Source organism: Aeromonas sp. 130281, assembly GCF_056642115.1.
Genome location: NZ_JBWVQS010000001.1, coordinates 401,371 through 632,056, shown reverse-complemented (window position 1 = coordinate 632,056; position 230,686 = coordinate 401,371). Strand labels below are relative to the sequence as shown.

Sequence of the window (230,686 nt, the reverse complement as noted above, 5' to 3'; positions counted from 1 at the left end):
GAGGCGTTGATATCCCCCAGACCTCGCCAGCGAAAGTGCTCGCGGGTCTCGAAAAAGCGCTCGACTAGCCGCTGGGCGGCTTTATTGCCGCTGGCGGTGACGGCGCGGCTGTACTGCACCTCCAGCGCGAAGCGACCCTCCACCTTCTGGCGCACCATCATCAAGAGCGCCTCCATCACATCCACCGGCTCGAAGCCGCTCACCACCACAGGCACCTGATAGCGTTGGACTATGGGCAGGTAGATATCGGCGCCGGTGATGACGCTGACGTGAGAGGGGCCGATAAAGGCGTTCACCTTGGCCACCCCGTCGGCCATCACCGCATGAATGGCGGGGGGCACCAGCACATGGTTGATATGAAACAGCAGATTCTCGACCCCTTGCTCTTCAGCGGCAGCCAGCAAGGCGGCGGTCATGGGGGTGGAGGTCTCGAAACCGATGGCGAAGAAGACCACGGTTTTTTCCGGGTTCTCACGGGCGATGCGCAGGGCATCGAGGGGGTCATAGACCGGGCGGATATCGCTCCCCTTGGCCCGTTGCTGGGCCAGCGTGCCCTTGGAGCCCGGCACCCGGATCATGTCCCCCAGGGTGACCAGAATGACGCTGGGCTGGCTAGCCAGCTCGATGGCCTGATCGATGCGCTCTTTGGGCATGATGCAGACCGGGCAGCCGGGGCCGTGAACGAACTCGATGCTGGCGGGCAGCAGCTGGTGCAGGCCGTATTTCATGATGGTGTGGGTATGGCCGCCACACACCTCCATCACCCGCAGCGGCTCGGGCAGATCTTTGGCCAGTTCGGTGATCTGGGCGGCGAGGGCGCGGATCACCTCGGGCTGGCGAAAGCCCTGAAAGAGATCATTGAGGGTCAGCATGGCAAAATATCCTGCTTTGGCATCAGGGCCACCATCTGGCGGAAGCTCCCGAGGCTGGCCTGCGCCTCCTCTTCGTCAATCTTGCTCATCACAAAGCCGATGTGGAGCAGCACATAGTCGCCAATGTTGAGAGGCTCTTCGAGCAGCATGCAGCTGACGCGCCGCTGCACCCCCAGGGTGTCGACGGTGACGCAGTTATCTTCGGGGTGCAGTTGCACCACCTGAGAGGGGATGGATAGACACATGGATTTCAGGACTCCGACAAGGTGGCACAACCGGTGGTGACAGGCTGATGCGTGGCAAGATGGTGGATGGCAAACCAGAGCTGACCGGCGGCGATGCCACCGTCATTGAGCGGCAGGGTTTCGCTGGTCAATACCTGCCGGCCGGCGGCTTCGAGAGCGGGCACCAGCTGGTCCATCAGCACCCGGTTTTGAAACACGCCGCCCCCCAGTACCACCGGATAGCCGGGGAAACGCTCGGCCAGGGCGATGACCAGCTTGCTGACGGCGTGGATAAAACCGGCAGCCAGGCTGGCGTTGGAGGTGCCTTGGCGCCGCTCGTTGACAAGGGTATGGATCAGCTCGGCCCACTCGATACGCAGTGGCCCCTTTGCTGATTGGCTGAGGCCAAAGGCGAGGGGGAAGGGCTGTTCATCGGGGGCCAGCTGCAAGGCGGCTGCCTCCAGCAAGAGTCCGGCCTCGCCTTCGTAATCTGGGGTGTCGATCACCCCCAAGAGCGCTGCCACCGCATCGAACAGCCGACCGATGGAGCTGGTGTAAGGGGCGTTGCGACCCAAGCGCCAGAGCTGATGCAGGTTGCGGATCTTCTCGGCTGGCAGTTTATTGATCAGCGGAATGTCGAGGGCGCAGATCTGCTCCACGCCATACGACTCAAACAGCAGCCCCAGCAGCTGGCGCACCGGCTCGCGGATGGCCGCCTCGCCACCGATCAGTTTGAAGGGCTGAAGGTGGGCAACCCGCTCGAAGCTCTTCACATCGGCCAGCAGCAGCTCGCCGCCCCAGAGGGTGCCATCATCGCCAAGGCCGGTGCCATCGAAGGCCACCCCCAGCACCGGGCCCGTGATGTCGTGCTCGGCCATCACCCCCAGCAGGTGGGCGTGATGGTGCTGCACCTCGAGGTGGGTTGAATCCTGATCCTGGCAATAGCTTTTGGCCCACTGGTGGCTGAGGTAGCCGGGGTGGCGATCCGAGACCAGCAGCTGGGGTTTGAGAGCGTAGAGATCGCGGAAGGTCGCCAGGGTCTGCTCAAAGTGGTTCTGCATCGGCAGGCTGTGCAGATCGCCGATATAGGGGCTGTAGATGCGCTGGCGGCCGAAAGCCAGCGCCAGCTGGTTCTTCTGCTGCGCCCCGACCGCCAGCAGCGGCACCTTGACCGCCTGTTTCAGGCTGGGGGTGCAGGGGGCATAGCCCCGGGCGAGGCGCAACGTCTGGCGCCGCCCGCCTGCCCACTGCACCAGACTGTCGTCGCACGGGTGCAGGATGGGGCGGTTGTGATCCAGGATGCCGTCAATCTCGCCCCCGAGTTCCCTGATCACCGCCTCGCACTCGATCAGGATCGGGCTGCCGCGACCATTGGCGCTGGTGGCCACCAGCGGCATGGCGCAGGCATCCAGCAGCAGCTGGTGCAGCGGGGTATAGGGGAGCATGACGCCGAGGTAGGGGATGCCGGGGGCGATCCCCTCGGCCAGCGGAGCCGCAGGCTGCTGCGATTCTGACGGCCGATCATCGTTTTTGTGCTTGCGCAGCAAGGTGATGGGTCTGGTCTGAGAGGCGAGCAGCTTCCACTCTGCCTCGCCGCCGGTGACATGCAATTTGGCCTCGGCAAGGGAGCCCATCATCACCGCCAGCGGCTTGCGCTGGCGCCGCTTGAGCGTTCGCAATCTGACCACACTCTGTTCATTACGAGCATCACATATCAGGTGATAACCCCCCATCCCCTTGACCGCAATCAGCGCCCCCGCTTGCAGGGCGCTGGCGGCAGCCTGCAGGGCATCCTCGCGCTCGGCCAGCGCATCGCCGTGGCCGCTGCGCCAGCTGAGATGGGGCCCGCACTCGGGGCAGCTCACCGGCTGGGCGTGGTAGCGTCTGTCCAGCGGGTTTTCATAGGCTGCCGCACAGCGCGGACACATGGCAAAGCCCGCCATGGCGGTGTGGGGGCGGTCGTAGGGGAGGCGGCGGATGATGGTGTAGCGCGGGCCGCAGTGGGTGCAGTTGGTAAAAGGGTAGTGGTGATGGCGATCTTTGGGGTTGGCCACATCGTTGGCGCACGCCTCGCACATTCCCTGATCCGGCGAGATGGCGACCGTGGCGGCGCTCTGCTGCTGGCTGGCCTTGATATGAAAGGTGCCGTCGTAGTCGGGATTATGTTCGGAGTCAGCGTCTTGAGGTAGTTCACGTTCGCTGAAGTGATCGATGCGGCTTAAGGGAGGTGCCAATTCCCGCAGTGCGCGGGCAAAGGCGGCGAGCTGCTCGGGGGAACCCTCGGCACCGATAGTGACGCCATTGGCATCGTTCAACACATAACCGACAAGGCCGTGGCGCAGTGCCAGCCCATAGACGAAGGGGCGAAAGCCGACCCCCTGTACGATACCGTCGATATGAAATTCGCGGCGCAGCCGGGTGCTCGTTGGGGTCCTTGTCGTCATGGCGCCATCCTGAGGGGGGCTGGCGCCCCAACCTGAGAACAAGGGGGCAGATGGCCCGCCTCGATGACAAGAGGGCAGGGTAGGGCCGGCCATCCGGCGATCATCCTGGGGAATGTCATGCGATATCGAACTCCCGTCTGCTGGCCTGCTGCCATGGCACGGGCTCAGGGTGCAACGAACCGGGTTGCAATGGGCGCCGCGAGGGGAAGGGGCCTTGGTTTGGCAGGGAAAGGAGGAGAGTGGCCCCTGCCGCGGGGGCCAAGTTTATCGGGTCAGTGCCCCCCATTACCTTGATCTCGCACCGGTTTGAGTGCCAGACGCGGCGCTTCTTTGCGATCCTGCGAGACGGGCCCGCTCGTCATTGAGCAGCAGCATCAGGTGGGGGAATCGACGGGGCAGTGACGGCACAGCGCATCGGGCGCCCCGATAGCGCCCCTGCAGGGTGGCGCGGCCAGGGGGCGCTGGCCTCGGGAGGTTTTTTTTGTTTGGTTTTATTTGACGATACTCATCAACCGAATAGAAAAACTAAACATTTTGGGCGCTTTTTATCGTCTTCTGAGCCCTGGGTGGGCCTTGTCGGGTCTGCATGGGCCAGAAAACGGGGGGCAGCCCGGTTTCCCCGGTGTGCCGGGGATCTGTGTGGCAAGGGGGAGGGGCCATTTGGCGGGATCTGCCATTGGCGCCCGGGGTCGGCTCGGGTATAGTCCTGCGCCAACAAGATAGGTTCGGATGGAGGAGTCGGCGCCGCGTCAGGCAAGCGGGCCGACGCCTCCCTTCGGCGCGGCTTTAAAGGATATCCCCATGAAATTCAGTCCCCTGCTCGATGAGATGATGAAGGCGCTGCAGGTCTTGCCGGGCGTGGGCCCCAAGTCGGCCCAGCGCATGGCGTTCACCCTGCTGGAGCGCGAGCGCAGCGGCGGCCTGCGTCTGGCCTCCCTGCTCAATCGGGCGCTGACCGAAATCGGTCATTGCAGCCACTGCCGCACCTTCACCGAGAACGATCGCTGCGAGATCTGCGCCAATCCCAAGCGCGAGGAGAATGGTCTGCTCTGCGTGGTGGAGAGCCCGGCAGACGTGGCGGCCATCGAGCAGACCGGCCAGTTCTCCGGCCGCTACTTCGTGCTGATGGGCCATCTGTCGCCGCTGGACGGCATAGGCCCGGAGGAGCTGGGGCTGGAGATCCTGGAGCGGCGCCTCAAGGATGAGCACATCAAGGAGCTGATCCTCGCTACCAATCCCACCATAGAGGGGGATGCCACCGCCTGGTACATCGCCGACATGGCCCGCGCCGCCGGGGTGGAGGTGAGCCGCATCGCCCACGGGGTGCCGGTGGGGGGCGAGCTGGAGCTGGTGGATGGCACTACGCTCTCCCACTCCCTGATGGGGCGTCAGCGCATCTAAACCTGCTTATGTGCCTGCTGCGAAACCGTGATCAAGGCTCATGTGCTGCTCGGAATCCTCATTTATGCCTATAAACTTCGGTTTCTGCGCTGCTCTTCACCTTGCTGACGGCTTCTCGCGACGGCCCATCAACAGGTTTGGCTGGATGGTACAAGAAATGGGCAACTGAGCCTGTGACGAGGGGCCAGTGTGCAAGTTTGCATACTGGCCCCTTGATATTTGAAAGGCCAGCCCCATCTAGGTTGGGAATCTGTTCAACCCGACGTTTTGAGGACTGGTCGATGACCCAAAGTGTTCACGCCGAAACCCACGGCTTTCAGACTGAAGTCAAACAACTGCTGAGCCTGATGGCTCACAGCCTCTACTCCAACAAAGAAGTATTCCTGCGCGAGCTGATCTCCAACGCATCCGATGCGGCGGACAAGCTGCGCTTCAAGGCGCTTTCCGATGCCTCTTTGTTCGAAAACGACGGCCAGCTGCGCGTGCGCCTGGTGGTGGACAAAGAGAACAAGACCCTGACCATCTCGGACAACGGCATCGGCATGACCCGGGATCAGGTGATCGAGCACCTGGGCACCATCGCCAAGTCCGGCACCGCCGAGTTCTTCAAGCACCTCTCCGGTGATCAGGGCAAGGACTCCCAGCTGATCGGTCAGTTCGGGGTGGGCTTCTACTCCGCCTTCATCGTCGCCGACAAGGTGACCGTCATCTCCCGCGCCGCCGGCACAGAGCCGGGCCAGGGCGTGCAGTGGGAATCCGAAGGGGAAGGCTCCTTCACCGTGGCTGACGTGACCAAAGAGGGTCGCGGCACCGACGTCATCCTGCACCTGCGCAGCGATGAAGAGGAGTTCCTGGACGACTGGCGCCTGCGCGCCGTGGTTGCCAAATACTCCGATCACATCAGCGTGCCGGTGGAGATGTTCAAAGAGGGCACTCCGGATCGCGAAGAAGACGGTGAAACCATAGTCGGCACCCCGGGCGAGTGGGAGCAGGTCAACCGCGCCACCGCGCTCTGGACCCGCAACCCCAAAGACATCAAGGACGAGGAGTATCAGGAGTTCTACAAGCACGTCGCCCACGACTTCGAAGATCCCCTGCTGTGGGGCCACAACCGGGTGGAAGGGGCTCAGGAGTACACCAGCCTGCTCTACATCCCGGCCCGCGCACCGTTCGACCTCTATAACCGCGAGCAGAAGCACGGCCTCAAGCTCTACGTGCAGCGCGTCTTCATCATGGATGACGCCGAGCAGTTTATGCCGACCTATCTGCGCTTCGTCAAAGGGGTGCTGGACTCCAACGATCTGCCGCTCAACGTCAGCCGTGAAATTTTGCAGGACAACAAGGTGACCGCCTCCCTGCGCAAGGCCTGCTCCAAGCGGGTGCTGACCATGCTGAACAAGCTGGCGAAAGAGGATGGCGAGAAGTACGCCAAGTTCTGGAGCGAGTTCGGCAATGTTCTCAAAGAGGGCCCGGCCGAGGATTACGCCAACCGCGAAGAGATCGCCAAGCTGTTGCGCTTTGCCAGCACCACCGGCGAGGGCGAGGCCCAGACCGTGTCGCTGGAAGACTACGTTGGCCGCATGAAGGAGGGCCAGCAGAAGATCTACTACATCACCGCCGACTCCTATGCCGCTGCCAAGAACAGCCCGCATCTGGAGATCTTCCGCAAGAAGGGGGTCGAAGTGCTGCTGATGTGGGAGCGTGTCGACGAGTGGCTGATGAGCCACCTCACCGAGTTCGACGGCAAGCAGCTGGTCTCCGTCACCCGTGGCGAGCTGGATCTCGGCGAGCTGGAGGACGAGGCGTCCAAGCAGGCCCAGGAGGAGGCTGAAAAGGCCAACGCCGGTCTGGTGGCGCGGGTCAAGCAGAGCCTGGCCGATGCGGTGAAAGAGGTGCGTGTCACCCACCGCCTGACCGATTCCCCCTCCTGCATCGTCACCGACGACCACGGCATGAGCACCCAGATGATCAAGCTGATGCGCGCCGCCGGTCAGCCGGTGCCGGAGCAGAAGTACATCCTGGAGCTCAACCCCGACCACGCCCTGGTGAAGAAGTTGGGCGCCATCGAAGACGAGGCGCTGTTCGGCGAGTGGGTCGCCCTCTTGCACGAGCAGGCCCAGCTGGCGGAGCAGGGCGGGCTCAATGATCCGGCGAGCTTCGTCTCCCGTATCAACCGTCTGCTACTCCAGGCGTGATGTGATTGGCCCACTGCAAGGCAGTGGGCTTTTTTTTGGTCGACGCCGCCCCCGGGGCGGCGTCGGTCGCCCTGGTGACTGCTGCATTTTCAATCATTTTTGGTGGCAGGGGCCTGCGTCTTTGGTCGCAGAGACGGCGCCAGGGAGTGGTGATAATCTGGCCACTCACACGGGGCGAGCTTGTTAATATGGGCGAAAACGTGTAGTTTTTTGCCTTCTCAAGAATTGAATAACCAATCAATTAGGAGCGTGTATGCGCATTGTTCTGTTGGGAGCACCGGGTGCCGGCAAGGGTACCCAGGCTCAGTTCATCATGGAAAAACACGGTATTCCGCAGATCTCCACCGGCGACATGCTGCGTGCGGCGATCAAGGCGGGCACCGAGCTGGGCCTCAAGGCCAAGGCCGTGATGGACGCAGGTCAGCTCGTCTCCGACGACATCATCATCGGCCTGGTCAAAGAACGTATTGCGCAACCGGATTGCGCCAACGGCTTCCTGCTGGACGGCTTCCCCCGCACCATTCCCCAGGCGCAGGCCATGAAGGATGCCGGTGTGGTGGTGGACTTCGTGCTGGAGTTCGACGTGCCGGACGAAGAGATCGTCAAGCGCATGAGCGGCCGCCGCGTGCACTCCGGCTCCGGCCGTACCTACCACGTGGTGTTCAACCCGCCGAAAGTGGAAGGCAAGGATGACGTGACCGGCGAGGATCTGGTGATCCGTGCCGACGACGAAGAGACCACGGTGCGCAAGCGTCTGGATGTCTACCATCAGCAGACCGCGCCGCTCATCGGTTTCTACGGCAAGGAAGCGGAAGCGGGCAACACCCGTTACGTCAAGATCGACGGCACCCAGCCGGTGGATCAGGTCAGCCAGCAGCTGGCGGCGATCCTCGGCTAAATCTGGTCTTGCCACCGGCATTGCCCGGCGTGCTGGCAATCCTCTTGCCACGCCAGGGGGCAATCGAGGGGCAACGACATTGAGACAAGGGTCCATACAGGGCCCTTTCTTGCATTATCACAAGCACGACAAACACCCCACGACAGGACGCTAACGTGACCACGAAAACCGGGATCTTGCTCGTCAATCTTGGGACCCCAGCGGCGCCAACCTCGGCGGCCGTCAAGGCCTTTCTCAGTCAGTTCCTGCAGGACCCCAGGGTGGTCGAGATACCTCGCCTGCTGTGGGCCCCGCTGCTGACCTTCGCCATACTGCCGTTTCGGGCCCCCAGGGTCGCCAAGCTCTATCAGCAGGTCTGGACCGAGCAGGGCTCGCCCCTGATGGCCATCAGCCAGCGGCAGCGGGCGGCGCTGGAGCAGGAGCTCAAGCGGGAAGGGGTCGATGTGCCCGTGGTGCTGGCCATGACCTATGGCTCGCCCTCCCTCGACGAGGGCTGGCAGGCGCTCAAGGCCCAGGGGGTCAACCGGGTGATACTGCTGCCGCTCTATCCGCAGTATGCCGCCAGCACCACGGCCGCCGTGTTCGACGGCTGGGCCCGGGTGATGAAGAAGGAGCGCCACCTGCCGGTGATGCGCCTGATCCGCGACTACCACAACCACCCCGAGTACATTCAGGCGCTGGCCATGAGCGTGCGTCGCCAGTGGGAGCAGCAGGGCCAGGGTGAGCACCTGCTGATGTCCTTCCACGGCATTCCCCAGCGCAGCGAGGACGAAGGGGATCCTTACGGTCACCAGTGTCGCCGCACCGCCGCCCTGCTGGCGGAGGCGCTGGGTCTGTCCCCCGAGCAGTGGAGCGCCAGCTTCCAGTCCCGCTTTGGCAAGCAGGAGTGGCTCAAGCCCTATACCGACGTCACCATAGCCCAGCTGGCAGAACAAGGGGTCAAGCGGCTCGATGTGATCTGCCCGGCCTTCTCGGCGGATTGCCTCGAGACCCTGGAGGAGATCCAGGTCGAGAACCGCGCCGTCTTCATGGACGCGGGGGGAGAGCAGTTCCACTACATACCGGCCCTCAACAGCGATCAGGCCCACATCCGCATGATGGTGTCGCTGATCTGCCGCGAGCTGGCGTGAGGGGTCTTCACGGTCGCGACTATGCGCGCCTGGTGTTCGGGTTCAACGATAAAGGAGTGTCTTGATGATGCATATCACGCTGATCTACGCAGGCCTCTTGGGGCTCCTGTTCCTGCTGCTCTCGTTCTGGGTGGTCAAGCGCCGTGCCCAGTTCAAGGTGATGATAGGGGAAGGGGAGGCGCCCGAGATGCTCTCCGCCATCCGTGCCCACGGCAACTTCGCCGAGTACGTGCCGCTCACCCTCCTGCTGATGGCCCTGTGCGAACTGGCCGGGGTGGGGGCGCTCTGGCTGCACCTGGGTGGGTTGCTGCTGCTGGTGGGGCGCATCCTGCACGCCATCGGCATCCAGATCCCAAAGGCGCCGAACAAGCCACGGCTCTTCGGCACCCTGTTCTTCTGGCTGGCCCTGGGGCTCTTCTCGGTGCTGGCGCTGGTGCAGGGGCTGTCATTCGGCTGAGGCCCGGGCCACTTGAGTGCGAAAAACCACCTCAGCGCGAGGTGGTTTTTTGATGGGGAAAGATCAAACGTTTTCCTCGCAAACCCTTGCCTATACTGACCTCAAAATTTAATCGTGCGACTTTTCGGCGGGGTGGATTGTGTTAAAATCCCGCCCCTCTTTCCCCCAGAGCACAGAAGATTGCCATGAAATTTCCCGGTCAGCGCAAGTCCAAACACTACTTCCCGGTCGACAGGCGTGATCCCCTGATCCCGCAAAATCCCCAGCTCACCGAACTGGGCAAGGCCTATGTGGTGGGCATAGATCAGACTCTGGTGGATATCGAAGCCCATGTGGACGAGGACTTTCTGAACCGGTACGGCCTGAGCAAGGGCCACTCCATGCTCATCTCCGACGACGTGGCCGAGCGGGTCTATGAAGAGCTCAAGGCCAACAACATGGTGGTGAGCGAATTTGCCGGCGGCACCATAGGCAACACCATGCACAACTACTCTGTGCTGGCGGATTCCCACTCCATCCTGCTCGGGGTGATGAGCCAGGACATCCGCATCGGCAGCTACGCCTACCGCTATCTGTGCAACACCTCGTCCCGGGTCAACCTCGACTACCTGCAGCCGGTGGACGGCCCGGTCGGTCGCTGCTTCACCTTCATCACCGAAGGGGGAGAGCGCAGCTTCGGCATCAACGCCGGCAAGATGGACCACCTGGACGTGGCACACATCCCGGAGGCCATCATCAAGGACTCCTCCGCCCTGGTGATCACCGCCTACCTGGTGCGCGGTGCCGACGGCACCCCCATGAAGGAGGCCGCCATGGCTGCGGTCCGTTATGCCCGCGAGGCCGGTGTGCCCGTGGTGCTGACCCTGGGCACCCGTTTCGTCATCGACGAGAACCCCCAGTGGTGGCGTGACTTCATCAGCGAGAACGTGACCGTGCTCGCCATGAACGAGGACGAAGCCGAGGCCCTGACCGGGATCAAAGACCCGCTCGGCGCCGCCGACAAGGCGCTGGACTGGGCCGACATGGTGCTCTGCACCGCCGGTCCCATCGGCCTCTACATGGCGAGCTACACCGACGAGGATTACAAGCGCGAGACCACCCATACCCTGCTGCCCGGGGTCATCCCCGAGTTCAACATGTATGAGTTCAGCCGCCCCATGGCCCGCGAGAAGTGCCGCAAGCCGGCGCGGATCTACTCCCACATCTCCCCCTACATGGGCGGCCCGGAGAAGATCAAGAACACCAATGGCGCCGGGGACGGTGCCCTGTCCGCCGTGCTGCACGACATGGTGGCCAACGCCTATCACCGCATGAATGTGCCGAACTCCGCCAAGCACCTCTCCGAGTTCCTCACCTACTCCTCCCTGGCCCAGGTGTGCAAGTACGCCAACCGGGTGAGCTACGAGGTGCTGGCCCAGAGCAGCCCGCGTCTCTCCCGCGGCCTGCCGGAGAAGGAAGACAGCCTGGAAGAGGTGTACTGGGAGCGGTGATCCCGTCATCCGGTCGACAACAAGAAAGGGTGCCCAGTGGCACCCTTTCTTGTTTTTGGGGCTGGATCATGTTTTTGGCACTGCTTTTGCTGACATCGTGGACAGGGCGCGTCGTGGCGGCATACCTTGTGTTAAGGATATGTAGCTGCTGCGGGGCTGGGGTATGTTGAGACAATGGAGTATCGGTCGGCGCCTGTCGCTGGTGACCCTGATGGTGCTGGCGCTGCTGGGACTGCTGCTGTTCTTCTGCCTGCAGATCTATCATCAGGGGCTGATGGGGGAGAAGAGCCGCCAGACCCGGGCCCAGGTGGACACCGCCTACAGCCTGGTGGCGGGGCTGGAGGCCAGGGTGCGCAAGGGAGAGCTGGGCGAGGCGAGCGCCAAGGCCGAGGCCCTCGCGCTGATCAAGGGGCTGCGCTATGGCGCCGATGACTACTTCTGGATCAACGACAGCCACCCCACCATGGTGATGCACCCCATGAAACCCGAGCTGGACGGCAAGGATCTCTCCGGGGTGGAGGACAAGCAGGGGCTCAGGCTGTTCGTCGCCTTCGCCGATCTGGCGCGGGCGCAGGGGGCCGGGGAGGTGGCCTACTACTGGCCCAAGCCCGGGGTGGAGGAGCCGGTGCGCAAGATCTCCTACATCAAGCGCTTCGCCCCCTGGGACTGGATCATCGGCACCGGCGTCTATGTGGACGACGTCGAAGCCCAGTATCAGGAGGTGCTGCGGACCCTGCTCGGGGTAGGCCTGGTGCTGGCCCTCCTGCTGTTTGCCGTGGTCGGACTCATAGTGCGCAGCATAGTGGCGCCGCTCTCCCAGTCGGTATCGGCCCTCGGCAACATCGCCAGGGGGGAGGGGGATCTGCGTTTTCGGCTGCCGGAGTCGGGCCGGGACGAGCTGAGCCAGCTCTCGGTCAACTTCAACCTCTTCGCCGGCCAGATGGCGCAGCTGGTGGGGCGCAGCCAGCAGATCACGGCCCAGAACCGGGAGCAGGCGCACCAGCTGGCCCAGGTCGTCGATCGGACAGGCGCCATCGTCACCGGCCAGGAGCAGGACACCCTGCGGGTGGCCAGCGCCATGGAGCAGATGACGGTGAGCAGCCGGGAGGTGGGTCAGCACGCGGCCCAGGCTGCAGAGGCGGCGGACTCCGCGCTCAACCTCGCCCGGCACGGGCGCCAGGTGGTGGCCCAGACCCGGGAGACCATCAGCCAGCTGGCGGACGAGATGGTGGAGACGGTGCAGGCGGTTAGCCGGCTCGAGCAGGAGACCCAGCAGATTGGCTCGGTGCTCGACGTGATCCGGGGGGTGGCGGAGCAGACCAACCTGCTGGCCCTCAACGCCGCCATCGAGGCGGCCCGGGCCGGGGAGCAGGGGCGCGGCTTTGCGGTGGTGGCCGACGAGGTGCGCACCCTGGCGACCCGCACCCACAGCTCCACCGACGAGATCCGGCAGATGATCCAGCGGCTGCAGGAGGGGGCGGGCCGGGTGGTCAGCGGCATCACCCAGTTGCAGCAACTCTCCCGCTCGACCGCGGACCGGGCAGGTGACGCCGACGGCGCCATTCATGCCATCGATGGATCCGTGCACACCATCAATGCCATGAACAGCCAGATCGCCACCGCCGCCGCCGAGCAGAGCCGGGCGGCCGAGGAGATCAACCAGCGGCTGGTGGCCATCACCGAGCTGGCGGCGGATGCCCTGGCCCAGAACCGGTTGACCGAGCAGGCGGCAAGCCAGCTGGCGCTCTCCTGCGATGAGTTGGGGGCCCTGGTCGCCCAATATCGTACCTGATGGCGCTTATCCCCGCCTTTTTGGGGATAAGGCTTGAGTCTGGGGGGCTTTTGGGACACCATCAGCCCCATTATTGGCCAGCGTTGGCCGACCGCCTGCAAGAGAGAGACCCCCATGAGCAAACTAACTGACAATCTTGACGCCAATTTCCAGCTGTTCATCGAAGAAGTCCGCGAGTCGGGTCAGGTGTGGGGTCTGCGTTACGGTGAAGACTGGGTGGTGTGTCGCTCCGCCGAGTTCGAAGATGCCGACGTCATGCCGCTCTGGTCTGCCGAGGGCGATGCCCGTCTGCACTGCGTGGACGAGTGGGCGGACTACGAGCCGGAAGTGATCGAGCTGGAAGAGTTCCTCGACATCTGGGTCAACGATCTGGACGAAGACGATGTGCTGGTCGGCCCGAACTGGAACGCCGATCTGGAAGGCCAGGAGCTCGAGCCCATCGAGCTGGCCAAGGCGCTGGTTGAGCTGGACGCCTGAACCGTGCTGCACTGATGGCCCCGACGCGGGCCATCGCCGAGACCAGAACCGACGGCTGCGAGGCCGTCGGTTTTTTTTATGGCCGGCAGGGTGCCACGCTGGGCAGGCGATTTGGCTTTGCACCCGTCGCCGAGATGGGTCATCATCAACCCTTTGCCGATCGGGAGGTGCCATGTTTGTCTTTGACGTGACCACAGCGGCGGGCGCGCGGGCCCGGATCCGGGTGCAGGCGCTGGACTGGGGCCAGAGCGGTCCCGTGACCTTCCAGTGCGACAGCGACGCCCTGGCCCTGGTGCTGCTGACCGGCTGCCGCTGCGATGCGGTGGGTTATTTCGATCTGCTGGCCGGTTGCAAGCCGCTCTATGTGGAGCAGTGGCTCGCCTACCTGCAGGAGAGTGGCCACCTCGACAAGCAGAGCTGCCAGCTGGAGAGCCCGTCCCAGGAGGACTATCTGGCCCGGGCCGGGCTGGATGACGAAGAGCTCAATGCTCTGCTGGGACAGGTCTACAAGGTGGCCGGCTTCAATCGCCTGCAGATAAACCGTTACCTCAAGAACCGCCACAACCCGACCATGCTGGCGACCCGTTACGATCAGAAGGAGCTGGAGCGCTATCGCCAGCTCAATGACATCATTCTGACCTTGCTGAAGTTGAAACGTCCCCAGTGAAGATCCCCGGATGGGGAATGTCGGGCCTCAGCTCCTGGGGCCGTGCTATCAGATACCCCTGCAATCCGTCCACATACATGCCTTGCAACAACTGCTTCTGACCGAGCTCCTCCACCCCTTCCGCTATCACCAGACAGCCCATGCGATGGGAGACGTCGACTATCATCCGCACGAACTGCTGGTTGGCGATGTCCCGTTCCAGGGTGCCAAGCAGCAGCGGATCCAGCTTCACATAATCCGGCCTCAGCTCATGAAGCAGGGTGAAGGAGTCCATTCCCTTGCCAAAGTTGCGAATGGTGGAGCGACTGCCATGGCGCCTGAGCAGTTCAAACAGCCGCTTTCCACCGACCATGTTGTGTTTCAGGTGCTCTTCATCCAGGGCGAAGACCAGATTGGCGCTGATGTTCGCATCCTTTTGCAGCTGGTGATCAAACCAGATCAAAAAGGCGCTGTTCTGCAACAGGCAGATGGAGAGGTTGATCCCCCAGCGGTGGGGCTGCTGGTCGAAGGCGCGATACTGGCGCATGACATGGGTGATCAGCATCTGCTCCAGCCGCATCAGCATTTCCAGTCGCTGTGCCATGGCAAAGAGCGTGTCTGTGGGGAGCTGTATGCCCTCTCGATTGCTGAAGCGGGCAGAGATGTCCTGGTAGGGCACCATGTCCCGATTGAACGACTGCACCGGCTGGCTGTAGAGCGTGATGCAGTCCGGCTGGGACAGCAGATCCTCCAGCACTCTCTTCCAGTGCTGCTGGCCATGGAGGTTGCTGGAGTGATCATGCTGCTGGATGGCCCAGCCGTTGATGGTTTCAGTCTGGGCCCGTGCCAGAGCGAGATCGGCGCGGGCCAGGATAGCCTCGATATTCTGCGCGCGGGAGAGCTGAGTCAGCCCTGTGTAGGCCACGTTTTCCAGTTCCCGCTCCCGATGATAGTGATCGAAGGCCCGCTTGAACTCCTGCCCCAGCAAATGGGGTGGAATGTTGATGTCAGAGGGGAGCAGCACCGCAAAATCAGAGCCCGAGATGCGATAGACCTGGTGCCCGGGAAAGCGGTTGACCACCAGATTGATGAGGTTGGAAATATCCCTGATGTAGGCATCCCCGGACTGGAAACCACGCTGGGCGTTGAGGCGGGCAAGCTCGGTGGCGCGGATCAGCACCAGGATGGCGGTCTGGGTCGTCTCCTGCAGCAGCAGCTCGGTGAGATCGCGCCTGAACGCATGGCGGTTGCGCAGGCCCGTCATCTCGTCCTGGGTCGCCTGCTGCTGCAGCTCGCTTATCTGGCGATGTGCATCGAGTTCGGCTTCACTGAAGGAGGCAAGCAGCTGGCGTAGCGCCGTTTGTGCCTGCGGACTCTCCAGCATGGCGGGATCCCGTTGTTGCAGCGCCAGCAGCCAGCGCTGCTCCTGCCTCTCCCGCTCCCCCTTGCGCACGCTGTGGGTCAGAAAGAGCAGCAGGGCAAAACCGATGAGGGTGGTCATCAGGACCAGCAGCAGGGTGAGGGGGGAGGCCGGAGGCGCAAGCCAGAGCCCCTGCAGCAACAGCATGGGAATGCAGACCAGGGCACTGACCAGCAGCAGATTTCCCTCATGTTTATTCAACATCGTTTCATCCTTGATGATGCTCATGATGTAGAAATTCTAACCAAGCCGCCGGCACAACGCTTGAGTACTCACGCAACTCCATGAAAAGGGCCGTCGGAAAGCGACTAAATGTGAGTGAAAACACTTTCACAGTTCGCAAAAAAAGCGAAGATGGGTTGAAAACAGCCCCAACAGAGCAGAGGTAGATATGTTGCTAGAACCCGTAGACACAGCCAAAGCACGGCAACTATTGAATCAGAGTATGGCCTTGGTGCTCGCAGGGGGACGCGGTAGTCGCCTGAAGCAGTTGACCGACAATCGCGCCAAGCCTGCCGTCCATTTCGGCGGCAAGTTCCGCATCATCGATTTCGTGCTTTCCAACTGCATCAACTCCGGCATTCGCCGGGTGGGTGTGGTCACCCAGTACAAGTCCCACAGCCTGCTGCGCCACCTGCAATCCGGCTGGTCCTTCCTGCGCTATCAGATGAACGAGTTCATCGATCTGCTGCCTGCCCAGCAGCGGGTGGACGAGGTGCACTGGTATCGCGGAACCGCCGATGCCATCTACCAGAACGTCGACATCATTCGTGACTACGGCCCCAAATACATAGTGGTGCTGGCGGGGGATCACATCTACAAGATGGACTACGCCGCCATGCTGCTGGATCACGTGCGCCTCGGCGCCAAGGTGACGGTGGCCTGCATCGAGGTGCCGCGCGCGGAGGCGTCCGCCTTCGGGGTCATGGACATCGACGAGCAGCGCAAGATCCGCGCCTTCGTGGAGAAGCCGGCCAACCCGCCCGCCATGCCGGGCAATGACCAGGTCTCCCTGGCCTCCATGGGGATCTACATCTTCGATGCGGAATACCTCTATCAGCTGCTGGAGGAGGACATCCACAACCAGGAGTCCAAGCACGACTTCGGCATGGACGTGATCCCGCGCATCGTGGGAGAGGGCAAGGCCTTTGCGCACCCCTTCACCATCTCCTGCGTCGGGGCCAAGGAGGGACAAAAGCCCTACTGGCGCGACGTGGGGACCCTGGACTCCTTCTGGGAGGCGAACATGGATCTCGCCTCCGTGGTGCCCGAGCTCGACATCTATGACGAGAACTGGCCCATCTGGACCAGCCAGAACATGTCGCCCCCCGCCAAGTTCGTGCAGGACAGAAACGGCCAGCACGGCATGACCATCAACTCCATGTTCGCGGGCGGCTCCATCGTCAGCGGCTCCTTCGTGCTGAACTCGGTGCTCTTCACCAATGTGCGGGTGCACTCCTTCTGCACCCTGGATCAGGCGGTGATCTTCCCCGGGGTCGAAGTGGGGGCGGGCTGCCGCCTGCGCCGGGTGGTAGTGGACAAGGGCTGCAAGCTGCCCGATGGCCTGGTGGTGGGGGAGAACGCGGACGAGGATGCCCGTCGCTTCTACCGCTCCGAGCAGGGCATAGTGCTGGTGACCAAGGAGATGCTGGCCAAGCTCGCCTGATGAGATCGAGACCAACAAAAAGGGAGCCGTAGCGGCTCCCTTTTTCATGCGGTCATCGCCGACTTATTCGCTGACGATGGCCTTGCCAGCCATCACCATGGCGGTGCCGTGCTTGCCACCGGCGGCGGTCACCTGGGGGACGCCGTCTTCGTCGGTGTCACCACCGGCGCCGTCGATGACGTTCTCGCCGGAGTCACCCACCCACTCGGCCATCTGCATGCCGCCGTTGACGGTGCCACGGAACCAGCTGACGTACTGGCCGGTCAGCTTGGCCAGCTCCAGCTCGGGCGCCTTCTCGGCCCCTTCGTTGCGCAGGTTCAGCATGGCAGAGCGCAGGGCGCCGGAGATGGCGGCCTGGGTCCAGGGGGTGTATTCACCCTGCTTGCCCGCCAGCCAGGTGCCCGCCTTGGCATTGAAGTAGGCCTTGTCGGTGGCGATGAAGAGATCCCGTGCGGCAGTGCGGTACTTGGCATCCGAGGTGGCCAGGAAGGCGGCGGTCAGGCCACGGATGGCGGCAAATTGCGCCTCCATGGATTGACCGGCGTCCAGCGCTCCGCCCAGGGTCAGGCCGTCGTGGACCAGGCCGTTCTTGCCCACCAGCTTGCCGAGGATGAAGTCAGCCTGCTTGCGTACCAGCTCGAGCGCCTGTTGACCCTGCTTGGTCTTGAGGTTCAGCTCGCCATTGTCACCGGCAGCGTAACCGACCGGCAGGGCATCCTGGGCGCGCTGGAAGATCTGCAGGGCGACCAGGGCGTAGGCTGCGTCGAAGGTGGTGACGTGAGTGCCTTGCTTGCCCCCTTGCCAGCTGTCCACCAGGGTACCGGCCTTGGGCTCGAAGTGCAGGGCGGTCAGGTTCTTGAAGGTCAGGTTGGAGAGATTCAGCGCCAGGGAGAAGGCATCGCTGCCCGCCACCGCCTTGCCCAGATCATTGGCCTTGTTGGCGGCCGGGGCCGCGGCAAACGGGGCGCCGTCAAACACGGCGTGGAAGGCCGGGTTCTGGTTGGTGTTGGCCGTGCGCTGATCGCTGAAGGCGTAGAACTCGGAGAGCGGCCACAACAGCATCCAGGCGTCGCGCAGCTGGGCGGAGCCATCCACCACCTCCAGCTTGCCGATGGCGCCGACCTCATTCTTGCTGGTCTCGGTCACTTTCACCTGATGGGGGAAGTAGACGACCCCCTTGGCCGGATCGTACTGGGGGCTGATCTTGGCGCCGAGCTGCTTGCCGTCGAAGCCGAGCTGGTTCTGCATGATGGCCAGCTTGTCGATGGACTGTTCGGTCAGCATCATGCCGTTGAAACCGTCGGCGGCGGAGACGCCGAGCTTGTGCTTGCCATCCTGATCCATGGTGGCGGACGCGGCTTCCACCTCTTCATCGCTCTCGGCCACGTGCATGCCGCCGAGGAAGTCCTGGGACCACATCACTTCCTTGAGCAGGATGCCGCCCACGGCCGCCGGCACCAGCAGGTTGTCACTGCCGCTCCAGCGCAGGGTGGCGTAGTCGCGGAAGTAGGCCGGCACTTGGGTCTTGACCGATTTTTCCGTGCCCTTGGCGGTCTTGATGGTGAGCTGATCACCGTTGACCGGGGCGGCGTTCACCGCCTGGGCGAACTCCGGATTGGCGGAGGCGTAGGGCAGGGAGAGGGGATACATGCCCTGGGGCACTTCATCGGCCGGGAAGCCGACGGCGTCGGCCATGGCCAGCACCCGCTTGCCAAGGTCGGCCAGGGTGCCGCCACGGGCCAGGTTCTGCGGCCCGTTCACCAGGTGCGGGCCCATGCCGGACTGGTAGTTGAGGGCGTACATCGCCTCTTCGGAATACTCGTAGGATTCGATGCCGGCGGCGAAGTCGAAGGGGGTCGGCTCATCGGCGCGGTTGGCGTCCAGCACGTCCAGATCCAGCCCCAGGGCCTCGGCCAGCGGCTCGCCGGAGAGTTCGAATTCGGTATAGGCCAGCATGCTGGCGGCGGTGTTGAAGGTCTTGTCTTCCACCTTGACGGCAGCGTGCGCGGCGCTGCTGAGCAGTGCACAGGCGATCGCCTGCACCAGTACGGTCTTTCTCATGTCCTTTTCACCCATATGTTTGATTTTATTATGACGCTTCTCATGAATCTAAATGAGAATGGTGTGCATTATGAGGCAAGGGAAGGAACTTTAGAAGCGAAAAACCGCGCCCCGGGTCCCGGGAATAGGGGGGCGCGGCGGCAGGGGTTACATCAGCTTGAAGGGGATCACCAGGCGACCCGGTTCCACCTTGAGGGCCTCGACCTTCTCCTTGATACGCGCCTCGTTCTTGCGGTTGCCATCGAGCCGATAGACGGGGGTCTGGGAGAGGAAGAGGGAGAGGGACTGGTTGAAGGTGGGCAGCAGCGGGGTGAGGGCGGCGCCCACGTCGGCCGGCTCTGTCTTGACCGAGATGAGTTCGAGGTCACGCAGGTAGATGGCGCCCTGCTCCGCCACATAGTCCGGGCGGGCGCTGAGGGAGAGGCGGATCTTCATCTGCTGGCTGCCAAGGGGGCTCGCGACCTGCAGATCGCCGGCGGCATCCAGCTCGACCCTGTCGGTCTGGTTGCGACCGATGCGACTCTCCATGTCGTCCAGGCGGATCTTGCTCGACATGATGCCGGGGATCCCCAGCTGTTTCTCGAAGGCGACTCGCTCCTTGAGGTACTGGTTGATCTCGCCCTCGCTGACGCTGTACTGGGTGAGGGAGCAGGCCGCCAGCAGCAGGGCGAAGGGGAGCAGAAGCAGGTGCTTTAACATGGGAAGGTTCCATCAAATGGGTGGCAACAACGGATGGCGCCATCTTAGGGGCAAAGCGGGTCGGCCGCCAGTGGGGGCTCCCTCGTCCCGTTTCTGTCGCATCCCCCATATGGGGATGGCAATTCGTGTTCATTCGAGTAGCGTTGTCATCCCCTGCGCCAGCAGGCCCGCCACGGCGCCATGGCACCAATATCCACAGAAAAGCCCCTGTTTTATCGACTCAAAATCCCATTGACCCCGTGATTTCAAAGCGAGTATTTTACCGCCGCACAAAGTCAAACTGATAATCATTATCATTTTGAATCTTCTTTGAGGGTGTAACGTGAATACTCGAGTAATGGAAAATGGCGCACCTGCCGAGGCGAAGATGTCGCCTGATTTCTTGTTTACCTCGGGTCAGGGCGCGATCAGTGCCACTGATCTGGGGCAACCCATCACCACCCCCGCCTGTGAATGGCCTTTGCTAGAACAGCAGATTGCCGACGCGCTGGCTGCTGCCAGGGCCGCCGGCCAGGCCAATCCCTTGCTGATCGGCGCCTTCGCCTTCGACCCGGCGGAAGCCTCCTGTCTCTATGTGCCCGGCCGCTATGAGCGGGGCGATCGTCCTGTCCCGTTGGCACAGGCGGCAGAGCAGGCCGCCGAGACCAACAGTGTCATCTCGGTGCAGAGCACCCCGGCGTCTGGCGAATTCCAGGCCTCGGTGAGTGCTGCGCTGGATGCGTTCGCCCAAGGCAAGCTCGCCAAGGTGGTGCTGTCACGCAAGCTCACCCTTACCCTGCATCAGCCCGCCGACCCTAAGCGGGTGCTGGCCCGTCTGATGGCCCAGAATCCCCACGCCTTCCACTTCTCCCTGCCGCTCGGTCAGGGCCGCCGCCTGCTCGGCGCCAGCCCGGAGCTGCTGCTGCGGGTCAGCGGGGGAGAGGTGTTCACCCACCCGCTGGCGGGCTCCGCCAGACGGGCGAGCGAACCGGCGCAGGACGAGGCGGTGGCCCGGGAGCTGCTGGCTTCTCGCAAGGATCAGCATGAACACAAGTTGGTGATCGACGAGATCCGCCGGGTGCTGACGCCTCACTGCCGCGAGCTGGCGATCCCCTCCCACCCCTCCCTGATGAGCACGGACACCCTCTGGCATCTGGGCACCCCCATAGCGGGCCGGCTGCACGGCAGCGATGCTTCAGTGTTGTCGCTTGCCTGCCAGCTCCATCCCACCCCGGCCCTGTGCGGTTATCCCACGGATCTGGCTCGCAAGTTTATCCGCGAGCAGGAACCTTTCCGGCGTGCCCTGTTCAGCGGCATCGTCGGCTGGTGCGACAGCCAGGGCAACGGCGAGTGGGCCGTGGTGATCCGCTGCGGGGTGCTCGATGGCCACCAGGTGGAGCTGTTCGCCGGCGCCGGCATAGTCGCAGGCTCGGATCCCGCCATGGAGTGGGCCGAGACCGGCACCAAGCTGGGGACCATGTTAAAAGCCCTGGGCCTGGATTTGGAGGTGGCGCAATGAGCCAGCTTCAATACCTGGGCTGGCCGAGCGGGCAGCCGAATCTGAAAGCCCTTGGCCTGAGTCCGGAGGTGGCGCCATGACTGAGCCCAACCGCTTCCTGCCCTATACCCGCTGGCCCGAAGAGCTGGCCCAGCAGTACCGCGCCAAGGGTTACTGGCGCGGCGAGCCCCTGACCGCCATGCTGGCGCGCCAGTGCGAGCTGGCCCCCGATGCCGACGCCATCCTCTGCGGCGAGCGCCGCTTCAGCTATGGCGAGCTGGACGCCGCTTCGAGCCGGCTGGCCGCAAATCTGGCCCGCCACGGCCTGGGGGTGGGGGATACCGCTCTGGTGCAGCTCCCCAACGTGGCCGAGTTCTATCTGGTGTTCTTCGCCCTGCTCAAGGCCGGTATCGCGCCGGTCAATGCGCTCTTTAGCCACAACCGGCTGGAGCTGGTGTCTTACGCAGAGCAGATAAAACCCCGCCTCTTTATCGGCTCGCTGGCTCATCCGCTGTTTGCGACCAAGGGTCGCGAGAGCGAGCTGCTGACGACCATAGGCGCCGAACTGGTGCTGCTGGATGGCGACGCAGGGGAGCTGGGGCTGACCCGCTGGCTGGCGAAGCAGGGTGAGAGTGAGCCGGTGACATGTGCCCCGACCCCGGCAGACGAGGTGGCCTTCTTCCAGCTCTCCGGCGGCAGCACAGGCACTCCCAAACTCATCCCCCGCACCCACGATGACTATCTCTACAGCGTGCGCCGCAGCAATGAAATCTGTGAATTGGGGCCCCATACCCGCTATCTGTGCGCCCTGCCGGCGCCCCACAACTTCCCCCTGAGCTCCCCCGGGGCGCTCGGGGTGTTCGAGGCGGGTGGCGCCGTGGTGCTGGCGCCGGATCCCAGCCCCATCAGCTGTTTCCCGCTGATCGCCCGCCACCAGGTCAACCTCACCTCGCTGGTGCCGCCGGCGGTCTCACTCTGGCTGCAGGCCGCGGAAGCTGACTCCGCTGCGCGCACTCGGCTCGAGAGCCTCGACTTGCTGCAAGTGGGCGGTGCCAAGCTGGGGGAGGCGGTGGCCAGCAAGATAGGGCCGCTGCTCGGCTGCCGGCTGCAGCAGGTGTTCGGCATGGCGGAGGGGCTGGTCAACTACACCCGGCTGGACGACCCCGACGAGAAGGTCATTCACACCCAGGGCCGCCCCATGAGCCCGGACGACGAGGTGCGCATCCTCGATGAGGCGGGCAACCCGGTCGCCCCCGGCGAGCCTGGCGCCCTGCACACCCGCGGCCCCTATACCTTCCGCGGTTACTACCAGAGCCCGGCCCACAACGCCCGGGTGTTCGATAGCGAGGGTTTCTACTGCTCCGGCGATCTGGTGGTACAGGATGCCGATGGCTACCTCACCGTGGTCGGGCGACAGAAGGATCAGATCAACAGAGGCGGCGAGAAGATCGCGGCGGAGGAGGTGGAAAACCAGCTGCTGCACCACCCGGCCATCACCCATGCGGCCCTGGTCTCCATGCCCGACAGCGCCATGGGGGAGAAGAGCTGCGCCTTTATCGTCACCACAGAGCCGGGTCTCAAGGCGCTGGCCTTGCGCAAGTTTCTGCGCGAGCGCGGGGTGGCGGACTTCAAGCTGCCCGACCGTTTCGAAACCCTGGACGCCCTGCCCATGACGGCGGTGGGCAAAATTGACAAGCAGGGACTGCGGGCGCGCATTGCGCACGCCATCGCCGCCAACCAGTCCCTGACAACAGCATAAAACTAAAAAGGAATCATGACGTTATGGCTATCCCAACCCTGAACAACTACGCCATGCCCAGCCAGTGGAAGGCCAACAAGGTCGACTGGTCTCTGGATCCCAAACGCGCCGCCCTGCTGATCCACGACATGCAGGAGTACTTCACCGCCTTCTATGGCAAAAACAGCCCGCTGATTGCGGAGCTCACCGAGCGCCTGGCCGCCGTGCGCAAGCAGTGCAAGGCCCTCGGCATCCCGGTCTTCTACACCGCCCAGCCCAAGGATCAATCCCCCGAAGATCGCGCCCTGCTCAACGACATGTGGGGCCCGGGGCTCAACAAGAGCCCCGAGCTGCAGCAGGTGGTCGCGGCGCTGCGCCCGGAGCGGGACGACACCGTGCTGGTCAAGTGGCGCTACAGCGCCTTCCAGCGCTCCGAGCTGGAGCAGATGCTTGAAAGTCAGGGGCGGGATCAGCTGATCATCGGCGGCATCTACGGCCATATCGGCTGCATGATGACCGCCTGCGACGCCTTCATGCGCGACATCCAGCCCTTCTTCCTGGCGGACGGGGTGGCAGACTTCTCCCTGGCCGATCACCAGATGGCGCTCGACTACGTGGCGACCCGCTGCGGCAAGGTGATCCCCTGCGAGGAGGTGCTGGCCCTTGCCCTGGCCTCCGCTTCTGCCGCCCAGAGCAATCCGTTGTCCACCAATCCGCTGCTGACCAATCCGTTGCTGACGTATGAGGGGCTCAAGGCGCGGCTGCTGAGTCATATCGACGAGGACGAAGGGGAGTTTGACCCCGACGAGAACCTCATCGACTACGGCCTGGATTCGGTGCGGATCATGGCCCTGCTCACCGAGTGGCGCGCCGCCGGGGTGGAGCTCGGCTTCGTGGATCTCGCCAAGCTGCCGACCCTCAACGGTTGGTGGCGCCTCATCGAGGCCAAACTGGCAGCCCAGGCCCTGGAGGTGACCCCATGAACCGCTTCCCCTTGACCATCCCCCAGCAGGGGCTCTGGTCCGGACATCTGCTTAATGACGACAAGGCGATGTTCAACACCGCCGAGTGCATCGCCTTCGACGGCAAGGTCGAGGCGGCCGTGCTGGTGGCCGCCCTCGCCAAGGCGGTGGGGGAGTGCGAGGCGCTCAAGGGCCACTTCGAAGACGATAAGGAGGCGGTCTGCTTCGTCTCGCACGAGCTGCCCCTGGCCTATGAAGAGGTCTCCCTCGAGCGCGACGACGAGACCCTGGCCCGCGCCTGGGCCTGGGCCGATCTGCGCCGCCCGTTCGAGCTGACCCAAGAGGCGCCCTGCCGCTTCGCCCTGCTGCGCGGCCCCGGCCGCGATTACCTCTACAGTTGCGTGCACCACATCGCCCTCGACGGCTTTGGCACCACCCTGCTGTTCCAGCGCATCGCCGAGCTGTATGCAGAGGGACTGGCCGGTGAGATGGGCTCCCCATCCCCCTTCGGCTCTCTGGCTGAGGTGCTGGCAGAAGAGGCGAGCCGCGAGCAGAGCGGCAAGAACGCCGCCGCCCGCGCCTTCTGGCAGGAGCAGCTGCAAGGCTGGCCCGAGGTGAAGTCCTTTGGCGAGACCCGCGCACCGATTGCCGCCGAATTTATCCGCGAGAGCCGTCCGCTGCCGGCGGCGCTCTGGCAATCCCTGACCGGCTTTGCCGACGAGCACAAGCTGGGCTGGCCCGATCTGCTGCTGGCCGGTCTCTCTGCCCAGCTGTCGCTGTCGAGCGGCCAGGATAAGACCCTGCTCGGCCTGATGATGATGAACCGCATCGGCTCGGCGTCGCTGACCGTGCCCTGCATGCAGATGAACATCACCCCCCTTGCTCTGGAGCTCGAAGAGGGGCTGGATCTGGCGGGGGCCGCCGGCGCCGTAGCCAAGGCCAAGCGCGGGGTGCGCAAGCATCAGCACTACCGCTACGAGCTGCTGCGCCGCGACCTTGGTCTGGTGGGGGGAGACAAACGCCTGTTCGGCCCCCTGGTCAACATCATGCCGTTTGATCACGCTCGCCGCTTCGGGCCGCTATCTGCCCATATTCTCAACATCAGCGCCGGCCCGGTGGAGGATCTCACCATCGAGGTGCAGGTCGGCGTCGATGGCCAGCCACGCCTGGATCTGGACGCCAACCCCGACTGCTACCAGCAGGCCGATCTGGCGGCCATCGCCGATACCCTGTTTGCCCTGCTGGAACGCTGGCTGGCCGAGCCCGCCCAGACCCTGGGAGCGCTCAAGGCCGACTGGCTGGCCGAGCAGCGAGCCAGCGCCCTGATCGCCGGCCCCGCCCATGAAGCTCTCCAGGTGCGGCCTGTGCTGGAGGCGCTCTGCCACTTCGCCGCCCAGACCCCGGACAAGATTGCCTTGATTCAGAGCACGGCGCAGGGAGAGGTCCGCTTCAGCTACGAGGCGCTGCTGGCCAGAGCCGAACAGATGGCGGCCGCCCTGCAGGCCGCAGGCGTCGTCCCCGGCGACAAGGTGGGGGTCATGCTGGCCCGCACCCCCCAGGCCATCTTCGCCCAGCTGGCGGTGCTGCTGGCCGGCGCCGTCTATGTGCCCCTCGACCCCGAGCAGCCGCTGGAGCGCCAGGGCCATATTCTGCGGCTGGGGGAGGTCAAGACCCTGATCACCCAGGCCGAGTACCGTCACAAGCTGGCCAGCCTGTTTGAGGGGCGCACGCTGCTGGCGGGGGATCTGGTGAGCGATGATCGGCTCAACCAGCCGGCCGCCGGCCGTGCCGTCGCCTACCTGATGTTCACCTCGGGCTCGACCGGCCTGCCCAAGGGGGTGGCGGTGAGCCACGGCGCGCTGGATCACTTCGCCGCCGCCGCCCGCTGCCGTTATCACCTGGATGAAGAGGCGCGGATGCTGCAATTCGCCCCCTTCAACTTCGACGCCAGCATCGAGGAGGTGTTCGCTACCTTGAGCGCCGGCGCCACCCTGGTACTGCGTACCGACGCCCTGCTCGAATCCATGCCCGCCTTTGCGGCCGGGGTGGAGCAGATGGGGATCACCCACCTCGACCTGCCCACCGCCTTCTGGAACGAGTGGGTGGTGGCGCTGACGGCGGGTCAGGCCCATATTCCTGCCAATCTGGCTACCGTCATCATCGGCGGCGAGGCGGTCTACCCCGAGCAGCTGGCCCAGTGGCAGCGTCAGGGCCGCTCCGATGTGTGCCTCTTCAACACCTACGGTCCCACCGAAACGACCGTGGTGGTGACCACCCAGGAGCTGCAACAGGAAGACCCGAGCCAGGCCCAGTTGCCCATCGGCCTGCCGCTGCCCGGCATGCAGGCGCTCATTCTGGGGGCGGGGGAGCAACCTGCCGAGGAAGGAGAGTTGGTGCTGCTCGGCCCACAACTGGCCAATGGTTACGTGGGCGGTGTGCAAGGGAGCTTTGGCACCCTGCGGGTTGGCGCGGAGCTGATGCCCGTCTATCGCACCGGCGATCGGGTGTGCTTAGTGGCCGGCCGGCTGGTCTACCTCGGCCGGCGCGACAACGAGTTCAAGATAAGTGGCTATCGCATCCAGCCCGGTGAGGTGGAGGCCCAGCTGCTGGCCCTGCCGGGGGTGGACGAGGCGTGCGTGCAGGGGGTGAGCATCGGCAGCGTGCGCCGGCTGGTGGCCTTCGTGGCGGGGCCGGAGCGCGACAGCCGGGTCATCAAGGCGCAGCTCGCCAGGGTGCTGCCCGCCGCCATGATCCCCACCGACTATCGCCACTATGACCAGTTGCCCCGCACCGGCTCCAACAAGCTGGATCGCAAGGCCCTGCTGGCCGCCTACCAGGCGGGCGGCGAAGCCCTGACCCTGGGCAGCGAGACCGAGAACCGGGTCGGCGCCATATGGCAGCAGATCTTGGGGCTCGCCACCATGGCGCCTGCCGACAACTTCTTCGAACTGGGAGGCCAGTCCCTGCAGACCATCCAGATCGTCAACCGGCTTGGCGCCGAGTTCGGGGTGCAGGTGAAGGTTTCCGATGTGTTCGATCACCCGCGCCTGGATGACTTTTGCCGTTTCCTCGACGGCCTGCTTGCCGAGGACGAAGAGAGCGTGGAGATGGTGTGGTGATGGATAAGGAGCAACAAGCAATGGCCTTTGATTTCACTGGCAAGCGGGTCTGGGTGACCGGGGCCGGGCGCGGTATCGGCCGCGAGGTGGCGACGCAGTTCGTGGCGGCCGGCGCAATCGTGGTGGGGCTGGATCTGGCATTTCCCGAAGCAGACTACCCCTATGCCACCCGGCTGCTCGATATTGGCGATTCGAAGGCGGTCAACGCCTGCTGCGCAGCGCTGCTGGCGGACGGCGGGCTCGATGTGCTGGTCAACGGGGCCGGGGTGCTGCGCCTCGGCCCCACCGACGCCCTGAGCGATGACGACTGGCACGACTGCATGACGGTCAACGCCAGCGGCGTCTTCTATCTGCTGCGGGCCCTGGTGCCCCACTTCAAGGAGCAGCAGCGCGGCGCCATCGTCACCATCGGCTCCAACGCCGCCCATGTGCCGCGCATGCAGATGGCGGCCTATTGCGCCTCCAAGGCGGCGGTCACCAGCCTGACCCAGACGGTGGGGCTGGAGCTGGCCCCCTTCGGCGTGCGCGCCAACCTGGTGTCGCCGGGCTCGACGGATACCCCCATGCTGCGTGGCATGCTGCCAAGCGAGGAGGCCATGGCCCGCACCATTGCCGGGTTGCCGGAGCAGTTCAAGCTCGGCATCCCCCTGCGCAAGGTAGCCACCCCGGCGGAGATCGCCCATACCGTCCTCTTCCTGGCCTCGGATCTGGCCAGCCACATCACGCTGCAGGATCTGGTCGTCGACGGCGGCGCCACCCTGAGTGCCTGAGGCTTGAGAAACAGATGAACAATATGATTTTGCTGTTGAAACAGCTGGAACGGCAGGGGGTCAAGCTCGCTCTGAACGAGAAAGGCCAGCTTATCTCCCAGTCGAGCAAGGAGGCGGTGACGCCGTCCATCGGCGCCACCATCAAGGCCCACAAGGATGAGCTGGTGCGCTGCCTGGCGGCCCGCGCCGCCTTCGAAGAACCTATCGCCGCCGAGGGCGCCCGGCAGGGGCCGCTCTCCTCGTCCCAGAGCGGGCTCTGGTTTATCGAGCAGTACGAGGAGGCCTCCCACCTCTACAACATGCCGGTCTATTTTCGCGTCAAGGGAGAGCTGGACACGGCGGCGCTGGAGTTTGCCTTCGACCATCTGTTTGCCCGCCACCCCAGCATGCGTACCCGCTTTATCAAGGACGAGGCGGGCAGGGGGGCGCAGGAGATCCTGCCCCACACGCCCTTCAAGTTGCAGATTGAGGACGTGAGCGCAGAGCCCATTGCCGAGCGTGAGGCCTATGTGGCCCGCCGGGTGCGGGAAGAGATCGGCCGCCCCTTCTCCCTGACCCAGGGGGATCTGAGCCGGGTGCACCTTATTCGGCTGGGCAGCCGCGAGCACGTGCTGCTGATCACCCAGCACCACATCATCTCCGACGGCTGGTCGGTCAAGAACATGTTCGCGGATCTCAAGCGCGCCTTTCTTGCCCATCAGAACCGCGAACCCCTGCAGGTGAGCGAGCTACCGCTCACCTACATCGACTATGCCCGCTGGTTCAACTCGGACCGCTTTCTCGATTATCACGCCGAGTTCAAGCCGTTCTGGGTCGACCGGCTCGGGGGCAGCCCCGAGGTGCACGGCCTGCCGCTCGACAAGCCGCGCCCGGCCCATCAGGACAGTGGCGGCGAGCTGGTCTTCTCCACCATAGACAACGAGTTGTGGGAGAGCTTCAAGCGCCTCTGCCAGCGCCACAGCACCTCCAACTTCATCGGCCTGCACGCCCTGTTTGCCCTGCTGATGGTGCGCCAGAGCGGCGAGAAGGAGGTGGTGATCGGCACCCCGCTCGCCTATCGCGAGCGTCACGAGATCGAGTCGCTGGTGGGCTTTTTCGTCAACACCCTGGTGCTGAGAACCCAGCTGGAAGGGCGGCCCAGCTTTGTCGACTATCTGCAGCAGTGCCGGGAGGAGGATCTGGCGGCCTTCGATCACCAGCTCTACCGCTTCGAGGCGCTGGCCGAGGCCATCGGTGCCGATCGCACCACCGCCATCAACCCCATCTTCCAGATCATGCTGGTCTATCAGGCCAAGGTGGACTTCAACGATCTCATCCCCGGCTGCCAGCTGGTGGAGGAGACCTCGCCTGTGCTGCCGGCCAAGACCGACATCTCGGTCAAGGTGACCGAGCTGATGGACTCCGTCAGGGTGGACTGGCTGTTTGCCACCGCATTGTTCGAGCGAGAGACCATCCAGGCTCTTGCCGATCGCCTGCTGCACCTGATGCGCGCCGTGGTGGCGGCCCCCGAGACCGACATCTGGCAGTTGCCGCTGGAGGCGGGCACCGACCAGGCAGCGCTGGCCGCAGAGCTGGCCGACCTGCCGCCGGATTACCCGAGCCGCGACACCCTGCTCTGTCATATCGAGCGGCGCACTATTCAGTTGCCGGACGCGCTGGCGGTGAGCGACGGCGCGCAATCGTTGACCTATGGCGAGCTGGAGGTGCGTGCCAACCGGCTGGCCCACTGGCTGGTGGCCCAGGGCGTCACCCCGGGCGCCGCCATCGGCATCCAGGCCAGACGCGATGTCGCCTTCGTGGTTGCCCTGCTCGCCTGCTGGAAGGCGGGGGCGGCCTATGTGCCGCTGGACCCTGCCTATCCCGCCGAGCGGCTGGCCCATATCCTGAGCGACGCCAGTATTGCGCTGGTGCTCGGGGGAGAGCCGGATGCCCGGCTTGCCGAGGCCATCAAGGGCACAGATGCCGGTTACCACAACCTGCACCAGCTTGCGCTGGACAAGATGCCAACCAGCGCCCCCGCACTGCCTCGGGATGCCGCCATGCTGGCCCAGATCATCTACACCTCCGGCAGTACCGGCCTGCCCAAGGGGGTCATGGTGGAGCAGGGCAGCCTGGTCAACCTGATGGCGGATCACGGCGATCGCATCGCCCTTGATCAGAATGGTGCCATGTTCAACTGCATGTCCCTCTCGTTTGATGCGGGCAACATGACCAGCTTGCTGCCCCTGTACTGCGGCGCGGCCCTGCACTTCGGCGAGCCGGGGGAGGGGGTGATCAGTGCCGCGATCGCGCGGGGTGCCAGCCATATGATTTTGCCGACCGCCCTGCTCGCGAACCTGCTGCCAGCGGCGGATCTCGGCTCCCTCAAGGCCATCGGCTTTGGTGGTGAAGCCTGCCCGAGCAGCCTGGTGGAGCGCTGGGGGGAGCGGGTGGCACTGTTCAACATGTACGGCCCGACCGAGTGCACCGTCACCGCGCTCTGCGCGCGGCTCACCCCGGGGGCGCCCATCACCATAGGCCGCCCCGTCAACAACCTGAAGGCGCTGATCCTGGACGAGGCGGGCAACCTCTGCCCGGTGGGGGTGCCCGGCGAGCTCTGCCTGGCGGGGCTGGGGCTGGCTCGCGGCTACCTCAATCTGCCGGAGCGCACCCAGGAGGCCTTTATCGAGCTGGCGCTGGCTGATCGTTCCCATCGTCTCTATCGCACCGGCGATCGGGCCCTTAGGCGCCGCGATGGCAACATCCAGTATCTGGGCCGGATAGACGAGCAGATCAAGCTGCGCGGCTATCGCATCGAGCCGGGGGAGATAGAGACCCAGATTGCCTCGCTGTGCCCGGCGATGCGCCAGATCAAGGTGGTGGTGCAGGAGGGTCGCCTGCTGGCTTACGCCTGTCTGCAGGCCGGGGCAAGCGAGCCCGACGGCGATGCCCTGCTGCAGCGGGCCGGCGAGTGCCTGCCCGAATACATGGTGCCGGCGCGCCTCTGTTGGCTGCCCGAGATGCCACTCACCCCCAACGGCAAGCTGGACCTGCGCCGTCTGCCCGCCATCGTCTGGCAGCAGAGCAAGGGCGAGCCGCAAAACGAACTGGAGCAGACCGTGCTTGCCATCTGGCAAGGGGTGCTCAAGCAGCCCCTCGGGGTGGAGGATGACTTCTTCCGCTTAGGCGGTGACTCCATCCTCAGCATCCAGCTCACCACCAGGCTGCGGGATGCGGGGCTGCACTGCAGCGTGAAGGACGTGTTCGAAGCCAAGACGGTGCGCCGCCTCTGCCGCCAGCTCGGCCAGCAGCAGGCGGTCAGCCACAGGAGCGAGCAGGGCAGCCTGACCGGCGAGTTCCCGCTCCACCCCATCCAGCACTGGTTCTTCGAGCAGGGCTTTGCCAAGTCCGGTCACTGGAACCAGGGGGTGATACTGCGCCTGCCAGCCGGGGTGGACGATGAGGCCCTGCGCGGCTGGCTCAATGCCTTGCGCCAGCACCACGATGCCCTGCGCCTGGCGGTGACCCCGACCGGCCAGCGCTACCTGGCCGAGCTGCCATTGCCGCCGCTGCCGACCCTGGACGCTGCCAATCTCGATGAGGCCGAGCTGCAGGCCCGCCTGAGCGAACAGCAAGGGGAGCTCGATCCCGCCAGTGGTCACACCCTGGCCTGGGCCCGCCTGCGCAATTTGACGGTGGACGGGGAGACGGTGGAGGGGCTCTTCCTCGCCTTCCATCATCTGGTGATCGATGCGGTCTCCTGGCGCATTCTGGCCGAGGATCTGGCTCGGGTGAGCAGGGGCGAGCCCCTGCCCGCCAAGGGCAGCAGCTATCGCCAGTGGGGCGAGGGGCTGGCGGCCTACGCCAAACGGGAAGAGGAGCAGATGGGCTTCTGGCTGGCTCAGGGGGAGGGCTGCGAGTCAGGCTTGCTCTCGGCGCAACGTGCCGCCGATGGTCGCGCCGCCGCCAGCCTGCTGCAACTGAGTCAGGAGACCACGGCCCGCCTCATCGACACCGCCAACCAGGCCTACTTCACCCGGGTGCCCGACCTGCTGCTGGCGGCACTGACCCGTACCCTGAGCGAGCAGGGTTACGGCAGCCGTCACTGCGTGATGCTGGAAGGGCACGGCCGTGAGGCCATCGATGCCGAACTCGACGTGAGCCGTACCCTGGGCTGGTTCACCAGCACCTATCCGCTGGCGCTGGAGGATGCCGGGGCCTGGGATGGGCTGGTCTGCGCCACCAAGGAGCGGCTGCGCGCCGTGCCGGACAAGGGGGTGGGCTTCAACGCCCTGCGCCTGCACCATCCCCGTGGGCAGGAGTTACCGCAAGCCCTTGTCGTCTTCAACTACCTGGGAGTCAGCCATCAGGGGGAGGCCGCTCAGCCCTGGCAGCCCCTGCCCGTGGCGCCGGGGGCTCCCTCTTCGCCGGACAACCTGCCGCGCGAGCTCATCAGCCTGCACGGGGGCGTGTTTGATGGCCGCCTCACCCTGCGTCAGGTCGGCGCTCTCAACCAGCAAGGGAGCGACGCCCTGATGGCGCGGCTGGCGGACAACCTGACGGCGCTGGTGGAGCACTGCTGCGCCCAGGCGGCCCCGCGCCACACCCCGAGCGACTTCCCGGGGCTGGGACTCTCCCAAGCTGCGCTGGACCAGGTGCTGGCCGGGCGCGAGGTGGAGACCCTGCTGCCCATGACCTCGCTTCAGCAGAGCATGTTCCATCACAGGGCGCTGGTGCCCGGTGACACGGCCTATCACCTGCAGACCGAGATCGACTATCACCAGCCGCTGGACGTGGCGGTCTACCGTCAGGCCTGGCAGGGGCAGATCGCCCGCTGGCCGGCCCTTCGCAGCGAACTGGTGCTGGCGGACGGAGTCGCGCTGCAGCGCATCATGAAGCGCGCCGAGCTGCCGTTCCACTATGAGGACTTGTCCGAGGTGGAAAATGCAGAGGCACGGATCCAGGCCTATCGCCAGCAGGATCTGGTCCGCCCGATCCCGCTCGAGCAGGCGCCCCTGCTGCGCCTTGCCTGCTTCAAACTGGCCCCCGATCACCACAAGGTTGTCTTCAGCGCCCATCACGGCGTGCTGGATGGCTGGAGCGGCCCCGTGTTGCTGGGGGCGCTGCATAGCAGCTATCAGGCTTTGATGAACGGCCTGTTGCCGCAAGCCGAGCCGGATACCGCCTGGCTCGAATTTGGCCGCCATATCGCGAGCCAGACCCGCAGCGCCGACGCCTACTGGCAGGGGCGTGGCGAGCTGCTGGCCAGGCCCAACGACCTGTCCGCCCTGTTCGGGGTGGCGCTGGATCCCCAGCTGACCCGGCGCCATACCCAGCAGCGGCCTGCGGTGTGTGGCCAGCCCCTGGCACCGGCGCTGTCGCGCCAGCTGGAGAGCCGTGCCCGCGATCTTGGCGTGACAGCGGGCTTGCTGGCCCAATATGCCTGGCATCGCCTGCTGGCACGCCGCTCTGGCGATGCCGTCACCCTGGTGGGGAACGTGACCCCTGGCCGGGACTACCCCATCGAGGGGATCACCCAGAGTGTCGGCCTCTACATCAACAGCCTGCCCCTGGCGCTGGAGTGGCGCACCGAGCTGAGCCTGGCCGAGCATATCGCCCGGTTGCAGACCGACCTGATGGCGCTCAACGAGCACGGCACCCAGTCGCTGGCGGCGCTGACGAAAGGGCGGGCGCGTCTGTTCCAGAGCCTGTTCGTGTTCGAGAACTACCCCATGCCGGCGGCCCCTGCCGCCCCCGAGTCCCACCAGCTGGTGCCGCACTTTGGCTCCGTGGTGGAGAAGGTGGAGCTGCCGCTCTCCCTGGTGGTCAATGCCCGTGGCGGCCAGCTCAACCTGCGCCTCGAGTTCGACGGGGATCAGATCCCCATGGCGAAGGCCGAGGCCGTGCTGGCCGACTGGATCAGAGAGCTGGAATGGCTGGCGCAGGCGAGTCTGGCGCAATCGGCCAGACCCGAGGCGCCGACTCTGACGACAGAGGTGGCCGCGCGCGCCGCAGGGGCTGCGCCCTGCCCGGCTGACATCCCTGTGGCGGCCCGTTCCCTGGTGGAGCTGTGGCAGCGTCATGGCGGCGTGCCAGGGGGCTGGCAGCAGAGCCTGCAGGATCTTGGGGTGGACTCGGTGCAGCAGCTCGCCCTGCTGGCGGCCCTCAATGAGGCCTTTGCCGATGGGCGGGCCCCCCTCACCCTGGGGGATCTCAAGAGATATGGCTCCCCCAGCCGGCTGTTCAACCATTGGCTGGTGCGCCAGCCCGAGGAGGTGCTATGACGATGGCGATAGGCTCAGGCAAGGGGGCGGGCGCCGGGGCCAGGGAGCACTCCCTCGGCTCTCGGCTGGCGGCTTGCCTCGCCGCCACCCCGCTGGCCCCCGCCATCCGTATGGGCGTGGGCATGAGTGTGGAAATGGCAGAGACCCGGGATGGTGCAACCGCAGGGCAGTGGCTCAGCTACGGGGCGCTCAATGGGCGGGTCGAGCACGTCGCCGCCCGCCTGCAGGGGCTGGCGGTGGGAGAGCGGGTCGGCCTCTATCTCTCCCGCAACCCGGATCTGGTGGCCAGCCTGCTGGCCTGCCTGCGGCTCGGCCTCTGCTTCGTGCCGCTCGAACCTGACTTTCCCCTGGCGCGGCTGCAGGGGATAGCCCGCCAGGCCAGGCTCTCGGCGGTGATCTGCGATGAGGAGGCGGGGACCCCGGATTTCGGTTGCCCCCTGCGCCCCCTCAAGGGGCCGGCCCCTGGCGGGGCTCTCTCCTGGCCCAGGGTGGACGACGCCCTGGCGGCCTACATGATGTTCACCTCGGGCTCCACCGGCGAGCCCAAGGGGGTGGTCATCAGCCGCCGGGCCCTGCTCTGTTTCCTCGACGGGATCCGCGAGCGGCTAGGACTCTCCCCGAGTTGCCACTGGCTCTTTATCACCACCCCGGCCTTCGACATCTCCTTGCTGGAGATGCTGGGGCCGCTCTGGGGCGGTGGCAGGCTGACGGTGGCGGGGGGCGAGCACAACAAGGATCCCCTGGGGATGCTGGCGCTGCTGGCGGCAGATCCTTCCATCAACGTCCTGCAGGCCACTCCGGCCTGCTGGCGCATGCTGCTCAAGGCCGGCTGGCAGGGGGGCGATACCCTCACCGCCCTGTGCGGCGGCGAGGCGCTGGATATGGGGCTGGCCGAGCAGCTTTGCGCTCGCACCCGGCGGTTGTGGAACTGCTACGGGCCCACCGAGGCCACCGTCTGGTCCCTGGTGAGCGAGGTGCGCTGGCCACCGGCAGGGGGGCAGATCACCATAGGCCACAGCCTGCCCGGCTATCGCCACTGGGTGCTGGACGAGACGGGGCGGCAGGTGCAGGAAGGGGAGGTCGGTGAGCTCTGCATCGAGAGCCCGGCCCTGTGCGAGGGGTACTGGCGCAAGCCCGCCCTGACGGCGACCGCCTTCCTGCGCCTGGGGAGCCATCGCCTCTATCGCACCGGCGACAGGGTGCGACTGCTTGGGGCGGACAGCTTCCTCTATCTGGGGCGGCGGGACGATCAAGTCAAGCTGCGGGGCTTTCGCATCGAACTCGGGGAGGTGGAGGCGGGGCTGCGCCGTCAACCCGGGGTGCAGGAGGCGGCGGTGCGCCTGGTGGGCGAGGGGGACGAGGCCATGCTGGTGGGCTATGTGGAGGCGAAAAGCGGGGTGACCCTCCATCGCCTGGCCCTGCGCAAGGGGCTGCAGGCCACGCTCCCTCACTACATGGTGCCGGCGCGACTTATCCTGCTGGATGCCCTGCCCAAGACCGGCAGCGGCAAGCTCGATAGAAAGGCGCTGCCCCTGCCGGAATGATGAAAGGGCTGCAGGTCAGCAACCTGCCTCACTACATGGGTCAGGCGCGCATCCTCTTGCTCTATGCCCTGTCCAAGACCGGCAGCGGCAAACTGGACAGAAAGGCGCTGCCTCTGCCGGAGTAGCATTGCCCGTTGCTCGCAAGCGTTGATAAACAAAGAAGCCCGCATCAAGCGGGCTTCTTGTTGGCAGTCAACCGAGATGGGGATCAGTGCGCGATGGGGGCCGCGTCCGGCTTGGTGAGCAGCAGCTCGACGTCGTCGATCACCTTGAGGGCCGCCTGGGGGCCGCCGGTGGAGGTCCAGAGCGACCCGTCCACGGCGCCGAAGCGCTTGCCCTTGATGGCGCCAAGCTGCTGGAAGGCCGGGGTCTGCTCGGCCTGCTTCATGGCATCCACCGCATCGCCGCTGGTGCTCAGGGTGCCGACCACCAGCCAGTCACCGTCCAGCAGGTTGAGGGATTCGAGGCTCAGCGCCGGGGAGTGGGGGCTCTTGTCGCCGATCTGGTGGGCAGGGCGAGCCAGCCCCATCTCGGTGACCACGCTGCTGGCGAAGGTGCCGCCGTGCATGTAGCTAGGCCCCTTGGGGTTCCAGCGCACTATGCTCACCTGCTCCCCCTGGTGCTTGGCGAGCTTGCTGCGGGCCTCTGTCAGGCGGGCGTCATACCGGGCGAGGAAGGCCTTGGCCTCGGCCTCCTTGTTCATCACATTGGCGCTGCGGTTGAACACGGTTTTCCAGGGCTCGCCCCAGTTGCCGGTGACGACTGTGGGGGCTATCTCCTTGAGCAGGGCCAGGAGCTCTGGCTTGGTCTGGCCGGTGAGGATGAGATCCGGTTCGAGGTCTATCAGCTTCTCCAGATTGGGGTTGTCCAGATCCCCGACCACCTGGATCTCCTTGCCCGCCATGTCCAGCAGATAGCGGGGCAGGGTGGACTGGCCGCGGCCGTTGACTGTGCCGACCGGTTGCACCCCCAGGGTGAGGGCGCTGTCGAGATCGAGCTCGCTCAGCACCACGACCCGCCGGGGCGCATCGGGGACAGTGTGGGTCTGGCCGTTGGCATCGAGCACCTGGCGGGTGCCTGCCTGGGCCTGAAAGCCGACCAGACTGGCCAGCATGAGCGCGGCGGCCAAGGGGGAGAAGATCTTCATGGTTACATCCTTAATGGGTGAAATCGGCGGCACGCTTGGCCCATGCAGGGCGGCCCCTGTTGGTCGTGCCTGCCAGTCAGCCTAAAACCGGGGTCCAAATGGGCGGGGACATGCTATCACAGAAGCGCAAGTGAGAAACATTGTCATTTGTATTTGTGGTGTCTGCCCTTGGGGGTTTGATACCATGAGGCGCCATTGCGAGGAGCCCAGATGCCCCCCTTATCCCCTCTCACCGCCTTCCTTTTGCAACGGGATCACCTGTTGCTGCCGGGAACGCCCCCCTTGACCCTGCATCGCATCTGCTTCGATGCCGCCGCCTTTACCCCCGCCTGCTTCGCGGCCCACGGCATGGCGCTGCCCGCCAGCCTGGAGCGTGCGGCCCCCAAGCGGCTGGGGGAGTTTCTGGCCGGTAGGCTGGCGGCCCGCGAGGCCCTGCGTCCCTTTGGCCTTGCGGGATGCCGCGTGGCCATCGGGAGCGCCCGGGAGCCCCTCTGGCCTGCGGGAATGGAGGGGAGCATCAGCCACAGCCAGCTGGCGGGGCAGGGGGTGGCGCTGTGCGGGGTGCGCCCCGCACAGGGGGGGATGGGGCTGGATCTGGAGGCCTGGCTGGGGCCGGAGCAGGGGAGTCAGCTCTGGCCCGGCATAGTCGATGAGGATGAGTGGGGGCGACTGGAGGGCGGGGCCCGCGCGCTCGGGCTGGACAGGGCCAGAGGGCTGACCCTGGTGTTTTCCGCCAAGGAGAGCCTGTTCAAGGCGCTCCATCCCAGGGTGGGGCGCTACTTCGACTTTCTCGATGCCCGCTGGCTGGGGATGACGGCCCAGAGCCTCACCCTGGAGCTGAAGGTCCCGTTGACGCCGACCCTGCCGGCTGGCTGGCGCTGCACCCTGCACTGGCAGCCGCTGTCGGGGGGCGTGCTCACCGCATTGTTGCTATGAGAGTGAGGCTTCGGCCCAGACAAAGAAACCGCCATCAGGCGGTTTCTTGCTATCCGGCTCAGGCCGACTGCGCATGGTCGACGCGCCTGCGGGGCACTATGACGGGGGCACCGTCGCCGGGGGCGTGCAGTATGTCCACGTCGGTCTGGTAGAGCCGATCGATGAGGGACTTGGTCACCACCTCCCGGGCCGGGCCCATGGCCTGGATGCCGCCGTCCCCCAGGGCAATCAGCTCGTCGCAGTAGCGGGCGGCGGTGGCGAGATCATGGATGACGATGAGCACCGTCTTGCCCTCGGCGGCGACCCTGTGGATGGCCTCCATCACCTCGGTCTGGTGGCCTATGTCCAGGGCGCTGGTGGGCTCGTCCAGCAAGATGAGATCCGCATCCTGGGCCAGCACCATGGCGAGCCACACCCGCTGGGCCTGGCCGCCGGAGAGGGAGCTGGCGCTCTGCTGCCAGATGGCATCGAGCTGCATCCGCTCCCTGGCCCAGCCCACCATGCGGGCGTCCTCCTCGCTCCACTGGGTGAACCAGCCCTGATGGGGATGGCGGCCATATTGCACCAGCTGCTCGACCCGGATGCCGGGCGGCACCAGGGGGCGCTGGGGCAGGTAGGCCAGCTCCCGGGCCAGGGCCTTCATGCCATAGCTTCCCAGGGGCTTGCCTTTGAGCAGTATCTCCCCGGACTGGGGCTGCTCCTGGCCCGCCAGCAGTTTGAGCAGGGTGGACTTGCCGCCCCCGTTGGGGCCGACGATGCCCACCAGCTTGCCCTGGGGGATGGAGAGGGAGATCTCCTTGAAGATGGCCTTGTGCTGATAGCCGAAATGGAGTCGATTCACGGTGAGCGTCATCAGGCGGCCCTCGGTCTGTCTTGGAAATGGATGAATGGCATGGTCAGTCCGCCCGTTGTCTGTCTTTGATCAGGATGAACAGCAGCAGCAGGCCGCCGAGAATGCGGGTCATGATGCCGGTGGCCACCTCGTGGGGGCTGGCCAGCACCCGCACCAGGGTGTCGCTGGCGAGCAGCATCAGGGCGCCGCACAGGGCCGCAATCCAGAGCGGCACTATGCGATCCCGGGAGAGCCAGGAGGCGAGTATGGGGGCCGCCATGGCGATGAAGACCACGGGGCCGCCGATGGCGGTGCCAAGGGCCGCGACTATGATGGCCTGGGCCAGCACCCCGAGCTGCACCCGGTTCACGTTCACCCCCAGGGTTTTGGCGGTGACGGGGCCGAGACGCAGCACGCCGAGGGCGCGGGAGAGATAGACGACCCAGGGGCAGACCAGCAGGATGAGGATACCCACAGGCAGCACTGTGCCGTAGCCCTGGCCGACAAAGTTGCCCATGTTCCAGAGATAAAGGCTGGTGAGGTGCACCAGGGACTGGGTGGACATGGCGAACTGGCCGATGGCGTTCATCAGCTCGGAGACGCCGATGCCGATCACCACGAACAGGTAGCCCTGCTCCCCCGGCTTGTTGCACAGGGCATAGAGCACGGCGGCGGCAAACAGGGCGCCAAAGGGGGCGGCCCACCAGGGCCAGCTGCCGAGGGTCAGGTAGAGGGAGAAGATGATGATGGCAAGGGACGCCCCCTCGTTGACCCCTATCATGTCCGGGGTGGCGAGGCGGTTGCGGACCAGGGTCTGCACCAGGCAGCCGGAGAGGCCCATGGCGGCGCCGGCCACCAGCACGGCGACGATGCGCGGCAGCCGGATCTTGAACACTGTCACCTGGTCGAGCCGGCTCCCCTCTCCAAGCAGTGTCTGGATCACCCCAGGCATGGTGATCTTGCCTGAGCCCAGTGTCAGGGCCAGCAGGGAGAGCAGGGTGAGGGCGAGCACCAGCGCCAGGGTGACGAGCCAGGCGCGGCGCTCCAGCAGCAGGGTGCGGCGGCCGAGGCGCAGGCGCAGGGTGCCGGTGGGGAGTGAGGTCCCGGGCAGGGAGCCCGGCAGGGTGTCATTCATGGGGTTGTTCATGGGAGGGCACCTTATTTGACGGCCAGCAGGGAGCGGAAGCCGCCGCTGCGCACCACCAGGATGAGCACGGGGGCGCCGATCAGCGCCAGAATGACGCCGTTGGGCAGCTCGAACGGCTGCAGCAGCCAGCGCGCCAGTATGTCGGCACCGAGCAGGAACAGCACCCCGAACAGGGCGGAGAAGCGCACCTGGATGGCGAGGCGCACCGGCTCTACCAGGCGGGCGCAGTAGGCGGCCAGGAAGCCGACGAAGCCGATGGGCCCGGCGATGGCGATGGCGCAGGCGGTGAACAGGGTGGCGGCCAGCAGCACGCCGATGCGCACCCGGGTCGGCCGGATGCCGAGGGCCTGGGCCTGGTTGTCCCCCATCTGCATCAGGGTGAGCTGGCGGCAGAGCGCCAGGGTCAGCAGCAGGGCGGCCAGCGCGAAGGGGGTGACCGTCAGCACGGACTCCAGGCTGGAGGCGGCAAGGGATCCTAAGTTCCAGAAGCGGAACTGCTCCAGCACCACCCGGTTGGAGAGCAGCAGGAAGTTGGAGAGGCCGCCGAAGGTGGCGGAGAGGGCGACCCCCACCAGGATGAGCTTGAGGGGGTTGGAGCGCCCCACCATGAGGCCGAGGCCGAGCACGATGAGGTTGCCAAGCAGGGCCCCCATGCCGGACCAGAGCAGGTAACCGTAGGCGGATTCGACGCCAAACCAGGTGAGGCCTATCACCAGGGCGAAGACGGCGCCGGCATTGACCCCGAGCAGGCCGGGCTCGGCCAGGGGGTTGCGGGTGGCGCTTTGCAGCATGGAGGCGGCGAGCGCGAGACAGACCCCCACCACCAGGGCCGCCAGGGTGCGGGGCAGGCGCAGGGTATTGACTATCATGGCGAGTTTTTCATCGGCCAGGAAGGCGGGATCGCCCATCAGGAAACCGGCGACCTCGCGGCCACCATAGACACCGGCGCCTGTGGCCAGTGACAGAGAAATCAGCAGTAAGAGGAGCAGCACTCCGAGCCAGAACAGCTGTGCTTGGTATCTGAGCACGCAACAACTCCTTTGATACGGGGCAGTAGAAACGCAAAAAGGGAGCCCCGATCTCGGGGCTCCCACAGGGAGAGCTTACAGCTTGTAATCGACACCGGCGTAGACGGTGCGTCCTTCCAGGATGAAGTCGGCGTCGGTGGCCACCTCGTCACGCTTGGTGTTGGTGAGGTTGGTGATGCCGAGCTTGAAGTCCAGCGCCGGGGTGACGGTCCAGTTGGTGTTCACGTCCAGGGTCTGGTAGTGCTTGGAGGTGAACGCCTGGGAGTTGCGGGCCGGCACCTTGATCACCTGGCTGCCGACATATTGCCAGGCCAGGTTGGCGCTGACGAGCTCGCTCGCCTGCCAGTCCAGGCCGAGGTTGCCGGTGTGATCCGGGGTCTTGGCCAGATCGTCCCCTGTGCTCCTGTCCTCGGAGTCCAGCAGGGTGAAGTTGCCGGTCAGCTTGACGTTGTCCAGCACGTCGACCCAGCCGGTCAGCTCCAGACCCTTGATGCGGGCCTCCTTGACGTTGAGGTAGGTCATCACGGTCGGACGGTAGCCCGGGCCCCACTGATCGCTCTGGATCAGATCCTCGATCTCGTTGTGGAAGCCGGTCACCCCGGCGCCGAAGCGCGCGGCCTCGTAGGCGGTGCCTAGCTCGTAGCTGACGGCGGTTTCCGGCTTCAGGTTCGGGTTGCCGATGACCTGGCAGGCGCCGCGGCAGGCGGTGGTGGAGAAGCCTTCGCTGGACTGGGCCAGGGTCGGGGCCTTGAACGCCTTGCCGGCGCCACCCTTGATCACCCACTCGTCGGTCAGGGTGTAGAGGGCGTAGGCGCGCGGGCTGAACTCGGTGCCATAGGTCTCGTGGTGATCCAGACGACCGGAGAGGGTCAGGGCCAGATCGCCGAAGCCGAACTCGTCTTGCAGGTAGACGGCGCTCTGGGTCGCATCCACGCTGCCATTGGCGATGTTGCGGCTGTGCTCCAGCTCGGTCTTGCGCAGCTCGGCGCCTGAGGTGAGCAGGTGATCACCCAGGTAACCGCTGATCTGACCGTCCACCGTGTTGTTGGTCTGGGTGATGTCGGCGGCGCCGCCATTGAGCTGGGAGTCATCCATCAGATCAATCTGCTCGAAGTAGTAACGAGCGCGGCTGTCGAAGTGCTCCCAACGGCCGTTGTGGGTCAGTCCCAGGCTCAGGCGATCCAGGTTCTGCACGTTGTGGGGGGTGGCCGGTGCGGTCGGGGCGCGGGGCACGTTGTTGAAGTAGCTGTCCATGTCGTTCTGGTTGTAACCCAGATCGAAGTCGATGTCCTGGTTGTCCGCCACCAGCCACTTCAGGCTGGTCAGCACGTTGACCACTTCACGCTTCTCCAGGGCATCGGCGTCCGGGTTGTTGGACTGATCGCTCTTCCAGTTGTCGCGCTGATAGCCTTCCACCACCACGCTGCCCAGCAGCTTGTTGTCGATCAGGGCGCCGGAAACATAGGCGCTGGCCTGGTTGGCATCGCCGCCATCACCCTCGGTGGGCATGCTGTGGGTGTAACCGACGGCAGCCTCAGTCTTCTCCTTGGCCTGGCGCAGGATCACGTTGACCACGCCCCCCAGGGCATCGGCCCCATACAGGGAGGAGACGGGACCACGGATCACCTCGATGCGCTCGATGGCGGCCATGGGGATGGAGCTTAAGTCGAAGTCGTTGCCGTAGGCGCTGCCCAGGGTCTCGCGGGCGTTGACCCGCTTGCCGTTGATCAGCAGCAGGGTGTAGTCACCCCCCATGCCGCGGATCTTGATCTCGTTGCGGCCGGTGGGGTTGGTGGAGACGATGTTGACGCCCGGCACGTGCTTGAGGGCATCGCCGATGTTGTTGACGTTCATCTTGTCCAGATCGGCACGGGTCACTACCGAGACGCTGGCCGGGGCGGACAGCTCGGTGTGCTTGGTCTGGGTGGCGGTGACCACCATGGTCTCGTTGGCCTTGACCGACTCTGCCTGGGCCAGGCCCGGTACGGCCAGCAGGCCGAGGGAGAGCAAAATCGGGTTCAAACGAAATACGCCATGCTGCAACTGCATTGTCAAAACTCCATGAATAAACAGAGGTTATGGGGTAGGGCGCGGTGGGCCCAAATGCTCACTGACTTCCTTGTCTGGCAGTACCAGAGGCAGGATTATTGTTATCTCTTGTCCGCTCCAGTCCCCGGATGAGGAACCAGACGCCGGTGCAGGCCAGGAGGCCGCAGCCGATGTTGATCCAGGCCAGGGTGGAGAAACCGTGCAATGCGCCTCCCTCGTCGGAGACCAGGTATCTGGCGGAGATCAGGCTGCCGAGGCCCGCCGCCACATTGGTGACCGTGCCCTGGAAGGACATGAAGGCGGCGCGCTGATGGGGGGCCGGAATGGCGGCGGTGACCGCGAGGGTGGTGCTGGCGCGGGCCGAGCTCAGGGCCATGAAGAGGGTAAACAGCAGGTAGACGGGCAGGCCGACCGGCAGGGCGAAGCCGAGCAGGGTGACCAGGGCCAGCAGCAGGCTGGTGAGCAAGATGGCGCTCTGGGCGCGGCCCTGGTCTATCCAGCCGCCGCACAGGCGCATGGTGGCCATGCTGGCGAGGCCGCCGCACAGATAGAGGGCGGCGATCTGCTGGCGCGGGAAACCGAGGTTGAACTGGAAGTAGTTCGCAAAGTGCGGGATCAGTAAGAAGTGGCCGAACATCTGCAGACAGAGGATGCACAGGGCTCCCTGACAGAGCGGCGAGCCCAGCAACTGGCGCAGCCCCTGGCCCTGCGGGGCGCGGCTGACCGGCAGCGAGGGCAGCAGGCGGGCGCAGAGCAGGGCCAGCAGCAGGCCGCTCGCGCCAAACAGCAGGAAGGGGCTCTGCCAGCCGAGCCACTGGGCCAGCACCAGGGCGACGGGCACCACCAGGATGGCGGCAAGTGAAAACGCCATACCCACGTAAGCGAGGCGGCGTCCACGCTCGGCCGGTGGCACTAGGTCCAGCACGGCGGCCATCAGGATGGCGGCAAGGGGCCCGGCCACGCAGCCGGATAGGATGAAGAGCAGCAGCAGTTGCTGGCTCTCTTGCACCAGGGCGCAGGCCATCAGCAGCAGAAAACGCAAGGTGAGCAGCACCAGCAGGGCGGGTTTGCGATTGACCCGATCGAGCCAGGGGGCGGCAAGGAGCCCCATCAGGGCGGCTCCCAGGGTGGCGCCGCCGCTGAAGTAACCTGTCTGCTCCGGGGCCATGCCGAGGCTGGTCACCAGATCGGGCCCGAGCGGCATCACCATCATCATGCTGCCCATGGAGAGCATGTTGATCAGCAGGGCCAGATGGATGGCAGCAGGGGAGGAGACGACAGGTTCTGGCTTCATCAGAGGCTGACTCGAAAAAATGAGTCCGAATTGTATCCGAGGGATATTGTCGTGACAACAAATGATAACCATTTTTATTTGTATTGAGCGGTCTCTCAATGAGTCTTTGCTTTGGGCTCTAAAGCGAGCCGGAAAAGGACCTTCATGATAACGTTCTGGGCCAGGCCGCTTGCCCCTTGCCATTGCAATCGGGGCGCCATGGCCCATGATCGCAAGGAGTGATGAGAGAGACGCCATGAGAGACGGCAAGAGGGAGACGAGGATGAGAGCTTGGTGTTGGGTGCTCGGGTGTTGCGGACTCTGGGCCTTGCCCCTGCAGGCCGAGGTGAAGGTCATCCCGGTGTTTGAGGCAGAGGGGACGGTGCAGACCCTCAAGGAGCTCTACCCCGAGCTTGGGGTCAGTGCCATGGGCAACCAGCTGGTGCTGAGCGGGACGCCCGCCCAGTTGCAGGAGGCCGAGAGGGTGCTGGACAAGCTCAATCAGCCGCCCCAGAGCCTGCTCATCGAGTGGCGGGTGGCGGGGGCGTCCGGCAGCCGGCAGCTGGGGATAGGCGTCGGCAATGACAACGCCAGACGGCGCTGGCTGGTGGAGGGGGGCGCCGAGGATTACCAGCGCACCCAGCAGGACAACTGGCAGGTGCGCGGCCTCTCGGGGCGGCCCGTGCTGCTGCAGATGGGCTCCTATCAGCCGGTCACCTTCTACCGCTGGCAGGGAGGCCGGGTGGTGGGCATGATGCCGCTGATAAGCGGTCTCTACGCCACCGCCACCCTGATAGGGGACAGGGTACAGATAGCGCTCAGCAGCGAGCAGGCCAGGCTTGAGCGGGGCGACATCAAGACCGGCCAGAGCGCCACCGAGGTGAGCGGCGCCCCGGGTCAGTGGCTGACGGTGGGGGAGCTCTCCACCAGCCAGGAGGATCAGGGGGCCGCGCTATCCAATCCGTCACGGGTCGGGGTGGCAAGCGGCAGTGAACGCCAGACCCTGCAGATCCGGGTCACCCGTCAATGAGGCGGCCGACGGCGCCTGTTAATGGGGTTGATCCCGGGTGTAATCCCGCAGCTGGCGGCTCTTGAGCAGATACCAGAGCGCCCAGAGGCTGGCGACCAGCACCAGGGCGGTGGGCCAGCTGAACGACCACGCCTGCAGATTGAGGCTGTGCAGCTGCATCACCAGACCGCTCGCTGTGGAGCAGAGCAGCAGGCCCCGGCTGTGGCGCCTGAGTCTGGCGCGAATGCCCTGGGTCTGCTGATAGGTGCCGCCGCAGGCGAGCAGCGCCAGCATGGCGGGCACGTCCGTCAGCAGGCCGAGATAGAGGCTCATCTTGTCCGGGTAGAAGAGGGTCAGGATGGCGCTGCCGCTCTCCCGGGTGACGCCGGCCATCAGAAACAGCCAGACCGAGCGGGTCAGCAAGAGGGCGATGGGCCAGAACCAGAGTGGCGGGCGCAGCTGGCCATGATCGTCGTAGCGATGTTCGGGGTAGAGGGTCATAAGGCCCGTTCCGGGGTTGAACTATTGATGCAGGGGATATGGGGCGGGGAGCGGCCCTTTGCAAGGAGGGACAATGAATCGGGGGGCCATGCCCCCCAATCTCTGTTTGGCTTGTCTGACGCCGGAAGACGTTACAGCCAGCCCTTGCGCTTGAAGAAGAGGCCGGTGCCGAGCGACGACATCACCATCAGCACCAGCGACATCTGATAACCGTACTCCCAGGCGAGCTCCGGCATGCGGCCGAAGTTCATGCCGTAGATGCTGGCGATAAGCGTCGGCGGCAGGAAGATGACCGCGGCCACCGAGAAGATCTTGATCACCTTGTTCTGCTCCAGATTGGTTACCCCCATGGAGGCCTCCAGCTGGAAGTTGATCTTGTCGAACAGGAACTGGGTGTGGGGCAAGAGGGACTCCACGTCGTGCAGCATCTCGTCGATCCACTTGTTCTGCTCGCCGGTCATGCGCTGGCGCAGGCTGCGTTTGAGGAAGCGCAGGGCACGGCGGGTATCGTGCAGGGAGAGACGGATCTGGCCGTTGGCCTCTTCCTGGGCCATCAGCTCCTTGAGCATGGAGTTGATCTGATCCGGCTCGAAGATCTGATCGGCGGTGTTTTCCAGGGTCTTGTAGCCATCCTCGATGAGATCCGAGAGGTACTCTACCTTGAGGTTCTGCACCTCCAGCAGGATGTCGAGGGCGTTCTCCACCTCCAGCCGGTCCTGACGCATGTAGTGGCGCAGCAGGCGCACCAGGCCGATGTCATCCTCGCGAATGCTGATCAGCAGGTTGTTGCGCAGGGTAAAGGAGACGTGGACACCCTTGGTGTCGCGGCCGATGCGCTGGGGGAACAGGGAGTGGATGTGCAGACCATCTGTGTCCCAGTAGAAACGGGCGGACGCCTCTATGTCGTCCAGCTCTTCCTTGTCGGGGACCTCTTCCAGAAACAGGCCCGTCAACCATTCTCGCTCCGCTGTATCCGGCTTGTAGGCATCCAGCCAGACGGTGTTGTCGGGGACTATGTCGTCCGGCCCGAGCGTGACTATGTCCAGCACCTTGTTGTTGAGAATGTAGGCGGTGATCATCTGTCCCCCCTTAAGAAGTCATGGGTAATCAGGGATGGTTGCACAGGTTCATGCGGCCTTAGATCGCACAGAAAGCGATCCCATGAAATAGCATAACGAGGCCGATGGACAACCTGAATGCGGCGAACTATACAGGGGCGGGCCCCGCTTGTCAGGGGCTATTCATCGGGGGTTCAGCCTGTTTGCTCAAAAAAACGGCGAGGTCGGAGCAGCTGCTGACATCCCGTTACCGCTTCAAAGAATGCACTGCTCTGCCTCCCCGGGACTGGGCATCTTTGGCGTTTTCAGACTCAGATCTGGAGCACACCGGTCAGATATTGGGGTAGTTAGGGCCCGAGCCTCCCAGGGGCTGAGCATCCTTGATGTTGCAGGTCCTTGCACCATCACATATTGGGATAGTTCGGCCCCGATCCTCCCTGGGGCGGGGTCCAGACGATGTTCTGGCTGGGATCCTTGATGTCACAGGTCTTGCAGTGAATGCAGTTGGCCGCGTTGATCTGCAGCCTTGGCCGGGTATCCCCATCCAGGATCTCGAACACCCCGGCCGGGCAGTAACGCTGGGCGGGCTCGGCCCAGGTGGGCAGGTTGACCGCCACCGGGATGCGCTCGTCCTGGAGCCTCAGGTGGCAGGGCTGATCCTCGTCGTGGCTGGTGTTGGCCAGGTACACCGAGGAGAGCTTGTCAAAGCTGAGCCGCCCGTCCGGCTTGGGGTAGTCGATGGGCCGGCAGCGGCTGGCCAGGCGCAGTTGGCGATAGTCCGGCTCCTTGTCCAGCAGGGTAAAAGGAGAGGCGCGGGGGAACAGCCGCTGCTCCAGCCAGTTGAAGGCGCCGCCGAGCCAGGGGCCGAAACGGTGCAGGGCGGCGCCAAAGTTGCGGGCCGCGATCAACTCCCGGGCCAGCCAGCTCTGTTGCAGCGCATCGCTATACTCGGCGAGATCCCGCCCGCCCTCATCGCCGCCGCGCAGGCTCATGGCGACCGTGGCGGCCGCCAGTATGCCGGACTTCATGGCGGTGTGAATGCCCTTGATGCGGGAGAAATCCAGGGTGCCCGCATCGCAGCCGATGAGCAGGCCACCGGGAAAGTGCATGCGGGGCAGGGAGTGCCAGCCCCCCTTGGTGATGGCCCGGGCGCCGTAGCTGATGCGCTCCCCCCCCTGCAGAGTCTCTGCGATAAGAGGGTGGTGCTTGAGGCGCTGGAACTCGTCGAACGGGCTGAGCCAGGGATTCTGGTAGTTGAGATCGACGATGAGGCCGACCGCCACCTGGTTATCCGCCAGATGATAGAGATAGAAGCCCCCCTGACTCTTGCTGCCCCGCTGCTCTCCGAGCGGCCAGCCGCTGCCGTGCAGCACGCGGCCGGGATGGCATTGACCGGCGGGCACCTGCCACAGCTCCTTGAAGCCGATGGCATAGTGCTGCGGTTGGTGCCGGGGCTGGGCGGTTTTTTCCAGCGTGAACAGGGCGCCAAGCTGCTTGCCGAGGTGGCCGCGGGCCCCTTCGGCGAACAGGGTATAGCGGCCATAGAGTGCCATGCCGGGCACGTGATCCGCCTTGGGATTGCCCTCTTTGTCGAGACCCAGATCCCCCGTCAGCACCCCTCTTATCCTGCTCTCTTCCACTATGAGCTCGCTCGCCGCGAAGCCGGGGTAGATCTCGACCCCGAGCGCCTCGGCCTCCCGGGCGAGCCAGCGGCAGAGGTTGCCGAGGCTGATGATGTGGCAGCCGTCGTTGTGCATGCGCGGCGGTACCGCCCAGCGGGGCAGTTGCAGGGCGCTGGACGCGCTTTGCAGCAGATGAACCTCATCATCCGTGACCGGCACGCCGAGGGGGGCCTCTTGCCAGCGCGCCGGCAGCAGCTCCTTGAGGGCGACGGGATCGAGCAGGGCGCCGGAGAGCAGATGGGCGCCCACTTCCGCCCCCTTCTCCAGCAGGCAGACCGAGAGACCCGGGGCCTGCTGCTTCAATGCGATGGCGGCGCTGAGGCCAGCCGGGCCGCCACCGACGATGACGACATCAAATTCCATTGCTTCGCGTTCCATCTTGCCTCTGCGCTCGACTTGGCCTAGGGTAGTGCTGGTAGTTTACGTAAACGTAAACCATTTTGTCAGCATAAAAGTGTGAGAGTGCAAAATGGATTCACTCAACCGATACGAGGGATGACCGCCATGAAGCTGCTGGTCGCTGTCAAACGGGTCGTTGATTTCAACGTCAGGATCCGGGTCAAGAGCGATGGCTCCGATGTGGAGCTCGCCAATGTGAAGATGGGCATCAACCCGTTTTGTGAGATCGCGGTGGAGGAGGGGGTGAGGCTGCGCGAAGCCGGGGTGGCCACCGAGCTGGTGGTGGTGACCTTTGGCCCGGAGGCGGCGGCCGAACAGCTGCGCCATGCCCTGGCGCTGGGGGCGGATCGGGCCCTGCACTATGTCACCGACGAGACCCTGGCCCCACTCACCGTGGCCCGGGCCCTGCAACAGGTGTGCGAGCAGGAGCAGCCAGATCTGGTGCTGCTCGGCAAGCAGTCCATCGACTCTGACAACAACCAGGTCGGCCAGATGCTCTCGGCCCTGTGTGACTGGCCGCTCGCCACCTTCGCCTCCGCCGTCAGTCTGGTGGAGGGGGAGCTGCATGTGACCCGCGAGATAGACGGCGGTCTCGAGACCCTCGGCATGGGGCTGCCTGCCGTGGTGACCGTGGATCTGCGCCTCAACGAACCCCGCTTCGCCTCGCTGCCCAACATCATGAAGGCCAAGCGCAAACCGCTCGAGAGCGCCCCCTTTGCGGCCCTGGGGGTCGAGCCCGCCGGTCAGACCCGGTTGCTCGGGGTGATGGCGCCAGCCCCCCGACGCGCCGGTGTCAGGGTGGGCTCGGTGGACGAGCTGCTGGACAAACTCAAGAACGAAGCCAAGGTGATCCCATGAGCGCATTGAGGATCAAGGCCTATCCTGCGGGCCGGCCGATTGCCGCCAGCGGGCGCGTTGGCGAATGGACAGGAAGATCAACGGACGACATCAAGGTGCTGCCATGAGCGTACTCATCATTGCCGAACATCATCAGGGCCAGCTGGCGGACAGCGCCGCCCGTCTGGTCACGGCGGCGAGCCTGCTCGGCGCCGAGGTCCACCTGCTGCTGCTGGGTCAGGGGCTGGCGGAGGCGGGGGAGCAGGCGGCCTCCTTGCAGGGGGTCAACCGGGTGCTGCTGGCCGAGCACCCCATGCTGGCGGAAGGGCTCAATGACGGGCTCGACCGACTGCTGGCCCCCGTGGTGCGTGACTATCAGCACTGCCTGATGGCGGCGAGCAGTCACGGCAAGGATCTGCTGCCGCGGGTGGCGGCCAGGCTGGGGGTGGAGATGATCTCCGAGGTGACGGGCATAGAGGGGCCGGATACCTTCCTGCGCCCCCTCTATGCGGGCAACGCCATCGCCCGGGTGACGAGCACGGCGCCCGTCAAGGTGCTCGGCATACGGGCATCGGCCTTCCCAGGCGTCGAGAACGGGGGGGCTGGGGCCAGGGTAGAGCACCTTCCCGTCCCCGAGCTGGCGTGCCGGACCCGGCTCATTGAGCGGCGTGCGGTGCGATCCGCACGGCCCGAGCTCGGCGCCGCGCGAGTGGTGGTCTCAGGCGGGCGGGCGCTCGGCTCCAAGGCGCAGTTTGCCCTGATTGAAGCCCTGGCCGACAAGCTCGGCGGGGCTGTGGGTGCCTCACGGGCCGCGGTGGATGCAGGCTTTGTGGCCAACGATCTGCAGGTGGGACAGACCGGCAAGGTGGTGGCCCCCGAGCTCTACATCGCCATCGGCATCTCCGGGGCCATCCAGCATCTGGCGGGGATGAAGGAGTCCAAGGTGATCGTCGCCATCAACAAGGATGCCGAGGCCCCCATCTTCCAGGTGGCGGACTACGGCCTGGTGGGGGATCTCTTCACCCTGCTGCCTGAGCTCACCGCCAAGCTGTAAATGTGCCAAAAGGGGGCGCAGAAAGCCGTCTGTGCTGTCTCGCCCCCGTTTCCATGCATGTTCTCTGCAAGCCCTGGCCCATTCAGGGCTTTTTCCATGGCGGCGACATCGGCCATATGAGGTAAAAGGTTGCGCTGGATCCCAAAAAGCCTTTGCCCCCACGGGGGCCTGTCGTGTAAAAACATTCAAGTCATCGATCACACTCATCCATTCACGGAAAGCGTCATGAGCAAACAGATTTACAACTTCTGCGCCGGCCCCGCCATGTTGCCGGTTGAAGTCATGGAGCGCGCCCAGCGCGAATTTTGTAATTTCCAGGGGCTGGGAGCCTCGGTCATGGAGCTGTCCCATCGCGGCAAGCCCTATATGGCGGTCGCCGAGAAGGCCGAAGCGGATCTGCGGGATCTGCTGGCGGTGCCGGACAACTACAAGGTGTTGTTCATGCACGGCGGCGGTCGCGGCCAGTTCTCTGCCGTGCCCATGAACCTGCTGGGTGGCGCCAACAAGAAGGCGGATTACCTGCTGACCGGCGTCTGGGCCCAGAGCGCCGTGGATGAGGCCCAGAAATACGGGGAGATCCAGACCTTCCAGGGGGTGGCGAAGAACGAGCAGGGGATAAGCCATCTGCTGCCGACCCCGGCGTTTCGCGCCGACGTGGCCTATGTGCACTACTGCCCGAACGAGACCATAGATGGCATCGAGATGTTCGACATCCCGGCCACCGGCGATGTCCCCCTGGTGGCGGATCTCTCCTCCACCATCCTCTCCCGTCCCATCGACGTGAGCCGCTTCGGCATCCTCTACGCTGGTGCCCAGAAGAACATAGGCCCGTCGGGCCTGGCCATCGCCATAGTGCGGGACGACCTGCTGAACCAGGCGAGAGCCGACGTGCCCTCGATTTTTGACTACCAGCTCACCGCCAAGAACGACTCCATGTTCAACACCCCCCCCACCTACGCCTGGTATCTGGCCGGTCTGGTGTTCGAGTGGCTCAAGGAGCAGGGCGGGCTGGAGGCGATGGAGGCGCGCAACAAGGCGAAGGCCGACTTCCTCTACGGCTACCTCGACGACTCCAGCTTCTACGGCAACAAGGTGGACGCGGCCTGCCGCTCCCGCATGAACGTGCCCTTCCAGCTGAAGAACGAGGCCCTGGACAAGCAGTTCCTGGCGGAGTCGGAAGCGGCCGGTCTGCTGGCGCTCAAGGGGCACCGCATCGTCGGCGGCATGCGCGCCAGCCTCTACAACGCCATGCCGCTGGAAGGGGTCAAGGCCCTGGTCAGCTTCATGGATGGCTTTGCCAAGCGCCACGGCTGAGGCCTGTTTCCCCGATAGCAAGGCGCCGGGGACTCCCCGGCGTCTGTTTTTCCAGAAGATCCTGACCGCCAGCCCGGTTGCCCCGGTTTTGTGCCACAGACGGTCTTGCCGCGCGGGGCGCGGGCTGTTAACGTCCGGTCAGGTGATTTACTTGAGATTGTACAGGAAGTCTATGAATTCGTTGCGTTTGGAACCTATTTCTAGCGTGGCCGGGGTGGTCAATCTGCCTGGCTCCAAAAGTGTCTCTAACCGTGCCCTGCTGCTGGCTGCCCTGGCACGGGGCACTACCCGGCTGACCAACCTGCTCGACAGCGATGACATCCGCCACATGCTGGCGGCGCTGACCCAGCTCGGGGTCAAGTACAAGCTCTCCGCCGACAAGACGGAGTGCACAGTGCATGGCCTGGGTCGCAGCTTTGCGGTATCGGCACCGGTCAACCTCTTCCTCGGCAACGCCGGCACCGCCATGCGCCCGCTCTGTGCGGCGCTTTGTCTGGGCTCCGGTGAGTACATGCTGGGGGGCGAGCCGCGCATGGAGGAGCGTCCCATCGGTCATCTGGTGGATGCCCTGCGCGAAGCGGGTGCCCATATCCAGTACCTGAAAAAAGATGGCTATCCGCCCCTGGTGGTGGACGCCAAGGGGCTGTGGGGCGGTGACGTGCACGTCGACGGCTCCGTCTCCAGCCAGTTCCTGACCGCCTTCCTGATGGCTGCCCCCATGGCGGCCGGCGACACCCGCATCCACATCAAGGGGGAGCTGGTCTCCAAGCCCTACATCGACATCACCCTGCACATCATGAAGCAGTTCGGGGTGGTCATCGAGCACGACGACTACAAGGTGTTCTACATCAAGGGCAACCAGACCTATGTCAGCCCCGGTGACTTCCTGGTGGAAGGGGATGCCTCCAGCGCCTCCTACTTCCTCGCGGCGGGCGCCATCAAGGGCAAGGTGCGGGTCACCGGCATCGGCAAGCACAGCATCCAGGGAGACATCCACTTCGCCGACGTGCTGGAGAAGATGGGCGCCCGCATCACCTGGGGTGACGACTTCATCGAGGCCGAGCAGGCCCCCCTGCACGGCGTCGACATGGACATGAACCACATCCCGGATGCGGCCATGACCATCGCCGTGGCGGCGCTGTTTGCGAAGGGGCCCACCGCCATTCGCAACATTTACAACTGGCGGGTGAAGGAGACGGATCGCCTGCACGCCATGGCGACCGAGCTGCGCAAGCTGGGGGTGGAGGTGGAAGAGGGGCACGACTTCATCGCCGTCACTCCGCCGGAGCAGCTCAAGCACGCGGCCATCGACACCTACAACGACCACCGCATCGCCATGTGCTTCTCCCTGGTGGCGCTCTCCGATACCGCAGTCACCATCAATGATCCGGGTTGTACCTCCAAGACCTTCCCGGACTACTTCACCAAGCTGGCCAGCATCAGCCAGGTCTGAGTCCGTCGGGCCCGCCTTGTGCGGGCCCGTTCGTTTATGCCTCCCGTCTTCTCCCCGGTTTGCCAACGCCTCTTAGCAGCATTATCCAAACTTGCAAGGTCCGCAGATAAAATTCCTTGTCCAAGAATGTAATTTTCTATTTACACCGTCCCGGTCGCGGGCTAGATTGAAGTTTCTTCATCGCAGTCATTTAGCAGGAAACTTGGTCATGCAGCATCAAACCGACGACGTTCGTATCAGTGAAATCAAAGAGTTATTGCCCCCGGTTGCGGTGCTTGAGAAGTTTCCGGCGACCGAGACCGCATCAAATACCGTGTTTGAATCCCGTCAGGCCATCCACAACATCCTGGCCGGTGACGATCAGCGCCTGCTGGTGGTGATAGGGCCCTGCTCCATCCACGATCCGGTCGCCGCCCTGGAATACGGCAAGCGCCTCAAGACCCTGCGCGACGAGTTGAAAGATCAGCTGGAGATCGTGATGCGGGTTTACTTCGAGAAGCCGCGCACCACGGTCGGCTGGAAGGGGCTGATCAACGACCCCTACCTCGACAACAGCTGCCAGATCAATGACGGCCTGCGCCTGGGTCGCAAGCTGTTGCTGGATCTCAACGACATGGGGCTGCCGACCGCCTCCGAGTTCCTCGACATGATCACCCCGCAATACGTGGCGGATCTGATGAGCTGGGGCGCCATCGGTGCCCGTACCACCGAGTCCCAGGTGCACCGCGAGCTGGCCTCCGGTCTCTCCTGCCCGGTGGGCTTCAAGAACGGCACCGACGGCACCATCAAGGTGGCCATCGATGCCATCGGCGCCGCCAGCGCCCCGCACCACTTCCTGTCGGTGACCAAGTACGGCCACTCCGCCATCGTCTCGACCGCTGGCAACCCGGATTGTCACATCATATTGCGCGGCGGCCGCGAGCCGAACTACAGCGCCGCCCACGTGGATGAGGTGGTGAAGGGGCTGGACAAGGCGGGTCTGCCGCAGAAGGTGATGATCGACTTCAGCCACGCCAACAGCAGCAAGCAGTTCAAGAACCAGATGCTGGTGGCCGAGGACGTGGCCGGTCAGCTGCGCGCCGGCAGCAAGGCGGTGTTCGGTGTCATGGTGGAGAGCCACCTGGTGGAAGGGCGTCAGGATCTGGTGGAAGGGTGCGAGCTCACCTTTGGCCAGAGCATCACCGATGCCTGCATCGGCTGGGCCGATACCGAGGTGCTGCTGCGCAATCTGGCCGATGCCGTCGCCACCCGCAACGCACTCTGAAACCGGGGCGGGGATGCCCCGCTCACGGCAATAAAAAAGCGCGACTTCGGTCGCGCTTTTTGTTGCTTCGGGAAGAGGGCCTACTTGGCCCGCTCCTGGTGGCCACGCAGGCGGATGTTGATCATCTCCACCACCAGCGAGAAGGCCATGGCGAAGTAGATGTAACCCTTCGGAATGTGCAGATCCAGCCCTTCGGCCATCAGGGCGACCCCGACCAGGATCAGGAAGGAGAGGGCCAGCATCTTGATGGTGGGGTGGGTGTCGACGAAGTCGCCGATGGCCTTGGCGGCAAACATCATGACGCCGACGGCGATGACGATGGCCAGCACCATGACTGGCACGTGGTCCGCCATGCCGACGGCTGTGATGACGGAGTCCAGGCTGAAGATGATGTCGAGGATGGCGATCTGCACCAGTGTCGACATGAAACCGGCGGTCTTGCTCACCATGCCGGGCTCCTCGGCGGCACCCTCCAGGCTCTGGTGGATCTCGTGGGTGCTCTTGGCGATGAGGAACAGGCCCCCCACCAGCAGGATCAGATCCCGGCCGGAGATGGCTTCATTCAGCACGCTGAACAGCGGCTCGGTGAGGCGCATCACCCAGGCGAGGGAGAGCAGCAGCAGGATGCGGGTGCCCATGGCGAGCCCGAGTCCCAGAATGCGCGCCTTCTGGCGCTGGGCTTCCGGCAGGCGCCCCACCAGGATGGAGATGAAGATGATGTTGTCGATGCCCAGCACGATCTCGAGCAGGGTCAGGGTGGCGAGCGCGACCCAGGCGGAGGGGTCAGCAATCCATTCCAGCATGATAGAACCTTGGTTGAACTTTGATTGAGGGGTGAAGTCGCGCATTCTAGCAGGGGGTTATGGCTTGTCCCAGTGGCGGGAAAAGATAAAAATGGTAGCCATCCAACGGGAGGAAAACATGTTTCGATTAGGGCTCATCATCAACCCCATCGCCGGCATCGGCGGGGCCGTCGGTCTCAAGGGCAGTGACGGCATGGTGGCCGAGGCGCTGGCGCGGGGCGCCGTCCCCAAGGCCCGGGGGCGGGCCCGCCAGGCCCTGCTGCCCCTGTGCGAGCTGTCCACGCCGTTCGAGCTGCTGACGGTGGCCGGGGAGATGGGGGAGACGCTCGCCGCCGAGCTGCATCTGCCTCATCGCATCGTCTACCAGCCAGCCGGGGCCCAGACCTGCGCCGAAGACACCCGGGCCGCCGCCCTGGCCCTGCGGGAGGCGGGGGTGGATCTGCTGCTGTTCGCCGGTGGCGACGGCACAGCCCGGGACATCTGCGCGGCTGTGGGGGAGTCCTGCCATGTGCTCGGCATCCCGGCGGGGTGCAAGATCCACTCCGGGGTCTACGGCGTGACCCCGGCGGCGAGCGGCCGGGTGGCGGCGCGGATGATAGCGGGTGAGCTCCTGAGTCTGGTGGATGCGGAGGTGATGGACATCGACGAGGAGGCGTTTCGCGCCGGCAAGGTGCGTGCCCGTCACTACGGCCAGCTGCTGGTGCCCGGGGATCTGCGCTACGTCCAGGCGGTCAAGCAGGGGGGACGGGAGTCCGAGGAGCTGGTGCTCGCCGATCTCGCCGCCGGGGTGGTGGAGCAGATGGAGCCCGATACCCTCTACCTGATGGGGTCGGGGAGCACGGTGGCCGCCTGCATGGCCGAGCTCGGTCTCGAAAATACCTTGCTCGGTGTGGATCTGGTGGAAAATGGCCGGCTTATCGGGCAGGATCTCTCCGCCGCCGAGATCCTGACCCGGATCCGCGGCCGTCGCTGCCGCCTGATCATCACCCTGATCGGTGGCCAGGGACATCTGTTCGGGCGCGGAAATCAGCAATTGAGTCCAGACGTGATCCGGGCCGTCGGGCGAGACCATATCCAGGTGCTCGCCACCAAGTCCAAGCTGGCGGCTCTCGAGGGCCGTCCGCTGCTGGTGGATACCGACGATCCGGCACTGAACCGGTCGTTACGTGGTTATCTGCGCATCACCACGGGATACAAGGATCAGGTCATCTACCCGGTGGCCAACCCGGAATAGGACATCAAGGATGCGGCTGGCCTGGCGCCAGAGAGCCGCGATCAACCGGATCGCGGTTCCACTCCCCCGAATTTTTTGCCGGCAATCCCGGAAATGAGGCTGCGTTAAATGACGATTCACGATTTTGAACACAAGTTGTTGGGACTGATCGACGCCATGGTCGCCACGGCCAGCGAGGACGAGCTGTTTGCGGGCGGCTACCTGCGGGGTCATATCTCGCTGGCGGTGGCACGCGCCGAGCTGGAGGGCAAGACGCTGGTGCGGGACGTAAAGAGCTATGTGCTGCGCAGCCTGAACGAGGCCATCTTGCAGGGGGAGCTCTCCGAGCAGGACGAGGTGCTGGTGCAGGAGATGTGGAAGCGGCTGCAGCAGCAGGCGGAAGCTTGATCCCATTCGCAATTCAAACAGAAGTTTAAGTAATCTGCTTCCCTGAGTGTTATCAAAAGGTTAATAATGAGGCTCGCCTTTTGTTTCAGGGATTAAACTATGGCCTCCACCTCACGCATTGCCACTAAACTGCCGCTCGAGATGCTCTATCACTGGGAGCGGCAGTGTCCCGACCGGATCTACCTTCGCCAGACCATCCACCGCGAATACGTCGACTTCACCTGGGGTGAGGTCGCCGACGAGGCGCGCCGCATGGTGACGGCACTGCGTCATCTGGGGCTGGTGCCGGGGGACAAGGTGGCCCTGCTCTCCAAGAATTGTGCCCAGTGGTTCATCGCCGATCTGGCGATGCAGATGGGGGGCTACGTGAGCGTGCCCATCTACCCGACTGCCAACGTCGACACCATCGAATACGTGCTGCGCCACAGCGAGGCCAAGGCGATCTTCGTCGGCAAGCTGGACGACTGGAAGAGCCAGGAGGCGGGGGTGCCCGCGGATCTGCTGCGCATCGCCCTGCCGTACGACACCATGCCGGCTCCCCACCAGTGGGACGCGCTGCTCGATGCCCATGAGCCCATCCCGGACAGCCCGGTGCAGGCGCCGGACGCCCTGCTGAGCCTGGTCTACACCTCCGGCAGCACCGGCAAGCCCAAGGGCGCCATGCTGAGCGTGGAGCGCTACGCCTGGTCCTGCGAGAAGCTGGTGGAGGCGGTCTCCCTGACGGCGGCGGATCGCGGCTTCTCCTACCTGCCGCTCGCCCACATCACGGAGCGGGTCTACATCTACGGCGGCAGCCTGTTCAGCGGCGCCACCATCGCCTTCCCCGAATCCCTCGACACCTTCATCGAGGACGTCAAGCGCTGCCGTCCCACCGTCTTCATCTCGGTGCCGCGGCTGTGGGCCATGTTCCGCATCAAGATCCACGAGAAGCTGCCCCAGAAAAAGCTGGCGCTGCTGCTCAAGATCCCCCTCGTCTCCAGCCTCATCAAGAGCAAGCTGCAGAAGGGGCTGGGGCTGGATCAGGCGCGGGTGCTGGGCTGCGGCTCGGCCCCGGTGGCCCCGGCCCTGCTGGAGTGGTATCACAGCATAGGGCTCGAGATCACCGAGGCCTGGGGCATGACCGAGAACCACGCCTACTCCACCCTCAACTTCCCGTTCCGGGCCGACAAGATAGGCACAGTCGGCAAGGCCGGGCCCGGGGTGACCATCAAGATCTCCGACGAGGGGGAGATCCTCTGCCGCTGCGACGGCATGATGCTGGGCTACTACAAGGATCCCGAGCACAGTCGCGAGGCCATCGATGACGACGGCTGGCTCCACACCGGTGACATGGGCAAGCTGGACCGGGAGGGCTACCTCACCATCACGGGCCGGATGAAGGATGTGTTCAAGACCGCCAAGGGCAAGTACGTGGCCCCCGTACCCATCGAGGGGCTGCTGGGGCAGGAGCCCATCATAGAGCAGCTGTGCGTCATCGGTTACGGCATGCCGCAGCCGGTCGCCCTGGTGCAGCTCGCCGAGAGCGCCATGAAGGGGGACAGGGGAGCGGTCGACGCCCAGCTGGAGGCCGCCCTGACCCGGGTCAACGGCCAGCTCGAGTCCCATGCCCGCCTGCGCGGCATCCTGGTGGTCAAGAGCCCCTGGAATATCGAGAACGGGGTGCTGACCCCCACCATGAAGATCCGCCGCCACCTGCTGGAGCAACAATACGCGGATATCGGGGAACGCTGGTCCGGTGTCCGGACCATCATCTGGGAGTCCTGACAGGGCCGACGAGGGGCCTCCCGGGCCCCTCTGGGCATTTGGCAAATCAATGCAAAGCGCCATATCATTAAAAAATCAAATGACAAAGGGGAGCCAGTGGCTCCCCTTTTAGCACTCAACGAACCTGTCTAGACGGCCTGGTACTCCAGCTCCACCAGTCCCAGGGCCTTGAGGGTCGACTGGGCCGAATCCCGCTGGCTGATCTGGCCATCCTTGCTCTCCAGCAGCACGGCGCGGCGCACTGTGGTGAGCTCCTCGCCATTCAGTACCGCGTGGGCGCAGGCCATCTGCATGGGGGGCAGGCTTGGGTTGAAGGCGGCGTTCTCGGCGTAGCGGCCGCAGAAGATACGCCCGTCCTCGAACTGCAGCGCCACCGCGGCATAGCCCTGACTGTAGGGAGCATAGCTCTGGCGGGCGGCGGCGAGCGCAGCCTGCCACAGGGGGTCGTCGCTCTCGAGCACCAGCTCGTCGTGAGCCTGGGGGCTCATCAGGGCATCGGTGATGTCGAGATCGGCGGGGCCGAAGGAGTGGGGCAGGAAGGATTGCAGCTCGCTCAAGTCATCCGGCAGGGAGACTTTGAGGGTCTTGGCGGTGCTCAGCTCGTTCATGAACTGGCGGCAGTGACCGCAGGGGGTGTAGTTGACGGTGATCTCACTGATCCCGGTCTCGCCGCCGAGCCAGGCGTTGGAGATGGCGGACTGCTCGGCGTGCACCGAGTGGAACAGCCCCTGGCCCGCAAACTCCATGTTGGCGCCAAAATACCAGGCGCCGCTCAGGCCGCAGGCGATGGCGCCGACGAAGAACCTGGAGATGGGAGCCACCGAGCAGGCGGCCGCCAGCGGCAGCAGGGCCAGGCGCAGGGCCCGATCGTCGAGCCCGGTGGCGGCTTTCAGGGTCGCCACTTGCTCAGGGGTGAAACGGGCCTGGAAATCGTCCCCCAGCATGGGCAGCAGGGCGGCCTGGAGCGGGGCGGAAAGGGTCTCGAATGGCTTGGCAAAGCGGGGATGCATACTGTGTCCTCAAAGGCCAATTGGGGGGCCATTGTAGGGAGCAAGCGCGGCGAAATGTGTGAGCGCGCTCACGCCTTGATGGGCAAAGGGGCGGGGATGGTAAAGGAAACGTTTGTCTTTCGCAATCTGTGCGCTTGCTCGCAGCATCAGGGGAGTGGCTGTGTCCTATGGCTGTGATTGAAGGGCAAGGAGGCATGGCCGCAGGGGCGGCCATGGCAGGGGGGCGCCGGGCTCAGGTCAGCCAGTGATAGAGGGCAAACAGCAGGGGGGCGACGGCGGCGGTCAGCACGCCGCATACCACCATGGCCAGCGACGAGAAGGCCCCCTGGGTGACCCCCTGCTCGGCGGAGGCGGCGGTGCCGATGGCGTGGGCGCAGGCCCCCATGGCGAGTCCCTGGGCCTCGGGGTCGGTCACTCGCATCAGCCTGAGCAGGGGATAGCCTATCAGGGCCCCCAGTATCCCCACCACCACCACCACGGCGGCGGCGATGGCGGGAATGCCGCCGAGGGACTGGCTGACGCTCATGGCGAGCGGCGTGGTGATGGACTTGGTGGCGATGGAGGCGAGCAGCGCCGGATCCGCCCCCATCAGGTGGCCAATGCCCAGGGTAGTGCAGACCGAGATGAGCACAGAGGTGAGGGTGCAGAGGACGATGGGCTTGAGCTTGTCGCGGATCTGGCGGGCCTGCTGGTAGAGGGGCAGCGCCAGCGCCACCACGGCGGGCTCCAGCAGGGCCGTGATGGGGGCGGTGCCGCGCTGGTACTGATCCAGCGGCAGGTCCAGCCAGAGCAGCAGGCCTATGATGGCGGCGGTGGGGATCAGCACCGGATTGATGACGGGCCAGGGCAGGCGGCGGTAGAGGGCCCGGGTCATGAAATAGAGGGCCAGGGTGAGGGGCAGGGCGAACCAGAACATCATTCTCTGTTCATCCTCTGGTAGAGGTGGCCGACCGCCCCCAGGATCAGCACTATGCCGAGCACGACGCAGAGCATGATGAGGCCAAACGACTGGCGCAGGGGCTCGAGCCAGGCCACCAGACCGACGGCGACCGGCACGAACAGCACCCCCATGTGACGCAGCAGCAGGCCGCCCCCCTGCTCGACCCAGGAGAAGCGGATGAGCTGCAGGGAGAGCAGCACGAACAGCAGCAGCATGCCGAGGATGCTGCCGGGGAAGACGAAGGGCAGCAGGGCGGCCAGGGCCTTGCCCGCCAGCAGGCAGGCGATGATGACCAGAAAATCACGAAGGTAGCGCAAGGCGCGTTGCAACAACACGGGGGCCTCATCTTGGCAACTGTGAGCGAGGTCGCAGTTTAACAGGCACGGGGGGCATGGAACAGGGTCAACTGACCCGCAGGGGATACAATGGCCCCGGCATCATCCCCATTCACCAGAAGGAGTTCCCATGTCGTACACCTCTCTCCTGGCCAGGTTGCGCCAGTTGCCCGCCGATCCCGCCCTCCCTGACACCCTGCTGCAAACCCGTCAGTGGGACGGCCCCCTGTGCCGGGTGAGGCTGGACAACAGGGGGGCCAGCCCCGAGGCCGTTCGTCACTGGCGGCTGTTTGAGGGGAAGCTCGGTCTCTCTCCCGAGGCGGCCATCTACGGAGAGGGGTTCCAGATGCTGGCCCAGACCCTGGGTAGCTGGCAGGCCCCCGAGCCGGTGGGCCGCTGCCCCGACGCCGGCGTCTATCGCATCACCGACGACGACGGCTATCACACCGTGCACAACCTGCTGCTGGTGGCCTGCGAGGGGGGCTGGCTGCTGCTGGCGTTCGCGAGCTGCCAGCGCTTTGGCGGGGAGTTTCGCCTCTACCCGGACGGGCGCCTCGAGATAGTGATGAACGCCGAAGGGCGCACCCTTGCACCGGGAGAGCACTGGCAGAGCGAGGCGCTGATCTGCCTGGAGGGGCCGGACAGGGAGGCCCTGCTGGGGTCGCTGGCGGACTATATCGAGGCCGAACACCCTTCGCTGGTGAACGAGGTGCCCGCGCGCCCGAGTGGCTGGTGCTCCTGGTATCACTACTATGCGGACGTGAGCGCCGCCGACATTCGCGAGAACCTGGCGGTGCGGGCGATGCGTTTCCCGGCCCTGCGCTACGTGCAGATAGACGACGGCTATCAGGCGAAAATGGGGGACTGGCTCACCCCTTCCCCCAAGTTCGAGCAGGGGGTGGCAACCCTGGCCGGGGAGATCCGCGCCGCCGGCTGCGAGCCCGCGCTCTGGGTCGCCCCCTTTATCGCCGAGCCGGGCTCCCAGGTATTCCAGCAGCACCCGGAGTGGTTCGTGAAGGGGGAGGATGACCTGCCGCTCCCCTCGGAGCGGGTCACCTACGGCGGCTGGCGCTGCACCCCCTGGTATGTGCTGGACGGCACCCATCCCGAGGTGCAGGCCCACCTCGAGCAGGTGTTTCGCACCCTGCGCGAGCAGTGGGGCATCCACTACTTCAAGCTCGATGCGAACTTCTGGGGCGCCATCCACGGCGGCCGCTTCCACGACCCCGCCGCCACCCGGGTCGAGGCCTATAGACGCGGCATGGCCGCCGTGCTGCGCGGGGCCGGGGAGGGCGCCTTCCTGCTCGGCTGCAACGCCCCCATCTGGCCAAGCCTTGGCCTGGTGCACGGCATGCGGGTGAGCGATGACGTGGAGCGCCAGGGCCGGCGTTTTCGCCAGATAGCGCGGGAAGCCTTCTGCCGCGCCTGGCAAAACGACAGGCTCTGGGCGCTGGATCCCGACTGCGTCTGCCTGCGGGATATCCCGGGCCAGCACGCCAGCCGCGCCGAGTACGACTTCCACCTGGCCGCCCTGGTGGCGAGCGGTGGCATGGTGCTGGCGGGGGACCGATTGCAGGATCTGGACGAGGGGCAGGGGGCGCACCTTGGCAAGCTGCTGGCCCTGTGCGCGGCGCGCACCCCGGCGGCCCGCTTCGATGACATGGGGTTTGGCCGTGGTCGGGTGGCCCTGCCCGGGGGCGGCGAGCTGTTCTGTCTGTTCAACTGGGGCGAGCAAGCCACAAAGATGGCGCTGCCGGCGGGGGGCAGGGATTTCTGGAACGACACCCCCCTGGGAGAGACGCTGGAACTGGCGGGGGGCCAGGGGGCGGTGATCCGCTACTCCTGAATGCCGCGCGAAGCAAAAAGGCTCCCTCGGGAGCCTTTTTATCGGGTGGGGTTGACCCCTAGAAGTGCCACTCCATCCCGATGGCGTAGTTGGCGGAGCCATAGCCCGGGATCTCGTTGCTGGAGGCGAGCGCCTTGAGGGTCAGGCGGGCGCTGAGGGGAATGCCGAGCCCCATGCCGATGGCGACCTCGTCGCTCTGATCCCCCATCATGTCCACCCGCAGGGTGCGGTAGAGGGAGAGATCCTGGCTCATCTGGGCATAGATCTGGGACGACTTGTTGTAGAGCTGACCGAAGATCTCCATCTGGAAGCCGTTCTGGGGCGTGATGGCCAGGGGAATGCCGGCGAAGCGATAGAGATCCGAGTGGTTGAAATAGCTGTTGGTGATCTGGGGGGTGAAGTCGGTCTGCTGGTAGAGGGTATTGAAGTTGCGCTCGATGAGCCGATAGGTCTGCTCCGGCAGACGCAGCAGATAGTCCGGCACTTCGAAACGTACCCCGGCCAGGGTGCTCTGGGGCAGCAAGGCACAGGCGACAAGGGTGAGAGCAGGCAGTGCTGAACGCATAAAACGTGAGATCCCCAACAGTCGAGGCGCGGCATCCATGCCGGCAGCGCATGTAATTATCAAACTATCAGGAGCTTGGCTCCCCTGCTCATTATGTCGCGAGCGCGGGGAGCCGACAGGGTTTTATGTGTGAAACGCCTCACATCTCATAGATCTTCCAGGTAGTGATAGAGACTCTTAAGAATCGCAAAGTTCCGTTCGTTACCCTGATTCTGCTCTGCCAGCGCCTCGAGACGGGGCACATAGTCCGGCAGACGGCGGCTGAAGTAGTCGCTGCAGTGCAGGCGCCAGCGCTTCTGCTCCGCCTCGCTCAGGGTGTGGGGCCAGTTGCGGGCGCGGTAGCGGAACAGCATCTGGGGCAGGCGCGGGTCGCTGAAGGCAAACTCCCGCTCACCCAGCAACTCCGCCGGGGTGGCGCGCACCAGATCCATGGTGGACTTGTCGCCGTGGCCGAAGAAACCGGCGTAGAGCTGGGTATCGGGATCACTGTCATTGCTGCCAGCAAACTCCTGATTGAACACCTCCACCAGTTTCTCCCGCACCTCGGGGTGGGCGCGCAGCAGATCCAGGCTCTTGCGACACTGCTCCCGGTCGATGCCAAGCTGGTCGGCCCGCTCCGGGGTCAGGGTGGCGGCTGGCGCCAGCACCGGGCACTTGTTGATGTGCACCAGCTTCACCGGAATGGCTGCCAGATCCCCCAGCTCCTCTTTCCTGGTGTAGAGGCGCTCGCGGATCTCCTCGCTGGTGAGCTCGATGAGGGGGGTGGGGTCGCGGGTCAGATCCACCATGATCACCGCGTTCTGGTTGCTGGGATGCCAGGCGAGCGGCGACACCCAGCTTGCGCACCCCTGCCAGGGGGAGAACATGCCGGAGACGTGGACCAGCGGCTTCATGGTCACCACGTCGATGAGGGCCTTCACCTTGTTCTTGTTGCGCAGGGCAAACAGGTAGTCAAACAGCTTGGGCTGGGCCTTTTTCACCAGCTTGGCCATCTCTATGGTGGCCAGCACGTCCGAGAGCGCATCGTGGGCGTTGGCGTGGGCCACCCCGTTGGCCACCGTCAGCCTCTCCAGCTTGAAGCTCGGTTTGCCCTCGTCGTCGAGGGCCCACTCTATCCCCTCCGGGCGCAGGGCGTAGCAGGCCCGCAGCATGTCGAGGATGTCCCAGCGGGAGTTGCCGTTCTGCCAGGCATAGGCATAGGGGTCATAGAAGTTGCGATACAGGGTGTAGCGAGTCACTTCGTCATCGAAGCGGATGCTGTTGTAGCCCAGCACGCAGGTATTCGGAGTGGCGAACTGCTCGTGGATCTGGCGAATGAAGTCCGCCTCGCACAGCCCGTCCTTCATCGCCTTCTGCGGCGTGATGCCGGTGATGAGGCAGGCTTCCGGCTCCGGCAGGTAGTCCGCCGGCGGCTTGCAATAGATCACCAGCGGCTCGCCGATGAGGTTGAAATCGGCGTCGGTGCGAATGCCCGCAAACTGCGACGGCCTGTCCCTGGCGGGGCTGATGCCGAAGGTCTCGTAGTCGTGGAAGTAGAAGGTGGGCTCGCTGCCGGGCTGTGCTGTTTTGCTCATGTTGCTCGAGGTGAGGTGTCCGATGGCGGCGCCATGGCGCCTGGGTGGGCGGTGCCATGCACCGCAGTTGCCAGCATGGTAAACCATAGCGCAGGCAGAGCGAAGCCCGGGCGCCCTGGTACTTGGCAAACATCCTTTGATCCACCCTTAACAGGTGAAGGTTTAACCCCTGGTGATAAATGTCGGTTTAGCTCTATTTGGTGAAATCTCAGACTTCAACCTGATGAACTGGCGTGTGTATGCGCGAGGCGAACCAACGCTTACGCAGTGCCTTGGCTGAATGGGGGCCGGATTTGTTCTCCAGGCTTGTTATGGGCTCATGTTGAACAATTCCCAAGCCACTGCATATGGAACCAGGTTAGAGATAACGTTCAGGGTTATGGAAGCCATTCTGCAATGAACTGTTCGATAGGGATCGGTCGACTGAACAAGTATCCCTGCAACAACTCCACACCTTGTAAGCGAAGGTAGTCCCTCTGTGCTTCAGTTTCGATGCCTTCTGCGACAAGGCGCATATTCAACGACTTGCTCAAGGTAATGAGCATGTCCAATATTGGTGCTGAGAATGAGTCAGAATTGATCATGGATACGAAATTTTTGTCAATTTTAAGATAATCAAAGTTGAATTGCTGAATGTAAGCCAGGCTGGATTGGCCTGTCCCGAAATCATCCAGGGCCAGCTGGATACCCATGTCCTTGACTAATGAAAAAAAGTGTCGTGTTTCTGCATCATCTTCCAGTAGGGTCCGTTCGGTTAATTCCAGGAACAATATATTATCGTGTTTTGGAAAATGAGATATGAATTCCTTACAATCATCTAATAAATCACTGCCATGACATTGCGGGGCGCTGATATTGAACCCAAGGTGAAAATTGGTAGGTAAATCATCGGCTTTAGCTGATAGCTTTGTTGAGACTTGTTGCATAAGACTCGATGTAATTTCATTGATGAGTCCTGAAGTCTCTGCCAATGGAATGAATAAATCAGGATTGATCACCCCTGTTACAGGATGCACCCATCTCACCAGGACCTCGGCCCCAACCAGGCTGCCAGTCTGGCCATCAACCAGTGGTTGCAAGTAGGGTACAAACTCGTTGTTATTGAGTGCTCTTCGCAGTTCATCCTTGAGTGGTAGCGGTTTTCCGGTGCGATACCATGTATATGCGGATAATATGGTCGCAATCAAAAAAAGTAATGCTACGATGTACGAGTTATTCTTTAATAAGTATATGAAAACACTATTTTTATTATACCCGGCATATATTTTATATGAGTAACGCTCGGATTGCTTGTGGATGCCACGCATATTGTCAAAGTTGGGGGGGGTATCTAGAAATGTACCTGACATATCTATCCATGCATCACCGACTTGAATGAGTAGTTCATTGTTATGCATTGCCATGCTAAGAAGGATTTTGATATAGATAGAGTCAATGATGCTGAACACCGCCATGTCTTGAGCATGGTTTTTTATTATGAGCCCACCTCTGGTCGGCATTATAGGGGTGCCGGGAACTAGCTCGAGGTGGTCATTTAAAGCTATATATACTTTTTTACCTCCAGAATATGAGCTACAGTAGGTCAAGTTGTTTTTCATGATGTTGACGCTTCTGACATAAGGCGTTGTGGCCACTGCATCGCGTAATATGGGTCTTATCTCATCACAGCTTAAGTCACCAAGCTCCAATATCTTTTTATTGACGTCGTTGGAGTAGTCCAGTGCCTGGTCAAAAATAGAGATGGCTTGTGATGCCGACATTTCAGACCAGCGTTTGAAGTCATATAATTGCTGGTAATAAAGAACGCCGAAACCTACGAGCAGGCATGACGCTGCCATGGTGACTGATGTCGATATTTGGCGAAGCGTACTGGCCGATGCAAACATATAAAACCTCATTTCATCGATCATATAAACATGGGAGGTAACGGCTCTCGCGGTGGAGAGCCGTTTATTACTGTTTCAGGTCGAGATATGTGAACGGGAAATGCTTATTGCGGCACGTTTAATCCTGCTGAAGGGAGAATGACATAGTCAGGGAAACCATCGCCATTGATATCATCCAGGCCATCATCCCCTGTCACTTCATTATTACCATTAAACACTGCGGTGTTGCTCAGCAAGGGGTTTTGACCGAGGTTGATTTCAAGGCCATCCCATACGCCATCATTATCACTGTCCGGGCGGCCTGGGATGGTGCAAGGTTGCTGGCCAACTGTGGGGTAGGGCACGACGCAGCCAGCCATTTCATCGACATTGCTGATGCCATCCCGGTCGGTGTCGACAGCCGTGTCATAAGGGACAAACTTGGCGGTCAAAATTTCATCGGCCACTGCCGAGCTGTCACCACCGGCATTGCTTTGTCCCCAAGTCACGACCGAGCCATCTTTGCGAATGGCTATTGAGGCACCGGTAGTAGAGGAGTGTTGGTTATTAAACGTAAACACAGGGTTATCGCCATTGAGCAACCCGGCTACCGTGCTCATATCGATGTAAGCGGGGTTACCAATAGTCATTACAGAGCCATCTTCGGCAAGAATATTTAAAGTCGCATTCCCTGGATAAAGTTTGACGGCACGATGACCGGCGTTAAACTCACTCACCAGACCAGAACCATATTTGCCCCAATAGACGACAGACCCATCTTCTCGAAGTGCAGCAGTAGTGCCACTAGCTTTGGTGGCAGCCACCTCCACCACCGCGACTGAGCCATCCAGCAGATGGGCTACCGCAGAGGCATCATTGTTGACTCCCCACGTCACCACAGAACCATCGCTGCGCAAGGCATTCATTGCTTGATACGCCGAGACAAGTTTGACCACTGGCACGGAGCCATCCAATAGGCTGGCCACACTGCTGCTATCGCCCCCCCAGATTGCTTCTCCCCAAGTCACTACTGAACCATCCTGGCGCAGGGCAGCAAAGGCACCACCTGTATGTTGAAATGAGATCACTGGACGGGTACTGTCATTTAGCTCTGCACTGACCGCACTGCTGTCGCCGCCGTAGTTTGCCTGCCCCCAAGTTACCACCGAACCATCGACTCGCAGTGCTGCAAAAACGCTGCCGCTCCCATCTATCAATCTTACCGGGACCGAGCCATCCAGTTGATCCGCGACCGCACTGCTGTCGCCACCAGAGGCTGCTCTCCCCCAGGTCACTACTGAACCATCCCGGCGCAAGGCCGCAAAGCTCCGTTTACCCTCGATGGACAGCACTGGGATAGTACCGTCCAGTTGACTTGCGACCGCACTGCTGTCTACATCACTCCCCCAGGTCACCACAGAGCCATCTTGTCGCAAGGCAGCAAAGGCATAATCAGCGCCGCTGATGGAGGTCACCGGTATAGTGCCGTCCAGCTGAGCCGCGACCGTACTGCTGTTGCCTCCATAGAATGAAAGTCCCCAAGTCACTACCGAACCATCGGCCCGCAAGGCCGCAAAAGCGGCGGTGGTGGTAGCTATCGATATCACAGGTATGGTGCCATCCAATTGGCTGGCCACATAGCTACTGTCACCTCCATTACTAACTTCCCCCCAAGTCACCACCGAACCATCCTGGCGCAAGGCGGCGTGGGCATATCCTGAACTGCTGACAGAAACCACCGGTGGAGTGCCTTTCTCGGCGACGACCTGGTCACAGGCCATGGCTCCGTAACTGCCGTTGCGGGCTTCCGGGATGACGCAGGCATGGATGGTGCTGTTTTCCAGCGCGGGGGCCACGGTCAGCTCGCACGCGACGCCCGCCCCGGATGTGCATGCCTGGTAGTGCACCATGCCGCTGTAATAAGCCTGGCCGTAGTAGGCAAAGACCGATTCCCCTTCAGAGGTATCGCCGCCGGTACCCGGCGTATAGCTGTAACTGGCACTCAGGGTGTTGCCCAGTGCCGGCACGCCACTGATGGTCACGGTGGCGCTGGGCGGGGTCACGCCAGAGGGGAAGGAGGGCGTCTGGGAGTTGAAGTCCGCACTGACGGTCGCGCCGTCGGTGATGCCACTGATGGCGACCGGCGTTGCCTTGACCGTCAGGGTTTTCCCGACCATGTTCGGCTTCACATCCAGCACGGCATTGGTCGCCCCCGCAATATCCACCCCCTCCAGCTGCCATTGGTAGCGGCTGATGCCTTGCACATCCCCGTCTGCATCTTCGTATTGCGCAACGGCAAACAACTTGGCCTGGGTCCCCGAGGCGCCGCCATAGACCTTCAGGGAGGTAAAGGCTGGCGCCGTGTTGTAGTTCAGCTTGAGCCAGGCGATATCGCCATGACCATAAGCGCCGTTGCTGTCGGCAGGCTCCACTGCGGCGGCCAGCTCATAGCCATCCATCGCACTGGTGACTGGCATCTCGCACGCCGCGCCGGGGGCGCAGTGCTTAAGGACTTGTATCATCCCGGCAGTATCACGCTGCAACCAGACGAAGCGGCTACTCCCTTCCGGGGTGCCGGTGGGGGAAAAATAGGTATAGCTGGCGGTGACTCGCGTCGGGTTAAGCGGCTGGTCACTGCTGGCCGAGACATCCGCACTGGGCGCCTCACTGCCGGGGGCCTGTGCCTGGGGTATGAAGGGGGTGCACACTTCGCTGCCCACCAACTCCCCGGTCAGCGCCCTTGGCGTCACACACCCCTGAATATTGGTGGCGCTTGCGCCGGTAAACTCCGCCAGCGTCAAGCCCAGGGAGGCATGGGTCTCTCCCGGAATGGCTACGCCATTACGCAGCCAACGATAGAGCGGTTTATCGGGAGCATCCCCTTCGACATCGGCATAGCGCCCGGTCAAAAACACGGTGGGGATGTCAAGCAATGCCGAATAGGTTGAGACATCCAGCGCCTGTGGTGCCGCATTGACTGGGGGCGGGGTTGTGCCGCCGTCGCCAGTGCCGAGCAACCCGGTATCCCCATTGCCGCAGCCCAACAGCAGGGCCGAGAACGCGGAAGGTAACAGTACCTTGATGGTGTCAATTTTCATTACATCGCCTTCTTATCTTGCAATACGGTGGTGGCAAAGGAGACCTCGACCCGACGGTTGGCGGCTTGCCCTGCTGGGGTGCGGTTATCCGCGACAGGGGCACGTTCTCCCATGCCTTTCACCGTTATCCGATGCGGAGATATCCCCTTGCTGACCAGATAATCGGATACGGCCATGGCGCGAGCAGCGGAGAGTTGGTCGTTGTAGGTCGCAGAGCCGCGACTGTCGGTGTGGCCGGTGATATAAATCCGGCCCGTATCGTAGCGGGTCAGTTGCGCAGCCAGCGGGGCGAGCGCGTCTGGGTGGCTCAGCTCACTGCTGTTGTCTGCAAAGGTCATGTCGCCGGACAGTGTCACTTCCCTGGTGGCGGGAGCGGCTTCCATCGCCACAGGGACGGGGGCTGCCACGGGCGCCGCCGCCTCTTGCTGACCGAAGTGATAGCTCATGCCGAGCGAGGTGTAGTGCAGGTCGGATTGACCCAGCAGGTCGGAGCCCGCGCCATCGATGTATTGATACTCGGCTCTTAGGGACAGCTCGCGTGACAATGCCCACTCCATGCCAACGGCCAGCATCGGATTCCAGGCAATGTCGGATTGATGGGTTTGGCTGGTGCCGTGTTGGGTATCTTTCTCCATGTTGAGGTAGGAGACACCTAAACGGGTATAGGCTGCCAGCGAGTCGGTCAGGCCATAATCGAAGCGCGCAGACAGTTCACTCCCCCAGAGGGATGCGGCGGCGGTCTGGTCGCCATAGCGGGCATCCGGATTGCCGTAATCCGTCAATGCCCCTTCAATGGCCAACCAGTGATTGAAGCGGTAACCCGCCAGGACGCCAGCCCCCAGCGTATCATCCTGACACTGGGTGGCATCTGCGTTGCAGGCGTCCTGAAAATGGCTCCAGCCCAGTCGAGCCCCAAGATAGGCATGTTCGTTGGACTGGTTTGTTGCCAAGGCGGCAGGGCTTATCAGGGCCGAGCTGAGCAAAACAGTGCTCAACACACTGACCGCAGGGAGTGGGGTTTTTATCATATCTATCCTCTGTATCATCCGTATCAGGGGCATAAACACGATATGTAGCAGCCCCATAAAAGACGCATCTGTGATGCGGCGAGGGGATTATATGGGTTCAAAATGCTCATTTATTGAGTAATTGCGAAATAGAATTGATTATTTAGCAAGATGCCTCTGGTAATTATCTAGTTCATTAATTGGTGACATGCCGTCCTTTTTCTGCATACATTGGCAAGCATACGCGGAAACAGTTCCATTATAATCCTGGATCAGGATCCGATTTCTATGGTTCGCATTCGGTATTTGATTATTCGTGATCACTCAAAATTTACCTGGCAAGAACCTGTACTATTACGGTGCGACCTACAAGGTAACAGTTTGGCAAGAAGATACCTGTAGTGGAATTGGACTGTATGCGAAACAGAGTAGCCTGACTTATGTATATAGTGAGTAATGTTACCTTGATGGGATATCACCAACTGGTCAATGAAATGGGGGGCGACGCAAATTTTATTTTGGCCAAGTTTGATTGGCAGGAAATTGACTTGAATGAGCCTGGCGGGTTTATATCCTATCCCAAGTACGCTGAATTATTAGAGTTGACAGCCAATTGGCTCCATCGTCCTTTGTTTGGTTTAAAGCTAGCCAGTATTCATGGACCTGAGCGACTTGAACCCTTGTCACTGGCCTTTCGTTTACAAGAGAATCTCAAGCAGGCACTCGATTATTTGTTGACTCATATCTATCTGTTTGCCTATGGGCAGATCCTGTCCGTGAGTCAGACTCATGAGCGGGTTCTGGTGGCAATAGAATATGAATTCAGCGGAGATAAGCCGTTGAATCAGTTACGCCAAGCATCCTGTCAGCATCTTTACAACTATTTGACTTCGGTACAGGTCGACGATATCGGCGAGATGAAGATCCATCTGCGCCAAGCCAGACCAGAGATACATGAGCGGCATTATGCCCATGTCAGTTTTTCTGCTGATTTTGACGGAGTCAGTTTTCCCGCCGAGTGGTTGGCGGCCTCTTTATCGGCAGGTCGGGAGCAGATACTGCAGTTTGTCGACAGATATATGAATGAGTTGACCAGTAACTTTCCTCACTCCTATTCCGAGCAGGTGTCATCTGTTGTTCATCGCTTGCTGCGAGAGGGACAATGTACCATGACCAAGGTGGCGAGCGTGCTGGGTTGCGGGGTACGTTCACTGCAGCTGAAATTACAGGAGGAGGGTAGCTCTTATAGCCTCATCTTACAGGCGTGTCGAGTCGATATGGCCTATCAGCTACTGCGAAGAAAACATATGCGAGTAACCGATATCGCCTATGAATTGGGTTTTTCTGACGTATCGACGTTCAGCAGAAAGTTTAAAAGTTGGACCGGGGTATCCCCTTTGCAATGGCAGAAAGAACAGCGGGATAACGAAAAGTATCAGGTGTAAAAACATTTACAACAGCCAGTATATGATAAACAAGCGGTTTGATATGAGTGTGAAAGTGAAACCAAGATACCTCAGAGTTGCCCATTGGTTATATGAACATCAGAGATTTATGAGTGCCCGAGAGCTTGCTCCTTTGTTCAATGTGGAGGCAAAACGAATCACTGATGATTTTGCAAGGATGCGTAAGTATCAGCATATCCTTAAGATAGAGGAGTTGAAAGTACCAATCAAGGGTGGTTACCAGTATCGGGTCAGAGTTCTGCAGATTGCATCTTACCGGATGGATGGCCGTAATTTTCCAGTCTTGAACGACCATTATATTCACCAGGGTGAAGATCAGCTCAGTCGAGTGATCACTTGGGCCGATCTGCGCTCATCCCGGTGGCGAGACCTTTAGCTTCTGGTTAATCACCGCTGAAGCTGCTTTTCAACTATTTTCGCGTTTTTTCCATTGGGTGGGGGAGAGCCCGGTCCACTCTTTGAAATTGCGGCTGAAGGTCGACACGTCGGAATAACCAAGGCGCAAGGCCATATCCGTCATGCTAGTATTTTGTTCCTTGAGGTAGTTAACTGCCAATTGCAGACGGCTCTCTTTCAAGATGCTGTTATAACTAGTATTCTGCTCCTTGAGCTTGAGCTGTAATACTCGTGGATGCATGTTCATGATCTTGGCTATGCGCTCTATGCTGCACTCTCCACTTGGCAGCAGTTCGCTGACGAGATGGGAGGCCATCGAGATCAGATTATCCGGATATGCCTGCTTCAAGCTGTTTAGCTGTGAACCGATAAAATTTATTACATGCTGCTTTTCGAATTTGAACTCTGAATTAAGCCAAACTAGAGGGAACGAGACACCATTGAATTCGGCATTGAACTTGATATGTTTCATTGCAGCATACTCTTCATTCGGTGCTGACTGGGTCAAGTGAATGGTCAATTTTCTTGTATCACCAGAGAGTCTTGCTGCAATAAGGTCATAGATCCGTTGCGCTGCCAGCTGGCATATCTGCTTGTACTCACCGTCTTTATTGAACTGGTGAGTTAGGGAAAGTTGCTGTCGACCCTCTTGTTCACTGGCGATAAAAAAGGTGCCGTTGGCATGGAGATAAAAGTTGGCCTTAATAAAGTCGATGGCATCCTTGACCGTGGGTTGTAAAAAAATAGCCAGCTCCAGTGCTCCTAGCTCATTGGGTGATTTTTCTTTCGCTAGTTTAAATCCAAATGCAGCTTCATTCGTTAACTTTGCACTGTATTCAAGCAACTGACATACGCTTTCGTGAGACAGGTAACTATTGCCATCCCGGATTTGTGCGGAGCTCATCCCTTGAGTCTGCAAGGCCTGCTGCGGGTTGCCATTAAGTGCTCTCACCAGTACCTCGTAGCCAGAGAGAATGGTACTACGGACTATGTACATTGACACGGCATCATCCTTGTTGTTTGAGCAAGCGTTGTGATTTTATGTGAGAACGTCTTCTCACGCTACTTTTAGATGGCACCCCCATGTGTGCATGAGCATGTTCTTATAGATGAGCAATGAGCTCAACATGCTAGATATGTCTGGCGCTGCGAGGGAAACATTTACTGGAAATGACGCAATGTCTCATTTTATTTTCGCAAGAGGTCAATTTCGGCGAAGAGAAATGAATTATGATTGAACTAAGTCAACAACTTCGTGCTGTATGTTGATTTGTATTGCTTTATTACTTTGCTCTTTGAAGAAAGGCTATGAGTCCTGTGTATTAGTTAATGGGTCCCATCCAAATGGACTATCACCGAATGCTACCCTGTAGTATTCGGTTTTTTTATTATGTTGATAGTCTTTGTTCTGGAATTTTAGAGGGTATGGACATTGGCAGAAGGTGTTATGGACGATAAGCCTGCATCGAACTCTGTCGGCACTTTGTTATATCGATATGCATATTTTATGACGCAGCGCCAAGATGATGCCAAGAGCATGGTCTGGCGGGTTCAGGAATGGACAAAACTGATGTCGTCACATGCACTAGGTCAGTTACCCATTATCTGGCACGTGAAAATGCTGAGGGAGTATGACTTGCATTATCGGCTTGATGAGGGGGAGACGCAGAGCAGTTGTTTCATGGTTTCCTCGCAGTAAGTGAGCTTAATGTTTCGAATAATCATCTGGTTGAGAAAACAGGAGTCGAGATAGTTGATTTACCCCTTTGTCTACGGGAGCCACTGTTATTACAAGTTGTGTTTGGCATAAGTGTTCGAGATATCGTATGACTGTTGAGAGTTACTCCCTTGAATATCGAGGAAAGAGTATTTGATGCCAACAGTAAAGTTTTCAAAAAGACCATGGTGATACATTAAGCAATCCAATACTGATTGGCTTGGCGGATTGCTGGTGCATTCTGGCGTATTCAAATCATGATGATTACCAATCCGAGAAAGAAGGTTTTCAGGCGTGTTCATTCACAGATGTCAATTCACTGATTCGTATGATATGCGACCAGCATTGCTTCCGAATAATGCGTAAGCAGAGGACGGTAATTCGTGACATATCATGGCAGGGGAAAGAGCGGCATCAGGGTGTGGAGGTCGAGCAGGGTGAAGTAGCCGCCTTCGTCTGGGTACCAGCCGCCGGTGTCTATGTAGTAGACGTTGCCAAGACGGGCCGGGCGGCCCACCGGGGTGTGGCCCACCACCAGGGCGACGAGATCCTCGACACCGCTCTCGTCCAGCCGCTCGATACGGCGCCTTGACCAGAGGCAGACGTTCTTGATGGCCCTAAGCCTGCCGCCGCTCACCCCCGCATCTAGTTGGTCCAGCAGCCCCTGCCAGGAGGGGAAGGGGCAATCGGCGTGGAGCAGCCCGACCGGGCCGGCCGGGGTGGCCACCTCGATGGCAAGGGGCAGGGTGCGGTAGTGGGCGGCGAACGCCCCCTGCTCGTCCGGGGTCAGCTGCTGAAACCAGCCGCCGCCGTTCTGGATCCAGTTCTCCCGATCGCAGCTCTCGTAGCGGCAGACGTAGTCGTCGTGATTGCCGCAGACAGGGTGAAACCAGGGCCTGGCCAGCCACTCGAGCACGGCTGTGCAGTCGGGGCCGCGATCCGTCAGATCCCCCACGGAGAAGAGGCGATCCCGAGCGGGATCGAATCCCGCCTGGTTCAGGGTCTGTTCCAGCCGTGAAAAGTAGCCGTGGATATCGCCGACGGCGAGATCCCGCCCCAGAGGATTGCGGGAGAAGCGTCTGATCAGCGGGGACGGATTCATGGCTAACCTCCTTGCCTGGTCGGTGCGCGGCAACGGCGGTTGCGCGATGACCCGTTAATGGCCTATGGATAGCTGCAGCATGGCACGCTTGGCCTCGACCTTGAAGAGGCAAACGCCGGCGTGCCCGGACGCGCCGCCTCACCGGGATAAAAAATGCCAGTCGGTGTCGACTGGCATGGTGTGATGGCGGTCCGGCGTCGGGATCAGAGCAGATCTTCGAGCTGGTACTTCTTGAGCAGGGTGTCGAAGGTGCCGTCGGCCTTGACGCTCTCGATGGCGGCATCGAAGCGGGCCTTGAGCTTGTCATCGTTCTTGCGCAGGGCCACCGCCACCCCTTCTCCCAGGATCTTGTCCTGGGTGCCGTTGAACTGGGGACCGACGAAGGCGAACTGCTTGCCCATCTCCTTGTCGAGGAAGCCCACCTTCAACTGCACCATGTTGCCGAAGGTGTAGTCGGCGCGGCTGGACTGCAGATCCAGCATGGGGGACTGGGCGTTGACGTAGCGCTTGATCTTGGCCACGTCACCGTAGCGGGCGGTGATGAAGTTGTCCTGGGGGGTGCCCTCCTGGACCGCGATCACCTTGCCCTTGAAGTGCTCAGGGGTGTCGGCAAAGTCGCCCGCCTTGTCGCTGCGCCCCACGAAGCGGTTCTGCATCATGTAGTAGACCTGGCTGAAGGCGACCTTCTGGCGCCGCTCGTCGGTGATGTTCATGGAGGACATGATGGCGTCATACTTGCGCACCTGCAGACCGGGCAGCAGGGCATCCCAGGGCTGGTTGATCACCTCGCACTCGGTCTTCATGGCCGCGCACAGGGCATAGGCGAGATCGACCTCGAAGCCGCCGAGCTTGCCGCTGCTGTCGACCATCTCGAACGGGGGATAGGTGGCGTCGGTGGCGATCACCAGGGGTTTGGCGGCGGCTTGGCCGGCGGTGGCCAGGGCCACCAGCATCATCAGTGTGTTGAGTTTCATGGTCAGTCCCTTGAAGTGTGGTGTCATTCCTAGCGTGCTAAAGGGTGCCGGCCTCAAGGGCCGACGGCTATCTTGCGATGGGCGAGGGCCGGCAGCTGGCTGCGCACCCTGCGCTGGGCCGCCAGATCCAGGGTGGCGATGGCCAGTCCCTGACCCTCCTCTACCTGGGCCAGCACCCGGCCCCAGGGATCGATGATCATGCTGTGGCCGAAGGTGCGGCGCCCGCCGGGGTGCTCACCTCCCTGGGCCGAGGCCAGCACGAAGGCCAGGTTCTCCACCGCCCGGGCCCGCAGCAGCAGCTCCCAGTGCGCGAGCCCCGTGGTGTGGGTGAAGGCGGCGGGCAGGGCGATGAAATCGGGGGCGGGCCCCAGGCGAAACAGCTCCGGGAAGCGCAGGTCATAGCAGATCCCAAAGCGCAGCAGCCCCCAGGGCAGGGGATGGCTCACCACCTCCCGGCCCGGGCTCATGGTCGCGGCCTCGTCATACTGCTCCTGCCCGGTGCAAAAGCCAAACAGGTGCAGCTTGTCGTAGCGGCTCGCGAGCTCCCCTTGCGGGTCGATGAGCAGGCTGCTGTTGTGCATCTTGCCGGGTTCGTCGCTTACGAGCGGCAATGTGCCCGCCAGCAGCCAGACTCCGAGCTCCCGGGCCAGCTCCCGGGCCCAGGCCAGCAGGGGGTGACTGCTCACGGGGGCGGCCAGGGCCACCCGCGCCCGCTCGTCAACCGGCATCAGGTAGAAGTATTCGGGCAGCAGGGCCAGCTCGGCCCCCTCGGCCGCGGCCTGGCGCAGCAGGGCCTCGGCCTGGGCCAGGTTGTGGTCGAGACTGTCCCCGGAGACCATCTGGATAACGGCAACGCGCACTGAATCCATGGTGCCTCCTAGACGCCGCACAGGCGCTCGGCGCCCGCCAGCAGGGTGTCGTCATCCTTGGAGAAGGAGAGGCGGATGACCCGCTGATCCGTGCCGTCGTGATAGAAGGCGGAGACGGGTATGGTGGCGACCCCGTGATCGCGGATGAGCCGCTGCACGAAGAGGCTGTCCGGCTCGTCGCTTACCCGCTCGTAGCTCGCCAGCATGAAGAAGCTGCCTGCCGAGGGGAGCAGGGTCAGGCGCGAATCCGCCAGGGCCGAGGTCAGCAGGTCGCGCTTGCGCTGGTAGAAGGCCGCCAGCCCCTGATAGTGGGCCGGTTGCTGCAACAGGTGGGCGAAGCCGTACTGCATGGGGGTGTCGGCGGCGAACATGGCGAACTGGTGCACCTTGCGGATCTCCTCCATCAGGGGGCGGGGCGCCACGCAGTAACCCACCCGCCAGCCGGTGACGTGGAAGGTCTTGCCGAAGGAGAAGACGGCGACGGAGCGCTCCACCAGCTCCGGATAGCGGATGACGCTCTGGTGCAGGGCGCCGTCGAACACCACGTGCTCGTACACCTCGTCCGAGAGGATCAGAATGTCGGTGCCGCGCACCAGGCGGGCGAGGCGCTCCTGATCCCCCGTCTGCCAGACGGTGCCGGTGGGGTTGTGGGGAGTGTTGAGCACTATCATGCGGGTGCGGGGGGTGATGCGGGCGGCCACCTCCTCCCAGGGAATGGCAAAGTCCGGCGCCTTGAGGGCGATCACCACAGGGGTGGCCCCCTGCAACTGGATCATGGGGCGGTAGCTGTCGAACGCCGGCTCGAACATGATCACCTCGTCGCCGGGGTGAACCAGGGCTGTGATGGCGCAGAACAGGGCCTCGCTGGCGCTGGCGGTGATGGTGACCTCCTCGCCCGCGTCATAGTGGTGGCCGTAGCTGGTCGCTATCTTGGCGGCGAGCTGCTCGCGCAGGGCGGGCAGCCCCGTCATGGGGGCATACTGGTTCTTCCCCGCCAGCATGGCCTCGTGGGTCACCAGGATGAGCTCGGGATCGCAGGGGAAGCTCGGCGCCCCCTGGGAGAGGTTGATGCTGGGATGGCGGGCGGCCAGATCCCCGATCACGCTGAAGATGGTGGTGCCCACCTGGGGCAGTTTGCTGACAATGCGGGGGGAAGACATGGCGCCGTCACCTGAGTGTGTGAAAGAGGTCCCTTTTTAGCCCCCGCAAGGGTTGCCGGACAACGGATTATTCGGCATGTTATGCATGAGTTTTTCTCAAGCATGGAGGCTTGTATGTTGTCCGCCCAACCCCGTAGCCAGTTGCCCCTCTATGGCCTGCAGGTTTTCGAGTGTTCTGCCCGCCATCTGAGTTTCACCCTGGCCGCCGACGAGCTGTGCGTGAGCCAGGGGGCGGTGAGCAAGCAGATCGCCCAGCTGGAGGCGCGCCTGGGGCACCTGCTGTTCGTGCGCGGCACCCGCTGCCTCACCTTGACCCCGGCCGCCGAGCGGTTGCTGCCCTTCGTCCGCGAAGGGCTGGCCCGCATGGGGGAGGGGCTCAGCGCCTTGCAGACCCTGCCCCACGAGCAGGCCATCAGCATCAAGGTGCCCTCCTGCGCCAGCCGCTGGTTGCTGCGGCGGTTGCAGGCGTTCGAAGGGGAGGCGGTGGAGGTGCGCGGCAGCCACAGCCACGGCATCGACTTCTCCCGGGAGCCCTTCGATCTCGCCATCGTCTATCAACCCTGCCTGGGGCGCTATCCCCACAGCCAGCCCCTGTTTCGGGAGCGGCTGACCCCGGTCTGCGCCCCGGCGTTTGCCGCCAAGCATCGCCTGTTCGAGCGCGACCTGAGCGAGCTGCCCCTGCTGCCCCTCATCCATGCCAGCGCCGATCGGCGGGACTGGCGCAACTGGTTTGCCGCCTTCCTCGACGTCCCCTGGCAGCCCCAGGGAGGGCAGTTGTTCGATACCCTGGACTTGGCGATGAATGCCGCCCTGCAGGGGTTCGGCCTCTCCCTCGGGGATCCCACCATAGTGGCCGAGGAGCTGGAGAGCGGCGCCCTGGTCGCCCCCTTTGCCCCCGTGCTGGAGACGGATCACGAATACGCCCTGCTCGCCCGCCCCGACAGCCGGCGCCACGGGGTGCAGCGGGTCTGTCACTGGCTGCTGGAGGGGGATGCGCACCCTTGAGGGGGCATTAAAAGAAACAGCCCCGCGGGCGGGGCTGTTGTCATGATGGTGGCTGCTGGCCAATTAAAGTCTCAGTGGCAGATCTTGTAGTAGACCTCGTTCCAGCGCAACTGCTCCTTGAGTTCGGGGATGCGGGTGTGCTCGTCGATCACCACGAACTCGATGCCCAGGATGTCGGCGAAGGTGCGCAGCTGCGCTATGTCCACCGATTGGGTGAACACCGAGTGGTGGGCGGCCCCCGCCAGGATCCAGGCTTCGGCGCTGGTCTGCAGGTCCGGCATGGGTTTCCACAGGGCGCTGGCCACCGGCAGTTTCGGCATGGCCTCTGGCAGGTCCACCACCTCCAGCTGATTGACCACCAGCCGGAAGCGGTTGCCCATGTCGATGAGGCTGGCGTTGACCGCCTTGCCAGCGGGGGCCGCAAACAGCAGGCGGGCCGGATCGGCCTTCTTGCCTATCCCCAGGTGCTGGGCGTCCAGCACGGGTTTGGCTGCGGCGATGGAGGGGCAGACCTCCAGCATGTGGGCTCCCAGCACCAGGTTGTTGCCCGCCTCCAGGTGGTAGGTGTAGTCCTCCATGAAGGAGGTGCCCCCCGCAAGGCCTGAGCCCATCACTTTCAGGGTGCGCAAGAGGGCGGCCGTCTTCCAGTCCCCTTCTGCCCCAAAACCGAAGCCTTGCTGCATCAGGCGCTGGCACGCCAGCCCCGGCAGCTGGTGCAGGCCGTGAAGGTCTTCGAAGGTGGTGGTGAAAGCGCCAAAACCACCGTCGGTGAGGAACTTCTTCATCCCCAGCTCCTGGCGCGCCGCCTCATACAGGGAGGCACGCAGCGGCCCGCCCGCTTGCACCGCCTCGGTCAGGGTGTAGGTTTCTTCGTATTCGGCCAGCAGCGCCTCGATGTCGCTTGCGGGGATGGCGTCGATCACCTTCACCAGATCGCCGACCGGGTGGTAGTTCACCTGATAGCCGAACTGGATCTGGGCCTCAATCTTGTCGCCCTCGGTGACCGCCACGTTGCGCATGTTGTCGCCAAAGCGGGCGATCTTCAGGTGGCGGCTGTCGTGAATGGCGGCGGCGACCCGCATCCAGTTGCCCAGCTTGCGGTGGGCCTCTTCATCCTGCCAGTGACCGACCACCACGGTGCGGGGCAGGCGCAGCCGGGCACCCATGAAGCCGAACTCACGGCCGCCGTGGGCGGTCTGGTTCAGGTTCATGAAGTCCATGTCGATCTCGCTCCACGGCAGATCCCGGTTGAACTGGGTGTGGAACTGCAGCAGGGGTTTTTGCAACTGACTCAGGGCCGGGATCCACATCTTGGCGGGGGAAAAGGTGTGCATCCACACCATGAGCCCGATGCAGCGCTGGTCGTGATTGGCATCGCGGGCCACCGCGCTTATTTCATCGAGAGTGGTGCCGGTAGGCTTGAGCACTATCTTGACCGGCAGGCCGGCGCGCTCGTTGAGCTGGCTGGTGATGGTGTGGGCGTGATCGGCCACCTGCTTCAGGGTGGCGGCGCCATACAGGTGCTGGCTGCCGACCAGGAACCACACTTCCAGCTGTTTCATCAATTCCATCTTGGTGTCCTCTGTTTATGCTTTTGTCTGGCCGTAATAGGCGTGTTTGCCGTGCTTGCGCTGGTAGTGCTTCTCCAGCAGATAATCGGGCAGGGGGCGGGCCGCAGGGTTGATCTGGCCGGTGAGCCAGGCCATGCGGGCCACCTCTTCCAGCACCACGGCGTTGTGTACCGCATCCTCGGCGCTCTTGCCCCAGCTGAAGGGGCCGTGGTTGGCCACCAGTACCCCCGGCATGGTGAGAATGGGGGTCTGTCTGAGGGTCTCGACGATGAGATGACCGGTCAGCCCCTCGTAATCCTCCTCGACCTCGCCCGGGGTGAGCAGGCGAGAGCAGGGGATCTCGCCGTGAAAGTAGTCGGCCTGGGTGGTGCCGAAAATGGGGATGGCGCGCCCCGCCTGGGCCCAGGCGGTGGCGTGGGTGGAGTGGGTGTGCACCACGCCGCCAAGCTCCGGATAGGCGCGATAGAGCACCAGGTGGGTGGCGGTGTCGGAGGAGGGGCGCAAGGCGCCTTCCACCTGCTTGCCGGCCAGATCCAGCACCACCATGTCTTCGAGCAGCATCCGCTCATAACTGACGCCGCTTGGCTTTATCACCACCAGATTGCGCTCTCTGTCGATGCCGCTGACATTGCCCCAGGTGAAGGTCACCAGCTCGTGGCGCGGCAGATCCAGGTTGGCGACGAGCACCTGCTCCTTGAGCATCTTGAGGTTCATGCCGGTACTCCCCGGTTGTAGAGCGGCTCGGCGGCAGCGCCCCAGGCGAGGTAGCGCTGGTAGAGGCGCTCGTATTCGGCGACCCGCTCGGGGTTGGGCTGGTGGGTGCGCTCCACGGCGCTCGCCATGTGGTGCTGGGCCTTGGCCACATCAGGATGGATCCCGGCCGCCACGGCGGCAAAGATGGCCGCCCCCAGGGCGCAGCACTGATCCGAGGCCACCACCTGGATGGGGCGATTCATCACGTCGCTGCAGGTCTGCATCACGGTGGCCGACTTGCGGGCTATGCCGCCAAGGGTGATCACCTGCTCCACCGGCACCTGCTGACTGGTCATGCACTCCATGATGCTGCGGGCCCCGAAGGCGGTGGAGGCCAACAGGGCACCGAACAGATCGGGGGCATCGGTGCCGAGGTTGAGCCCGGTGAGGGTGCCCTGCAGGCGCTGGTTGGCGTAGGGGGTGCGGCGGCCGTTGAACCAGTCGAGCACCACCGGTAGATGGGCGAGGTCCCGCTGCTGCTCCCAGGCGGCGGCGAGGCTTGGCAGCAGCTCCCGCTTGTGGGCCTCGATGGCGGTGCGAAGCTCGGGATACTGGGCGGCGAGGCTATCAAGCGGCCAGCCGAGCTGGCGCTGATACCAGGCATAGATGTCGCCGAACGCCGATTGTCCCGCTTCCAGCCCCACCATGCCCGGCACCACGCTGCCGTCCACCTGGCCGCAGATCCCGGCAATGGCGCGATCGCCTATGGTGGCCTCATCGGCGATCAGGATGTCGCAGGTGGAGGTGCCTATCACCTTGACCAGCGCATTGTTGCCGGCCCCGGCCCCCACCGCCCCCATGTGGCAGTCGAAGGCGCCGCCCGCGATCACCACCTCGCAGGAGAGGTGCAGCCGCTCCGCCCACTCCGGGGTCAGGGTGCCGACCGGCAGATCGGCGGTCCAGCTGTCGGTAAAGAGGGGGAAGTCGAGATCCTCCGTCAACAGGGGATCCAGGGCATTGAGGAAGTCGGCGGGGGGCAGGCCGCCCCAGCTCGGGTGCCAGAGGGACTTGTGGCCGGCGGCGCAGCGCCCGCGCCGGATGTCGGCCGGGGCCTGAGTGCCGCTCAGGATGGCGGGCACCCAGTCGCACAGCTCGACCCAGTTGCAGGCGGCGGCGCGCACCGCGGCATCGGCGCGGGAGACGTGCAGTATCTTGGCCCAGAACCACTCGGAGGAGTAGATGCCGCCGATGTAGCGGCTGTAGTCGGGGAACCGGCCGCCGTGGCACAGCGCCGTGATGGCCTCCGCCTCCTCGATGGCGGTGTGATCCTTCCACAGCACGAACATGGCGTTGGGGTTGTCGGCAAACTCCGGACGCAGGGCCAGCACGCGCCCCTCTCTGTCGATGGGGGCAGGGGTGGAGCCTGTGCTGTCCACCCCTATGCCGCGCACGGCGGTGCGCTGGGCCGGGGTGAGCTGGCTCACCACAGCCACCACCGCCTGCTCCATGGACTCCAGATAGTCGAGGGGGTGGTGGCGGAACTGGTTGTTGACCGGCTGGCAGTAGTGGCCTGCCTGCCAGCGCGGGTAATAGACGACCTGGGTCGCCAGCTCGGCGCCGTCCTGGCAGCGCACGGCGAGTGCCCTGACCGAGTCGCTGCCGAAATCGAGTCCGATGACGATGTGCTCGGACCTGGGGTGCTCAGACATAAGTGCTCCTGACCATCAATGAGGGGTGACTGGGGAGGAACCATAGGAGATGGGCAGGAGGGGCGGTTAGCCATTGGCTGCTGGAAATATGGATTTTAACGCTGTCAGTGCGAGAGGGTGACGGCTCTCGAAAATTCAATATGTAACGATTTTGCTAAAGATATAGACAAAATGGCTGCAATCTCATGGCGTGATCCTGCTCTCCATTTTTCCATGTGAAAACGATTACAACTTGGTTCGCTCATCTAGCAACAACAATAACGTCCTGTTTAAGCATGATTTAGATGGCTGTAACTTGATTGACTCAAGGGGCAGCACTGCGTGGATACATGGATTGATAGAACCGTTGGAGACATTCGCATGAACAAAATCGTTAAAGGCATGATCGCGATGGGGTTTGCCATGGGTATGGCAAATTCTGCTTTCTCGGCCGAGGCGCTGAAGCTGGGCTACCTGGTCAAGCAGCCGGAGGAGCCCTGGTTCCAGACCGAGTGGAACTTCGCCGACAAGGCGGGCAAGGATCTCGGTTTCGAGGTGATCAAGATAGCCGTCCCCGATGGGGAGAAGACCCTCAATGCCATCGACAGCCTGGCGGCCAACGGCGCCAAGGGTTTCGTCATCTGTACCCCTGACCCCAAGCTCGGGGCCGCCATCATGGCCAAGGCCAACAGCATGGATCTCAAGGTCATCACGGTGGACGACCAGTTCGTCAACGCCAAGGGCCAGCCCATGGAGCAGGTGCCCCTGGTGATGATGGCCGCCACCAAGATTGGGGAACGCCAGGGCCAGGAGCTCTACAAGGAGATGGAAAAACGTCAGTGGGACCTGAAGAGTACAGCCGTGCTCGCCATCACCGCCGACGAGCTCGACACCGCCCGTCGCCGGGTCGACGGCTCCTTGAGTGCGCTCAAGGCCGCCGGTTTCCCCGAAGGCCAGATCTACCGCTCTCCCACCAAGGCCAACGACATTCCGGGGGCCCTGGATGCCGCCAACTCCATGCTGGTGCAGCACCCAGAGGTGAAGAACTGGCTCATCGTCGGCATGAATGACAACACTGTGCTCGGCGGTGTGCGCGCCACCGAAGGGCAGGGCTTCAAGGCCGACAACGTCATCGGCATCGGCATCAACGGGGTGGATGCGGTGAACGAGCTCTCCAAGTCCAGCGCCACCGGCTTCCTCGGCTCATTGCTGCCAAGCCCGGACGTGCACGGCTACAAGAGCATCCAGATGCTCCATGACTGGGTGGTCAACGGCGCCGAGCCTGCCAAGTTCACCGAGGTGACCGACGTGGTGCTCATCACCCGCGACAACTTCAAGGTCGAGCTGCAGAAGAAAGGTCTGTGATCGCCAATCCCTGATACCCATGCCGGCATGGCGCTCTGCGCCGTGCCGGCTGGCTGGAGTCATCTCATGAATCAAGTTCCTTATCTGGAGTTTTGCGGCATCAGCAAGGAGTTCCCCGGCGTCAAGGCGCTGCAGAACGTCTCCTTCTCCTGCCTGCAGGGCTCGGTGCACGCCCTGATGGGGGAGAACGGCGCGGGCAAATCCACCCTGCTCAAGATCCTGAGCGGCTTTCAGGCCCCCACCACAGGGGTGGTGAAGCTGGCGGGCCAGGAGAAGGTGTTTCAAGACACGGTCGATGCCCTGGAGAGCGGGATCGCCATCATCTATCAGGAGCTGCACCTGGTGCCCGAGATGAGCGTGGCGGAGAACATCTACCTCGGCCAGCTGCCCACCCGGCGCGGCGTCATCGATCGGGAGAAGCTCTATCAGGATGCGGCCAGACAGCTGGCGCGCCTCGGCATGGATGTGTCGCCGGAGACGCCGCTCAAGTACCTGTCCCTCGGGCAATGGCAGATGGTGGAGATCGCCAAGGCCCTGACCCGGGATGCCAGTGTCATCGCCTTCGACGAGCCGACCAGCAGCCTGTCGTCGCGCGAAATTGAGCAGCTGTTCAGGGTCATCCGCCAGTTGCGGGACGAGGGCAAGGTCATTCTCTATGTCTCCCACCGGATGGACGAGATCTTCGCCCTGTGCGACGCCATCACGGTATTCAAGGATGGACAGTTCGTGCGCACCTTCGCCTCCATGGCTGAGGTGGACCGGGATCTGCTGGTCAAGACCATGGTGGGACGGGAGCTGACCGACATCTACGGCTACAGCCCCAGAGCGCTCGGGGAGGTGGGCCTCAAGGTGGAGCACCTGATGGGGCCTGGCCTCAGGGCGCCCATTTCGTTCGAGGTGAAACGGGGGGAGATCCTCGGCATCTTCGGGCTGGTGGGGGCCGGTCGCAGCGAGCTGATGAAGCTCATCTTCGGTGCCGAGACGCCCCGAGGCGGCGAGATAGCGGTGTTCGGCAAGCCGGTGGTCATTCGCAATCCCATCGACGCCATTCGCAGCGGCATCATGCTCTGCACCGAAGACCGCAAGGCCCTCGGCATCATCCCCATCCACTCGGTGCAGGAGAACATCAACATCAGCGCCCGCCGCCACCAGGCGTGGGGGGGCTTCTGGATCAACCAGCAGTGGGAGGACGAGAACGCCAGGTTGCGGATCCGCGACATGCGGGTCAAGACCCCGTCCCCCCATCAGGCCATCATGAACCTCTCCGGCGGCAACCAGCAGAAGGCCATTCTGGGGCGCTGGCTCTCCGAGGACATGAAGGTGATCCTGCTCGACGAGCCGACCCGCGGCATCGACGTCGGGGCAAAGAACGAGATTTACAACGTGATTTACGATCTGGCCAAGGTGGGCATCGCCGTGGTGGTGGTCTCGAGCGAGCTGCCTGAGGTGCTGGGCATCGCAGATCGGATCATGGTCATGCGGGAGGGGGTGATAGCAGGGGAGCTATCCCACCATGAGGCCGACGAGGTCAAGGCGCTCAATCTGGCCATGCCGGCCCGTTAATCCCCCGTGACTGCAACGCGATAGCACCCGGAAACTTCAGGAGAAATACCATGACAACAACTACCTCAGCCGGTCAGGCCGCGACCGTCTCGGCGGCCAGCGGCTCTCGCCTGCAACTGGCCCGCGTCTGGGATCAATACGGCATGCTGGTGATCTTCGCCATCTTGTTCCTGCTGGCCTGCGCGCTGGTGCCCAACTTCGCCAGCCTGATCAACATGCGCGGGCTCGGGCTTGCCGTCTCCATGTCGGGCATGGTGGCCTGCGGCATGCTGTTCTGCCTCGCCTCCGGCGAGTTCGACATGTCGGTGGGCTCAGTGGTGGCCTGCTCCGGCGTCGCCTGCGCGGTCGGCATCAACGCCACCGAGAGCATCACGGTCGGCATCCTGGCCGGCATGTCGGTGGGGGTGCTGTTTGGCCTCATCAACGGCATAGTGGTGGCCAAATTCAAGATCAACGCCCTCATCACCACCCTGGCCACCATGCAGATGGCGCGCGGGGTGGGCTACATCATCTCCGACGGCAAGGCGGTGGGCATCGTCGAGGAGGGCTTCTTCGAGCTCGGCAACTCCGCCCTGCTCGGCATTCCGACCCCGGTCTGGCTGACGGCGCTCTGCTTCGTGCTCTTTGGCCTGCTGCTCAACAAGACCACCTTCGGCCGCAACACCCTGGCCATGGGGGGCAACGAGGAGGCGGCGCGCCTGGCCGGGGTCAACGTGGTGCGCACCAAGATCATCATCTTCACCATGACCGGGCTGATTGCCTCCATCGCGGGGATCATACTCGCCTCGCGCATGACCTCGGGCCAGCCCATGACCTCCATCGGCTTCGAGCTGGTGGTCATCTCCGCCTGCGTGCTGGGGGGCGTCTCCATGAAGGGGGGCATCGGCAAGATCTCCTACATCATCGCCGGGGTGCTGATTTTGGGGTTGATGGAGAACGCCATGAACCTGCTCAACATCTCCCCGTTTGCCCAGTACGTGGTGCGCGGCCTCATCCTGCTCGCCGCCGTGCTGTTCGACCGCTACAAGCAGGTGCGCAAGGCGCGCGTCTGAGCGGTTGTCCCCTCCGGCACCAGGTCGGCCCATGCTGGCCTGGTGCCTCCTTCAGGCAAGCTGTGAGCCAGTTCAATAAATTCACATCAGGCCGCTTGCGAAAATAGGTTGTTCCAACGCCGGATCTCTACAATGGCCCAAGCCGATTTTTTTACCCAAGCGCTGTTTTCCGCCATGTCCTCGATGCAAAAAGAGAAGCCGAAACAACTCAACCCCCTGTTGCCGGGCTACGCCTTCGACGTCTTCCTGGTCTCGGGCATGACCCCCATCGAGCAGGGGAGCGCCCTCGACTTCATCATCGACCGGCCCCAGGGGATGAAAGGCTTCATCGTCAACCTGACCATCAGGGGCAAGGGGCAGATCTTTCAGGGGGATCAGGCCTTCACCGTGGAGCCAGGGGACCTGCTGCTGTTTCCGCCCGCGGCGGTGCACCATTACGGCCGGGCGCCGGATGCCCGGGAGTGGTATCACCGCTGGGTCTATTTCCGGCCGCGGGCCTACTGGGCCGACTGGCTCAAGTGGCCCCAGGTGACGGAGCGGGTGGGGCGACTGCAGTTGGCGGACGCCGGCTTGCTCGCCGAATTCGACGCCCTCTTCCTCGACATCGAAGAGACCCACCAGCAGCTGAGGCCCATGTCGGAACAGCTCGCCATGAACCTGCTTGAGCGGCTGCTGATTCGCTGTTACGAGGCCTCGTCCCTCAGTGCCTATCCCACCCTAGATCACAGAGTTCACCAGGCGTGCCAGATCCTGAGCGAATCGCTCTGCGCCGAGATCTCGGTGGAGGCATTGGCGGAGCAGGTGTTTTTGTCCCCTTCACGGCTGGCCCACCTGTTTCGCGAGCAGGTGGGGGTGAGCATAGTGCGCTGGCGCGAGGATCAGCGGATCATGCGGGCCAAGCTGCTGCTGCAGACCACCCCCATGTCGGTGGCCACCATAGGCCAGCAGGTGGGCTATGACGATCAGCTCTACTTCTCGCGGGTGTTCAGGAAACGGGTCGGGGTCAGCCCCACCGAATACCGCAAGTGCGCCACCCCGTTGTGAGAAGAACCCAGAGATGACAAAGCCCTCATGATGAGGGCTTGTTTATTTGGGGGCCTGGACTCAGAGCGCCGCCATGGCCTCACGGACCAGGGCGCCTATCTTGTCCCACTCCTGTTTCTCGATGAGATCCGCCGGGACCATCCAGGTACCGCCGCAGGCAAACACAGATCCTTGCGCCAGATAATCCTTCACGTTGGCGGGGCTGACGCCCCCGGTCGGCATGAAGCGAACCGGGTAGACGGCGCTCATGGCCTTGAGCATGGGGAGACCGCCGGAGGGTTCAGCCGGGAAGAACTTGAGGGCGCGAAGGCCCAGCTCCATCGCCTGCTCGACCAGGCTGGGGTTGTTGACCCCCGGGATCATCAGCACGCCGCGCGCCTGGCAATACTGGACGATGCGCGGGTTGAGGCCGGGGCTGACGATGAAGTCCACCCCGGCGTCTATGGCCTGATCCACCTGGGCCGTGGTGAGGACGGTGCCGGCCCCGATGATCATCTCGGGGAAAGCGGCACGCAGCTGACGGATGGCCTCGGCCGCCGCCGGGGTGCGGAAGGTGATCTCGGCGCTCGGCATGCCGTTGTCCATCAGGGCTTGGCCCAGGGCCACGGCGTCGTCGGCGTTCTGGATGGCGATGACGGGGATGATCTTCAGGGTCGAGAGTGTTTCAAGCAAGGTTGACATGGGTTGCCTCAGCAGTGGGAAGGGGGGGGGGGTTGGCATCGCCGAGCCGGGAATGATGGCCCCGCGATGCTGGATGACGGTGCCGGCCAGCAGGTGGGCATGGTGGGCCGCCTCACTGGCCGCGCGCCCGGCGAGCCGCGTGGCGAGGTAGCCGGCGCTGAAGGAGTCGCCGGCGGCCGTGGTGTCGATCACTCGCTCCCTGGCCAGTGACATGGCAGGCACTTCGTCCTGCCGCTCGCCTTGCACTATGAGGCAGGGTTCGGCGCCACGCTTGATGACGATCTCGCCGACCCCGAGCCCCAGGGTGCGTGCCAGGGTCTGGGCCTCCTGGCTGTCGCCCCACAGGGAAAACTCGTCGTCCAGGGTCAGGAAGGCGATGTCGGTCAGCGCCAGCATGGCGCGGTAGGCCTGTTGCGCCGCCTCCTTGCTTTCCCACAGCCGGGGGCGGTAGTTGTTGTCAAAGGCGATCTTCACACCGGCTGCCCGGCACAAGGCCAGATGCTGCAGCAGGCTGGCCCGATCGGCGGGGGGGAGGATGGCGAGGCTGATGCCGCTCAAATAGAGCCAGTCAACGTGCTGCAACTGCTGGCAGATAGATCCGGCGTGTTCGCCCTGCAACCAGTAGCGGGCGGCGGCATCATTGCGCCAGTAATGGAAGGTGCGCTCGCCCCGGGCATCGGTCTCGATGAGATAGAGGCCGGGCAGTTTGTGCTCCAGCCTCTGTACCAGCTCGGTGTGCACCCCTTCCTGCTGCCACTGGGTCAGCATGGCGTCGCTCATGGTGTCGGTGCCAAGGGCAGTGACATAGAAGACGGCCAGCTCGGGGCTGGTACGGGCCAGGTAGACGGCGGTGTTGAGGGTGTCCCCTCCAAAATGACGCACTATGCCCGCCTTGCTCTCGGATAGTTCGATCATGCACTCGCCAATGACGGCAATCTTGGTCGGCATATGCCCTCCCGTGTTGATGACGCCGTCATTATATTTAATGCGCCATCCGCATCAAATAAAATAAAACATCATTTCATAAAAATGTCGTGTGGCCCCTCTATGGGGCTGACGGTGCGATCCTGACGTCGGGGGGTGGGTATGGCATGGCAGCCGTGCCGCCCGGTTGCAAGGGTTGTGGCGTCGGTCAGTCGGGTCTGTGACCTCATCGGCAATGATGCAGAGTCTGGGCGTTGCCCCTTTGAAACACACCCATGGCTATGATTGGGCTTGCGTTTCAAATACACTGAAACGATGGAGCTTATAAGGAGAACCCTATGTCAGTGGTAGATACCTCGCCAGATTCCGTTTCATCCGTCCTGAAGGTCTTTGGCATCCTGCAGGCGCTGGGGGAGCAGAAAGAGATTGGCGTCACCGAGTTGTCCCAGCGGATCATGATGTCGAAGAGTACCGTCTATCGCTTCTTGCAGACCATGAAGACCCTGGGTTATGTCAATCAGGAGGGGGAGTCCGACAAGTACACCCTGAGCCTGAAGCTGTTCGAACTCGGCGGCAAGGCCCTGGAGCACCAGGAGCTGATCCCCATCGCGGATACCCAGATGCATCGTCTGGGCAAGCTGACCAAGGAGACCCTGCACCTGGGGGCCCTCGACGAGGACAGCATCGTCTATCTGCACAAGGTAGACTCCGAGTACAACCTGCGGATGTACTCCCGCATAGGTCGCCGTCGCCCGCTCTACAGCACCGCCCTTGGCAAGGTGATGATGGCCTGGTTGCCCGAGGACGAGGTGCGCGGCATGCTGGCCAATGTGAGCTTTGAGCGCTTTACCGAGCACACCCTGACCGACATCGACGCCTTGCTGGCCCAATTGGTCCTGGTGCGCGAGCAGGGTTACGCGGAAGACAACGAAGAGATGGAGCCGGGCCTGCGCTGCTTCGCCGTGCCCATCTACAGCCGCATGGGGCGCATCATCGCCGGGCTCTCCCTGTCGCTACCCCTGGTGCGTTTCAGTGAAGAGAACAAGGAGGAGCTGGTGGGCTTGCTGCACGAGGCTGCCGCCCGCATCTCGGCCGAACTCGGTTTTCACGATTATCCATTCCGGACCAGGTAACAGGGGATGAGCCGCGGCGGCCTGCTGCGTGCTTTCTCGAACCAAGCCGGGAGCGGGACTGTCTGACCGCAGTTCCGCCCCCGGCTTTTTTGTCCCTTGTCGTGCTCGCCCGGGCACCACCAGGGTTTATCCCTGTGGCGTGCTCACGCATCTCCCCTGTCGCCGCGCTTTGTAGAGGCCGAGGATGAGGTGGCCGTTGACGATGAAAAAGCTGCCCTCCAGCAAGATGCCTCCCCATGATCCCGCCCAGATGTTGTGGACAAGCCAGCAGACTGTGCTGCTCAGCATGCACAGCCGCAGCGCCATGCCTTCTAGCCGAAACAGGGCGTAGGTGCTCAAGGTGGTGCCGAGCAGCGTCAACAGCTGGATGGGATGTATGACCTTGGGCATCACCAATAGCCAGGTCAGTCCCAGAAAAAACAGCATCACACCTAGGCCGCGATAATAGCCGGAGACCCAGGTCCGTACCGCACAGAGCAGGCAGTTGATGGCGGCGGCCGTGGCGCCGAGCAACATGAAATGGGCTGTGAGGAGTGCGCCGTTGAGGGTCAGGTGCAGCCGCAGTTTACTGTCCTGAGATTGCCGGAAGGCGGTGATACCTATGGCACAGGCGAGCAGGCCAAGCAGCTGGGCCAGGGGGTCGAGCGACATTGAATGGATCCCGAGACGAGATGAACGAAAAAAGGCGCCTGATGGCGCCTTTTGTATGGGCTAAGGGTTAGCGGGCCAGCCAGCCACCGTCGACGGCAATGGTGTATCCGTTGATGTAGTCGGAGGCGGGGGAGGCCAGGAAGACCACGGGGCCCATCATGTCATCCGGCACCCCCCAGCGTCCGGCCGGGATCCGCTCCAGGATGGCGGCGTTGCGATCCTCATCGGCGCGCAGGGCCGTGGTGTTGTTGGTGGCCATGTAGCCGGGGGCGATGGCGTTGACGTTGACGCCCTGGCTGGCCCACTCGTTGGCCAGCAGGCGGGTGATCCCCATGACGCCGCTCTTGGAGGCGGTGTATGAGGGGACTCGAATGCCGCCCTGATAGGAGAGCATGGAGGCGATGTTGACTATCTTGCCGCCCCGGCCCTGGGCCATGAACTGCCTGGCCACCGCCTGGGACATGAAGAAGACGCTCTTGATGTTGATGTTCATCACGTCGTCCCAGTCCTTCTCGCTGAAGTTGATGGCGTCGTCGCGGCGGATGATGCCGGCGTTGTTGACCAGGATGTCGACGCGGCCGAAGCGGGAGACCGCCTGATCCACCAGGGCGGGCAGGGTATCCACCTTGCTGACATCGGCCTTGAGGCTCAGGAACTGGCGCCCGAGCGCCTCCACCTTGGCGATGGTGTCCGTGGGCTCGACGATGTTGATGCCGACGATGTCACAGCCAGCTTCGGCCAGACCGAGCGCCATGCCCTGGCCGAGGCCGGTGTCACAACCGGTCACGATGGCAACCTTACCCTTCAAATCGAATGCATTGAGAATCATCTTGTTTCCTCTGCTGCCACCGGACGTGGCAGGCATGATGGGGGAAAACGGGCAGTGCACACTGCCCGGCAAAGAACGGGGATCAGCGCAGATCCCTGACGGCCACATGATCCATGTCGCCGAACACCTGGTTTTCGCCGACCATGCCCCAGATAAAGGTGTAGGCCTGGGTGCCGACACCGGAGTGGATGGACCAGCTGGGGGAGATCACCGCCTGCTCGTTGTGGACCAGCAGATGACGGGTCTCGTCCGGCTTGCCCATCATGTGGAACACGGCGGCATCCTCTTGCATGTTGAAGTAGAAGTAGACCTCCATGCGGCGCTCGTGGGTGTGGCAGGGCATGGTATTCCACAGGCTGCCCTCTTCCAGCTGGGTCAAGCCCATCACCAGTTGGCAGGTCGGCAGCACGTCCGGCACCAGGTACTTGTAGATGGTACGGCGGTTGCTGGTGGCCGCGTCTCCCAGGGTGACCGGTGAGGCTTCTGCCCGGGTGACCTTGCGGGTCGGGAAGCTCACATGGGCCGGGGCGCTGTTGTAGTAAAACTTGGCAGGCTGTGCGGCGTCGACGCTGGCGAAGCTCAGCTCGCGGGCACCCTGGCCCACATAGAGCGCCTCGGCCTTGCCTACTTCATAGGCAGTGCCATCCACCACCACCAGGCCCGGGCCGCCGATATTGATAAGCCCCAGCTCGCGGCGCTCGAGGAAATAGCTGACGCCGAAGGTCTTGCCCAGCTCGTCCGAGAAGGCGAGGGGGCCCTGAATTGGCATGATGCCGCCGAACACGATGCGGTCGATGTGGCTGTAGGTCATGGTCAGCCGATCGGCGCTGAAGATCTCTTCCACCAGAAACTCACGGCGCAGGCCCTGAGTGTCCAGCTGCCTGGCATGATCGCTGTGAATGCTTTGACGAATTTGCATGGTTAACCTCGATGAGCGCCGCAGGTTGGCAGTCGCGTTGTCTGTAGTGTCAATAATGATAACAAGTGAAAAATAAAAATCAAAACACTGTTTTGTATTTTTATTTGTTGAGATTAAACTTCCTGCCCGGTGTGGCTCATGGCCGTGCCGGGCCCGTGAAACCGGGCCACAAATCCCTTTGCCGCACCAGAAGACGCGCGCGGCCAAGAGTGGCTGCCACCCTCCGGGTGGCGGCGACAGGACATTCGTTGCCAATCTCATTCAATAACAGGTCTATCAATGAACAAGTGTGCTTCATCCAATCGAATCATCATGCTGGCCGGGGTGGCTGCCCTGAGCACGGTTCTGTTTGCCTTCGATACCGCCACCCTCGGGCTCTGTGCGGCCTTCCTGACCACGGGATCCTTTTCCCTGCAGGTGTTCGACATCCTCAAGACGCGGGAAACCAAGGCGATCTCCACCAAGATGTACCTGGTCTTCATCAGCGGTCTGCTGCTCTGGCTGACCTATGGCCTGAAGTCCGGCGATACCCCCCTCATCATGGCCAATGGCATCACACTGCTGCTGGCCAGCGCCGTCATGGTGCTGAAGTGGAGCAATGAGCGGGCCTGATCCCGGGGTGCCAGGGAGGCCATCCACCCATGGGGATGGCCATCTGGCGCCAAGCTGTGCCCTCCTTGTCCGCACTCAGCACCCTCCCTTTGGTTGATGAACCAGGCGGCGCCCCGGGCGCCGTTTGTCGTCTTGGGCCCATCCCCTCCACCCATCTGATTTACCGACTCAGGCGGCGCAGGTAGGCCACGCTCTCCCGCAGGGGGTCTCCCGACAGCTCCTCGACGATGATGGGAACATGGGTCAGCTGGCACTGCGCCAGCATGAGCAGCACCTCGGCATAGTCGATCAGCCCCTGCGCCAGCCCCACCGATACCTTGTTGCGCCCCTCCAGAATGAAGTTCTTGAAATGAAACAAGCGGATATGCTCGCCATGCAGGTCGAGAAAATCCGCCAGGATCTCGCGCCAGTCCGCGACATTGTCGGCATCCAGCAGATTGGCCAGATCCAGGGTCACCAGGAAGCGCTCCCCCAGGCGGGCGTTCAGCCACGTCAGGCTACGGGCATCGTGAATGATGTGATCGCACACCGCTTCCACCAGAAAGTCGCAACCGGCCTGCGCCAGATCGGGCCTTAGCTGGGTCAGGGTCTGCTCCACCCTGTGAAAGGCGGCGGCGCTCTGGTTGTCCGGGTGCCGGGTCCACTCATCGTCGTTCAGGGAGCCGGTCTCGCTGCCCACGGCGCCGATCTGGCAGCGCCGGGCGAGCTCGATGTTGAGGCGCACCCGCGCCAGATCCCGTGCCAGGACGTCGGCGTCGGAGTGGGCGGGGTTGAAGTAGCTCGCCAGCAGGAAGAGGGGGAGGCCGGCCTCTTGCAACTGCTGGATGTGGGTGGTCAGGGCGTGGATATCACGGGCCTGATAGGCCTCGGGCCAGCTCTTGTGCACGGCGAGCTGCAGCCCGTCGAGGCCGAGCTCATGTGCCTGGGCGATCAGCGCCGCCGGCGACTGATCCGCGAGATCATGGGCGCGGGCCCCAATCTTCAATCTGTTCATTGCATGCTCCAGTGGGTCATGGCTGTCTCTGACAGCGGTTTGGCGCCTGGCGAGGGCCGGCATCAGAAACGGCTTGCGAGCCCAGGGGGCCCGCAAGTTCAAGAGGCAAGCGGCGGCGCGACTGGCCCCTGTGGGAGGCCAGATACGGGCGCTTGCCATCGGCACTGTCAGTGCTTCATCAGGCGGCAGGGGCCGGGACGACGGCATCGGGGGCGGGTTGCGGGCCCTTGTTGTACTCCTGCTCGAAGTACTCGCGCACCATGGGGGCCGACAGACCGACCACCACCTGCAGGTTCTTGCCCGAACGCATGACCCCCAGGGCACCGGCCTGTTTGAGGGCCTTGTCATCCTGTACCTGGGTCTGATCCTTCACCACCAGGCGCAGTCGGGTCTGGCAGTTGCCTATGGTCTCGACGTTGTCACATCCCCCGACACAACGCAGTATGGCGGCGGCTCTGAGGCGATCCGGCTCCTGACCGGCCACGGCCTTGCCAGACTGCTTGTCGCGGTAGTCCTGCTTGGAGTAGAGACGCACGTCATCTTCCTCCTCTTCATCGCCACGACCCGGGGTGAGGAAGTTGAACTTCAGGATCATGTAGCGGAACACGAAGAAGTTGATGGCGGCGAAGCCGAGGCCCAAGGCGAGGTGGATCCAGATGAGGTGAGCATGGTTCTTGGCGTAGAAGACCCAGTTGAACAGGATGATGTCGTTCAGACCGCCCCCCATGAAACCGACCACGCCGGACAGATAGAGCGCCACGCACAGGGTCGCACCTATGATTGCGTTGACCAGGTAGAGCACCGGCGCCACGAACAGGTAGGTAAACTCGATGGGTTCGGTGATGCCGACCGCCATGGCGGTGATGATGGCCGGGATCACCAGGGCGGCGATCTTGCGCTTCATCTTCTGCTTGGCGGTGGCATAGATGGCGAGGCCGGCCCCCAGGGAGCAGAACACGCTGATGTTGCCGTACAGGGAGTAGCCGGCGGCCGGGAACTGATCAACCAGGGGCACGGTGGACGCCGCATAGGTGGAGACGTTCTCGATCCAGTGGGTATAGAGGCCGCCGTCGACCACGGCCGGGCCGAAGAAGAAGGGGAAGTAGACGAAGCGGTGCAGGCCGGTGGGCACCAGGATCCGCTCCACGAAGGCGAGCAGCCACATGCCGAAGGCATCGGCTTCCACATAGAAGCCCTGCATGGCGTTGATCCCCACCTGGACCTTGGGCCAGAACTCGCAGGTCAACCAGGCCATGGGCAACATGACGAAGAAGGAGATGATGAACACCAGGCTCATGCCCTGGAAGATGGTGAGGTAATCCGGCAGCTTCTTCTCGAAGAAGCGGTTGTGGATCCAGGTCACCACGCCGCCGATGATGAGGGAGAAGACGATGCTGGTATCCAGCGTCTTGATGCCCCCCACCAGCGCCAGGCCGCTGGAGCCGCCCACTTCCTGATTGAAGTTGACCCCGAACTCAGGCCCCCAGAAGGTGAGCATGCTGTTGGTGAAGTAGTTGTAGGCCATGTAGGCAAAGAAGGCGACCAGCGCCGCCCGGGCCTGCCCTGTCCTGGCGAGACCCACCGGCAACGCCATGCAGAACAGCAGGGGGAAGTTGCGGAAGATGGTCCAGCCCCCCGACTTGATGATGGTCATCACCTTGAAGAAGTTGGAGTCGGGGTGCGCCAGGTCCCCCATGATATCGGGCATGGTGAGCAGCCCGGTGATGGCGAGCAGCAGACCGGTAAAGGGTAAAAAGGCAATGGGGACAGCCATGGCACCGCCAAAGGTCTGGAAGGCCCCCATAAAGTTCCGTTTGGACATTAAGTTTTCTCCGAATGGTTACAGCAATAAAGTGTTCAGGCCAGCCACTGGCCCTGCTCCAGCTCGAGCAGCAGCAACATCGTCAGCGCCTGGGCATAGGGCACGGGCGCCATGGCAATGTCGCAGTAGTACTGATGGTCATGACCGACCATGGTGCCTTTGGAGGCCTCGAGGACGATGCCGTCCCCGTCGATGCGCTGCCAGACGGCCCGGGCCGCCCGCAGGGCCGGTTCAATCCTGGCCTCATCCAGCAGGCCCAGACGGACACAGCGCAACATGCCGTAGGCGATCCCCGCCGTGGCCGAGGACTCCTGAGGGGAATAGGGATCATCCAGCACCGTGTGCCACATGCCGTTGTCGGCCTGCAGCTCGCACAGGGAGCGCACCTGGCGCGCCACCACCTGGGTGAAGTAGCGCCGCACCCCGGCATCCAGGTGATCCCCCATCAGATCGATGAATTCGGGGATGGCTACCGTGATCCAGGCGTTGCCCCTGGCCCAGAAGGCCTCGGCGTAATGGTGCCGGTCGAGGAAGGTCCAGCCGTGGTACCAGAGGCCGCTCTTGGGCTCGCTCAGGTAGCGGGTGTGCAGCAGGAACTGGTAGACGGCCTCGTCGATCAGATCCTGGCGCGCCAGCACTATCCCGGCGGTGCCGAGGAAGAGGCAGGTCATGAAGAGGGTGTCGTCCCAGAGCTGGCCGGTATTGGGCTGCTCCTTCACCACGTGCTGGAAGCCGCCCTCCTCGGTCCTGGGCAGGTTGGCCATCAGATCGTCGGCCCAGGCGTTGACCGTCTCGCGCAGATCGGCGCGGCCGCTGTGGCCTGCCAGCAGCGCCAGGGTGATCATGGGAGCCGTGGTGTTGATCTGCATGGCGGGCAGCCCTCTGGCTATCTGCCCCTCATACCAGGCCAGCAACGAGGCTTGCAGTTCGGCATCCTCCTTGTGCCGGGCATAGCGCCAGAATCCGTAGAGCCCGACCCCGACCTCCCACTCCCACTGTTCGAACTGGATGGCCAGGCCCTGGCTGGCGGTCAGCTCGCCCATGCCTTTGAGCTGGCAGAAGCCGCGGACCACCCGCTCCAGGGTGGGGATGAGTGCTTGCTGGTTCATTGTGCCTCTCCACGATAGGTGATGATGGGATCGCATCCCGCCTCGGCGGGGAAGGAGTGGGAGACCCCCTCGATCAGGCAGTTGCCCTGCCAGTCCAGGCGCATGAGCTCAGACTCCGGAGTACAGGCGATGGCTGTCTCGCCCTCGAGGCGGACTTCGAGCTTGGCCATGCGTTGGCAGAAGGCCGCGAAGGCGGCGTCGTCGCCATGGCTGACCTCGATATACCAGGCCACCCGGTGCGCCTTGGCGCGATATTCGTTGCCAGCGGTCATCCCGGTCGTTACCGCGCACAGGGGGGCCGAGCAGCCGATGGCGGCAAAGGCATTCCCGGCCCGGATCAGGCAGCCGTGGGCCGTGGCGATCACCCGATCGAAGGCCTCTGCCGGCAGATAAAGGTGGGTCCATGGGAAGGGGTCATCCTCGGTCAGCCGATAGAGCTGCAGGGTGCGGTTTTCCATCTGCATCACCCGCGGCAGCACGCCGTTGCCGGACCAGTAGGAGGGACGCTGCTCGCCGCCGGGCTCGGCTTCGCCGGGGTGGTTGACCCAGAACTTGGCGTCGTGACCGGAGGCGAACTGCACATCCACCAGATGTTGCTGATGGCCGCGCTGACCGCTGTGGTGGTCGACGCAGCTGGAGAGGCTGACCCCCGGCTCCTTCCAGACGACTATCTTGCCGCCTCCCGCCTGATAGCAGGCCGCCAGCGTGCCCTGTTGCAGGGTCGCGTAGCGGTCGGCCTCGAGGGGAGGCTGATAGTCGCTGGCACAGAACAGCGGCAGGGAGGCGCACTTGCGGTTATACCAGCCGCCGCCCCAGGCGACGTTGCCGTAGGCCGACAGCTCGGTGAGCACCCCGGCCAGCAGCTCTTTCTCGTAGACCCGCCCCATGGTGCCGGCGGCGATCCCGGCCTGATAATGCAGGGAGCTGAGCAGCATCAGCCGATCGATGAGCGCCTTGGCGCGCTCGCGCACCCAGGCATCTCCCGCCAGCTGATAGAGCGCGAACAGGCCGATGTAGTCGACCGGGTAGTAGGGTGCCGAGTTCCACTCGACGAAGCCGTGGCGATCGATGGCATCGAACCACTGCGCCAGACGCTCTGCCGCGATGGCGCGTTGCTGCTCGCCGCTGCGTCCCGAAGCCAGGAAGCGCTCGTGGGGGAACAGCTGGCCAGCCAGATATTGGGCGGTGTGGAAGCAGAGGGTATGGTTCTCGCTCCAGAACCACATCACATCGTTGCCCGGCTCATCCAGCCAGTAACGGTAACCGAGGATGGCGCTGCGCACCCGGCGCCACAGGGTGGGGGGGAAGTGCTCGCCCTGATGGCGCTGCCAGATCCAGAGCAGCGGGACCAGAGAAAAATCGGAGCAATCCTCGCGGGCGCTGATCCGCGCCAGGGTATCTAGCAGCAGTTGATCGGCCTCGGCCGTGAGCTCGCCGCAGTGCAGCATGGCCAGCAGGCGGGCGGTGCGATCCATGCCATGACGGGCGGTGTGGCGCAGCGCCTGCTGCTTGCGATCGCTCAGGCTGGTTGATTGCTCGGCCTGGCCGAGGGGTTGCATGACGTTGACACCAATGCTGCGGCTGATGGTGACGCCGGCGCAGTGGATGTTCAGCACGATCTGGTAGTGCGCCGGACCGATATCGGCAGGGAGCGCCAGGGTCAGCACCTGGCTGCCCGGCGCGAGGGGGCCGAAATCCAGCTGACGCGCCTTGAAGTTGTCATTGCCCATGCCGTGGATCTCGCCTTGCAGGCGCACGGGGTGAGTCGGTGCGGCCACGCCGAGCCGGATGCGGGCCTGGTTGTGCCAGGCGCTGAGTTCGGGGCGCATGGCGCCAGCAAACTGGCACAGCTCATCGAGCACGTCGGCATCGACATGGGGCAGCGAGACCCCAAGAGGCGCGTGACCACGGTAGATGAGCCGCAGCGCAAACAGAGTATCCCGCTCGAACAGCTCTTCCAGATGAATCAGCAGGGTGTTCTTGCCCGCCTGCAAGGGCAGCATCAGCTCGCAGCTCTGCAGCTTGTTGCGGGTGAAGGGGGTGAACCGGGCGATGGCCACCCCGTCGCACCACAGGCGGGCCCCCCCACAAGTCGACAGCTGGAAGGGATAGTTGCCCGCCTCGTCGGCATGCAACTCCACCTCCAGCCAGCGCTGCACATGGAATGGCACACGCTGGAAGGAGGAAAAAGAGACGGTATCGCTCTCGCCGGTGAAACTCACCTGAGTGCGCGGCAGGGCGTCATCCGGTTCGACGGTACGATCGGCCATCTGCTGGCGGAAAATACGCCGGCAGAAGGCATCTTCTTGCGGCCCGGCACCATTCTGGAAGCGGTAATCCATGGTCATGTCCATGGCTTCACCGGCAAAAAACTCGGCGAATCGCTCCTCGCGGGGAGCGGATACGCTAAAACGGGTGAGTGCCGCATTTGGCTCAAGCACCCAATTTCCAAGCTTCATACTACTCTCCTTGAAGCTATTGAGACCCATAGGGATTATTAATATTGAGTAATCAGACGAGCCCCTTTTTATGTTATTAAAGGGACTCGCCACCTTAATGAATATAAAAACAGATGGCAGCGTGTTTTAACGGCAATTGATGAAAGTCATTGGGCCGTTGGACATCTGATTTCATCTCTCATTCAACGCAATGATGCAAACTGTGACCTGAGCGACAATATGTCGACAGTCAACTGGCTAATGTTTCCTGAACTGGAGCCTAACCATAATGTTTGCTCATCCAGTGATAGCGAAATGTCAATTTCAGATAAGTCTGTGTTGCGTGACACAAGGCCCATATTCAGCGATGAATGATCACTCGAAATGAATGACAGGGGTCATTGGATTCCCTTTTTACTTCATCTCTCACGGCTCTTTATTTATCGTGTCATAGAACCTGGTTGGCATTGACTTTCAAGGGTGCTGTCGTTATTCACTGACTCCAATGGCTCTCGATATCGTAGAGGTGAGCCTGGGGCCTCTGCCCTGGGATAGCCTACTCAGGTCTAGAAGATGTACTCAATCCCGACGCGCCAGCGCCACTGCCAGTCGTTGGGGTAGGGGTTGTCATCGGCCGGATCGTTGTATGATACGTAGCCGATTTCGGTGAAGGGTCGCCAGTTCTTGTTGATGGGGACACGGATGGTGACGTTGTTAAGATATGAATACTCTTCGCCATTGAAGTCAGGATAATCGAGCTTCTTATATTCGAAGTCATAGGCAACAGACCAATTCTCTGCGTTATAACCAAGATAATAATTCAACTGGAAATAATGACCGTTTTCCTTGTTGAGCGAATCATCGTAGTTACGCTGACCCACCCGGAAACGTGCGGCAGTATAAAAATTGGGATTGAACCAGTAAGTCGGTTTGAAATGAACACGCAGATCTTGCACGTCATTGGTGATCTCGGTATTAAAGCCGGCTTCCCACCACCATTTGTCATTGGGCTTGGCAAGATAGCTCAGGTCATATTCAGTGCCCGTGGTGTGAAGTTCATCGAAAGCACCTTCACCCTCACCTCCGTTGGTAAATTTGGATTCGACACCAAACCCCCAACCATTATCGAAGCGGTGGGAAACCACCAGACGATCGCTTTGTTGATCCTGTTTTTCCAGGAACTCGTGTCGATAATTGAGGCTCCATGCATTTGCATTCATGCTGGTGAGCGCCGAGCAGACGGCGATGGCTGCACACGTGAATTTCAGCGTCATAACGTTCGATCAATCCTATGAAAAAAGCTACTGACAGTGGTCCCATTGCCAGATAGCGCACGTGGCTTTCAATCTGGATTGGACTCGTTGGTGTCGAATTTGGTGGCGGAGCACGGCCGCGTGGAGGTCAGCACGCGCATCTGTAAGGACGTGCTGGCCTGGTTTCATCTTACCGGGTACTTTCATTTTCAAAACGACGGTTCAAATATAGTTCATTTGGCGTTTCATTTACAACGGTGGCGCCATGATGAGATACGAAAATGGGATCTATATCTATATAAAATGAAACGACGTTTCTTTTGTGGGTGCTGGAGGGGGTTGACTGGAACTTGCTGGGGAGCGTTCAGGGCCGAAGACGAGCAGGCGGTGTCTGCGATGAGCCAGAAACGATCTGGCCCTCGGAAAGAGGGCCAGTGAGGATGGACATTGTGTCTGGGGGTTTAGCCCTGGCGAGCCTTGAATCTGGGATTGCTCTTGCAGATCACGAACAGCTTGCCGCGCCGACGCACGACCTGGCAGTCCGGGTGACGTGACTTGGCTGATTTCAGGGAGGCGAGTACCTTCATGACTTCTCTTTTCCTTTGTTGAAGAATTGGCCGAATCGCTGGCCGAAGCGGGCGACTTGTCCTTCCTTGCCGACCTGCTTCTGCTTGCCGGTATAGAAGGGGTGGGAGGCACTGGAGACATCCAGCGTCACATAGGGATAGGTGTTGCCATCTTCCCACTGCTTGGTGCGATCGGTCTGCAAGGTGGATCCGATCAGGAAGCAGGTGTTGCTGGCCAGATCGTGAAACAGGACCTTGCGGTATTGAGGGTGAATGTCGGGGCGCATGATCGTCTCTTATGTTATGTTATAACACGAAGTCATGATGCGACGGATGAGAATCAATATCAACCATTTTTTTCTCCCGAGGTGGTCAGGCAGGATGGAACGCGCTCAGAAAAGGGAAGCGGGAGGAATGCGATGTGGTCATGACAGGGGAGAGCGATGGATTGTTGAGCGATGGAAGGGGAACGAGAAGTTGAGTCTTTACTTTTGGTTTTTACTGTATAAAAATACAGTTAACCATCATGGAGACGTATCCTATGCGCCTGGAAATCATCATCGACAGAAAACATCAGATCCCCACTGCGACCATGGAGGCGCTGCGTCAGGAGTTGCTCAAGCAACTGGGCGAGCGATTCCCTGATCTGCATGTGCGGGTCGCCCCGGGCAGTGCCATGGCCTTGACGGTCAGCCGAGCCAGCAAGGAGGACAGGGAGCTGGCCGAAGCCATGGTGCAGGAAGTATGGGAGAACGCCGAGAGCTGGATGCCGGAGGCAGAAGGCGCCGAGGCCTGATCAGGGGGTGGTTGTCGATTTGCCTGTCCTGATCGGGCTGGCGTTCACCCCGATTTGAACGAAACGCAGCTCAAGGCTGCGTTTCGTGTTTGTGGGCAGGCAACCTGGCACTTAGCCAGGCCAGGAGATTCAGAGCCCGGCCCAGCGTTTGAGGCTGCCGCTCTGTACCCGCTGGTTGGCCTCTGCGATGTCGCCATTGGCGCGCAGTGCCTTGAGGGCAATGGGCAGGGCAGTGCGCACCTCGTCGGCCGTCATCCCTGCCTGGAGGGCGGGATGATAGGCGAGCTTGAGCAGCACATAGTCGAGACCTGTGGGGAAGCTGTCGATGCTGTTGTCATTGAAGATGGAGGGAAACACCTTGTTCGAGTCGTTGGGCAGCCCCATCACTTGGGTGAGCTCTTCCACCACGCAATCCAGGAAGCGGCCCTTGGCCCGGCTGTAGTCCACCGGGATGATGATGGTGGCACGGGTGATCTCGTAACGGGCATTGGTGGCGAAATTGGCCAGACAGACCCCCTCTTTGAGGGCAATGCCGACAGAGTCATCCTGGCGCATGGTACGGCCGGCCCAGCTGGCCATCTGCTGGTGCCTTGTCATGATGAGGGTGAGATTGGGGTTGTCGTTGACGAGCTGTATGGGGTGGCCGGTGATCCTGGCCAGATGCTGGCTCTGCACCTTGACCACCTCGGCCTGCAGCGCCTTGTCGCCAAATTCGTTGATGAGCTTGAGGCGGATGGGGCCTTGCCAGCGGGAGAAGTGCACCTGGCTCTCATGCCCATATTCCCGCTTCATGGCGACTTCCATGAAGCTCTGGACCAGATAGTCGTTGCTCTGCCAGCGTTCGGTGGCCTGCAGGGAGCCGGGCAGCAGCGCGGCGAGCCACAGGGCCAGCATCCGGCCTGGCGCGGTATGCCGAGGGCTGCGCCCTGAACGAGTGTGCCCTGGGATCATCTTGCCTCCTTGCAATCGATAGGGTCAGCCCGAGGTGCGCTCGATGTCACGCCAGGTGAGCCAGAGCCTGAGATCGAACTCCAGTTGATGATAGTCCGGTTCCATGTGCAGGCAGAGCTGATAGAAGGCCTTGTTGTGATCCTTCTCCCGCAAGTGGGCCAGCTCGTGCACCACTATCATCTTCAGGAAGGCGGGATGGGCCTCCTTGAACAGGGCGGCGATGCGGATCTCGTTCTTGGCCTTGAGCTTGTTGCCCTGTACCCGGCTGACATAGGTGTGCAGGCCGAGGGCATCCTTGATCACATTGATCTTGCCGTCGAAGATCACCTTGGAGAGCGGCGCCGAGCTTTTCAGGTAGCGGTTTTTCAGCTCCATGGTATAGGCAAGCAGCGCCTTGTCACTCTGGACGAGGTGGGTCTCGGGGTAGCGTTTGGCCAGCATCTCGCCGAGCTTTCCCGCCGCGATCAACTGCTGTACCTGGTGCTTGAGGGGATCAGGATAGCCCCCCAGATAGGTCAGTTCCGCCATGATGTCTCCCCCTTCACACTAAAAAAGAGCGCCATTGTAATCATGATGGGCCCCCTTGAACACAGGTCTGCACGCCAATGAAAGGGGCCGTCGCTGTTGCCAGCGACGGCCCCGACTTTCGTCAATCTGTCTCAACGCCGGCGATAGAGACCCGGATCCACCTCTTGGTAGCGGTCCGTCAGATATTGATAGAAGGCGAGGCTGGAGGGAGAGCTCGGCGTTTTCAGCTGCTCTGCCACCCGCTCCGGCTTGGCGATGATGAACTTGGGATCCTGCCGCCGGATGTCGGCCAGCACCCGTTCGCGCACGTCATAGGGCGGATTGACGTTGGCGAAGAACAGATAGGCGGAGGCGGGCTGGCGATCTGTCCACAGATAGTATTGCGGCTGTATGCCGTCGACCCAGATCTTGTCGGTCGGCCCGGTCTCGGCCTTGATCCTGTCGACCCGCACCTGGGCCGGCGGATTGAACGGCTTGCCCTTGAGGTTGCCCTCCCAGGCGTTGTTGACCAGCAGCGCCAGCATGGCGAGCGACGCCAGCCAGGGGGTGGCGCTGCGCACATCCCAGGCGCGCCAGAGCGGCACCAGGATGAGCACCGGCAGGGCCCACAGCAGGCTGTTGCCAAGCACTTCGCGCACCCGCGGCAGCGACCACTCCTTGGTGCTCCAGCCGTAACCGAGCTGCTGGGCCAGCAGCCAGCTCGCGGTCAGTACCACCAGGGAGATGCAGAGCAGGCCCAGGGCATCGGACTGCTGCTCGCTGCGATCCAGCAGGCAGGCGAGAGGCAGCAGGCCAAGCTGCAGGTAGAGCACGTCGTAGTGATCGAACACGTGGCCTGAGACGGAGTTGGCGATCAGGGTAAAGAGCACGCCGAACAGGGTGGCGCAGAGGGCGGGCAGATACCACTCCTGGCGGCGCCCCAGCATCAGCACCATGAAGGCGGGCAGCAGCATGACGAGGCCGGTGCGCAGCAAGCCGACGGCCCCCACTTCCGGCGAGAAGCCGTTGCCATAGCTCCCCTCGAAGAAGATGCCGAAGGCGTAGTATTTGAATTCGTCCAGCAAGCCGTGGTGCTGGAAGTAGGCAAACAGCGGGCCGCCGACCAGGGCCAGCCCCAGCAGGCTGGAGCAGAGCAGGCCGAAGGCGCAGCGCCACTGCTCACGCAGACACCAGTGGCAGAACAGCACCAGATACCAGGCTCCCCAGAAGGCGCCGTTGTTGGTGCGCATCCAGGCCACGATGGCGAAGGTGAGGGCCGCTACCAGGGCCGGGCCCCAGCGAAACTGCTTGTCCAGCAGCAGGGTGATGAAGGCCCACTGGGCGATGAGGGCCAGGTGGAAGGTCCAGTCCTCGGTCATGTTGCCGTAGTAGTAACGGGTGCTGTAGAGCGCAAGGATCGCCAGCATGCTGCCGAGGCGGGCCCGCAGGGAGAGCCCCAGCTGGGAGAACGCCTGCCAGCTGGCGAGCAGACCGAGCCAGCAGAGCACCCACTCCAGCAGCCAGATCCCGAAGAAACCGCCCAGGGAGTAGCCGAGGGCATCGAGGGCGAAGATCATGGGGCCCTTGATGTCGATCATGTCCCGATAGAGTACGCCCCCCTCGCTCCACATCTTGCCCATCACAGCAAACAGGGAGGCATCAAAGCCGGGCGCCATGCCGTGGAACAGCGGGTTGCGCAAGCAAAACAGCAGCGCCATCAGGGCGGTGAGCAGGACAACCAGCGGCTTGAGCCCGGGGTTGTAGCGCTGAGGGGTAAAACGGATGGCGTGATTCATGGATGACCTGTTCCTGCGGGAAAGACGTAAAAGCGGGCCTATCTTGCCGAGGCCGGCAGTCCGATGCAATGGGCTGGGGTGATGTGTTTGAAATAATGTATAAAAGTAGCGTTTTCAGTGCCCGCAGTGGGCTAAATGATTAGCGGGACCCGCTGTTGACTGGTGTTGCCGAGGCGGTAGTCCGCTGCAATGGGGCTGGGGACTGTGCTTGAAAAATGTAACAAGCGCCGCTCTCACGAAGAAAAGCGGCGCCTTGACAGGGGAGGGCCCGGCGAGGGGCCTCAGACCATGGGACTGGCGCCCTGGTATTCCACCAGTGCCGGCAGGAGGGCCAGCTCGGGCAGATGGCGGGCCCAGCGGATAAAGGCATCGGCCAGGGTGATGCCGAGCTCCTGATTGTGCTGGGTCAGGGTGCGGGCCAGGGCCGTGTAGCCCTCCTTGCCTGAGGCGGTGTAGGCGCTGGAGACCCCCCGATAGATGGCATCCATCTCGACGCTCTGCCACTGACCCGGACTCGCCTCCCATTCGAGGCGAGTGATCCGGCTCCCCTTGGGCCTGTCTGCCTGATAACTGAAGCGCATCCCGGCGGTATAGGGGAAGCTGCCGCTGCCATTGCCAACCACGCCGTTGTTGGTGGCGTTGTCGATGGCCCCCTCCAGCGCTTCTGCCAGCTCATGGCCGTGCACCCGGTAGAGGGTGAGCGGGATGGCAAAGGGCAGCAGGCGCCCGGCGATGTCCGCCTCGCTCAAGGGGCCGGGTTCGAGGGAGCAGCGCACCCCCCCTGCGTTGTGCAGGGCGAAGTCCACCTGGCCCACCTGCTCGCGGGCGCCGGCCAGCATGGCGCTCGCCACCAGGGGGGCGACCTGACTGCCAGCGGGCAGAGCAGCATCGGGCAGGCGCTGATGGTGCAGTGGCCCGGCGAGGTGGGTCACGATGCGCCGGGTCATGGTCTCGAGCTCGGGCCGGTAGCGCCTGGCCAGATGCTGCTCGATCTCGGGGGCCGGCTCGCAGAAATGGAGACCTGCCGGCGGGGGCGAGGCAAAGGGCCAGGGCTGCCAGGGCAGCCACTCCAGCTGGCCGCGGCTTTGGCAAACGCGCCCGCGCGCATCAAATTCCAGCTCGCACACCCCGAGACAGAGCGCGCTGTGGGCCGCATGCAGTATGGCGACCCCCTCGATCATCAAGGGGTAGCTCCCCTCGCTCATCAGCCCGAGCGGGGCCAGATCCCCCAGCTGGCTGTGGGTGTGGCCGCCGACAATCAGGCTGAGCTCGGGGAAGCGGGCCGCCAGCTTCTTGTCCTGCTCCAGCCCAAGGTGGCTGAGCAATATGATGTGCTCTATTCCTTCGGCCTTGATCTCGCCGAGGGCGGCGCTGAGGGTCTCTTCGATGCCGTGGAAGCGGGTATGGGGATCCGGGCTCGCGATGGCGGCCATCTGCGGCAAGGTGATGCCGAGCAGGGCGAAGGGGACGCCGTCGATGACGCGCCTGTGCCAGGGGCGGCTGGCATCATACAGCTGTGGCAAGCCGTGCAGCCGCAGCGGGGCATCGGCCGGCTCCTGGCTGCTGTCGAGGTTGGCGGCCAGCACCGGATAGTCGAGCTGGCGCAGAAACTCCACCAGCGGGCCGTTGCCGAGATCGAACTCATGGTTGCCGATCACCATGGCATCCGGTCGCAGCAGGCCGAGCAGGTCGGCGTTGGCCCGCCCCTTGAAGCGGTTGAAATAGAGCGACCCCTGGAAGGTGTCACCCCCGTGCAGCAGCAGGCAGGTCTGGCCCGCGGCGGCGGCCTGCTGGCGCAGGGCGGTCAGCCGGGTCAGGATGCGGCCGTAGCCGCCACATTGGGTGCGCCACTCGGACTCACCCTCTGGGGAGAAGCGCATGGGCGCGCCATCGAAATGGGAGTGGCAGTCACTGAAGTGGGCAAGTTGAACCGTAATACTCAAGGCTCGGTCCTCCTTAGGGAAAAAGAGCACCGAGTCTACTGCAAGGGGTGGGGGGGATGCCAGCCCGGCAGACGCCGGGCTGGAAAAGCGTCAGACGGTACTCAGGCAGGCACCAGGATCTGGGTGGCGAGGATCACCACCAAGAGGCCGACGGCGACCGGCATGGAGGTGCGTTTGACCACCTCGAACGGGGATAGATTGCCCATGCCCGCACAGGCGACCACCACCCCGGAGACCGGCGAGATGGTGCGACCCAGGTTGGAAGCCTGCAGCATGGGGATGACCAGGTAGGCGGGATTGACGCCCAGGCTGGTGGCAAGGTGCGGGATCAGCTCCACGAAGGCGTAGAAGGGGGCGTTGCCCGAGCCTGTGGTGAAGGCGGCCAGGGTGGTGATGACCACCAGCACCAGCATGATGATGACGCCGCCTGTGCCAAAGCTCTGGGCCAGATCCAGGAGGTTTGCGATGAAGCCGAGCCCCATCAGCCCCTGGGCGAAGACCCCGGCTCCCACCAGCAGCATGACCACGCCGGCGAAGGCGTCGGCCATGCTGCGCCAGCACACCTGCAGACCGTCCAGCAGCTCGCGGCCGTTGCGCTTGCGCACCAGCTCCAGCAGGGCGGCCAGCACCAGACAGATGACGATGATGGTGACGATGTCGAGCTTGGGGCCCAGCTTGCCGTCAAACAGCAGCACGCCGATGATGGGGGTGAACGGCAGTATGGCGTAGAAGCCGGGGGCGTCTGTGATGAGATCGCTCGGGGCAACCGCCTCGTTGTGCTCGCCGGACTTTCTGTCCAGATAGCGCTGCCAGAAGAAGTGGGTCACCGCCATGGCGGCTATGGCCGTCAGGGAGATGGGCAGGGTCAGCTTGAAGGCAAACTCGATGAGCTCCATGTTGGCGGCCTGGGCGGCCATCACCACGTCCCCGGAGGTGGGGGCCAGTATGATGGCGGCCGGGGAGGCGCACACCGCGGCCGCAGCGCCACGGGAGATCCCCATGTTGACCATCAGCGGGAACAGGGTCGCCATCAGCAGCACGCCGAGGCCGGTGGCTGAGCTCACCGCCAGCGACATGGCACAGGCCACCAGGTAGGCGGCCACCAGCAATATGTAGGGGGACTTGATGATGCCAAGGGGCTTGCTGGCCAGCTTCACCAAGATGGTGTTGGCGCCGATGTGGCTCATGTAGCCGGCAAAGCCGCACAGCACCATGATCAGCATGCCGAGGCCACCCCCCCTGTCGACCAGCAGGAAGCGCACGTACTCGAACACGTCTGTGGCCACGTGGCCGGTGGAGGTGACGCTGGCTGGCAGCACCGCCTTGCCCATCAGGGCGGTGATCGCCAGCAGCAAGAGGCCGCCGCTGAGCAGCACCCCGGTCGCCGAATAGCCCTTGAAGATGTAGCGACCCACGGCCAGGGTGACCAGGGTGCCAATAAGGAGTTCCATCATAAATAGGTTCCTGAGTATGGAGTGAGGTCGGGCATCTAACGGGCTGAGCAGAGGGTTGGACTGGCTAGCTCGACATGTGCCAACAAAAACGCCGGGATTATTACCTCATAAGGAGTAATTCTCCATGGGGATGGTGGCTGGCTGTGATCTCCCTTGCAAATCCCCATTCTGAACGGGTGGAAGCCGTCCCTTTGCCGCCCCCGGCTCCGAGAGCAGGTGACAGCGCCCCTGATCGCGGTTAATCTCCCACACTGACTATTAATTCATTGATTATTAATTGAATTTACGCCGGACTCACAAGGAGCAAGGCAGCACGACGATGGGACTCTTCAGCAAGACAGGGGCGGTGGCGGCCCTCATATATGCCGCCTCAATCGGAGCAGCACCCTCCCATTATGCAGGTATTCGGGTGGCGCCCGATATCAAGGTCGATTTCCAGTTCTATCGGGTATCTGGGGCCGATGTGGCCGCCGTGATGCGCCAGATCACCGCCTTGTCGCCTGCCCAGGCGGACGGCCATATCGGCAGGGCCAGCTATCAGCTCTCCTGGCAGTTGCAGACCAGGGCGACCCCGGCGCGCTGCGAGCTGGATCAGGCCCAGGTGACGGCCCGCATCCAGGTCAGGGTGCCGAACTGGATGGACAAGGGCAGGGCGTCCGCGGCGGAGCGGCAGAAGTGGGACAAGCTGGTGGCGGCCATGTTCGACTACGAGAGCCGTCACAAGGACATCTTGCTCGAAAGCGTCAGCCAGCTCGGCATCCGGTTCGCCCAGTTGCCCGTCGCCCGGGATTGCGCCGCCTTGCAGTATCAGGGTTGGCAACAGGGGCAGGCGGTGCTGGAGGCGACCCGGGATCGATTCGCCACCCTGGCGCAGCAGACCGATCGGGGGCGCAAGCTCGGGGTCAGCTGGCCAGAGGGCAGCTGATCGTCATCGCCAATAAAAAACGGGCTTCCCTTGGGGAAGCCCGTTTTGTTTGAGATCCAACCTGGGTTGGGATCAGGACGCCGGATCGCGCAGGGGCTTGCCCTTGAGCAGCCTGCGCACCCAGTAGCGGGCCGGATGCAGCGCCTCCAGCAGATCGGCGGCCAGCGGCAACGGATCCCCGCAGATCTCGCTCGCCACCAGCTCACCGCAGAGCGGCGCCGAGCACAGACCCCGGGAGCCGAGGGCGCCCAGCACATAGAGGCCGGCGTGCAGGGGCAGCGCGCGCTGCTGATCAGCGGGGGCTTTAGGGTCTTGATCCGCCAGGCTTGCCAATCTGGCGATTGGCCCTGCCACCGGCAGGTGATCCCGGCTGGCGCAGCGAACGCCCACCCGCGCCTCGTTGCCGCTCACGTCCACCTCGGCAGGCCAGCTCTGATCCGGCAGGCAGGCTTGCAGCCGCGCCCGGTTCTGAGCCTGCTCCTCGGCACTGAATGCGAGGGTGCTCTGATTGCGGCCATAGCTGGCCCCGATGCAGTGCGCTCCGTCGTGGGCCGGGGTGAGGTAGCCGTCGTAGCAGAGCACAGTCCTGAGCTGGCTTAACCGCGCCGTGGTCGGCACATGGCTCACCTGACCGCGCACCGGGTAGAGCGGCAGCTCCGCGAAGGGGAGCAGGGCGGGCAGCCGGTGACCGGCGGCCACCACCAGGTTGGGGGTCTGCCACTGGCGGCCATCCAGGCTCTCCACCTGCCAGCCGTCTGCCAGCTCGCTGATGGTGCTCACCGGTGTGTGGTACTCAAGGCGCAGCAGACCGCTGGCTTGCGCTTCTTTCAGGGCGGCGCGGGTGAGATCCGCCGGGCAGAGCCAGCCCCCCAGGGGGTAGCTGACGCCACCGTGGCCGCAGGGCAGGCCGACCACCTGCTCAACTTCCGAGGCAGAGAGTGGGTGCATCAGCTCGGGGGGGAAGGGACCCTGACCCATCTTGGCGAGCTTGGCGGCGGACTTGTCGTCGTAGCCGAGCTGGGTGACACCGCACAGGGAGAAGGCCACGGGATGGCGCGCGGCCAGGGCCAGCAGCCGCTGGCGGGCATAGCCGAAGGCGAGGGAATAGAAGCGCGACAGGGCGTCGTGCTCCCCGTTGAGCAGCGGATAGAGCGCCCCCTGCCGGTTGCCGGAGGCACCGGTGGCGGGCTCGCCCTCTTCGCACAGCAGGGTCACCTTGCGGCCTCGCTCCACCAGGGAGAGCGCCGTCATGGCCGAGGCGATGCCGCCGCCGATGATCAGCACCTCGCCGTCCCGGCCGGCGGGGCGGGCATACCAGGGGGAGATGCTCTGCTCGGGCACTTTGCCCTCCCACCTCCCAGCCAGCATCTCCCGCTTGCTGCCGTGTCCCTTCACCTTCTTCATGGCAAAGCCGGCGTCAATCAGACCGCGGCGCACGAAACCGGCGCAGGTAAAGGTCGAGAGGGTCGCGCTGGGGCGGGCGAGGCGAGCGAGGCCATCGAACAGTGCTTGTGTCCACATCTCGGGATTCTTGGCAGGCGAGAAGCCATCCAGATACCAGGCATCCACCAGACCCTGGGGGCCGTGAGGCACCTGGGGCAGCATCTCCTTGATGTCGCCAAGCCAGAGATCGAGGCGGATGCGGCCGCCGGCAAAAATGAGGCGGTGGCAGCCGGAGACCGGCAGTGGCCACTGATCGATGAGAGGCTGGCTAAGGTGCGCGAGCTCGGGCCAGGCCGCCAGGGCCTTGCAGAGATCGGCCTGGGCCAGGGGGTATTTCTCGAAGCTGATGAAGTGCAGGTGCGAGCCGTTGCCGGATTGGGGGGCCTGTTCCAGGAAGGCGGCCATTGTCGCCAGAAAGTTAAGACCTGTGCCGAAACCTGTTTCGCCAATCACGAAACTGTCACTATCGTGGTGCGAAAATCGTGCCGGTAGGTGATTTTGCAATAAAAAGACGTAGCGGGTTTCACTTAGACCGTTATCATTGGAAAAGTACACATCCCCGAACTCACTGGAGACTGGAGTTCCCGCTTCATTCCAGTCCAATCGGGCATGATGTAAGGATGTTTGACTCACGTTTTCCTCTGCTCGCGTCATAAATTCGCGGGCATTCTACGTGAAAGCAGACCAGTTTGGCAGCCGAAAGCGGGTAGACTCGGTGCCAGTTTTTCCAGACGAGATGAATTAATGAGAAGAGCAGTGATCACCGGTATCGGCGTCATCTCCAGTATCGGCAACAACAAGGAAGAGGTGCTGGCCTCCCTGAAAGCAGGCAAATCCGGCATCACCTATTCCGAGCAGTTTGAACAGTACAACCTGCGCAGCCGTGTCTGGGGTAACATCAAACTCGATCCGTCTGAACTGATCGACCGTAAAGTCATGCGTTTCATGGGTGACGCCGCGGCCTATGCCTATCTGTCCATGGAGCAGGCCATCGCTGACGCGGGTCTGCCAGAGGATCAGGTCTCCAACGAGCGTACCGGCATAGTGGTCGGCTCCGGCGGCGCCTCCGGCAAGAACACCTCCGAGTCTGCGGACATCGCCCGTGAGAAAGGGGTTAAGCGAGTGGGTCCCTACATGGTGCCGCGCACCATGTCCTCCACCACCTCTGCCTGCCTGGCCACCCCGTTCAAGATCAAGGGTGTCAACTACACCATCAGCTCCGCCTGTGCCACCTCTGCCCACTGCATCGGTCACGCACTGGAGCTGATCCAGCTTGGCAAGCAGGACATCGTCTTCGCCGGCGGCGGCGAGGAGCTGGACTGGTCTTCCACCATCCAGTTCGATGCCATGGGTGCCCTCTCCACCAAGTACAATGACACCCCGGAAAAGGCGTCCCGTACCTATGATGCGGACCGCGATGGTTTCGTCATCTCCGGTGGCGGCGGCATCCTGGTGGTCGAGGAGCTGGAACATGCCCTGGCCCGCGGTGCCCACATCTACGCCGAAATCACCGGTTATGGTGCCACCTCCGACGGCTACGACATGGTCGCCCCGAGCGGTGAAGGCGCGGTGCGTTGCATGAAGATGGCGATGCAGGGTGTCGGCTCTGTGGATTACATCAACACCCACGGCACCTCCACCCCGGTCGGTGATACCAAGGAGCTGGAAGCCATCCAGACCCTGTTTGGCAGCAATGCGCCCAAGCTCTCCGCCACCAAGGCCATGACCGGTCATGCCCTGGGCGCCGCCGGCGTGCACGAGGCCGTCTACTCCCTGCTGATGATGGAACACGGCTTCATCGCCCCCAGCATCAACATCGAGAACCTGGACGAGAAGGCCGTGGGTCTGCCCATAGTGCGCGAGTACGAAGCCGCCGATCTAAATACCGTCATGTCCAACAGCTTCGGCTTTGGCGGTACCAACGCCTCCCTGGTGTTCAGCAAGTTCAAGGCTTGATGCTCACCGGATTGACATAGAAAAAGGCGCCGAAAGGCGCCTTTTTTATGGGTCAGATCATCTCAGCCGGCTCGGTCAGCGGCCGTCGCATATAGACGGCGCCCTCGCCGTACTCCTCCAGCGACTTGGGGGTCTTGGCTGGCACGAAGCCCTGCTTGCGCCAGAAGGCGGGGGCATCCTGAACCGCCACCAGACCTGCATGGCGATACCCTTCGCGGCTCGCGAAATCGAGCGCCGTGGCCAGCAGTCGCTGCCCGACGCCCAGACCGCGGGCCTTGTCCGAGACCGCGAGATCGTGCAGATAGAACTCTTCATGACCGGCCAGCGCCGTCATCGGCACCGAGAGAGGCGGGGGCTGGTGGGCACGCCAGGGATGGCAGAGCAGGTAACCGAGCACCCGGCCCTGATGCTCGGCGACCCAGCAGCAGGCGGGGGCGAGCTCTGCCTTGTTGCTCATCACCTCGAGGGGCTCGGGCTCCAGCTGGTGGTAGCACTCGCTCTGAATGGCCATGATGGCGGGCCAGTCGAGGGCCCGTATGGTTCTGATCTTGATCATCGTACTGGAGGGCGCGTGCCCCTGGTCAACCCTTGAAAGAAGGGGGTCAGCATAACCCAGGGGGCGTGCAAATTGAACCGCAGCCCCTCGTGGCTCAGCGAACGGCCTCTTTGCTCACCACCTTGATCAGCTGATAGCGCACCGAGGAGGCGTCTGCCGGCACGTCGGTGAGCTGTTCGGTACGCACTTCCAGTTGATAGCGGAAACCAGGCTCGAAGGTGAAGCCCTCGATCTGCTGGTAGAAGAGGGTCCAGCTCTCGCCCGGCTGGCTGCGCACCTGCATGCACTTCATGGGGGCGACACCGACGCAGTCGGCCAGCTTGTCCTGGACATAGAGGGTCTGGGTGGTCGGGGTGCTCTGGCAGGCGCTGAGCAACAGGGCGGAGCAGAGGAGCAAGGGTTTCATGATGGGTGTCCTTGGCGTAAAAGGGCGCGATTAAACCCTCAAATGAAAAGGCGGTCAATGACCGCCTTTGTAACAAACCATGACAACTCGCCGGATCAGCGTTGATCGAGGGGAGTGAAATCCCGTTGGGCCAGGCCGGTATAGAGCTGACGCGGACGACCGATCTTCTGGTCCGGATCCGAGTGCATTTCGTTCCAGTGGGCAATCCAGCCGATGGTGCGGGAGATGGCGAAGATCACGGTGAACATGGACATGGGGATGCCGATAGCCTTCATGATGATGCCGGAGTAGAAGTCCACGTTCGGGTAGAGCTTCTTCTCGATGAAGTAGGGGTCGGAGAGCGCGATGCGCTCCAGCTCCATGGCCACGTCCAGCAGCGGATCCTTGATCTGCAGCTCGGTCAGTACCTCGTGACAGGTTTCGCGCATCACGGTGGCACGGGGGTCGTGGTTCTTGTAGACCCGGTGACCGAAGCCCATCAGACGGAAGGGGTCGTTCTTGTCCTTGGCCTTGGCAATGTACTCGGGGATGCGATCCACGGAGCCAATCTCTTCGAGCATCTTGAGGCAGGCTTCGTTGGCACCGCCGTGGGCCGGACCCCACAGGGAGGCGATCCCCGCGGCGATACAGGCAAACGGGTTGGCGCCGGAGGAGCCGGCCAGACGCACGGTGGAGGTGGAGGCGTTCTGCTCGTGGTCCGCATGCAGGGTGAAGATGCGATCCATGGCGCGCTCGACGATGGGGTTGACCTTGTACTCTTCGGTCGGCACGCCAAACATCATGTGCAGGAAGTTGCCGGCATAGGAGAGGGCGTTGCGCGGCTGCATGAAGGGCTGGCCGATGGAGTACTTGTAACACATGGCGGCCAGGGTCGGCATCTTGGAGAGCAGACGGAAGGCGCAGATCTCGCGATGCTCTTCGTTGTTGATGTCGAGGGCATCGTGATAGAAGGCGGACAGGGCGCTGACCACACCGCACATGATCGCCATGGGGTGGGAGTCACGGCGGAAGCCGCGGAAGAAGAAGGCGATCTGCTCGTGCACCATGGTGTGGCGGGTGACCAGGCGTTCAAATTCCGCGTATTGCGTCTTGGTGGGCGCCTCGCCGTACAGCAGTATGTAGCAGACTTCCAGGTAACTGGCCTGGGTGGCCAACTGGGCGATGGGATAACCACGGTGCAGCAAGACACCCTGATCTCCGTCGATATAGGTAATGGATGATTTGCAAGCACCGGTGGCCATAAAGCCGGGGTCGAAGGTGAAGTACCCTTGCGAGCCCAGTTTTCTGACATCGATTACATCGGGTCCAACAGTACCGGACAGGATCGGTAGTTCTACCGGCTCTTTTCCGGGCAGATGTAGGGTGGCTATCTTATCAGCCATAGCACGTCTCCTTTGCTCTTTTATAATTTGGTTCCAGTCCTACTTTATTACGACTTTCATGACGCTGGCAAAGGTTCTTACCCGTACCACGGCGGCTGGAGCGCCTTATTTGAACCAGAGAACCACTCTCTTGTCAATTTTCATGAATGATCATTAATGACTTGTTAAAGCGGTTGTGAGATCTGGTTTACGGTTTTGGGTTTTCTATGTAGCTAATTGATTGTCATTGGTTAAGGCCGCCGATATACTGCGCCTCGTGGGTGATGGCCGTCGGTGTTTGAAACGCTTTCGCAAAGCCAGATGTGATATCTAAAATGTTGTTTTTGGCTTTTCCGAGTTGTTTTGGTAACAAAAACCTAACAAATGCCACTCCTCGCCCTCAAAGCGTGTGAAAACAATAACTAACGTGCTCAATGGAGCTGAGTGGGCAAAGCCGTGAAAAATAAACAGAGACCTGTAAACCTCGACCTGCAAACGATCAGCTTTCCTGTCACCGCCATCGCTTCCATCTTGCACCGTGTCTCAGGGGTCATCACCTTTGTGGCGCTGGCCATCTTGCTGTGGATGCTTGGAACTTCACTCTCCTCTCCCGAAGGATTTGAAACCGTCGTTGCCATCATGGACAACTTCCTGGTCAAGTTCGTGTTGTGGGGGATCCTGACTGCGCTGGCATACCACATAGTGGGCGGCCTGCGTCATCTGGTCATGGACATGGGGCATTGGGAAGAGCTGGATTCCGCGAATCAGAGTGCCCGGGTGGGCTTCGTGATTACCGGGATTCTGGCGGTATTGGCGGGGGTACTGGTATGGTAACCAATTCTGCAACTTTCGGGCGCAGCGGTGTTCATGATTACATCCTGATCCGCGCCACCGCCCTCATCATGACGGCTTACGTCCTCTATCTGGTGGGCTTTGTCGCCTTCAACGACATCACCTACGAGGTGTGGACCGGCTTCTTCGCCACAACCTTCACCAAGGTCTTCACCCTGCTGACGCTGCTGTGCGTCCTGATCCACGCCTGGATCGGTCTGTGGCAGGTGCTGACCGACTATATCAAGCCGGTCGGGCTGCGCGGTGCGCTGCAGTTTGCGCTGGTGGTGGTGCTGTTCGTCTATCTGATGACGGGTTTCGTCGTGCTGTGGGGTGTGTAAGGTGACTATTCCAACTCGTGAATTTGATGCGGTCGTGATCGGTGCCGGTGGTGCCGGCATGCGCGCCGCGCTGCAGATTGCCCAGTCCGGCAAGAGCTGCGCACTGCTTTCCAAGGTTTTCCCGACTCGTTCCCACACGGTTTCCGCCCAGGGCGGGATCACGGTCGCCCTGGGCAATGCCCACGATGACAACTGGCAGTGGCACATGTATGACACCGTCAAGGGCTCCGATTACATCGGTGACCAGGAAGCGATTGAATACATGTGCAAGACCGGCCCCGAGGCCATCTATGAGCTGGAGAACATGGGCCTGCCCTTCTCCCGCTTCGACAACGGCTCTGTCTATCAGCGCCCCTTCGGCGGTCAGTCCAAGAATTTTGGCGGCGAGCAGGCGGCCCGTACTGCGGCGGCTGCCGACCGGACCGGTCACGCCCTGCTGCATACCCTGTATCAGCAGAACGTCAAGAACAAGACCACCGTCTTCTCCGAGTGGTATGCCCTGGATCTGGTGAAGAACCAGGACGGCCACATCGTCGGCTGCACCGCCATCGACATGGAGAGCGGCGAAGTCGTCTACTTCAAGGCCAAGGCCACGGTGCTTGCCACTGGCGGCGCCGGTCGCATCTACCAGTCCACCACCAACGCCCACATCAACACCGGTGACGGTGTCGGCATGGCGCTGCGCGCCGGGGTCGGCGTGCAGGACATGGAGTTCTGGCAGTTCCACCCCACCGGCATCGCCGGGGCAGGGGTACTGGTGACCGAGGGTTGCCGTGGTGAAGGCGGCTATCTGCTCAACAAAGATGGCGAGCGCTTCATGGAGCGTTATGCACCCAACGCCAAGGATCTCGCCGGTCGCGACGTGGTGGCTCGCTCCATCATGATCGAGATCCGCGAAGGCCGTGGCTGCGACGGTCCCTGGGGCCCGCACATCAAGCTCAAGCTGGATCACCTCGGCAAAGAGGTGCTGGAATCCCGTCTGCCGGGCATCTGCGAGCTCTCTCGCACCTTCGCCCACGTGGATCCGGTCAAGGAACCCATTCCCATCATCCCGACCTGCCACTACATGATGGGCGGCGTGCCGACCAGCGTGAACGGCCAGTGTCTGACCCAGGATAAAGACGGCAACGACGTCCCCGTGGTCGGCCTGTTCGCGGTGGGGGAGATTGCCTGCGTCTCCGTGCACGGTGCCAACCGTCTCGGTGGCAACTCCCTGCTGGATCTGGTGGTGTTCGGTCGTGCCGCCGGCATGCACCTGGTGGAGACCCTGGGCGAGATGGATCATGGCCGCGAGGCCTCCGAGTCCGACATCGCCGCGGCGCTGGCCCGCTTCAATCGCTGGGAGAACAACCGCGATGGCGAGGATCCCGCCGAGATTCGCCGTGACCTGCAGCGCTGCATGCAGAACAACTTCTCCGTGTTCCGCGAAGGGGACGCCATGGCAGAAGGGCTGGCCGAGCTGAAACTCATCCGCGAGCGCCTCAAGAATGCCCGTCTGGACGACACCTCCAAGGAGTTCAACACCCAGCGCATCGAGTGCCTGGAGCTGGACAACCTGATGGAGACGGCGTTTGCCACCGCGGTTGCCGCCAACTTCCGTACCGAGAGCCGGGGCGCCCATAGTCGCTTCGACTTCCCGGAGCGTGACGACGAGAGCTGGCTGTGCCACAGCCTCTATCATCCGGACACCGAGTCCATGACCCGTCGTGCTGTCAACATGTCTCCGAAAACCCGTGAGGCATTCCCACCCAAGGTGCGGACTTACTGATTGCGGAGGCAACCACAATGAACGTCACATTCTCTGTTTACAGATACAACCCGGATGTTGATAACGTCCCACATATGAAGGAATATCGTCTTGATATTCCTGAAGGTTCCGACATGATGGTGCTCGACGCACTGATCCAGCTCAAGGAGCTGGATCCCACGCTCTCCTTCCGCCGCTCCTGCCGCGAAGGGGTCTGTGGATCGGACGGTCTCAACATGAATGGCAAGAACGGTCTTGCCTGCATCACCCCGCTCTCCGATCTCTTGAAGAAGGGCAACAAGGTCGTCATCCGACCCCTGCCTGGTCTGCCAGTGATCCGCGATCTGGTGATCGACATGACCCAGTTCTACACCCAGTGGGAGAAGGTCAAGCCCTTCCTCATCAACGATGAAAAACTGCCGCCCGTGCGTGAGCACCTGCAATCCCCCGAAGAGCGCGCCAAGCTGGATGGCCTGTACGAGTGTATTCTCTGTGCCTGCTGCTCCACCTCTTGCCCCTCCTTCTGGTGGAACCCGGACAAGTTCATCGGCCCGGCCGGGCTGCTCGCCGCCTACCGCTGGCTGGCGGACAGCCGCGACACCGCGGCTACCGAACGACTGGGCAACCTGGATGACGCCTTCAGCGTGTTCCGCTGCCACGGCATCATGAACTGCGTGAACGTCTGTCCCAAGGGCTTGAACCCGACCAAGGCCATCGGTCAGATCAAGTCGATGTTGCTCAACCGGGCTGTTTGATACCAGGGCCTGAGGCGCCTTGCGCCGGGCCCGACCTCTGGATAGCCATCCCGTCCCGGGATGGCTATGACCCTACAAGCTGCGCTGCAGTGAACAAGATGTACAAGGGATAGAAATGCATAACGGCGTGATGAAGGCCTGGTTGGAGTCATCTCACCTGGCTGGTGCGAATGCAAGCTACATTGAGGATTTGTACGAATCCTTCCTGGAAAACCCCGACTCCGTGGCCGAAGAGTGGCGCAGCCTGTTTAGCGAGCTGCCCCAGGTCAATGGCCATGCAGTCGAACAACCCCACTCCCAGGTTCGCGACTATTTCCGCCGCCTGGCCAAGGATCCCTCCCGTTACAGCGCCCCGGTCTCCGATCCCCAGGTGGATGCCAAGCAGGTGCGCGTACTGCAGCTGATCAACGCCTTCCGTTTCCGTGGTCACCAGAATGCCAATCTGGATCCGCTGGGCCTGTGGCAGCGTGAAACCGTTGCCGAGCTCGACCCGGCCTTTCACAACCTGCAGGGCGCAGACATGGAGGCCACCTTCAACGTGGGCTCCTACGCCATCGGTCGCGAGACCATGGTGCTCTCCGATCTCTACGCCTCGCTGAAGAAGACCTACTGCAGCAGCATAGGTGCAGACTACATGCACATCACCTCCACCGAGGAGAAGCGCTGGCTGCAAGACCGTCTTGAATCCATCGAAGGGAAGGGGACCTATACCCTCGAAGAGAAGACCCGCTTCCTCGAGAGCCTGACCGCCGCCGAAGGGCTGGAAAAATACCTGGGGGCCAAGTTCCCGGGGGCCAAGCGTTTCTCCCTGGAAGGGGGCGATGCCATGGTGCCCATGCTCAAAGAGCTTATCCGCCGCGCCGGTGAGCAGGGCTGCAAGGAGGCCGTCATCGGCATGGCCCACCGCGGTCGCCTGAACGTGCTGATCAACGTGCTGGGCAAGCGCGCCCAGGACCTGTTCGACGAGTTCGCCGGCAAGCACGGGGAATCCTGGGGCACAGGGGATGTGAAGTACCACATGGGCTTCTCCTCCGACTTCGCCACCCCGGGCGGCAACGTCCACCTGGCGCTCGCCTTCAACCCGTCCCACCTCGAAATCGTCAACCCCGTGGTCATCGGCTCCGTGCGTGCCCGTATGGACCGCCGTGGTGACAAGGATGGCTCCAGCGTCCTGCCCATCACCATCCACGGTGACTCCGCCATCGCGGGGCAGGGGGTGGTGGCCGAGACTTTCAACATGTCCCTGACCCGTGCCTACGGCGTCGGCGGCACTGTGCGCATCGTCATCAACAACCAGGTTGGTTTCACCACCTCCTATCAACGTGACCTGCGCTCCACCGAATACTGTACCGACATCGCCAAGGCGGTGCAGGCGCCTGTGCTGCACGTCAACGGGGATGACCCGGAAGCCGTGGTGCTGGTGACCCAGATTGCGCTGGATTATCGCAACACCTTCAAGCGCGACGTGGTGATCGAGCTGGTCTGCTACCGTCGTCACGGTCACAACGAGGCGGACGAGCCGAGCGCGACCCAGCCCCTGATGTACCAGAAGATCAAGCAGCACCCGACGCCGCGCAAGATCTACGCCGATCAGCTGATTGGCGAAGGCACCATCACCCCCGAGCTGGCCACTACCCTGGTCAACGACTACCGCGATACCCTGGATCGGGGCGAGCGGGTGAGCAAGGAGTGGCGTCCCATGGAGCTGCACTCCGTGGACTGGACCCCTTATCTCGGTCACGACTGGGCCATGAGCTACGACAGCACAGTGCCCATGGATCACCTCAAGTCCCTCGGCGAGCGCATCAGCCAGTACCCGGCCACCCATGTGCTGCAACGCCAGGTCGAGAAGATCTACGAAGATCGCCGCCTGATGGCCGCTGGCGAGAAGCTGGTGGACTGGGGCTTTGCCGAGACCCTGGCCTACGCCACCCTGGTGGACAAGGGCGCGCGCATCCGCTTCACCGGGGAAGACTCCGGCCGTGGCACCTTCTTCCACCGCCACGCCGTGCTGCACAACCAGAGCGATGCGAGCACCTACACCCCGCTGTGCAACCTGCACGACGAGCAAGGTCCGTTCGAGATCTACGACTCGGTGCTGACCGAAAACGCGGTACTGGCGTTCGAATATGGCTACGCCAGTGCCGAGCCGGCCGGTCTGACCATCTGGGAAGCCCAGTTCGGCGACTTCGCCAACTGCGCCCAGGTGGTGGTGGATCAGTTCCTCTCCTCCGGCGAGCAGAAGTGGGGCCGGATGTGCGGTCTGACCATGCTGCTGCCCCACGGCTATGAGGGGCAGGGCCCTGAGCACTCCTCCGCCCGTCTGGAGCGCTATCTGCAGATGTGTGCCCAGCACAACATGCAGGTGTGCGTGCCCTCCACCCCGGCCCAGGTGTTCCACATGCTGCGCCGTCAGGTGGTGCGCCCGATGCGCCGTCCGCTCATCGTGATGACGCCCAAGTCCTTGCTTCGCCACCCGCTGGCGGTGAGCAAGCTCGACGAGCTGGCGGAAGGTACCTTCCAGAACGCCATCGGCGAGATCGACGCGCTGGATCCGAAAGCGGTCAAGCGGGTGGTCTTCTGCTCCGGCAAGGTCTACTACGACCTGCTCGATGCCCGTCGCAAGGCCGAGCAGCAGGATGTAGCCCTGGTGCGGATCGAGCAGCTCTACCCCTTCCCGGAAGAGGAAGTGCGCGCCATCCTGGCCGATTATGCCCACGTCACCGATTTCGTCTGGTGTCAGGAAGAGCCGCAGAACCAGGGCGCCTGGTACAGCACCCGTCATCACTATGACAGCGTGCTGCCAAGCCATGCCCGTCTGCGTTACGCCGGTCGCCCGGCCTCGGCCTCACCGGCCGTCGGTTACATGTCTGTCCACGCCAAGCAGCAGAAAGCCCTGGTGGAAGACGCGCTGACCCTGGAATAAACGAGTTGCGAAGGGGAGGGGGCTCTGTGCAGCCGACCCTCTCCGTCTCTGGAACAAGCCTGCTGGCCAAGAAGTAACAAGGAACTGATTACATGACTATCGAGATCAAGGTACCGGACCTGCCGGAATCAGTGGCGGACGCCACCATCGCCACCTGGCACAAGAAACCGGGCGACCTGGTTGCCCGTGACGAAGTACTGGTTGACATCGAAACCGATAAAGTCGTGCTGGAAGTGCCCGCGCCGGAAGCCGGCGTGCTGGGTGACATCCTGCAACTGGAAGGCGCGACCGTGCTCTCCCGCCAGCTGATCGCCATTCTCAAGGCGGCCCCTGTGGCCGGTGAAGAGACCAAGGAGAAGCCGGTGGAAGTGGCTGCCGATGACGCCGCCGATGGCCTGAGCCCCTCCGTGCGCCGCCTGGTGGCCGAGCACGACATCGACGTGGCCAAGCTGACCGGCACCGGCAAGGGCGGTCGCGTCACCAAGGAAGACGTGGATGCCTTCATCAAGAACCTGGGCAAGCCGGCAGCCCCCGCCGCCGTGGCCGCCGCACCGGTTGCGCCCATAGCCCCCCTGGCCGGTCGCACCGAGAAGCGGGTGCCCATGACCCGTCTGCGCAAGCGCATCGCCGAGCGTCTGCTGGAGGCCAAGAACACCACCGCCATGCTGACCACCTTCAATGAGATCAACATGGCGCCCATCATGAAGCTGCGCAAGCAGTACGGCGAGATCTTCGAGAAGAAGCACGGCATCAAGCTCGGCTTCATGTCCTTCTACGTGAAGGCCGTGGTCGAATCCTTGAAGCGCTACCCGGAAGTGAACGCGGCGCTGGACGGCGATGACGTGGTATACCACAACTACTTCGACGTCAGCATCGCCGTCTCCACCCCCCGTGGTCTGGTGACCCCTGTGCTGCGTGACTGCGACAACATGAGCCTCGCCGACATCGAGAAGGCCATCAAGGATCTGGCGGGCAAGGGCCGTGACGGCAAGCTGACCGTGGACGAACTGACCGGCGGCAACTTCACCATCACCAACGGCGGCGTGTTTGGCTCCCTGATGTCCACCCCCATCATCAACCCGCCCCAGAGCGCCATTCTGGGCATGCACAAGATCCAGGACCGCCCCATGGCCGTCGACGGCAAGGTCGAGATCCTGCCGATGATGTACCTGGCGCTCTCCTACGATCACCGCATCATCGACGGCCGCGAGTCCGTGGGCTTCCTGGTCTCCATCAAGGAGCTGCTGGAAGACCCGACCCGTCTGCTGCTGGATGTCTGAGCAAGAGTGACTGAAAGATAACGAGGGGCCGCCCAGGCCCCCATTCACAGGGGATTGAGAAACACGAGCCCCGGACGGAAATACCTACAACACGGATAGAGCATCTATGAATCTGCATGAATATCAGGCAAAACAGCTGTTTGCCGAGTATGGCCTGCCGGTCTCCGAAGGTTATGCCTGCGCTACCCCGCAGGAAGCGGCCGAAGCGGCCGACAAGATTGGCGGCAATACCTGGGTCGTCAAGTGCCAGGTCCACGCCGGTGGCCGTGGCAAGGCGGGCGGCGTCAAGCTGGCCAAGAGCAAGGACGAGATCCGTGCCTTCGCCCAGAACTGGCTCGGCAAGAACCTGGTCACCTATCAGACTGACGCCAACGGTCAGCCGGTCACCAAGATCCTGGTAGAGTCCTGCACCGACATCGCCAAGGAGCTGTACCTGGGCGCCGTGGTCGATCGTGGCAGCCGCCGCGTGGTCTTCATGGCCTCCACCGAAGGTGGCGTGGACATCGAGAAGATCGCCCACGAAACCCCGGAACTCATTCACAAGGCGGCCATCGATCCCCTGGTGGGCCCGCAGGCCTATCAGGCCCGTGAGCTGGCCTTCAAGCTGGGTCTGGTCGGCGATCAGATCAAGCAGTTCACCAAGATCTTCATGGGTCTGGGCCAGATGTTCCTGGACTGCGACTTCGCCCTGCTGGAGATCAACCCCCTGGTCATCACCGACAAGGGCAACCTGCATTGCCTGGACGGCAAGATCAACATCGACGCCAACGCCCTGTATCGTCAGCCCAAGCTGCGCCAGATGCACGATCCCTCCCAGGATGACCCCCGCGAAGCGCACGCCGCCCAGTGGGAGCTGAACTATGTGGCGCTCGATGGCAACATCGGCTGCATGGTCAACGGCGCGGGCCTGGCCATGGGTACCATGGACATCGTCAACCTGCACGGCGGCTCACCGGCCAACTTCCTGGACGTCGGCGGCGGCGCCACCAAGGAGCGCGTGACCGAGGCCTTCAAGATCATCCTCTCCGACAGCAAGGTACAAGCCGTGCTGGTCAACATCTTCGGCGGCATAGTGCGCTGCGACATGATCGCGGAAGGCATTATCGGTGCGGTCAAGGAAGTGGGGGTCAAGGTGCCCGTGGTAGTGCGTCTGGAAGGCAACAATGCCGAACTGGGTGCCCGTAAACTGGCCGACAGCGGCCTCAATATCATCGCCGCAACGAGTCTGACTGACGCAGCTCAGCAAGTGGTAAAAGCAGCGGAGGCCAAATAATGAGCGTTCTGATCAACAAAGACACCAAGGTGATCTGCCAGGGCTTCACCGGCGGTCAGGGTACCTTCCACTCCGAACAGGCCATTGCCTACGGTACCCAGATGGTCGGCGGCGTCTCCCCGGGCAAGGGTGGCACCACTCACCTGGGCCTGCCGGTGTTCAACACAGTCCGTGACGCCGTGGAAGCCACCGGCGCCACCGCCTCCGTCATCTATGTGCCGGCCCCGTTCTGCAAGGACGCCATCCTGGAAGCCATCGACGCCGGCATCAAGCTCATCGTCACCATCACCGAAGGCATCCCCACCCTGGACATGCTGCAGGTCAAGGTGAAGCTGCAGGAAACCGGCGTGCGCATGATTGGGCCGAACTGCCCGGGCGTCATCACTCCGGGTGAGTGCAAGATCGGCATCATGCCGGGTCACATCCACAAGCCGGGCAAGGTGGGCATCGTCTCCCGCTCCGGCACCCTGACCTACGAAGCGGTCAAGCAGACCACGGACGAGGGCTTCGGCCAGTCCACCTGCGTCGGCATCGGTGGCGACCCCATTCCGGGCTCCAACTTCATCGACATCCTGGAGATGTTCCAGAACGATCCCAAGACCGAAGCCATCGTGATGATCGGCGAGATCGGCGGCAGCGCCGAGGAAGAGGCCGCGGCCTACATCAAGGCCCACGTCACCAAGCCGGTGGTCTCCTACATCGCGGGTGTCACCGCCCCGGCTGGCAAGCGCATGGGTCATGCGGGCGCCATCATCGCCGGTGGTAAAGGCACTGCGGCCGAGAAATTTGCCGCCCTGGAAGATGCCGGCGTGAAAACCGTGCGCTCCCTGGCCGATATCGGCAAAGCCCTGCGTGAAGTGACCGGCTGGTAAGTTCTTTAGCCTGTTATCTCTAATTGAAAATGCCGCCCGAGGGCGGCATTTTTATTGCTATAGGTTTTCAAAAGACAATCTAATAATGGATTGAATATACAAATTTACATAGTTAATTTATTTTTGCACGATAGATGATAAATCATTTTAAAAGTATAAAAAGGAGTTCATGTGGATAGGAAGTTAATCATTTTCGGTAATGGGTTAGGTATGGCTATAGATCCAATTCATTTTTCATTACAATCCGCTCTTGAAGAAACTTGGAATCAAAATGGCTTTTTAACTCCAGAGTCTAAGACATTAATAGAGCGAGCCATCGGTCGTGTAGGGGCCCCTTCAGGTGAACATGAATTGGATAGCCTCCACCAAGCCGTCACCTATTGTAAAGCGCTGGATAGGATAGGTAATGGAGATGTTCATTGGTTAAATAAATATGGTCAGGAATTCCCTGGAGTTACCGCAATATACATGCATAGAGTGGCTACCAGGTTGCATAACTACGATGGTTTTCTACCACCTAGGTTTGAGCATTATTTAATTGAGTTTATTAAGGATACATGCTCGCATGTTGCAACTTTGAACTATGATAAATTGCTTTATAGTGCCTTTATAGATAATGGAATTTTTAATGGTTATGATGGATATCTTGTAGATGGAATGTTAGACCGAGGATTTTCAGCCGGAGCTTTGGAAAGGAAGCATAATAATGATTTTGGGTATTACTTGCATCTTCACGGATCTCCATTATTTGTTAATCGCAATCGAAATATAGTGAAGTTACCTCGTGGTGATTTGTCTCTTAATTGTTCAGAGGCAAGTGAACATATCGTTCTAACTCATGTTAAACACAAGCCATCGGTTATTGCTGCGTCTGATGTGCTATCTGCTTATTGGGACTATTTACGCTTTGCGTTATCTGAAGTTGAAGAAATTATACTGTTTGGTTACTCTGGTTTAGACAATCACCTGAACTCACTACTACGCCCTTACTTAAACGTAACAACTCTGAGAGTTGTTGAGTGGAGTGGCGCAGGCGAACAAATTGATCGCGAATCTTATTGGCGGAGAATTTTTGGAAAAAACGTAACTGTAGTTAGATTGAATAATATTACTAATTTTACGCAATGGTAAAATATCCCATAAAACAGATTTTTCTTGGCCCGTAGGTTCGATAAACCGCAGGAATAGGTTGCCAATGCCCCCTCCGTTCGGGTCAAAGGGTCAGGTTGAATGCGCATTAAACCAAGGCCATTGGCCTTGCACAGTGTTCCTCGCTGTCAGGTCTGACAATCACGCCGCGTCATAAAAATGCCGGCTCAGGGGTCGGCATTTCGCTGGTAAAGGCGCTGGGCTGGCGGCATCTCCGCTTCGCTCGTAGTTGATAGCCTGTCTCACCGCCTGAGCCTTATTGAATTGGGTAAATCGGTCTTGCTGTAAAAGACGATGTGAGTAACGCGGGGATCGTAGATCTGTTCCAGAATATCGACCTAGAGTTCATAGGCGAAACCGCCACCAACCTTGAAAAAGCGGGCCATAGCGCGTATAACCACGCGCTTGTCAGTGTATTGAGCGAGCCTACCTTTATGCAGCAGAGTGAACCCGTGCAGAGCGCCCCCTTTTGGCAGGTAAAAAGCCTGCAACAGATGACCATGACGGAGTGGGAGTCCCTGTGCGACGGCTGCGGCAAGTGCTGCCTGAACAAGCTCATTGACGAGGACACCGAGGAGCTGGTGTTCACCAACGTGGCCTGCAACCTGCTCAATACCAAGACCTGCCAGTGCTCCGACTACGGCAACCGCTTTAAAAAAGAGCCGGACTGCTTGCAGATCACCTACGACAAGATTGCCGAGTTCGACTGGCTGCCATCGAGCTGTGCCTACCGCCTGCTGGCGGAGGGGCAGAGCCTGCCAGAGTGGCATCCCCTTATCACCGGCAGCCGCAGCGCCATGCACCAGGCCGGTCAGTCGGTGCGCGGCAAGGTGGTGCACGAGGCCCATGCTGGCGACTGGATAGATCACATCATCACCTGGGCCAGCTAACGCCAGACCCGTTTTATCCGGGCCAGCCGCGAGCCGTACCAACAGCGAAGGGGCAGGGGAGTCATACTCTCCTGCCCCTTCTGCGTTGTGGCGTAAGGGGTGAGGCTTATTTGTCAGCCTTGCCCGCCGCATCGGCAAGTTTGGCCAGCTGTCTGTCATACCAGGCCACCGGGCGACCTTCATCTTCCGCCTTCTCCTTGCGCCGGATGGCGTTGCGCACCGCCATGGCCCCCAGCCAGCGCAAGGGCTCGGGCGGGAAATAGCCGCGCGGGCCGCTCACCAGGGCGCATTCGCGCCACGGCTTGTCCTCCTCCCGCACCTCGTCTCTCACCAGGGCCGCCAGGATCTGGCCGCCCATCCAGCTCTGGGCCACCCCGTTGCCGGAATAGCCGAGGCCATAGACAACGTTGGGCTGCGCTCGCCAGTGGCCGAAGAAGGGGAGGCCATCGACCGAGCGATCGGAGGCGCCGCACCAGCTGGCGGCGATGGGCACATCCTGGAGCGCCGGAAAGAAGCGGCGCAGGGTGCGGGTGAGGGGGGCGAGATAGCGGCTGGGGGCATCGAACTCGGCGAGATGGCGGTTGGCGAAGGAGAAGATGTTGCCCCCCTTGCCCAGCATCAGCCGCCCCTGTGGGGTGGATCTGTAGTAGTGCACGAAAGTGCGGCCATCCACCACGGAGCGGCCATGGGCGAGCTGCTGGGCGGCCAGCGCCTGGGATGCCGGCTCTGTGATCACCATATCGGAGGAGACCAGCACTATGCTGCGGCGAAACTCGCGAAAGTGCGCCGTCATGGCGCTGTTGAGGGCCAGCACCACCTTACGGGCACGCACCTCACCCTGGGGCGTCTGCACCCGTGCAGGCTGTCCCCCTTCGAGGCGTTGCATGGGGGAACCTTCGTAGACCTCGATCCCCAGTTCCCGCGCCACCCGCAGCAGGCCGCGCACCAACAGCGCCGGTTGCACCGAACCGGCGTGGGGGCTGTAGAGCCCCTCCAGAGGAACGTGGGAGCCGCTCTGGCTCGCCAGTTCACCCTCCTCAATCGCCTGCCACTGGTTAAGATTGGCTCGCTGTAGCGCCTGCAATACCGGCTCCATCAGGCCGCGCTGGGCCTCGCTGGTGGCGGTGTAGCAGGTGCCCTCGACCCTCAGCTCCGCCTCTATCTGATGCGCCTCGCAGAAGCGGGCGATCTCGTGCACCGCCTGCTCGGAGCCTTGCACCAGCCAGGCGGCCTGCTCCTCGCCAAACAGGCGCTTTAACGTCAGGTACTTGGCCGACCAGGTGAGCAGGCAGCCGCCATTGCGGCCCGAGGCGCCGCTGCCGCAGCGATCTTTCTCCAGCACCAGGATGCGTAAGGCAGGCTCGGCCTGTTTAAGGGCGATGGCGCTCCAGAGCCCGGTAAAGCCGCCGCCGACGATGCAGACATCCACCTCGTGCTGGCCTTGAAGAGGCGTTGGGGGAGCGGGCTGTTCGGCGGCGAGCGCCTCGGCCAGCCAGAAGGGGAGAGTGGACATGATGACTCCTCGACAAGGTTATGAGTGGCGCCAGCGCTGGGTGCGGGCCAGCAGGGCTCGGCTCAGGAAAAGCTGGACCAGCTTGACGGTGGCGGCGGCCAGCAGGATCAGGGTGGCCATGGCGGCGGCCGTGGCGGTATCGCCGGAATCTTCCATGTTCAGCACGGCGATGGAGGCGAGCACGCTGTCGCTCGAATAGAGGAAGATCACCGCCGAGGTGGTGGTCATGGCGTTGACGAACAGATAGATGAAGATCTCCAGCAGTGCCGGCAGGGAGGTGGGCAGGGTGACGCGCCAGAACGCCTTCCAGAGTGGAATGCGCAGGGAAATGGCCACCAGCTCCAGCTCCCTGGGCAACTGCTTGAGGCTGGTCACCGCCGTCATATGCCCCACTGTGTAGTAGTGGATGACGCAGGAGAGCACCATCAGTGGCAGGGTGCCATGAAGGCTGCCAAACAGGGGATTGCCGTTGAAAAAGAAGATGTAACCCAGCCCCAGCACCATGCCGGGCACCGCCAGCGACAGCATGGCGAGCAGGTGCAGGAGCTGGCGAAGCCATGGGAAGTGGCGCCCCTTCTCCTGCGCCCAGGCCAGCACCATGATAAGCACAGTGCCTGTGATGGCGGTATAGAGGCCCAGCTGCAGGGTGTTGGTAAAGGGCTGCCAGCCATAGACGCTGTTGCTGTCAAAGGCGTAGTGATCGAGCGTCAGCCCGAGGTTGTAGGGCCAGAATTGCACCAGGGAGCCGTAGACCGCCATGCCCACCAGCGCCAGAAACAGCAGGGCCCAGAGGGTACACCAGCCGAGCGCCAGCAGATCCCGCAGCCGATGGGGTTTTGGCTGATAGGGTACCGCCTTGGTGCTGCTCTGCTCCTGCATCTTGCTGCGCACCCTGTGCTCCAGGGCAAAGCTCAGCAGCGCCGGCAGCAGCAGGGTGACGCTGGCGACCGCCCCCAATGCGAAGTTCTGCATCCCGATCACCTGGCGGTAGATGTCGGTGGCCAGCACGCTGTACTGGCCACCAATCACCTTGGCCACCCCGAAGTCGCAGATGGTGAGGGTGAACACGGCGATGGCGGCGCTGAGCAGGCCATAGCGGGCGGTAGGCAGGGTGACGGTGACAAAGGTGCGCCAGCCGCTGCTGCCGAGCACCCGGGAGGCTTCATAGAGGCGGGCATCGCTCTGGCCGAGCGCCGTGATGAGGATCATCAGGGCGTGGGGAAAGCACCAGAAGCCAAGGCCGATGACGATGCCGATGGGGCCGTAGATGCTCTCGCCGCCGAGCAGTCCCTTGGCAACTCCCTGATTGCCAAACCAGTAGACCAGACTGATGGCGGGCAGCAGGGAGGGCATCAAGAGCGGGATCAGGCCAACGAGGCGAAACAGCCCCTTGCCCGGCATGCAGGTGCGGGTGAGGGCATAGGCGTAGCCGAAGGCGATGGTCACCACCAGGGTGGTGATCAGCACCCCGAGCCAGAGGGTGTTGCCGAGGGTGCGACCCAAATGGGGGGAGCCGAAGTAGGCGCTGAAGTTGGCAAGGCCCACCCAGAGGCCGTTCTCATCTTGCAGGCTCTTTTGCAGCATGGTGAGCAGCGGCAGCAGCAGGCCACCGGTGAGCAGGGCGATACCCAGCACAAGCAGCAGGAGTTGCAGCAGTTGATCCCGATTCCAGCCGGTGCAAGAGCGCCGCCAGAGGGGGGCGCGCTGCGGTTGCGACGGGGACAAGGGGGATGAGGTCGTGAGGGGGGAGTTCATGCGCCATCTCCTTCAAAGATCTGCATCGCCCCGGCGGGCCAGTGCAGGGAGCAGCGCATGCCGCTGCGCCAGCCCCCCTGTTCGTGGCGGGGCAGCTCGTGGGTCGGGCGCTCCACCAGAACTTGCTGGGGGCCCAGATAGGTGTCGGCGGTGCAGATGAGGCGCTGGGCGGCGCCGAGAAACTCCACCTGCTCTATGGTTGCTTCGACGCCATGTTGACCAAGATAAGGCTCATGGGAGGCGCCCAGGGTGATGGCCTCGGGGCGGATGGCCACCTGCAGCTTGCTGCCGGCGGCGGCGCGGTTGGCGAGGGTCAAAGGCTGTTCGTTGAGGCGCACCTGATTGGGGCCGAGCACCAGGGTCTCGAGGAAGTTCATGGTGCCGACGAAGCTTGCCACGAAGCGGCTCGCAGGCTGGTGGTAGATCTCCTGCGGGGTACCCACCTGCACTATGCGGCCACCCTCCATCACCACGATGCGATCGGCCATGGTCAGGGCCTCTTCCTGATCGTGGGTCACCATGATGGTGGTGATGCCAAGGCGCTGCTGCAGGGCGCGGATCTCGCTGCGAAGGTGGGTGCGCACCAGGGCATCCAGCGCGCTGAGGGGTTCGTCCAGCAGCAGCAGGCCGGGGGAGAGGGCGAGCGCCCGGGCCAGCGCCACCCGCTGCTGCTGGCCGCCGGAGATCTGGCTCGGGTATTTGTGGGACTGGGCATTGAGATCCACCAGCCCCAGCCAGTGATCGACCCGCTCCTTGATGGCTTCGCGCGCCAGCCCCTGATTCTCGAGGCCGAAGGCGATGTTCTGGGCCACCGTCAGGTTGGGGAAGAGGGCGTAGGACTGAAATACGATGCCAAAATCCCGCTGCTGGGGGGGCAGGCGGGAGATATTGCGCCCCCCCTGCCAGATCTCGCCGCTGTCTGGCAGATCCAGCCCGGCGATGGCTCTGAGCAAGGTGGTTTTGCCGCAGCCGGAGGGGCCGAGAAAGCAGATAAACTCCCCCGGCTCAATGGTCAGAGAGATCCCTTTGAGGGCCTGAAAAGCACCGAACTGCTTGTTGAGATGTTGAATGTCCAGGTAGGGCTGGGTCATGGTGCGACTCGCTACTGATTTGGTATATACCAGTTTGCCGGTGAAGTGTGACGGTCAGGTGATAAGGGGATGACAGCTCGATGACAGTCAGATGACGATGGGTCGCTGGCAGGTGGCTGTGCCGCGTACAGACGGGCGCGGAGCCGCCCATCGAGGGCGACACAAACATGGGGTCTAAACCAAAAAGCGAAGGCCAACACCTGTTGGCCTTCGGCAAGGGGGTTATTGGCGGCGGTTCGTCGGGCGTGCACAAACCGCTGCCGTTCACGCTTACTGTTTGGCTTCGGTCTTGCCGTCGAAGCTGGCGCTCCACTGGGTCAGGATGGCGTTGCGCTCGCGGGCAGCCCAGCCAAAGTCGTTGTCGATCATCTGGCCCTTGATATCCGCCGGATAGCCCGCTCTTGGTTGGGCGACCCCAGGGATGGCGACCACAGCGAACGACTTGTTGTAGAGGGCGTTGGCCTGCTCGGTGGCGGCAAAGTCGAGCAGCTGTTTGGCGGCCTCCAGCTTGGGGGTGCCCTTGATGATGGCGGCGGCCTCCATGTCCCAGCCCGAGCCTTCGCTCGGGAACACCACCTCTATGGGGGCCCCCTTGGCCTTGAGGCTGGTGGCCGGGAAGTCGAAGGAGATGCCGATCACCGTCTCGCCGCTGGCGGCCAGCTTGCAGGGAGCCGAGCCCGAGTGGGTGTAGCGGTCGATGTTCTGGTGCAGGCCGTTCATGAATTGCCAGCCCTGCTGCTCGCCCATGGTCTGCAGCCAGCCGGCGACGCTCAGGTAACCGGTGCCGGAGGAGCTGGGGTTGGGCATGATCACCTTGCCCTTGTAGACGGGCTTGGTGAGATCCGCCCAGCTGGTGGGGGCCGGTATCCCCTGTTTCTCCGCCTCTACCTTGTTGAAGCAGATGGCGCTGAAGAAGGCGTCCAGCCCAATCCAGTGCGGCTCGGCCTTGCCGTCACGAAAACGGCTGTCGAGTTTCTCCAGCCCCTTGGGGGCGTAACCGGTCAGCATCTGCTGCTGATCGAGCTGCATCAGGCTGGTGGCGGCCAGTCCCCATACCACATCCGCCTTGGGCTGAGCCTTTTCAGCCAGCAAGCGGGCAGTGACCACCCCGGTGGAGTCACGCACCCACTTGATGCTGATATCCGGGTGCTGGCGCTCGAACGCGGTTTTCAGCTCGCCGAGCTGCTCCGGCTCGAAGGCGGTGTAGACGGTGAGATCGGTCGCGGCCAGTGCCGGGGCTGTCATGGCGGCCAGCACGGCGGCGGCCAGCAAAGGGGTTCCCTGTTTCATCCTCTTCTCCATATGAATTGACTTGGTATAAACCAGATTGGTCGAGAGAGAGGCTAGGGGATCTTTATGACGTTCAGGTGACGGTCCCGTGACGTTTTGCCGCACGGGATTGTCCGCTCTTGACTTGTCTGTTCCTAATCCTGGGTATCCACCTCGATCTCCAGGCTGTCGTGGCGCCAGTACTCCAGATCGAAGTCGAGCACCCGGCCGTGCTGATCGAAGTTGAGCCGCTCGAGGCGCAGGGCGGGCAGACCGGCGGTGGCCCCCAGCGCCTTGGCCACCTCGTCCGGCAGGGCGGTGGGGAAGAAGCGCACCTGCATGCGGGCGTAGTGGAGATCGTAATGGGCCTGATAGATCTCGGTCAGGCTGCCGGCAAGATCCAGCTCCAGCAGGCCGGGCACCCGTTCGGGCAGGCAGTGATTCTCGCAGTAGCAGATGGCGCGCCCGTTGGCATAGCGCAGCCGTTTGAGCAGAAACAGGCTGTCGAACGGCTTGAGCTGCAGCCGCGCCATCAACGCGGGCGGCACCGCCTGGCGGCTTTTTTCCAAGAGTTCGGTGCGCGGCTCACCCCCTTGCTCCCGCACTATCTGGTGAAAGTTGGAGGTGCGCCTGGGATTCAGGCTAAAGCGGGGCGGAGTGACGAACCAGCCGCGGCGATCCTCCCGATAGATGAGGCCGCTCGCCTCCAGCTGCACCAGCGCCTCGCGGATGGTGACTCTGGTGGTGCCGTAGAGCTCCCCCAGCAGCCGCTCGGAGGGGAGCTTGTCGTTGGAGGCCAGGCCCCCCGCCAGGATCTGGTTGGCGAGGGCATCCTTGATCTGCAGGTATTGGGGTTTGCTCATGAAAATCCCTGGTTGTGCAATGAGTTGGGCAATGGGTTGGTTATCTGCTCGGTCGTTAAACGGCGGCGTCAAAAAATGTTGGTAGAGACCAGTGTTGCCCCTGTTGTTCAGGCTTCCTAGATTATCGCGATCCCGGCGCTGAAAATGAATTTTTTGTTGCACGTGGCCCCACCCCTTTGACCTTGACGGGGCAGTTACCCACAATGCGTTCATTCTGGTATATACCAAAAGGAGCGAAGTCATGACCCATATTCCTGCGGCCCCCGCCGCCGTCGATTACCTGCTGCTGACCCCGGGCCCCCTCTCGACCACAGCTACTGTGCGGGCCGCCATGCTGCAAGACAGCTGCACCTGGGATGCGGACTACAACCTGAGCGTGGTGGAGCCCATCCGCCGCGAGCTGGTGCGCCTCGGCACCGGCCCGGAATATGAAAGCGACTACAGCGCCGTGCTGCTGCAGGGGAGCGGCAGCTATGTGGTGGAGAGCGTGCTGGGCTCCGCCATCGGTGCCGATGAGTGCCTGCTGATCATCAACAACGGCGCCTACGGGGCCCGCATGGGGGAGATGGCCCGCTGCCTCGGCCTGCGCCACCATGAGCTCGACTGCGGCGAGACAACCCGCCCGGAGCCTGCCGCCATCGACGCCATGCTGGCGCGCCACCCCGAGATCACCCATCTGGCCATGGTGCACTGCGAGACCACCACCGGCATGCTCAACCCCCTTGAGGAGGTGGCTGAGCTCTGCCAGCGCCGCGGCATTCGTCTTATCGTCGATGCCATGAGCAGCTTTGGCGGCATCCCCATCGACATGGGGCGCCTTGGCATCGAGTTTCTCATCAGCTCCGCCAACAAGTGCATTCAGGGGGTGCCGGGTTTTGGCTTCGTCATCGCTCGCCGCGCCGCGCTGGCGGCCAGCGCCGGTCGCGCCCGCTCGGTCTCCCTCGACCTGCACGCCCAGTGGCAGACCATGGAGCTGCAGGGGGGCAAGTGGCGTTTCACCTCGCCTACCCATACCGTGCTGGCCTTTGCCCAGGCCCTGCGCGAGCTTGAAGAAGAGGGGGGGATCGTCGCCCGCCATCAGCGCTACGGCGAGAATCAGCGCACCCTGGTGGCTGGGATGGCCGAGCTCGGTTTTGCGCCGTTGCTGCCAGAAAAATGGCAATCTCCCATCATCACCGCCTTCTACTCCCCGGCCCACCCGGACTACCGCTTCGTCGACTTCTATCAGCGGCTCAAGGGGCAGGGCTTTGTCATCTATCCGGGCAAGGTCTCCCAGGCCGACTGCTTCCGCATTGGCAATATCGGCGACGTGACCCCAGAGCGGGTGCGTGAACTGCTCGCCGCCATGGCCAGCGCCTGCTACTGGCAGGGGGAAGCACCATGACCAGCATGCCGGTTCAGGGTCCTGATCTGCGTGACGATAAGCTGCACGGCAGCGGCCGCGCCGACAGCGAAGGGGATATCAACCTCGGCGAGAGTCGGGCGCGCTGGTGGTCGGGCCAAAGCGAAGATGTACAGGCCGGATTGGCGGAGGATAGCCGCTACTTCCTCCATCAGGCGCTCTCCACCCCCTGTCTGGATCTGATTGAGGGGGCGCAGGGGAGCTGGCTGACCAGCGTATCGGGCGCGCGTTACCTCGATTTTCACGGCAACAGCGTCCATCAGCTGGGCCACGGCCACCCCAAGGTGGTGGCTGCGGTGCAGCAGCAGCTCGCCGATCTGCCGTTCGCACCTCGCCGCTACACCCATCGGGTCGCCATCGATTGTGCCCGCACCCTGGCCGAACTGGCTCCCGGCGATCTCAACCGGGTGCTGTTCGCCCCGGGCGGCAGCGAGGTGGTGGGCATTGCCTTGAAACTCGCCCGCTTCATCACCGGCAACAGCAAGGTGGTGTCCCTGTGGGATGCCTTTCACGGCGCCTCCCTCGATGCCATTTCGGTGGGCGGCGAAGCCTGCTTTCGCGCCGGCATGGGCCCGCTGATGGCCGGGGTGGAGCGCATTCCACCCCCCACCCGTTATCGCGGCGTCTGGTATCGCGGGGAGGGGGACGACCTGCACTACGCCGATTATCTGGAGTACGTCATCGAGAAGGAGGGGGGGATCGGGGCCTTTATCGCCGAGCCCATCCGCAACACCGATGTGCAGGTGCCCTCGAAGGCCTACTGGCAGCGGGTGCGGGAGATCTGTGATCGCCACAAGGTGTTGCTGATCGTCGACGAGATCCCCAATGCCCTGGGTCGCACCGGCCACTGGTTCAGCTTCGAAGAGTTCGGCATCGAGCCCGACATCATCTGCCTGGGCAAGGGGTTGGGGGGCGGTGTGGTGCCCTTTGCCGCGCTCATCACTCGCGATCGTTTCAATCAGGCCGCAGCCATCTCTTTGGGCCATTACACCCACGAGAAGAGCCCCATCGGCTGCGCGGCGGCCCTCGCCACCATAGCTACCATCCGTGAAGAGGGGCTGCTGGCCAAGGCGCAGGAGGATGGCCGCTTTATGGCGCGCGAGCTCGGCAAGTTGGCTGAGCGTCACCCGCTGATCGGGCAGGTGCGGGGTATCGGTCTTTTGTGGGCGCTCGATCTGGTGGTCGATCACCAGAGTCGCACCCGCAATAGCCAGGCCGCCGAGCGGCTGCTCTACCGCTGTCTGGAACTCGGGCTCAGCTTCAAGGTCTCCCAGGGCAACGTCATCCAGCTCTCGCCGCCGCTCAATATCGCCCGCGCCGATCTGGTGCGCGCCATCAACATTCTCGATCGCGCCCTTGGCGAGATCGCACTCTCACCGGAACAGGAAGATCACCATGACTGACTTGCAGATTGCCATCCACCCGGCCACCGATGTAGAGGCGCTGATCCTCGACTGGGCCGGTACCGTCGTCGATTTCGGCTCCTTCGCCCCCACCTCCATCTTCGTCGAGGCCTTCGCCCGCGCCTATGACTTCCCGGTGAGCCTGGATGAGGCACGCCAGCCCATGGGGCTGGGCAAGTGGGATCATATCGCCGCGCTGGGCCGTCTGCCCTCGGTGGATGCGCGCTGGCAGGCCCGCTTCGGCCACCCCATGAGCCATGCCGAGGTGGACCACCTCTATCACACCTTTATGCCGCTGCAGATTGCCGCGGTGACCCGCTTCGCCGCCCCCATCCCCGGTGTGCTGCCGGTGCTGGACGCTCTGCGGGGGCTGGGGCTGCGCATCGGCTCCTGCTCCGGTTATCCCCGTCCGGTGATGGAGGCGCTGGTGCCGGCGGCGGCCGATCACGGCTATCGCCCGGATCACTGGGTCGCCACCGACGATCTCAAGGCTGGCGGTCGCCCCGGCCCCTGGATGGCGCTGGCCAACGTGATTGAGCTGGGCGTGAGCGCGGTGCATCGCTGCATCAAGGTGGATGATGCCGTGCCCGGCATCAGCGAAGGGCTGAACGCCGGCATGTGGACGGTGGGGCTGTCGGTTTCCGGCAACGAATTTGGCGCCACCTGGGAGGCGTTTGCCGCCATGAGCGAAACCGAGATCGCCGCCCGGCGCGCACCGGCCGAGGCCAAACTGCGGGAGGCGGGAGCCCACTATGTCATCGACACCCTGGCCGACATCGCCCCTGTGATTGCCGATATCAACCGCCGTCTGGCGGCTGGGGAGCGCCCCTGAGCAGAGGAGGGAAGGGGAGGCGCTATCCGCCTTTGCCCTGAAACGCAGACATAAAAAAACCGGCGCCTGGGCGCCGGTTTTTGTTCACCGAGACTCTATTACAGAGAGGCGGTGAAGGTACGGGTGATGACGTCTTGCTGTTGCTCCTTGGTCAAGGAGTTGAAGCGAACGGCATAACCGGATACGCGGATGGTCAACTGCGGATATTTCTCCGGGTTTTCCATGGCGTCCAGCAGCATTTCACGGTTCATCACGTTGACGTTCAGGTGCTGACCGCCTTCCAGGTTGGACTCGTGGTGGAAGTAACCATCCATCAGGCCGGCCAGGTTGGCTTTCTGGGCTTCCATGTCTTTGCCCAAGGCGTTCGGTACGATGGAGAAGGTATAGGAGATACCATCTTTGGCGTAGGCGAACGGCAGCTTGGCGACGGAAGTCAGGGATGCAACCGCACCCTTCTGATCACGACCGTGCATCGGGTTGGCACCCGGGCCGAACGGCGCACCGGCGCGACGGCCATCCGGGGTGTTACCTGTCTTCTTGCCGTACACCACGTTGGAGGTGATGGTCAGCACGGACTGGGTAGCCACGGCACCACGGTAGGTGTTGAGCTTCTGAATTTTCTTCATGAAGCGCTCGACCAGGTCGCAGGCGATGTCATCGACGCGGGCGTCGTTGTTACCGAACTGCGGGTACTCGCCTTCGATCTCGAAGTCGATGGAGACGCCATCTTCGTCACGAACCGGCTTGACCTTGGCGTACTTGATGGCAGACAGGGAGTCGGCCGCCACGGACAGACCGGCGATGCCGCACGCCATGGTGCGATAGACGTCACGGTCGTGCAGCGCCATCAGGGAGGCTTCGTAGCTGTACTTGTCGTGCATGTAGTGGATGATGTTCAGGGCGGCGACGTACTGCTTGGCCAGCCAGTCCATGAAGTGATCCAGCCTGTCCATCACGTCGTTGTAGTCGAGGTACTCGGACTTGACCATTTCGGTTTTCGGGCCGACCTGGATCTTGAGCTTCTCGTCCATACCGCCGTTGATTGCATACAGCATGGTCTTGGCCAGGTTGGCACGGGCGCCGAAGAACTGCATCTGTTTGCCGATGATCATCGGGGACACGCAGCAAGCGATGGCGTAGTCATCGTTGTTGAAGTCCGGACGCATCAGGTCGTCGTTCTCGTACTGAACGGAAGAGGTCTCGATGGATACCTTGGCACAGTACTTCTTGAAACCGACCGGCAGCTTCTCGGACCACAGGATGGTCAGGTTCGGCTCAGGGGACGGGCCCATGGTGTACAGGGTGTTCAGCATACGGAAGCTGTTCTTGGTGACCAGGGTACGGCCATCAACGCCCATACCAGCCAGGGTCTCGGTAGCCCACATGGGGTCGCCGGAGAACAGTGAATCGTATTCCGGGGTACGCAGGAAGCGAACCATGCGCAGCTTCATGACCATGTGGTCCATCAGCTCCTGGGCTTCTTGCTCGGTCAGCAGGCCTTTCTTCAGGTCACGCTCGATGTAGACGTCCAGGAAGCTGGAGGTACGACCGAAGGACATGGCGGCACCGTTCTGGGACTTGACCGCCGCCAGGTAGGCGAAGTAGGTCCACTGCACGGCTTCTTTGGCGGTCTTGGCCGGTACTGAGATGTCGCAGCCATATTTGGCGGCCATCACCTTCATCTGGGCCAGGGCACGGTGCTGCTCGGAGATCTCTTCGCGCAGACGGATGGTGGCTTCCAGGTTGACACCGTTTTCCAGGTCGGCCTGCAGGGACTTGAACTGGGCCAGTTTGTCGGCCATCAGGAAGTCGATACCGTACAGGGCAACACGGCGGTAGTCACCGATGATGCGGCCACGGCCGTAGGCATCCGGCAGACCGGTGATGACGCCGGATTTACGGCAGTTCAGGATGTCCTTGGTGTAAACGTCGAACACGCCCTGGTTGTGGGTCTTGCGGTACTCGGTGAAGATCTTCTCGACCATGGGGTCAAGTTGACGACCGTAGACTTCGCAAGAGGTCTTGACCATCTTGATACCGCCGTTGGCGATGATGGCGCGCTTGAGCGGCTTGTCGGTCTGCAGACCGACGATTTGCTCCAGGCTCTGGTCGATATAGCCGGCATCGTGAGCGGTAATGGTGGAGGGCAGGTCGGTATCAAAATCGACCGGCGCGTGAGTGCGGTTCTCGATCTTGATCCCTTCCATGACCTTGTCCCACAGCTTGGTGGTGGCTTCGGTCGCGCCAGCCAGGAAGGACTCGTCACCTTCATACGGGGTGTAGTTCTTCTGGATGAAGTCACGGGTGTTGACAGAGGTCTGCCATTCACCGGCCGCGAAGCCTTCCCATGCTTTTTGGAACTGTTCGTTAAGTTCTGCCATTTTCATTACCTCTCAAGGTATTTATGTGTCTGCCGCCATCCTTAATGATGGCGACGGAAGATAAACCAGTAAGTCAGACCAACCATGACGCCGCCACCAATGATATTACCAAGGGTGACCGGAATGAGGTTGTTTAGGACGAAGTTGGATACGGTCAGATCGGCGAACGATGCCGGGTCCTGGCCGATGGCCTGCCAGAATTCCGGGCCTGCTACCGCATGGATGGCGATGCCGACCGGGATCATAAACATGTTTGCGATGCTGTGCTCAAAGCCGGAGGCCACGAACATGGCGACGGGGAGCAGCATCACCATCACCTTGTCGGTGGCGCTGCGGGCACCGAAGGCCATCCACACGGCGAGACACACCATGAGGTTGCAGAGGATGCCTAGCGCCAGGGCCTCGAAGAAGGTGTGATGGATCTTGTGCTGGGCCACTTTCATGGCATTCAGTCCCCACTGACCATCCGCCGCCGTGTATTCGGCCGACATGATGATGAGCGCGACTATGATGAGCCCGCCGATGAGGTTGCCGAAGTAGACCAGACCCCAGTTCTTGAACAGCTGAGCCCAGCTGATGCGGTTGGCGGCCTTGGCCACCAGGGTCAGGGTGGTGGAGGTGAACAGCTCGGCACCGAGCAGTACGCACAGAATGAGACCGAGGGAGAAACAGAGACCGCCGACCAGCTTGGACATGCCCCAGGCCATGCCGCTCGATCCCGTGGTGACCGTGATGTAGAAGACGAATGCGATGGCGATGAAAGCACCTGCCGTGATGGCCAGAGGAATGACCTTGTGGGCGGGCTTGGTTGCCTTGGCATAGGTAATGTCTTCTGCCAGCGCGGCTATGGCTTCGGGCTTCAGACAATCAAAGGGAGATTCTGCTTTCAATTCTCAGTACCTGCATATTTTGCCTGTGGAAATCATAACAAAGGGGCTGATCCCCAAAATTGACTCCGATCAAGAATTACAGATTGTGAATGTAATTTTACTACAGGTTTTTTCTTCATCCGGAAGCTTGACTTTACACCAGGTTTCAGGTGAAACAGAACTTGGTCTGTTTTTAATGTCATGATTTTTAATGATTTATATCTTTCTCATCAAAAAAAGCACCGGCAATGCACCTTTACGGCTCCCCAACATGACAAAGGTTAAATTGACAACCCCCTAAGAGGTATTTTTTGTTATTTATTTCATCTTTGAGTAAGGGCCCGCCAAAGCGTAGCCCATAAAACAGAAGGGGCCATCAGGCCCCTTGGTTACACTAGCATATCAGTTCCACGTATGGATTCGTTTGGCTTTTTGCAGTTTCTCGTAGGCCGCGAGCAATTTCTGATGCAGCGGGAACTGGGAGAGGGACAGGTCGGCCGCCTCCAGCCCGTGGAAACGCGCCTCGCCGCTGGCGTGGGCCCAGGCCTGCGCCAGGGTCTCTTCCCCGAACATGCGGGTGAACACCGGGCGGTACTGCTCGGGGTCACGATCCTCGTCCAGGAACAGCTCGACGCAGGCGCGCAGGGCGCGGTAGTAGCGGGCGCGATCCGCCGGGAACACCGACTGGTTGAACTCCATGGTCCAGTCGATGAGATCCAGTGCGCTCTCCAGCTCGCCCGCGGCCAGCGCCAGCATGGCTTTGAGCTCACCGACCCGCAAGGTGTGCAGGGCTGTGCCCTTGGCGGCGGCGATGCCGAGCAGCTCGCGCACCCGGGTGCGCTCGTCGTGACCCTCTTCATCCAGCTGATCAAAGAGCGCCATGTACTGCTCCGCGTCCCACTCCAGGGACGGCAGCGCCAGTATGGTCTCCCGCAGGTGGGCACCCATGGTGTTGTTGGCCAGCAGCAGATCTTCCACCGGATAGATGTCGGACATGCCCGGCACCAGGATGCGGCAGGCGTAGACGCCCAGGTGCTCGTAGTCGGCGATGTAGACCGGCTGCTCCAGCTCGTGGAAGATGCCGATCAGGTGGTCGAACTCCTGCTGGGAGGTGCCGCGGAAGTCCCAGTCGGCAAACTCGAAGTCGGACTCCTGCTTGAACAGATCCCAGCTGATGAGGCCGGAGGAGTCGATGAAGTGGGTCTCCAGGTTGTGGTGATCCGCCACCTGCTCGTTGTCGAATGACGGCGGCACGAAGACGTCCAGATCCTTCAGGCCACGGCCCTGCAGCAATTCGGTGACGGTGCGCTCGAAGGCGACCTCGAAGCGCGGGTGGGCGCCGAAGGAGGCGAAGCAGGTGCCGTTGCTCGGGTTGAGCAGCACCACGCAGATGACCGGATAACGGCCGCCGAGGGAGGCATCGAAGCTGTAGATGGGGAAGCCTTCGGCCTCCAGTGCATCGATGGAGGCCTTGATGCCGGGATAGCGGGCGATCACCTCGCTCGGGATCTCGGGCAGGCTGATGGCCTCGGCGATGATCTTGTTCTTCACGTGTCGCTCGAACACCTCGGACAAGCCCTGTGTGCGGGCCTCGGTCTTGGTGTTGCCGGCGCTCATGCCGTTGGAGACATAGAGGTTGCCGATGATGTTCATCGGGATATAGACGGTCTGATGATCGGACTGACGCTCGAACGGCAGGGCGACGATACCGCGCTCCTCGTTGCCGGATTGCAGATCCACCAGCATGTCGGCCGTCACTTCGCCATCCGGGTTGTAGAACTTGCGGGTGAAGCTGTCGAGCAGGCCGGCAGGCAGTTGGTCACCCTGGATGGGGAACCACTTCTCGTTCGGGTAGTGGACGAAGTCACCATTTGCCACCTGCTCGCCCAGATAGAAGTCGGCGAAGAAGTAGTTGGTGGAGAGACGCTCGAAATACTCCCCCAGGGCCGAAGCCAGGGCCGCCTTCTTGCTGGCTCCCTTGCCGTTGGTGAAGCAGAGGGCGCACTCTTTGTCCCGGATGTGCACGGACCAGACATTGGGCACGGGGTTGAGCCAGGAGGCCTCTTCGATATCAAACCCCAGGGCCTGCAACTTGGTCTGGAACCGCTCGATGGAGTCTTCCAGCGCCGCGTCCTTGCCGGGAATAAAAGTGTGGTCGGTCATCACAATATCCTGATTTTTAATGGCTCATGTTCGGTCGCAGATAATAGCATGAGTGGCGGGAAAAGCGGCCAGGACAATCCCATTCCAGGTGCGGCTCAGGGGGCTGTCGGCGGCCTGGATAGTCTGGGTTATTAGCTCTCCTGAACAACATTAAGAAAAAGTAGATTTTTTTATGTCATGCCGTCACCCATCATAGTGCCGACTTGTTTCTTGGTGGTGACAAGCATCACGGGCGTGCCCTCTGAGCATGGGTCATCTGGCCTCGTCTGCCGTTATCGCCTTCACCACGGATCATTTATTGGGAGTTGCTATGCCATTCATGACACCACAAATTGATGCCAGGGTGACCAGGCTGGCCCCGGGGTTCCGGGCCCTGAGCATCCAGGTCGACGGGGCCACCATGGTCGATCGCAACGTCGGCGCACAAGCGCTGGCGCGGGCCTGCCAATCCGTCGCGACGGGCGGTGCACCCTGGGCACAGGAGCATCTGTCCGCCTGGGGGGAGGTGTTCAAGCGCTTCGGTGCCAAGCCCCAGCGGACCCCCTGCTCGGCACAGGCGTTGCTCAAGCGGGTGCAACGCGAGGGTAGCCTGCCCTGCATCGATCCCGTCGTCGATCTCTACAACGCCATCAGCATCGAATACGCCATCCCCGTCGGTGGGGAGGATCTCACTGCTTATGAAGGATCGCCCCGGCTGATCATTGCCGATGGCACCGAGCTGTTTGACACCATGAAGGAGGGGGCTCCTGCCCACGAGACCCCCGAACCTGGCGAGGTGGTCTGGTGTGATGACAGAGGCGTGACCTGTCGCCGCTGGAATTGGCGTCAGGGGACCAGAACCCGGCTCAGCGCCGAGTCCGGGCAGATGTGGTTCATCCTGGAAAGCTTGCCTGAAATGCCGCTGGCGGCGCTGCAGGAGGCCGGTGATCGGCTGATCGAGGGGTTAAGGCAGATGATGCCGGGCGCCCGGATAGAGAGCGTGCTGATAGGAAACCCCGGCGGGGCATGAGGAGAACATAATGGCCACCCTGGGTGGCCATTTTTTATACGCGCTGCCGGGGCGTCGTGGAACTACGCCTCCATCTCGTTATCAGCCGATCAACTTGAGCCCCAGGATACCGCCGATGATCAGCAGCAGGCAAAGTACACGGGCCAGGGTGGCCGGCTCGTTGAACAGCCAGATCCCCATCAACACGGTGCCGACCGCGCCTATGCCGGTCCAGACCGCGTAGGCGGTGCCAAGGGGCAGTTGCTTGACCGCCATGGCGAGCAACAACACGCTCACCCCCATGGCGATCAGGGTCAGCAGGGTGGGGAGGGGACGGCTGAAACCGTCGGTGTACTTGAGGCCGATGGCCCAGGCGACCTCGAACAGGCCGGCCAGTAGCAGCAGTAACCAGGGCATATGAGTATTCCAGGCGGGGCAGGGTCGTCCCTGCGAGTCGTGAAGGCCTTGGGGTCGTCCCCAGGGGGCAGTGGTTGCCAGTCGGACATCATGATGCCTGACCGATGGGGAGTCCGCCAAGCGCGGTAGCCCGGAACCCATGGTTATTGCGGCAAGCGACACAGAATATTGCGCAATTCGACTTGCGCCCGTCGCCACAATCCGTAATGTGGACAGACGCATTAATTACACATCATGCCTGTGGCCAATTTGTGAACGGACCCGCGTCCGGCAAGGGATCACGGCGTATGAGACTTCATTTTTACAGCAGCTATCCAGGGTAGGACATTATGAAAAAAGTTGGTTTGGTCGGTTGGCGTGGCATGGTGGGTTCGGTACTGATGAGCCGGATGCAGGAAGAGAAGGATTTTGCCCGCATTCAACCCACCTTCTTCACCACCTCCCAGGCCGGTGAGGCCGCCCCCAATTTCGGCGTCGATGCCGGCACCCTGCAGGACGCCTTCGATATCGAGGCGCTGGCCGCGCAGGAGATCATCATCACGGCTCAGGGTGGCGACTACACCAAGGATGTCTATCCCCGTCTGCTGGCCGCCGGCTGGCAGGGTTACTGGATTGATGCCGCCTCCTCCCTGCGCATGGAGAAGGATGCCGTCATCATCCTGGATCCGGTCAACGGCGACGTGATCGATGAGGCGCTGGACAGGGGGATCAAGACCTTCGTCGGCGGCAACTGCACCGTCAGCCTGATGCTGCTGGCCCTGGGGGGCCTGTTCAAGGCCGATCTGGTGGAGTGGGTGAGCGTGGCCACCTATCAGGCCGCATCCGGCGGTGGCGCGCGCCACATGCGCGAGCTGGTCACCCAGATGGGGCTGCTGCGCGACGAAGTGGCGGTGGAGCTGGCGGATCCCGCCTCCGCCATCCTCGACATCGAGCGCAAGATCACCGAGAAGACCCGCTCCGGCACCCTGCCGGTGGACAACTTCGGCGTGCCATTGGCCGGTGGCCTGATCCCCTGGATAGACACCAAGCTCGACAACGGCCAGAGCCGAGAAGAGTGGAAGGGCCAGGCCGAGACCAACAAGATACTGGGGATCGAAGATGCCGCCATTCCGGTGGATGGTCTGTGCGTGCGCATCGGCGCCCTGCGCTGCCACAGCCAGGCCTTCACCATCAAGCTGAAGAAGGATGTGCCGCTCCCCGAGGTCGAGGCCCTGCTGGCCGCCCACAACGACTGGGTCAAGGTGATCCCCAACGATCGCGACATCACGGCCCGCGAGCTGACCCCGGCCGCCGTCACCGGCACCCTCAGCATCCCGGTAGGCCGTCTGCGCAAGCTCAACATGGGCCCGGAATACCTGGCGGCCTTCACCGTGGGTGACCAGCTGCTGTGGGGCGCCGCCGAGCCGCTGCGCCGTATGCTCAACATCCTGCTGGCGCGCTGACAGGGATAGCTCGCAAGAGCACACAATAAGGAAGGCCTGGCCTTTCTTATTGTGCCGACACATCGAGTGACATAAAAAAACGGCATCCTTGCGGGATGCCGTTTTTCAATTTATCCAGTTTGACTCTTACATGTTCTGTGCTTCGTTTGGCACGATGACAGAGGCGTGATTTCCTTTCGGCCCCTGCTGCAGTTCAAAGTTGACTGCCTGACCCGCTTTGAGGGTCTTGTAACCTTCCATTTGAATCGTGGAGTAGTGAGCGAAGATGTCTTCACCACCGCCTTCCGGACAGATAAACCCAAATCCTTTTGCGTTGTTGAACCACTTGACTGTTCCGGTTGCCATACATCTACATCCTTTTATTGATTACCCTGAAGTCGTTGAGTAACCTGCGCCAGCCTTATATAACTAGAGCATCACCCCGTAGCAGACGGGCGCCGATTAGCAAGTAACCAATCTAGTCCAACTTTTAAGCGAGTCAAGAAGTTGTTAACAACCGATGTGATCTGGTTAACAAGTCTATTGACAATCTTGAGCGAGACGGTAGTAATCTAGAGGTACCAAAGCGCAACTATGAGCAAGCAGAAAGAACTCTTTGCTAATGAAGAGATTGCAGAAGCAGAGAAAACGAAGCTGCAACCGCCACCCATGTACAAGGTCGTCTTGAACAACGATGACTACACACCGATGGAGTTCGTGGTGGAGGTGCTACAGAGGTTCTTTGGTATGGATCTGGAGAAGGCCACTCAGGTCATGCTGAGCGTGCATTATAGTGGTAAGGGAGTCTGCGGCACTTTTACCGCCGAGATTGCCGAGACCAAAGTGGTCCAGGTCAACACCTATTCACGTAACAACGAACATCCACTGCTATGTACCATGGAAAAGGCTTGAATCTGATGACTTGATGGCGATAACGACACCGCATTGTTGCTGTACTGAGGGGAGGTGCCTATGTTGAACAAAGATCTAGAAAAGACGCTGAACGAGGCTTTCAAACTGGCCCGTGACGAGCGCCACGAATTCATGACCGTCGAGCACCTGTTGTTAGCCCTGCTGGATAACAGCTCAGCCCATGAGGCGCTGAGTTCGTGTGGTGCGGATGTGGAGCAGATGCGCAAGGAAATTCGCGCATTCATCAATCAAACGACCCCGCTCATCCCCCGCGATGACGAAGACAGAGAAACCCAACCGACCCTTGGCTTCCAGCGCGTGTTGCAACGTGCCGTGTTCCATGTCCAGTCGTCGGGCAATACCGAGGTGAGCGGTGCCAATGTGCTGGTCGCCATCTTCAGCGAGCAGGAGTCCCAGGCGGCTTACTTCCTGAAAAAAGCCGAAATCAGCCGGCTGGACGTGGTGAACTTCCTCTCCCACGGGGTGCGCAAAGACAGCAAGCCCGAGAGTGGCGGCAACAATGCCGAGTCCGATGATGAGGTCTCCTCTGCCCAGATCGAGAGCTTTGCCACCAACCTCAACCAGCTGGTGCTGGAGGGGCGCATCGACCCGCTGATCGGTCGCGATCAGGAGCTGAGTCGCACCATTCAAGTGCTCTGCCGTCGCCGCAAGAACAATCCCTTGCTGGTGGGGGAGGCCGGGGTGGGCAAGACTGCCATCGCCGAGGGGCTCGCCTATCGCATCGTCAAGGGTGATGTGCCCGAGGTGATAGCAAACAGCACCATCTATTCTCTGGACATGGGCTCCCTGCTGGCAGGCACCAAGTACCGCGGCGACTTCGAGAAGCGCCTCAAGGTACTGCTCAAGCAGATCGAGCGCCAGGAAGGGGCCATCCTCTTCATCGACGAGATCCACACCATCATAGGGGCGGGCGCAGCCTCCGGCGGTCAGCTGGATGCGGCCAACCTCATCAAGCCGCTGCTCTCCAATGGCCTGCTGCGCTGCGTGGGATCAACCACTTATCAGGAATATTCCCAGATCTTCGAGAAAGATCGGGCATTGGCGCGCCGCTTCCAGAAGATCGACATCGTCGAGCCGAGCATAGATGACACCACTCGCATCCTGATGGGGCTCAAGAGCCGTTATGAGGCGCACCATGGCGTGCGTTACACCGTCAAGGCCATCCGCGCCGCAGTGGAGCTCTCCGCCAAGTACATCAATGATCGACACCTGCCGGACAAGGCCATCGACGTGATCGACGAGGCGGGGGCGGGGCAACGTCTGTTGCCGGTCAGCAAGCGTAAAAAAGTGATCAATGTGCCGGAGATCGAGGCCATAGTCGCGAAGATTGCCCGGATCCCGGAGAAATCAGTCTCCTCTTCCGACAAGGAGGTGCTGAAGAACCTGGAGCGCAACCTCAAGATGGTGGTGTTCGGCCAGGACAAGGCCATCACCGTATTGACCGATGCCATCCGGCTGTCACGTTCCGGCCTTGGCAACGAGCGTCGCCCTGTGGGCTGCTTCCTGTTTGCCGGCCCGACCGGGGTGGGCAAGACCGAAGTCACCCAGCAACTCGGCAAGGCGCTCGGGGTCGAGGTACTGCGCTTTGACATGTCCGAATACATGGAGCGCCATACCGTCTCCCGCCTGATCGGGGCACCTCCCGGCTATGTGGGCTTCGAGCAGGGCGGCTTGCTGACCGACTCGGTGCTCAAGCATCCCCATTCGGTGGTGCTGCTGGACGAGATCGAGAAGGCGCATCCGGATGTCTTCAACCTGCTGCTGCAAGTGATGGACAACGGCACCCTGACGGACAACAACGGACGCAAGGCCGATTTTCGCAACGTGATCCTGGTGATGACCACCAACGCGGGCGTGCAGGAGACCCAGCGCAAGTCCATTGGCTTCCAGCAGCAGGACATGAGCCACGACGCCATGGCGGTGATCAACAAGACCTTCAGCCCGGAGTTCCGCAACCGGCTCGATCACACCATCTGGTTCAACCATCTGGACATGACGGTGATCCATCAGGTGGTCGACAAGTTCATCGTCGAGCTGCAGGTACAGCTTGATGCCAAAGGGGTGTCACTGGAGGTCTCCGAAGAGGCGCGCCACTGGTTGGCCGAGAAGGGTTATGATCGGGCAATGGGTGCAAGACCCATGGGGCGGGTCATTCAGGAGCACCTCAAGAAGCCGTTGGCCAATGAGATCCTGTTTGGCTCACTGGTCGATGGCGGAGTGGTGAGAGTGGAGCTGGTGAATAACAGCCTCAGCTTTGACTTCCAGGTCAATGTTGAAGCTGTCTCTCACTAAATGTGATTGAGGCCAGAAACGACAAAAAACCCCAACCGCGAGGCTGGGGTTTTTTGCTGAATTCCTGGCTTAGCGAGAGCGGAAAACAATACGTCCCTTGGAGAGATCGTACGGAGTCAGAGCCACCGTTACTTTGTCCCCAGTCAGGATACGGATGTAGTTTTTGCGCATCTTGCCGGAAATATGAGCGATAACCACGTGACCATTTTCCAGTTCCACACGGAACATGGTATTGGGCAAGGTTTCGAGAATGGTACCCTGCATCTCAATACTGTCTTCTTTAGCCATTGAATCCTCTTGATAAGCCACAACAAAAAACCGCTGGATCATGCCGGATTTAAGGCTATGTGTAAAGTTTACTCGGGCTTGGTGTCGATATTTTTCCATTCTCCCTGCACCAGCAGCTCGTGGGGCAGGTACTGGCGCTTGTAATTCATCTTGCGACAGGCCTCCACCAGATAGCCCAGATACAGCCAGCTGCGACCCGTGCGCCTGGCCAGTTCCAACTGGCTCAGAATGGCAAAGGTGCCCAGAGATCGGTCGGCATAATCCGGATCGAAGAAGGTATACATGGCGCTCATGGAGTGGGGGAGCAGGTCCGTGGTGGCCACGCCGATGAGGCGTCCCTCCTTGCGTATCTCCATGTAGAGCGGTGGCATCCAGTCGCAGTGCAGGAATCCCTTGTACTGGGTCCGGCTCGGCGGGTACATGCTGCCATCGTGATGGCGCTCGCGGATGTAGCGCTCATAGAGCTGGTAATACTCGGGTTTGTCGTCGTAACTCAGTACCAGCTCGAGATCCCGGTTCAGCTGACGAACGCGTTTCTGGCTACGGTTCGGCACGAAACGCTCGCTGTGGATGCGCAGTGACTGGCAGGCGCTGCAGGCCGGGCAATGGGGGCGATAGATGTCGTTGCCACTGCGCCTGAATCCCGCCGTCAGCAGTCGCTCGTAACCGGCCGCATTGAGCAGATCATGATCCATCAGTACCAGCAACTGCTCCTGCTCATGGCCAAGGTAGCTGCACGGGTGTCTGGGGGTCAGGCCTACCTTGAGGATCACTTCTTCTGTCATAGACTGATTCTCCTCTGCTGCCAGCAACCGTCCTGCAGTGGTTGCCTGATCAGGCTCGCCAATGTGGTCAGAAACCGGCTTCTTGGCCACTCCTGGACCCCCAAGGTGGCCAGGAAGTCGTTCTGCATCTGGCAGTCGATGAGGGCCCCCCCATGGCGTGAAAAGTGACGACAGAGCGCCACCATGGCCAGTTTGGCGCCGTTATCGATGCGGCTGAACATGGATTCACCGCAGAAGAGGCGGCCAAGGGAGAGGCCATAGAGCCCCGCCTGCAACTTACCATCCTGCCAGATCTCGATGGAGTGGGCATGGCCCAGGCGGTGCAACTGCCGATAGGCGTCGATCATGGGGGCGCTTATCCAGGTGCCGCTGGCGCTGCGACGGGGGGCGGCGCAGGCCGCTATCACCTCATCGAAGGCGCTATCGATGGTAATGTCGAAGGGGGTGCGGCGCAGACACTTCTGCAGGCTGCGCCCTATGTGCAGCTCATCGGGCACTATCACCCCCCTGGGATCCGGCGACCACCACAGCAGCGGCTGGTGTGGCTCATTCCACGGAAAGATCCCGCTGTGATAAGCTGCCAGCAATCGAGCAGGGGAGAGATCTCCCCCGATCGCCAGCAGGCCGTTGGGCTCTTCCAGCGCATGGCTGGGGGAGGGAAACCAGCACAGCTCATCATCCAGTTCGGTGAGATAGCGAGACATAAGACAGAGGTTCACAGATGAAGGCCATTATCCTGATAGTATCCAGCTTGCTCGGCTTTGTCACGGCGCCCGCCTGGGCTGCACCCTATGAGCGCAACACGGCGCGCCCCGTGGATCAGGTGGTGTTTGGCCAGGTGGATACGGTGCGCAACATCACCCAGCGCCAGGTGGTGGAGTCCGAGCATACCGGCTGGAAAACCCTGGGTGGCGCCGTGCTGGGGGGGCTGCTTGGCAACCAGTTTGGCGGCGGTCATGGGCGGGAGATCGCCACCGCCGTGGGGGCATTGGCGGGAGCGGCCGCGGTGCAGCACTATCAGTCCGGCGGCAGCGTGGTGGAGAACAAGCTGGTGGAACTCTTGATCCGCAATGAGCAGGACGGGCTCATCAACGTGATCCAGGATTACGATCCGGCCATGGTGTTTGCGAGCGGAGACAAGGTGCGCATCCTCTATTTCAGCGATGGGGTGCGGGTCGACAAGACCTATTGAGGAAACCCGTGGGCGGCAGAGAGGGCGTGAGGAGGGAGAATGACCCGGCGGCCGCAAGGGGCGCCGGGCGGTACTACACGGAGCGTCTCACTCGAGACGTGCTCAGGCGTCCTGGGAGACTATCTTGTCACGACCCGTGTTCTTTGCCTGATACAGCTGGCGATCTGCCTCGCAGAGCGCCTCGTCCATGGAGAGCCGCCCGACATTGATGACGCCAAAGCTGGCGCGCACAAACAGCGGCACTTCCCGTGACAGCGGCTGCTGACGCAGCTGTTGCCGCAACCCTTCCAGCCGCTTGAGCAGCACGGGCACCGGGCAGTGGGGCACCATCAGGGCAAACTCCTCGCCACCGAAACGGGCTATCATGGCATCCGGGAAGAACTGGGTGAGCAGCCGGGTCAGGTGGCAGAGCAGCTCATCGCCGATGGCATGGCCCCAGTGATCGTTGACCTGCTTGAAATGATCCACATCGAGCACGCACAGGGCGAGCTGCGCCTGCTGACGCTGATGCTCCTCGAACCACTTCTGCCCCTCGTTGAACCAGTAGCGCCGGTTGTAGAGCCCGGTCAGGTAGTCGCGATTGGCCGACTCCTGGATGCTGTTGAACTGCTCAAGGGCCTCCAGATTGTGGCTGACCCGGCACTGCAGCTCCTCGGGCTCGAACGGCTGGTTGAGAAAATCGTTCGCCCCCTGCTTGAGGTAGCGGGCAGAGAGGCCGTGCTTGTCCGACACCGAGATGCCGATGATGGCGAGCTGCTGCTTGCTGTAGCGCTCCCGCAGCATCCGCACCAGGCTGATGCCGTCTATCTCCGGCATGTAGTAATCCACCAGCATCAGGCGAATGGTCGGGTGCTGCTCCAGCAGGGCCAGGGCATCCCGGGCACAGGTTGCCTCGTGCACCAGCAGCAGCTGCTTGCGCAACTGGGCGGCGGTGCGATGACGGGAGGTGCGGGAGTCATCCACCACCAGTACCTCGATGGCCTGGTTGAGGTAGAGGCGGTGCACCAGGCTGACGGCGTATTGCAGGGAGTGGCGTGAATCCTTCATCACGTAATCCAGCACCCCGGCCTCCAGCCAGGCTTCCCGTTTCTCCTCGCTGATGTCGGCGGTGAGGATCACCACGGGCAAGCCCCGCGCCAACAGCACGCTGACGGCTTCTCCGCTCGGGGCATCTGGCAGGGTGAGATCCACCAGGGCGACCACGTACTCTTCGCCCTGGCAGTCACGGGCCCCCTCCAGGGTATCGAACGCATCTATCTCCAGCCCGGTTTGCTGCGCAATGGCCTGGGTCAACATGCGGCGCACCGTCAGGCTGTCTTCCACAATCAAAATTTTCCGTTTCATCCGGCTCCTTAAAAGAAAAGGGCATGCCACTTGGCATGCCCTTTATATCCTTGTGCTTATTGTGCGTCCAGATATCGCTCGGCATCCAGCGCCGCCATGCAGCCGGTACCGGCTGAGGTGATCGCCTGACGGTAAACGTGGTCGGCCACGTCGCCGGCGGCAAACACGCCCGGGATGCTGGTCTGGGTCGCGAACCCTTCCAGGCCGCCCCGCACCTTGAGGTAGCCGTTTTCCATCGCCAGCTGGCCTTCGAAGATCTGGGTGTTGGGCTGGTGACCGATGGCGATGAAGACCCCCATCAGCGGCAGCTCGGAGGTAGAGTCGTCCCGGGTGCTGCGCAGGCGCACGCCGGTCACGCCCATGTTGTCACCCAGCACCTCGTCCAGGGTCTGGTGAGTGTGCAGCACTATGTTGCCGCTCTCGACCTTGTCATTGAGGCGCTTGATCAGGATCTTCTCGGCGCGGAACTCGTCGCGGCGGTGGATGAGGTGCACCTTCTTGGCGATGTTGGCCAGATAGAGCGCCTCTTCCACGGCGGTGTTGCCGCCGCCGACCACGGCCACTTCCTGGTTGCGGTAAAAGAAGCCGTCACAGGTGGCACAGGCGGAGACGCCACGGCCCTTGAAGGACTCCTCGGAAGGCAGCCCCAGGTACTTGGCGGAGGCGCCGGTGGCGATGATCAGCGCGTCGCAGCTGTATTCACCGTTGTCACCCTTGAGACGGAAGGGGCGCTGGGTCAGCTCCACTTCATTGATGTGATCAAACAGGATGCGGGTATCGAATTTTTCCGCATGCTCTTTCATGCGCTCCATCAGGGCCGGGCCGGTCAGCCCTTCCGCGTCCCCTGGCCAGTTTTCCACCTCTGTGGTGGTGGTCAGCTGACCACCTTGCTGCATGCCGGTGATGAGCAGGGGATTGAGGTTGGCGCGGGCGGCGTAGACGGCGGCGGTGTAACCCGCCGGGCCTGATCCCAGGATCAGCAGTTTGCTATGAGTGACTTGGCTCATGATGTGTTTTCCGAGACGTGATGAGTTTGCGCGATTGTAGGTAATTCGTGATCCGGGGTCAAAGGCCAGGGCGTCGATTGTGGCAATCGCCAAAGAGGGGGAGGGTGGCGCAGATTGCGCCATAAAAAAACCGCCCATCGCGGGCGGATTTTCACTCATCGACGCTCCCTTGCGGGGGCGGGATCAGTTCAGCAGGGTCAGGGGATCCGTGTAGGCCAGGTTGTGGGCCACGGCGACCTCCTTGCAGGTGATCTTGCCCGCCATCACGTTCAGGCCGTGCAACAGGTGGGGATCGCCGAGCAGTGCACCGCGATAGCCCTGTTCCGCCAGCTTGATGATGAAGGGCAGGGTGGCGTTGTTCAGGGCCACTGTGGAGGTCCGTGCCACGGCGCCCGGCATGTTGGCCACGCAGTAGTGCACCACCTCGTCGACGATGAAGGTGGGATCCTCGTGGGTGGTGGCGTGAGAGGTCTCGACGCAGCCGCCCTGATCGATGGCCACGTCCACGATGGCGGAGCCCGGCTTCATGCGTGCAATGTGGTCACGGCTGACAAGTTTTGGCGCAGTGGCGCCCGGCACCAGCACGCCGCCGATGACCAGATCCGCCGCCAGCAGGTGGCGCTCCAGGGTCTCGCGATTGGAGTAGACCACCTTGGCCGCCCCCTGGAACTCGCTGTCAAGACGGCGCAGGGTGTCGATGTTGTTGTCGAGTATGGTCACGTCCGCACGCAGGCCGATGGCCATGCGGGCTGCGTTGGAACCCACCACGCCGCCACCGATGATCACCACCTTGGCCGGCTCCACACCGGGCACGCCGCCGAGCAGTACGCCGCTGCCGCCGCGGGACTTCTCCAGCGCCTGGGCACCGGCCTGAATAGACATGCGTCCGGCCACTTCCGACATGGGGGCCAGCAGGGGCAGGCCGCCACGGCCGTCGGTGACGGTCTCGTAGGCGATGCAGACGGCGCCGCTGTCGACCAGCTCCCGGGTCTGGGCCAGATCTGGCGCCAGGTGCAGGTAGGTAAAGAGGGTCTGGCCCGGACGCAGCATGGCGCGTTCCACCGCCTGGGGCTCCTTGACCTTGACGATCATCTCGGCCTTGGCGAAAACGTCTGCTGCGGAGGCCAGAATTTCGGCTCCGGCAGCCAGATAATCTGCGTCACTGAAGCCAATGCCATTTCCTGCGCCGCTTTGGACGAAAACGGTATGGTTTCGTGCTGTCAGTTCACGTACACTGGCCGGAACCATGCCTACGCGATATTCATGGTTTTTTATTTCCTTAGGTACACCGATAATCATGCTATCCCTCGTCTATCGATTGGTGGTTTATGTTGCCCAGATGTTAAGCAACATTTGCGCCTAGTATATTCAGGTATTGACAGGATTTGTGACCATTATTATAAAATGACTGGTGATTCTTACCAAAAAATAGCCAAAGGATGGAATTAAATGATGGAAGCTAAGAGTCGGCTAAAGGATTTGGACAGGATTGACCGCAACATTCTGAATGAACTGCAAAAGGATGGCAGGATTTCGAACGTTGAGTTGTCCAAACGAGTTGGCCTGAGTCCCACACCGTGTCTGGAACGGGTTCGTCGCCTCGAGCGTCAAGGTTATATCGAAGGATATGCCGCTATTCTGAACCCTCATTATCTGGATGCGTCTCTGCTGGTGTTCGTGGAAATTACCCTCAATCGTGGCGCCCCCGACGTGTTCGAACAGTTCAACAAGGCTGTTCAGGTGCTCGAAGAGATCCAGGAGTGCCATCTGGTGTCCGGTGATTTCGACTATCTGCTCAAGACCCGCGTCAGCGACATGTCGGCTTATCGCCGTCTGCTGGGGGAAACCCTGCTGCGTCTGCCCGGCGTCAATGACACCCGCACCTATGTGGTGATGGAAGAGGTCAAGCAGAGCAGCCGTCTGGTGATCAGCACCCGATAAGCGGGATTGTGCTGTGACTTGCAAGCACCACGACGAGTCACGATAGTCAGAAACGAGCGGCCGGTCCGCTCGTTTCTTCTTATTACTGTATTCATGGCCCCGCCCTCAGGCACTGGCTGACAATCGGTGGGCTTTTCAGGGATACTAGGCCCCCTATCCCCGCATTACATGTTTTCAGAAAGGAGCCGGAGTTTGGCCGATAAAAAGCTGTTTACTCCTTTGTCAGGTACGCAACGGATCTTCGAGGCCGTCTTGATCGCCATCACCCTGATGGCTGCCTATCTCTTGCTTGCCCTGTTGACCTACCATCCCGCCGATCCCGGTTGGTCCCAGACCTCCTGGCAGGGAGAGGTGAAGAACCTGGCGGGCAGCGCCGGTGCCTGGCTCGCCGACATCACCATGTTCACCTTCGGGGCCTTCTCCTATCTGGTGCCTCCCCTGGTGGTGCTGCTCGGCTGGAGCCTGTTCTGGCGCCCGAGCCGGCTGCTGGAGGTGGACTATCTCACCCTGTCGGTGCGCATCATCGGCTTCGTCCTGACGGTGCTCGGCATGTCCGCCATCGCCAGCATGAACTTCAATGACTTGCAGAACTTCTCCGCAGGCGGCCTGGTGGGAGACGTGATCGCCTCCGCCGTGGAGCCCCTGTTTGGCGGCGTCGGGGCCAACCTGATGCTGCTCTGCTTCGTGGCCACCGGCATCACCCTGTTCACCGGCTGGTCCTGGCTCACCATAGTCGAGCGGATCGGTGCCACCTGCACCGGCAGCGTCAGCGCCATCTACCATTTCCCGACGACCCTGGGCCGCTGGCTCACCGGCGGCTGGCGCCAGCCCCGTTTTGAGGGGCCTGATCCCCTGCTGGAAGGGGGCGTGGGCGCTCTGGATCTCGACGAAGAAGAGGACGAGCCCCATAGCAGCTGGACGCGCAACCCCAAGGCCAAGGGGAGCCAGAAGTCAAAATCTGACGAATGGCTGCCGGAGCTCGATGACGACACCTTCCAGTTCGATCCGCAATTCGATGATGAAGAGGACGAGCCGGCGCCCGTGGCCAGACCCAAGCGCGCCGCCGTTGCCACTGCCCGCCGTCAGCCGGCCCTGGCCGATGACGGGGATGACGAACTCGATCTGCCCTGGGCGGAAGGGGAGGAGGCCGACGCGCCTGCGGTGGCCGCACCGGTCAAGCCCAAGCGTCGCCCCCAGCCCGCCATGGCGCCGCTGCCGAGCATAGAGCTGCTCGACCGCCCGCCCGCCAAGACCCAGATGATGAGCAAGGACGAGCTGGACCGCATGGGCCGGCTGGTGGAGGCGAAACTCGCCGACTACAACGTCCAGGCCAAGGTGGTCGGCGTGTATCCGGGCCCTGTCATCACCCGCTTCGAGCTGGATCTGGCGCCGGGCATGAAGGCGAGCAAGATCACCAACCTGTCGCGGGATCTCGCCCGTTCCCTCTCCGCCAGCAGCGTGCGGGTGGTGGAGGTTATCCCGGGCAAGACCTTCGTCGGCATCGAGCTGCCCAACCGGGTGCGCCAGACCGTCTACCTGCGTGAGACCCTGGACTGCGAGGCCTTCTCTGGCAGCCACAATCCGCTGACCATGGGGCTGGGGCAGGACATCGCGGGGGAACCCGTGGTGGTGAACCTCGCCAAGATGCCCCACCTGCTGGTGGCCGGTACCACGGGTTCCGGCAAGTCGGTGGGGGTCAACACTATGATCATCTCCATGCTCTACAAGTCGACACCGGACGATCTGCGCTTCATCATGATCGACCCCAAGATGCTGGAGCTCTCGGTCTACGAAGGGATCCCCCATCTGCTGACCGAGGTGGTCACCGACATGAAGGATGCCGCCAACGCCCTGCGCTGGTGCGTCGGCGAGATGGAGCGTCGCTACAAGCTGATGTCCGCAGTCGGGGTGCGCAACCTCAAGGGTTACAACGACAAGGTGCTGGCCGCGGCCGCCGAGGGCGAGCCCCTGCGGGATCCCCTGTGGCGTCCGGGGGACTCCATGGATCAGATGCCGCCGGAGCTGGAGAAGCTGCCCCACATAGTGGTGGTGGTGGACGAGTTCGCCGACATGATGATGATCGTCGGCAAGAAGGTGGAAGAGCTCATCGCCCGTATCGCCCAGAAGGCGCGGGCGGCCGGTATTCACCTCATCCTCGCGACCCAGCGCCCCTCGGTGGATGTCATCACCGGCCTCATCAAGGCCAACATCCCGACCCGGATCTCCTTCCAGGTGTCGAGCAAGATAGATTCCCGCACCATCCTGGATCAGGGCGGCGCCGAATCCCTGCTCGGCATGGGGGACATGCTCTACATGCCCGCCGGCACCTCCAACCCGACCCGGGTCCACGGCGCCTTCGTCGATGACCACGAGGTGCACAAGGTGGTGGCGGACTGGAAACTGCGCGGCGAGCCGAACTACATCGACGAGATCCTCTCCGGTGAGTCGGACGGCGAGGGCGGTGGCGGCGAGTACGGCGGCGGGGGTGACGAGGAGCTGGATCCCCTGTTCGACGAGGCGGTCGCCTTCGTGGTGGAATCCCGCCGTGGCTCGACCTCCAGCGTGCAGCGCAAGTTCAAGATTGGTTACAACCGGGCGGCCCGTCTCATCGAGCAGATGGAAAACCAGGGCATCGTCAGCTCTCCGGGGGGCAACGGCCAGCGCGACGTGCTGGCACCGCCCCCGGTGCGTGATTAAGCCTTCATATCATCCTGGCCATGTCTGCGGACATGGCCTTTTATCTGACCCTCTTCAACGGGAATCGCGATGAAAAAAGCATTATTGATGGGTTCTGTACTGTTGCTCGCCAGCAGCCAGGTGTGGGCCGATGCGGCCAGCGATCTCAAGCAGAAGCTGACGGGTGTCAGCCTGTTCTCGGCCAAGTTTGCCCAGACCGTCTATGACAGCAAGGGCAAGGAGCTGCAGAAGGCGAGCGGCTCCCTGCTGGTGCAGCGCCCGAACCGCTTCAACTGGCACACCACTGCCCCGGACGAGAGCCTGATCGTGGCGGACGGCAAGGATGTGTGGGTCTATGATCCCTTTGTCGAGCAGGTCACCGCCCTCAAGATGAAGGATGCGGTGCTCAACACCCCCTTCGTGCTGATCGCCGGCAACGATGTCGGGCTCTGGAAGAACTACGACGTGACCCAGGAAGGGGACGTCTACACAGTCACCAGCCGCAACAAGGACGAGCTGATCGCCTCCTTCCGCATCACCTTCGACCGTCAGAACAACATCAGCCGGTTCGACGTGAAAGAGGCCCAGGGGCAGTGGAGCGAATTCGTCTTGAGCAGCTTCAACCGCAAGCCGGTGCTCAAGGGCAACGAGTTCGTGTTCAAGATACCCAAGGGGGTCGCACTGGACGATCAGCGCTGATGAGCAGGCGGTCGCTGGATTTATCGTCAGCCCGTCTGTCAACGGCGACGGGCGTGACGCTGGGGGTCAATAGAGATGAGTAACCTCTTGTTGGATGTCGCGTCGGACCGTTTTTCCATGGCGGTATGCGTGATACTGAACGGTCAATACAGATGAGCAACTTGTCGCTGGATTTCTCGTCGGACTTTCGTCCGCTGGCGGCCAGGATGCGGCCGCAAACCCTGGATCAGTACATAGGCCAGCAGCACATCCTGGGGGCGGACAAGCCCCTGCGCAAGGCGATCCTGGCGGGGCACTGCCACTCCATGATCCTGTGGGGACCGCCCGGCACCGGCAAGACCACCCTCGCCGAGCTGATGGCCCACTACTGCCAGGCCGAGGTGGAGCGGCTCTCCGCGGTCACCTCCGGCATCAAGGAGATCCGCGCCGCCATCGACAAGGCGAAGGAGAACAGCTGGCGCGGGGTGCGCACCATCCTCTTCGTGGACGAGGTGCACCGCTTCAACAAGAGCCAGCAGGATGTGTTCCTGCCCCACATCGAAGACGGCACCATCACCTTCATCGGCGCCACCACCGAAAACCCCTCGTTCGAACTCAACAACGCACTGCTCTCCCGGGCCCGGGTCTACCTGCTCAAACGGCTGGAGGAGGAGGACATCCTCGCCATGCTCGATCAGGCGATGACAGACCCCCGTGGCCTCAACGACCCGAGCCTCACCTTTGCCCCCGGGGTGAAGGCGGCGCTGGCCAAAGCCGTGGATGGAGACGGGCGCAAGTCCCTCAACTACCTGGAGCTCCTGGCCGACATGGCCGAGGCCAATGGGGCAGGGGAGAGGGTGATCGACAGCGCCCTGCTCGCCGCCGTGGTGGGGGAGCATGTGGCGCGCTTCGACAAGGGGGGGGATCACTTCTACGACCTCATCTCGGCGGTGCACAAGTCCATTCGCGGCTCGGCGCCGGATGCGGCCCTCTACTGGTATGCCCGCATGGTGAGCGCCGGTTGCGATCCGCTCTATATCGCCCGCCGCTTGCTGGCGATTGCCTCTGAAGATGTGGGCAACGCCGATCCCCGCGCCATGCAGGTGGCGCTCTCGGCCTGGGACTGCTTCCACCGCATAGGTCCGGCGGAAGGGGAGCGGGCCATCGCCCAGGCCATCGTCTACCTCGCCTGCGCCCCCAAGAGCAATGCGGTCTACACCGCCTGGAAGGCGGCGCTCAATGACGCCAAAAACCTGCCGGACTTCGAGGTGCCGCCGCACCTGCGCAACGCCCCCACCAGGCTGATGAGCGAGCTCGGCTATGGCGCCGAATACCGCTACGCCCACGACGAGCCGGGCGCCTATGCCGCCGGCGAGGAGTACTTCCCCCCCGAGCTGGCGGGCAAGCACTACTACCAGCCCACCGATCGGGGCCTCGAGAAGCAGATCGCCCAGAAGCTCGACTATCTGCGCGAGCTGGACCGGCAGAGCCCGCGCCAGAGAGACAAGTAAGGGCGGGTTGCCGGGCGGCATGGGGATCCCTCTGATCGGCGAAGATAAGCCTGCCGATGCCGTCAAACTTGGCAAAAACGACAGCAATACGCCCTGTTCGGGCGGGGGGGCGGTCTGCTACACTGCCCCTCTGACCCCGCTTGTCTTGGCCTTGCACCATCTTCTTGATTTCGAAGGCCCGATTCCGAAGACATAGGGGTGCGCCAACCGATGTTAACTTCCGGATCTGTTTTCTCGCCAGGGCGGATGACCCAGGCCCAGATCCCATTAAAAAAAGTAGGTAAACCATGCTGGATCCCAAATATCTGCGCAGCGATATCGAAGAGGCCGCCGCTCGTCTGGCTGCACGTGGCTACGCGCTGGACGTAGCGGCTGTCAATGCTCTGGAAGAGAAACGCAAGGATCTGCAGTCCCGTACCCAGGAGCTGCAGGCCGAGCGCAACGCCCGCTCCAAGTCCATCGGTGAGGCTGCCCGTCGCGGCGAAGATGTGGCTCCGCTCAAGGCCGAAGTGACCAAGATCAACGACGAGCTGGAGACCAGCAAGGTCGCGCTCGAGGCACTGCTGGCCGACATCAAGGCCATCTCGGACGCCATCCCCAACCTGCCGAGCGACACCACCCCGGTGGGCCGCGACGAGAACGACAACGTGGAAGTGCGTCGCTGGGGCACCCCGCGCGAGTTCGACTTCCCGGTACGGGATCACATCGACATAGGTGAAGCGGTCAAGGGTGTGGACTTCAAGAATGGCGTCAAGCTCTCCGGTGCCCGCTTCGTGGTGATGAAGGGCCAGATTGCTCGCCTGCACCGCGCCCTGGCGCAGTTCATGCTGGACCTGCACACCCTGCAGCACGGCTACACCGAGTGCTACGTGCCCTACCTGGTGAACCCGGACAGCCTGTACGGCACCGGCCAGCTGCCGAAATTCTCCCAGGATCTCTTCAACACAGGTATCGAGGGGGAAGGGGAAGACGAGGGCAAGCTGCGCAAGTTCTCCCTCATTCCGACCTCCGAAGTGCCGCTCACCAACATGGCCCGCGACGAGATCTTCGACGAGCAGGAACTGCCCATCAAGATGACGGCCCACAGCCCCTGCTTCCGCTCCGAAGCCGGCTCTTATGGCCGTGACACCCGCGGCCTCATCCGCATGCACCAGTTCGACAAGGTCGAGATGGTCCAGCTGGTGCACCCGGAGAAGTCCTGGGACGCGCTGGAAGAGATGGTGGGTCACGCCGAGAAGGTACTGCAACTGCTGGAGCTGCCCTATCGCGTGATGGCGCTCTGTACCGGTGACATGGGCTTCTGCGCCGCCAAGACCTACGATCTGGAAGTCTGGCTGCCGGCCCAGAACACCTACCGCGAGATCTCCTCCGTCTCCAACTGCACCGACTTCCAGGCGCGCCGCATGCAGGCTCGCGTGCGTGTCGACGGCAAGCCGCAGCTGCTGCACACCCTGAACGGCTCCGGCCTCGCGGTGGGCCGCACCCTGGTGGCGGTGATAGAGAACTACCAGCAGGAAGACGGCCGCATCGCCATCCCGGCGGCGCTGCAGTCCTACATGGGCGGCCTGACCCACATCGGCTAAGCCCACCTTGCTGACCACAACGCCATGGCCATGCCATGGCGTTGTGCATTTGGGCGCCAGCCGCCCCCGGCAGGGGCGAGGAGCGGTCTCCTTCGACGCTCCATTGAACCTTTAACACATTTTTATCAAGCATTGCGCAATCGTTTTTGTTAGACTGCGCCGCAATTTCGCAGGACATCTTTTTCTATGGTCTGGATTGATTACGCCATCATCGGCATCGTCGGTTTCTCTGCCCTCATCAGCCTGGTGCGCGGCTTCCTGAAGGAAGCCATGTCCCTCGTCACCTGGTTCGTCGCCTTTTTCATTGCCAGCCATTTCTATCCGGATCTCGCCGTCTACTTCACCTCTTTCTCCGACGCCATGGTGCGCAACGGCCTGGCCATCGCCGCCCTCTTCGTGGCGACCCTGATCCTGGGGAGCGTGGTCAACTACGTGGTGGGCTTGCTGGTGGAAAAGACGGGACTCTCCGGCACGGATCGGGTGCTGGGGGTCTGTTTTGGCGCCATTCGCGGGGTACTGATCGTCAGTGCCCTGCTGTTTTTTATGGATACCTTCACCAGCCTCTCCCAGAGCGACTGGTGGGTGGCGTCCAAGCTGGTTCCCGAGTTCAAGCCGGTGATCCAGTGGTTTTTCGGGTTCATGCTGAACTCGTCCAGTTTTCTTCAACAGGTACAGTGACTTCGAGGTAGCAAAGACATGTGCGGTATTGTCGGTATAGTTGGCACCACCCCCGTCAATCAGGCCCTCTACGACGCCTTGACGGTGTTGCAGCACAGGGGACAGGATGCCGCCGGGATCGTGACCATTGACAGTGGAAACTTCCGGCAACGCAAGGCCAACGGCCTGGTGAAGGATGTGTTTGAAGTGCGCCACATGCAGCGACTGAAGGGGCATATCGGCATAGGACATGTCAGATATCCCACCGCAGGCAGCTCCAGTGCCGCTGAAGCCCAACCCTTTTACGTGAACTCGCCCTACGGCATGGTGCTGGCCCATAACGGCAACCTCACCAACGCCAAGGATCTCAAGGAGCAGCAGTTCAAGGTGGCCCGCCGCCACATCAACACCACCTCGGACTCCGAAGTGCTGCTGAACGTGCTGGCCCACGAGCTGGATCTGTGCGACAAGATGGCGCTAGCCCCTGCGGACATCTTCTCTGCGGTGCGCAAGGTGCACCAGCAGATCCGCGGCGCCTATGCCGTGGTGTCCCTGGTGATCGGCCACGGCCTCATCGGCTTTCGCGATCCCAACGGCATCCGTCCGCTGATCCTGGGCCGCCGCGCCGACGAGCAGGGCCAGGTGGAGTACATGCTCGCCTCCGAGAGCGTGGCCCTCGACGCCATCGGTTTCGAGACGGTGCGTGACGTCGCCCCGGGCGAGGCCATCTACATCACAGAGCAGGGCCAGCTCTTCTCCGAGCAGTGTGCGGAGAACCCCCAGATGAGCTCCTGCATCTTCGAGTACGTCTACTTCGCCCGCCCCGATTCGTGTATCGACAAGGTCTCCGTCTACGCCGCCCGTCTCAACATGGGCCGCAAGCTGGGCAAGAAGATCGCACGGGAGTGGGAAGATCTCGACGTGGACGTGGTCATCCCCATCCCCGAGACCTCCTGCGACGTGGCGCTGGAGATCGCCCATACCCTGGGCCTGCCTTACCGCCAGGGCTTCGTGAAGAACCGCTACATCGGCCGTACCTTCATCATGCCGGGCCAGACCCAGCGCAAGAAGTCGGTGCGTCGCAAGCTCAACGCCATCAGCTCCGAATTCAAGGGCAAGAAGGTGTTGCTGGTGGATGACTCCATCGTCCGTGGCACCACGTCCGAGCAGATCATCCAGATGGCCCGTGAAGCAGGGGCGGCCAAGGTCTACTTCGCCTCGGCGGCACCGGAAATCCGCTTCCCCAACGTCTACGGCATCGACATGCCCACCGCCAACGAGCTGATCGCCCACGGCCGCGAAGTGGAAGAGGTGTGCAAGCTGATCGGCGCCGATGGCCTGATTTTCCAGGATCTGGAAGATCTGGAAGAGGCGGTGCGGGAGATCAACCCCGAGCTGCGCCACTTCGAGACCTCGGTGTTCAATGGCCACTACGTGACCTCGGACGTGGATCAGGGCTATCTGGACCACCTGAACGCCCTGCGCAACGACGACAGCAAGGCGGTGCGCGAGTGGCAGGAAGGGACCAGCAACCTGGAGATCTTCAACGAAGGCAGTTAAACGTTTTCTGACTGTCGTCGACATGAAACAGAGATGGGGGCCCAGGCCCCCATCTCTGTTTTTGTCTCTGTCGCAAGCCGCCCCTTCCTCTGCGGGGCGGCCCTCGTCATGCCAGATCTTCCCCGTTGCTGGCGATCACCTGTCGGTACCACCAGAACGACTTCTTGCGCCTGCGCGCCAGGGTGCCCTGGCCGGCATCGTCCCTGTCCACGTGGACGAAGCCGTAGCGCTTGCTCATCTCGCCGGTGGAGGCGGAGACCAGATCGATGCAGCCCCAGCTGGTGTAGCCCAACAGCGGCACGCCGTCTTCGATGGCATCCCCCATGGCGCCGATGTGTGCGCGCAGGTAGTCGATGCGATAGTCGTCCTCTATCTCGCCATCGGCGTTGATCTCGTCCATGGCCCCCAGGCCGTTCTCCACCAGGAACAGGGGTTTCTGGTAGCGATCGTACAGGCTGTTCATGGTGATGCGAAGGCCGAGCGGATCTATGCCCCAACCCCACTGGCTCACCTCGATGTGGGGGTTTCGCAGGGACTTGACCACGTTGGCGGCGCTGGTGTTGCCCGCGTTCATGTCGGCCGAGGCGCAGCGGGAGGCGTAGTAGCTGAAGGAGACGAAATCGACGCTGTGTGTGAGGATCTCATCATCCTCCGGCGCCTTGACGAGCCGGATCCCCTTTTCCCGAAACACCCGGGCCGCATAGGCCGGGTAGGCGCCTCTCGCCTGCACGTCGATGAACAGCAGGTTCTCTCGCTCCTTTTGCAGTGCGGCCCAGACATCTTCCGGCTTGCAGGAGTAGGGGTAGAAGCTGCCTCCCGCCAGCATGCAACCCACCTGGTTTGCCGGATTGACCTCGTGGGCAATTTGGGTCGCCAGGGCGCTCGCGACGAGCTCGTGGTGGGCCGCCTGGTATTTGACCTGCTCCTGGTGTTCCCCCTCCTCGAACACCAGCCCCGCCCCGGAGAAGGGGCTGTGCAACAGGATGTTGATCTCGTTGAAGGTGAGCCAGTACTTCACCAGGCCGTCGAATTGCTCGAAGCAGGTGCGGGCATAGCGGGTGAAAAAGTCCACCATCTGGCGGTTGCGCCAGGAGCCGTACTCCACGACCAGGTGCATGGGCACGTCGAAGTGGCACAGGGTCACCAGAGGCTCGATGTTGTACTTTCTGCACTCCTGGAACAGGGCCCGGTAGAAGGCGATGCCCTCGGGGTTGGGTTCTGGCTCGTCGCCGTTCGGGTAGAGCCGGCTCCAGGCGATGGAGGTGCGAAACACGGTGAAGCCCATCTCGGCCATCAGGGCGATGTCTTCCTTGTAGCGGTGATAGAAATCGATGGCCTCGTGGCTTGGGTAGAACTCGTCATCCCGCAGGGTGAAGCGCTTCTCCTGGCCAAGCTTGACCGCCATGCGGTTGGCGCCATGGGGGATCATGTCCACCGTGGTCAGCCCCTTGCCCCCCTCGCGATGGCCGCCTTCTGCCTGGTTGGCGGCCAGGGCGCCGCCCCAGAGGAAGCCTTTGGGAAATCTGGTTATCGACATCGGTTACCTCTTGTCATGTCGGATGATATGAATTCACAGGCTGGTGGCCGGCTGGCCCGGCATGGCCGCGTCGGCCCGGGCTGGCGTCCGGGGTGTCTGGCTCTCGACCGGGATGTCCTCGAACCCCATCACCAGGGTCAGCACGAAGGAGAGCACCACTGAGAGCGCCATCACGGCGAACACCCAGGCGATGCTCATGGGGTTGGCCGGATCGAAGAACTGCACGCTGGTGAAGAGACCCGGTGCCGCCATGGAGTGGCTGGCGAGGCCCGCCATGCCGGCCACGGCGCCGCAGATGAAACCGCTGATGAGGCTGGCGATGAGGGGGCGCTTCAATCGCAGGGCGACGCCGTAGAGGGCGGGTTCCGAGATCCCCGCCATGATGGCGGAGGCGGCCGCCGCCAGCGCGGTCTGGCGCAGTTCGGGGTTTTTGGTGCGCCAGGCGACGGCCAGGGAGGAGCCGCCGAGGGAGAGATTGGCGCCTATCTCCGAGGGCATCACCATGCCCTCCTTGCCGGTCTCGGCGATGGTCTGGATGATGGTCGGGGTGAAGACGCGGTGCATGCCGGTCATCACCAGCAGGGGCCAGAGCGCCCCCATGATGGCCACCGACAGCCAGCCCAGGTAGTCGTGGACCGTGTAGACCAGGCCCGAGATGGCGGTGCCAATCCAGATGCCGATGGGGCCGATGAGCAGGATGGCGAGCGGCGCCGCAATCAGCACTATCAGCATGGGTTTCAAGAAGTTCTTGGTCACCGCCGGGGTGATCCTGTCGACCCAGCGCTCTATGTAGGAGAGGCACCAGGTCATCACCAGGGCCGGGATCACTGTGTAGGTGTATTTCACCGCGGTGACCGGGATCAGGGCGAAGGTCACCTGCTCCCCCTCGGCGGCCCTGGCCATCAGCTCGATGAAGCTGGGGTGCACCAGCACGCCGGCGATGGCGATGGCGAGCGACATATTGGTCTTGAACTTGACGGCGGCGGAGGCGGCCACCATCAGGGGCAGGAAGAAGAAGGCGCCGTCACCGGCCACAGTGAGTATGGTGAGGGTCGAGGAGCCTTTCTCCAGTACCCCGGTCATCTCCAGCACCATGGCCAGCAGCTTGAGCATGGAGCCGCCGATGATGGCCGGAATGAGCGGCGACATGGTGCCGATCAGGGCGTCGAGGATGGCAGCGCCCATGCGGCGCAGGCTGAAGCCTGGCTTGGCCGCCGGCAGGTCTCCCCGTGCGCCTTCCGGCAACTGGGCAAGCACCTCGCGATAGGCGTGGGAGACCATGTTGCCGATGATCACCTGGCACTGGTTATCACTGCTGACCACCCCAAGTACCCCGGCAGTGGCCTTGAGCGTGGGACTGTCCACCAGGGTGGGGTCTTGCAGCACGAAGCGCAGGCGCGTCATGCAGTGCGTCACGGCGACTATGTTGCCGGTTCCGCCGAGGGCCGTGATGACCTTGCCGGCCAGGGCCGCGTAGTTCTTTGACATCTAGTCGTATCCTTCTTACCAAATGAGGCCTGTCGATCCCCGTCATTGACGACGGGAAGAACGGGAATGAAACTGCATTGTGGAACCGGTTCCACACAGCATGCGCAGTTTCATGCTCACAGACAAGACGGTCGCACCGCCATTGTGCAGAAGCGTGAATGGGATCACTGAAAGGGGGAGCCTGCGCCCATTCTCGTTAGCACAAGCGGGTCCCGTGCAGTACACTGCGGCCCGTCGAGAAGAGGGGAAGATGATGACGACTATGCTGGAGGTGGCGAAGCGGGCAGGGGTGTCGAAGGCGACTGTCTCCCGGGTGCTGTCGGGCAATGGCTATACCAGTCAGGAGACCCGGGATCGGGTGTTCCAGGCCATAGAGGAGAGCGGCTATCGCCCCAACCTGCTGGCCAGGCAGCTGGCTACCAAAAACACCCAGACCCTGGGGCTGGTGGTGACCAACACCCTCTATCACGGCGTCTATTTCAGCGAGCTGCTCTCCCACGCGGCGCGCTTGACCGAAGACAGGGGCCGGCAGCTGATCCTGGCCGATGGCAAGCACAGCGCCGAGGAGGAGCGACAGGCCATCCAGTACCTGCTCGACTCCCGCTGTGACGGCGTCATCATCTACCCGCGTTTTCTCAGCGTCGAGGAGATGGACGAGCTCATCGAGCAGCACTCCCAGCCCATCATGGTGCTCAACCGGCGGCTGCGGCGCCACCCGGCGCACTGCGTCTACTCCGATCAGCAGGCTGCCGCCGCGGCCGTGGTGGAGAGGCTGGTCGAGATGGGGCACAGCGACATCGCCTTCATCACGGGCTCGGCGGATTCCCCCACCGGCATGGAGCGCCTCGCCGGCTACCGCGAGGCCCTTGCCCGGCACGGCATTTCCGTGCAAGAGGCGCTGATCGCCCCCGGCAAGTGGACCCCCGCCTGCGGCGCGGCCGCCGTCTCGACCCTGCTGGCGCGCGGGGTGAGCTTCAGTGCCCTGATCGCCAGCAACGATGACATGGCGATCGGCGCCATCAAGCAGTTGCACGAGTGCGGCGTGTCGGTGCCGGAGCAGGTCTCCGTGGTGGGGTTCGACGACATCGCCCTGGCTCCCTACGTCATTCCGTCGCTGGCCAGCGTCAAGATGCCGGTGACCGAGATGATCCAGGAGACCATCAGCCGGCTGATCACCATGGTGGAGGAGGGGGAGCCCGAGGCGCTGCCCTCTTTCAGTGGCAAGCTGGTCCGGCGCGATTCCCTCAAGCGCCTGCTGGAGTGAGGCTGCCTCTGTGCTGGGCAGGCGGGGCGGGATCCGTTAGCATGGGCCCCCTTCGCGGGCCTCGCCCGCCGTATCAATAAATGCCAATCAAGACCAACCAGAGAGTGCAAGAGTTCAGATGGATGACCTGCTAGCCCCCGTGCGCCAGTTCCTGCATTGCGAGACCCCGGATGAGTGGGTGGAGATGGCGCGGGACCCCGCCCAGTTGCCGACCCTGCTCATCGATCACGCCAACTGCGAGAACAAGGCCGCCCTGACGGCCCACAGCCTGGTGCGTCGCTACTGCCTGCCCAAGGAGAAGCGCCACCTGCTGCCCAAGCTCGAATTTTACCGTGAGCTGGATGCCATCCCCGAGAAGGCCGAGATCCTCGGCAAACGCACCATGGGCGAGTCAGACAGAAGCGTGTTCGCCGAACTCGAGCGCAACCCCCTGCTGTTCCCCATGGTGCGGCTCATTCAGGAGGAGCTGCATCACTTCGAGCAGGTGCTGGAGATCATGCAGGCCCGCGGCATCCCCTACGGGCCCGTCACCGCCTCCCGCTATGCCCGCAGCCTGCTGGCCCACGTGCGCACCTACGAGCCGGCGGCCGTGGTGGACAAGATGATCATCGGCGCCTACATAGAGGCGCGCTCCTGCGAGCGCTTTGCCAAGATTGCCCCTCACCTGGACGAGGAGCTGGGCCGCTTCTATGTCTCCCTGCTGCGCTCGGAGGCGCGCCATTACCAGGACTATCTGGCACTGGCCGAGCAATATGCCGGGGAGGATATCAGCGAGCGGGTCGCCTATTTTGGCCGGATTGAAGCCGAGCTTATCTGCTCGCCGGACCCGCAATTCAGGTTCCATAGCGGCCTGCCTGTCAGATCTGACAGTTGTTGAGCCCAAAGGGGCTGCCTACTATCTCGGTGTTCCTACTACGAGCGACGCAATCACTTTTTTGAGCGCAATCCCCCGGCGACTGATGTGACATCAGGCCGGGTTTTTTTATGCCCGGCCCATGGGCCGGAGGGGGAGCGGCTGGGGATCAGCGGCGGTATTCGTTGTTGTAGTTCTGAATGAGGCGGCGGGTCACGTCGTGCTGGGGATCGGCGAAGACCCGCAAGGTCTTGCCGCGCTCAACCACCCGGCCCTCGTGCATCACCAGCACCTCGTCGCTGATGTGGCTGACGATGCCCAGATCGTTGGCCACCAGCACATAGCTCAGCCCCATGGTCTCCTGCATCTCCAGCAGCAGGTTGATGATCTGGGAGCGCACCGAGATGTCCAGAGTGGAGAGCGCCTCATCCGCGACCACGATTTTCGGGTTGAGGATCAGCGCCCGCGCCAGCCCCACTCGTTGCTGCTGACCGGCGGAGAGCATCTGGGGGTAGAAGAGCGCGTGATCCGCCAGCATGCCCACCATGCGCAGGGTCTGGATCACCTTCTCCCGGCGCTCCTCCTCGCTCAGGGCCGTGTTGAGGCGCAACGGCGTCTCCAGGATCTGGCCGACCCGAATTTTTCGGTTGAGCGAGGTGTTGGGGTCCTGGAAGATCATCCGCAGCAGCTTGCAGCGGGTCTGATAGTCACCATGAACCAGGGGCTGCCCCTCGATGGCGATCTCGCCGCCGCTCGGCTCTATCATGCCGGCCAGGATCCGCGCCAGCGTGCTCTTGCCCGAGCCCGCCTCCCCGACGATGGCCAGGGTCTGGCCCACTCCGAGATCAAACGACAGGGGCTTGATGGCCTCCACCGCCTGGCGCCGGAACAGGCCGGTGCGGTTCTGATAGGTCTTGCACAGGCCCCTGACCTGCAACAGGGCGGGTTCGATCACAGGCTTGGCTCCTTCATGACGACATTCACGATCAGGCTCATTTCTTTGGCTCTTCCATGTTCAGCGGGAAGTGGCAGCTGGGGCATGGAATGGTGATGACTCGGGTTCATTTCTTCGGCTCTTCCATGTTCAAGGGGAAGTGGCAGCTAAACTGGTGTCCCTTGACCTTGCTCATCAGCGGGGTCTGCACGCACTGCTTCTGGGCGTAGGGGCAGCGGGGGCCGAGGCGGCAGCCGATGGGCAGGTGCTGCAGGGGGGGGATCACCCCGGGCAGGGTCTCGAGCCGGGACTTGTGGCGCACCAGCTTGTCGAAGTCGGGAATGGACTTGAGCAGGGCGTCCGTATAGGGGTGACGGGGGGATTCGAGGATCTGATCCCGGGTGCCCACTTCCACCATCTGGCCGCAGTACATGATATTGATGGTGTCGGTCAGGTTCGCGATGGCGGCGATGTCGTTGCTGATGATGAGGATGGTGGTGTTGCCCAGCTTGTTCATCTTGTCCAGCAGCCGCAGGATCTGGGAGTGGGTGGTGGACTCCATGGCGCTGGTGGGCTCGTCCGCCACCAGCAGCCGCGGCTGGTTGGCGATGGCCATGGCGATCATCACCTTCTGGCACATGCCATCCGACAGCTCGTGGGGATAGGCCCGCATCACCTTGCGGTGATCCTTGACCCCGACCCGGTGCAAGAGGGCGATGGCCCGCTTCTTGCGCCACTGGAAGCGCTGCCAGAACTTGCCGGCGAAGGCGCTGGTGGGGATGGCCTCTTCCAGCTGGGTGCCTATCTCCTCCGAGGGGTCGAGGCAGCTGATGGGGTCCTGGAAGATCATGGCGATCTCCCGGCCCATGATGCGGCGCCGCTCCTTGGGGGCCATGGTCAGCAAGTCCATGTCGTTGAAGCGCATCCGGTCGGCGCGCACCGTCCAGTTGTCCTTCTGGATGCCGACGATCACCTTGGCCACCAGGCTCTTGCCCGAGCCCGATTCTCCTACCAGACCGCGGATCTCCCCCTCGTTCAGGGTCAGGCTGACCCTGTCCACCGCCTTGACCTTGCCCTGGGGGGTGTCGATCTCTATGGTCAGGTTACGTATATCAAGCAAGGGCATGATGATTTCCCCCTTTTAACGGCGCGAGGGTGACTGTATCGGCTCGTGACGGCAGGGCCTGAACGCTGCACCGGCGTGAACCCGGAACCATTAGGCTGCCTCTCTTCAATGATACCCCCATCAGTCGTTCCCCTCTTTAAGCGCTTCGCGAATGCCTTCACCCACCAGCGATGGGTTGACCAGCACGCCGCACAGCCATGGGCGAAGAACAAGGGTGAGCATGCCTTTCTTCGGCATAGAACATTGCATCAGTCGTTCCCTTCTTTGAGCGCTTCGCGAATGCCTTCACCCACCAGCGATGGGTTGACCAGCACGCCGTACAGCCATGGGCGGAGAACAAGGGTGAGCATGCCTTTCTTCGGCATAGAACATTGCATCAGTCGTTCCCTTCTTTAAGCGCTTCGCGAATGCCTTCACCCACCAGGTTGGTCACCAGCACGCTGAACAGAATGGCCATGCCCGGCAGGGTCACCGTCCAGGGGGCCAGATAGATGAGATCGCTCGAATCCGCCAGCATGGCGCCCCACTCCGGCTGGGGTGACTGGGCCCCGAGGCCGAGGAAGCCCACCGCCGAGATATCCAGGATGGCGGCAGAGAGGGTGCGGGTGGTCTGGGTCACCAGGGTTTCCACTATGTTCGGCAGTATGGCCAGACGCATGATCCGCAAGGGGGGCGAGCCGTCGAGGCGGCTCGCGATGATGTACTCCTTCTGCATCTCGGCGTGGACGGCATTGTAGGTCGCCCGGATGAAAGGCGGTATCAACGCCAGCGTGATGGCGATCAGGGTGTTGAACAGCCCGGGCCCCAGGATGGCGACCACTATGATGGCCAGCAGCAGGGAGGGGATGGAGAGCAGGGTATCGAGCAGGTGATGGAGCACGCTCGACTTCACCCCCTTGCTCATGCCGCCGAGGATGCCGATGGCGGAGCCGACGAGGAGCGCTATCACCACCACCAGCAAGGCGTTGCCGAAGGTGAGGCGGGCCCCCACCACGAGGCGGGAGAGGATGTCGCGGCCCAGATCGTCGGTGCCGAGGAAGTAGTCGATGTTCCCCGTGCTGGCCCAGGAGGGGGCCAGCAGCAGGCGGCCGCTGTGCTGATCATCGATGCCGTAGGGCACCACCAGGGGACCCACCAGGGTGATGAGCAACAGCAGGCCGAAGCACCAGAGCCCCCCCATGGCCAGCGGATTGCGGCGATAGGAGGCCCAGGTCTGCTCCAGGGGGGAGAGGATCCTGAGCTCCGGATAGATGTTCGATTTATCGTGCATGATGCAGGCTCCAGCCCTGACCATGAGCGGGGTCAGTCTTGTGTTGCATAGGGTGTCTTGCGCCTTGGCGGGCAAGGGGGGCGCATATGCGGCAGTGTCTTGTCAAAGGGCCCCAATCAGTCTTGTTTTGCATGGCGTTCTTTGCGCCGTGCCGGATACAGCATAAAGGGGGTGAGCAGCGCGAGGCCGACATGCTGGCGTCTGTGCCGCTGTGGGCATACTCAGTCTTGTTTTGCATAGAGTTCTTTGCGTCGTGCCGGATACATGATGGTGGTCAGCAACTCGGTGCTGACGCTGATGAAGATGACGAAGCTGGCCACCACCAGGAAGGCGCCGCGGATGGCGGCATAGTCCTGCAGCGCTATGCTGCTCACCAGCCAGCGGCCGATCCCGGGCCAGTCGAACACCACCTCGGTGATCATGGCGGAGGTGAGCACGCTGCCGAGCTGCAGGCCGAGCAGGGGCAGCACGGGGGGCAGGGCGTTCTTGAGGCCGTGGCGCCAGACGATCTGGCGGCGAGAGAGACCACGGCTGGCGGCGGCCTTGATGTAGTTCTGCTTCATCACGTCGATGAGGGAGCTGCGCACGTGGCGGATCACCTCGGTGGTGGGCACCACGGCCAGCACCAGGGAGGGCAGCACCAGGTGGCGCAGGGCGTCACGCAGTGCCGCCTCGCGCCAGGGCTCCTGGCTCATCAGCACGTCGACGATGGCGATCCCCGTGATGGAGGGGACGTCGTAGAGCAGGCTGATCTGGCCGGAGGAGGGGAGCCAGCCGAGATCCAGGGAGAAGAACATCACCATCAGCAGCGCCAGCCAGAAGACGGGCACGGCGTAGCCGATGAGGCCGGCGGCCATGATGGAGAGATCCAGGCTGCGCCCCTGATAGAGGGCCGCCAGGGTCCCGAGCGGGATCCCCACCAGCAGCGAGATGGCAAAGGCCGCGAGACAGAGGGTCAGGGTCGCCGGGAAGTAGTGACGGATCTCGTCCAGCACCGGCAGGCCGGAGACGCTGGAGAGGCCGAAGTCGCCGATGGCGATGCGCTGCAGGAAGTCCGGGTAGCCGTGCCAGAAGTCAAGCACCTGGCCGATGAGGCGAAACTCCAGCAGGTAGGCCCCCATGGTCAGCACCAGCAGGGTGATCACCAGCAGGGTGATGCGGCGCAGAATATAAAAAAACATGCTTATGCCTCCGCGCCGGGCTGCGTCGATGGGAAGGGAGGCCAGATGCCAGCTGTGGAATGGATGTCAGCCATGTTCACTCCCGATGGGCCTGGTTGAAGGTGGTGCCGCCAAAGGGCATGAGGGTCAGTCCCTGGATGTCGCTGCGGCTCACCTGGGTGCGCAGGGCATGGGCCAGCGGGATGAGCGGCAACTGTTCGCCCAGCAGGGACTGGGCATAGTAATAGTTGCGCAGACGGAACGCGAGTTGCGGTGTGGTCACCGCATCGTCCAGCAGCTGATCGAAGGCGGGGCTGCACCAGCGGCTGTAGTTGTTGCCCCGCTCGACGGCGGCGCAGCTCAGCAGCTGGCGGAAGAAGTTGTCCGGGTCCGCGTTGTCGGCGATCCAGCCGGAGAGCAGGCTGTCATATTGCCCCTTGGCGAGCCGGGTCTCGATGACCGGCCAGGCCTGCTGCACTATCTTGAGCTTCACCCCTATCTTGGCGAGATCGCTGCGCATCAGCTGGGCCGTCTTGAGGCCGTCCGGGTTGTAGGGGCGGGCACCGGGCTGCACCAGCACCTGCATCTCGAACCCGTTCGGGTAGCCGGCATCCCTGAGCAACTGGCGGGCGAGCTTCAGATCGGGCTTGCGCTGGGTCAGGGAGGGGTTGTAGCCCCAGGAGAGCGGCGGCAGCAGGCTGGCGGCAGGCTGACCGGTCTCGAAATAGACCGCCTGCAGCAGGTTCTGCACATTGATGGCACTGGCCAGTGCCTGGCGCACCTGCACCTTGTTGAAGGGGGCCTTGCGGGTATTGAGGGCGAGGAAGGCGACGTTCATCCCCGACTGCACCGACAGAGTGAGGTGGGAGTCCTTGCCTATCACCGACAGCTGGCTGGCGGAGGGAGTGCTCATCACGTCGCACTCGCCGGTCAGCAGCTTGGCGAGCCGCTTGGACGACTTGGGGGTGATGTCGTAGATGAGCTGCTCAATTTTCGCCTCGCCGCCCCAGTAGCCGGGGTGGCGCAGGTAGCGCACGAACTCGTTGTGACGATACTCCTTGAAGCTGAAGGGCCCTGTGCCTATGGGCCGGCTGTCCAGCAGCTCCGGGGTGCCTGCCTTGTCCATCTGCTCGCCATATTCGGCCGAGAGCACGATGGCGTAGTCGCTGGCCAGGGTCGCGAGGAAGGAGGCATCCGGCCGGTTCAGCTCGAACACCACCTCATGGGGGCCCTTCTTGTAGACCCGCTTGATGAGGCTGCCGAGCCCCAGGCTGTGGAAATAGGGGTACTCGCCACCCGAGATGCGGTGGAAGGGGTGGTGCTCGTCCAGCAGGCGATGATAGGTGAAGAGCACGTCGTCGGCGTTGAAGTGGCGCGTCGGGTTGAACCAGGGGGTGCGATGGAAGGTCACGCCCTTGCGCAGCGTCAATGTATAGGAGAGGCCATCCTCGCTGCTGCGCCAGTGGGTGGCGAGGCCCCCCTCGATGCTGAGGGTATTGGCATTGACCTCGAGCAGGCGATCGTAGAGCGGGCGGGCGCTGGCATCCAGGGTCGCCTCTGAATTGGCAAGCTGCGGGTTGAAGGACCTGGGCGCCCCGTCGGCACAATAGATGAGTCCGGTCCTGGAGGCATCGTCTTGTTTCTGACAGCCGGTGACCAGTACCAGGAGACCGAGCAGCAGTGGTGTGAGCATTCTCATGTTGGAACCATGTTTTCAGACAGAGTTGCCCGCCAGAGGGCGGGCGCGTTGCGGGATCCTGCCGGGCAGGGCATCCCATCGGGGGGCGCGAACCTCCCCCTCGTCAATTCCCTCGAGCAGCGGGTATTTACCTGGCATGTCTCGACGGGGGTGATGGCAAAGGGTCAGTCGTTGTCCGCATTGCCATTGTTGTCATCCTCCACGAGCAGCTGGTATTTGCACAGCATGCTCCGGAACGGGTGGTGGCAAAGGGTCAGTCGTTGTCCGCATTGCCATTGTTGTCATCCCCCTCGAGCAGCTGGTATTTGCGCAGCATGCCCCTGAACTGGTGATAGCTCAGGGTCAGCAATTGGGCGGCTTTGCGCTGATTATACTGGGATTGCTGCATCGCTTGCTTGAGTAAATTAATCTCGTATTCCGCCACCGCCCCCTTGAGATCCAGCGGCAGGCTCATGGCCTGGGGGCCGCTTGCCGAGGCCGCCTCGGTGGCCACCGGGGACGGGCTGCCGGTCCGGGGGCGCCAGGGGGAGTCGAAGGGGTTGATCACCAGCTCAGAGAGCGGCAACTGCGGATTGCCCTGACGGTAGAGGCTGCGCTCCACCACGTTCTTGAGCTCCCGCACGTTGCCGGGCCAGGGGTAGTCTTGCAGCAACTGGGTCGCCTTGCGGGAGAAGCCGGCAAACAGCGGATACCCCAGCTCCCGGGTCATGCCGTGGGCGAAGTGCTCCGCCAGCATCAGTATGTCTTCGCGCCGCTCCCGCAGCGGAGGCAGGGTGATGACATCGAAGGCCAGCCGGTCCAGCAGATCGTGACGAAACTGTCCCCGGGCCGCCAGCTGCGGCAGATCCTCGTTGGTGGCGCACACCAGGCGCACATCCACCTTGAGCGCCTTGGCGCCGCCTACGCGCTCGAACTCCCCGTACTCGATGACCCGCAGCAGCTTCTCCTGCACCCGGGCGCTGGTGGTGGCCAGCTCGTCGAGGAACAGGGTGCCGCCATCGGCCCGCTCGAAGCGACCCTGGTGACGCTTGGCGGCGCCGGTGAAGGAGCCCGCCTCGTGGCCGAACAGCTCGGTTTCCAGCAGGCTCTCGCTCAAGGTGGCGCAGTTGATGGTGACAAAGCTTTGATCCCAGCGATCCGAGAGATAATGTAGGCGGTGGGCGATGAGCTCCTTGCCGGTCCCCCGCTCGCCGATGATCAGCACAGGTTTGCGCAGGGGGGCGAGTCGCGAGGCCTGCTCGATGATTTCTAGAAACGCGTTGGACTCACCCAACAGACTTTCCGTGGCCGTGGTCATCCTGATCCCTGTTCGTTGAAAAATCTGGTTAATCTTACCAAAAGTTGGTTATTTTAATCATCTCTTGTTCCGGGCGTCTTGAAACTCATGGAGAGTGCCCATATAAATCAACAAGTTAATTATTGTTCCAGATTGGCACACAAGTTGCCATTGTCAATGGAGAAACAACCCAATGCCCATCACAGGAGTAGAACCATGAGTATTTTTTCCCGCCTGGCCGACATCATCAATTCCAATCTGACGTCCCTGCTCGACAAGGCCGAGGATCCCCAGAAGATGGTGCGCCTGATCATCCAGGAGATGGAAGATGAACTGGTGAAGGAGCGCTCCAACCTGGCCCGCTTCCTCGCCAACCAGAAAGAGATCGGCCGTCAGGTCAGCCGCCATCAGGAGCGGGTGAACGAATGGCAGGCCAAGGCCGAGCTGGCCCTGACCAAGGGGCGCGAGGATCTGGCCCGGGCCGCCCTCATCGAGAAGAACAAACAGAGCGAGCTGGCCGAGGCGCTCTATCGCGAGCAGCAGGCGGTGGACAGCGGCATCGACAAGCTGGGCGACGAGATCCGCCAGCTGGAAGCCAAGCTCGAAGACGCCCGTGCCCGCCAGAAGGCGATGGCCATTCGCAGCGAAGCGGCCAGCAGCCGCCTGAACGTGCAAAGCCAGGTGGCCCGTGGCGACAGCCAGGCCGTGGTCAGCAAGTTCGAGCGCATGGAGCGCCGCATCGACGAGATGGAAGCCCGTGCCGATCTGGGACAGTCCGACAAGGCCCTGGCCCAGCAGTTTGCCGAGCTGGAAGCGGACGATCAGATCAGCCGCGAACTGGAGGCCATGCGCCAGAAGCTGGGCCAGAGCGACACAGCCTCGAAAGGAGAGTGATGAATGGAAGACATTCTTGGGATATTGGCGACGCCACTCATCGTCTTCATGGTCATAGTGGCCCCCATCTGGCTGGTGCTGCACTATCGCGCCAAGGGCCGGATTGGGGCGGGTCTCGCCGACAATGAGCGGGAGCAGTTGCAAGGCTTGCTGGTCCGTGCCGAGAAGATGCAGGAGAGAGTCGGGGCCCTGGAATCCATTCTGGATGCCGAGGTCCCGGGCTGGAGGAACAGGGTATGAATACCATCCATTGCTGCCATCACATGCAGCCTGCGTCGGTCGGTACACCGGGTTTCATTCCGGATGCCGAGGTCCCCGGTTGGAGGAACAAGGTATGAGCGCCTCGAATAACTCTCGCAATCTCTACCGGGATCCCCAGAAGGGCAAGATAGCCGGCGTCTGCGCCGGCCTTGCCGACTACTTCGGGGTGGAGACCTGGATAGTGCGGCTGCTGGCCATCAGCGGCCTCATCTTCGCCGGTTTCATCACCTTCACCGCCTACATAGCCGCCTGGTTTCTGCTCGACAAGAAACCTGTCACCCTGTTTGGGGAGCAGGAGGCGGACTTTGCCGAGGTGCGCATGAAGGCGCGCAGCTGGCAGGCCGGCGTCACTCCCCATCAGGCGCTCGGTCGCATCGCCCAGGAGCTCGACGCGCTCGAGCCAAGGGTGCAGCGTCTCGAGAAGCTGGTGACCTCCAAGGAGTTCACCCTGCAGCGCGAGTTCAGCAAGCTGTAAGTACCGCAAGGGCGCGAGGCTGTTGCCCCGGCCCTTATCCCATGGTTCGGCTGTGACAGGAGAAATAGACCCGCCTTGATACGCAACAAACTCGAACAGTCATGGTCTGTGCTGCAGCACAAGGCCTTTGAGGTGGTGAACCGGGCTCGGGATCGCCACATCCGGCTGGCGGTCACCGGCCTGTCGCGCAGCGGCAAGACCGCCTTCATCACGGCGCTGGTGAACCAGCTGGAGCACGCCGCCATCGACGGCCGTCTGCCCCTGTGGGATGCCCATCGTCAGGGGCGGATCCTCGGCGCCCGCCGGGTTCCCCAGCAAAACGCCCACATCCCCACCTTCCCCTACGAGCGGGGCCTCGATGCCCTGTTTGGTGACCCTCCCGATTGGCCAGAGCCGACACGTGGGGTGGCCGAGGTGCGCCTGGAAATCCGTTACCGCACCCGCCACCCCTTGCGCCGGCACCTGGGGGAGATCTCCACCCTCTATGTGGATCTGGTGGACTACCCCGGCGAGTGGCTGCTGGACTTGCCGCTGCTGGATCTGAGCTACGAGCAGTGGAGCGAGCAGGTGGCAACCCAGTTGCGTCGCCCCGAGCTGCAGGCCCTGGCCGCCGACTGGCTGACCCCCGGCTGGCAGGCCGAGCAAGCCTTCGAGGAGCGGCCGGCCTGCGAGCTGGCGGCCCGTTACACCGACTATCTGCACGCCTGCAAGCAGGAGCTCGGGCTGCACCTCATCCAGCCGGGCCGTTTCGTGCTGCCGGGGGAGTATGCCGGGGCGCCGCTGCTGCAATTCGTGCCCTGGGTGTGGGACAAGCCAGCCCGGGAGCCCGCCGATGGCACCCTCTACGCCACCTTCAAGCAGCGCTTCGAGCAGTACAAGCAGCACCTGGTGCAGGGTTTCTACGAGCAGCACTTCGCGGGCTTCGATCGCCAGATAGTGCTGGTGGACTGCCTGGCGCCCCTCAACGCCGGGGCCGCCAGCTTTGGCGACATGCAGCAGGCCATCGCCCGCATCATGGAGAGCTTCGCCTATGGCAAGAGCAACTGGTGGCGCCGGCTGTTCTCCCCGCGCATCGACAAGCTGCTGTTCGTGGCGAGCAAGGCCGATCACGTCACCCCGGAGCAGCACGGGCCCCTGGTCTCCCTGCTCCAGCATCTGGTGAGCAGCGGCCGGGGTCAGGCCCGTTTCGAGGGGATAGAGACCGAATGCCTGGCGCTGGCCGCCATCAAGGCCACCGAGGTGGGCAAGGGGGTCGCCAATGGTCGCGAGTTTCCGGCCATTCGCGGCACCAGCCTGGCCGGGGAGCCGCTCTTGCTCTTCCCGGGGGAGGTGCCACCCCATATTCCACCCGCTCAGTGGTGGCACACCCAAGGCTTCGATTTTCAGGCATTTCGCCCCATGCCCATGAGCGCCCATCAGGCGCTGCCCCATATCCGGCTGGACGCGGCACTGGAGTTCCTGCTCGGGGATCACCTCGAATAACCGGCGCCGCACCAAGGAGCAGACAACAAGATGAACGATCAGACAACACAGAAGGTGCCGCTGCAAGGCAAGGAGATCCTGGAGCCGACCCTGTCGGTGGCGAGCGAGACGCCGCCCCCGGCCCCGGCCCAGCGGCTGGAAGAGGAGAGCTTCGAGCCTCTGGAGGCGCTGGATGAGTTCACCGAGGTCGAATCCGCACTCACTGTCAGGCCTCGCCGTCGCCATCGCCTGCTGGCCTGGGGACTGGGGGCGGTCGGCCTGCTCTCCCTGGGCCAGTTTGGCGCCTTCCTCTACGACCAGTTTCTCACCACCCCGCTCTGGGGCGGCGCCTGGCTGCTGGCGTCGGGTCTGGTGGCGGTGGGCACGGCCGGCGTGGTCGGGCGCGAGTGGCTGCGGCTGCGCACCCTCAAGCGGCGCCAGGATGTGCGCTCAAGGGCCGAAGATCTGCTCGCCCATCAGGGGGTGGGGCAGGGGCAGGCATTCTGCGAGGCCCTGGCCGAGAAGAGCGGCGACAAGGGGCGGGAGGGGTATAACACCTGGCTGGCCCAGCTCGACGAGAGCCACAGCGATCGGGAGGTGCTGACCCTCTACAGCCAGCTGGTGCTGGGGGAGCGGGATAAACTCGCCCAGGCCAGGGTCGCCAAGTGGTCGGGGGAGGCCGCCGTGCTGGTGGCCCTGAGCCCGCTCGCCACCGTCGACATGATGCTGATGCTGTGGCGCAACCTGCGGATGATCGAGGACATCGCCGATGTCTACGCCATCGAGCTCGGCTACTGGAGCCGCATTCGCCTCATCCGCCAGGTGTTTCGCAACATGCTCTACGCCGGTGCCACCGAGCTGGTGACCGAGGTGGGGATGGACTTGCTGGGAGCCGAGCTCACCGCCAAGCTCTCCGCTCGCGCCGCGCAAGGGGTGGGGGCCGGCCTGCTCACCGCCCGCCTGGGCCTGCGCACCATAGAGGCGTGCCGCCCGCTGCCCTGGTGTGCGGACGAGAAACCCAGGCTCGGGGAGCTGCGCAAGCGGCTTGTCGGCCAGCTGGCGGGCTATCTTCGCAAGTCATAGCGCCATTCAAGGGCGGGGATCACCCTGCCTGATCCTTCCTCGTGCGGGCCGTTTGCACCACCACAGCGCCCCGGGAAAGCAGATCTGGATGTCACAAATTATTTACATCTGTGGCAGGCTGCCGACCTCGGGGTCGGCTGCTTTTTTGCTGGGCAAGCCGTTACAGTGATCCTGAAGAGCAACGACAAGGGGCCTCTAGGGGCAGGAGATGGCAGGGATCATGGCAAGCCGCTACACAGCACACCAACCGGACCTTCAAGGCGTCATCCACTACTCGGAGGAAGAGCAGGGGACCTGGCAGATCCTGATCGCGCGCCAGCTCGCGGCGCTCGAGGGCAAGGCCTGCGACGCATACAGGGCGGGGCTGGAGAGGCTGGCACTGCCCCGTGATCGCATCCCGCAACTGGGGGAGATCAACGCCGCCCTGACCCCCACCACCGGCTGGTCGGTGGCCGCCGTGCCCGCCCTCATCTCCTTTGATCGCTTCTTTGCCCTGCTCGCTGATCGCCAGTTTCCGGTGGCCACCTTCATCCGCCGCCGGGACGAGCTCGACTACCTGCAGGAGCCCGACATCTTCCACGAGATCTTCGGCCACTGCGCCATGCTGACCAACCCCGCCTTTGCCCACTTCACCCACCTCTATGGCCAGCTCGGGCTGAACGCCAGCAAGGAGGATCGGGTCTATCTGGCGCGGCTCTACTGGTTCACCGTGGAGTTTGGTCTCCTGCAGGAGGGGGAGGGGCTGCGCATCTACGGTGGCGGCATCCTCTCCTCCATCGGCGAGACCGCCTATGCCCTTTCCGGGCAGCCGGTGCTGCAACCCTTCGACCTGCTGGAGGTGCTGCGCACCCCTTATCGCATCGACATCATGCAGCCCGTCTATTTCGTGCTGCCAAGCCTGGATTGCCTCTACCGCCTGGGGCCGCAGGAGATCATGGCGGCGGTGGCCGAGGCCCGTCGCCTCGGCCTGCGTCCGCCCCGCTTTGCCCCGGCCCCTGGTCGGCAGGCGAGCTGAACCCGTTTTCAACCCATTGTATCGATGAAAGGAGTCCCGAATGTCTGAACTGGCAAACCAGCGGTGCGAAGCGTGCCGCGCCGATGCCCCCAGGGTGACCGAGCAGGAGCTGAGCGAGCTGATGCACGCCATCCCCGACTGGCAGCCCCTGGTGGTGAACGGCGAGCTGCAACTGAGGCGTGAATTTGCCTTTCGCAACTTCAAGGAGGCGCTGGCCTTCACCAACCGGCTGGGGGAACTGGCGGAGGCCGAGTTCCACCACCCGGCGATCCTGACCGAGTGGGGCAAGGTGACAGTGAGCTGGTGGACCCACAAGATAGGAGGATTACATCGCAACGACTTCATCATGGCAGCACGCACCGACGAGCTGCTGAAGTGAAGGCATCACCTGCGCCACCTCTCCATCGGATCTCACCGAGTGGACAATTTGGTGACAGTGAGCTGGTGGACCCACAAGATAGGCGGGTTGCACCGCAACGACTTCATCATGGCGGCACGCACCGACGAGCTGATGAAGTAACCGCGGCTTGACGCGAAGAAACAGGGCCTGCCCGGTGAAAACGGGGCAGGCCCGCATTTTTATGGGGGAGCGCTCGCACTGGCGGGATCGAGTCTGTATCATCCGGCTATTCAGAATGTTAGCTAGGAAGTGTGTGCCGAATGCGTCTTGAAGTCAGCTGTGAAGACCGTCTGGGCCTGACCCGGGAACTGCTCGACCGACTGGTGGAGCACAACATCGATCTGCGCGGCATCGAAATCGATACCTCAGGCATCATCTATCTCAATTTCCCCGAGCTGGAGTTTCGCGATTTCCAGCATCTGATGCCGGAGATCCGCCGCATTCCCGGCGTCTATGACGTCAAGACCATCCCCTACATGCCCTCCGAGCGAGAGCATCACGAGATAGAGGCCCTGCTCAAGGCGCTGCCGGATCTGGTCTTCTCCCTCGACAGCAAGGGACGGGTGACCCAGGCCAATCAGGCCGCCCTCACCACGCTGGCGCTGCCGCCGGAAGAGGTGCGCGGGGTGGCGCTCGGCTCCCTGGTCAAGGGCTTCTCCTTCGCCCGCTGGCTGGAGGCGAGCGAGATCAAGCCCCAGACCTGCAAACTCAGCCTCGGCGGCGAGGAGTACCTCGGGGATCTGATGCCGCTGTTCGTGGCAGAAGAGAAGGGCAAGCAGGCCCTGGCCGGCGCCGTGGTGGTGCTCAAGTCCGCCCGTCGGGTCGGCATGCACTTCAGCGCGCTCCACGCGGTGGAGGTGGGGGGCTTCGAGCACCTGCAGGCCGAGAGCCAGAAGATGAAGGAGGTGCTGGCCCAGGCCGCGAAACTCGCGATGCAGGATGCCCCCTTGCTCATCGTGGGGGAGACCGGCACCGGCAAGGAGCTGCTGGCCCGCGCCTGTCATGGCGCCAGCCTGAGATCCAGCCACCCCTTCATGGCGCTGAACTGCGCCGCCATGCCGGACAACGTGGCCGAGAGCGAGCTGTTTGGCTACGCCCCCGGCGCCTTTGGCAACAACACCGAGGGCAAGCGCGGGGTGCTGGAGCTGGCGAGCGGCGGCACCCTGATGCTGGACGAGATAGGGGACATGTCCCCCCATCTGCAGACCAAGTTCCTGCGGGTGCTGCAGGACGGGGTCTTTCGCCGAGTCGGGGACGAGCAGGAGGTGAGGGTCAACGTGCGCTTCATCTGCACCACCCAGAAGCAGTTGCTGGATCTGGTGCACGAAGGCAAGTTCCGGGAAGATCTCTACTACCGCCTCAATGTGCTGAGTCTGGCGCTGCCCCCCCTGCGCGAGCGCAAGGCGGACATCATGGCGCTGGCCCAGCAGTTCGTCTCCCGCTTCGCGAGCGAGTTGCAGCGCCCGCGCCCGCGCTTTACCCGCAACATGGCCGAGTACCTGACCGCCTACCGCTGGCCCGGCAATGTGCGCCAGCTGCGCAACTGCCTCTACCGGGCCATGACCCTGCTGGAAGGGGACGAACTCGGCCCCGAGCACGTTGACTTGCCGGTGGCGGCGGATGCCATGCCCCTTATCGACGAGTGGTTCGAAGGGGGGCTCGACGAGGCGGTGAAACGCTTCGAGAGCCGGCTGCTGGAGCGGCTCTACCCGGCCTTCCCCTCTACTCGCCAACTGGCCAAGCGGCTCGGGGTCTCCCATACCGCCATCGCCAACAAGCTGCGTGAATATGGGATTGGCAAGAAGTAACCCTGCAGGCGTGCCCCCGGGGCCGCCGTCCTGGTCTGTGGGGCGGCCCTCGCTGCGTCGGCCGGTGACGCAGCCAAGGTCAGGGCGGATAGGCAGCCGCTGGGCGGCTGATAAGCTCGGTGCGACTCCTCTCTGGCACTCCCTCCATGGGCGTCGGACCTCCCGGGTACCGACGTGGGCATAAGCGCGGGCATGATGCAGTTATTCTCCTCTTTTCGGATCCTGGCGTGGCTGACGCCCCTGTGCTGCCTCTGGGTGCTGGCCTGCGAGGCGGCGCCGGCGACCTCGGCGGAAGTGCGCAGCGAGCTGGTGCGGCAGACAGTGCTCGATATCCTGAGCTACACCCGCTGGCCCAGCGAGCCTGCCAGGTTGCGGCTCTGCGTGGCCGCGCCCACGGAATATGCGGCGTCGCTGCTCACCATCAGCCAGCAGGCCAATGGCCGCCCGGTGGATGTGCATCGCTACGAGGTCGACGATGAGGCGCTGATCCAGCGCTGCGATGTCATCTATCTGGGGGTGCTGGCCCCCGAGCAGCGGCTCTCCCTGTTCGAGCGTCTGCGGGGATACGCCATCCTCAGCATCAGCGAGCAGAGCAGCGAGTGCATCGCCGATGCGGTGTTCTGCCTGCAGGCCCGCAAGGAGAGGGTTCGTTTTCGGGTCAACCTGGATGCGCTGGCTCGCAGCGGCGTGCGGGTGCACCCGGCCGTGCTGAAGCTCGCAAGAGCGGATGAGGAGGCACGATGAGCGCCAGGATCCACACCGTCGCCCCGCGGCTCACCCTGCGCCAGAGCCTGGGGCGCACCCACATGATGATCTCCCTGACCGCCGTCTGCATGGCGGGCCTCTTCCTGACCATCACGGCGCTGCTGGCGCTGCGCCTCTATGCGGATCACAACCTCAAGCTGGTGGCGCGGGCCATCAGCTACACCGCGGAAGCGGCCGTGGTGTTCGATGACAAGGATGCGGCCAAGGATGCCCTCGAGGCCATCACCTCCCGGGAGGACGTGGCCAGCGCCAGCATTCTGCTGCCCGGCGGCCAGGTGCTGGCGAGCTGGCGCCGGGACATCACGACCCCCTGGACCAGTCTGGAGCAGCATCTGGCCCGCCAGATCCTGCCGGGGCCTGTGGAGCTGCCCATGGTGAGGGAAAACAAGGAGATAGGCCGAGTTCATCTGGTCGGCCATGGGCAATACCTGCTGCGCTTCCTGTTGCAGACCCTGATGGCGACCCTGGTGTGCCTGCTGCTCAGTATCCTGGGGGCGCTCTATGTGGCGCGCCGGATGCAGCGTTCCATCACGGCGCCCCTCAAGGCCCTGGCCGAGGTCGCCTACAACGTCAGCCGCCAGCGCGCCCTCAAGCAGCGGGTGCCGGCGGCCAATATCGCCGAGCTGCACGAGCTCGGGGTGGACTTCAATTCACTGCTCGACGAGCTGGAGGCCTGGCAGGCTCACCAGAAGCGCGAGAACGCCACCCTGCTGCACCAGGCAACCCATGATCCCCTCACCGGACTGCCCAACCGGGCGCTGTTCGAGGCGCGTCTGGGGCAGGCCATCCAGGCCGGGCGCACCCGGCAGGAGCGGTTCGCCCTGCTCTATCTGGACTGTGATCGCTTCAAGCAGATCAATGACAACCTGGGCCATGCCATAGGTGACGAGGTGCTCATCGCGCTGGCGCGGCGGGTACAGCATCAGCTCAGGCCCATGGACCTGGTGTGTCGCCTCGGGGGGGACGAGTTTGTGGTCCTGCTCTCCCCGGTGCATCAGGGGAGTGAGGTGCAGGAGGTCGTGATGCGGATCCAGCAGGCGATGAGCACCCCGGTGGTCTTGAGCGATGGTCGTCATCTGGGGGTCGGCATCAGCGTCGGTTCCGCCCTCTACCCCGAGCAGGGGGAGACGGCGGATGCCCTGTTACAGGCCGCCGACGGCGCCATGTATGAATCCAAACGACAACGCAGGGAGGGATCCGGAGACCATAAGGCAACCACTTGAAATTGATATTGAAAATAATGAAAGGACAAGAATGATGACGTTTTTCAACCTGATGAGAGCAGGCCTGTTCGCACTCTTGCTCGGTGGGCTGGCGGCTTGTCAGAGCGCCCCCCAGGGTCTCACCGAGGCGCAGATCGCCGCACTCAAGGAGCAGGGGTTTCACCTGACCGACGAGGGCTGGACCCTGGATATCTCCAACAAGGTGCTCTTTGCCAACAACGTGGGGGCCCTCAATCCTGGCACCCGCCAGGTGGTGGAAGCCTTGGGCAGGGCCCTGATTGAGGTGGGTCTGAACCGGGCCCGGGTAGACGGTCATACCGACTCCAACGGCGAGGCGGCCTACAACCAGCAGCTCTCGTTGAAACGGGCCCAGTCCGTGGCCGAGGTGCTGGCGTCTGTGGGCATGCCCGCAGCCAACCTGGACATCCGTGGACGGGGTGAAGAGGCGCCCATCGCCGATAACGGCACCGCCGCCGGGCGGGCGGAGAACCGCCGGGTCGCCATCATCATAGACAACGGCTGATCTGCCCAGCCAGCGTCAGCGCCCTGATCCTGCCGCCGGGATCCTTCCCTGGCCTGACCGCGTGTGTGCCACCACTCTCCCGCCGGAGAGTGGCTCTCTTCCTGCCACGCCTCCTGCATGATCCCGCTTTGCATGCTCTCTCGCGTCCAAGCAGAGGGATAAGATGACGCCCTCTCAATGTCCCTGACTTGATCCAGCACAACACAGAGCTCAACTGATATTCGTTATCATTTGCATTATTTCCAGACGGTAACCTGCCAGTGATGACGCCACAATTCACCCCGACCATGACGGGGCTCGCCACCCCGGATCCCCTGAAATTCGCCTTTGGCGCCAAGACCTCGGCCCATGCCAGTCGGGGCGGCGCAGCCCCCCTGACGCTGGACGACGCTGGCTGGCGAGCCTGGTGGCAGCGGACGAGCGAGGCCCAGGAGCGGGCGCTCTATATCCATGTTCCCTTCTGCCGCAAGCGCTGCAGCTTCTGCAACTTCTTCGAAAACGGCGCCAACCCGGCGCGCATGAGCCACTATATGGCGGCCTTGTGCGACGACCTGCAGCGGGCCGCCGAGTCTCCCTTTGGCCAGAGTCGCCCCTTCTCGGCCGTCTACGTGGGGGGCGGCACCCCGACCGACATGGCGGCGGCGGATCTGGGGCGGCTGGCCAGGGCCATTCGCGCCTTCCCCCTCACCCCGGATGCGGAGCTGACCCTGGAGGGGCGGCTCAACGGCTTCGATGACGAGAAGTGGCAGACGGCCCTGGCGGGGGGCTTCAACCGCTTCTCGTTCGGGGTGCAGAGCTTCAACACAGCAGTGCGCCAGCAGGCGGCCCGTTTCGACGACAGGGAGACACTGCTCGCCCGGCTGGGGGAGCTGACCCGGGATGACGAGGCGGTAATTGTTGCCGATCTTATCTTCGGCCTGCCGGGGCAGGATGACGCCCTGTGGCGCCAGGACATCGCGGACGTGATGGCCAGCGGCGTGCACGGGGTGGATCTCTACCAGCTCATCCCCATGCAGGGCACCAATCTGGAGCGGGCGCAAGAGAAGGGCCGGCTCGGCTGGTGTGCCGATGGCCAGCAGCGGGCGGCCATGTATGCCTATGGCGCCCACACCCTGGAGCAGGGGGGGTGGCAGCGGCTCTCCTGCAGTCACTGGCGACAAAGCGAGGCCGAGCAGAGCCGCTACAACCAGATGGCCAAACGCGGCGCCGAGATCCTCCCCTTCGGTGCGGGGGCGGGGGGCAACATCCATGGGCACGGCCTCATGTATGGCCGGGATCTAGGGGCCTGGCACGAGGCGCTGGCGGCCGGTCAGCGTGCCCCCGGCATGGTGATGAGGCCCAATCCCAGCGCGTCCATGGACGGCCTGCTGCGCGGTGGTCTCGATACCGGCTGGCTTGCCCTCGGGCGCTTGCCGTCTCCCTTGCGGGCCCATCTGCTGCCGCTCTTTGAACGCTGGCAACAGCACGGCCTGGCCGAGCTGACCGGGGAGACACTGGCGCTGACCCTGGCGGGGCGCTTCTGGAACGTCAATCTGCAGGCGGGCTTGTTCGAGTATCTGCAGTCAAATCCCCTGGGAGGGGAGGCGGCAACCCCCGCCGCTCATCCGGGCGGGGCCCGGCATCACTCGCGGGGGTAGCGGGCAGGGAGCAAGACGAGAAAGGAAAGGGGGCCGCTTGACGGCCCCCTTTCGTTATTGGTTGTTCACGTCCTCCACCCGCACCCGCAGGGCTCCCTCTGCGAGCGTGGTGACCAGTTGCTGGCCCGGGCTCACCTGGGCGGCGCGGCTGATGACCTCGCCACTGGGGGTGCGGGTGATGGAGTAACCCCGCCCCAGGGTGGCCAGCGGGCTTATCCCGTCGAGGCGCGCACTCAGCATGGCGAGGCGGTGGGCGGCGAGATCCTGGCGCTTGTTCATCAGGGTATGGAGCCGCTCTTGTGCCAGCTGGTGGCGACGCTTGCCGGCGGCCAGCAGTTTTTCCGGGCTCCTGGCCTGCAGCCGCAGTTCGAGGTTCGCGAGGCGCCGCTCCCCCTGATGCAGGCGATCACGCAGGTGCTGCTGCAAGCGGCGGTCGAGCTCGTCCAGACGCTGGGACTGCTGCTCCAGCCGGCGTTTGGGATCCTGATGGTCGAGCCGTTTTTGCAGCAGTACGAAGCCGTGGCGGGCAGCGGTCTGTCGCCGGGAGATGGCCTGCACCAGGCGCTGCTTGAGGTGCACCAGACGCTGGGCGCGGGCGCTCCTGTCCGGTGCCACCAGCTCGGCGGCGGCGGAGGGGGTGGGGGCGCGCAGATCGGCGGCGAAGTCGCTGATGGTGACGTCCACCTCGTGGCCCACGGCGCTCACCACCGGGATGGCGGAGTGGGCAATGGCGCGGGCCACCGCCTCCTCGTTGAAGCACCAGAGATCTTCGAGCGATCCGCCGCCGCGCCCGACGATGAGCACATCCACCTCGGCGCGGCGGTTGGCCAGGGCAATGGCGGAGACGATCTGGCCGATGGCGGCGCTGCCCTGCACCTGGGTCGGGTAGATAAAGACCGGGAGATCCGGGGCGCGGCGCCCCAGCACCGTCAGCATGTCGTGCAGGGCGGCGCCGGTGGCCGAGGTGATCAGCCCCACGGCGCGCGGCTCGCGGGGTAGCGGACGCTTGCGCCCCTCGTCGAACAGCCCCTCGGCGCCGAGGCGGCGCTTGAGCTCCTCGAAGCGCAGGGCCAGCATGCCGTCCCCGGCGGGCTGCATGGATTCGATGATGAGCTGGTAGTCGCCGCGGGGCTCATAGAGGGAGACCCGCGCCTGCACCAGCACCTGCATGCCATCTTGCGGCCGGAACGGCACCCGGCGGTTGTTGCCCTTGAACATGGCGCAGCGCACCTGGGCCGACATGTCCTTGAGCGAGAAGTACCAGTGGCCGGAGCTTGGCATCGCCAGGTTGGAGAGCTCGCCGGTCAGCCACACCAGCCCCAGATCCTGCTCCAGTATCATGCGCACGGCGCTGTTGAGGCGGGTGACGGTAAAGATCTGCTGTTGCCTGCTCTGGCTGGATTCGTCGAGGTGGTTCAAGGCTGGCCCTGCTGCTGTGTCCGCCGGAGCGGGGAGAAAACGATGGGGCACATCTTACCCCAGTTCGGCCCATCCGCCGAGTCCGTGTCTGTGGCCGCAGCGGCTGGCGCCAGTTTGCCTGTGCCATCTGCCGAGCCATGGGAGATCTGCCTGCCGGCGTTCAGCTCTGTGGCTGCGCCTTGGCCGGTTTGGCGGCCCTGCTCGGGCTCACCACCAGCCAGACCGCGAGACAGACGATGGCGCCGCCCGCCACGAAGCCGCCGGTGAGGGTCTCGCCGAGCACCAGATAGCCCCACAGTATGCCAAATGGGGGGATCAGGAAGGTGACAGTGAGCGATCGCAGGGGCCCGATATCGGCGATCAGCCTGAAGTAGATGAGATAGGCGAGGGCGGTGCAGATGAAGCCGACCGCCAGCACGCTGGCCCAGACCCCAGGCTGGGCCCAGTCGACGGCGGGGCCTGTCGCCAGGGTGTAGCCGAAGAAGGGGAGCAGGAAGAGGCAGGCACCGAGCTGGCTGCCAAAGGCCACCAGCTTGGCGTCCAGGCCCCCCCGCTCGCTGATCCAGCGCCGGGTGAGGAAGCCTGCGCAGCCATAGCAGGCGGTGGCGATGAGGCAGGCCAGCACCCCGATGGCCAGTTGACCGCTCAGGTCGACTTCCCCCGTGGTGGTGATGAGGGCTATGCCCATCAGCCCCAGCATGACCCCGGCCCACTTGCGCAAGGTCAGCGTCTCGTGGAAGAAGGAGAAGCCGATAAGAGCCCCCATCAGGGGCGTGGTGGCGTTGAGGATGGCGGAGTAACCGGCGGGCAGCCAGAGCGCGGCGATGGCGTACATCAGGAAGGGCACGCCTGAGTTGATGATGCCGAGCACCATGGCGGACTTGAGCTTGCCCTGAAACTGCATGGGGGTGCGCAGCAGCAACAGCATGGCGGCGAGCCCGACCAGGGCGAAGAAGACCCGCAGGAAGGTGGTGTTGACCGAGCCGAAGGCGGGCGCCGCGATGCGCATGAACAGGAAGCTGGCGCCCCAGATGGCCGCCAGCACCAGCAGCCGCACGTAATCCGATGTTCTCATCTTCTCTCCCTGAATGAAGTGCCCTGCTGCCCGAGATGGCAAGGGGCCTTGCATCATGGCGGCAAGCGCCCCCAATGGCAACGGCCCAGTGCAGGAGGCAAGGGGCTGATCATCTTCCCCGATGTGACCGCCACGAGCGCCGTGGCTCTATCCCCACGTGAGGACTTCCCCTTCAGTCCCATGCAAAGAAATGAAAGCGCTATCAATCACATACAGCCAATGGCGAGGTCGACATCGGTCACATTTTGCGCGTGCTGGCCATGAGTCGGTCACTCGGGACCCTAGACTGGTCGGGCTCATCCGAAGGCGGGCCTGTAGCGGATGGGGGAATGCCTGGGTACACAGGCGTCACACACAAAACAATGAAAATAAAGGACTATCAATGGCTAGATGGATACTCGCGGCCGGATTGTTGGGAACCCTGATCACGGCGCCGAGCACGGCGGCGGAGTGGTTCTTCCGGGGCACCGCGAATGGATGGGCGGCGACCGCCATGGTGTCGACCGATGGGATCAACTTTGACACCTGTCAGTTCTTCCAGGGTGGGGACGCCAGCGGCGGCCCGCGCTTTAAAATCGACCGATACGGTAACTGGCAGCAGAGCTACCCGAGCGCCGACTACGCGGTCACGGCCAATACCTCCTATCAGATCCGCATCCATGCCGGCACCCAGGCCATCACCACCACGGCGGTGGCGAGTTGCGAGGCCGCGGGGTTTGCCAGCACGCTGCCGCAGCTCAAGGTGCGCGGCACCTTCAATGGCTGGGCCAGCCTGCCCATGACGCTGGTGGCGGATCACCTGTGGCAGGCCGACGCCTACATGGATGGCAAGGCGAGCCAGCGGCTCAAGTTCGATCAGGCGGGTGACTGGGCCGTCAACTTCGGTGACAACAACGGCGACGGCGTGCTGGAGCGCAGCGGCGGCGACATCCTCTGGAGCGGCACCGGCAATGTGCGCTTCCAGGTCAACGACCAGACCCAGGCCTACAGCATCACGGCGCTCGGGGACGACAACCAGCCCCCCATCGCTGTCATCACCCCGGGGGGCATCCTGAATGTCGCTGTGGGGGATACCGTTACCTTGAGCGGCAGCGACTCCACGGATCCCGACGGCCAGATAGCGAGCTATCTCTGGAGCAGCGGCGAGACCACGGATAGCATCAGCGTCAACACAGCCCAGGCGGGCACCTTCACCTATGGCCTGACGGTCACCGACGATCAGGGGGCCAGGAGCAGCAGCAGCGTGAGCCTGGTGGTTGCCGCCCCCCAGACCGGCGGCAGCTGGTATTTCCGCGGCACCCCCAACAACTGGGGCCTGACCCCCATGACCAGCGAGGACGGAGTGAGCTTCTGTACCGAGCAGACGTTCGGCAGCAGCAACCCCCGCTTCAAGATTGACCGCAAGGGTGACTGGACCGAGGCCTACCCGGCCCAGGACTACAAGGTGAACGCCAACACCCGTTACCGCATCTGCTTCGATAGCCAGGACAAGACGCTGGAGGTGGCACCGCTCGCCGGCGCCGACAATCAGGCGCCCACCGTGACCGCCACCCCGGCCCCGGGGAGCTATGTGGATAGCCAGTCCATCACCCTGGGGGTGAGCGACGATAACGACAGCGCCCCCGCCGTCCATTTCACCACGGACGGCAGCACCCCCACCACGGCGTCCCCCCTCTACGCCGGTCAGGCCATTCTCGCCAGCGACAAGGGGAGCGGCACCGATCTGGTGATCAAGACACTGAGTGTCGATGGGACCGGCAATCAAGGGGAGCAGAGCTTCAGCTATCAGATTGGCGAGACCCCGGTGGCGGGGGGCGATTTTCGCGCCGAGAGCATCTACTTCCTGCTGACCGCCCGCTTCTACGATGGGGACGGGAGCAACAACTACTACAATCGGGACCGCTACAAGGCGGGGGATCCCCACTGGCGTGGCGACTTCAAGGGGCTCATCGAGAAGCTCGACTACATCAAGGATCTCGGCTTCACCGCCATCTGGGTGACGCCGCCGGTGGAGAACCGCTCCGGCCTCGACTACCACGGCTATCACGCCTACGACTTCTACCGGGTCGATCCCCGTCTGGAGTCGCCGGGAGCCGGTTATCGCGAGTTCATCCAGGCCGCCCACGCCAAGGGGCTCAAGGTGATACAGGACGTGGTGATCAACCATTCGAGCCAATACGGCCTGCGCGGCAAAACCTGGATCGATCGCCTGCCGGTCAAGTACTACGTGCCGGCGGGGTCGAGCCAGGGGCTCATCAACAACGGCCCCTATCAGGGCAACCTCGGGGACTACGCCAGCGCCAACCGCTGTGACGATGACAACCCGGCGGCCCCCGACTGGTACAAGGCCCGCTGCCAGTCCGATCCGGCGGGCACCCAGCCCCTGGTGGACCCCAAGACCGGGGCCACAGTGCCGAGCGCTGGCTACAACCCGAACCGCTTCTTCGGCATCGACGCCCAGACCCTGGATCCCAGCTGGTATCACCTGGACGGCTTCATGTCCGGCGGTGACTGGGAGAGCCCGCTCGCCCTGCAGCGCAAGCACATGGCGGGGGATTGCATCGATCTCGCCACCGGCAACCAGAACGTCAAGGAGTACCTCAACGGCGCCATCCACCAGTACCTCGACATGGGGGTGGATGCCATCCGCATCGATACCTTGAAGCACATAGAGCGGGACGAGCTGCTGACCTATGTCCACGATTGGCAGGCCCACAAGCCCGGGCTGTTCGTGTTTGGCGAGAACCTGGTCAAGGGCACCGGCTGGGGCTCTGAGCTGGCCAACGACAACGCCTCCGCGGTGATCCGCCCCTGGTGGTATACCCGCACCACGGCCAACCCGGCGGATCCCCGCGCAGGGGGCGATTCCGGCCTCTCTGTGCTGGACTTCTCCCTCTTCTCCACTTTCCGTGACAACGTCACCAAGGGGAGCTTTGGCGGGGTGGGGGGGATCTTTGCCATGGACTGGGTCTACGGGGATGCCACCAAGCTCATCACCTTCTTCCAGAACCACGACGTGGGGCCGGACAACGACTTCAAGTACCGCTACGGCGGGGAAGAGGGCAATGCGGCCATGACCTACAACCTGCTCTGGACCGCGCGGGGCATCCCGACCCTCTACTACGGGGAGGAGGTGATGTTCCAGGCCGGCAAGCCCCAGGACATCGACGGGGCCACCATGACGGTGGATCAGACCGGTCGCGCCTACTACGGGGAGGTGCTGGACAACCCGGCCACCCCGAGCCATCCGCTCTATCAGCACATCAAGCGCCTGAACCAGATCCGCAAGGCGGTGCCCGCCCTGCAGAAGGCGCCCATGAGCCAGGTGAACGAGTGGGGGAGCGGCATCAGCTTTGTGCGGGATCTCGGCGCCGAGGGCAGCTACGCCGCCGTGGGCCTCGCGGCCAACGCGGCCCAGCAGATAAACCTGAGCGGCCTGAAGAACGGCACCTACAGGGACGCGGTGACCGGCGCGAGCCAGAGCGTCAGCAACGGCAGCCTGAGCTTCCTGGTGCCCGCCTACTCGGCGCGGATCTGGGTGCTGAACGGCCCGGGCAAGGTGGGGGCTGACGGCAAGTACCTCAAATAAGGAAAACCTGTCACTGCGTGCAGCGAGTCGGCCTTGGGGCCGACTTTTTTATGGCGCCGGGGCATGATGCGGGGATGAGAGCAGGCCCATCCCGCCCGGATCGCGCCGGGGGAGGCAAGCGCAGGGCCCAGAATTGCACGTTTTTGGTGCGCTTGCCCCGATGTGGTGCATATCCTTGTTGTTTGCCCTTGAGCCTAATCCCGCAGAAACATGTCATATCGCCCCCATGGCGCCCTTCTGATGGGCATCTTTCATGCTGCAAAGTGGCATTTTATCGGCATGATAAACCGAAAAAGCGAGTTAATCAGGGATGACCACGACATGTTTTCGGGGTGACTGGGTAAACATGCTGATCCGGCAGGGAAGCCCATCCCCGGATTGGTATGATCCATCTGTTTTTTGGTGACTACTCGGAATTTAAATTCGATTTTTGATGGTATCTCGGACTCTTGTTTTGATTGGCGCTCTTTTTGCTGTGACTTGTCATGCCCATGATGGCGATGTCAGGGGCAGTGGGCCGCAAGGTCGGGGGCGGGTGCCAGCAGGCTTAATGCACCGCCGCCATCCGTGCCGGAGCGGCCTGGTTTTCGGGCAAGGGACGCCACAATCAATTCGTGTTAAGGAGTCATATGGAAGGTGAAATGACCATGCAGCCACTCTCTGCAGACAAGGGGCTGGCCCACACCCTCAAGGACGATGTCTACGGCATGGTGCTCGGCGTCATGTTTATCGCAGTCGGCCTCAATCTGCTCAAGTGCGCCGGCATGATCACCGGCGGCATCGCGGGCATAGCCCTGCTGCTCGCCCATGTCAGCAGCCTGCCCATAGGGGTGCTCTTCTTCCTGGTCAACCTGCCCTTCCTGGTGTTTGGCTACGTCACCATGGGGCGGGCCTTCATGGTCAAGACGCTGATCGTCAACGTCGCCCTCTCGGCCGCCACCCAGGCGGTGCCGCTGCTGTTGACGGTGAGCTATGTCCACCCCCTGTTCTCGGCCCTGGTGGGGGGTACCTTCCTCGGCATGGGGGTCTTGTCCCTGGCCCGCCACAACGCGTCGGTGGGGGGCATAGGCGTGGTGACGCTCTGGCTGCAAAGGCGCACCGGCATCAATGCGGGAAAGAGCCAGATGGTACTGGACGTGCTGGTGTTCGCCCTCTCCCTGCTCACCCTGCCGCTCTCTTTGCTGCTCTGGTCTACCTTGAGCGCGCTCGCCATGAACGCCATGCTGATGAACTGGCACAAACCCGGTCGCTATCAGGGGGGCTGAGTCCGGCCCCCTGCGGCGCGCGGGGGAGGGGAAGAGTTGAAAAGTGACCCGACGGGCCCTTGGCGGGCATTTGGCTGCCAACGGCAAAAAAGATCATCTTGTCGCGAAAAAAGGCATGGTTACGCCTGAATTTATTGGTTTTTTGCCCCGTTGGCGGCGTTAATCCGGGCTAGACCATAAAAAATTCAAAAAACTTCTTTACCACTGACCAATGCATGAGTAAAATTTGTCGGCAATATTTTACACCCCCACTCCTCAACGGTGAGATATTGCCATGCTCAGGATTGCCAAAGAAGCGCTGACCTTCGACGATGTACTGTTGGTTCCAGCCCACTCCACTGTTCTTCCGAATACCGCCGACCTGCGTACCAAGCTCACGTCTGCTATCTCCCTGAATATCCCGATGATTTCCGCTGCCATGGACACAGTGACCGAAGCCCGTCTGGCTATCGCACTGGCCCAGGAAGGCGGTATCGGCTTCATTCACAAGAACATGTCCATCGAGCAGCAGGCTGCCGAAGTGCGCAAGGTCAAGAAGTACGAGAGCGGCGTGGTCTCCGACCCCGTCACCGTACGCCCTGACATGACCATCGCCCAGATCAAGGAGCTGAGCCACAAGAACGGTTTCGCCGGTTACCCCGTGGTGACTGACGGCAACCAGCTGGTGGGCATCATCACCGGCCGTGATGTGCGCTTCGTGATCGATCTCTCCCAGACCGTTGAACAGATCATGACCCAGAAGGATCGTCTGGTCACCGTGCGTGAAGGGGCTCCTCGCGAAGAGGTGGTTGCCCTGATGCAAAAGCACCGCATCGAGAAGGTGCTGGTGGTCAACGCCGACTTCAAGTTGAAGGGCATGATCACCGTCAAAGACTTCCAGAAAGCCGAGCGCAAGCCGAACGCCTGTAAAGACGAGCGCGGCCGTCTGCGGGTCGGTGCCGCCGTCGGTGCCGGTGCCGGCAACGAAGAGCGTGTCGCCGCCCTGGTGGAAGCCGGTGTGGACGTGCTGCTGATTGACTCCTCCCATGGCCACTCCCAGGGCGTGCTGGATCGCATCAAGGCGACCCGTGAAGCCTACCCTGACCTGCAAATCATCGGCGGCAACGTCGCCACCGCCGCTGGCGCCAAGGCGCTGGTCGCCGCTGGCGTCAATGCCGTCAAGGTCGGTATCGGCCCGGGCTCCATCTGTACTACCCGTATCGTGACCGGTGTGGGCGTGCCCCAGATCACCGCCATCTCCGACGCCGTGGACGCCCTGGAAGGCACCGGCGTGCCTGTGATTGCCGATGGCGGCATCCGCTTCTCCGGTGACGTGGCCAAGGCCATCGCCGCGGGCGCAAGCTGTGTCATGGTGGGCTCCATGTTTGCCGGTACCGAAGAGGCGCCGGGCGAGATCGAGCTCTACCAGGGCCGCTCCTTCAAGTCCTACCGCGGTATGGGGTCCCTCGGCGCCATGTCCAAGGGCTCCAGCGATCGCTACTTCCAGACCGACAACGCCGCCGACAAGCTGGTGCCGGAAGGGATCGAAGGGCGCGTGCCGTACAAGGGCCGCCTCAAGGAGATCATCCACCAGCAGATGGGCGGCCTGCGCTCCTCCATGGGCCTGACCGGCAGCGCCACTATCGACGACATGCGCACCAAGGCCGAGTTCGTGCGCATCTCGGGCGCCGGGATGAAAGAGTCCCACGTCCACGACGTGACCATTACCAAAGAAGCCCCCAACTACCGGATGGGCTGATAAAACGGGGCCCTGCGCCCCGTTTTTCCACCATTTTTTTATCCCGTGCTTTTTGTGACAACATCAGCCTGATGCAGGAATAAAATGACTAAAGACATTCACGCCCACCGTATCCTTATCCTGGATTTTGGTTCCCAGTACACCCAGCTCATCGCCCGTCGCGTCCGTGAAATCGGCGTCTACTGCGAGCTGTGGGCCTGGGACGTAACCGAAGAGCAGATCCGCGAATTCAATCCGAGCGGCATCATCCTCTCCGGCGGCCCGGAATCCGTGACCGAGGCGGGCAGCCCGCGCGCCCCCGAGTACGTGTTCAACGCCGGCGTGCCGGTGTTCGGCATCTGCTACGGCATGCAGACCATGTCCGAGCAGCTCGGCGGCAAGGTGCAGTCCTCCAACCTGCGTGAATTCGGTTATGCCCAGGTCGAAGTGCTGGGCCACTCCGGCAAGACCAGTGCCCTCTTGCGCAACATCGAAGATGCCATCGCCGACAACGGCAATGCCCTGCTGGATGTCTGGATGAGCCACGGCGACAAGGTCACCGAGATCCCCGCAGGCTTCACCACCATAGCCCAGACCGCGACCTGCCCCCACGCGGCCATGGCCGACGAGGCCAAGCGCTTCTACGGCGTGCAGTTCCACCCGGAAGTGACCCACACCCGTCAGGGCGCCCGCATGCTGGAGCACTTCGTCAAGGATATCTGCGGCTGCGAATGCCTCTGGACCCCGGCCACCATCATCGACGACGCCGTTGCCCGCATCCGCGAGCAGGTGGGTGACGACGAGGTGATCCTGGGCCTCTCCGGCGGCGTGGACTCCTCCGTGGTCGCCATGCTGGTGCACCGCGCCATCGGCGATCGCCTGACCTGCGTCTTTGTGGACAACGGCCTGCTGCGCCTGAACGAAGGCACCCAGGTGATGGACATGTTCGGCGATCACTTCGGCCTGAACATCATCAAGGTCGACGCCGAAGAGCGCTTCCTCTCTGCTCTCGCGGGCATCGACGAGCCGGAAGCCAAGCGCAAGACCATAGGCCGCGTCTTCGTCGAGGTGTTTGACGATGAGGCCAAGAAGCTGAAAAACGCCCGCTGGTTGGCGCAAGGCACCATCTACCCGGACGTCATCGAATCCGCTGCCAGCAAGACCGGCAAGGCCCACGTCATCAAGTCTCACCACAACGTCGGCGGCCTGCCGGAAGAGATGAAGATGGGTCTGGTGGAGCCCCTGCGCGAGCTGTTCAAGGACGAAGTGCGCCGTGTCGGCCTCGAACTCGGCCTGCCTTACGACATGCTCTACCGTCACCCCTTCCCGGGTCCGGGTCTGGGCGTGCGCGTCCTTGGCGAAGTGAAGAAAGAGTACTGCGACTTGCTGCGCAAGGCTGATGCCATCTTTATCGAAGAGCTGCGCAAGGCCGACCTCTACAACCAGGTCAGCCAGGCGTTCGCCGTCTTCCTGCCGGTGCGCTCCGTTGGCGTCATGGGTGATGGTCGCAAGTACGACTGGGTCATTGCGCTTCGCGCCGTCGAGACCATCGACTTCATGACCGCTCACTGGGCTCACCTGCCGTACGACTTCCTCGGCCACGTCTCGAATCGCATCATCAACGAGATCAACGGCATCTCCCGCGTGGTGTACGACGTCTCCGGCAAGCCGCCCGCAACCATCGAATGGGAATGATCACCCGTTAGGCATCAGCTGGTACCAATCGGCATGAATAGACACTTAAGCCCATGTTTACATGGGCTTTTTTGTTTTTGTGTTTGGCATGGTCTGGCAACGGATGGCAGAGGTAAGCACCACTTGAGGATGGCATTCAAGGTGGTATTATCGAGGCATGATGCCATGAGTGATAGCCGATACCATGCTGCTTGACCCTATATGTTCATGGTATTTATTTACTTTAAGTAACTGTTTTTATTGTTGTTATTGCCTAGTTTCTGGGTGATTTTTTGGCATGGTATCGGATTCGAGGAAGGATAAGACTTTTGCTGACTGATACCAAGCTACGCAACCTCAAGCCGAGGGACAAACTTTACAAGGTGAATGACCGGGATGGCCTTTATGTAGCCGTTACCCCCGCCGGTTCGGTCTCGTTCCGTTACAACTACTCGATCAATGGCAGGCAAGAGACGATCACCTTTGGCCGCTACGGTGTCGGTGGTATCAGCTTGGCTGAAGCCCGCGAGCGGCTGAATGAAGCCAAGCGGATGGTGGCCGACGGTAAGTCTCCGGCTAAGGAGAAGGCCCGTAAAAAGGCTCGGGTAAAAGATGCTGAAACATTTGGTGCTTGGGCTGAAAAATGGTTGCGTGGTTACCAGATGGCCGACTCCACCCGTGATATGCGTCGCTCAGTCTATGCACGGGAGTTGGAAACGAAATTTGGCAACCAGAAGCTGACCGAGATCACCCATGAAGATTTGCGCATGCTGACAGATGCCATTGTGGAGCGAGGGGCTCCTGCAACGGCTGTTCATACCCGTGACATAGTGCTGCAGATTTATCGTTGGGCCATCGAGCGAGGGCAGAAAGTTGATAACCCAGCTGACCTTGTTAGACCAACGAGCATTGCCAGATTTGAGCCACGAGATCGAACATTGTCGCCTGCAGAAATCCGGCTTATGTATGAATTTATGGGGCGGATAGGTACATCACCCTCCATCCGTGCGGCGGTAAAGTTGCTGCTTTTGACCATGGTGCGTAAAAGTGAGCTGACCAATGCCACCTGGAACGAGATCAATTTCAGCGAGGCTCTTTGGACCATCCCAAAAGAGCGGATGAAGCGACGGACACCCCACTTGGTGTTTCTATCCAGACAAGCCCTAGACATCCTGATCGCATTGAAGACCTTCTCTGGTGGCTCTGACTATATACTGCCATCCCGTTACGACTCAGATTTGCCCATGAGCAGTGCTACCCTGAATCGGGTGATGACCATGACCTACACACTGGCACAGAAAGAAGGCAAGCCGCTCGCCAAGTTTGGGCCCCACGACCTGAGGCGTACCGCCAGCACCCTACTACATGAAGCTGGCTATAACACTGACTGGATCGAGAAATGCCTTGCTCATGAGCAAAAGGGCGTGAGAGCTGTATATAACAAGGCTGAATATCGCGAGCAGCGTACAGCCATGTTGCAGGATTGGGCGGATATGATTGATGAATGGACTCGGTCAATGTAGAGCAGGTCGATTGTTCTTACCGCTCAGTTTGAATTTTTAAAATAGAGCAGCCACATTTTCGTGAAATGTGGCTGCTGATTAGGTGTGTATTATCCTTCAAGAATAAAAATAAGCGCTATATACCAATATATATCAATTGATTTCCGTTGTCATAATTTTTCAGGAAGAGGTGGTCTATCTTTTCCAATTTTATCCATGAAGTTTTTTGAATCATTTTCTAACGCTTGATCGGAAATGATATTGGCAAAATTAATTATGGCTTTGGTAAAGTTTTCGAGCTTGACGTGGTTGGTTATACGTTCATGTTTTAGAATAAATCCAAATAGAAGGTCATTGTCTATTGGTAAGTATATTTCCGCTGTGTGATCATGATAGCTTATATATCTGGCGTTGATTCTTTGTCGATGAGCGAATTGAATTCTACAGTAATCTCTCAAGATTAACCCAGCACTTGCTATGAGCTGTTCTCTGTCACCATTAGTATATTTTGCTGCAGAGTTTAATATATCCCCTATAAACTCCGATAGAGATATGAAATCTTTTGGTGTTGAGTGAGATAGATAATCATCAATCAATACATTGAAATTTTCTGACTGATTATTGAGGGTTTCTTCTAATAAGGAATTTAATTTCTCCTCATTAAAGTTTAATGTATAGGTTTCGCCAATTATCTCTTTTAAAATTTCAATAAAGTCCTGACGTTCTATGCTAATATCCAAGCTGGGATTTACTATCATAACTAGTTCGTCAGGAAAGTGATCTAATGGAGTTTTTTCAGTTAATTTCTTTTTGGATAATGAATCCAAATTGTATTCTAGGTATGCTTCTCGCCTAATTGGTGATTTTGCTAGGGCTAGGACGAATTTATAAGAAAGTTCAGGGATGTTTGCGGATGAAACAATGTTGATCATTGCCGATATTATTCTTTTTTTAGATAAAATATCTAGTAGAGTATGCGAGACCATGTTGTTTAACATGAAAACAATAGTTTCAATTAGCCTTTGCTCTTGATTTGTAAGGTACAAATAATATAGTCCATCGACAAAATTTTGGATAATTTGGAATGTATTAAAGAAAGAAAGACTCTCCGAAATTTCGTATCTGGCACTTGCGTAAATACCTGAAACTAGCTCAGGGTTATATTTTATTAAGGCGAAGTCATTTAGATATTTATAGATTAAATTATTATCTTCATAAGTTATAGTAAACTCTTTCAACTCCTTTAATCGATTAGCAGCTCTGAGAGTAGGTGATTCATTTTTTATAGGTTTTTTCCTAGTAGTGAAGATGCTAGGGGTATGAAGGTGAAGCTCTTCTGCCATAATAGGAAAACCAGGAAAAAGAAAATTTTTAATGGTTGATATTTTATGTTCATCATCGAAATACTCTGTTGATTGTGCTATTACAAACCCTATGTTATCGTAGTGACTATATGGCTTACCATTGTTTCCTGAATTTGGTTGTGTCCAAGCAGGAAAAGCAGATTTAATTTCTTTCCCATGGTGTTGTATGGTCACTTTCATTTTTAGTAGTGGGTTGTTTTTATTTATGTAACCAATTATTTGCCCTGCTTTCCTCTGATGGATATCCTCATTATCTAAAGCCTCCTCTATAACTTTTATAATTTTATCTCTGTCATAACCTTTAGGGAATAATGTCTTCCAGAGAAAACCTGATTTATAATATTCATCAGGGTACATTGTTATTTTTGCCGCATTTCCAGTAAATAGTTCTCTGGGAATTCTTAGTGTAATAACTCCGTTTCCAAGCTCTCTTGCATAATACCAATATTTATGTTGTAAACTATGAAAAAAATGCAGATGCTCTAATTCGTTGATATAGTTTTTTTTGAATTTAACCCATGCATCATAAGTATGTAATCCTCCTCGCAATACAGTCATGTTATCATGCCCTTGAATTGGCCTTATGGTAAAATCCCCCTCTATAATGTGCTTGATTGCAGATTCTGATAGTGTTAGTTTTTTACCATCTTTTTGCGTAAACTCTTTAATCACAATCTTCCCCTTTTAATTTATCGGTTTATTCATGATTTATTTATTGTGACAATAGAAACTCTCTTCGAATAGATGGCAATGATTTGGAAATAGCTTGCCGCGTCATTGGTTTTTGTTTAACGGTTAGTATTCGTCTCCCAATATCAGTCTGATTCAATCCTAACTGTTTAAGGACAAGTATTATTTTTTTTGTGTCAGAAAATTTTGAGTCCACCATTCTACGAGCCAAGTTACGTAATTCGGCTTCATCTGCGGACTGCAAGGTTAATTTCAGCATCAATTGGAAAAAGTATTTATCTATCAGTTCATTGCCTGATAGTGCGTTAGGTCTGGATCGGTTGGTGCATTGATGAGTCAGTCTGGCAAGTTCGATATTAAACTTCGCTAGAGAGCGTTTTGCCTGTCTGTATAAAGGATTCCACTCACCAGTTACCAGCTTGGGTCGATGCTCACTGCAATACTGGTGACTGAGTTCTAATTTCTTGTGATCTTCGAGTTCGGAATTATTGATCCGGTTCTCCTCCACCGTTGCCATAAAGGTGGCAAACTCAGTCATATTCCCGCAGAATTCGCAAAATCCATGTTTTCGTTGCTTATTCAGGTTGACACCTTTTTGGGAGGTAGACCTTTTGGGAGATTTGCATGCACAGCACCAAACTAATCCAATCAAAGATTCAAGCGTAGCGACAAAACACATGTCTCTCGTCGTTTGCTGGTCTTCAGTTTTGATGAACTGTCGCAATAACTGACGTTGCATACGAACCATGGCCTCTAGCCCCACCAGTCTGACAATTTCACTGAAAGGTACACCGACCGCCGCACCAGGAAGATACCCTGTGTAGTTTGCTGGAAGAGTCTTTATGTAGCTATTTACAGCTTGGTCGAGGACTTCCTTGATCAAGCGAAGGATGGGGTAGCGGCGTGATGAAAGCGAGTATGGCAGCCAGAGTTCTTCAAACTGCTGGATGGCAGCCGAAATGTGATGATCGCAGTTTTCCCAGATGACTATCTTTGGTGCTTTTTTCATGTCAACCATTTTAGCCAATTAATACGCTTACTCAAGTTGTATTGCTTGGCACTATCAAGCCTTCACTAGTTGCTGGAGGAAAACACATGCAAACAATGGCATTCAAGACCCTGATTAATAGAAAAGCACTTTTGGACATGATCCCACTTTCTGCGCGAACAATTTACAACATGGAGCTGCGGGGAGAATTCCCGCGCCGTATTGCCCTGACAAGCAGAAATGTTGCTTGGGATCTATCGGAAGTCGAAAAATGGATTGAAGAGCGTAAGTCTTCAGGATTCCATGCTTCACGCCCCGGCCAGACTATTGGAGGTTAATAGCATGGCCCTCGATCTCATGGCCGCTTTTACTGAGCTGCCGCCGCCTATTGATTACGTCCTACCGAATATGGTTGCGGGAACTGTAGGCGCAATTGTTTCACCTGGTGGGGCGGGTAAGTCCATGTTGGCCTTACAGCTTGCGACACAGATTGCTGGAGGCCCAGATCTACTGAAGATCGGTGAATTCCTGACAGGGGCTGTGGCTTATCTGCCAGCTGAAGATCCGACCGCCACGATTCATCATCGGTTACATGTATTGGGTGCACATCTCACGCTTACAGAGCAGCAGGCGGTAGCTGATGGATTACTGATTGAGCCGCTGATTGGTCGGTGTCCTGACATTATGTCTTCGGCGTGGTTCGACGGACTTATACAGGTTGCTGATGGCCGACGTCTGCTGATTCTGGATACTCTGCGGCGCTTCCATATCGAGGAGGAGAACGCCAGTGGGCCAATGTCGCAGGTGATTGGCAGGATGGAGGCCATCGCTGTCGAAACGGGCTGCGCTATCGTATTTCTCCATCATTCCAGCAAGGGGGCGACCATGATGGGGGTTGGTGATCAACAGCAGGCCAGCCGTGGTTCATCTGTATTGGTCGATAACATCCGTTGGCAATCCTACCTTTCGGGGATGACGCCAAAGGAAGCCGAAGAGTTGGGGGTCAACGACGGCCAACGAGGTTACTTCGTCCGCTTTGGCGTCAGCAAAGCCAACTATGGAGCACCTTTTCCCGAACGTTGGCTGCGCCGACATGAGGGGGGCGTACTCAAGCCGGCTGTGTTGGAGAGACGGCGTAAAACTAAAGAAGTATTGCCGTTCAAGAAATCGGAAATTGCTCTGGAGGGCGCTGATGACAATTGGTAACAAGGTCGTTCCAACCAGTACCAGTGCGCAGGCACGAGTGATGATCTACCAGGCGACTCAACGCCCGAGTATGAGGGAGGCAAATTGGATGAAGACATCCTTTGGCCGTTGTTCTATTCAGGGGAGGCTAGGCCAGCGGCACGCAGATGTTGTTGAGGCAATCTTGTATTGTGCCGAACGTCGCCGCGATGTGTCCGATGGTGGTGTCGAACTTCTGGTAGACCCTGCCAAAGTGCGGAAAACGCTGTCAGACAGCCGGTATAGCCTCTTCCAGCTTGAGAAATTACTGACTGAGCTGCGAGCAGCAACCGTAACTATTGAAACGTCACAGTTCGATTTTCCAATAATCGGTGGTTTGATAGATCATGTTATCCCTTCACCGATGACACGCCTTGATCCTCTGACGGGAGGGGAGCGGAACTTATGGAGAGTTCGGCTTGGTATTGCACTGGTCATGCTATTGGAGCACGACCTAAGCCTGTACTACGATCCGGCCCCCATTGCCCGTTTGCGGCACGGTATTAGCCAAGCTATTGCTCGCCATATATTGACCCACAAGCATGATCCCACCGGAGGATGGCATGTTGACACCCTGATTCGCGCAGTCTGTGGTGAAAATCTTAATAGTCAAAAGATACGAAATGAGCGTCATAGGCTCAGGGAAGATGCGGAAAAATTGCATGCAGTTGGGATAACGATAGATGCTGAAAATAGGATAAAGCGTCTCATCCCTGCCCGATAGCGTTTCACACCCGCCCGATAGCGTTTCGCACCCGCCCGATGGCGTTTCATACCCGCCCGATGGCGTTTCACACCCGCCCGATTTTTTACTGTTTTGGCAGGATATTCAGGATATCTCAGGATCTTCAGGCGGTGTAACCGTCTGCTTTATGCGGACGGTTACACCTTGCTTGACTGCGCAATCGGCCAGAGGCCGAGGATTGAACGCCAGGAAAGGATCTAGCCCTGAAAGCTGACTGAGGGGAGATCGTAGGAAAGTGCATGGAAAGTATGTGTAAAGTTATTGGGTTTAGCTAAGTAAAGTATATGAATTTTATTGGTAATCTACTGTTTTATATGGTTTTTTATCTGTTTGCGTATCTTTTCCTGGCGTAAGTACATTACTTAATCCTATGTATGACGATAACAGCCCTTTCCTATTGGGGATCCCCGAGAGATACAAGGCTGATCTGAGGGCAGGATGTGTGAAGTTAGCTAACCGGCAAGCCGGTTAACTCTCTTCACTGTCCCTTATTCGCACCTGCGGCGCTCAACGTACATCCTGCCCTGCAGGGCTTGCCAGTTACGCGGGTGATCAGAAGTCCTGTTTAGTCGGGCAATCGTTCCGTCTACGCGCCAACTCTGTCCGCATCTTGGCTGATGATTCGGCCATATCCTGACGAAGCTCTGCGAGTTCATGGGCTGTCAGTTTCCGAGCCCCTTTGCTTATGGCGCTATCTTCGAGTCGTGACGCTTGATTGGTGCTGAAGCTAGCTTCGGTAGGTTTTCTCTTATCCATTCGTTACTCCCTTAATGCTTCTTGCAATAGAAAGCGATTGTCCAATGTACGCAAAACGCAGTACATTCTCACTACTAATTTTAACGAGACATAGCTATGTCACGCCTGAATAAAGATGAAACGATTTCTATTCGTACATCTAGTGAAATCAAGCAACTTGTACAGTTAGCCGCCGAACGTGAAAGACGTTCTGTTACATCAATGATTGAAATTCTTGTTCTAGATTATGCGAAGTCGCATGGGATAAGACTGGAATATTCAAAGGTAGAATGATAATGGATGTTTTTTTTGATGGAGTAGGGCAGAGGGTGATCCCTGATTTACATATATACGCTTACACAGCGAGCAAGGCATTTGTGAGTACAGTAACCAATATTACTAAAGGCGCCGTGGCATGAGTTACGATTTCAGAAATCTATCATCAGCGGATTTTGAGGACCTTGTTCGGGATTTAATCGGAAGAGAAGAAGGAGTTCGCTTCGAAGCATTCTGCGCAGGGCCAGATGGTGGTATTGATGGCCGGCACGCACAGGCCATAGGTAACATTATTCTACAGGCGAAGCACTATGAAGGTTCGCTGTTGAGTAAACTGATGGCTACTATGAGGCGTGAGCGGTCATCAATTGATAATCTGGCCCCGCATCGTTACATTCTTGCGACATCTTGTAAGTTCACACCTCTTGGCAAGGCTAAGCTTGTTCCACTTATAGGACCTAGTCTGAGGTCCGAGGCGGATATTTTTGGTCCGGAGGATATCAACGCTCTTCTCCGAAAGTACCCAGATATCCTCAAGTCTCACATTAAACTGTGGCTCTCAGGCGCGGGTGTTCTAGATAGAGTCGTTCGTGCTGCAGCCCATACATTTGCGGTATTCACTCGAGAAGATATCGAACATAAGGTTCGTGTATATGCAACAAACCCAAGTTTCGATGAATCACTCTTAACGCTGAATAAGCATAGGATTCTTATTATCTCTGGGCCGCCTGGTGTCGGAAAAACGACTCTGGCCGAGATGCTTTGCTACACTTTCCTGAATGAGGAGTGGGAGCTAATTCCTATCCGTAGTCTTGAAGATGGTTTCGCTGCAATTACCGACAGCAAAAAGCAAGTATTTTTCTTCGATGACTTCTTGGGAAAGGTCGCCCTTAATCGGCAAGCTCTAGCGCACAAGGATTCTGAGCTAGCGCGTTTCATGAGGCGCGTACAACGTTCACCCAATGCTCGTTTTATCCTGACGACGCGGGGGTACATTCTTGAGGAAGCGAGGAGGGTTTCTGAATATCTTGGCGATCCTCATCTCAATGTGATGAAGTACATACTCAATGTCGGCATCTATACTCGCCGGATCAAGGCGAGAATTCTCTACAATCATCTACTCGTGTTAGAGACACCGCATTCACATATCCTCTCACTATTGGAAAGCAAGAAGCTTGCAGAAATTGTTGATCACAAAAACTATAATCCACGTGTTATTGAGGCAATGACTGATGTTTTACGCATCAGCGATATCAAACCTGCCAGTTATCCCGAGGCCTTTATCGATGCCCTAAACAACCCAAGTCAGATTTGGGATACAGCTTTTCGCACACACATTGATGATCGATGCAAGCACCTACTGATAACGATGTTTTTCCATTCAGAATACGGGGTTCAACTCAACGCTCTTTCTCAATCTTACGATAGCCTGCATAACGCACTCAGCGTAGCTTATGGTCTGCCACTCGGACATAAGGATTTTGAAGAAGCTCTTCGTATTTTGGAAGGTAGTTTCATTAACATTGTTAATGCCGGTAAACCAAGAGCCTCTTTCATCAATCCATCGCTCAAGGACTATCTCTCTACTTACCTGCGGGATTCAAACCTTGTTATGCGTCTTGCTCCAATGGCGGTCTCAATTGACTGGCTGTTGCGACTATGGGAGTTCGTAAATCAATCTGAGTTCAGCAAATCTACTCAAACGAAGATCGCTAAAGCTTGTGTTGATATGCTGAATATGATCGAGACGCGTAAACACTGGCGACCTAAAGACGATGATCCCCGAACGCTTGAATACAATGATGCCGCAAACTCCAAGCGACTTAAAATTCTGATGGATTGGTGGCAGCTCACGAATGATGAGAGGTTTGCGCACAGCATTATGACAATTGCCAGAAATCCTCAAAATGGTTTTGGGCCATGGTCGGATGGGAAGGGGTTAATAGATCTTTTTTGCCAGTTATGCGGCAGGGAACGTAGCCGCGCTTTCATTTATGAAGCTGAGTTACGAGGGCTCATCGAAAAGGCACTAATAGATACTATACGTTGTAGCTCATGTGACATGCTGTCCACGTTTGTCGATTGGGTGGATAGTGCTAGTGAGCTTCCCGTCAGTATTGCCTGTGCCTTACAGGAGGCTGCGCTTGAAGAGTTTGAAGATAATGCTAGCCGTATTGATGATGAAGATGAGTCTTCCTTGCTGGAACGAATTGATGCTCTCAAAAAGCTCGCGATCCGTTTTGGTGTGCCGAATAGTGTGCTGAGTAGCGCCGTTTCAGATATCGAAGAACGTATAGGTGAGTTCGAGGATGATAGTAGTCTCGATTCCTCTCCAATTTTTTCGCCGTCTAAAAATAATGGACGAGAGAATTTTGACGATAAAGCTCTTCGAGACCTTTTTACTTCTCTCCTCGAGCGATAGGCTCTAGAGCGGCATAACAGGGATTTCGGCCTGTTTCAGAAATGAGTGTATGTTCATAGTATGGTATTAATGATGGTATCTATAGTTCTTCCTTATACAACCATATGAATTTATTTTAAATTTTTTTCTAAAACATAATTGAATGGGAATAACGGCGATAGATTGTAGACAAGCATATGGTCAAAAAATAAAAAGCCCGCCTAGTAGCGGGCTTTTTATTTTTTCTCTGACTGATCCATTCCCAATGATCTAGACACCTTAATTTCATTAAAATGATGCATAGATATGCTCTATGGACAATATGCTACTGGTAGTAAGGGTATAGCATGCCACAGTAATAGGAACCCTAGTCAAAGCTCATAATATAGAATGCTCATAGGGTTACCTCGACCTCACACTTAAGGCAGTGCTCGTAGTTCTTCTAATACTTTACCGATATTCACTAAATTATCTCCAGATCTTTCTCGTAAATAAAGCATCGCTGCCGTCACCACTCTACCATCAGAATTATGTATTGAGTTTTCAATATCATAGGAGGTTAATGGAAATGAGGCCGCCATAAGCTTAAGGATATCATTTTCGACTCTGATGGTTAAATTACGTTGTATTGACTCACTGTCTATAGAAACAGCGACTATTTTTCTCCATGAGTCTAGATTAGCTTGCCGAATGTTTATTGCTGATATACCCTCATAGCCAAATTTTTTTATGGCGCAGTCCACATAGTCATCGAATAAATAAGCTTGCCAATTACGGTCAAGAGTATTTTTAAATGATTGTATTAGCTGTGCCCTGTCTTCGCGTTTATCGAAGCAATCGCATGTAACAATCGCATTTCGTAAAAGTTGCTTTAGATCATCAACTATTGCATCGAAACATTTCTGCCAATGCTCAGCTGTTTCCGGTGAGCCAGTTCCACATTTTTGTATAAGCCACATTGTTGCCAACTGGATGGTTTTTATATCCCTTTCCTTATCGAAAATCAAATTATGATTTGCCCACGTTCGCAATGCATGAAGATGTGGCAGAGTAACACTGGAAGAGTGGCTCATCGGGGGGAGATTTTTTAGAAAGGCTAATGGTCCTCGCCCAGACTCAAATATAAGTATGTATCCCCATGCAACTAGTCGTATGAATGAGAGCTCATCACTCGTTCCACGGGGTGGACTCACAGTGATTTCTGGAAATACTTCTTTGCCTATAATCGATGTCAGCCTCCGTTTGAAATCCAGATGAAGGGTGTGAATCTCTGCAAAGCTCATGAGCGGACTCCATAGCGCGAAAGTGGCTCGGCAATAGGGCCAAGGTAATTAAATGCAATGTTGAAATTAGAAATTTCTCGACCAATGGCAAGATCTTCGTTTACAAAGTCTCGGCCTAGTAAATCAATATTTCTATCTAGGCAAAATACATAAACAGTCCAGTGTCCATTTCCCCTATCCCTTATGACACGCCCTTTATATCCACGATTTGGCTCGTCTGATTCCAACAGAAAGCGTCTTATCACTCGTGATGAGTCCTCAAATTCGGTGTCAGAAGAAAGCTCATTGAACAAATCTCTTGATTGCTCTGCACTTCCATCAACCCATTCGAATACAGCCTCCAATAATCTAAAATTATTTCTCTGATTATCTCCCGCTAGAATGTTCAGTTTTCTAACTAAAGTAAGAATTTCATTCTGAAAGCCTCTATCTTGAGGGATTATCGCCTTATCTTTATAAAAGATAAACTCTCCAGTCTTGTTGATCCATAACAACTGAATAAGAAGTTGTAAAGGGCGTATATCGGTCTGAATTATTTCAAGTCTATCGCGAAGGAATCTAACAGCCTCAGGGATATGGGATAGCATTGAACGCCGAAATTCACTCTTCTGTGAATTTAATATATCTGCACACATAGTGCGGGCTCTAAGATAATAGGCAATGGAAGGATGCGTTTTTTCTAAACTAGCGAATGCTTCATCTGCTAATTCGGTTGAGCCCAGACTTTCAGCTACGCGCATTTTCCGTTCTTTAAATTTCCCAGCTGAATAGTCATTAAATCTTTCGATGTTTGCTTGGTCAAGTATAGAAAAAACATCAGCTCTAAGTTCCATCTCATGAACTGTGGATGACTTCCTTAACTTTAAAATATCAACTGGTGTCCATAAGGCAATGTCAAATGGATAGTGATTATTGACAACAGAGATTGCTGTAGCAATAGCTGCTTTTGCGGCCAGATAATGAGACCATATGACAGTTTCTTCAGCTCCCTGACGCGCCAAACCCACCGCTAGGTATCCATATATTGATGCATATTCTACCGCGAGGCTTTCACGAGTTTTTTTGCTTGCCCGAAGAGTGCGCTCATCGATTGTATTTCGCGCTATTTCAACAATTTGTCTTGCTTCATTTAAAATTTCAGCACGTTGTTCGACGGTTAAAGCCCCAATTTGGTTTATCTCGCCATTATCAGATGCTTGAACCGCAGCACGTCTAAAGACTGATTCTTGTAACATTATGCTAGCATCGGTTACTTTATGTTGTTCGCGCAGGGTAGTAAGAGCTTTCGCTATTTCTAGGTAACCGGCTTGATATGCCTTTTTTCTAGGTCCTTCTTTCTGCATTTTACCCAGTAGGTCTAGTAGAAATGTTACTTCGGATCTACAGTCTGTACCCGTTCTCCGAACTGCCCGAATAAGTTGCAGAAGGCAATCAATTTCTTTACTGCGTTCAGCCAATCTCCTACGGCATATCAGCTCAGCCTCAAGTCTCAATCGAGGTTGAACTAAGAATTCGTTTCCTTCAGCATCAGCAACATGCCATCTGAAAAGATCCAGCTCATCAAATAAGTAAGATATTTGTACATAATCTAGGGTTTGGTGACTGCCGCTTAGGGCACGTAGCAATAAATTCAGTGGTACAGGACAATCAAGTCTACCTGCAGCCATAACTAAATCGATTAGTTTACCGGCAGCATCTAATCCTGCTTCTGTATGTTCTGGTAATTCATCTTCGAAGATAGAAATGTTCTCTCTACCTAGCCCTAGATCTATCAACTGTTTAGCAAGCGTGTACTCTGGTTTATTTGAATATGGAATGTTTTTTGCCTTTATCCTTACGATGCGTTCCGCATTCCTAGCCTCATCAGTGATCCCATCTATTATCCTTGCTCGTCCCATTGACAGGTGTCGATAAAGCAATGCAAAAATATTTTTTTCTTGATACGACAATCGAATATTTTCAGCCTGTTTTGGAGAGAAAATTTTCAATAATGCGCCTAATGCTATTATCTCTTTCTGACTGGTTGTGCTCGTAGCCTCTATGAAGTTACGGCTCGTCTTTTTGATACCTTCAACCTTATAAGCAGAGCCTATTATTACGCATTTTCTACCTCGACTTTTTAGGCTGTTGGCCAAATCTTTATAGCGATCAGGTGCCTGATTAGAGTCACAAATAACGGCAATGCAGTAGGCACCAGCTTTTTCCACCTCGGCAATAAATTCTTCGATATCGCTAGCACTTGGAATTCTGTTTCGAGCATACAAGACTGGGGTTTTTAATTCCGATCTTAAAAAATATGCAAGTCTTGCAAGAGCAACTGATTTACCGGTTCCTGATTGACCATGCAGCACAATGCAACTATGTAATTTTCCGATGTTTTTTGTATAATACCTGACAGTTTTTTCGAGCGAATACTCATAATCTCTAATAATAGAATATCCTTTTCGAATTCCATCGACCTGAGTTCTCACTCCACCAAAACCACCGTGGAATCTTCTGAAATCTTCTTCAAGTGCGGGTCCAAGCAAGGGAGGGGTCTGTTCGAGCCAAGAATCGTCAATTATCGTGGCAACAGCCTCGACCCTCAATCTAAGTGATGGAGGAACTTGGAAAAATTTACCATCATTCAATGTGATAGTATCATTCCCTCTTTGCTCAACCAAACCTAGTGGTTCTTCAGCAGTGCTGCTAGAGGAAACTAATAATTCTATAAGGATTTCACTTAAATTGCGTAGGTCAGTTCTTATCTGGCCTCGTTCTTTAAGTAGCTCAAAAATCATAGAATTAGTTGGAATTGGTCCCAACCATAGTACATTTATACTTTCATCTATAGATATAGGTGCCAGCATTTCATCAGCAGATAGCCAGTCGCAATCTTGTTTGTATCCCTCCACAACTAACAATCCAAGTGGAGTAACAGTTTCGCTGATTCTGCTTAAAAGAATGTTTGAATGTACGCTCTTTCGTTGAATTAATTCTAGCAAAGTCACAGGAACGCTGTAATTTCCCTCTAGTTCATTTGCTTTTCCAAATAAATAATGAACTGGTGGTCTTGATCTGCTTCTTGCAACCCTAGCAAAGTGGTCTTTAGAGACGATTGTTTCTGGCATTCGTCCTTTTGTCTCAAGCCGTCTAGAAATCTGTGGGTCAATGGATGTGGTGAATACTGCGCTCCAGGCAACTTGAAATATCATTGCCAAAGAATCGGGTAGTACGTTTCTTTCAAAACGCTCTGCTAGCCATTCATAACTGGATCGACTTATGCCTTTTATTTTAATTAAATCTTTCCAGTTGTCTCCTGATAAAGGTGTGTTGCAAAAATTAGTCAGAAATTTTTTTAGGATAGAGTCGCCATCTGCGCTGCTAGCATAGCTTTGTCCTAAAAATAGAATGAGTGGTCTCTCATCACGGAGTACTTCTGATATTAATTCTTCAGAAGTTTTGTAAGAGTCATTTTCTTTAAACAATCTGAACTCCTCATTTTAGTTTTTACAGCAACATATATTCATCGTGAAATATAATAATTCATAAGTACTGTAGGGTGCAATGAATAACGTGAATTGTATCACTAACCTGCCACGTTACATCTTATGTGAAAACGGGTCTGGAAATGGTGCAATGCGCTTCACTTATTACGCCCGACCAAGCTGATCATGGTCAGCTATATATGCCACTATACTGGCAACCATTCCGTTATCGGGGTAACAAAATTGGAGAACTCTGCGGCGCCCGCCACCTCAAACTCGCCGAAAACCTGAGGGTGTTCGCCCCGAAATCCTGAGCCTCCAAGAGACGCTGGAGGTAATGGATCTCACCGGCAACCAGCTGAGTCGGCTCCCTGACGAGCTGGCCGAATGCAAGAAGCTGCGCATTATCTTCTGCTCCGAGAACCGCTTCACCGAGCTGCCCGAGGTGCTGGGGCGCTGCCCTGCACTCACCATGGTGGGCTTCAAGTGCCGTAGGGTGCAATGAAATTGCACCTCTACTTTTGTTCCTCATACCTTGCCAAAAGCCGCTCAACAAACGGTGCAATGCGCTGGCTTATTGCACCCTACCTGTTTCGTCAATCCGCTGGGGGGCTAAGCGCCATTCCTCGCCAAAGCAACAAAAGGGGCGATCTGCGCCCCGATTCTTCTTATGTCCCCGTTTTATATCGCCGCACGCTGTCTGGCGCAGCCTGATTGTCTGCTGACTCACTACCAAGATTCCTGTTTTCCTCATCAGGTCGGGCGGAGAAAGCCACTTTCACTCATACCTCGCCGCTTCCCAGGCGTGTATCGCCTGTTTGCGGGTCTCGCCCCAGTGATAGCCGCCGAGTTTGCCGTTTTGCTGAATGACTCTATGGCAGGGGATCATCAAGGCGACGGGGTTGGCGCCCACCGCCAGCCCCACGGCGCGGGCGGCCTTGGGGTTGCCGATGGCGCTCGCCACCTGGGCGTAGCTCACCACCCTGGCGGGTGGGATCTCGAGCAGCGCCCGCCAGACGCTTATTTGAAAGTTGGTACCGCTCACATGCAGCGAGATGGGGCGATCCGGTGCCTTGCTGGTGTCGAACATGGTGTGGATGACCTCTTGGGTGCGTGATGGCATTTCTCGCAGCTGGGCCGCAGGCCAGCGCTGGGCGAGGGCGGCGAGGGGCGCCTCTGGCGCCTGGTCATCGAGAAACGAGAAGTTGCACACCCCCCGCGGGGTCAGGGCAACGAACGCCTGGCCGAAGGGGGTGTCGTGCACCCCGTGATCGATAACCAGTCCGGCCCCGCGCTGCTTGTACTCCCCCGGTGTGACCGCTTCGAGCTGCACGAAGTGATCGTAGAGCCGCGAGCCGCTGCTAAGGCCCAGGGTGTCAGCCACCTCCAGCAGCGGGCGTGATTCGTGCAGCAGCGCCTTGGCCCGCTCCAGGGTCAGTACCTGCAAATAGCGCTTCGGGGTAACCCCGGCCCAGCGGCTGAAGAGCCGCTGGAAGTGAAAGGGGCTTAAGTGCACGTGCGCCGCTATCTCGTCCAGGGTGGGCTGGCGCGCCACCTGGCTTGCGATAAAACGGATGGCATCGGCGATGCGGGCGTAATCAGACATAAGGCGCTCTCACGATAAGGTTGCTGTCGCAGGTTCTTGGGCGCGACCACGTCATGTGCGACAAATAGATACCCCACCATCGGCCAGCAGGGCAATGCCGGTGGTAAAGATCGATGCATCGGACGCGAGATAAAGGGCCGAGCGGGCGATCTCCTCCGGTTGGGCCAGCCGTTTGAGGGCATGCATATGCTGCACAAAGGCGAGACTCTCCGGCGTATCGGTAAAGGCCCGCCCCATGGGGGTGTCGGTGCCCCCCGGCAGCAGGGCGTTGACCCGCACCCCTTGTGCCCCGAACTCTGCGGCCAGCACCTGGGTCAGACCGATGAGGCCCGCCTTGCTCGCGGCATAGGCCGCCATGCCGGGCAGCCCCAGGGTATGGCCGACGAAGGTGGAGGTAAAGATAAGGGAGCCGCCCCCGCGTGCCTGCATGGCGGGGATCTGGTACTTGGCCCCCACGAAGGCGCTGGTGAGGTTGGTATTCAGGGTCTCATGCCACTGGGCCAGTGCCATCTCCTGCACGCTGCCCGGCGTCCCCGTGGTGCCGGCGTTGTTGAAGGCGACATCGAGCCCGCCGAAACGGGTCAGCGCGAGATCCACCAGGGCGCGGGCATAGGTTTCGCTTTTCACATCCCCCGCCAGGCTCACCGCCTGGCCCCCGAATTTCCTGATCTCCTCCACCAGTGCATCCAGCTCGGGCTGGCGGCGGGCCCCCAGCACGACCCTGGCCCCCTCCCTTGCAAACAAAATGGCGCTGGCGCGACCGATACCGGAGCTGGCTCCCGTGATGATGGCGACCTTGTTGGACAGTTGTGACATGGCAGTTCCCTCGCGAGGTGTGCATGGCGCCAGGTGGCGGCGCCCGTGCAGGATTGGCAGACAAGTGGACGGGTTCGAGCCGCTTTGGTTCAAACCCGGTTTTGGTTCGAAAGCACTTTTGGCTCTAACCCACTATGGTCGCTGGCCCCCGTCACGACGACCCGGATCTTGCTCTCTTTCATTACGCGGCTGGCGCCTGTGTGCGTCCTGGTGGCAACAAAACAGGGGATCTCTGGCCGTCGTTCTTTATAATGCCCCTCCTTTGTGGCCGCCGGGCGAGTGCCCGGCGGCGCCGTTGGCCGCGAGCCAGCCACCCCGATAGAGACGATCCCATGCATACCCTGGAACAGCTGCGCGCAGGCGAACTCTGCGGCGCCCGCCACTTGAAGCTTTGTGAAAACCTGACGGTGTTCCCCCCCGAGATCCTGAGCCTCAAGGAGACGCTGGAGGTGCTGGATCTCACCGGCAACGATCTGGATCGGCTGCCTGAGGAGCTGGCTGAGTTCAGCAAACTGCGCATTATCTTCTGCTCCGAGAACCGCTTCACCGAGCTGCCCGAGGTGCTGGGGCGCTGTCCTGCACTCACCATGGTGGGCTTCAAGGCCAACCGGATCGCCACGGTTCCCGCCGCGTCACTGCCTGCGGGGCTGCGCTGGTTGATCCTGACCGATAACGAGATTGAAGGTCTGCCGGACGCGCTGGGGCAGTGCGCCGCCCTGCAAAAGCTGATGCTCTCTGGCAACCGCCTGCGCGAGCTGCCGGCAAGCCTTGCCAACTGCCAGCGCCTGGAGCTGTTGCGCATCGCCGCCAACCGGCTGGAGGCGCTTCCCGACTGGCTGCTCGGTTTGCCGCGCCTCGCCTGGCTGGCCTATGCAGGCAACCCCTTTAGCGACGAGCAGGAGCGCCGACTCGGCGAGACGGCAACCGCGGCCGAGATCCCCTGGCAGGCGTTGACGCTGGGGGAGCAACTGGGGCAGGGGGCGTCCGGGGTTATCCACCGCGCAGCACTGCGCTCCGATGAGGGGACGCAGGGGGTGGCGGTCAAGCTCTTCAAGGGGGCCATGACCAGCGATGGCCTGCCTCGCTGCGAGATGGCGGTGTCGCTCGCCGCAGGCAGGCACCCCAATCTCATCGGGGTGGCGGGCCGAGTCAGCGGCCACCCCTCTGGCATGCCGGCCCTGGTGATGGCGCTGATAGACCCTGATTTTGTCAACCTGGCGGGGCCGCCGAGCCTGGACTCCTGCACCCGGGATGTCTATCCGGCGGATCTGACCTTCACCCCGAATGCGCTGCTTGCCATGGCGCAGGGGGTGGCGAGCGCCGCGCTGCATCTGCACGGGCGCGGCATCCTGCACGGGGATCTCTACGCCCACAACCTGCTGCACTCTCTGCTGCACTCTGTCCAGGAACAGGGCCGGGTGCTGCTCGGGGATTTCGGCGCCGCCTCCTGTTATGACGGCGCCGACCGCGAGCGGGCTGCCCGGCTCGAGCGCCTGGAGGTCAGGGCCTTTGGCTGTCTGCTGGAGGAGCTGCTGGCGCGCTGCCATCCCAGGGACGAGGCGCTTGGGGCGCTCCATTCACTGGCCGAAGCGTGTCTCTTGGAGGCTGTGTTGCAGCGCCCCTCGTTTGCAGAGATTCTTGCCCGGATAGACGCCGTAGCGGCCACCATGGCTGCTGAGCCCGCCTGCGCCTGAGTGCGGTCGGCTGGGTGTCACCGGGCCCTCGCTCCCGGTGCAGTGGAGAACAAGGCTTGCGCCGCCCCGATGAAGTTGTGATATTGATGCATCATTGCAGATGACGAGAGGATGAGGATGGAAGCGGCGTTTTGGCATCAGAAGTGGAAAGAGAATCGGATTGGCTTTCATCAGGCTGATTTCAACCGCTGGCTGCAATCCTGGTGGTCGGCCCAGCAGCAGGGTGAGCCCGTGCTGGTGCCCCTGTGCGGCAAGTCCCGCGACCTGCTCTGGCTGAGCGCTCAGGGGCATCCGGTGGATGGCTTCGAGCTCTCCGAGCTCGCCATTACCCAGTTTTTTGACGAGAACAATCTGAGTGCAGAGACAAGCGAGGTGGGCCCCTATCGGTGTCACCAGCACGACGACCTGCGCATCTATCAGGGGGATTTCTTCGCCGCCCCCGAGCTTGGCCGCCGCTACCGGCTCGCCTATGACAGGGCCGCCCTCATCGCCCTGCCGACAGCCATGCGCTGCCAGTATGCGACCCTGATGAGCCACCTTATCGAGGCGGGTGGTCAGGTGCTGCTGGTGACGCTTGAGTATCAGCCGGAGCAGCAGGTGCAGCCGCCGTTCTCGGTGGGGGAGATGGAGGTGCGCACCCTGTTCGAGCGCGACTTTAGCGTGGAGGTGCTGGGGCGCGCCGCCGAGCTGGATCACCCCAGGGTGCTCTCGGGGCAGCTCTCCTATTTCGATGAGGTGGCCTATCGCCTGATCCGTCGGGGCTGAGGCGACGGCGTGATCCCGCCAATGAAGAGGATAAATGAGCTTCTTTACCTCCTTTGACATAGATCAACGTGACAAATCGGGGGAATGCCTAAGATGAGGCTGTTTCTCAATCACTGCAGGTGTCGACCGATACGCTCTGGTTTGAACCATTCGGCCGTTCATCGACTCAGTGTCTGATTTTCACGCTCATGTTCACTTTTGGCGGCTCTGGTCGCAATTGATTATGGTTTTTCCAGCCGACCCCCAGGGGTCGGCTTTTTATTGCCCGCAATCTGCCGTGGGACGGGAGGGAGTCGAGGCCTGATCAGGCCTCGAAGGTGGCGGCATTGAGCCGGAACGCCTTGGGATCGTCGATGAACTGGCCGGTGATCCGCTCGTCGTGCTCGTGGCCCAGGCCATAGCTGCAGAGGATCAGCCGATCCGAGGTGCGCGAGCGCAACTGGGTGATAAAGCGCACCAGATCGGCGCGGCTGAGCCTGCCCACCTCCTCGCGCACCCGCTCTCGCTGATCGAAGCCGAGATCCTTGTTGCCTATGCTGACCCAGAGCCGCTGGCCGCGGCTGCGCAGGTTGGCATCCCGCTCGCTGAGCTGGGCCTGCAGCCCCGCCTTGCTGTCCTGCCACTGCTGCTCGGTGAACTCCAGCATGGCGAGCGGGAAGAGATCGATGAACTCCTCCACCGCATCCAGCAGGATCTGCGGCCCCGCCACCGGCGACTGTATATAGAAGATGAGGCCGGGGTGGCGATTGAGGGGCAGGTTGCCGGCCCCCACCACGTAACCGAGCTGCTGACGGGTGCGCAGCTCGTGGAAGAAGGTGGAGGACATGATGTGGTTGGCCAGGGTGAAGCAGGCGAGATCCCACGCCCGGGTGGTGCGGGACTGGTAATAGACCAGCAGCGCCGAGTCTTCGTGATCGCACCCCTGCTCGCGAATGAGGGTGCCCCTGTCCTGAATGGAGATGAGGGGGCGGCGGGTCTCGGCACTGGGCTGGCTGCTGACGCCGAGGTGACGCTCCAGCAGGGCGGCCAGTTCAAGCGCCTCGGCGGCGGTCCAGTCGCCGTGCACCAGGGTCTCTATGTGCACCTGGGCAAAGAGCCGGCTGACGAAGTCGGGCATTTCGTCGAGTGCTATGGTGCGCAGGTGGCGCAGCAACTGCTCGAACGGCGGGTTGTTCGGTTGCAGCAAACTGGTGAGCTGGTTGAACAGCTGGGAGATGGGCCTGGTCTTGGACTGGTTCTCCCAGTTGCGGATGAGCTGCTCCTTGATTTCGCTGAAGCGCGCCGGATCCGGGTAGCCCAGGGTGCGGTTGCCGAGGATCATGTCGAGCAGCAGCGGCAGCTTGTCGGCAAAGCCGCTCAGGTTGATGGTAAAGCCCCCCTGATGGGCATAGATCTGGTAGCCGAGCCCGGCGAGCTCGGCCGGGTAGGTGAGGGCATTGAGGTGATCCGTGAGCAGCTCCACCGCGAGCCTGGCCATGGCGATGTGGCGCGGGCTTCTGACCGCATGCTCGCTGTCGATGGAGATATAGAGGCTCCCCTTGGGCACCCCAAACAGGTGCTCGTGCAGGTGCCAGAGCCGAAAACCGGGGCGGTCGACCAGACAGGCCGGCATGTCGGCGCTGAGGGACGGCGTCCTGGCATCGAGGCGGCTGCTGATAAAGGGGTTGGGGGAGGGCAGGTGCAAGGCGGGATCCGGCTCGCTCTGCTGCCAGCGGATCTTCTCCGCCTCGGTGATGCTCTGGACGCTGTAGGGGGTCTGATACCAGCGGGCCAGGCGATCCGTGCTCACCTCAGGCGCCTGTATGGTCACCCGCAGGTTGTGGGGGGTCAGCTTGGCGAGGAAGCGCCGGATCAGGGGCTCATCGTACTCGCGCATCATGTAGTCGCCGTGGAGCAGATCGTCCGGGGCATAGCTGAACAGGTTGAGCACGAGGCCGGAGACGGTGTCCAGCGCCCGGCCCCGCTCCTGGAAGCGGAAGGCGGATTCCAGCACGCTGCGCTTCTCGTCATAACGCCAGGCCTGCAGGCCATGGCGTTCGATGAGTTTCAGGTAGCCGAACAGGTCGGCGATGATGTCGTCCACATGGGCAAGCCCGAGGGGAGTCAGGCCGAAGCTGATGCCAAAGTCCTTGAAGTTGGCGCCGCTGATACCGCCTCCGGCGGCGAGCTGGTTGACCCAGCCTCTCGCCTTGAGCAGAGAGAGCAGGCTGCCTTCCCCTTCGTAGCCGATGAGGTGGCTCAGGAAGGTGAGGGGCTTCTTGTCGTAGAGGGCATCCACGCTCGGCAGCGGGAAGGTCAGCGCCAGTTTGCGGGTCTCCTTGACCGGGGCTATCTGGATGCGGATGCCGAGATCATCGAGCCGGTAGAGGGGGGCCGAGAGGGCGGGGGGGCCCAGGCGGCGATCCGGAATGGTGCTGAAGAAGCGTTCACACCAGGCCAGCTGGGTTTCAATGGATGCCGGAGAGAGCATCACCAGCGCCATGCGATCCGCACTGTAGTGGGTTTCGTAGAACGCAATGAGGTCGGAGCGCAGATCCCGGCCGGGCAGATCCGCGAGGGTATCCAGGTTGCCGACCGAGAACTTGGAGAAGGGGTGGGCCGGGTTGACCGTCTCCTTGTGCACCTGATAGCTGCGGCGCACATCGTCCTGCAACTTGAGGCGGTATTCGGAGTCGACCGCGTTGCGCTCCTTGTCGACCCACTCGGGGGCGAAGGTGGGGCAGATGAAGAACTGGGAGAAGCGATCCAGCCCCGCTTCGAAGAAGCCGTTGTCAATGTCGAAGAAGAAGTTGGTGAACTCGGTGCCGGTCCAGGCGTTGTTGCTGCCCCCATGGCGGCTCATGAACTGCTGGTACTCGCCGGGTTTGGGATAAGTACGAGTACCTAGGAACAGCATATGCTCAAGGAAATGGGCCATGCCCTGGCGATCGACCGGGTCATCGAAGTGGCCGGTGTTGACGGCCAGGGAGGCGGCCGATTTATCGGTCTCGGGATCGCAGATCAACAAGACCCTGAGCCGGTTTGCCAGCTCCAGATAGTGATACCGCCGATGGTCGTTGGGACTGGCATATGGGCTCATTGGGGCGTGACTCGCGGTGAATTTATTTGAATTTAAACATGATTATCGACCCCGCTATCTCACGAGGCAAACCCTTTTCTGAGAGGTAGCGCAATTGTTTCCCCCGAGATGGCGGGGTAAGATCCCCCCGCTATTTAAACAGGCCCCCTGGGCGAGGTTGTAATGAAAATCTACATCATGCGTCATGGCCAGGCTGGCATGAACGCAAAGACTGATGAACAGCGTCCACTGACCGAGCAAGGCATCGAAGAGTCCATCCACATGGCGAGCTGGTTGTCCCCTCAGCTGGCCGGCTCCCTGAGCCTGGTGATCCACAGCAACTACCTGCGTGCCAGACAGACCTGGCAGGCCATCTCTGCCGAGCTGCCCGAGGCCCTGAAAGTCGAGGAGAGCAGCGAGATCACCCCCTACGGGGATCCGGCCTTCGTGGCGAGTTATCTCACCGCGCTGGCGGCGACCCACGACAACATCCTGATGGTCAGCCACCTGCCCCTGGTCGGGTATCTGGTGCAGAGCCTCTGTCCGGCGGCGGGTGCGCCCATGTTTGCCACCTCGGGTCTGGCCTGCATCGAGTGGCGAGATGGCAAGGGGGTCTTGCTCTGGCTGGAAGGACCGCATACAATACGGTAAAAGTTAATAAAAAGTTACAGATTGGTTTTTTGGGGAAGAGAGAGTCGATTTTTCCGGTTTTTTATACAAAATTTACGGAATTATCTCGCATAAGCTGCTGTCATACGGATACAACTGCAAGAGGTTGCAAACGATGAGAGTGTTCAAGAAGTACCTGCCACTGATGGTGGCAAAGCATGTCAAAACCTTCTTCAAGGGGCGGATCTACATCCACGGCAGGGGGCGTTTCGATTTCCAGTCGGGCCTGCTGATGATGCCACTGCAAGCCGATATTCCCCACCGCCAGACGGTGCTCGAAGTCAACGAGCTGATATCGAGGCTGCACATGGATGCCGCTTGAGTCGCATCTATGGTGTCATCTCCCCCTCATGCCCGCCCAGTGCGGGCATGATTGTATCTGGGGCTGAGTGAAGCAGTTTGAACCCATTAATATCGATTTCCGGATAAGGTTGCCGCGCCCCGCATCAGCATGCTTGCTTATCCTGTTTGCCTCTCTATACTCCCGCGAAATATCCACCCCCTTTCTCTGGACATAGCGATGCCCCTTGCCTTCCTGTTCCCCTTCTCCTGCATGGCCATCTGGGCCGGCAACGGCATCGTCAGCAAGCTGGCGGTGGGGGTGCTCTCGCCGGCCGCCCTGGCTTGGTCGCGCTGGATGGTGGCGGCCCTGGTGCTGACCCCCTTCCTCGCGCTGCGGGCCTGGCGCATGCGGGACAAGCTGCGGGCCGGTTTCTCGAAGCTGGCCATGCTGGCCCTGCTCGGCATGGTGCTGAACCAGACCTTCGGCTACTACGCGGCCCAGACCCTGGGTGCCACCGAGATCGGGCTGATGATGGGGCTGACCCCGCTGATGACGGTGCTGCTCAGCATCTGGCTGCTGCGCGAGCGCCCCACCTGGGGCGCCCTCATCGGTGGCGTCATCTCCATCCTGGGGCTCGCCATCCTGCTGGGGCAGGGGGATCCGACCCGCTTGTTCACCCAGGGCATTCACATCGGCTCCGTCTACATGCTGCTCTCGGCGGCCACCTATGCGCTCTACAGCGTGCTGCTCAAGCGCTGGGATCTGGGGCTCGACAACTGGTCCATGCTCTACGGCCAGGTGCTCTGCAGCCTCTTGTTCCTCACCCCCTTCTATCTGCTGGTGGACGGGCACTGGCCGGATGGCAGCGCGCTCTGGCTCATCCTCTATGCGGGGATCCCGACCTCGGCCCTCTCGCCCTGGCTCTGGATGCAGGGCATCGCCCTGCTCGGGGCCAGCCGCACCGCCATCTTCATGAATCTGCTGCCGGTGATGACGGCCGCCCTTGCCATCAGCTGGCTGGGGGAGCGGCTCACCAGCTATCACCTGATCGGCGGCGGCATGACACTGCTGGGAGTGCTGCTGGCGCAGCTGCTGGTCAAACCTGTGAGGGTACGGCGGCGGGCCCGGCTCGCGATGGCGGGCTGTCAGGAGAAGTAGGATAAAAAAAGACCGCCCAGGAGGCGGTCTTTTTGGTCTGGTGTCTGCATCACTGCGCCGTCAGATAGAGATCCTTGGCATAGACCAGATCTTGCGGGTTCTGATAGGGGTAGCCCTTGACGTTGGGCTTGAGCAGCCGTGACTTCACATAGAAGTAGACGGGGGCTATGGGGGCCTCCGCGTCGATCAGTGCCTCGGCCTCCTGATAGAGGCGGTTGCGCTCGGCCGGATCCTTGGCGTCATGGGCCTTGGCCAGCAGGGCATCATAGGTCTTGTTGAACCACTTGCCGCTGTTGGCGCTGCTGCTGGAGGTCATGATGTCGAGGAAGGTGGAGGCATCGTTGTAATCCCCGTTCCAGGAGTAGCGACTGACCCCGAAATCCCCCTCGTTCAGGGCCGACACCATGGTCTTCCACTCCATGTTGTTGAGCTCCGCCTTGACCCCCAGGTTGTGCTTCCACATGGAGGAGATGGCCAGCGCTATCTTCTTGTGCCCCTCGTTGGTGTTGTAGAGGATGTCCACGTCCAGCGGATTCTGCGGCCCGTAGCCCGCCTCGGCGAGCAGCGTCCTGGCCTGCTTGATGCGCTCTTCCTTGCTCATCAGCTCGCTGGCGGGGCGTTTTAGCTCGAAGCCATCCACGCTCGGCGGGGTCAGGCTGAAGGCCGAGAGCTGCCCCTGTCCCAGGATCTTCTCCGTGATGGTGTCCCTGTCGATGGCAAGGGAGAGCGCCTTGCGCACCCTGACGTCGTCGAAGGGTTTGCGCTGGGTGTTGAACACGTAGTAGTAGGTGGCGAGCATGGGGGCGCTCACCAGCTCGTCCGGGCTCTGGCGCTTGATCTGCTGATACTGCTCCAGGGGATAGGTGGTGTAGTGTAGCTCGCTCGCGCGATAGCGGTTGTAGGCCGCGGTATCGGAGACGATCTCCAGGTAGATCACCTTGTTCAGCACGGTGTGCTCGTTGTCCCAGTAATGGGGATTGCGCTCGGCGATGAGCCGCTCGTTCGGGGTCCACTCCTTGAGGGCGAAGGCACCGTTGGAGACGATGTTGCCCGGCTTGACCCACTCGTGACCGAACTTCTCTATGGTGGCCCTGGGGGCCGGGAAGGTGGTGTAGTGGGAGAGGGTCTTCAGGAAGAAGGGGACCGGGGCCTTGAGGGTGATCTGCAGGGTGTAGTCATCGAGGGCCTTGATACCGAGGGCATCCGGGCTCTTCTTGCCCTGCACCACGTCGCTGGCGTTGGCGACGCCGGTCAGCTCGATGAACCAGGCGTAGTTGGAGGCGTTCTTGGGATCCGCCGCCCGCTGCCAGCCATAGACATAGTCCGCCGCCGTCACCGGCTCGCCGTTGGACCACTTGGCATCGGGTCTGAGCTTGAAGGTATAGACGGTGCCCGTGGCATCGAGCTCGTACCCGAGCGCTCCCGCCGCCTGCAGCTTGCCGCTGCCATCCAGGGTGTAGAGCCCCTCGAACAGATCGTTGACGACGTCGCTGCCCGCGCTCTCTTCCACCATCTGGGGGTCGATGGAGGCGGGCTCTGTGCCTATGTTGCGCACGAAGGTTTGCTGGGCACCGGGCAGCAGCTTGGTGCCTTCGGGCACCTGGGCCGCCAGGGCGGGGAGGGAGATCAGGGCGGCAACCGCGCCGGCAATGAGAGTCCTTTTCATTGAATATCCTTATGTTTTTTTGCTTCCAAAGCCGAGCCAGTGTGCTGGATCGAGGCGGAGATCTCAAGAGGGGGAGCGGCGGGTGCCGGGGGAGAGCACCAGACGGGGAGGGGCGGGGTGAAATAGCATTCTTGTCACGAATTAACATGATGAAAGATGCCGGATGGCACCCTTTTTTCACGGTGAAAGCCCGTGGTGGCGCGGTATTCTGGCGATTTATACGGCGGCTTAATTCGCTGCAAAAACAAAAAACAGGCGTTACATTAGGTTACAAAACAACGCTGCCGAGGATCGGCACTTTTTTTGCCGACACTTGCAAACGTTTTCAACGGCCAACGGAAACGATCTTAAAGGAACAAGAATGCGAAACATGATCACCATGGGCGAGTTCATCGTCAAAAAGCAGGCGGACTACCCTACCGCGACCGGCGAGCTGACCTCCTTGCTCAGCTCCATTCGTCTGGCTGCCAAGGTGGTGAACCGGGAGATCAACAAGGCGGGGCTGGCGGACATCATCGGCTCCATGGGGGCCGAAAACGTGCAGGGGGAGGTGCAGCAGAAGCTGGACGTCTACGCCAACGAGCGCTTCAAGGCGGCCCTCGAGGCCCGTGGCGAGGTGTGCGGCATGGCGTCCGAGGAGGAGGAGGACTTCGTCTCCTTCGATTCCGAGCTCTCCCGCCACTCCAAGTACGTGGTGCTGATTGACCCCCTGGACGGCTCCTCCAACATAGACGTCAACGTCTCGGTCGGGACCATCTTCTCCATCTACCGCCGGGTCAGCAAGCCGGGGGCCGGGGTGACCCTGGAGGACTTCCTGCAGCCGGGCAACCGCCAGGTGGCCGCCGGTTACGTGGTCTATGGCTCCTCCACCATGCTGGTCTACACCACCGGGTTTGGGGTCAACGGCTTCACCTACGACCCTTCCATCGGCTGCTTCTGCCTCTCCCACGAGAACATCCGCATCCCGGAGGAGGGCAAGATCTACTCCATCAACGAGGGCAACTACATCAAGTTCCCGGACGGGGTGAAGAAGTACCTGAAATATTGCCAGGAGCGTGACGAGGCGACCCACAGGCCCTACACCTCCCGCTACATCGGCTCCCTGGTGTCGGATTTCCACCGCAACCTGCTCAAGGGGGGCATCTACATCTATCCGTCCGGCACCAACTCCCCGAACGGCAAGCTGCGCCTGCTCTACGAGTGCAACCCCATGGCCTTCCTGGTGGAGCAGGCCGGTGGCAAGGCGTCCGACGGCTTTGGCCGCATCATGGATATCCAGCCCACGGCGCTGCACCAGCGTACCCCCTACTTCGTCGGCTCCACCAGGATGGTGGAGCGGGCCGAGGCCTTCATGCGGGAATTCTCCGCCCACGAGGATCCGGCCCGTCAGGGGTGATGCCCGGTTTGTCGCCATGGTCGCGGCAAGAGTCGCATAAAGAACGGGAGCCGATATGGCTCCCGTTTTGTTTGGCGCTCCTGGCCATTAGAGGCTGTGGCTGGCGAGATCCGTCAGCAGGGCATCCACCAGTTTCAGCCGCATGGCTCTCTCCTGGTTCGGTACCTGGAAGCGCAATCGGGTGGGTCCATCCATTTTATAGATACGTGGCTGCTCGGAGAGCAGTTTTACCAGATAGGTCGGGTTGACCCTGGTCTCCTGGGTGAAGTCCAGGTAGCCGCCGCGATCGCTCATCTCCACCCGGCGAATGCCCAGCGCCGTGGCCCGCTGGCGGAAGGCCGCGATCTCCATCAGGGTCTTGGTCGGCTCCGGCAACAGGCCGAAGCGATCGATGAGCTCCACCTTCAGCTCCCGCAGCTCCTGCTCGTCGGCGGCGCTGGCGATGCGTTTGTACATGGACAGACGCATGTTGACGTCCGGGATGTAGTCGTCCGGCAACAGTGCCGGCAGGCGCAGCTCCACCTCGGTGTGCTGGCTCATCAGTTGCTCCAGCGACGGCTCCTTGCCATGTTTGAGCGCCTCCACCGCCTGCTCCAGCATCTCCATGTAGAGGGTGAAGCCCACCGATTCGATCTGGCCGCTCTGATCGTCGCCGAGCAACTCGCCCGCGCCCCGGATCTCCAGATCGTGGGTGGCGAGCGCAAAGCCGGCGCCGAGATCTTCCAGCGAGGCGATGGCTTCCAGCCGCTTGGCCGCATCCTTGGTCATCAGCTTGGGATGGGGGGTGAGCAGGTAGGCATAGGCCTGGTGGTGGGAGCGGCCGACCCGGCCCCGCAGCTGGTGCAGCTGGGCCAGACCCAGATGATCCGCCCTGTCCATGATGATGGTGTTGGCGCTCGGCACGTCGATGCCGGTCTCTATGATGGTGGTGCACACCAGCAGGTTGAAGCGCTGGTGGTAGAAGTCGGACATGATGCGCTCGAGGTCACGCTCGCGCATCTGGCCGTGGGCGATGCCAAGGCGCGCCTCCGGCACCAGCTCAGCGAGATCGCTTGCGCACTTCTCTATGCTCTCCACGTCGTTGTGCAGGTAGTAGACCTGACCGCCGCGCTTCAATTCCCGCAGCACCGCCTCGCGCACCACCGCCGGCTCGTGCTGGCGCACGAAGGTCTTGATGGCGAGCCGCTTGGCGGGCGGGGTGGCGATGATGGAGAGATCCCGCATCCCGGACATCGCCATGTTGAGGGTGCGCGGGATAGGGGTTGCCGTGAGGGTGAGGATGTCCACGTCGGCGCGCAGCGCCTTGATCTTCTCCTTCTGGCGTACCCCGAACCTGTGCTCCTCGTCGACGATGAGCAGCCCCAGATCCTTGAAGGTGAGCTCGGAGCCGAGCAGCTTGTGGGTGCCTATGATGATGTCCACCTTGCCATCGGCCAGCTCCTTCAAGACGCTGGTCTGCTCCTTGGCGGAGCGGAAACGGCTCAGCACCTCCACCCGCACCGGCCAGTTGGCGAAGCGGTCTCGGAAGTTGTCGTAGTGCTGCTGGGCCAGCAGGGTGGTGGGCACCAGCACCGCCACCTGCTTGCCACCGTGCACCGCCACGAAGGCCGCCCGCATGGCCACTTCTGTCTTGCCAAAGCCCACGTCGCCACACACCAGGCGATCCATGCTCTTGGCCTGGCACATGTCCCCCAGCACCGCATTGATGGCGTTGAGTTGATCCTCTGTCTCCTCGAACGGGAAGCTGGCGGCAAACTGGCGGTAGCTCTCCTTGTCGTGCTTGAAGGCAAAGCCGGCCCGGGCCGCACGGTGGGCATAGACGTCCAGCAGCTCGGCCGCCACGTCGCGCACCTTCTCCGCCGCCTTGCGCCGCGCCTTGACCCAGGCCTCGCCGCCGAGCTTGTGGCTGGGGGGGTTATCCGACCCCGTGTAACGGCTGATGAGGTGGAGGTTGGTGACCGGCACGAACAGCTTGTCGCCACCGGCGTATTCTAGGGTCAGGAACTCGGTGGGCAGGCCGCCGGCATCCAGGGTCTCGAGCCCGAGATAGCGGCCGACCCCGTGATCCAGATGCACCACCGGCTGGCCCTGGGTCAGCTCGCCGAGGTTTCTGATCACCGCATCCGAGCTCAGGTTCTTGCTCTTCTCCCGCTGCCGCTTGCTTCTGATCTTGCCGCCGAGCAGCTCGGTCTCTGTGATGAGGGCCAGGGCCTCTGCCCCGGCGGGTTCGAGCAGGAAGCCCCGCTCCAGCGGGCTGACCAGCAGGCCATGACGCGCCTTGCTCT

The 230,686-nt window shown here is 61.5% G+C and carries 185 protein-coding genes and 2 pseudogenes (2 of these 187 running past the window's edge); 98 read left to right on the top strand and 89 right to left on the bottom strand.

Features of this window, described 5'->3' with window-relative positions:
- The 3 genes in view from hypD to hypF are tightly spaced (at most 5 nt apart) and all read right to left on the bottom strand, a layout consistent with a single transcriptional unit that may run on beyond the window.
- On the bottom strand, positions 1-872 hold the 5' portion of the coding sequence (gene hypD / locus AC1IN8_RS02750; protein WP_479757959.1) for a hydrogenase formation protein HypD. 241 nt of this gene lie to the left of the window's left edge; the window shows 872 of its 1,113 coding nt (coding positions 1-872); the start codon lies at positions 870-872; the stop codon falls past the left edge of the window.
- Complete coding sequence (locus AC1IN8_RS02745; protein ID WP_479757957.1) at positions 866-1,117, bottom strand: HypC/HybG/HupF family hydrogenase formation chaperone; 252 nt, start codon at positions 1,115-1,117, stop codon at positions 866-868. Before AC1IN8_RS02745 ends, hypD begins: the two co-directional genes overlap by 7 nt.
- Positions 1,118-1,122: 5 nt before the next feature.
- Positions 1,123-3,540, bottom strand: a complete 2,418-nt coding sequence (gene hypF, locus AC1IN8_RS02740; RefSeq protein ID WP_479757955.1) for a carbamoyltransferase HypF — start codon at positions 3,538-3,540, stop codon at positions 1,123-1,125.
- An 801-nt stretch (positions 3,541-4,341) separates the two neighbouring features.
- On the opposite strand from hypF, the gene recR reads away from it, so the two are divergent.
- The 9 genes from recR (at position 4,342) to AC1IN8_RS02695 (ending at position 14,047) form a co-directional block, all read left to right on the top strand.
- On the top strand, positions 4,342-4,941 hold the full coding sequence (gene recR / locus AC1IN8_RS02735) for a recombination mediator RecR (protein WP_025326665.1): 600 nt from the start codon (positions 4,342-4,344) through the stop codon (positions 4,939-4,941).
- A gap of 281 nt (positions 4,942-5,222) precedes the next feature.
- A complete protein-coding gene (gene htpG / locus AC1IN8_RS02730; RefSeq protein ID WP_479757954.1) occupies positions 5,223-7,136 on the top strand; it encodes a molecular chaperone HtpG in 1,914 nt (637 codons plus the stop codon).
- Between the two features lie 253 nt (positions 7,137-7,389).
- The gene (adk, locus tag AC1IN8_RS02725; protein WP_025326667.1) at positions 7,390-8,034 is read left to right on the top strand and encodes an adenylate kinase; all 645 of its coding nucleotides are present in this window, start codon (positions 7,390-7,392) and stop codon (positions 8,032-8,034) included.
- A 155-nt stretch (positions 8,035-8,189) separates the two neighbouring features.
- On the top strand, positions 8,190-9,164 hold the full coding sequence (gene hemH, locus AC1IN8_RS02720; RefSeq protein WP_025326668.1) for a ferrochelatase: 975 nt from the start codon (positions 8,190-8,192) through the stop codon (positions 9,162-9,164).
- Between the two features lie 64 nt (positions 9,165-9,228).
- Entirely contained in the window at positions 9,229-9,621 is a 393-nt protein-coding gene (locus AC1IN8_RS02715; RefSeq protein ID WP_139439439.1) for an MAPEG family protein, read from the top strand.
- Between the two features lie 185 nt (positions 9,622-9,806).
- On the top strand, positions 9,807-11,111 hold the full coding sequence (locus AC1IN8_RS02710) for an inosine/guanosine kinase (RefSeq protein ID WP_139439438.1): 1,305 nt from the start codon (positions 9,807-9,809) through the stop codon (positions 11,109-11,111).
- A 163-nt stretch (positions 11,112-11,274) separates the two neighbouring features.
- Entirely contained in the window at positions 11,275-12,903 is a 1,629-nt protein-coding gene (locus tag AC1IN8_RS02705) for a methyl-accepting chemotaxis protein (protein ID WP_479757953.1), read from the top strand.
- Positions 12,904-13,017: 114 nt separating this feature from the next.
- The gene (locus AC1IN8_RS02700; protein WP_247626668.1) at positions 13,018-13,380 is read left to right on the top strand and encodes a DUF2750 domain-containing protein; all 363 of its coding nucleotides are present in this window, start codon (positions 13,018-13,020) and stop codon (positions 13,378-13,380) included.
- 172 nt (positions 13,381-13,552) lie between these two features.
- Positions 13,553-14,047, top strand: a complete 495-nt coding sequence (locus AC1IN8_RS02695) for a hypothetical protein (protein ID WP_139439436.1) — start codon at positions 13,553-13,555, stop codon at positions 14,045-14,047.
- On the opposite strand, the gene AC1IN8_RS02690 is transcribed toward AC1IN8_RS02695, so the two are convergent.
- Positions 14,010-15,650 carry an EAL domain-containing protein gene (locus tag AC1IN8_RS02690; RefSeq protein ID WP_247626667.1) on the bottom strand — a complete coding sequence of 547 codons (1,641 nt, stop codon included), beginning with the start codon at positions 15,648-15,650 and terminating at the stop codon, positions 14,010-14,012. The two genes, AC1IN8_RS02695 and AC1IN8_RS02690, sit on opposite strands and share 38 nt — an antisense overlap.
- Positions 15,651-15,837: 187 nt before the next feature.
- Here AC1IN8_RS02690 and glgC point away from each other — a divergent pair, with 187 nt between their 5' ends.
- On the top strand, positions 15,838-17,112 hold the full coding sequence (gene glgC / locus AC1IN8_RS02685) for a glucose-1-phosphate adenylyltransferase (RefSeq protein WP_025326674.1): 1,275 nt from the start codon (positions 15,838-15,840) through the stop codon (positions 17,110-17,112).
- A 63-nt stretch (positions 17,113-17,175) separates the two neighbouring features.
- On the opposite strand, the gene AC1IN8_RS02680 is transcribed toward glgC, so the two are convergent.
- Complete coding sequence (locus AC1IN8_RS02680) at positions 17,176-19,173, bottom strand: hypothetical protein (RefSeq protein WP_479757952.1); 1,998 nt, start codon at positions 19,171-19,173, stop codon at positions 17,176-17,178.
- A 147-nt stretch (positions 19,174-19,320) separates the two neighbouring features.
- Complete coding sequence (locus AC1IN8_RS02675; protein WP_319913825.1) at positions 19,321-19,872, bottom strand: lipoprotein; 552 nt, start codon at positions 19,870-19,872, stop codon at positions 19,321-19,323.
- 322 nt (positions 19,873-20,194) lie between these two features.
- Between AC1IN8_RS02675 and AC1IN8_RS02670 the strand changes: the two genes are divergently transcribed.
- The 8 genes and pseudogenes from AC1IN8_RS02670 to AC1IN8_RS02635 all read left to right on the top strand — a co-directional run.
- Positions 20,195-21,370 (top strand): isochorismate synthase, encoded by a 1,176-nt coding sequence (locus AC1IN8_RS02670; RefSeq protein ID WP_479757951.1) that lies wholly within the window; start codon positions 20,195-20,197, stop codon positions 21,368-21,370.
- Between the two features lie 76 nt (positions 21,371-21,446).
- Positions 21,447-23,108: a (2,3-dihydroxybenzoyl)adenylate synthase gene (locus AC1IN8_RS02665; protein WP_479757950.1), complete on the top strand. Its 1,662-nt coding sequence runs from the start codon at positions 21,447-21,449 to the stop codon at positions 23,106-23,108.
- 23 nt (positions 23,109-23,131) lie between these two features.
- Positions 23,132-24,070, top strand: a complete 939-nt coding sequence (amoB, locus tag AC1IN8_RS02660) for an amonabactin biosynthesis bifunctional protein AmoB (protein WP_479757949.1) — start codon at positions 23,132-23,134, stop codon at positions 24,068-24,070.
- Positions 24,067-27,168, top strand: a complete 3,102-nt coding sequence (gene amoF, locus AC1IN8_RS02655; protein ID WP_479757948.1) for an amonabactin biosynthesis non-ribosomal peptide synthetase AmoF — start codon at positions 24,067-24,069, stop codon at positions 27,166-27,168. Before amoB ends, amoF begins: the two co-directional genes overlap by 4 nt.
- A 20-nt stretch (positions 27,169-27,188) precedes the next feature.
- Positions 27,189-27,938 carry an amonabactin biosynthesis protein AmoA gene (gene amoA / locus AC1IN8_RS02650; RefSeq protein WP_479757947.1) on the top strand — a complete coding sequence of 250 codons (750 nt, stop codon included), beginning with the start codon at positions 27,189-27,191 and terminating at the stop codon, positions 27,936-27,938.
- Positions 27,939-27,952: 14 nt separating this feature from the next.
- Entirely contained in the window at positions 27,953-34,201 is a 6,249-nt protein-coding gene (gene amoG / locus AC1IN8_RS02645; RefSeq protein WP_479757946.1) for an amonabactin biosynthesis non-ribosomal peptide synthetase AmoG, read from the top strand.
- Entirely contained in the window at positions 34,198-35,745 is a 1,548-nt protein-coding gene (locus tag AC1IN8_RS02640) for an amino acid adenylation domain-containing protein (RefSeq protein WP_479757945.1), read from the top strand. Before amoG ends, AC1IN8_RS02640 begins: the two co-directional genes overlap by 4 nt.
- Positions 35,742-35,870: pseudogene (locus AC1IN8_RS02635) on the top strand (hypothetical protein); the annotation flags it as partial. The gene AC1IN8_RS02640 and the pseudogene AC1IN8_RS02635, both read left to right, overlap by 4 nt.
- Positions 35,871-35,953: 83 nt before the next feature.
- On the opposite strand, the gene AC1IN8_RS02630 reads toward AC1IN8_RS02635, so the two are convergent.
- On the bottom strand, positions 35,954-36,892 hold the full coding sequence (locus AC1IN8_RS02630) for an ABC transporter substrate-binding protein (RefSeq protein ID WP_479757944.1): 939 nt from the start codon (positions 36,890-36,892) through the stop codon (positions 35,954-35,956).
- Positions 36,893-37,102: 210 nt separating this feature from the next.
- Here AC1IN8_RS02630 and AC1IN8_RS02625 point away from each other — a divergent pair, with 210 nt between their 5' ends.
- The gene (locus AC1IN8_RS02625) at positions 37,103-37,828 is read left to right on the top strand and encodes a 4'-phosphopantetheinyl transferase family protein (RefSeq protein ID WP_479757943.1); all 726 of its coding nucleotides are present in this window, start codon (positions 37,103-37,105) and stop codon (positions 37,826-37,828) included.
- A gap of 58 nt (positions 37,829-37,886) precedes the next feature.
- Here the strand turns inward: AC1IN8_RS02625 and AC1IN8_RS02620 are convergent, their stop codons facing one another.
- The 5 genes from AC1IN8_RS02620 to AC1IN8_RS02600 form a co-directional block, all read right to left on the bottom strand.
- Positions 37,887-38,681: an amonabactin ABC transporter ATP-binding protein gene (locus tag AC1IN8_RS02620; RefSeq protein WP_041205522.1), complete on the bottom strand. Its 795-nt coding sequence runs from the start codon at positions 38,679-38,681 to the stop codon at positions 37,887-37,889.
- A gap of 43 nt (positions 38,682-38,724) precedes the next feature.
- Complete coding sequence (locus AC1IN8_RS02615; protein ID WP_479757942.1) at positions 38,725-39,807, bottom strand: amonabactin ABC transporter permease subunit 1; 1,083 nt, start codon at positions 39,805-39,807, stop codon at positions 38,725-38,727.
- Positions 39,808-39,818: 11 nt separating this feature from the next.
- A complete protein-coding gene (locus AC1IN8_RS02610) occupies positions 39,819-40,835 on the bottom strand; it encodes an amonabactin ABC transporter permease subunit 2 (protein ID WP_043132296.1) in 1,017 nt (338 codons plus the stop codon).
- A 75-nt stretch (positions 40,836-40,910) separates the two neighbouring features.
- Positions 40,911-42,884, bottom strand: coding sequence for a siderophore amonabactin TonB-dependent receptor (locus tag AC1IN8_RS02605; RefSeq protein ID WP_043132294.1), 1,974 nt, complete (start codon positions 42,882-42,884; stop codon positions 40,911-40,913).
- Between the two features lie 58 nt (positions 42,885-42,942).
- Positions 42,943-44,178, bottom strand: a complete 1,236-nt coding sequence (locus tag AC1IN8_RS02600; protein ID WP_479757941.1) for an MFS transporter — start codon at positions 44,176-44,178, stop codon at positions 42,943-42,945.
- Between the two features lie 262 nt (positions 44,179-44,440).
- Here AC1IN8_RS02600 and AC1IN8_RS02595 point away from each other — a divergent pair, with 262 nt between their 5' ends.
- Positions 44,441-45,187 (top strand): hypothetical protein, encoded by a 747-nt coding sequence (locus tag AC1IN8_RS02595; RefSeq protein WP_479757940.1) that lies wholly within the window; start codon positions 44,441-44,443, stop codon positions 45,185-45,187.
- An 18-nt stretch (positions 45,188-45,205) separates the two neighbouring features.
- Here the strand turns inward: AC1IN8_RS02595 and AC1IN8_RS02590 are convergent, their stop codons facing one another.
- The 3 genes from AC1IN8_RS02590 to AC1IN8_RS02580 form a co-directional block, all read right to left on the bottom strand.
- The gene (locus AC1IN8_RS02590; protein WP_139435305.1) at positions 45,206-45,667 is read right to left on the bottom strand and encodes a DUF2919 domain-containing protein; all 462 of its coding nucleotides are present in this window, start codon (positions 45,665-45,667) and stop codon (positions 45,206-45,208) included.
- A 131-nt stretch (positions 45,668-45,798) separates the two neighbouring features.
- Complete coding sequence (gene corA, locus AC1IN8_RS02585; RefSeq protein ID WP_005332981.1) at positions 45,799-46,746, bottom strand: magnesium/cobalt transporter CorA; 948 nt, start codon at positions 46,744-46,746, stop codon at positions 45,799-45,801.
- A gap of 383 nt (positions 46,747-47,129) precedes the next feature.
- Entirely contained in the window at positions 47,130-48,785 is a 1,656-nt protein-coding gene (locus AC1IN8_RS02580; RefSeq protein ID WP_479757939.1) for an electron transfer flavoprotein-ubiquinone oxidoreductase, read from the bottom strand.
- A 126-nt stretch (positions 48,786-48,911) separates the two neighbouring features.
- On the opposite strand from AC1IN8_RS02580, the gene AC1IN8_RS02575 reads away from it, so the two are divergent.
- The 5 genes from AC1IN8_RS02575 to aroG all read left to right on the top strand — a co-directional run bounded on the left by AC1IN8_RS02575 (position 48,912) and on the right by aroG (position 54,728).
- Positions 48,912-49,664: an electron transfer flavoprotein subunit beta/FixA family protein gene (locus tag AC1IN8_RS02575; RefSeq protein ID WP_479757938.1), complete on the top strand. Its 753-nt coding sequence runs from the start codon at positions 48,912-48,914 to the stop codon at positions 49,662-49,664.
- 103 nt (positions 49,665-49,767) lie between these two features.
- Complete coding sequence (locus AC1IN8_RS02570; RefSeq protein ID WP_479757937.1) at positions 49,768-50,697, top strand: electron transfer flavoprotein subunit alpha/FixB family protein; 930 nt, start codon at positions 49,768-49,770, stop codon at positions 50,695-50,697.
- Between the two features lie 225 nt (positions 50,698-50,922).
- Positions 50,923-52,011: a 3-phosphoserine/phosphohydroxythreonine transaminase gene (serC, locus tag AC1IN8_RS02565; RefSeq protein WP_479757936.1), complete on the top strand. Its 1,089-nt coding sequence runs from the start codon at positions 50,923-50,925 to the stop codon at positions 52,009-52,011.
- A gap of 172 nt (positions 52,012-52,183) precedes the next feature.
- Complete coding sequence (gene aroA, locus AC1IN8_RS02560; RefSeq protein WP_479757935.1) at positions 52,184-53,464, top strand: 3-phosphoshikimate 1-carboxyvinyltransferase; 1,281 nt, start codon at positions 52,184-52,186, stop codon at positions 53,462-53,464.
- A 208-nt stretch (positions 53,465-53,672) separates the two neighbouring features.
- Positions 53,673-54,728, top strand: coding sequence for a 3-deoxy-7-phosphoheptulonate synthase AroG (gene aroG, locus AC1IN8_RS02555; protein ID WP_247626649.1), 1,056 nt, complete (start codon positions 53,673-53,675; stop codon positions 54,726-54,728).
- A gap of 80 nt (positions 54,729-54,808) precedes the next feature.
- Here aroG and AC1IN8_RS02550 read toward each other — a convergent pair whose 3' ends face one another.
- Positions 54,809-55,531: a TerC family protein gene (locus AC1IN8_RS02550; protein ID WP_404838290.1), complete on the bottom strand. Its 723-nt coding sequence runs from the start codon at positions 55,529-55,531 to the stop codon at positions 54,809-54,811.
- A 118-nt stretch (positions 55,532-55,649) separates the two neighbouring features.
- Between AC1IN8_RS02550 and AC1IN8_RS02545 the strand changes: the two genes are divergently transcribed.
- From AC1IN8_RS02545 to AC1IN8_RS02535, 3 genes are all read left to right on the top strand, one after another.
- On the top strand, positions 55,650-56,765 hold the full coding sequence (locus AC1IN8_RS02545) for an ATP-NAD kinase family protein (RefSeq protein WP_479757933.1): 1,116 nt from the start codon (positions 55,650-55,652) through the stop codon (positions 56,763-56,765).
- Positions 56,766-56,873: 108 nt separating this feature from the next.
- On the top strand, positions 56,874-57,152 hold the full coding sequence (locus AC1IN8_RS02540) for a YfcL family protein (protein ID WP_005332956.1): 279 nt from the start codon (positions 56,874-56,876) through the stop codon (positions 57,150-57,152).
- A 99-nt stretch (positions 57,153-57,251) separates the two neighbouring features.
- Positions 57,252-58,916 (top strand): AMP-binding protein, encoded by a 1,665-nt coding sequence (locus AC1IN8_RS02535; protein WP_319913804.1) that lies wholly within the window; start codon positions 57,252-57,254, stop codon positions 58,914-58,916.
- A gap of 128 nt (positions 58,917-59,044) precedes the next feature.
- Here AC1IN8_RS02535 and cdd read toward each other — a convergent pair whose 3' ends face one another.
- The 3 genes from cdd to AC1IN8_RS02520 all read right to left on the bottom strand — a co-directional run bounded on the left by cdd (position 59,045) and on the right by AC1IN8_RS02520 (position 61,201).
- Positions 59,045-59,926, bottom strand: coding sequence for a cytidine deaminase (gene cdd, locus AC1IN8_RS02530; protein WP_479757932.1), 882 nt, complete (start codon positions 59,924-59,926; stop codon positions 59,045-59,047).
- Between the two features lie 232 nt (positions 59,927-60,158).
- Positions 60,159-60,845: an LrgB family protein gene (locus AC1IN8_RS02525; protein WP_247626647.1), complete on the bottom strand. Its 687-nt coding sequence runs from the start codon at positions 60,843-60,845 to the stop codon at positions 60,159-60,161.
- Complete coding sequence (locus AC1IN8_RS02520; RefSeq protein ID WP_139435327.1) at positions 60,842-61,201, bottom strand: CidA/LrgA family protein; 360 nt, start codon at positions 61,199-61,201, stop codon at positions 60,842-60,844. Before AC1IN8_RS02520 ends, AC1IN8_RS02525 begins: the two co-directional genes overlap by 4 nt.
- Before the next feature lie 130 nt (positions 61,202-61,331).
- On the opposite strand from AC1IN8_RS02520, the gene AC1IN8_RS02515 reads away from it, so the two are divergent.
- On the top strand, positions 61,332-63,047 hold the full coding sequence (locus AC1IN8_RS02515) for a glycoside hydrolase family 36 protein (protein WP_247626646.1): 1,716 nt from the start codon (positions 61,332-61,334) through the stop codon (positions 63,045-63,047).
- Between the two features lie 58 nt (positions 63,048-63,105).
- Here AC1IN8_RS02515 and AC1IN8_RS02510 read toward each other — a convergent pair whose 3' ends face one another.
- From AC1IN8_RS02510 to AC1IN8_RS02490, 5 genes are all read right to left on the bottom strand, one after another.
- A complete protein-coding gene (locus AC1IN8_RS02510) occupies positions 63,106-63,612 on the bottom strand; it encodes a hypothetical protein (protein WP_202045264.1) in 507 nt (168 codons plus the stop codon).
- A gap of 146 nt (positions 63,613-63,758) precedes the next feature.
- A complete protein-coding gene (sbcB, locus tag AC1IN8_RS02505; RefSeq protein WP_479757931.1) occupies positions 63,759-65,186 on the bottom strand; it encodes an exodeoxyribonuclease I in 1,428 nt (475 codons plus the stop codon).
- A 377-nt stretch (positions 65,187-65,563) separates the two neighbouring features.
- Positions 65,564-67,072, bottom strand: coding sequence for an EAL domain-containing protein (locus tag AC1IN8_RS02500; RefSeq protein WP_479757930.1), 1,509 nt, complete (start codon positions 67,070-67,072; stop codon positions 65,564-65,566).
- 104 nt (positions 67,073-67,176) lie between these two features.
- Positions 67,177-70,149 carry a hypothetical protein gene (locus AC1IN8_RS02495; protein WP_479757929.1) on the bottom strand — a complete coding sequence of 991 codons (2,973 nt, stop codon included), beginning with the start codon at positions 70,147-70,149 and terminating at the stop codon, positions 67,177-67,179.
- On the bottom strand, positions 70,149-71,177 hold the full coding sequence (locus tag AC1IN8_RS02490) for an OmpA family protein (RefSeq protein WP_319913790.1): 1,029 nt from the start codon (positions 71,175-71,177) through the stop codon (positions 70,149-70,151). Before AC1IN8_RS02490 ends, AC1IN8_RS02495 begins: the two co-directional genes overlap by 1 nt.
- 446 nt (positions 71,178-71,623) lie before the next feature.
- Here AC1IN8_RS02490 and AC1IN8_RS02485 point away from each other — a divergent pair, with 446 nt between their 5' ends.
- Entirely contained in the window at positions 71,624-72,601 is a 978-nt protein-coding gene (locus AC1IN8_RS02485) for a helix-turn-helix transcriptional regulator (protein ID WP_479757928.1), read from the top strand.
- 427 nt (positions 72,602-73,028) lie between these two features.
- On the opposite strand, the gene AC1IN8_RS02480 is transcribed toward AC1IN8_RS02485, so the two are convergent.
- From AC1IN8_RS02480 to AC1IN8_RS02460, 5 genes are all read right to left on the bottom strand, one after another.
- A complete protein-coding gene (locus tag AC1IN8_RS02480) occupies positions 73,029-74,015 on the bottom strand; it encodes a helix-turn-helix transcriptional regulator (protein WP_479757927.1) in 987 nt (328 codons plus the stop codon).
- A 1,111-nt stretch (positions 74,016-75,126) separates the two neighbouring features.
- Positions 75,127-75,837: a metallophosphoesterase gene (locus tag AC1IN8_RS02475; protein WP_319913787.1), complete on the bottom strand. Its 711-nt coding sequence runs from the start codon at positions 75,835-75,837 to the stop codon at positions 75,127-75,129.
- 203 nt (positions 75,838-76,040) lie between these two features.
- Positions 76,041-76,811 carry an ABC transporter substrate-binding protein gene (locus tag AC1IN8_RS02470; RefSeq protein ID WP_247626352.1) on the bottom strand — a complete coding sequence of 257 codons (771 nt, stop codon included), beginning with the start codon at positions 76,809-76,811 and terminating at the stop codon, positions 76,041-76,043.
- Positions 76,812-76,864: 53 nt separating this feature from the next.
- Positions 76,865-77,680 (bottom strand): carbon-nitrogen hydrolase family protein, encoded by an 816-nt coding sequence (locus AC1IN8_RS02465; RefSeq protein WP_479757926.1) that lies wholly within the window; start codon positions 77,678-77,680, stop codon positions 76,865-76,867.
- Between the two features lie 8 nt (positions 77,681-77,688).
- The gene (locus AC1IN8_RS02460) at positions 77,689-78,840 is read right to left on the bottom strand and encodes a methionine aminotransferase (RefSeq protein WP_479757925.1); all 1,152 of its coding nucleotides are present in this window, start codon (positions 78,838-78,840) and stop codon (positions 77,689-77,691) included.
- Between the two features lie 114 nt (positions 78,841-78,954).
- Between AC1IN8_RS02460 and AC1IN8_RS02455 the strand changes: the two genes are divergently transcribed.
- A complete protein-coding gene (locus tag AC1IN8_RS02455) occupies positions 78,955-79,845 on the top strand; it encodes a LysR family transcriptional regulator (RefSeq protein WP_479757924.1) in 891 nt (296 codons plus the stop codon).
- Positions 79,846-79,916: 71 nt separating this feature from the next.
- Here the strand turns inward: AC1IN8_RS02455 and araA are convergent, their stop codons facing one another.
- The 3 genes from araA to AC1IN8_RS02440 are packed head-to-tail and all read right to left on the bottom strand — an operon-like array spanning position 79,917 to position 83,818.
- Positions 79,917-81,416 carry an L-arabinose isomerase gene (gene araA, locus AC1IN8_RS02450; protein ID WP_479757923.1) on the bottom strand — a complete coding sequence of 500 codons (1,500 nt, stop codon included), beginning with the start codon at positions 81,414-81,416 and terminating at the stop codon, positions 79,917-79,919.
- Between the two features lie 15 nt (positions 81,417-81,431).
- Positions 81,432-82,130 (bottom strand): L-ribulose-5-phosphate 4-epimerase, encoded by a 699-nt coding sequence (locus tag AC1IN8_RS02445; protein ID WP_139435359.1) that lies wholly within the window; start codon positions 82,128-82,130, stop codon positions 81,432-81,434.
- Entirely contained in the window at positions 82,127-83,818 is a 1,692-nt protein-coding gene (locus tag AC1IN8_RS02440) for a ribulokinase (protein ID WP_479757922.1), read from the bottom strand. Before AC1IN8_RS02440 ends, AC1IN8_RS02445 begins: the two co-directional genes overlap by 4 nt.
- Before the next feature lie 360 nt (positions 83,819-84,178).
- Between AC1IN8_RS02440 and AC1IN8_RS02435 the strand changes: the two genes are divergently transcribed.
- From AC1IN8_RS02435 to araC, 4 genes are all read left to right on the top strand, one after another.
- Positions 84,179-85,162: an arabinose ABC transporter substrate-binding protein gene (locus AC1IN8_RS02435; protein WP_479757921.1), complete on the top strand. Its 984-nt coding sequence runs from the start codon at positions 84,179-84,181 to the stop codon at positions 85,160-85,162.
- 66 nt (positions 85,163-85,228) lie between these two features.
- A complete protein-coding gene (araG, locus tag AC1IN8_RS02430) occupies positions 85,229-86,725 on the top strand; it encodes an L-arabinose ABC transporter ATP-binding protein AraG (protein ID WP_479757920.1) in 1,497 nt (498 codons plus the stop codon).
- Between the two features lie 50 nt (positions 86,726-86,775).
- Entirely contained in the window at positions 86,776-87,777 is a 1,002-nt protein-coding gene (araH, locus tag AC1IN8_RS02425; protein WP_139435367.1) for an L-arabinose ABC transporter permease AraH, read from the top strand.
- A gap of 132 nt (positions 87,778-87,909) precedes the next feature.
- Complete coding sequence (araC, locus tag AC1IN8_RS02420; protein ID WP_479757919.1) at positions 87,910-88,821, top strand: arabinose operon transcriptional regulator AraC; 912 nt, start codon at positions 87,910-87,912, stop codon at positions 88,819-88,821.
- A 60-nt stretch (positions 88,822-88,881) separates the two neighbouring features.
- Here the strand turns inward: araC and kdgK are convergent, their stop codons facing one another.
- Positions 88,882-90,450, bottom strand: coding sequence for a 2-dehydro-3-deoxygluconokinase (kdgK, locus tag AC1IN8_RS02415; RefSeq protein ID WP_479757918.1), 1,569 nt, complete (start codon positions 90,448-90,450; stop codon positions 88,882-88,884).
- Between the two features lie 314 nt (positions 90,451-90,764).
- Here kdgK and kdgR point away from each other — a divergent pair, with 314 nt between their 5' ends.
- Positions 90,765-91,559 (top strand): DNA-binding transcriptional regulator KdgR, encoded by a 795-nt coding sequence (gene kdgR, locus AC1IN8_RS02410; protein WP_139435373.1) that lies wholly within the window; start codon positions 90,765-90,767, stop codon positions 91,557-91,559.
- 126 nt (positions 91,560-91,685) lie between these two features.
- Here kdgR and AC1IN8_RS02405 read toward each other — a convergent pair whose 3' ends face one another.
- The 3 genes from AC1IN8_RS02405 to kduI all read right to left on the bottom strand — a co-directional run bounded on the left by AC1IN8_RS02405 (position 91,686) and on the right by kduI (position 93,958).
- A complete protein-coding gene (locus AC1IN8_RS02405; RefSeq protein WP_479757917.1) occupies positions 91,686-92,210 on the bottom strand; it encodes a YgjV family protein in 525 nt (174 codons plus the stop codon).
- Between the two features lie 67 nt (positions 92,211-92,277).
- On the bottom strand, positions 92,278-93,039 hold the full coding sequence (kduD, locus tag AC1IN8_RS02400; RefSeq protein ID WP_319916901.1) for a 2-dehydro-3-deoxy-D-gluconate 5-dehydrogenase KduD: 762 nt from the start codon (positions 93,037-93,039) through the stop codon (positions 92,278-92,280).
- Between the two features lie 82 nt (positions 93,040-93,121).
- Positions 93,122-93,958, bottom strand: coding sequence for a 5-dehydro-4-deoxy-D-glucuronate isomerase (gene kduI / locus AC1IN8_RS02395; protein WP_479757916.1), 837 nt, complete (start codon positions 93,956-93,958; stop codon positions 93,122-93,124).
- A 279-nt stretch (positions 93,959-94,237) separates the two neighbouring features.
- On the opposite strand from kduI, the gene AC1IN8_RS02390 reads away from it, so the two are divergent.
- Positions 94,238-94,570, top strand: coding sequence for a SemiSWEET family sugar transporter (locus AC1IN8_RS02390; RefSeq protein ID WP_479757914.1), 333 nt, complete (start codon positions 94,238-94,240; stop codon positions 94,568-94,570).
- Positions 94,571-94,730: 160 nt separating this feature from the next.
- Here AC1IN8_RS02390 and AC1IN8_RS02385 read toward each other — a convergent pair whose 3' ends face one another.
- From AC1IN8_RS02385 to AC1IN8_RS02355, 7 genes are all read right to left on the bottom strand, one after another.
- Positions 94,731-95,564, bottom strand: coding sequence for a sugar phosphate isomerase/epimerase family protein (locus AC1IN8_RS02385; protein WP_479757913.1), 834 nt, complete (start codon positions 95,562-95,564; stop codon positions 94,731-94,733).
- 178 nt (positions 95,565-95,742) lie between these two features.
- Entirely contained in the window at positions 95,743-97,386 is a 1,644-nt protein-coding gene (locus tag AC1IN8_RS02380; RefSeq protein ID WP_139435385.1) for an alpha-glucoside-specific PTS transporter subunit IIBC, read from the bottom strand.
- A gap of 35 nt (positions 97,387-97,421) precedes the next feature.
- Complete coding sequence (gene bglB, locus AC1IN8_RS02375; protein ID WP_479757912.1) at positions 97,422-98,495, bottom strand: beta-galactosidase BglB; 1,074 nt, start codon at positions 98,493-98,495, stop codon at positions 97,422-97,424.
- Positions 98,492-100,954 carry a hypothetical protein gene (locus tag AC1IN8_RS02370; protein ID WP_479757911.1) on the bottom strand — a complete coding sequence of 821 codons (2,463 nt, stop codon included), beginning with the start codon at positions 100,952-100,954 and terminating at the stop codon, positions 98,492-98,494. Before AC1IN8_RS02370 ends, bglB begins: the two co-directional genes overlap by 4 nt.
- A 545-nt stretch (positions 100,955-101,499) precedes the next feature.
- Positions 101,500-102,207: an oligogalacturonate-specific porin KdgM family protein gene (locus tag AC1IN8_RS02365; protein ID WP_106887010.1), complete on the bottom strand. Its 708-nt coding sequence runs from the start codon at positions 102,205-102,207 to the stop codon at positions 101,500-101,502.
- Between the two features lie 440 nt (positions 102,208-102,647).
- Entirely contained in the window at positions 102,648-102,773 is a 126-nt protein-coding gene (ykgO, locus tag AC1IN8_RS02360) for a type B 50S ribosomal protein L36 (protein ID WP_025326720.1), read from the bottom strand.
- The gene (locus tag AC1IN8_RS02355) at positions 102,770-103,039 is read right to left on the bottom strand and encodes a type B 50S ribosomal protein L31 (protein ID WP_139435391.1); all 270 of its coding nucleotides are present in this window, start codon (positions 103,037-103,039) and stop codon (positions 102,770-102,772) included. Before AC1IN8_RS02355 ends, ykgO begins: the two co-directional genes overlap by 4 nt.
- Before the next feature lie 254 nt (positions 103,040-103,293).
- Between AC1IN8_RS02355 and AC1IN8_RS02350 the strand changes: the two genes are divergently transcribed.
- A complete protein-coding gene (locus AC1IN8_RS02350; RefSeq protein ID WP_171273977.1) occupies positions 103,294-103,548 on the top strand; it encodes a DinI family protein in 255 nt (84 codons plus the stop codon).
- Between the two features lie 129 nt (positions 103,549-103,677).
- On the opposite strand, the gene AC1IN8_RS02345 is transcribed toward AC1IN8_RS02350, so the two are convergent.
- From AC1IN8_RS02345 to dcuC, 5 genes are all read right to left on the bottom strand, one after another.
- Positions 103,678-104,442 (bottom strand): DUF2927 domain-containing protein, encoded by a 765-nt coding sequence (locus tag AC1IN8_RS02345; protein ID WP_247626357.1) that lies wholly within the window; start codon positions 104,440-104,442, stop codon positions 103,678-103,680.
- A gap of 81 nt (positions 104,443-104,523) precedes the next feature.
- Entirely contained in the window at positions 104,524-105,027 is a 504-nt protein-coding gene (locus AC1IN8_RS02340) for a M48 family metallopeptidase (protein ID WP_319916908.1), read from the bottom strand.
- Between the two features lie 131 nt (positions 105,028-105,158).
- On the bottom strand, positions 105,159-106,802 hold the full coding sequence (locus AC1IN8_RS02335) for a hypothetical protein (RefSeq protein ID WP_162519158.1): 1,644 nt from the start codon (positions 106,800-106,802) through the stop codon (positions 105,159-105,161).
- Between the two features lie 281 nt (positions 106,803-107,083).
- Entirely contained in the window at positions 107,084-108,745 is a 1,662-nt protein-coding gene (locus tag AC1IN8_RS02330) for a bifunctional metallophosphatase/5'-nucleotidase (RefSeq protein WP_479757910.1), read from the bottom strand.
- A 101-nt stretch (positions 108,746-108,846) separates the two neighbouring features.
- Positions 108,847-110,199, bottom strand: a complete 1,353-nt coding sequence (dcuC, locus tag AC1IN8_RS02325) for an anaerobic C4-dicarboxylate transporter DcuC (RefSeq protein WP_202045304.1) — start codon at positions 110,197-110,199, stop codon at positions 108,847-108,849.
- Between the two features lie 319 nt (positions 110,200-110,518).
- Here dcuC and AC1IN8_RS02320 point away from each other — a divergent pair, with 319 nt between their 5' ends.
- A complete protein-coding gene (locus AC1IN8_RS02320; protein ID WP_404838316.1) occupies positions 110,519-111,124 on the top strand; it encodes a DUF922 domain-containing protein in 606 nt (201 codons plus the stop codon).
- Positions 111,125-111,196: 72 nt separating this feature from the next.
- Here AC1IN8_RS02320 and mnmC read toward each other — a convergent pair whose 3' ends face one another.
- Positions 111,197-113,221: a bifunctional tRNA (5-methylaminomethyl-2-thiouridine)(34)-methyltransferase MnmC2/FAD-dependent 5-carboxymethylaminomethyl-2-thiouridine(34) oxidoreductase MnmC1 gene (mnmC, locus tag AC1IN8_RS02315; RefSeq protein WP_479757909.1), complete on the bottom strand. Its 2,025-nt coding sequence runs from the start codon at positions 113,219-113,221 to the stop codon at positions 111,197-111,199.
- A 90-nt stretch (positions 113,222-113,311) separates the two neighbouring features.
- Here mnmC and fabB point away from each other — a divergent pair, with 90 nt between their 5' ends.
- Entirely contained in the window at positions 113,312-114,523 is a 1,212-nt protein-coding gene (gene fabB / locus AC1IN8_RS02310; protein WP_202045310.1) for a beta-ketoacyl-ACP synthase I, read from the top strand.
- A 52-nt stretch (positions 114,524-114,575) separates the two neighbouring features.
- Here the strand turns inward: fabB and AC1IN8_RS02305 are convergent, their stop codons facing one another.
- From AC1IN8_RS02305 to AC1IN8_RS02295, 3 genes are all read right to left on the bottom strand, one after another.
- Complete coding sequence (locus AC1IN8_RS02305) at positions 114,576-115,079, bottom strand: GNAT family N-acetyltransferase (RefSeq protein ID WP_479757908.1); 504 nt, start codon at positions 115,077-115,079, stop codon at positions 114,576-114,578.
- Positions 115,080-115,173: 94 nt separating this feature from the next.
- Positions 115,174-115,485: a DUF4377 domain-containing protein gene (locus tag AC1IN8_RS02300; RefSeq protein ID WP_025326732.1), complete on the bottom strand. Its 312-nt coding sequence runs from the start codon at positions 115,483-115,485 to the stop codon at positions 115,174-115,176.
- Positions 115,486-115,580: 95 nt separating this feature from the next.
- The gene (locus AC1IN8_RS02295) at positions 115,581-116,867 is read right to left on the bottom strand and encodes a citrate synthase (protein WP_025326733.1); all 1,287 of its coding nucleotides are present in this window, start codon (positions 116,865-116,867) and stop codon (positions 115,581-115,583) included.
- A gap of 423 nt (positions 116,868-117,290) precedes the next feature.
- Between AC1IN8_RS02295 and sdhC the strand changes: the two genes are divergently transcribed.
- The 10 genes from sdhC to AC1IN8_RS02245 all read left to right on the top strand — a co-directional run bounded on the left by sdhC (position 117,291) and on the right by AC1IN8_RS02245 (position 128,910).
- Positions 117,291-117,680, top strand: coding sequence for a succinate dehydrogenase cytochrome b556 subunit (sdhC, locus tag AC1IN8_RS02290; protein ID WP_025326734.1), 390 nt, complete (start codon positions 117,291-117,293; stop codon positions 117,678-117,680).
- On the top strand, positions 117,674-118,018 hold the full coding sequence (gene sdhD / locus AC1IN8_RS02285; RefSeq protein WP_005326929.1) for a succinate dehydrogenase, hydrophobic membrane anchor protein: 345 nt from the start codon (positions 117,674-117,676) through the stop codon (positions 118,016-118,018). The genes sdhC and sdhD overlap by 7 nt, the downstream gene beginning before the upstream one ends.
- A 1-nt stretch (position 118,019) precedes the next feature.
- Positions 118,020-119,786 (top strand): succinate dehydrogenase flavoprotein subunit, encoded by a 1,767-nt coding sequence (gene sdhA, locus AC1IN8_RS02280; protein ID WP_025326735.1) that lies wholly within the window; start codon positions 118,020-118,022, stop codon positions 119,784-119,786.
- Between the two features lie 17 nt (positions 119,787-119,803).
- On the top strand, positions 119,804-120,520 hold the full coding sequence (locus tag AC1IN8_RS02275; RefSeq protein ID WP_025326736.1) for a succinate dehydrogenase iron-sulfur subunit: 717 nt from the start codon (positions 119,804-119,806) through the stop codon (positions 120,518-120,520).
- 115 nt (positions 120,521-120,635) lie between these two features.
- Positions 120,636-123,446, top strand: a complete 2,811-nt coding sequence (gene sucA / locus AC1IN8_RS02270; protein ID WP_342058546.1) for a 2-oxoglutarate dehydrogenase E1 component — start codon at positions 120,636-120,638, stop codon at positions 123,444-123,446.
- A gap of 92 nt (positions 123,447-123,538) precedes the next feature.
- A complete protein-coding gene (odhB, locus tag AC1IN8_RS02265; protein WP_479757906.1) occupies positions 123,539-124,726 on the top strand; it encodes a 2-oxoglutarate dehydrogenase complex dihydrolipoyllysine-residue succinyltransferase in 1,188 nt (395 codons plus the stop codon).
- A gap of 106 nt (positions 124,727-124,832) precedes the next feature.
- The gene (gene sucC / locus AC1IN8_RS02260; RefSeq protein ID WP_106886993.1) at positions 124,833-125,999 is read left to right on the top strand and encodes an ADP-forming succinate--CoA ligase subunit beta; all 1,167 of its coding nucleotides are present in this window, start codon (positions 124,833-124,835) and stop codon (positions 125,997-125,999) included.
- A complete protein-coding gene (sucD, locus tag AC1IN8_RS02255; protein WP_042649072.1) occupies positions 125,999-126,871 on the top strand; it encodes a succinate--CoA ligase subunit alpha in 873 nt (290 codons plus the stop codon). Before sucC ends, sucD begins: the two co-directional genes overlap by 1 nt.
- A gap of 171 nt (positions 126,872-127,042) precedes the next feature.
- Positions 127,043-128,002, top strand: coding sequence for an SIR2 family protein (locus tag AC1IN8_RS02250; protein WP_479757905.1), 960 nt, complete (start codon positions 127,043-127,045; stop codon positions 128,000-128,002).
- 452 nt (positions 128,003-128,454) lie between these two features.
- Positions 128,455-128,910 (top strand): YcgN family cysteine cluster protein, encoded by a 456-nt coding sequence (locus tag AC1IN8_RS02245; RefSeq protein WP_202045317.1) that lies wholly within the window; start codon positions 128,455-128,457, stop codon positions 128,908-128,910.
- Positions 128,911-129,016: 106 nt separating this feature from the next.
- On the opposite strand, the gene AC1IN8_RS02240 is transcribed toward AC1IN8_RS02245, so the two are convergent.
- The 5 genes from AC1IN8_RS02240 to phnR form a co-directional block, all read right to left on the bottom strand.
- Positions 129,017-130,423, bottom strand: a complete 1,407-nt coding sequence (locus AC1IN8_RS02240) for an FAD-dependent oxidoreductase (RefSeq protein WP_479757904.1) — start codon at positions 130,421-130,423, stop codon at positions 129,017-129,019.
- Positions 130,424-130,441: 18 nt separating this feature from the next.
- On the bottom strand, positions 130,442-132,178 hold the full coding sequence (locus tag AC1IN8_RS02235) for a putative 2-aminoethylphosphonate ABC transporter permease subunit (protein ID WP_479757903.1): 1,737 nt from the start codon (positions 132,176-132,178) through the stop codon (positions 130,442-130,444).
- Positions 132,175-133,269 carry a putative 2-aminoethylphosphonate ABC transporter ATP-binding protein gene (locus AC1IN8_RS02230; RefSeq protein ID WP_479757902.1) on the bottom strand — a complete coding sequence of 365 codons (1,095 nt, stop codon included), beginning with the start codon at positions 133,267-133,269 and terminating at the stop codon, positions 132,175-132,177. The genes AC1IN8_RS02235 and AC1IN8_RS02230 overlap by 4 nt, the downstream gene beginning before the upstream one ends.
- A 270-nt stretch (positions 133,270-133,539) precedes the next feature.
- Positions 133,540-134,559, bottom strand: coding sequence for a putative 2-aminoethylphosphonate ABC transporter substrate-binding protein (locus tag AC1IN8_RS02225; RefSeq protein WP_139435424.1), 1,020 nt, complete (start codon positions 134,557-134,559; stop codon positions 133,540-133,542).
- A 134-nt stretch (positions 134,560-134,693) separates the two neighbouring features.
- Positions 134,694-135,401: a phosphonate utilization transcriptional regulator PhnR gene (gene phnR, locus AC1IN8_RS02220; RefSeq protein WP_247626331.1), complete on the bottom strand. Its 708-nt coding sequence runs from the start codon at positions 135,399-135,401 to the stop codon at positions 134,694-134,696.
- Positions 135,402-135,642: 241 nt separating this feature from the next.
- Here phnR and phnW point away from each other — a divergent pair, with 241 nt between their 5' ends.
- From phnW to phnX, 3 genes are read left to right on the top strand one after another with little or no spacing between them, the layout of a single operon-like run.
- The gene (phnW, locus tag AC1IN8_RS02215) at positions 135,643-136,785 is read left to right on the top strand and encodes a 2-aminoethylphosphonate--pyruvate transaminase (RefSeq protein WP_479757901.1); all 1,143 of its coding nucleotides are present in this window, start codon (positions 135,643-135,645) and stop codon (positions 136,783-136,785) included.
- Positions 136,782-138,206, top strand: a complete 1,425-nt coding sequence (locus AC1IN8_RS02210; RefSeq protein WP_479757900.1) for an aspartate aminotransferase family protein — start codon at positions 136,782-136,784, stop codon at positions 138,204-138,206. Before phnW ends, AC1IN8_RS02210 begins: the two co-directional genes overlap by 4 nt.
- A complete protein-coding gene (phnX, locus tag AC1IN8_RS02205) occupies positions 138,199-139,038 on the top strand; it encodes a phosphonoacetaldehyde hydrolase (RefSeq protein ID WP_479757899.1) in 840 nt (279 codons plus the stop codon). The genes AC1IN8_RS02210 and phnX overlap by 8 nt, the downstream gene beginning before the upstream one ends.
- A 98-nt stretch (positions 139,039-139,136) precedes the next feature.
- On the opposite strand, the gene pflB is transcribed toward phnX, so the two are convergent.
- The 3 genes from pflB to ycaO all read right to left on the bottom strand — a co-directional run bounded on the left by pflB (position 139,137) and on the right by ycaO (position 144,451).
- Complete coding sequence (pflB, locus tag AC1IN8_RS02200) at positions 139,137-141,419, bottom strand: formate C-acetyltransferase (RefSeq protein WP_139435434.1); 2,283 nt, start codon at positions 141,417-141,419, stop codon at positions 139,137-139,139.
- 41 nt (positions 141,420-141,460) lie between these two features.
- Positions 141,461-142,309 carry a formate transporter FocA gene (gene focA, locus AC1IN8_RS02195; protein WP_139435436.1) on the bottom strand — a complete coding sequence of 283 codons (849 nt, stop codon included), beginning with the start codon at positions 142,307-142,309 and terminating at the stop codon, positions 141,461-141,463.
- A 381-nt stretch (positions 142,310-142,690) separates the two neighbouring features.
- Positions 142,691-144,451: a 30S ribosomal protein S12 methylthiotransferase accessory factor YcaO gene (ycaO, locus tag AC1IN8_RS02190; protein WP_139435438.1), complete on the bottom strand. Its 1,761-nt coding sequence runs from the start codon at positions 144,449-144,451 to the stop codon at positions 142,691-142,693.
- Between the two features lie 310 nt (positions 144,452-144,761).
- On the opposite strand from ycaO, the gene AC1IN8_RS02185 reads away from it, so the two are divergent.
- On the top strand, positions 144,762-145,460 hold the full coding sequence (locus AC1IN8_RS02185) for a B3/B4 domain-containing protein (RefSeq protein ID WP_479757897.1): 699 nt from the start codon (positions 144,762-144,764) through the stop codon (positions 145,458-145,460).
- 81 nt (positions 145,461-145,541) lie between these two features.
- Here the strand turns inward: AC1IN8_RS02185 and sugE are convergent, their stop codons facing one another.
- On the bottom strand, positions 145,542-145,856 hold the full coding sequence (gene sugE, locus AC1IN8_RS02180) for a quaternary ammonium compound efflux SMR transporter SugE (RefSeq protein WP_139435442.1): 315 nt from the start codon (positions 145,854-145,856) through the stop codon (positions 145,542-145,544).
- A gap of 329 nt (positions 145,857-146,185) precedes the next feature.
- Here sugE and asd point away from each other — a divergent pair, with 329 nt between their 5' ends.
- Positions 146,186-147,298 (top strand): aspartate-semialdehyde dehydrogenase, encoded by a 1,113-nt coding sequence (gene asd / locus AC1IN8_RS02175; protein ID WP_479757896.1) that lies wholly within the window; start codon positions 146,186-146,188, stop codon positions 147,296-147,298.
- A 126-nt stretch (positions 147,299-147,424) separates the two neighbouring features.
- Here asd and cspD read toward each other — a convergent pair whose 3' ends face one another.
- Complete coding sequence (gene cspD, locus AC1IN8_RS02170) at positions 147,425-147,643, bottom strand: cold shock-like protein CspD (protein WP_005300025.1); 219 nt, start codon at positions 147,641-147,643, stop codon at positions 147,425-147,427.
- A 228-nt stretch (positions 147,644-147,871) separates the two neighbouring features.
- On the opposite strand from cspD, the gene clpS reads away from it, so the two are divergent.
- On the top strand, positions 147,872-148,189 hold the full coding sequence (clpS, locus tag AC1IN8_RS02165; protein WP_005325410.1) for an ATP-dependent Clp protease adapter ClpS: 318 nt from the start codon (positions 147,872-147,874) through the stop codon (positions 148,187-148,189).
- Between the two features lie 60 nt (positions 148,190-148,249).
- Positions 148,250-150,502, top strand: coding sequence for an ATP-dependent Clp protease ATP-binding subunit ClpA (gene clpA, locus AC1IN8_RS02160; protein ID WP_106886978.1), 2,253 nt, complete (start codon positions 148,250-148,252; stop codon positions 150,500-150,502).
- 69 nt (positions 150,503-150,571) lie between these two features.
- On the opposite strand, the gene infA is transcribed toward clpA, so the two are convergent.
- The 3 genes from infA to aat form a co-directional block, all read right to left on the bottom strand.
- Positions 150,572-150,790, bottom strand: a complete 219-nt coding sequence (gene infA, locus AC1IN8_RS02155; RefSeq protein WP_005300033.1) for a translation initiation factor IF-1 — start codon at positions 150,788-150,790, stop codon at positions 150,572-150,574.
- 68 nt (positions 150,791-150,858) lie between these two features.
- Positions 150,859-151,575, bottom strand: coding sequence for an arginyltransferase (locus AC1IN8_RS02150; RefSeq protein ID WP_479757895.1), 717 nt, complete (start codon positions 151,573-151,575; stop codon positions 150,859-150,861).
- On the bottom strand, positions 151,572-152,279 hold the full coding sequence (gene aat, locus AC1IN8_RS02145) for a leucyl/phenylalanyl-tRNA--protein transferase (protein WP_319916923.1): 708 nt from the start codon (positions 152,277-152,279) through the stop codon (positions 151,572-151,574). The genes AC1IN8_RS02150 and aat overlap by 4 nt, the downstream gene beginning before the upstream one ends.
- Before the next feature lie 17 nt (positions 152,280-152,296).
- Between aat and AC1IN8_RS02140 the strand changes: the two genes are divergently transcribed.
- Positions 152,297-152,767 (top strand): outer membrane lipoprotein, encoded by a 471-nt coding sequence (locus AC1IN8_RS02140; protein ID WP_139435451.1) that lies wholly within the window; start codon positions 152,297-152,299, stop codon positions 152,765-152,767.
- Positions 152,768-152,869: 102 nt separating this feature from the next.
- Here AC1IN8_RS02140 and AC1IN8_RS02135 read toward each other — a convergent pair whose 3' ends face one another.
- The 3 genes from AC1IN8_RS02135 to ald form a co-directional block, all read right to left on the bottom strand.
- Positions 152,870-154,111, bottom strand: coding sequence for a diguanylate cyclase (locus tag AC1IN8_RS02135; RefSeq protein WP_479757894.1), 1,242 nt, complete (start codon positions 154,109-154,111; stop codon positions 152,870-152,872).
- A 56-nt stretch (positions 154,112-154,167) separates the two neighbouring features.
- On the bottom strand, positions 154,168-155,118 hold the full coding sequence (gene trxB, locus AC1IN8_RS02130) for a thioredoxin-disulfide reductase (protein ID WP_139435455.1): 951 nt from the start codon (positions 155,116-155,118) through the stop codon (positions 154,168-154,170).
- A 183-nt stretch (positions 155,119-155,301) separates the two neighbouring features.
- On the bottom strand, positions 155,302-156,417 hold the full coding sequence (ald, locus tag AC1IN8_RS02125; RefSeq protein ID WP_205641603.1) for an alanine dehydrogenase: 1,116 nt from the start codon (positions 156,415-156,417) through the stop codon (positions 155,302-155,304).
- Between the two features lie 150 nt (positions 156,418-156,567).
- Here ald and lrp point away from each other — a divergent pair, with 150 nt between their 5' ends.
- The 7 genes from lrp to purF all read left to right on the top strand — a co-directional run bounded on the left by lrp (position 156,568) and on the right by purF (position 165,724).
- Positions 156,568-157,059 (top strand): leucine-responsive transcriptional regulator Lrp, encoded by a 492-nt coding sequence (lrp, locus tag AC1IN8_RS02120; protein WP_005300047.1) that lies wholly within the window; start codon positions 156,568-156,570, stop codon positions 157,057-157,059.
- A 192-nt stretch (positions 157,060-157,251) separates the two neighbouring features.
- Positions 157,252-159,756 carry a DNA translocase FtsK gene (locus AC1IN8_RS02115; RefSeq protein ID WP_479757893.1) on the top strand — a complete coding sequence of 835 codons (2,505 nt, stop codon included), beginning with the start codon at positions 157,252-157,254 and terminating at the stop codon, positions 159,754-159,756.
- Between the two features lie 69 nt (positions 159,757-159,825).
- On the top strand, positions 159,826-160,434 hold the full coding sequence (gene lolA / locus AC1IN8_RS02110; RefSeq protein WP_139435460.1) for an outer membrane lipoprotein periplasmic chaperone LolA: 609 nt from the start codon (positions 159,826-159,828) through the stop codon (positions 160,432-160,434).
- Positions 160,435-160,586: 152 nt separating this feature from the next.
- Positions 160,587-161,924: a replication-associated recombination protein A gene (locus AC1IN8_RS02105; RefSeq protein ID WP_404838330.1), complete on the top strand. Its 1,338-nt coding sequence runs from the start codon at positions 160,587-160,589 to the stop codon at positions 161,922-161,924.
- A 287-nt stretch (positions 161,925-162,211) separates the two neighbouring features.
- Positions 162,212-163,507: a serine--tRNA ligase gene (gene serS / locus AC1IN8_RS02100; RefSeq protein ID WP_479757892.1), complete on the top strand. Its 1,296-nt coding sequence runs from the start codon at positions 162,212-162,214 to the stop codon at positions 163,505-163,507.
- A gap of 186 nt (positions 163,508-163,693) precedes the next feature.
- Positions 163,694-164,185, top strand: a complete 492-nt coding sequence (locus AC1IN8_RS02095; RefSeq protein WP_005325372.1) for a CvpA family protein — start codon at positions 163,694-163,696, stop codon at positions 164,183-164,185.
- Between the two features lie 18 nt (positions 164,186-164,203).
- Positions 164,204-165,724, top strand: coding sequence for an amidophosphoribosyltransferase (gene purF, locus AC1IN8_RS02090; protein ID WP_139435468.1), 1,521 nt, complete (start codon positions 164,204-164,206; stop codon positions 165,722-165,724).
- 106 nt (positions 165,725-165,830) lie between these two features.
- On the opposite strand, the gene AC1IN8_RS02085 is transcribed toward purF, so the two are convergent.
- Positions 165,831-167,261 carry a 6-phospho-beta-glucosidase gene (locus AC1IN8_RS02085; RefSeq protein ID WP_479757891.1) on the bottom strand — a complete coding sequence of 477 codons (1,431 nt, stop codon included), beginning with the start codon at positions 167,259-167,261 and terminating at the stop codon, positions 165,831-165,833.
- A 33-nt stretch (positions 167,262-167,294) separates the two neighbouring features.
- The gene (gene ascF / locus AC1IN8_RS02080) at positions 167,295-168,749 is read right to left on the bottom strand and encodes a PTS cellobiose/arbutin/salicin transporter subunit IIBC (RefSeq protein ID WP_479757890.1); all 1,455 of its coding nucleotides are present in this window, start codon (positions 168,747-168,749) and stop codon (positions 167,295-167,297) included.
- 250 nt (positions 168,750-168,999) lie between these two features.
- On the opposite strand from ascF, the gene AC1IN8_RS02075 reads away from it, so the two are divergent.
- Positions 169,000-170,013 (top strand): LacI family DNA-binding transcriptional regulator, encoded by a 1,014-nt coding sequence (locus AC1IN8_RS02075; protein WP_479757889.1) that lies wholly within the window; start codon positions 169,000-169,002, stop codon positions 170,011-170,013.
- Positions 170,014-170,131: 118 nt separating this feature from the next.
- On the top strand, positions 170,132-170,890 hold the full coding sequence (miaE, locus tag AC1IN8_RS02070; protein WP_005325367.1) for a tRNA isopentenyl-2-thiomethyl-A-37 hydroxylase MiaE: 759 nt from the start codon (positions 170,132-170,134) through the stop codon (positions 170,888-170,890).
- Between the two features lie 145 nt (positions 170,891-171,035).
- On the opposite strand, the gene AC1IN8_RS02065 is transcribed toward miaE, so the two are convergent.
- The 8 genes from AC1IN8_RS02065 to pspF all read right to left on the bottom strand — a co-directional run bounded on the left by AC1IN8_RS02065 (position 171,036) and on the right by pspF (position 178,352).
- The gene (locus tag AC1IN8_RS02065) at positions 171,036-171,821 is read right to left on the bottom strand and encodes a peptide ABC transporter ATP-binding protein (RefSeq protein ID WP_005325357.1); all 786 of its coding nucleotides are present in this window, start codon (positions 171,819-171,821) and stop codon (positions 171,036-171,038) included.
- Positions 171,822-171,927: 106 nt separating this feature from the next.
- Complete coding sequence (locus AC1IN8_RS02060; RefSeq protein WP_005325353.1) at positions 171,928-172,926, bottom strand: peptide ABC transporter ATP-binding protein; 999 nt, start codon at positions 172,924-172,926, stop codon at positions 171,928-171,930.
- A 120-nt stretch (positions 172,927-173,046) separates the two neighbouring features.
- The gene (locus AC1IN8_RS02055) at positions 173,047-173,175 is read right to left on the bottom strand and encodes a hypothetical protein (RefSeq protein ID WP_479757888.1); all 129 of its coding nucleotides are present in this window, start codon (positions 173,173-173,175) and stop codon (positions 173,047-173,049) included.
- Positions 173,175-173,303: a hypothetical protein gene (locus AC1IN8_RS02050; protein ID WP_319916931.1), complete on the bottom strand. Its 129-nt coding sequence runs from the start codon at positions 173,301-173,303 to the stop codon at positions 173,175-173,177. Before AC1IN8_RS02050 ends, AC1IN8_RS02055 begins: the two co-directional genes overlap by 1 nt.
- Positions 173,303-174,196 carry an ABC transporter permease subunit gene (locus AC1IN8_RS02045; RefSeq protein WP_139435476.1) on the bottom strand — a complete coding sequence of 298 codons (894 nt, stop codon included), beginning with the start codon at positions 174,194-174,196 and terminating at the stop codon, positions 173,303-173,305. The genes AC1IN8_RS02050 and AC1IN8_RS02045 overlap by 1 nt, the downstream gene beginning before the upstream one ends.
- Positions 174,197-174,417: 221 nt before the next feature.
- Positions 174,418-175,377, bottom strand: a complete 960-nt coding sequence (locus AC1IN8_RS02040) for an ABC transporter permease (protein WP_139435478.1) — start codon at positions 175,375-175,377, stop codon at positions 174,418-174,420.
- 76 nt (positions 175,378-175,453) lie between these two features.
- Entirely contained in the window at positions 175,454-177,049 is a 1,596-nt protein-coding gene (gene sapA, locus AC1IN8_RS02035) for an ABC transporter substrate-binding protein SapA (protein ID WP_479758452.1), read from the bottom strand.
- Between the two features lie 259 nt (positions 177,050-177,308).
- Positions 177,309-178,352: a phage shock protein operon transcriptional activator gene (pspF, locus tag AC1IN8_RS02030; protein ID WP_139435480.1), complete on the bottom strand. Its 1,044-nt coding sequence runs from the start codon at positions 178,350-178,352 to the stop codon at positions 177,309-177,311.
- Between the two features lie 195 nt (positions 178,353-178,547).
- Between pspF and pspA the strand changes: the two genes are divergently transcribed.
- The 13 genes from pspA to hutW all read left to right on the top strand — a co-directional run bounded on the left by pspA (position 178,548) and on the right by hutW (position 189,876).
- Complete coding sequence (gene pspA, locus AC1IN8_RS02025; RefSeq protein WP_106886961.1) at positions 178,548-179,225, top strand: phage shock protein PspA; 678 nt, start codon at positions 178,548-178,550, stop codon at positions 179,223-179,225.
- A 3-nt stretch (positions 179,226-179,228) separates the two neighbouring features.
- On the top strand, positions 179,229-179,465 hold the full coding sequence (gene pspB / locus AC1IN8_RS02020; RefSeq protein ID WP_042650412.1) for an envelope stress response membrane protein PspB: 237 nt from the start codon (positions 179,229-179,231) through the stop codon (positions 179,463-179,465).
- Between the two features lie 94 nt (positions 179,466-179,559).
- The gene (gene pspC, locus AC1IN8_RS02015; protein ID WP_202045366.1) at positions 179,560-179,961 is read left to right on the top strand and encodes an envelope stress response membrane protein PspC; all 402 of its coding nucleotides are present in this window, start codon (positions 179,560-179,562) and stop codon (positions 179,959-179,961) included.
- A gap of 75 nt (positions 179,962-180,036) precedes the next feature.
- Complete coding sequence (locus tag AC1IN8_RS02010; protein ID WP_319916933.1) at positions 180,037-181,443, top strand: YcjX family GTP-binding protein; 1,407 nt, start codon at positions 180,037-180,039, stop codon at positions 181,441-181,443.
- A gap of 30 nt (positions 181,444-181,473) precedes the next feature.
- Complete coding sequence (locus tag AC1IN8_RS02005; RefSeq protein WP_479757886.1) at positions 181,474-182,505, top strand: YcjF family protein; 1,032 nt, start codon at positions 181,474-181,476, stop codon at positions 182,503-182,505.
- Positions 182,506-182,725: 220 nt separating this feature from the next.
- Positions 182,726-183,520, top strand: coding sequence for a phenylalanine 4-monooxygenase (phhA, locus tag AC1IN8_RS02000; protein ID WP_319913741.1), 795 nt, complete (start codon positions 182,726-182,728; stop codon positions 183,518-183,520).
- A 40-nt stretch (positions 183,521-183,560) separates the two neighbouring features.
- Positions 183,561-183,899 carry a 4a-hydroxytetrahydrobiopterin dehydratase gene (locus AC1IN8_RS01995; RefSeq protein ID WP_265435606.1) on the top strand — a complete coding sequence of 113 codons (339 nt, stop codon included), beginning with the start codon at positions 183,561-183,563 and terminating at the stop codon, positions 183,897-183,899.
- Between the two features lie 39 nt (positions 183,900-183,938).
- Positions 183,939-184,040, top strand: a complete 102-nt coding sequence (locus AC1IN8_RS01990; RefSeq protein ID WP_202045374.1) for a 4a-hydroxytetrahydrobiopterin dehydratase — start codon at positions 183,939-183,941, stop codon at positions 184,038-184,040.
- Positions 184,041-184,180: 140 nt separating this feature from the next.
- Complete coding sequence (tyrR, locus tag AC1IN8_RS01985) at positions 184,181-185,728, top strand: transcriptional regulator TyrR (RefSeq protein ID WP_139437865.1); 1,548 nt, start codon at positions 184,181-184,183, stop codon at positions 185,726-185,728.
- A 192-nt stretch (positions 185,729-185,920) separates the two neighbouring features.
- Positions 185,921-186,472, top strand: coding sequence for a regulatory sequestration protein YfiR (gene yfiR / locus AC1IN8_RS01980; protein WP_139437875.1), 552 nt, complete (start codon positions 185,921-185,923; stop codon positions 186,470-186,472).
- The gene (dgcN, locus tag AC1IN8_RS01975) at positions 186,469-187,716 is read left to right on the top strand and encodes a diguanylate cyclase DgcN/YfiN (protein ID WP_479757885.1); all 1,248 of its coding nucleotides are present in this window, start codon (positions 186,469-186,471) and stop codon (positions 187,714-187,716) included. The genes yfiR and dgcN overlap by 4 nt, the downstream gene beginning before the upstream one ends.
- Positions 187,717-187,750: 34 nt before the next feature.
- Positions 187,751-188,239 carry an outer membrane lipoprotein YfiB gene (yfiB, locus tag AC1IN8_RS01970; protein ID WP_139437861.1) on the top strand — a complete coding sequence of 163 codons (489 nt, stop codon included), beginning with the start codon at positions 187,751-187,753 and terminating at the stop codon, positions 188,237-188,239.
- 263 nt (positions 188,240-188,502) lie between these two features.
- On the top strand, positions 188,503-189,876 hold the full coding sequence (hutW, locus tag AC1IN8_RS01965) for a heme anaerobic degradation radical SAM methyltransferase ChuW/HutW (RefSeq protein WP_479757883.1): 1,374 nt from the start codon (positions 188,503-188,505) through the stop codon (positions 189,874-189,876).
- Between the two features lie 54 nt (positions 189,877-189,930).
- On the opposite strand, the gene xseA is transcribed toward hutW, so the two are convergent.
- Complete coding sequence (gene xseA / locus AC1IN8_RS01960) at positions 189,931-191,295, bottom strand: exodeoxyribonuclease VII large subunit (RefSeq protein ID WP_479757882.1); 1,365 nt, start codon at positions 191,293-191,295, stop codon at positions 189,931-189,933.
- Between the two features lie 160 nt (positions 191,296-191,455).
- Positions 191,456-192,370 carry a DMT family transporter gene (locus AC1IN8_RS01955; protein ID WP_479757881.1) on the bottom strand — a complete coding sequence of 305 codons (915 nt, stop codon included), beginning with the start codon at positions 192,368-192,370 and terminating at the stop codon, positions 191,456-191,458.
- A 382-nt stretch (positions 192,371-192,752) separates the two neighbouring features.
- Here AC1IN8_RS01955 and AC1IN8_RS01950 point away from each other — a divergent pair, with 382 nt between their 5' ends.
- The 5 genes from AC1IN8_RS01950 to AC1IN8_RS01930 all read left to right on the top strand — a co-directional run bounded on the left by AC1IN8_RS01950 (position 192,753) and on the right by AC1IN8_RS01930 (position 202,138).
- On the top strand, positions 192,753-195,959 hold the full coding sequence (locus AC1IN8_RS01950; RefSeq protein ID WP_479757880.1) for an alpha-amylase family glycosyl hydrolase: 3,207 nt from the start codon (positions 192,753-192,755) through the stop codon (positions 195,957-195,959).
- 629 nt (positions 195,960-196,588) lie between these two features.
- Positions 196,589-197,224 (top strand): YitT family protein, encoded by a 636-nt coding sequence (locus AC1IN8_RS01945; protein WP_479757879.1) that lies wholly within the window; start codon positions 196,589-196,591, stop codon positions 197,222-197,224.
- 274 nt (positions 197,225-197,498) lie between these two features.
- Positions 197,499-198,962: an IMP dehydrogenase gene (gene guaB / locus AC1IN8_RS01940; RefSeq protein ID WP_041992212.1), complete on the top strand. Its 1,464-nt coding sequence runs from the start codon at positions 197,499-197,501 to the stop codon at positions 198,960-198,962.
- An 84-nt stretch (positions 198,963-199,046) separates the two neighbouring features.
- Positions 199,047-200,636 (top strand): glutamine-hydrolyzing GMP synthase, encoded by a 1,590-nt coding sequence (gene guaA, locus AC1IN8_RS01935; protein ID WP_289982878.1) that lies wholly within the window; start codon positions 199,047-199,049, stop codon positions 200,634-200,636.
- Between the two features lie 308 nt (positions 200,637-200,944).
- Entirely contained in the window at positions 200,945-202,138 is a 1,194-nt protein-coding gene (locus AC1IN8_RS01930) for a tyrosine-type recombinase/integrase (protein ID WP_290122275.1), read from the top strand.
- Between the two features lie 149 nt (positions 202,139-202,287).
- Here AC1IN8_RS01930 and AC1IN8_RS01925 read toward each other — a convergent pair whose 3' ends face one another.
- Together AC1IN8_RS01925 and AC1IN8_RS01920 are read right to left on the bottom strand one after the other, a co-directional pair.
- Entirely contained in the window at positions 202,288-204,153 is a 1,866-nt protein-coding gene (locus tag AC1IN8_RS01925) for a hypothetical protein (RefSeq protein ID WP_479757878.1), read from the bottom strand.
- 40 nt (positions 204,154-204,193) lie between these two features.
- On the bottom strand, positions 204,194-205,180 hold the full coding sequence (locus AC1IN8_RS01920; protein WP_245094494.1) for a LuxR family transcriptional regulator: 987 nt from the start codon (positions 205,178-205,180) through the stop codon (positions 204,194-204,196).
- Positions 205,181-205,266: 86 nt separating this feature from the next.
- Here AC1IN8_RS01920 and AC1IN8_RS01915 point away from each other — a divergent pair, with 86 nt between their 5' ends.
- From AC1IN8_RS01915 to AC1IN8_RS01895, 5 genes are all read left to right on the top strand, one after another.
- Positions 205,267-205,497, top strand: a complete 231-nt coding sequence (locus AC1IN8_RS01915) for a helix-turn-helix transcriptional regulator (protein ID WP_033134993.1) — start codon at positions 205,267-205,269, stop codon at positions 205,495-205,497.
- A 4-nt stretch (positions 205,498-205,501) separates the two neighbouring features.
- Positions 205,502-206,365, top strand: a complete 864-nt coding sequence (locus tag AC1IN8_RS01910; RefSeq protein ID WP_095593507.1) for a helicase RepA family protein — start codon at positions 205,502-205,504, stop codon at positions 206,363-206,365.
- Between the two features lie 88 nt (positions 206,366-206,453).
- Complete coding sequence (locus AC1IN8_RS01905; RefSeq protein ID WP_245094487.1) at positions 206,454-207,107, top strand: ABC transporter ATPase; 654 nt, start codon at positions 206,454-206,456, stop codon at positions 207,105-207,107.
- An 873-nt stretch (positions 207,108-207,980) separates the two neighbouring features.
- On the top strand, positions 207,981-208,157 hold the full coding sequence (locus tag AC1IN8_RS01900) for a hypothetical protein (RefSeq protein WP_254202409.1): 177 nt from the start codon (positions 207,981-207,983) through the stop codon (positions 208,155-208,157).
- 121 nt (positions 208,158-208,278) lie between these two features.
- Entirely contained in the window at positions 208,279-210,561 is a 2,283-nt protein-coding gene (locus tag AC1IN8_RS01895) for an nSTAND3 domain-containing NTPase (RefSeq protein WP_479757877.1), read from the top strand.
- Between the two features lie 398 nt (positions 210,562-210,959).
- On the opposite strand, the gene AC1IN8_RS01890 is transcribed toward AC1IN8_RS01895, so the two are convergent.
- Positions 210,960-211,823: a hypothetical protein gene (locus tag AC1IN8_RS01890; protein WP_479757876.1), complete on the bottom strand. Its 864-nt coding sequence runs from the start codon at positions 211,821-211,823 to the stop codon at positions 210,960-210,962.
- Positions 211,820-215,290, bottom strand: a complete 3,471-nt coding sequence (locus tag AC1IN8_RS01885; protein WP_479757874.1) for a P-loop NTPase family protein — start codon at positions 215,288-215,290, stop codon at positions 211,820-211,822. Before AC1IN8_RS01885 ends, AC1IN8_RS01890 begins: the two co-directional genes overlap by 4 nt.
- 200 nt (positions 215,291-215,490) lie before the next feature.
- Between AC1IN8_RS01885 and AC1IN8_RS01880 the strand changes: the two are divergent.
- Positions 215,491-215,789, top strand: a pseudogene (locus AC1IN8_RS01880) (leucine-rich repeat domain-containing protein); the annotation flags it as partial.
- A gap of 279 nt (positions 215,790-216,068) precedes the next feature.
- On the opposite strand, the gene AC1IN8_RS01875 reads toward AC1IN8_RS01880, so the two are convergent.
- Together AC1IN8_RS01875 and AC1IN8_RS01870 are read right to left on the bottom strand one after the other, a co-directional pair.
- On the bottom strand, positions 216,069-216,896 hold the full coding sequence (locus tag AC1IN8_RS01875) for a bifunctional transcriptional activator/DNA repair enzyme AdaA (protein WP_479757873.1): 828 nt from the start codon (positions 216,894-216,896) through the stop codon (positions 216,069-216,071).
- A gap of 51 nt (positions 216,897-216,947) precedes the next feature.
- Positions 216,948-217,712 (bottom strand): SDR family oxidoreductase, encoded by a 765-nt coding sequence (locus tag AC1IN8_RS01870; protein ID WP_479757872.1) that lies wholly within the window; start codon positions 217,710-217,712, stop codon positions 216,948-216,950.
- Positions 217,713-218,044: 332 nt separating this feature from the next.
- Here AC1IN8_RS01870 and AC1IN8_RS01865 point away from each other — a divergent pair, with 332 nt between their 5' ends.
- Positions 218,045-219,406, top strand: a complete 1,362-nt coding sequence (locus AC1IN8_RS01865) for a leucine-rich repeat-containing protein kinase family protein (protein ID WP_479757871.1) — start codon at positions 218,045-218,047, stop codon at positions 219,404-219,406.
- Between the two features lie 117 nt (positions 219,407-219,523).
- Positions 219,524-220,171, top strand: coding sequence for a thiopurine S-methyltransferase (locus AC1IN8_RS01860; protein WP_479757870.1), 648 nt, complete (start codon positions 219,524-219,526; stop codon positions 220,169-220,171).
- Between the two features lie 304 nt (positions 220,172-220,475).
- On the opposite strand, the gene AC1IN8_RS01855 is transcribed toward AC1IN8_RS01860, so the two are convergent.
- Positions 220,476-223,250, bottom strand: coding sequence for an insulinase family protein (locus tag AC1IN8_RS01855; protein ID WP_479757869.1), 2,775 nt, complete (start codon positions 223,248-223,250; stop codon positions 220,476-220,478).
- Positions 223,251-223,412: 162 nt separating this feature from the next.
- Here AC1IN8_RS01855 and sixA point away from each other — a divergent pair, with 162 nt between their 5' ends.
- The 3 genes from sixA to AC1IN8_RS01840 all read left to right on the top strand — a co-directional run bounded on the left by sixA (position 223,413) and on the right by AC1IN8_RS01840 (position 225,339).
- On the top strand, positions 223,413-223,880 hold the full coding sequence (sixA, locus tag AC1IN8_RS01850) for a phosphohistidine phosphatase SixA (protein ID WP_479757868.1): 468 nt from the start codon (positions 223,413-223,415) through the stop codon (positions 223,878-223,880).
- Positions 223,881-224,013: 133 nt separating this feature from the next.
- Positions 224,014-224,220, top strand: coding sequence for a DUF1107 domain-containing protein (locus AC1IN8_RS01845; protein WP_005324080.1), 207 nt, complete (start codon positions 224,014-224,016; stop codon positions 224,218-224,220).
- A gap of 198 nt (positions 224,221-224,418) precedes the next feature.
- On the top strand, positions 224,419-225,339 hold the full coding sequence (locus tag AC1IN8_RS01840) for a DMT family transporter (protein ID WP_479757867.1): 921 nt from the start codon (positions 224,419-224,421) through the stop codon (positions 225,337-225,339).
- Positions 225,340-225,388: 49 nt separating this feature from the next.
- Here the strand turns inward: AC1IN8_RS01840 and AC1IN8_RS01835 are convergent, their stop codons facing one another.
- Entirely contained in the window at positions 225,389-227,005 is a 1,617-nt protein-coding gene (locus AC1IN8_RS01835) for a peptide ABC transporter substrate-binding protein (RefSeq protein WP_479757866.1), read from the bottom strand.
- A gap of 146 nt (positions 227,006-227,151) precedes the next feature.
- Here AC1IN8_RS01835 and AC1IN8_RS01830 point away from each other — a divergent pair, with 146 nt between their 5' ends.
- Both AC1IN8_RS01830 and fbp read left to right on the top strand, forming a co-directional pair.
- A complete protein-coding gene (locus tag AC1IN8_RS01830) occupies positions 227,152-227,379 on the top strand; it encodes a hypothetical protein (RefSeq protein ID WP_139439402.1) in 228 nt (75 codons plus the stop codon).
- Entirely contained in the window at positions 227,367-228,401 is a 1,035-nt protein-coding gene (fbp, locus tag AC1IN8_RS01825; protein WP_139439401.1) for a class 1 fructose-bisphosphatase, read from the top strand. Before AC1IN8_RS01830 ends, fbp begins: the two co-directional genes overlap by 13 nt.
- Before the next feature lie 87 nt (positions 228,402-228,488).
- Here fbp and mfd read toward each other — a convergent pair whose 3' ends face one another.
- Positions 228,489-230,686: the 3' portion of a transcription-repair coupling factor gene (gene mfd, locus AC1IN8_RS01820; RefSeq protein ID WP_202046179.1), read on the bottom strand. The gene runs 1,255 nt beyond the window's last position; 2,198 of the gene's 3,453 nt are visible here — the last part of the coding sequence; its start codon lies beyond the right edge, outside the window — the gene reads right to left on this strand; the stop codon is at positions 228,489-228,491.

Excerpts from the sequence above, each read along its gene's own strand:
- araH (WP_139435367.1), top strand. The coding sequence starts at position 86,776 with ATGACAACAACTACCTCAGCCGGTCAGGCCGCGACCGTCTCGGCGGCC.
- infA (WP_005300033.1), bottom strand. The coding sequence starts at position 150,790 with ATGGCTAAAGAAGACAGTATTGAGATGCAGGGTACCATTCTCGAAACC.
- AC1IN8_RS02445 (WP_139435359.1), bottom strand. The coding sequence starts at position 82,130 with ATGAACCTCAAGATGCTCAAGGAGCAGGTGCTCGTCGCCAACCTGGAT.
- AC1IN8_RS02705 (WP_479757953.1), top strand. The coding sequence starts at position 11,275 with ATGTTGAGACAATGGAGTATCGGTCGGCGCCTGTCGCTGGTGACCCTG.
- AC1IN8_RS02405 (WP_479757917.1), bottom strand. The coding sequence starts at position 92,210 with ATGTCGCTCGACCCCCTGGCCCAGCTGCTTGGCCTGCTCGCCTGTGCC.
- serS (WP_479757892.1), top strand. The coding sequence starts at position 162,212 with ATGCTGGATCCCAAATATCTGCGCAGCGATATCGAAGAGGCCGCCGCT.
- AC1IN8_RS02695 (WP_139439436.1), top strand. The coding sequence starts at position 13,553 with ATGTTTGTCTTTGACGTGACCACAGCGGCGGGCGCGCGGGCCCGGATC.
- AC1IN8_RS02150 (WP_479757895.1), bottom strand. The coding sequence starts at position 151,575 with ATGACAGAAGAAGTGATCCTCAAGGTAGGCCTGACCCCCAGACACCCG.
- asd (WP_479757896.1), top strand. The coding sequence starts at position 146,186 with ATGAAAAAAGTTGGTTTGGTCGGTTGGCGTGGCATGGTGGGTTCGGTA.
- AC1IN8_RS02540 (WP_005332956.1), top strand. The coding sequence starts at position 56,874 with ATGACGATTCACGATTTTGAACACAAGTTGTTGGGACTGATCGACGCC.
- AC1IN8_RS02440 (WP_479757922.1), bottom strand. The coding sequence starts at position 83,818 with ATGTCTGAGCACCCCAGGTCCGAGCACATCGTCATCGGACTCGATTTC.
- AC1IN8_RS02370 (WP_479757911.1), bottom strand. The coding sequence starts at position 100,954 with ATGAAGCTTGGAAATTGGGTGCTTGAGCCAAATGCGGCACTCACCCGT.
- AC1IN8_RS01890 (WP_479757876.1), bottom strand. The coding sequence starts at position 211,823 with ATGAGCTTTGCAGAGATTCACACCCTTCATCTGGATTTCAAACGGAGG.
- pspC (WP_202045366.1), top strand. The coding sequence starts at position 179,560 with ATGAGCGCCTCGAATAACTCTCGCAATCTCTACCGGGATCCCCAGAAG.
- AC1IN8_RS02710 (WP_139439438.1), top strand. The coding sequence starts at position 9,807 with ATGAAATTTCCCGGTCAGCGCAAGTCCAAACACTACTTCCCGGTCGAC.
- AC1IN8_RS01875 (WP_479757873.1), bottom strand. The coding sequence starts at position 216,896 with ATGTCTGATTACGCCCGCATCGCCGATGCCATCCGTTTTATCGCAAGC.
- AC1IN8_RS02085 (WP_479757891.1), bottom strand. The coding sequence starts at position 167,261 with ATGTCGATAACCAGATTTCCCAAAGGCTTCCTCTGGGGCGGCGCCCTG.
- pspF (WP_139435480.1), bottom strand. The coding sequence starts at position 178,352 with ATGACCACGGCCACGGAAAGTCTGTTGGGTGAGTCCAACGCGTTTCTA.
- dcuC (WP_202045304.1), bottom strand. The coding sequence starts at position 110,199 with ATGATGGAACTCCTTATTGGCACCCTGGTCACCCTGGCCGTGGGTCGC.
- AC1IN8_RS02295 (WP_025326733.1), bottom strand. The coding sequence starts at position 116,867 with ATGGCTGATAAGATAGCCACCCTACATCTGCCCGGAAAAGAGCCGGTA.
- AC1IN8_RS02460 (WP_479757925.1), bottom strand. The coding sequence starts at position 78,840 with ATGTCTTCCCCCCGCATTGTCAGCAAACTGCCCCAGGTGGGCACCACC.
- AC1IN8_RS02235 (WP_479757903.1), bottom strand. The coding sequence starts at position 132,178 with ATGAACTCCCCCCTCACGACCTCATCCCCCTTGTCCCCGTCGCAACCG.
- AC1IN8_RS01830 (WP_139439402.1), top strand. The coding sequence starts at position 227,152 with ATGATGAAAGATGCCGGATGGCACCCTTTTTTCACGGTGAAAGCCCGT.
- sapA (WP_479758452.1), bottom strand. The coding sequence starts at position 177,049 with ATGCTCACACCACTGCTGCTCGGTCTCCTGGTACTGGTCACCGGCTGT.
- glgC (WP_025326674.1), top strand. The coding sequence starts at position 15,838 with ATGTTGCTAGAACCCGTAGACACAGCCAAAGCACGGCAACTATTGAAT.
- guaA (WP_289982878.1), top strand. The coding sequence starts at position 199,047 with ATGACTAAAGACATTCACGCCCACCGTATCCTTATCCTGGATTTTGGT.
- AC1IN8_RS02745 (WP_479757957.1), bottom strand. The coding sequence starts at position 1,117 with ATGTGTCTATCCATCCCCTCTCAGGTGGTGCAACTGCACCCCGAAGAT.
- ascF (WP_479757890.1), bottom strand. The coding sequence starts at position 168,749 with ATGTCAAAGAACTACGCGGCCCTGGCCGGCAAGGTCATCACGGCCCTC.
- AC1IN8_RS02465 (WP_479757926.1), bottom strand. The coding sequence starts at position 77,680 with ATGGATTCAGTGCGCGTTGCCGTTATCCAGATGGTCTCCGGGGACAGT.
- AC1IN8_RS02345 (WP_247626357.1), bottom strand. The coding sequence starts at position 104,442 with ATGCTGGCCCTGTGGCTCGCCGCGCTGCTGCCCGGCTCCCTGCAGGCC.
- serC (WP_479757936.1), top strand. The coding sequence starts at position 50,923 with ATGAGCAAACAGATTTACAACTTCTGCGCCGGCCCCGCCATGTTGCCG.
- AC1IN8_RS01845 (WP_005324080.1), top strand. The coding sequence starts at position 224,014 with ATGAGAGTGTTCAAGAAGTACCTGCCACTGATGGTGGCAAAGCATGTC.
- AC1IN8_RS01900 (WP_254202409.1), top strand. The coding sequence starts at position 207,981 with ATGTCACGCCTGAATAAAGATGAAACGATTTCTATTCGTACATCTAGT.
- AC1IN8_RS02275 (WP_025326736.1), top strand. The coding sequence starts at position 119,804 with ATGAACGTCACATTCTCTGTTTACAGATACAACCCGGATGTTGATAAC.
- AC1IN8_RS02550 (WP_404838290.1), bottom strand. The coding sequence starts at position 55,531 with ATGCTGGAATGGATTGCTGACCCCTCCGCCTGGGTCGCGCTCGCCACC.
- AC1IN8_RS02715 (WP_139439439.1), top strand. The coding sequence starts at position 9,229 with ATGATGCATATCACGCTGATCTACGCAGGCCTCTTGGGGCTCCTGTTC.
- AC1IN8_RS01855 (WP_479757869.1), bottom strand. The coding sequence starts at position 223,250 with ATGAGCCCATATGCCAGTCCCAACGACCATCGGCGGTATCACTATCTG.
- lolA (WP_139435460.1), top strand. The coding sequence starts at position 159,826 with ATGAAAAAAGCATTATTGATGGGTTCTGTACTGTTGCTCGCCAGCAGC.
- AC1IN8_RS02690 (WP_247626667.1), bottom strand. The coding sequence starts at position 15,650 with ATGTTGAATAAACATGAGGGAAATCTGCTGCTGGTCAGTGCCCTGGTC.
- amoB (WP_479757949.1), top strand. The coding sequence starts at position 23,132 with ATGGCTATCCCAACCCTGAACAACTACGCCATGCCCAGCCAGTGGAAG.
- odhB (WP_479757906.1), top strand. The coding sequence starts at position 123,539 with ATGACTATCGAGATCAAGGTACCGGACCTGCCGGAATCAGTGGCGGAC.
- phnW (WP_479757901.1), top strand. The coding sequence starts at position 135,643 with ATGACCCATATTCCTGCGGCCCCCGCCGCCGTCGATTACCTGCTGCTG.
- AC1IN8_RS01895 (WP_479757877.1), top strand. The coding sequence starts at position 208,279 with ATGAGTTACGATTTCAGAAATCTATCATCAGCGGATTTTGAGGACCTT.
- sugE (WP_139435442.1), bottom strand. The coding sequence starts at position 145,856 with ATGCCCTGGTTACTGCTGCTACTGGCCGGCCTGTTCGAGGTCGCCTGG.
- yfiR (WP_139437875.1), top strand. The coding sequence starts at position 185,921 with ATGATGCAGTTATTCTCCTCTTTTCGGATCCTGGCGTGGCTGACGCCC.
- AC1IN8_RS02545 (WP_479757933.1), top strand. The coding sequence starts at position 55,650 with ATGTTTCGATTAGGGCTCATCATCAACCCCATCGCCGGCATCGGCGGG.
- AC1IN8_RS02600 (WP_479757941.1), bottom strand. The coding sequence starts at position 44,178 with ATGAAGCCAGAACCTGTCGTCTCCTCCCCTGCTGCCATCCATCTGGCC.
- AC1IN8_RS02455 (WP_479757924.1), top strand. The coding sequence starts at position 78,955 with ATGTTGTCCGCCCAACCCCGTAGCCAGTTGCCCCTCTATGGCCTGCAG.
- AC1IN8_RS02595 (WP_479757940.1), top strand. The coding sequence starts at position 44,441 with ATGAGAGCTTGGTGTTGGGTGCTCGGGTGTTGCGGACTCTGGGCCTTG.
- AC1IN8_RS02580 (WP_479757939.1), bottom strand. The coding sequence starts at position 48,785 with ATGGAACGCGAAGCAATGGAATTTGATGTCGTCATCGTCGGTGGCGGC.
- fbp (WP_139439401.1), top strand. The coding sequence starts at position 227,367 with ATGCGAAACATGATCACCATGGGCGAGTTCATCGTCAAAAAGCAGGCG.
- AC1IN8_RS02700 (WP_247626668.1), top strand. The coding sequence starts at position 13,018 with ATGAGCAAACTAACTGACAATCTTGACGCCAATTTCCAGCTGTTCATC.
- adk (WP_025326667.1), top strand. The coding sequence starts at position 7,390 with ATGCGCATTGTTCTGTTGGGAGCACCGGGTGCCGGCAAGGGTACCCAG.
- cdd (WP_479757932.1), bottom strand. The coding sequence starts at position 59,926 with ATGCATCCCCGCTTTGCCAAGCCATTCGAGACCCTTTCCGCCCCGCTC.
- AC1IN8_RS02575 (WP_479757938.1), top strand. The coding sequence starts at position 48,912 with ATGAAGCTGCTGGTCGCTGTCAAACGGGTCGTTGATTTCAACGTCAGG.
- AC1IN8_RS01860 (WP_479757870.1), top strand. The coding sequence starts at position 219,524 with ATGGAAGCGGCGTTTTGGCATCAGAAGTGGAAAGAGAATCGGATTGGC.
- AC1IN8_RS02605 (WP_043132294.1), bottom strand. The coding sequence starts at position 42,884 with ATGCAGTTGCAGCATGGCGTATTTCGTTTGAACCCGATTTTGCTCTCC.
- hutW (WP_479757883.1), top strand. The coding sequence starts at position 188,503 with ATGACGCCACAATTCACCCCGACCATGACGGGGCTCGCCACCCCGGAT.
- AC1IN8_RS01950 (WP_479757880.1), top strand. The coding sequence starts at position 192,753 with ATGGCTAGATGGATACTCGCGGCCGGATTGTTGGGAACCCTGATCACG.
- pspB (WP_042650412.1), top strand. The coding sequence starts at position 179,229 with ATGGAAGACATTCTTGGGATATTGGCGACGCCACTCATCGTCTTCATG.
- AC1IN8_RS01910 (WP_095593507.1), top strand. The coding sequence starts at position 205,502 with ATGGCCCTCGATCTCATGGCCGCTTTTACTGAGCTGCCGCCGCCTATT.
- pflB (WP_139435434.1), bottom strand. The coding sequence starts at position 141,419 with ATGGCAGAACTTAACGAACAGTTCCAAAAAGCATGGGAAGGCTTCGCG.
- AC1IN8_RS02485 (WP_479757928.1), top strand. The coding sequence starts at position 71,624 with ATGGGATATCACCAACTGGTCAATGAAATGGGGGGCGACGCAAATTTT.
- kduI (WP_479757916.1), bottom strand. The coding sequence starts at position 93,958 with ATGCAAATTCGTCAAAGCATTCACAGCGATCATGCCAGGCAGCTGGAC.
- AC1IN8_RS02050 (WP_319916931.1), bottom strand. The coding sequence starts at position 173,303 with ATGCAATGTTCTATGCCGAAGAAAGGCATGCTCACCCTTGTTCTCCGC.
- kdgR (WP_139435373.1), top strand. The coding sequence starts at position 90,765 with ATGTCAGTGGTAGATACCTCGCCAGATTCCGTTTCATCCGTCCTGAAG.
- trxB (WP_139435455.1), bottom strand. The coding sequence starts at position 155,118 with ATGAGCCAAGTCACTCATAGCAAACTGCTGATCCTGGGATCAGGCCCG.
- AC1IN8_RS02570 (WP_479757937.1), top strand. The coding sequence starts at position 49,768 with ATGAGCGTACTCATCATTGCCGAACATCATCAGGGCCAGCTGGCGGAC.
- tyrR (WP_139437865.1), top strand. The coding sequence starts at position 184,181 with ATGCGTCTTGAAGTCAGCTGTGAAGACCGTCTGGGCCTGACCCGGGAA.
- AC1IN8_RS02350 (WP_171273977.1), top strand. The coding sequence starts at position 103,294 with ATGCGCCTGGAAATCATCATCGACAGAAAACATCAGATCCCCACTGCG.
- AC1IN8_RS02225 (WP_139435424.1), bottom strand. The coding sequence starts at position 134,559 with ATGAAACAGGGAACCCCTTTGCTGGCCGCCGCCGTGCTGGCCGCCATG.
- AC1IN8_RS02380 (WP_139435385.1), bottom strand. The coding sequence starts at position 97,386 with ATGTCCAAACGGAACTTTATGGGGGCCTTCCAGACCTTTGGCGGTGCC.
- AC1IN8_RS01955 (WP_479757881.1), bottom strand. The coding sequence starts at position 192,370 with ATGAGAACATCGGATTACGTGCGGCTGCTGGTGCTGGCGGCCATCTGG.
- sixA (WP_479757868.1), top strand. The coding sequence starts at position 223,413 with ATGAAAATCTACATCATGCGTCATGGCCAGGCTGGCATGAACGCAAAG.
- AC1IN8_RS02390 (WP_479757914.1), top strand. The coding sequence starts at position 94,238 with ATGAACAAGTGTGCTTCATCCAATCGAATCATCATGCTGGCCGGGGTG.
- ycaO (WP_139435438.1), bottom strand. The coding sequence starts at position 144,451 with ATGACCGACCACACTTTTATTCCCGGCAAGGACGCGGCGCTGGAAGAC.
- corA (WP_005332981.1), bottom strand. The coding sequence starts at position 46,746 with ATGATCACCGCCTACATTCTCAACAACAAGGTGCTGGACATAGTCACG.
- AC1IN8_RS02510 (WP_202045264.1), bottom strand. The coding sequence starts at position 63,612 with ATGCGTTCAGCACTGCCTGCTCTCACCCTTGTCGCCTGTGCCTTGCTG.
- amoA (WP_479757947.1), top strand. The coding sequence starts at position 27,189 with ATGGCCTTTGATTTCACTGGCAAGCGGGTCTGGGTGACCGGGGCCGGG.
- AC1IN8_RS02075 (WP_479757889.1), top strand. The coding sequence starts at position 169,000 with ATGATGACGACTATGCTGGAGGTGGCGAAGCGGGCAGGGGTGTCGAAG.
- AC1IN8_RS01905 (WP_245094487.1), top strand. The coding sequence starts at position 206,454 with ATGAAGACATCCTTTGGCCGTTGTTCTATTCAGGGGAGGCTAGGCCAG.
- AC1IN8_RS02495 (WP_479757929.1), bottom strand. The coding sequence starts at position 70,149 with ATGAAAATTGACACCATCAAGGTACTGTTACCTTCCGCGTTCTCGGCC.
- AC1IN8_RS02665 (WP_479757950.1), top strand. The coding sequence starts at position 21,447 with ATGACTGAGCCCAACCGCTTCCTGCCCTATACCCGCTGGCCCGAAGAG.
- AC1IN8_RS01995 (WP_265435606.1), top strand. The coding sequence starts at position 183,561 with ATGTCTGAACTGGCAAACCAGCGGTGCGAAGCGTGCCGCGCCGATGCC.
- AC1IN8_RS02135 (WP_479757894.1), bottom strand. The coding sequence starts at position 154,111 with ATGAAACGGAAAATTTTGATTGTGGAAGACAGCCTGACGGTGCGCCGC.
- AC1IN8_RS02230 (WP_479757902.1), bottom strand. The coding sequence starts at position 133,269 with ATGACCCAGCCCTACCTGGACATTCAACATCTCAACAAGCAGTTCGGT.
- AC1IN8_RS02500 (WP_479757930.1), bottom strand. The coding sequence starts at position 67,072 with ATGTTTGCATCGGCCAGTACGCTTCGCCAAATATCGACATCAGTCACC.
- AC1IN8_RS02525 (WP_247626647.1), bottom strand. The coding sequence starts at position 60,845 with ATGATGTTCTGGTTCGCCCTGCCCCTCACCCTGGCCCTCTATTTCATG.
- AC1IN8_RS02185 (WP_479757897.1), top strand. The coding sequence starts at position 144,762 with ATGCCATTCATGACACCACAAATTGATGCCAGGGTGACCAGGCTGGCC.
- phnR (WP_247626331.1), bottom strand. The coding sequence starts at position 135,401 with ATGAGCAAACCCCAATACCTGCAGATCAAGGATGCCCTCGCCAACCAG.
- AC1IN8_RS02680 (WP_479757952.1), bottom strand. The coding sequence starts at position 19,173 with ATGAGAAAGACCGTACTGGTGCAGGCGATCGCCTGTGCACTGCTCAGC.
- AC1IN8_RS01835 (WP_479757866.1), bottom strand. The coding sequence starts at position 227,005 with ATGAAAAGGACTCTCATTGCCGGCGCGGTTGCCGCCCTGATCTCCCTC.
- AC1IN8_RS02335 (WP_162519158.1), bottom strand. The coding sequence starts at position 106,802 with ATGAATCACGCCATCCGTTTTACCCCTCAGCGCTACAACCCCGGGCTC.
- ykgO (WP_025326720.1), bottom strand. The coding sequence starts at position 102,773 with ATGAAGGTACTCGCCTCCCTGAAATCAGCCAAGTCACGTCACCCGGAC.
- sucD (WP_042649072.1), top strand. The coding sequence starts at position 125,999 with ATGAGCGTTCTGATCAACAAAGACACCAAGGTGATCTGCCAGGGCTTC.
- AC1IN8_RS02105 (WP_404838330.1), top strand. The coding sequence starts at position 160,587 with ATGAGCAACTTGTCGCTGGATTTCTCGTCGGACTTTCGTCCGCTGGCG.
- AC1IN8_RS01915 (WP_033134993.1), top strand. The coding sequence starts at position 205,267 with ATGCAAACAATGGCATTCAAGACCCTGATTAATAGAAAAGCACTTTTG.
- AC1IN8_RS02640 (WP_479757945.1), top strand. The coding sequence starts at position 34,198 with ATGACGATGGCGATAGGCTCAGGCAAGGGGGCGGGCGCCGGGGCCAGG.
- AC1IN8_RS02300 (WP_025326732.1), bottom strand. The coding sequence starts at position 115,485 with ATGAAACCCTTGCTCCTCTGCTCCGCCCTGTTGCTCAGCGCCTGCCAG.
- AC1IN8_RS02140 (WP_139435451.1), top strand. The coding sequence starts at position 152,297 with ATGAAGGCCATTATCCTGATAGTATCCAGCTTGCTCGGCTTTGTCACG.
- AC1IN8_RS02675 (WP_319913825.1), bottom strand. The coding sequence starts at position 19,872 with ATGTTAAAGCACCTGCTTCTGCTCCCCTTCGCCCTGCTGCTGGCGGCC.
- AC1IN8_RS01865 (WP_479757871.1), top strand. The coding sequence starts at position 218,045 with ATGCATACCCTGGAACAGCTGCGCGCAGGCGAACTCTGCGGCGCCCGC.
- AC1IN8_RS01840 (WP_479757867.1), top strand. The coding sequence starts at position 224,419 with ATGCCCCTTGCCTTCCTGTTCCCCTTCTCCTGCATGGCCATCTGGGCC.
- sbcB (WP_479757931.1), bottom strand. The coding sequence starts at position 65,186 with ATGAGCAAAACAGCACAGCCCGGCAGCGAGCCCACCTTCTACTTCCAC.
- AC1IN8_RS02475 (WP_319913787.1), bottom strand. The coding sequence starts at position 75,837 with ATGAATCCGTCCCCGCTGATCAGACGCTTCTCCCGCAATCCTCTGGGG.
- AC1IN8_RS02435 (WP_479757921.1), top strand. The coding sequence starts at position 84,179 with ATGAACAAAATCGTTAAAGGCATGATCGCGATGGGGTTTGCCATGGGT.
- purF (WP_139435468.1), top strand. The coding sequence starts at position 164,204 with ATGTGCGGTATTGTCGGTATAGTTGGCACCACCCCCGTCAATCAGGCC.
- hypF (WP_479757955.1), bottom strand. The coding sequence starts at position 3,540 with ATGACGACAAGGACCCCAACGAGCACCCGGCTGCGCCGCGAATTTCAT.
- AC1IN8_RS02040 (WP_139435478.1), bottom strand. The coding sequence starts at position 175,377 with ATGTTTTTTTATATTCTGCGCCGCATCACCCTGCTGGTGATCACCCTG.
- sucC (WP_106886993.1), top strand. The coding sequence starts at position 124,833 with ATGAATCTGCATGAATATCAGGCAAAACAGCTGTTTGCCGAGTATGGC.
- kduD (WP_319916901.1), bottom strand. The coding sequence starts at position 93,039 with ATGATTCTCAATGCATTCGATTTGAAGGGTAAGGTTGCCATCGTGACC.
- AC1IN8_RS02095 (WP_005325372.1), top strand. The coding sequence starts at position 163,694 with ATGGTCTGGATTGATTACGCCATCATCGGCATCGTCGGTTTCTCTGCC.
- AC1IN8_RS02385 (WP_479757913.1), bottom strand. The coding sequence starts at position 95,564 with ATGAACAGATTGAAGATTGGGGCCCGCGCCCATGATCTCGCGGATCAG.
- fabB (WP_202045310.1), top strand. The coding sequence starts at position 113,312 with ATGAGAAGAGCAGTGATCACCGGTATCGGCGTCATCTCCAGTATCGGC.
- AC1IN8_RS02210 (WP_479757900.1), top strand. The coding sequence starts at position 136,782 with ATGACCAGCATGCCGGTTCAGGGTCCTGATCTGCGTGACGATAAGCTG.
- sucA (WP_342058546.1), top strand. The coding sequence starts at position 120,636 with ATGCATAACGGCGTGATGAAGGCCTGGTTGGAGTCATCTCACCTGGCT.
- AC1IN8_RS02625 (WP_479757943.1), top strand. The coding sequence starts at position 37,103 with ATGCCCCCCTTATCCCCTCTCACCGCCTTCCTTTTGCAACGGGATCAC.
- cspD (WP_005300025.1), bottom strand. The coding sequence starts at position 147,643 with ATGGCAACCGGAACAGTCAAGTGGTTCAACAACGCAAAAGGATTTGGG.
- AC1IN8_RS02240 (WP_479757904.1), bottom strand. The coding sequence starts at position 130,423 with ATGTCCACTCTCCCCTTCTGGCTGGCCGAGGCGCTCGCCGCCGAACAG.
- AC1IN8_RS02535 (WP_319913804.1), top strand. The coding sequence starts at position 57,252 with ATGGCCTCCACCTCACGCATTGCCACTAAACTGCCGCTCGAGATGCTC.
- bglB (WP_479757912.1), bottom strand. The coding sequence starts at position 98,495 with ATGAACCAGCAAGCACTCATCCCCACCCTGGAGCGGGTGGTCCGCGGC.
- AC1IN8_RS02320 (WP_404838316.1), top strand. The coding sequence starts at position 110,519 with ATGGGACTCTTCAGCAAGACAGGGGCGGTGGCGGCCCTCATATATGCC.
- dgcN (WP_479757885.1), top strand. The coding sequence starts at position 186,469 with ATGAGCGCCAGGATCCACACCGTCGCCCCGCGGCTCACCCTGCGCCAG.
- AC1IN8_RS02060 (WP_005325353.1), bottom strand. The coding sequence starts at position 172,926 with ATGCCCTTGCTTGATATACGTAACCTGACCATAGAGATCGACACCCCC.
- clpS (WP_005325410.1), top strand. The coding sequence starts at position 147,872 with ATGAGCAAGCAGAAAGAACTCTTTGCTAATGAAGAGATTGCAGAAGCA.
- sdhD (WP_005326929.1), top strand. The coding sequence starts at position 117,674 with ATGGTAACCAATTCTGCAACTTTCGGGCGCAGCGGTGTTCATGATTAC.
- araC (WP_479757919.1), top strand. The coding sequence starts at position 87,910 with ATGGCCCAAGCCGATTTTTTTACCCAAGCGCTGTTTTCCGCCATGTCC.
- AC1IN8_RS02355 (WP_139435391.1), bottom strand. The coding sequence starts at position 103,039 with ATGCGCCCCGACATTCACCCTCAATACCGCAAGGTCCTGTTTCACGAT.
- AC1IN8_RS02245 (WP_202045317.1), top strand. The coding sequence starts at position 128,455 with ATGCAGCAGAGTGAACCCGTGCAGAGCGCCCCCTTTTGGCAGGTAAAA.
- AC1IN8_RS02470 (WP_247626352.1), bottom strand. The coding sequence starts at position 76,811 with ATGAAACTCAACACACTGATGATGCTGGTGGCCCTGGCCACCGCCGGC.
- AC1IN8_RS01920 (WP_245094494.1), bottom strand. The coding sequence starts at position 205,180 with ATGAAAAAAGCACCAAAGATAGTCATCTGGGAAAACTGCGATCATCAC.
- AC1IN8_RS02340 (WP_319916908.1), bottom strand. The coding sequence starts at position 105,027 with ATGGCGGAACTGACCTATCTGGGGGGCTATCCTGATCCCCTCAAGCAC.
- AC1IN8_RS01870 (WP_479757872.1), bottom strand. The coding sequence starts at position 217,712 with ATGTCACAACTGTCCAACAAGGTCGCCATCATCACGGGAGCCAGCTCC.
- AC1IN8_RS02490 (WP_319913790.1), bottom strand. The coding sequence starts at position 71,177 with ATGATAAAAACCCCACTCCCTGCGGTCAGTGTGTTGAGCACTGTTTTG.
- miaE (WP_005325367.1), top strand. The coding sequence starts at position 170,132 with ATGGATGACCTGCTAGCCCCCGTGCGCCAGTTCCTGCATTGCGAGACC.
- AC1IN8_RS01945 (WP_479757879.1), top strand. The coding sequence starts at position 196,589 with ATGGAAGGTGAAATGACCATGCAGCCACTCTCTGCAGACAAGGGGCTG.
- AC1IN8_RS02005 (WP_479757886.1), top strand. The coding sequence starts at position 181,474 with ATGAACGATCAGACAACACAGAAGGTGCCGCTGCAAGGCAAGGAGATC.
- AC1IN8_RS02630 (WP_479757944.1), bottom strand. The coding sequence starts at position 36,892 with ATGAAGATCTTCTCCCCCTTGGCCGCCGCGCTCATGCTGGCCAGTCTG.
- aat (WP_319916923.1), bottom strand. The coding sequence starts at position 152,279 with ATGTCTCGCTATCTCACCGAACTGGATGATGAGCTGTGCTGGTTTCCC.
- yfiB (WP_139437861.1), top strand. The coding sequence starts at position 187,751 with ATGACGTTTTTCAACCTGATGAGAGCAGGCCTGTTCGCACTCTTGCTC.
- AC1IN8_RS02615 (WP_479757942.1), bottom strand. The coding sequence starts at position 39,807 with ATGAACAACCCCATGAATGACACCCTGCCGGGCTCCCTGCCCGGGACC.
- AC1IN8_RS02365 (WP_106887010.1), bottom strand. The coding sequence starts at position 102,207 with ATGACGCTGAAATTCACGTGTGCAGCCATCGCCGTCTGCTCGGCGCTC.
- recR (WP_025326665.1), top strand. The coding sequence starts at position 4,342 with ATGAAATTCAGTCCCCTGCTCGATGAGATGATGAAGGCGCTGCAGGTC.
- pspA (WP_106886961.1), top strand. The coding sequence starts at position 178,548 with ATGAGTATTTTTTCCCGCCTGGCCGACATCATCAATTCCAATCTGACG.
- amoG (WP_479757946.1), top strand. The coding sequence starts at position 27,953 with ATGAACAATATGATTTTGCTGTTGAAACAGCTGGAACGGCAGGGGGTC.
- AC1IN8_RS02045 (WP_139435476.1), bottom strand. The coding sequence starts at position 174,196 with ATGCACGATAAATCGAACATCTATCCGGAGCTCAGGATCCTCTCCCCC.
- kdgK (WP_479757918.1), bottom strand. The coding sequence starts at position 90,450 with ATGCCGACCAAGATTGCCGTCATTGGCGAGTGCATGATCGAACTATCC.
- lrp (WP_005300047.1), top strand. The coding sequence starts at position 156,568 with ATGATGGAAGCTAAGAGTCGGCTAAAGGATTTGGACAGGATTGACCGC.
- AC1IN8_RS02620 (WP_041205522.1), bottom strand. The coding sequence starts at position 38,681 with ATGACGCTCACCGTGAATCGACTCCATTTCGGCTATCAGCACAAGGCC.
- aroA (WP_479757935.1), top strand. The coding sequence starts at position 52,184 with ATGAATTCGTTGCGTTTGGAACCTATTTCTAGCGTGGCCGGGGTGGTC.
- AC1IN8_RS02480 (WP_479757927.1), bottom strand. The coding sequence starts at position 74,015 with ATGTACATAGTCCGTAGTACCATTCTCTCTGGCTACGAGGTACTGGTG.
- AC1IN8_RS02515 (WP_247626646.1), top strand. The coding sequence starts at position 61,332 with ATGTCGTACACCTCTCTCCTGGCCAGGTTGCGCCAGTTGCCCGCCGAT.
- amoF (WP_479757948.1), top strand. The coding sequence starts at position 24,067 with ATGAACCGCTTCCCCTTGACCATCCCCCAGCAGGGGCTCTGGTCCGGA.
- araA (WP_479757923.1), bottom strand. The coding sequence starts at position 81,416 with ATGGAATTGATGAAACAGCTGGAAGTGTGGTTCCTGGTCGGCAGCCAG.
- htpG (WP_479757954.1), top strand. The coding sequence starts at position 5,223 with ATGACCCAAAGTGTTCACGCCGAAACCCACGGCTTTCAGACTGAAGTC.
- AC1IN8_RS02055 (WP_479757888.1), bottom strand. The coding sequence starts at position 173,175 with ATGCAATGTTCTATGCCGAAGAAAGGCATGCTCACCCTTGTTCTTCGC.
- AC1IN8_RS02305 (WP_479757908.1), bottom strand. The coding sequence starts at position 115,079 with ATGATCAAGATCAGAACCATACGGGCCCTCGACTGGCCCGCCATCATG.
- clpA (WP_106886978.1), top strand. The coding sequence starts at position 148,250 with ATGTTGAACAAAGATCTAGAAAAGACGCTGAACGAGGCTTTCAAACTG.
- aroG (WP_247626649.1), top strand. The coding sequence starts at position 53,673 with ATGCAGCATCAAACCGACGACGTTCGTATCAGTGAAATCAAAGAGTTA.
- guaB (WP_041992212.1), top strand. The coding sequence starts at position 197,499 with ATGCTCAGGATTGCCAAAGAAGCGCTGACCTTCGACGATGTACTGTTG.
- ald (WP_205641603.1), bottom strand. The coding sequence starts at position 156,417 with ATGATTATCGGTGTACCTAAGGAAATAAAAAACCATGAATATCGCGTA.
- mnmC (WP_479757909.1), bottom strand. The coding sequence starts at position 113,221 with ATGACGCGAGCAGAGGAAAACGTGAGTCAAACATCCTTACATCATGCC.
- AC1IN8_RS02590 (WP_139435305.1), bottom strand. The coding sequence starts at position 45,667 with ATGACCCTCTACCCCGAACATCGCTACGACGATCATGGCCAGCTGCGC.
- araG (WP_479757920.1), top strand. The coding sequence starts at position 85,229 with ATGAATCAAGTTCCTTATCTGGAGTTTTGCGGCATCAGCAAGGAGTTC.
- phnX (WP_479757899.1), top strand. The coding sequence starts at position 138,199 with ATGACTGACTTGCAGATTGCCATCCACCCGGCCACCGATGTAGAGGCG.
- phhA (WP_319913741.1), top strand. The coding sequence starts at position 182,726 with ATGGCAAGCCGCTACACAGCACACCAACCGGACCTTCAAGGCGTCATC.